The 230,686-nt window shown below is 43.8% G+C and carries 208 protein-coding genes, 8 pseudogenes and 1 riboswitch (1 of these 217 running past the window's edge); of the genes and pseudogenes, 73 read left to right on the top strand and 143 right to left on the bottom strand.

What is annotated here, in order from left to right:
• The 3 genes from pfkB to HUG20_RS02820 all read right to left on the bottom strand — a co-directional run.
• Nucleotides 1-313 carry the start of a 1-phosphofructokinase gene (gene pfkB / locus HUG20_RS02830; protein WP_200087841.1) on the bottom strand. The gene continues 608 nt to the left of window position 1, outside the view, so the window shows 313 of its 921 coding nt (coding positions 1-313); the start codon lies at nt 311-313; its stop codon lies beyond the left edge, outside the window.
• Entirely contained in the window at nt 310-1,065 is a 756-nt protein-coding gene (locus HUG20_RS02825) for a DeoR/GlpR family DNA-binding transcription regulator (RefSeq protein WP_200087839.1), read from the bottom strand. Before HUG20_RS02825 ends, pfkB begins: the two co-directional genes overlap by 4 nt.
• Before the next feature lie 365 nt (nt 1,066-1,430).
• A complete protein-coding gene (locus HUG20_RS02820; RefSeq protein ID WP_200087837.1) occupies nt 1,431-2,462 on the bottom strand; it encodes an AbrB family transcriptional regulator in 1,032 nt (343 codons plus the stop codon).
• A gap of 168 nt (nt 2,463-2,630) precedes the next feature.
• Between HUG20_RS02820 and HUG20_RS02815 the strand changes: the two genes are divergently transcribed.
• From HUG20_RS02815 to HUG20_RS02795, 5 genes are all read left to right on the top strand, one after another.
• Complete coding sequence (locus HUG20_RS02815; protein WP_200087836.1) at nt 2,631-4,199, top strand: sensor histidine kinase; 1,569 nt, start codon at nt 2,631-2,633, stop codon at nt 4,197-4,199.
• 11 nt (nt 4,200-4,210) lie between these two features.
• The gene (locus HUG20_RS02810; protein WP_200087834.1) at nt 4,211-4,903 is read left to right on the top strand and encodes a response regulator; all 693 of its coding nucleotides are present in this window, start codon (nt 4,211-4,213) and stop codon (nt 4,901-4,903) included.
• A gap of 222 nt (nt 4,904-5,125) precedes the next feature.
• Complete coding sequence (locus tag HUG20_RS02805) at nt 5,126-6,100, top strand: tripartite tricarboxylate transporter substrate binding protein (protein ID WP_200087832.1); 975 nt, start codon at nt 5,126-5,128, stop codon at nt 6,098-6,100.
• Nucleotides 6,101-6,116: 16 nt separating this feature from the next.
• Complete coding sequence (locus HUG20_RS02800; protein WP_200087829.1) at nt 6,117-6,566, top strand: tripartite tricarboxylate transporter TctB family protein; 450 nt, start codon at nt 6,117-6,119, stop codon at nt 6,564-6,566.
• Between the two features lie 19 nt (nt 6,567-6,585).
• The gene (locus HUG20_RS02795; protein WP_246476617.1) at nt 6,586-8,097 is read left to right on the top strand and encodes a tripartite tricarboxylate transporter permease; all 1,512 of its coding nucleotides are present in this window, start codon (nt 6,586-6,588) and stop codon (nt 8,095-8,097) included.
• Nucleotides 8,098-8,142: 45 nt separating this feature from the next.
• Here the strand turns inward: HUG20_RS02795 and HUG20_RS02790 are convergent, their stop codons facing one another.
• Nucleotides 8,143-8,799, bottom strand: a complete 657-nt coding sequence (locus HUG20_RS02790) for a Uma2 family endonuclease (RefSeq protein ID WP_200087827.1) — start codon at nt 8,797-8,799, stop codon at nt 8,143-8,145.
• A 137-nt stretch (nt 8,800-8,936) separates the two neighbouring features.
• Here HUG20_RS02790 and HUG20_RS02785 point away from each other — a divergent pair, with 137 nt between their 5' ends.
• The 5 genes from HUG20_RS02785 (at nt 8,937) to HUG20_RS02765 (ending at nt 14,579) form a co-directional block, all read left to right on the top strand.
• Nucleotides 8,937-9,980 carry an NAD(P)H-dependent amine dehydrogenase family protein gene (locus HUG20_RS02785; RefSeq protein WP_200087825.1) on the top strand — a complete coding sequence of 348 codons (1,044 nt, stop codon included), beginning with the start codon at nt 8,937-8,939 and terminating at the stop codon, nt 9,978-9,980.
• Nucleotides 9,981-9,983: 3 nt separating this feature from the next.
• Nucleotides 9,984-10,901: a LysR family transcriptional regulator gene (locus HUG20_RS02780; RefSeq protein WP_200087823.1), complete on the top strand. Its 918-nt coding sequence runs from the start codon at nt 9,984-9,986 to the stop codon at nt 10,899-10,901.
• 69 nt (nt 10,902-10,970) lie between these two features.
• Nucleotides 10,971-11,909 (top strand): TAXI family TRAP transporter solute-binding subunit, encoded by a 939-nt coding sequence (locus HUG20_RS02775; RefSeq protein ID WP_200087821.1) that lies wholly within the window; start codon nt 10,971-10,973, stop codon nt 11,907-11,909.
• Between the two features lie 8 nt (nt 11,910-11,917).
• Complete coding sequence (locus HUG20_RS02770) at nt 11,918-12,403, top strand: DUF1850 domain-containing protein (protein ID WP_200087819.1); 486 nt, start codon at nt 11,918-11,920, stop codon at nt 12,401-12,403.
• A gap of 4 nt (nt 12,404-12,407) precedes the next feature.
• The gene (locus HUG20_RS02765; RefSeq protein ID WP_200087817.1) at nt 12,408-14,579 is read left to right on the top strand and encodes a TRAP transporter permease; all 2,172 of its coding nucleotides are present in this window, start codon (nt 12,408-12,410) and stop codon (nt 14,577-14,579) included.
• A 181-nt stretch (nt 14,580-14,760) separates the two neighbouring features.
• Here the strand turns inward: HUG20_RS02765 and HUG20_RS19885 are convergent, their stop codons facing one another.
• The 13 genes and pseudogenes from HUG20_RS19885 to HUG20_RS02705 all read right to left on the bottom strand — a co-directional run bounded on the left by HUG20_RS19885 (nt 14,761) and on the right by HUG20_RS02705 (nt 31,326).
• A complete protein-coding gene (locus tag HUG20_RS19885; RefSeq protein ID WP_425504105.1) occupies nt 14,761-15,018 on the bottom strand; it encodes an FIMAH domain-containing protein in 258 nt (85 codons plus the stop codon).
• 12 nt (nt 15,019-15,030) lie between these two features.
• Nucleotides 15,031-16,272: pseudogene (locus HUG20_RS02760) on the bottom strand (exo-beta-N-acetylmuramidase NamZ family protein); the annotation flags it as partial.
• Between the two features lie 57 nt (nt 16,273-16,329).
• Nucleotides 16,330-18,336 (bottom strand): glycoside hydrolase family 3 protein, encoded by a 2,007-nt coding sequence (locus tag HUG20_RS02755; protein ID WP_200087813.1) that lies wholly within the window; start codon nt 18,334-18,336, stop codon nt 16,330-16,332.
• A 156-nt stretch (nt 18,337-18,492) separates the two neighbouring features.
• Entirely contained in the window at nt 18,493-20,040 is a 1,548-nt protein-coding gene (locus HUG20_RS02750) for a M14 family metallopeptidase (protein WP_200087811.1), read from the bottom strand.
• 396 nt (nt 20,041-20,436) lie between these two features.
• Nucleotides 20,437-22,794 carry a M28 family peptidase gene (locus tag HUG20_RS02745; RefSeq protein WP_200087810.1) on the bottom strand — a complete coding sequence of 786 codons (2,358 nt, stop codon included), beginning with the start codon at nt 22,792-22,794 and terminating at the stop codon, nt 20,437-20,439.
• A gap of 88 nt (nt 22,795-22,882) precedes the next feature.
• Nucleotides 22,883-23,473, bottom strand: a complete 591-nt coding sequence (locus HUG20_RS02740) for a CalY family protein (protein WP_200087808.1) — start codon at nt 23,471-23,473, stop codon at nt 22,883-22,885.
• Nucleotides 23,474-23,539: 66 nt separating this feature from the next.
• A complete protein-coding gene (locus tag HUG20_RS02735) occupies nt 23,540-25,174 on the bottom strand; it encodes a dipeptidase (protein ID WP_200087807.1) in 1,635 nt (544 codons plus the stop codon).
• Nucleotides 25,175-25,241: 67 nt separating this feature from the next.
• The gene (gene ggt, locus HUG20_RS02730; RefSeq protein ID WP_246476509.1) at nt 25,242-27,254 is read right to left on the bottom strand and encodes a gamma-glutamyltransferase; all 2,013 of its coding nucleotides are present in this window, start codon (nt 27,252-27,254) and stop codon (nt 25,242-25,244) included.
• Between the two features lie 111 nt (nt 27,255-27,365).
• Entirely contained in the window at nt 27,366-27,677 is a 312-nt protein-coding gene (locus HUG20_RS02725) for a hypothetical protein (protein WP_200087805.1), read from the bottom strand.
• On the bottom strand, nt 27,678-28,268 hold the full coding sequence (locus tag HUG20_RS02720) for a TasA family protein (RefSeq protein ID WP_200087802.1): 591 nt from the start codon (nt 28,266-28,268) through the stop codon (nt 27,678-27,680). It abuts the gene before it with no gap.
• A gap of 48 nt (nt 28,269-28,316) precedes the next feature.
• Nucleotides 28,317-28,907: a signal peptidase I SipW gene (gene sipW / locus HUG20_RS02715; protein WP_200087801.1), complete on the bottom strand. Its 591-nt coding sequence runs from the start codon at nt 28,905-28,907 to the stop codon at nt 28,317-28,319.
• A 73-nt stretch (nt 28,908-28,980) separates the two neighbouring features.
• Nucleotides 28,981-29,256 (bottom strand): hypothetical protein, encoded by a 276-nt coding sequence (locus tag HUG20_RS02710; RefSeq protein WP_200087799.1) that lies wholly within the window; start codon nt 29,254-29,256, stop codon nt 28,981-28,983.
• A 105-nt stretch (nt 29,257-29,361) separates the two neighbouring features.
• Nucleotides 29,362-31,326, bottom strand: coding sequence for an N-acyl-D-amino-acid deacylase family protein (locus tag HUG20_RS02705; RefSeq protein ID WP_200087798.1), 1,965 nt, complete (start codon nt 31,324-31,326; stop codon nt 29,362-29,364).
• Nucleotides 31,327-31,778: 452 nt separating this feature from the next.
• On the opposite strand from HUG20_RS02705, the gene HUG20_RS02700 reads away from it, so the two are divergent.
• The gene (locus HUG20_RS02700) at nt 31,779-34,643 is read left to right on the top strand and encodes a gamma-glutamyltransferase (protein WP_200087797.1); all 2,865 of its coding nucleotides are present in this window, start codon (nt 31,779-31,781) and stop codon (nt 34,641-34,643) included.
• Nucleotides 34,644-34,733: 90 nt separating this feature from the next.
• On the opposite strand, the gene HUG20_RS02695 is transcribed toward HUG20_RS02700, so the two are convergent.
• From HUG20_RS02695 to fdhF, 4 genes are all read right to left on the bottom strand, one after another.
• On the bottom strand, nt 34,734-35,126 hold the full coding sequence (locus HUG20_RS02695; RefSeq protein ID WP_200087796.1) for a hypothetical protein: 393 nt from the start codon (nt 35,124-35,126) through the stop codon (nt 34,734-34,736).
• Nucleotides 35,127-35,310: 184 nt separating this feature from the next.
• Nucleotides 35,311-36,111, bottom strand: a complete 801-nt coding sequence (fdhD, locus tag HUG20_RS02690) for a formate dehydrogenase accessory sulfurtransferase FdhD (protein WP_200087795.1) — start codon at nt 36,109-36,111, stop codon at nt 35,311-35,313.
• 5 nt (nt 36,112-36,116) lie between these two features.
• Nucleotides 36,117-36,767, bottom strand: a complete 651-nt coding sequence (locus tag HUG20_RS02685; protein ID WP_200087794.1) for a helical membrane plugin domain-containing protein — start codon at nt 36,765-36,767, stop codon at nt 36,117-36,119.
• Nucleotides 36,760-39,705, bottom strand: coding sequence for a formate dehydrogenase subunit alpha (gene fdhF, locus HUG20_RS02680; RefSeq protein WP_200087793.1), 2,946 nt, complete (start codon nt 39,703-39,705; stop codon nt 36,760-36,762). The genes HUG20_RS02685 and fdhF overlap by 8 nt, the downstream gene beginning before the upstream one ends.
• 185 nt (nt 39,706-39,890) lie before the next feature.
• On the opposite strand from fdhF, the gene HUG20_RS02675 reads away from it, so the two are divergent.
• Complete coding sequence (locus HUG20_RS02675) at nt 39,891-41,153, top strand: L-lactate MFS transporter (RefSeq protein ID WP_200087789.1); 1,263 nt, start codon at nt 39,891-39,893, stop codon at nt 41,151-41,153.
• A gap of 65 nt (nt 41,154-41,218) precedes the next feature.
• Here HUG20_RS02675 and HUG20_RS02670 read toward each other — a convergent pair whose 3' ends face one another.
• The 3 genes from HUG20_RS02670 to pxpB are packed head-to-tail and all read right to left on the bottom strand — an operon-like array spanning nt 41,219 to nt 43,762.
• Nucleotides 41,219-41,977 (bottom strand): LamB/YcsF family protein, encoded by a 759-nt coding sequence (locus HUG20_RS02670; protein ID WP_200087787.1) that lies wholly within the window; start codon nt 41,975-41,977, stop codon nt 41,219-41,221.
• A 43-nt stretch (nt 41,978-42,020) separates the two neighbouring features.
• Nucleotides 42,021-43,031 carry a 5-oxoprolinase subunit C family protein gene (locus tag HUG20_RS02665; protein ID WP_200087785.1) on the bottom strand — a complete coding sequence of 337 codons (1,011 nt, stop codon included), beginning with the start codon at nt 43,029-43,031 and terminating at the stop codon, nt 42,021-42,023.
• A complete protein-coding gene (gene pxpB, locus HUG20_RS02660) occupies nt 43,028-43,762 on the bottom strand; it encodes a 5-oxoprolinase subunit PxpB (RefSeq protein ID WP_200087783.1) in 735 nt (244 codons plus the stop codon). Before pxpB ends, HUG20_RS02665 begins: the two co-directional genes overlap by 4 nt.
• Before the next feature lie 219 nt (nt 43,763-43,981).
• A riboswitch (TPP riboswitch) is annotated at nt 43,982-44,084 on the top strand.
• A gap of 149 nt (nt 44,085-44,233) precedes the next feature.
• Between pxpB and HUG20_RS02655 the strand changes: the two genes are divergently transcribed.
• Nucleotides 44,234-45,505 (top strand): acetylornithine deacetylase, encoded by a 1,272-nt coding sequence (locus tag HUG20_RS02655; RefSeq protein ID WP_200087774.1) that lies wholly within the window; start codon nt 44,234-44,236, stop codon nt 45,503-45,505.
• Complete coding sequence (gene tenA, locus HUG20_RS02650; protein WP_200087771.1) at nt 45,505-46,179, top strand: thiaminase II; 675 nt, start codon at nt 45,505-45,507, stop codon at nt 46,177-46,179. Before HUG20_RS02655 ends, tenA begins: the two co-directional genes overlap by 1 nt.
• Nucleotides 46,180-46,590: 411 nt before the next feature.
• Here tenA and HUG20_RS19055 read toward each other — a convergent pair whose 3' ends face one another.
• The 21 genes and pseudogenes from HUG20_RS19055 to HUG20_RS02555 all read right to left on the bottom strand — a co-directional run bounded on the left by HUG20_RS19055 (nt 46,591) and on the right by HUG20_RS02555 (nt 65,476).
• Nucleotides 46,591-46,881: a hypothetical protein gene (locus HUG20_RS19055; RefSeq protein ID WP_246476508.1), complete on the bottom strand. Its 291-nt coding sequence runs from the start codon at nt 46,879-46,881 to the stop codon at nt 46,591-46,593.
• Between the two features lie 96 nt (nt 46,882-46,977).
• Nucleotides 46,978-47,268, bottom strand: a pseudogene (locus HUG20_RS19330) (reverse transcriptase domain-containing protein); the annotation flags it as partial.
• Between the two features lie 213 nt (nt 47,269-47,481).
• Nucleotides 47,482-47,886, bottom strand: a complete 405-nt coding sequence (locus HUG20_RS19050; protein ID WP_246476507.1) for a reverse transcriptase family protein — start codon at nt 47,884-47,886, stop codon at nt 47,482-47,484.
• Between the two features lie 491 nt (nt 47,887-48,377).
• Nucleotides 48,378-48,590, bottom strand: coding sequence for a hypothetical protein (locus HUG20_RS02640; protein WP_200087763.1), 213 nt, complete (start codon nt 48,588-48,590; stop codon nt 48,378-48,380).
• Nucleotides 48,591-48,855: 265 nt separating this feature from the next.
• Complete coding sequence (locus HUG20_RS02635; protein WP_200087762.1) at nt 48,856-49,125, bottom strand: YciI family protein; 270 nt, start codon at nt 49,123-49,125, stop codon at nt 48,856-48,858.
• A 122-nt stretch (nt 49,126-49,247) separates the two neighbouring features.
• Entirely contained in the window at nt 49,248-50,498 is a 1,251-nt protein-coding gene (larC, locus tag HUG20_RS02630; RefSeq protein ID WP_246476506.1) for a nickel pincer cofactor biosynthesis protein LarC, read from the bottom strand.
• On the bottom strand, nt 50,495-51,178 hold the full coding sequence (larB, locus tag HUG20_RS02625) for a nickel pincer cofactor biosynthesis protein LarB (protein ID WP_200087761.1): 684 nt from the start codon (nt 51,176-51,178) through the stop codon (nt 50,495-50,497). The genes larC and larB overlap by 4 nt, the downstream gene beginning before the upstream one ends.
• Before the next feature lie 10 nt (nt 51,179-51,188).
• A complete protein-coding gene (gene larE, locus HUG20_RS02620; RefSeq protein ID WP_200087757.1) occupies nt 51,189-52,007 on the bottom strand; it encodes an ATP-dependent sacrificial sulfur transferase LarE in 819 nt (272 codons plus the stop codon).
• Nucleotides 52,008-52,020: 13 nt separating this feature from the next.
• A complete protein-coding gene (larA, locus tag HUG20_RS02615; RefSeq protein WP_200087750.1) occupies nt 52,021-53,286 on the bottom strand; it encodes a nickel-dependent lactate racemase in 1,266 nt (421 codons plus the stop codon).
• Nucleotides 53,287-53,302: 16 nt separating this feature from the next.
• Complete coding sequence (locus HUG20_RS02610) at nt 53,303-54,394, bottom strand: 2-keto-3-deoxygluconate permease (RefSeq protein ID WP_200087748.1); 1,092 nt, start codon at nt 54,392-54,394, stop codon at nt 53,303-53,305.
• A gap of 82 nt (nt 54,395-54,476) precedes the next feature.
• Nucleotides 54,477-55,250: an ABC transporter ATP-binding protein gene (locus tag HUG20_RS02605; RefSeq protein WP_200087747.1), complete on the bottom strand. Its 774-nt coding sequence runs from the start codon at nt 55,248-55,250 to the stop codon at nt 54,477-54,479.
• The gene (locus HUG20_RS02600) at nt 55,250-56,029 is read right to left on the bottom strand and encodes an ABC transporter ATP-binding protein (RefSeq protein WP_200087744.1); all 780 of its coding nucleotides are present in this window, start codon (nt 56,027-56,029) and stop codon (nt 55,250-55,252) included. The genes HUG20_RS02605 and HUG20_RS02600 overlap by 1 nt, the downstream gene beginning before the upstream one ends.
• Before the next feature lie 11 nt (nt 56,030-56,040).
• Complete coding sequence (gene nikC, locus HUG20_RS02595) at nt 56,041-56,856, bottom strand: nickel transporter permease (protein WP_200087739.1); 816 nt, start codon at nt 56,854-56,856, stop codon at nt 56,041-56,043.
• A complete protein-coding gene (nikB, locus tag HUG20_RS02590) occupies nt 56,849-57,796 on the bottom strand; it encodes a nickel ABC transporter permease (protein ID WP_200087737.1) in 948 nt (315 codons plus the stop codon). The genes nikC and nikB overlap by 8 nt, the downstream gene beginning before the upstream one ends.
• Before the next feature lie 5 nt (nt 57,797-57,801).
• Complete coding sequence (nikA, locus tag HUG20_RS02585; RefSeq protein WP_200087734.1) at nt 57,802-59,376, bottom strand: nickel ABC transporter substrate-binding protein; 1,575 nt, start codon at nt 59,374-59,376, stop codon at nt 57,802-57,804.
• A gap of 21 nt (nt 59,377-59,397) precedes the next feature.
• Complete coding sequence (gene pdxA, locus HUG20_RS02580; RefSeq protein WP_200087732.1) at nt 59,398-60,396, bottom strand: 4-hydroxythreonine-4-phosphate dehydrogenase PdxA; 999 nt, start codon at nt 60,394-60,396, stop codon at nt 59,398-59,400.
• Nucleotides 60,389-61,663, bottom strand: a complete 1,275-nt coding sequence (locus HUG20_RS02575; protein WP_200087729.1) for a four-carbon acid sugar kinase family protein — start codon at nt 61,661-61,663, stop codon at nt 60,389-60,391. Before HUG20_RS02575 ends, pdxA (HUG20_RS02580) begins: the two co-directional genes overlap by 8 nt.
• A gap of 117 nt (nt 61,664-61,780) precedes the next feature.
• Nucleotides 61,781-63,061: a TRAP transporter large permease gene (locus HUG20_RS02570; protein ID WP_200087726.1), complete on the bottom strand. Its 1,281-nt coding sequence runs from the start codon at nt 63,059-63,061 to the stop codon at nt 61,781-61,783.
• Nucleotides 63,062-63,064: 3 nt separating this feature from the next.
• Entirely contained in the window at nt 63,065-63,550 is a 486-nt protein-coding gene (locus HUG20_RS02565; protein ID WP_200087723.1) for a TRAP transporter small permease, read from the bottom strand.
• A 91-nt stretch (nt 63,551-63,641) separates the two neighbouring features.
• A complete protein-coding gene (locus tag HUG20_RS02560) occupies nt 63,642-64,661 on the bottom strand; it encodes a C4-dicarboxylate TRAP transporter substrate-binding protein (RefSeq protein WP_200087720.1) in 1,020 nt (339 codons plus the stop codon).
• Between the two features lie 41 nt (nt 64,662-64,702).
• Nucleotides 64,703-65,476 carry an SDR family NAD(P)-dependent oxidoreductase gene (locus tag HUG20_RS02555; protein ID WP_200087716.1) on the bottom strand — a complete coding sequence of 258 codons (774 nt, stop codon included), beginning with the start codon at nt 65,474-65,476 and terminating at the stop codon, nt 64,703-64,705.
• 135 nt (nt 65,477-65,611) lie between these two features.
• Between HUG20_RS02555 and HUG20_RS02550 the strand changes: the two genes are divergently transcribed.
• The 9 genes and pseudogenes from HUG20_RS02550 (at nt 65,612) to HUG20_RS02510 (ending at nt 75,085) form a co-directional block, all read left to right on the top strand.
• Nucleotides 65,612-66,451, top strand: coding sequence for an AraC family transcriptional regulator (locus HUG20_RS02550; protein ID WP_200087713.1), 840 nt, complete (start codon nt 65,612-65,614; stop codon nt 66,449-66,451).
• A 192-nt stretch (nt 66,452-66,643) separates the two neighbouring features.
• Nucleotides 66,644-67,294 (top strand): GntR family transcriptional regulator, encoded by a 651-nt coding sequence (locus tag HUG20_RS02545; protein WP_246476505.1) that lies wholly within the window; start codon nt 66,644-66,646, stop codon nt 67,292-67,294.
• 116 nt (nt 67,295-67,410) lie between these two features.
• A complete protein-coding gene (locus HUG20_RS02540; RefSeq protein ID WP_200087710.1) occupies nt 67,411-68,631 on the top strand; it encodes a CaiB/BaiF CoA transferase family protein in 1,221 nt (406 codons plus the stop codon).
• A 21-nt stretch (nt 68,632-68,652) separates the two neighbouring features.
• Nucleotides 68,653-69,450 (top strand): enoyl-CoA hydratase-related protein, encoded by a 798-nt coding sequence (locus HUG20_RS02535; RefSeq protein WP_200087695.1) that lies wholly within the window; start codon nt 68,653-68,655, stop codon nt 69,448-69,450.
• 27 nt (nt 69,451-69,477) lie between these two features.
• Nucleotides 69,478-69,996, top strand: coding sequence for a gamma carbonic anhydrase family protein (locus tag HUG20_RS02530; RefSeq protein WP_200087693.1), 519 nt, complete (start codon nt 69,478-69,480; stop codon nt 69,994-69,996).
• A 275-nt stretch (nt 69,997-70,271) separates the two neighbouring features.
• Nucleotides 70,272-71,567 carry a transposase gene (locus tag HUG20_RS02525; protein ID WP_200085837.1) on the top strand — a complete coding sequence of 432 codons (1,296 nt, stop codon included), beginning with the start codon at nt 70,272-70,274 and terminating at the stop codon, nt 71,565-71,567.
• Nucleotides 71,568-72,025: 458 nt separating this feature from the next.
• Nucleotides 72,026-72,973 (top strand): Bug family tripartite tricarboxylate transporter substrate binding protein, encoded by a 948-nt coding sequence (locus tag HUG20_RS02520; RefSeq protein WP_200087690.1) that lies wholly within the window; start codon nt 72,026-72,028, stop codon nt 72,971-72,973.
• Between the two features lie 33 nt (nt 72,974-73,006).
• Nucleotides 73,007-73,990: pseudogene (locus tag HUG20_RS02515) on the top strand (Ldh family oxidoreductase).
• Between the two features lie 24 nt (nt 73,991-74,014).
• Complete coding sequence (locus HUG20_RS02510; protein WP_200087687.1) at nt 74,015-75,085, top strand: aldehyde dehydrogenase family protein; 1,071 nt, start codon at nt 74,015-74,017, stop codon at nt 75,083-75,085.
• Nucleotides 75,086-75,094: 9 nt separating this feature from the next.
• Here the strand turns inward: HUG20_RS02510 and HUG20_RS02505 are convergent, their stop codons facing one another.
• Nucleotides 75,095-75,772 (bottom strand): transposase, encoded by a 678-nt coding sequence (locus tag HUG20_RS02505; RefSeq protein WP_200084871.1) that lies wholly within the window; start codon nt 75,770-75,772, stop codon nt 75,095-75,097.
• Nucleotides 75,773-75,778: 6 nt separating this feature from the next.
• Nucleotides 75,779-76,336 (bottom strand): helix-turn-helix domain-containing protein, encoded by a 558-nt coding sequence (locus HUG20_RS02500; RefSeq protein ID WP_200084872.1) that lies wholly within the window; start codon nt 76,334-76,336, stop codon nt 75,779-75,781.
• Nucleotides 76,337-76,412: 76 nt separating this feature from the next.
• On the opposite strand from HUG20_RS02500, the gene HUG20_RS02495 reads away from it, so the two are divergent.
• Nucleotides 76,413-76,793 (top strand): aldehyde dehydrogenase family protein, encoded by a 381-nt coding sequence (locus HUG20_RS02495; RefSeq protein ID WP_200087685.1) that lies wholly within the window; start codon nt 76,413-76,415, stop codon nt 76,791-76,793.
• Between the two features lie 28 nt (nt 76,794-76,821).
• Nucleotides 76,822-78,024 carry a hydroxyacid-oxoacid transhydrogenase gene (locus HUG20_RS02490; protein WP_200087682.1) on the top strand — a complete coding sequence of 401 codons (1,203 nt, stop codon included), beginning with the start codon at nt 76,822-76,824 and terminating at the stop codon, nt 78,022-78,024.
• Between the two features lie 135 nt (nt 78,025-78,159).
• On the opposite strand, the gene HUG20_RS02485 is transcribed toward HUG20_RS02490, so the two are convergent.
• From HUG20_RS02485 to HUG20_RS02455, 7 genes are all read right to left on the bottom strand, one after another.
• Complete coding sequence (locus HUG20_RS02485) at nt 78,160-79,662, bottom strand: tripartite tricarboxylate transporter permease (RefSeq protein ID WP_200087680.1); 1,503 nt, start codon at nt 79,660-79,662, stop codon at nt 78,160-78,162.
• A 38-nt stretch (nt 79,663-79,700) separates the two neighbouring features.
• Entirely contained in the window at nt 79,701-80,207 is a 507-nt protein-coding gene (locus HUG20_RS02480) for a tripartite tricarboxylate transporter TctB family protein (RefSeq protein ID WP_200087677.1), read from the bottom strand.
• 31 nt (nt 80,208-80,238) lie between these two features.
• Entirely contained in the window at nt 80,239-81,183 is a 945-nt protein-coding gene (locus tag HUG20_RS02475) for a Bug family tripartite tricarboxylate transporter substrate binding protein (RefSeq protein WP_200087674.1), read from the bottom strand.
• 16 nt (nt 81,184-81,199) lie between these two features.
• Entirely contained in the window at nt 81,200-82,207 is a 1,008-nt protein-coding gene (locus HUG20_RS02470) for a 4-hydroxythreonine-4-phosphate dehydrogenase PdxA (RefSeq protein WP_200087671.1), read from the bottom strand.
• Nucleotides 82,208-82,515: 308 nt separating this feature from the next.
• Nucleotides 82,516-83,523: a 4-hydroxythreonine-4-phosphate dehydrogenase PdxA gene (pdxA, locus tag HUG20_RS02465; protein ID WP_200087668.1), complete on the bottom strand. Its 1,008-nt coding sequence runs from the start codon at nt 83,521-83,523 to the stop codon at nt 82,516-82,518.
• 18 nt (nt 83,524-83,541) lie between these two features.
• Nucleotides 83,542-84,828: a four-carbon acid sugar kinase family protein gene (locus HUG20_RS02460; protein WP_200087666.1), complete on the bottom strand. Its 1,287-nt coding sequence runs from the start codon at nt 84,826-84,828 to the stop codon at nt 83,542-83,544.
• Nucleotides 84,829-84,832: 4 nt separating this feature from the next.
• Complete coding sequence (locus tag HUG20_RS02455; protein ID WP_200087664.1) at nt 84,833-85,603, bottom strand: DeoR/GlpR family DNA-binding transcription regulator; 771 nt, start codon at nt 85,601-85,603, stop codon at nt 84,833-84,835.
• A gap of 948 nt (nt 85,604-86,551) precedes the next feature.
• On the opposite strand from HUG20_RS02455, the gene HUG20_RS02450 reads away from it, so the two are divergent.
• The 3 genes from HUG20_RS02450 to HUG20_RS02440 all read left to right on the top strand — a co-directional run bounded on the left by HUG20_RS02450 (nt 86,552) and on the right by HUG20_RS02440 (nt 88,722).
• On the top strand, nt 86,552-86,689 hold the full coding sequence (locus HUG20_RS02450) for a hypothetical protein (protein WP_200087662.1): 138 nt from the start codon (nt 86,552-86,554) through the stop codon (nt 86,687-86,689).
• 41 nt (nt 86,690-86,730) lie between these two features.
• Complete coding sequence (locus tag HUG20_RS02445; protein WP_200087660.1) at nt 86,731-86,880, top strand: hypothetical protein; 150 nt, start codon at nt 86,731-86,733, stop codon at nt 86,878-86,880.
• 495 nt (nt 86,881-87,375) lie between these two features.
• Nucleotides 87,376-88,722, top strand: coding sequence for a transposase (locus HUG20_RS02440; protein ID WP_246476504.1), 1,347 nt, complete (start codon nt 87,376-87,378; stop codon nt 88,720-88,722).
• 304 nt (nt 88,723-89,026) lie between these two features.
• On the opposite strand, the gene HUG20_RS02435 is transcribed toward HUG20_RS02440, so the two are convergent.
• Entirely contained in the window at nt 89,027-90,256 is a 1,230-nt protein-coding gene (locus HUG20_RS02435) for a M20 family metallopeptidase (RefSeq protein WP_200087658.1), read from the bottom strand.
• Between the two features lie 305 nt (nt 90,257-90,561).
• On the opposite strand from HUG20_RS02435, the gene HUG20_RS02430 reads away from it, so the two are divergent.
• Complete coding sequence (locus HUG20_RS02430) at nt 90,562-91,806, top strand: IS110 family RNA-guided transposase (RefSeq protein ID WP_200087656.1); 1,245 nt, start codon at nt 90,562-90,564, stop codon at nt 91,804-91,806.
• Between the two features lie 162 nt (nt 91,807-91,968).
• On the opposite strand, the gene HUG20_RS02425 is transcribed toward HUG20_RS02430, so the two are convergent.
• The 11 genes from HUG20_RS02425 to HUG20_RS02375 form a co-directional block, all read right to left on the bottom strand.
• Nucleotides 91,969-92,727, bottom strand: a complete 759-nt coding sequence (locus tag HUG20_RS02425) for an SDR family NAD(P)-dependent oxidoreductase (protein ID WP_200087653.1) — start codon at nt 92,725-92,727, stop codon at nt 91,969-91,971.
• Between the two features lie 38 nt (nt 92,728-92,765).
• On the bottom strand, nt 92,766-93,683 hold the full coding sequence (locus HUG20_RS02420; RefSeq protein ID WP_200087651.1) for an NAD-dependent epimerase/dehydratase family protein: 918 nt from the start codon (nt 93,681-93,683) through the stop codon (nt 92,766-92,768).
• Nucleotides 93,684-93,961: 278 nt separating this feature from the next.
• The gene (locus tag HUG20_RS02415) at nt 93,962-95,449 is read right to left on the bottom strand and encodes a cytosine permease (RefSeq protein ID WP_200087649.1); all 1,488 of its coding nucleotides are present in this window, start codon (nt 95,447-95,449) and stop codon (nt 93,962-93,964) included.
• Nucleotides 95,450-95,693: 244 nt separating this feature from the next.
• Nucleotides 95,694-97,088 (bottom strand): dihydropyrimidinase, encoded by a 1,395-nt coding sequence (hydA, locus tag HUG20_RS02410; protein WP_200087647.1) that lies wholly within the window; start codon nt 97,086-97,088, stop codon nt 95,694-95,696.
• Between the two features lie 202 nt (nt 97,089-97,290).
• On the bottom strand, nt 97,291-97,686 hold the full coding sequence (locus HUG20_RS02405) for a RidA family protein (RefSeq protein ID WP_200087645.1): 396 nt from the start codon (nt 97,684-97,686) through the stop codon (nt 97,291-97,293).
• A gap of 39 nt (nt 97,687-97,725) precedes the next feature.
• Complete coding sequence (locus tag HUG20_RS02400; protein WP_200087643.1) at nt 97,726-98,970, bottom strand: M20 family metallo-hydrolase; 1,245 nt, start codon at nt 98,968-98,970, stop codon at nt 97,726-97,728.
• 449 nt (nt 98,971-99,419) lie between these two features.
• Nucleotides 99,420-99,887, bottom strand: a complete 468-nt coding sequence (locus tag HUG20_RS02395) for a RidA family protein (RefSeq protein WP_200087641.1) — start codon at nt 99,885-99,887, stop codon at nt 99,420-99,422.
• A gap of 35 nt (nt 99,888-99,922) precedes the next feature.
• Complete coding sequence (locus HUG20_RS02390; RefSeq protein ID WP_200087638.1) at nt 99,923-101,158, bottom strand: M20 family metallo-hydrolase; 1,236 nt, start codon at nt 101,156-101,158, stop codon at nt 99,923-99,925.
• A gap of 77 nt (nt 101,159-101,235) precedes the next feature.
• Nucleotides 101,236-102,261 (bottom strand): TRAP transporter substrate-binding protein, encoded by a 1,026-nt coding sequence (locus HUG20_RS02385; protein WP_200087636.1) that lies wholly within the window; start codon nt 102,259-102,261, stop codon nt 101,236-101,238.
• 78 nt (nt 102,262-102,339) lie between these two features.
• Nucleotides 102,340-103,608 (bottom strand): TRAP transporter large permease, encoded by a 1,269-nt coding sequence (locus HUG20_RS02380; RefSeq protein WP_200087634.1) that lies wholly within the window; start codon nt 103,606-103,608, stop codon nt 102,340-102,342.
• A 79-nt stretch (nt 103,609-103,687) separates the two neighbouring features.
• The gene (locus HUG20_RS02375) at nt 103,688-104,218 is read right to left on the bottom strand and encodes a TRAP transporter small permease (RefSeq protein ID WP_200087631.1); all 531 of its coding nucleotides are present in this window, start codon (nt 104,216-104,218) and stop codon (nt 103,688-103,690) included.
• A gap of 867 nt (nt 104,219-105,085) precedes the next feature.
• On the opposite strand from HUG20_RS02375, the gene HUG20_RS02370 reads away from it, so the two are divergent.
• The 10 genes from HUG20_RS02370 to HUG20_RS02325 all read left to right on the top strand — a co-directional run bounded on the left by HUG20_RS02370 (nt 105,086) and on the right by HUG20_RS02325 (nt 115,260).
• Entirely contained in the window at nt 105,086-105,736 is a 651-nt protein-coding gene (locus HUG20_RS02370; protein ID WP_200087629.1) for a helix-turn-helix transcriptional regulator, read from the top strand.
• 414 nt (nt 105,737-106,150) lie between these two features.
• Nucleotides 106,151-107,176 carry a TRAP transporter substrate-binding protein DctP gene (dctP, locus tag HUG20_RS02365; RefSeq protein ID WP_200087627.1) on the top strand — a complete coding sequence of 342 codons (1,026 nt, stop codon included), beginning with the start codon at nt 106,151-106,153 and terminating at the stop codon, nt 107,174-107,176.
• 42 nt (nt 107,177-107,218) lie between these two features.
• The gene (locus HUG20_RS02360; protein ID WP_200087625.1) at nt 107,219-107,719 is read left to right on the top strand and encodes a TRAP transporter small permease; all 501 of its coding nucleotides are present in this window, start codon (nt 107,219-107,221) and stop codon (nt 107,717-107,719) included.
• A complete protein-coding gene (locus HUG20_RS02355; protein ID WP_200087623.1) occupies nt 107,716-108,996 on the top strand; it encodes a TRAP transporter large permease in 1,281 nt (426 codons plus the stop codon). Before HUG20_RS02360 ends, HUG20_RS02355 begins: the two co-directional genes overlap by 4 nt.
• Nucleotides 108,997-109,148: 152 nt before the next feature.
• Nucleotides 109,149-109,916 carry an IclR family transcriptional regulator gene (locus HUG20_RS02350; RefSeq protein ID WP_200087621.1) on the top strand — a complete coding sequence of 256 codons (768 nt, stop codon included), beginning with the start codon at nt 109,149-109,151 and terminating at the stop codon, nt 109,914-109,916.
• Nucleotides 109,917-109,961: 45 nt separating this feature from the next.
• Nucleotides 109,962-110,906, top strand: a complete 945-nt coding sequence (locus HUG20_RS02345; protein ID WP_200087618.1) for a U32 family peptidase — start codon at nt 109,962-109,964, stop codon at nt 110,904-110,906.
• 141 nt (nt 110,907-111,047) lie between these two features.
• Entirely contained in the window at nt 111,048-112,133 is a 1,086-nt protein-coding gene (locus HUG20_RS02340) for a TRAP transporter substrate-binding protein (RefSeq protein ID WP_246476503.1), read from the top strand.
• A 135-nt stretch (nt 112,134-112,268) separates the two neighbouring features.
• The gene (locus HUG20_RS02335; RefSeq protein ID WP_200087615.1) at nt 112,269-113,303 is read left to right on the top strand and encodes a tripartite tricarboxylate transporter substrate binding protein; all 1,035 of its coding nucleotides are present in this window, start codon (nt 112,269-112,271) and stop codon (nt 113,301-113,303) included.
• A 108-nt stretch (nt 113,304-113,411) separates the two neighbouring features.
• Entirely contained in the window at nt 113,412-114,056 is a 645-nt protein-coding gene (locus HUG20_RS02330; RefSeq protein ID WP_200087612.1) for an RraA family protein, read from the top strand.
• A 37-nt stretch (nt 114,057-114,093) separates the two neighbouring features.
• A complete protein-coding gene (locus tag HUG20_RS02325) occupies nt 114,094-115,260 on the top strand; it encodes an iron-containing alcohol dehydrogenase family protein (RefSeq protein ID WP_200087609.1) in 1,167 nt (388 codons plus the stop codon).
• A 40-nt stretch (nt 115,261-115,300) separates the two neighbouring features.
• Here HUG20_RS02325 and HUG20_RS02320 read toward each other — a convergent pair whose 3' ends face one another.
• From HUG20_RS02320 to HUG20_RS02295, 6 genes are all read right to left on the bottom strand, one after another.
• The gene (locus tag HUG20_RS02320) at nt 115,301-116,407 is read right to left on the bottom strand and encodes a pyridoxal phosphate-dependent aminotransferase (protein WP_200087606.1); all 1,107 of its coding nucleotides are present in this window, start codon (nt 116,405-116,407) and stop codon (nt 115,301-115,303) included.
• 251 nt (nt 116,408-116,658) lie between these two features.
• Nucleotides 116,659-117,420: an SDR family oxidoreductase gene (locus HUG20_RS02315; protein ID WP_200087603.1), complete on the bottom strand. Its 762-nt coding sequence runs from the start codon at nt 117,418-117,420 to the stop codon at nt 116,659-116,661.
• 240 nt (nt 117,421-117,660) lie between these two features.
• A complete protein-coding gene (locus HUG20_RS19880; protein WP_425504104.1) occupies nt 117,661-117,828 on the bottom strand; it encodes an alcohol dehydrogenase catalytic domain-containing protein in 168 nt (55 codons plus the stop codon).
• A gap of 362 nt (nt 117,829-118,190) precedes the next feature.
• Nucleotides 118,191-119,225, bottom strand: a complete 1,035-nt coding sequence (locus tag HUG20_RS02305; protein ID WP_246476502.1) for a TRAP transporter substrate-binding protein — start codon at nt 119,223-119,225, stop codon at nt 118,191-118,193.
• A 27-nt stretch (nt 119,226-119,252) separates the two neighbouring features.
• Nucleotides 119,253-120,536 carry a TRAP transporter large permease gene (locus HUG20_RS02300; protein WP_200087600.1) on the bottom strand — a complete coding sequence of 428 codons (1,284 nt, stop codon included), beginning with the start codon at nt 120,534-120,536 and terminating at the stop codon, nt 119,253-119,255.
• Nucleotides 120,533-121,048 carry a TRAP transporter small permease gene (locus HUG20_RS02295; protein ID WP_200087598.1) on the bottom strand — a complete coding sequence of 172 codons (516 nt, stop codon included), beginning with the start codon at nt 121,046-121,048 and terminating at the stop codon, nt 120,533-120,535. The genes HUG20_RS02300 and HUG20_RS02295 overlap by 4 nt, the downstream gene beginning before the upstream one ends.
• Before the next feature lie 264 nt (nt 121,049-121,312).
• Between HUG20_RS02295 and HUG20_RS02290 the strand changes: the two are divergent.
• A pseudogene (locus HUG20_RS02290) lies at nt 121,313-122,140 on the top strand (IS1595 family transposase).
• 312 nt (nt 122,141-122,452) lie between these two features.
• Here HUG20_RS02290 and HUG20_RS02280 read toward each other — a convergent pair.
• The 28 genes from HUG20_RS02280 to HUG20_RS02145 form a co-directional block, all read right to left on the bottom strand.
• The gene (locus tag HUG20_RS02280) at nt 122,453-123,742 is read right to left on the bottom strand and encodes a transposase (protein ID WP_200087594.1); all 1,290 of its coding nucleotides are present in this window, start codon (nt 123,740-123,742) and stop codon (nt 122,453-122,455) included.
• Between the two features lie 244 nt (nt 123,743-123,986).
• Nucleotides 123,987-125,141 carry an IS1380 family transposase gene (locus HUG20_RS02275; protein WP_200087592.1) on the bottom strand — a complete coding sequence of 385 codons (1,155 nt, stop codon included), beginning with the start codon at nt 125,139-125,141 and terminating at the stop codon, nt 123,987-123,989.
• Complete coding sequence (locus tag HUG20_RS02270) at nt 125,119-125,325, bottom strand: hypothetical protein (protein WP_200087589.1); 207 nt, start codon at nt 125,323-125,325, stop codon at nt 125,119-125,121. Before HUG20_RS02270 ends, HUG20_RS02275 begins: the two co-directional genes overlap by 23 nt.
• Before the next feature lie 275 nt (nt 125,326-125,600).
• Nucleotides 125,601-126,749 (bottom strand): galactonate dehydratase, encoded by a 1,149-nt coding sequence (gene dgoD / locus HUG20_RS02265; RefSeq protein ID WP_200087587.1) that lies wholly within the window; start codon nt 126,747-126,749, stop codon nt 125,601-125,603.
• A gap of 83 nt (nt 126,750-126,832) precedes the next feature.
• On the bottom strand, nt 126,833-128,284 hold the full coding sequence (locus HUG20_RS02260; protein ID WP_200087584.1) for an aldehyde dehydrogenase family protein: 1,452 nt from the start codon (nt 128,282-128,284) through the stop codon (nt 126,833-126,835).
• Between the two features lie 72 nt (nt 128,285-128,356).
• Nucleotides 128,357-129,259: a fumarylacetoacetate hydrolase family protein gene (locus HUG20_RS02255; protein ID WP_200087581.1), complete on the bottom strand. Its 903-nt coding sequence runs from the start codon at nt 129,257-129,259 to the stop codon at nt 128,357-128,359.
• Between the two features lie 39 nt (nt 129,260-129,298).
• Nucleotides 129,299-130,060 (bottom strand): IclR family transcriptional regulator, encoded by a 762-nt coding sequence (locus HUG20_RS02250; RefSeq protein ID WP_200087572.1) that lies wholly within the window; start codon nt 130,058-130,060, stop codon nt 129,299-129,301.
• 222 nt (nt 130,061-130,282) lie between these two features.
• Entirely contained in the window at nt 130,283-132,496 is a 2,214-nt protein-coding gene (locus HUG20_RS02245; RefSeq protein ID WP_200087570.1) for a dihydroxy-acid dehydratase domain-containing protein, read from the bottom strand.
• Between the two features lie 39 nt (nt 132,497-132,535).
• Complete coding sequence (locus HUG20_RS02240; protein WP_200087568.1) at nt 132,536-133,789, bottom strand: nickel pincer cofactor-dependent isomerase, group 22; 1,254 nt, start codon at nt 133,787-133,789, stop codon at nt 132,536-132,538.
• Between the two features lie 28 nt (nt 133,790-133,817).
• Nucleotides 133,818-134,735, bottom strand: a complete 918-nt coding sequence (locus tag HUG20_RS02235; protein WP_200087559.1) for a dihydrodipicolinate synthase family protein — start codon at nt 134,733-134,735, stop codon at nt 133,818-133,820.
• Nucleotides 134,736-134,755: 20 nt separating this feature from the next.
• Nucleotides 134,756-135,760 (bottom strand): C-terminal binding protein, encoded by a 1,005-nt coding sequence (locus HUG20_RS02230; protein WP_200087557.1) that lies wholly within the window; start codon nt 135,758-135,760, stop codon nt 134,756-134,758.
• A gap of 127 nt (nt 135,761-135,887) precedes the next feature.
• Nucleotides 135,888-137,138 (bottom strand): mandelate racemase/muconate lactonizing enzyme family protein, encoded by a 1,251-nt coding sequence (locus HUG20_RS02225; RefSeq protein ID WP_200087555.1) that lies wholly within the window; start codon nt 137,136-137,138, stop codon nt 135,888-135,890.
• A 113-nt stretch (nt 137,139-137,251) separates the two neighbouring features.
• The gene (locus tag HUG20_RS02220) at nt 137,252-138,346 is read right to left on the bottom strand and encodes a TRAP transporter substrate-binding protein (protein WP_200087553.1); all 1,095 of its coding nucleotides are present in this window, start codon (nt 138,344-138,346) and stop codon (nt 137,252-137,254) included.
• Between the two features lie 85 nt (nt 138,347-138,431).
• On the bottom strand, nt 138,432-139,712 hold the full coding sequence (locus HUG20_RS02215) for a TRAP transporter large permease (protein ID WP_200087550.1): 1,281 nt from the start codon (nt 139,710-139,712) through the stop codon (nt 138,432-138,434).
• An 11-nt stretch (nt 139,713-139,723) separates the two neighbouring features.
• A complete protein-coding gene (locus HUG20_RS02210; RefSeq protein WP_200087541.1) occupies nt 139,724-140,248 on the bottom strand; it encodes a TRAP transporter small permease in 525 nt (174 codons plus the stop codon).
• 210 nt (nt 140,249-140,458) lie between these two features.
• A complete protein-coding gene (locus tag HUG20_RS02205; RefSeq protein WP_200087537.1) occupies nt 140,459-141,967 on the bottom strand; it encodes a tripartite tricarboxylate transporter permease in 1,509 nt (502 codons plus the stop codon).
• A gap of 22 nt (nt 141,968-141,989) precedes the next feature.
• Nucleotides 141,990-142,427: a tripartite tricarboxylate transporter TctB family protein gene (locus HUG20_RS02200; protein ID WP_200087527.1), complete on the bottom strand. Its 438-nt coding sequence runs from the start codon at nt 142,425-142,427 to the stop codon at nt 141,990-141,992.
• 51 nt (nt 142,428-142,478) lie between these two features.
• Complete coding sequence (locus tag HUG20_RS02195; protein WP_200087525.1) at nt 142,479-143,456, bottom strand: tripartite tricarboxylate transporter substrate binding protein; 978 nt, start codon at nt 143,454-143,456, stop codon at nt 142,479-142,481.
• A gap of 233 nt (nt 143,457-143,689) precedes the next feature.
• The gene (locus HUG20_RS02190; protein WP_200087523.1) at nt 143,690-145,027 is read right to left on the bottom strand and encodes a hypothetical protein; all 1,338 of its coding nucleotides are present in this window, start codon (nt 145,025-145,027) and stop codon (nt 143,690-143,692) included.
• A complete protein-coding gene (locus HUG20_RS02185) occupies nt 145,027-145,956 on the bottom strand; it encodes a DMT family transporter (RefSeq protein WP_200087521.1) in 930 nt (309 codons plus the stop codon). The genes HUG20_RS02190 and HUG20_RS02185 overlap by 1 nt, the downstream gene beginning before the upstream one ends.
• A gap of 244 nt (nt 145,957-146,200) precedes the next feature.
• On the bottom strand, nt 146,201-147,175 hold the full coding sequence (locus HUG20_RS02180; RefSeq protein ID WP_200090352.1) for a 2-hydroxyacid dehydrogenase: 975 nt from the start codon (nt 147,173-147,175) through the stop codon (nt 146,201-146,203).
• A 34-nt stretch (nt 147,176-147,209) separates the two neighbouring features.
• Nucleotides 147,210-148,238, bottom strand: coding sequence for a zinc-dependent alcohol dehydrogenase (locus HUG20_RS02175; protein WP_200087519.1), 1,029 nt, complete (start codon nt 148,236-148,238; stop codon nt 147,210-147,212).
• Nucleotides 148,239-148,283: 45 nt separating this feature from the next.
• A complete protein-coding gene (locus HUG20_RS02170) occupies nt 148,284-149,042 on the bottom strand; it encodes an SDR family NAD(P)-dependent oxidoreductase (RefSeq protein WP_200087512.1) in 759 nt (252 codons plus the stop codon).
• A gap of 53 nt (nt 149,043-149,095) precedes the next feature.
• The gene (locus tag HUG20_RS02165) at nt 149,096-150,004 is read right to left on the bottom strand and encodes a fumarylacetoacetate hydrolase family protein (RefSeq protein ID WP_343073196.1); all 909 of its coding nucleotides are present in this window, start codon (nt 150,002-150,004) and stop codon (nt 149,096-149,098) included.
• 36 nt (nt 150,005-150,040) lie between these two features.
• Nucleotides 150,041-150,784 carry an SDR family NAD(P)-dependent oxidoreductase gene (locus HUG20_RS02160; protein WP_200087510.1) on the bottom strand — a complete coding sequence of 248 codons (744 nt, stop codon included), beginning with the start codon at nt 150,782-150,784 and terminating at the stop codon, nt 150,041-150,043.
• Between the two features lie 83 nt (nt 150,785-150,867).
• Nucleotides 150,868-152,025, bottom strand: a complete 1,158-nt coding sequence (locus HUG20_RS02155) for a UxaA family hydrolase (protein WP_200087508.1) — start codon at nt 152,023-152,025, stop codon at nt 150,868-150,870.
• On the bottom strand, nt 152,022-152,345 hold the full coding sequence (locus tag HUG20_RS02150) for a UxaA family hydrolase (protein WP_200087506.1): 324 nt from the start codon (nt 152,343-152,345) through the stop codon (nt 152,022-152,024). Before HUG20_RS02150 ends, HUG20_RS02155 begins: the two co-directional genes overlap by 4 nt.
• A 21-nt stretch (nt 152,346-152,366) precedes the next feature.
• Nucleotides 152,367-153,491 (bottom strand): UxaA family hydrolase, encoded by a 1,125-nt coding sequence (locus HUG20_RS02145; RefSeq protein ID WP_200087504.1) that lies wholly within the window; start codon nt 153,489-153,491, stop codon nt 152,367-152,369.
• Nucleotides 153,492-153,926: 435 nt separating this feature from the next.
• Between HUG20_RS02145 and HUG20_RS02140 the strand changes: the two genes are divergently transcribed.
• The 5 genes and pseudogenes from HUG20_RS02140 to HUG20_RS19875 form a co-directional block, all read left to right on the top strand.
• Nucleotides 153,927-154,700, top strand: coding sequence for an SDR family NAD(P)-dependent oxidoreductase (locus HUG20_RS02140; RefSeq protein WP_246476501.1), 774 nt, complete (start codon nt 153,927-153,929; stop codon nt 154,698-154,700).
• A 58-nt stretch (nt 154,701-154,758) separates the two neighbouring features.
• Nucleotides 154,759-155,238: a 2,4'-dihydroxyacetophenone dioxygenase family protein gene (locus tag HUG20_RS02135; protein ID WP_200087497.1), complete on the top strand. Its 480-nt coding sequence runs from the start codon at nt 154,759-154,761 to the stop codon at nt 155,236-155,238.
• Between the two features lie 98 nt (nt 155,239-155,336).
• A pseudogene (locus HUG20_RS02130) lies at nt 155,337-156,125 on the top strand (SDR family oxidoreductase).
• A gap of 43 nt (nt 156,126-156,168) precedes the next feature.
• Entirely contained in the window at nt 156,169-156,822 is a 654-nt protein-coding gene (locus HUG20_RS02125; protein WP_246476500.1) for a GntR family transcriptional regulator, read from the top strand.
• Between the two features lie 43 nt (nt 156,823-156,865).
• A pseudogene (locus tag HUG20_RS19875) lies at nt 156,866-156,997 on the top strand (thiaminase II); the annotation flags it as partial.
• Between the two features lie 55 nt (nt 156,998-157,052).
• Here the strand turns inward: HUG20_RS19875 and HUG20_RS02120 are convergent.
• From HUG20_RS02120 to HUG20_RS02095, 6 genes are all read right to left on the bottom strand, one after another.
• Nucleotides 157,053-157,589, bottom strand: a complete 537-nt coding sequence (locus HUG20_RS02120; RefSeq protein ID WP_200087493.1) for a DUF6155 family protein — start codon at nt 157,587-157,589, stop codon at nt 157,053-157,055.
• On the bottom strand, nt 157,590-157,850 hold the full coding sequence (locus tag HUG20_RS02115; protein ID WP_200087491.1) for a hypothetical protein: 261 nt from the start codon (nt 157,848-157,850) through the stop codon (nt 157,590-157,592).
• Between the two features lie 70 nt (nt 157,851-157,920).
• A complete protein-coding gene (locus HUG20_RS02110; RefSeq protein ID WP_281392555.1) occupies nt 157,921-158,523 on the bottom strand; it encodes a precorrin-2 dehydrogenase/sirohydrochlorin ferrochelatase family protein in 603 nt (200 codons plus the stop codon).
• Nucleotides 158,524-158,543: 20 nt separating this feature from the next.
• Nucleotides 158,544-159,605 carry a sirohydrochlorin chelatase gene (locus HUG20_RS02105; RefSeq protein ID WP_246476499.1) on the bottom strand — a complete coding sequence of 354 codons (1,062 nt, stop codon included), beginning with the start codon at nt 159,603-159,605 and terminating at the stop codon, nt 158,544-158,546.
• A 90-nt stretch (nt 159,606-159,695) separates the two neighbouring features.
• Nucleotides 159,696-160,529, bottom strand: coding sequence for a uroporphyrinogen-III synthase (locus tag HUG20_RS02100; RefSeq protein WP_246476498.1), 834 nt, complete (start codon nt 160,527-160,529; stop codon nt 159,696-159,698).
• Between the two features lie 82 nt (nt 160,530-160,611).
• Entirely contained in the window at nt 160,612-161,130 is a 519-nt protein-coding gene (locus HUG20_RS02095) for a hypothetical protein (protein ID WP_200087485.1), read from the bottom strand.
• A 312-nt stretch (nt 161,131-161,442) separates the two neighbouring features.
• On the opposite strand from HUG20_RS02095, the gene HUG20_RS02090 reads away from it, so the two are divergent.
• Nucleotides 161,443-161,787, top strand: coding sequence for a hypothetical protein (locus HUG20_RS02090; RefSeq protein WP_200087484.1), 345 nt, complete (start codon nt 161,443-161,445; stop codon nt 161,785-161,787).
• Nucleotides 161,788-162,869: 1,082 nt separating this feature from the next.
• Here HUG20_RS02090 and HUG20_RS02085 read toward each other — a convergent pair.
• Genes HUG20_RS02085 through HUG20_RS02060 form a run of 6 tightly spaced genes read right to left on the bottom strand, consistent with a single transcriptional unit; the run spans nt 162,870 to nt 166,632 of the window.
• On the bottom strand, nt 162,870-163,199 hold the full coding sequence (locus HUG20_RS02085; protein ID WP_200087482.1) for a cupin domain-containing protein: 330 nt from the start codon (nt 163,197-163,199) through the stop codon (nt 162,870-162,872).
• Between the two features lie 11 nt (nt 163,200-163,210).
• Entirely contained in the window at nt 163,211-164,557 is a 1,347-nt protein-coding gene (locus tag HUG20_RS02080) for a sensor histidine kinase (RefSeq protein ID WP_200087480.1), read from the bottom strand.
• Entirely contained in the window at nt 164,541-164,972 is a 432-nt protein-coding gene (locus HUG20_RS02075; RefSeq protein ID WP_200087478.1) for a GAF domain-containing protein, read from the bottom strand. The genes HUG20_RS02080 and HUG20_RS02075 overlap by 17 nt, the downstream gene beginning before the upstream one ends.
• Nucleotides 164,959-165,615 (bottom strand): response regulator transcription factor, encoded by a 657-nt coding sequence (locus tag HUG20_RS02070; RefSeq protein WP_281392493.1) that lies wholly within the window; start codon nt 165,613-165,615, stop codon nt 164,959-164,961. The genes HUG20_RS02075 and HUG20_RS02070 overlap by 14 nt, the downstream gene beginning before the upstream one ends.
• Before the next feature lie 21 nt (nt 165,616-165,636).
• The gene (locus tag HUG20_RS02065; protein ID WP_200087476.1) at nt 165,637-166,266 is read right to left on the bottom strand and encodes a sensor histidine kinase; all 630 of its coding nucleotides are present in this window, start codon (nt 166,264-166,266) and stop codon (nt 165,637-165,639) included.
• A 54-nt stretch (nt 166,267-166,320) separates the two neighbouring features.
• Nucleotides 166,321-166,632: a hypothetical protein gene (locus tag HUG20_RS02060; RefSeq protein ID WP_200087474.1), complete on the bottom strand. Its 312-nt coding sequence runs from the start codon at nt 166,630-166,632 to the stop codon at nt 166,321-166,323.
• Between the two features lie 326 nt (nt 166,633-166,958).
• Here HUG20_RS02060 and HUG20_RS02055 point away from each other — a divergent pair, with 326 nt between their 5' ends.
• On the top strand, nt 166,959-167,186 hold the full coding sequence (locus HUG20_RS02055) for a hypothetical protein (RefSeq protein WP_200087471.1): 228 nt from the start codon (nt 166,959-166,961) through the stop codon (nt 167,184-167,186).
• A 498-nt stretch (nt 167,187-167,684) separates the two neighbouring features.
• On the opposite strand, the gene HUG20_RS02050 is transcribed toward HUG20_RS02055, so the two are convergent.
• The 3 genes from HUG20_RS02050 to modA form a co-directional block, all read right to left on the bottom strand.
• Entirely contained in the window at nt 167,685-168,788 is a 1,104-nt protein-coding gene (locus HUG20_RS02050) for an ABC transporter ATP-binding protein (protein ID WP_200090347.1), read from the bottom strand.
• A gap of 70 nt (nt 168,789-168,858) precedes the next feature.
• Entirely contained in the window at nt 168,859-169,521 is a 663-nt protein-coding gene (modB, locus tag HUG20_RS02045; protein WP_200087468.1) for a molybdate ABC transporter permease subunit, read from the bottom strand.
• A gap of 3 nt (nt 169,522-169,524) precedes the next feature.
• Entirely contained in the window at nt 169,525-170,313 is a 789-nt protein-coding gene (modA, locus tag HUG20_RS02040) for a molybdate ABC transporter substrate-binding protein (RefSeq protein ID WP_200087461.1), read from the bottom strand.
• Between the two features lie 55 nt (nt 170,314-170,368).
• Between modA and HUG20_RS02035 the strand changes: the two genes are divergently transcribed.
• Nucleotides 170,369-170,602, top strand: coding sequence for a hypothetical protein (locus tag HUG20_RS02035; protein WP_200087459.1), 234 nt, complete (start codon nt 170,369-170,371; stop codon nt 170,600-170,602).
• 27 nt (nt 170,603-170,629) lie between these two features.
• On the opposite strand, the gene HUG20_RS02030 is transcribed toward HUG20_RS02035, so the two are convergent.
• The 3 genes from HUG20_RS02030 to HUG20_RS02020 all read right to left on the bottom strand — a co-directional run bounded on the left by HUG20_RS02030 (nt 170,630) and on the right by HUG20_RS02020 (nt 172,483).
• Entirely contained in the window at nt 170,630-171,028 is a 399-nt protein-coding gene (locus HUG20_RS02030; protein WP_211199999.1) for a YbaN family protein, read from the bottom strand.
• Between the two features lie 12 nt (nt 171,029-171,040).
• Complete coding sequence (locus HUG20_RS02025) at nt 171,041-171,733, bottom strand: DUF2269 domain-containing protein (RefSeq protein ID WP_343073195.1); 693 nt, start codon at nt 171,731-171,733, stop codon at nt 171,041-171,043.
• 255 nt (nt 171,734-171,988) lie between these two features.
• The gene (locus tag HUG20_RS02020) at nt 171,989-172,483 is read right to left on the bottom strand and encodes a PTS sugar transporter subunit IIA (RefSeq protein ID WP_200087457.1); all 495 of its coding nucleotides are present in this window, start codon (nt 172,481-172,483) and stop codon (nt 171,989-171,991) included.
• A gap of 231 nt (nt 172,484-172,714) precedes the next feature.
• Between HUG20_RS02020 and treP the strand changes: the two genes are divergently transcribed.
• The 3 genes from treP (at nt 172,715) to treR (ending at nt 176,584) form a co-directional block, all read left to right on the top strand.
• Nucleotides 172,715-174,145, top strand: a complete 1,431-nt coding sequence (treP, locus tag HUG20_RS02015; protein ID WP_200087455.1) for a PTS system trehalose-specific EIIBC component — start codon at nt 172,715-172,717, stop codon at nt 174,143-174,145.
• A gap of 91 nt (nt 174,146-174,236) precedes the next feature.
• Complete coding sequence (gene treC / locus HUG20_RS02010) at nt 174,237-175,883, top strand: alpha,alpha-phosphotrehalase (RefSeq protein WP_200087447.1); 1,647 nt, start codon at nt 174,237-174,239, stop codon at nt 175,881-175,883.
• Nucleotides 175,884-175,891: 8 nt separating this feature from the next.
• Nucleotides 175,892-176,584 (top strand): trehalose operon repressor, encoded by a 693-nt coding sequence (gene treR, locus HUG20_RS02005; protein WP_200087445.1) that lies wholly within the window; start codon nt 175,892-175,894, stop codon nt 176,582-176,584.
• Between the two features lie 57 nt (nt 176,585-176,641).
• On the opposite strand, the gene moaD is transcribed toward treR, so the two are convergent.
• The 6 genes from moaD to moaA are packed head-to-tail and all read right to left on the bottom strand — an operon-like array spanning nt 176,642 to nt 181,140.
• Nucleotides 176,642-176,875: a molybdopterin converting factor subunit 1 gene (gene moaD / locus HUG20_RS02000; RefSeq protein ID WP_200087443.1), complete on the bottom strand. Its 234-nt coding sequence runs from the start codon at nt 176,873-176,875 to the stop codon at nt 176,642-176,644.
• The gene (locus tag HUG20_RS01995; protein ID WP_200087441.1) at nt 176,872-177,324 is read right to left on the bottom strand and encodes a molybdenum cofactor biosynthesis protein MoaE; all 453 of its coding nucleotides are present in this window, start codon (nt 177,322-177,324) and stop codon (nt 176,872-176,874) included. Before HUG20_RS01995 ends, moaD begins: the two co-directional genes overlap by 4 nt.
• Complete coding sequence (gene mobB / locus HUG20_RS01990) at nt 177,305-177,835, bottom strand: molybdopterin-guanine dinucleotide biosynthesis protein B (RefSeq protein ID WP_200087439.1); 531 nt, start codon at nt 177,833-177,835, stop codon at nt 177,305-177,307. Before mobB ends, HUG20_RS01995 begins: the two co-directional genes overlap by 20 nt.
• Entirely contained in the window at nt 177,802-179,088 is a 1,287-nt protein-coding gene (locus HUG20_RS01985) for a molybdopterin molybdotransferase MoeA (RefSeq protein WP_200087437.1), read from the bottom strand. The genes mobB and HUG20_RS01985 overlap by 34 nt, the downstream gene beginning before the upstream one ends.
• Before the next feature lie 20 nt (nt 179,089-179,108).
• Nucleotides 179,109-180,122 carry a ThiF family adenylyltransferase gene (locus HUG20_RS01980; protein WP_200087435.1) on the bottom strand — a complete coding sequence of 338 codons (1,014 nt, stop codon included), beginning with the start codon at nt 180,120-180,122 and terminating at the stop codon, nt 179,109-179,111.
• Nucleotides 180,123-180,126: 4 nt separating this feature from the next.
• Nucleotides 180,127-181,140, bottom strand: a complete 1,014-nt coding sequence (gene moaA, locus HUG20_RS01975; protein WP_200087426.1) for a GTP 3',8-cyclase MoaA — start codon at nt 181,138-181,140, stop codon at nt 180,127-180,129.
• A 92-nt stretch (nt 181,141-181,232) separates the two neighbouring features.
• Between moaA and HUG20_RS01970 the strand changes: the two genes are divergently transcribed.
• Genes HUG20_RS01970 through moaC form a run of 3 tightly spaced genes read left to right on the top strand, consistent with a single transcriptional unit; the run spans nt 181,233 to nt 182,787 of the window.
• Nucleotides 181,233-181,724, top strand: a complete 492-nt coding sequence (locus tag HUG20_RS01970) for a MogA/MoaB family molybdenum cofactor biosynthesis protein (protein WP_200087424.1) — start codon at nt 181,233-181,235, stop codon at nt 181,722-181,724.
• Nucleotides 181,721-182,293, top strand: a complete 573-nt coding sequence (mobA, locus tag HUG20_RS01965; RefSeq protein WP_200087423.1) for a molybdenum cofactor guanylyltransferase — start codon at nt 181,721-181,723, stop codon at nt 182,291-182,293. Before HUG20_RS01970 ends, mobA begins: the two co-directional genes overlap by 4 nt.
• Nucleotides 182,290-182,787 carry a cyclic pyranopterin monophosphate synthase MoaC gene (gene moaC, locus HUG20_RS01960; protein ID WP_200087421.1) on the top strand — a complete coding sequence of 166 codons (498 nt, stop codon included), beginning with the start codon at nt 182,290-182,292 and terminating at the stop codon, nt 182,785-182,787. Before mobA ends, moaC begins: the two co-directional genes overlap by 4 nt.
• A 9-nt stretch (nt 182,788-182,796) precedes the next feature.
• Here the strand turns inward: moaC and HUG20_RS01955 are convergent, their stop codons facing one another.
• From HUG20_RS01955 to HUG20_RS01945, 3 genes are all read right to left on the bottom strand, one after another.
• On the bottom strand, nt 182,797-183,546 hold the full coding sequence (locus HUG20_RS01955; RefSeq protein WP_200087419.1) for a DUF6904 family protein: 750 nt from the start codon (nt 183,544-183,546) through the stop codon (nt 182,797-182,799).
• 28 nt (nt 183,547-183,574) lie between these two features.
• Nucleotides 183,575-183,844, bottom strand: a complete 270-nt coding sequence (locus tag HUG20_RS01950) for a PBPRA1643 family SWIM/SEC-C metal-binding motif protein (RefSeq protein WP_200087417.1) — start codon at nt 183,842-183,844, stop codon at nt 183,575-183,577.
• Between the two features lie 165 nt (nt 183,845-184,009).
• Nucleotides 184,010-185,692: a hypothetical protein gene (locus tag HUG20_RS01945; RefSeq protein WP_200087415.1), complete on the bottom strand. Its 1,683-nt coding sequence runs from the start codon at nt 185,690-185,692 to the stop codon at nt 184,010-184,012.
• An 83-nt stretch (nt 185,693-185,775) separates the two neighbouring features.
• Here HUG20_RS01945 and HUG20_RS19040 point away from each other — a divergent pair.
• The 3 genes and pseudogenes from HUG20_RS19040 to HUG20_RS01925 all read left to right on the top strand — a co-directional run bounded on the left by HUG20_RS19040 (nt 185,776) and on the right by HUG20_RS01925 (nt 190,209).
• Nucleotides 185,776-186,963, top strand: a pseudogene (locus HUG20_RS19040) (Rpn family recombination-promoting nuclease/putative transposase).
• A gap of 168 nt (nt 186,964-187,131) precedes the next feature.
• Complete coding sequence (locus HUG20_RS01930; protein ID WP_246476497.1) at nt 187,132-189,195, top strand: DEAD/DEAH box helicase; 2,064 nt, start codon at nt 187,132-187,134, stop codon at nt 189,193-189,195.
• Nucleotides 189,196-189,207: 12 nt separating this feature from the next.
• Nucleotides 189,208-190,209, top strand: a complete 1,002-nt coding sequence (locus tag HUG20_RS01925; protein ID WP_200087409.1) for a hypothetical protein — start codon at nt 189,208-189,210, stop codon at nt 190,207-190,209.
• Nucleotides 190,210-190,295: 86 nt separating this feature from the next.
• Here HUG20_RS01925 and HUG20_RS01920 read toward each other — a convergent pair whose 3' ends face one another.
• A complete protein-coding gene (locus HUG20_RS01920; protein WP_246476496.1) occupies nt 190,296-191,336 on the bottom strand; it encodes an Rpn family recombination-promoting nuclease/putative transposase in 1,041 nt (346 codons plus the stop codon).
• Between the two features lie 594 nt (nt 191,337-191,930).
• On the opposite strand from HUG20_RS01920, the gene HUG20_RS19325 reads away from it, so the two are divergent.
• The 4 genes from HUG20_RS19325 (at nt 191,931) to HUG20_RS01905 (ending at nt 193,345) form a co-directional block, all read left to right on the top strand.
• Nucleotides 191,931-192,053 carry a hypothetical protein gene (locus HUG20_RS19325; RefSeq protein ID WP_281392492.1) on the top strand — a complete coding sequence of 41 codons (123 nt, stop codon included), beginning with the start codon at nt 191,931-191,933 and terminating at the stop codon, nt 192,051-192,053.
• Between the two features lie 33 nt (nt 192,054-192,086).
• A complete protein-coding gene (locus tag HUG20_RS01915) occupies nt 192,087-192,230 on the top strand; it encodes a hypothetical protein (protein WP_200087405.1) in 144 nt (47 codons plus the stop codon).
• A 19-nt stretch (nt 192,231-192,249) separates the two neighbouring features.
• Nucleotides 192,250-193,014, top strand: a complete 765-nt coding sequence (locus HUG20_RS01910; RefSeq protein ID WP_200087403.1) for a prenyltransferase — start codon at nt 192,250-192,252, stop codon at nt 193,012-193,014.
• 181 nt (nt 193,015-193,195) lie between these two features.
• A complete protein-coding gene (locus tag HUG20_RS01905; protein ID WP_200087400.1) occupies nt 193,196-193,345 on the top strand; it encodes a helix-turn-helix domain-containing protein in 150 nt (49 codons plus the stop codon).
• Between the two features lie 1,034 nt (nt 193,346-194,379).
• Here the strand turns inward: HUG20_RS01905 and HUG20_RS01900 are convergent.
• The 5 genes from HUG20_RS01900 to HUG20_RS01880 form a co-directional block, all read right to left on the bottom strand.
• Nucleotides 194,380-195,273, bottom strand: coding sequence for a universal stress protein (locus HUG20_RS01900; protein ID WP_200087399.1), 894 nt, complete (start codon nt 195,271-195,273; stop codon nt 194,380-194,382).
• A gap of 93 nt (nt 195,274-195,366) precedes the next feature.
• The gene (locus HUG20_RS01895; RefSeq protein ID WP_200087397.1) at nt 195,367-196,980 is read right to left on the bottom strand and encodes an L-lactate permease; all 1,614 of its coding nucleotides are present in this window, start codon (nt 196,978-196,980) and stop codon (nt 195,367-195,369) included.
• A 156-nt stretch (nt 196,981-197,136) separates the two neighbouring features.
• Complete coding sequence (locus tag HUG20_RS01890) at nt 197,137-198,747, bottom strand: L-lactate permease (RefSeq protein WP_200087395.1); 1,611 nt, start codon at nt 198,745-198,747, stop codon at nt 197,137-197,139.
• Between the two features lie 108 nt (nt 198,748-198,855).
• Nucleotides 198,856-200,496 (bottom strand): gamma-glutamyltransferase, encoded by a 1,641-nt coding sequence (gene ggt / locus HUG20_RS01885; RefSeq protein WP_246476495.1) that lies wholly within the window; start codon nt 200,494-200,496, stop codon nt 198,856-198,858.
• Nucleotides 200,497-200,543: 47 nt separating this feature from the next.
• Entirely contained in the window at nt 200,544-201,422 is an 879-nt protein-coding gene (locus tag HUG20_RS01880; RefSeq protein ID WP_200087391.1) for a universal stress protein, read from the bottom strand.
• A 607-nt stretch (nt 201,423-202,029) separates the two neighbouring features.
• Here HUG20_RS01880 and HUG20_RS01875 point away from each other — a divergent pair.
• The 6 genes and pseudogenes from HUG20_RS01875 to HUG20_RS01845 all read left to right on the top strand — a co-directional run bounded on the left by HUG20_RS01875 (nt 202,030) and on the right by HUG20_RS01845 (nt 207,740).
• The gene (locus HUG20_RS01875; RefSeq protein ID WP_200087389.1) at nt 202,030-202,917 is read left to right on the top strand and encodes a universal stress protein; all 888 of its coding nucleotides are present in this window, start codon (nt 202,030-202,032) and stop codon (nt 202,915-202,917) included.
• A 122-nt stretch (nt 202,918-203,039) separates the two neighbouring features.
• A complete protein-coding gene (locus HUG20_RS01870; RefSeq protein ID WP_200087387.1) occupies nt 203,040-204,164 on the top strand; it encodes a zinc-dependent alcohol dehydrogenase family protein in 1,125 nt (374 codons plus the stop codon).
• Between the two features lie 22 nt (nt 204,165-204,186).
• Nucleotides 204,187-204,591, top strand: coding sequence for an acyl-CoA thioesterase (locus HUG20_RS01865; protein WP_200087385.1), 405 nt, complete (start codon nt 204,187-204,189; stop codon nt 204,589-204,591).
• Between the two features lie 85 nt (nt 204,592-204,676).
• Nucleotides 204,677-206,011 carry an MATE family efflux transporter gene (locus HUG20_RS01860; protein WP_200087384.1) on the top strand — a complete coding sequence of 445 codons (1,335 nt, stop codon included), beginning with the start codon at nt 204,677-204,679 and terminating at the stop codon, nt 206,009-206,011.
• Between the two features lie 48 nt (nt 206,012-206,059).
• Nucleotides 206,060-206,239, top strand: coding sequence for a small acid-soluble spore protein H (locus tag HUG20_RS01855; protein WP_200087382.1), 180 nt, complete (start codon nt 206,060-206,062; stop codon nt 206,237-206,239).
• 329 nt (nt 206,240-206,568) lie between these two features.
• A pseudogene (locus HUG20_RS01845) lies at nt 206,569-207,740 on the top strand (IS3 family transposase).
• Between the two features lie 1,009 nt (nt 207,741-208,749).
• On the opposite strand, the gene HUG20_RS01840 reads toward HUG20_RS01845, so the two are convergent.
• The 5 genes from HUG20_RS01840 to nadB all read right to left on the bottom strand — a co-directional run bounded on the left by HUG20_RS01840 (nt 208,750) and on the right by nadB (nt 214,206).
• Complete coding sequence (locus HUG20_RS01840; RefSeq protein ID WP_200087380.1) at nt 208,750-209,325, bottom strand: DUF4352 domain-containing protein; 576 nt, start codon at nt 209,323-209,325, stop codon at nt 208,750-208,752.
• Between the two features lie 100 nt (nt 209,326-209,425).
• Entirely contained in the window at nt 209,426-210,424 is a 999-nt protein-coding gene (locus HUG20_RS01835; RefSeq protein WP_200087378.1) for a helix-turn-helix transcriptional regulator, read from the bottom strand.
• Between the two features lie 330 nt (nt 210,425-210,754).
• Nucleotides 210,755-211,855 carry a quinolinate synthase NadA gene (nadA, locus tag HUG20_RS01830; RefSeq protein WP_200087376.1) on the bottom strand — a complete coding sequence of 367 codons (1,101 nt, stop codon included), beginning with the start codon at nt 211,853-211,855 and terminating at the stop codon, nt 210,755-210,757.
• Complete coding sequence (nadC, locus tag HUG20_RS01825; protein WP_200087374.1) at nt 211,842-212,696, bottom strand: carboxylating nicotinate-nucleotide diphosphorylase; 855 nt, start codon at nt 212,694-212,696, stop codon at nt 211,842-211,844. Before nadC ends, nadA begins: the two co-directional genes overlap by 14 nt.
• Nucleotides 212,650-214,206 carry an L-aspartate oxidase gene (gene nadB, locus HUG20_RS01820; protein ID WP_200087372.1) on the bottom strand — a complete coding sequence of 519 codons (1,557 nt, stop codon included), beginning with the start codon at nt 214,204-214,206 and terminating at the stop codon, nt 212,650-212,652. The genes nadC and nadB overlap by 47 nt, the downstream gene beginning before the upstream one ends.
• A gap of 121 nt (nt 214,207-214,327) precedes the next feature.
• Here nadB and HUG20_RS01815 point away from each other — a divergent pair, with 121 nt between their 5' ends.
• The 5 genes from HUG20_RS01815 (at nt 214,328) to HUG20_RS01795 (ending at nt 220,590) form a co-directional block, all read left to right on the top strand.
• The gene (locus HUG20_RS01815) at nt 214,328-215,434 is read left to right on the top strand and encodes a cysteine desulfurase family protein (protein ID WP_200087370.1); all 1,107 of its coding nucleotides are present in this window, start codon (nt 214,328-214,330) and stop codon (nt 215,432-215,434) included.
• Nucleotides 215,427-215,966: a transcription repressor NadR gene (locus tag HUG20_RS01810; RefSeq protein ID WP_200087368.1), complete on the top strand. Its 540-nt coding sequence runs from the start codon at nt 215,427-215,429 to the stop codon at nt 215,964-215,966. The genes HUG20_RS01815 and HUG20_RS01810 overlap by 8 nt, the downstream gene beginning before the upstream one ends.
• 16 nt (nt 215,967-215,982) lie before the next feature.
• On the top strand, nt 215,983-217,479 hold the full coding sequence (locus HUG20_RS01805; protein WP_200087366.1) for an NAD(P)H-hydrate dehydratase: 1,497 nt from the start codon (nt 215,983-215,985) through the stop codon (nt 217,477-217,479).
• Nucleotides 217,480-218,015: 536 nt separating this feature from the next.
• On the top strand, nt 218,016-218,789 hold the full coding sequence (locus HUG20_RS01800) for a zinc ribbon domain-containing protein (protein ID WP_200087364.1): 774 nt from the start codon (nt 218,016-218,018) through the stop codon (nt 218,787-218,789).
• Between the two features lie 154 nt (nt 218,790-218,943).
• Entirely contained in the window at nt 218,944-220,590 is a 1,647-nt protein-coding gene (locus HUG20_RS01795) for a zinc ribbon domain-containing protein (RefSeq protein WP_246476494.1), read from the top strand.
• 524 nt (nt 220,591-221,114) lie between these two features.
• On the opposite strand, the gene HUG20_RS01790 is transcribed toward HUG20_RS01795, so the two are convergent.
• The 5 genes from HUG20_RS01790 to HUG20_RS01770 form a co-directional block, all read right to left on the bottom strand.
• Nucleotides 221,115-222,287: a M20/M25/M40 family metallo-hydrolase gene (locus HUG20_RS01790; RefSeq protein WP_200087361.1), complete on the bottom strand. Its 1,173-nt coding sequence runs from the start codon at nt 222,285-222,287 to the stop codon at nt 221,115-221,117.
• A gap of 1,061 nt (nt 222,288-223,348) precedes the next feature.
• Entirely contained in the window at nt 223,349-224,428 is a 1,080-nt protein-coding gene (locus HUG20_RS01785; RefSeq protein ID WP_200087360.1) for a YkvI family membrane protein, read from the bottom strand.
• A gap of 395 nt (nt 224,429-224,823) precedes the next feature.
• On the bottom strand, nt 224,824-225,948 hold the full coding sequence (ald, locus tag HUG20_RS01780) for an alanine dehydrogenase (protein ID WP_200090342.1): 1,125 nt from the start codon (nt 225,946-225,948) through the stop codon (nt 224,824-224,826).
• A 37-nt stretch (nt 225,949-225,985) separates the two neighbouring features.
• A complete protein-coding gene (locus HUG20_RS01775) occupies nt 225,986-227,335 on the bottom strand; it encodes an aspartate aminotransferase family protein (RefSeq protein ID WP_200087358.1) in 1,350 nt (449 codons plus the stop codon).
• 23 nt (nt 227,336-227,358) lie between these two features.
• Nucleotides 227,359-228,807, bottom strand: a complete 1,449-nt coding sequence (locus tag HUG20_RS01770) for a CoA-acylating methylmalonate-semialdehyde dehydrogenase (RefSeq protein WP_200087356.1) — start codon at nt 228,805-228,807, stop codon at nt 227,359-227,361.
• 158 nt (nt 228,808-228,965) lie between these two features.
• Here HUG20_RS01770 and HUG20_RS01765 point away from each other — a divergent pair, with 158 nt between their 5' ends.
• Complete coding sequence (locus HUG20_RS01765) at nt 228,966-230,549, top strand: PucR family transcriptional regulator (protein ID WP_200087354.1); 1,584 nt, start codon at nt 228,966-228,968, stop codon at nt 230,547-230,549.
• The last annotated feature ends 137 nt before the right edge of the window (nt 230,550-230,686 follow it).

The following is a 230,686-nucleotide window of genomic DNA, read 5'->3' as shown; positions in this document are numbered from 1 at the left end:
ACTGTCCGTTAATCTCAGTTTCTTCAAATGTTTTCAATTTAATGTTCAATCGTGTGTCTCCATCGATGGGCACAAAATCGGCACGAATGTCCTCTGCTGCAAGGGAGTCTTCAATAAAACGACCGGTAAAACCACCAAGAAAGCCAAACGCTACATTGTCTTGCCCAAGGCGATTGAGCACCCAGGAGACGTTAATCCCTTTCCCTCCTGGATACTTCAGGTCACTTTCCGATCTATGGAGGCGGCCAAGTTCAAAATCGGATATCCGCACGATATAATCCACCGCTGGATTAAGCGTTAATGTATAGATCACATTTTGACAGTCCTTACTTCTGTATAGTCTTGATAACGTTCACGATCGATGCCCGCTGCTACGTCAGAGGTAATAAATGCCGCGTCTGCAAGCTCGGCAACTTTCGCAAATGATACCTCTCCAAGCTTGGAATGATCGGCGAGCACATATGCCTGAGTTCCCAGCTGAAGAACGGTTTCTTTTACAATCGCTTCTTCCGGATCCGGCGTCGTGTACCCATGTTGCTCGTGCACACCGTTCATGCCGAGGAAACAGTGATCGAAACGATATGCCGATAGCGCGCTCACTACTTTCGAGCCGATAAGCGCGGCGGTTTCTTTTTTAACCCGGCCGCCTGTGACATACGTTTCAATGCCATAGTCAATCAAACGCTGGACATGTTGCGTCCCGTTTGTCACGACGATGACGTCCTTTTCAGTCAGAAAAGGGATCATCTCGATCGTTGTCGTCCCGGCATCGAGAAAAATACAATCTTTGTGCTGAACGAGCCCAGCTGCATAACTGGCAATGGTTATTTTCTCCGTCCGATTTTTGGACGTTTTCTCCGCGATCGTCGGTTCTTCTTTCCTCCTTTTCACGAGGGATGCACCCCCGTGGACTCTTTTGAGTTGTTGTTCTTTTTCCAAATCAATTAAATCCCTGCGAATAGTCGATTCCGATGCCTCTGTTTTGTCGGTCAATTGCTGGACCGAGACATTTTCTTTATCCCGTAACAGCTGAAGGATCGCTTCCTGTCGTTCTACGTGTAACATTACACACCTCGTCTTTAGTAAGCGTATACATATTAGAATATATTCATTTTCATTTAAAGTCAATCAAAAACATTCAAATTCGATCATATACCGCGAAATAATTGAAAAAGAATAGGGAAGCTGCTTCATTAACAGCTTCCCTTGCGATTGTGTTCTACTTGCTACAAAGTATCCCATCTACCATGAGCTCTTCATCGTTAACCGCTACCCTGCATTTCCCAAGTCCAGCCGCTGCGAACGGATGCCTAATGGACGTTTGGCTGATAAATCATCGATTTTGGCTGATATCCTTCGATTTCCAGCTGATAAACCGCCGGTTTCGGTTGATATACGTAGGCAGGGATATCACCTCAACTTTCTCGGCATCATGACCTGTCCTTCATCAACCACCGAAACAAGAAAGGCAAAACGATAAAAATGGAGATCACGCGTATAATATGTAAGCTCGCAACAAGCGTCGGTTCGATTTGCAGCGCAACGGCTGTTGAGGCCATTTCGGCCGCACCGGCCGGGACTGTACTTAAAAGGCTCGTCAAATAGGAAAGGGGCGTTAACCAAAAAAACAATACGGCAATCCCAAGGCTGCATAAGAGGTACAGGCCCAGCACCTTCAAACTTGCAAATCCAATTGATTTTAATCGCACAACGGTACTTCTTTCGAAACGTATGCCGACCATGGCTCCGATTAATCCTTGCCCTATTCCGGAAACATATCCAGGCACCTCACCGATATTGACGACAAATTCACTACCCAGAAATCCGAATGCAATAGAGTAGATCAAAATACCGCCCGGAAAAGAAATGAGTCGATTCAAAACATAGGACCCCAAAATAATGATGGCGAAAAAAGAAATCTGTAAAGTTGTTGGGATTAGCAGCGCTTCCGATGGCATGTCCATATTTCCTTGTCCATACACCATCCCTATGCCAAACGGGATAATGAGCACAAACATCGTAATTCGCGCAGTATGAAAGGAAGCAACGATACGTTGATCCGCTCCGTAGTCACTGGAAATCGCAATTACTTCTGATGCCCCTCCCGGAATTGTACAAAAAAAAGCGGTTCGTCGATCCAGATCTGTCCAACGATCAAGAAAGATACCAAGTAAAAGCCCGGTTAGCAGCGTTAACACTAATGTAATAAATAATGGAAAAAGATAATGGGTTAATTGCTGAAATAAGTCTGACTCCATGATAATTCCGATATTTATGCCTACCATCGCCAAGGCCATTTGAAACGGCCATCCGGAAAAATCAAACGCACGTATAAATAACCCATAAAATATTCCTGTCAGCAAACCGCCAAGCAACCAACCGGCCGGAACACCTATCGATGAAAAAAAACCTCCGACCATTAGTGCCACGGCTAGAAACAATAGCTTATAAACCCTCATCATTATACACGGCTTTCTTCATGTCATGTTCCTATACGCTTCCTTCTGTCAATCCTTTGCTTCATACCCACCTCATATTTTAACGCCGATTGGCCATCTTGATAACCATAAGATAAAATATAGAGACACGCAATGACCCATCGCCGTCATCGTAAACAGGAGGATTTTACTATGCGCCTCTTTAAACACGCAACCGTTCGCACGCGTATTGTTTCCATTTTCTTGTTAATAACATTCTTACTTTTGTTCGTATGGATGGCTATTTTTGCAAAGATAGAAATTCAAAATGTAGAGCAAGAGTATGCTCAATTATCAAGGCAGGCAGCAAATAGCCTTGCTTTTATGCCTGCAATGGCAGAAGCAATTACCAATGATGAACAAATGGAGGCTCAAGAGATTATTAATCAGCTTCAACTGCAAGCAGATAACCCGATCATCACCGCTGTTTCGCATGATGGCTATTATGTCTATCACCCAGAAGATGAAAAAATAGGCGAAAACGTGGATGATGGTCAGTTTACCTCGGCTATCGCATTTGGTTCTTTTATCACTGAAGAAGATGATGGTGTTTTCGGCCCATCAATGGTGACAACTGCTCCCATCTATGAATCGGTGGGGGAAGCAGATCAAGTCGTAGGTGCGGTAACGGTTGAATATTTGTATGAAGATATTAACGCCTCGGTTTTTGACAAATTACTGCGCCTGGGCTTTGTAGCAATATTGGGTGTTGTCGGAAGCATTGGAGGCGCGATCATCCTCGGAAAAAATATTCGTCGTGATACACTGGGAATGGAACCGGCGGAAATTGCCGGATTATATCGAGAACGGGAAGGGATGCTCGATTCTGTAAAAGAAGGTGTAGTTGCTGTTAATCAAGAAAAACAAGTAACCTTGTTAAACCCGGCAGCACAAACGATATTGAATGATCTGAACCTTACGGAGGAAAGTGTGTTCATCGATGTGCTTGGATTATCGGAAACGTTGGAAAATGGCGATATTGTTGATGACGATGAACGTATGCATAACGATCAAGTGTTAATTGCAAACCGGCGTCCGCTTTATGACGGAGAACAAATCGTCGGTGCCATTTGCAGTTTTCGGGATAAAACCGACATGAAACAACTTCGGGAAACGATCATTCAAGTACAGGGATACTCTGATGGATTGCGTGCGCAAGCGCACGAATATAAAAATAAGCTTTACGTCATTATGGGATTGCTGCAATTGGGAAATGACAAAGAAGCGCTTGAATTAATTGAGAAAGAAACGACCGTTTCGACAACAACAATGCCTCTTTTTCACTCGATTAAAGACCCCGGAGCCCAAGCAATTCTTCTCGGAAAAATGGCAAAAGCAGCAGAGAAAAAAATTCATTTATGGGTGGATGAAAATAGCACGCTTGAACGAACATCCTACCCGGCATCCGACGTGGCTGTCATGCTCGGAAATTTGCTCGATAATGCCATTGAAGAAGTTGCTTCGGAGATTAAAAAAGAAATCACTGTATTTATTACGGACATAGGAAACGACATTGTAATCGATGTCCAAGATTCGGGACCGGGCATCGACCGGGAATTGCAATCGGAAATATTTCAAAAAGGTTCTTCTTATAAAGGAGAAGGGCGTGGCTTCGGCCTGTCCAATGTGTTGGAAACCGCACGGAAGTACGGGGGTAACGTTGATGTTTCAAGCCCCGTTGAAGGAGGTACAGTTTTTTCGTTATACTTACCTAAACATTAGGAGTGATGGGTATGAACGTCATCATCGCAGAAGACGATTATCGTGTATCCCTGTTACACGAACAATACTTACAGGCCTTTTCCTCCATCCATGTCGTCGGCAAAGCGTTAAACGGCGAAGAATTAAAAGCACTTTTGGCAAAAGAACAACCCCAACTGATTTTACTTGATATTTATTTTCCGGATATACATGGGACAGCGCTACTGTCATTCATTCGGACGAACTATCCTCATGTCGACGTGATCATTATATCTGCGTCGGATGATCGCAATGATTTATTAATCGCTAAGCGTCACGGGGTATATTATTATTTTATAAAACCAGTGTCAGCTTCGGATTTTCAGCAAGTGGTTGCACGTTATCTAAGAGACCATGAATGGTTTAAGGAAAAACACCCCTTTCGATCGAAAGATGTTGCGCATCTATTTGGGCACTCGGGAAGCAAACGTTCCCCCGGTAAGCAAAGCGAACTGCCTACCGGCATTGATTTGATCACATTGGAAACGGTAGAAGAACAACTCTCCCATGCAAAAGAAGGATTGACCATCGATGAGACATGTGAGGCTGTAGGCATCTCCCGTACAACAGCAAGACGATACCTGGAATATCTCGTTTCCGCCTCAAAAGCCGAACCGAAGCTAAATTATGGGGTGATCGGACGCCCGGAACGTGTATATGTTAGAAAGCTTGGCGAAAAACCTTAGCTGCACTTATGTAGGTAAGAAAGTTAATTTATACTTTCTTACCTACTAAAAACGCAAGATTAAACATCCTTTGCGAAGGGTGTTTTTATTTGTGGTTTTAAAGGACAAAAAGGCAAAAATAGATAATAAATGATATATGTATGAAATATTGTTGTCGAATTGGTGAACATGATAGATTGTATCAAGCATTCATGAAAACGATTACTAAAGAGGTGAATATACATGCGCAAGCTCATATTTATCCTTGCTGCTCTATCAATGGCAGGGTGTTCAGAGTCAAGTCAAAGCAATGAAGACGCTTTCCCTGAACGTCCCATTGAAATTGTCGCACCCGCTTCCCCGGGGGGCGGTTGGGATATGCAAGCACGTACCGTGCAGCAATCGATCATCCAGGATGATCAGACAGACGAAAACGTCACGGTTGTTAATCAGCCGGGAGGTGGCGGTGAAGTAGGGTGGCAATATTTATTGCAACAGGACGACCCACATGTTGTTTCCGTAAATTCAAGCTTGCTGCTGACAGGGAATCTACTCGGACAAACGGACCTTCACCACGAAGATTTCACTCAACTTGGAATGCTCTCCACAGAATGGTTGGGAGTTGCCGTTCGTGCAGATGCAGAATTTGATAATATTGATGAGGTGATGGATCAACTCAGAGAAGATCCTGAATCCTTGAGTATATCTGTTAGCCCGTCCCTGGGAAGCGGAAACCATCTTTCCTTTGTACAAACCGCCTTAGAAGCCGGAGTAGATCCGGAAGAGTTAAACTTCCTTGTTTATGATAGCGGCGGCGACGCTATGAACCCCATCCTCGGTGGGCACGTTGATATTTTGGTGAACTCTATCTCGGATATGGTTGAACAGTATGAGGCCGATGAAGTCGATATTTTAGCGGTTAGTTCACCTGAAAGGCTTGAGGAATTTCAGGATGTGCCAACCTTGCAGGAGGAAGGCATCGATGTCGTATTCCCCCATTGGCGTGGCATTATGGGACCCCCGGACATGACGAAAGACGAAGCGGAAGCTTGGGAAGAAATATTAAGTTCTGCGGTTGAAACAGAGCAATTTCAGACGGACTTGGAGAATAACGACTTGGATCAGTTATATATGGATAGGGAAGAGACTGAAGCGTTTCTGGAAGAGGAAGAAGAATTTTTTGAAGAAATCATTGAAAGCGTAGAACTCGCGCCATAGGGAGGTTTCAGAACAAATGAGAGCAGTACGCCTATCATTTCCTATTTTTTTCATCACGATAAGTCTTATTTATCTAATCATGATCTTTCAATTGCCTTCGGCGCTGTTGGGAGATCCCTATGCACCAAGATACTTCCCGACGATTGTCGCTGCAGGAATATTGGTTTTTGCAGTGATCGATTTAATTAACGTACGGACAGAGAATGTGGAGACTAATGAAGATCTGGCTGCACTTATCAAAAAGGATTCACTTAAAATCATCGGCGTCATACTTGCTTTATGTGTCGGTTATGCCCTGATTTTTGAATGGCTAGGTTTTCTGATTGCTACGCTTTTATTTTTGGGAGCATTAATGTTTTATCTAAACGGTTATCGCAGATGGGTATTAAATCTAACAGTAACATTGATCTTCTCGTTTAGTTCTTGGTATATATTCAGCCAGCTATTGGAGATCAGTTTGCCGTAGAGGGGAAGGTTTGAAGACGATGGATATGAGTATCATTCTTGATGGGCTGGTCACTGCACTACAGCCGATTAATTTGTTGCTACTGTTATTAGGAGCGTTGTTGGGAACCATTGTCGGTATTTTGCCGGGATTGGGCCCTGCTACGGGGATTGCTGTGCTCATTCCATTAACGTTTGGAATGGAGCCTGTGAGCGCCTTAATATTAATGGCCGCTATTTATTACGGAGCTTTATTCGGTGGTTCAAGAAGTTCGATTTTAATCAATACACCCGGAGACGGATCTTCGGTCGCAGCTACTTTTGATGGTTATCCGATGACGAAAAACGGACAAGCCGGGCAAGCCATGTCCATTGCTGCAATCGCGTCACTTTTTGGCGGCATTATGGCTATTTTTGGATTTATTTTTCTAGCCATCCCACTTGCTGATTTTGCATTAAACTTCGGCCCCGCGGAATTTGTATTGCTATTTTTATTTGCTTTATCGATTGTTGTAACGTTGTCTGTAGGGAATACGATCAAAGGGTTCCTTTCGATGTTTATCGGTTTGGGGATTGCGACCATTGGGGTTGATTTACAATCGGAAGTTCAGCGATTTACTTTTGGCATCCCGGAATTAATCGAAGGCGTTGATTTCATTGTAGTCATTATTGGTATTTATGCCATCGGTGAAGTGCTTTATAATTTGTTCAATACGAATCAGCCAAAAACTACAAATCACAAAATTGGAAGTAAATGGTTCACAAAAGAACAATGGAAGCGTTCTTTAGCCCCCATTATACGGAGCGGACCCATTGGTTTTATCCTCGGTGCTTTGCCGGGATCCGGAGGGACGATCTCTTCCCTGTTTGCCTACAGCGCGCAAAGATCACTATCAAAAAAACCTGAAGAATACGGAAAAGGAAAAGTAGAAGGGTTAGTTGCACCTGAATCTGCAAACAGCGCTTCTGCTGTCGGTGCATTAATCCCGACATTAACAATGGCGATCCCCGGTTCAGGGGCAACGGCGGTTATGCTTGGTGCCTTAATCATGATCGGGATAACCCCGGGGCCTTTGCTTTTTGAAGATAGCCCGGATCTTGTGTGGACGTTAATTAATAGTATGTTCATAGGAAATATTATTCTTGTCATCCTTAACATTGCGTTAGTCGGTGTGCTAATGAAGGTGTTGCATACGCCTCCAAAAGTATTATATCCTATTATTCTTCTTCTATCCTTTATTGGGGTATACACCCTTGGCTATAGCACGGTTGATTTTTATATCTTGTTGATTGCCGGGGTTATTGGGCTTTTAATGCGGGTCATGGACTATCCGGTCGTACCGCTCATTCTCGCGTTAATTGTCGGAGGAGATTTAGAACAAGAATTTCAGCGCTCACTAGTGATCTATGATAATGCACTTGGAATTCTATTCGCTTCACCCATCACCATTGTACTTGGAATATTAACGCTCCTGTCGATCATCTTTCCGTTGTCGAGCGCATGGTTTAAAAGAAAAAGAAGAAGAAAACAAACACCGTCACAATCAACGTAAGCATTGTAAGCTGTTCGGTAATACCTGAGCAGCTTTTCATGCCCATCACTGCCTATATTCTATTTTTTCTTGAAACAAGGTTTTTAGATCGATATGAACACACGCCAGTTTCGGCGAAATTAGTAAATGGTCCTCGCTGAATGTTCCATGCAAATGATAGTTTCCTTTGTCCAACACGAATTGATCAACGGTCTCATGAGGGGGATCGACAACCCAAAACTCGGGAATGCCAAAGTGTTCGTATACCGCTTTTTTTCGTATTTTATCGTGCTTTCCCGATCTCGGGGACAAAATTTCCACGACAAGATCGGGCGGACCTTCAATTTTTTGACCGTGAACAATATCCATATTTTCATTGGAAATATAAATAACATCCGGTTGTAATACGTTGTCTTCATCCAAATGTACATCCATCGGCGCTACGACTACAATGCCGTTTGATTGACAAGTATCATGCATGACACTCGACATTTTTGTAGCCAAAAGCTGGTGATCAAGTCCTGGAGAAGGTGATAAATCATAACGGATCCCGTTGATCATTTCATACCTTTCTTCGATGAGCGGACTTTCGTAGAGATCGTTGGGCCAAGAGAATGACTCCGGCTGTTCTTTCACCGTATTCGTTTTATCAGAAGGTTTTCGTGGGCACATTTGCACATTTCTCCCTTCATTTATGACACTTGAATTTGTTGCTTTGATCATACCATATATCCTTCCTAGAGGCTGTGTATTCGGAAATTATAACAAATACTTATAGGAAAATAACCAATTATTATTTATAATCAAAACTAATATATGTTACCTTATTAATAACAACGAGAAAGCAGGTGGGGGAATCCATGACAAAAGATAAAATTGCGCTTGTTCCTTATGGGCTAGGCCCAATAGGAAAGGAGATTTTAAAGAAAGGAGTGACAGATGAAGCATTTGATGTGATCGGCGGCGTTGATATTGATCCGGAATTGATCGGAAAACCGCTGTCGTCCACGCTTCACGGAGAAGGGCCAAAGGATACCTTTGTTGTCTCCGACATTTCTGAACTCTCAGAGAAGGCCAAACCTTATCAACAAAAAATTGCCGTTCATGCAACCGGTTCCAATGTTCCTTCTGTGTGGCCACAAATTCGACAATTGCTTGATCATGGCTATCATGTCATAACCACTTGTGAAGAAATGCTCTATCCGTGGGATCGCTACCCGTCTCTCAGCCATGAAATTAATGAATATGCGAAAAATAAAGGCCAATCCGTTATTGGAAGTGGCATCAACCCCGGATTTGTAATGGATTCCCTCCCACTCACCGCCACAGCTGTGACGGATCGCATCCGCTCGGTGAAAGCGATTCGCCAAGCGAATGTCAGAGAACGGCGAGTCCCATTACAGAAAAAAGTTGGGATAGGAAAAAGCGAAGAGGAATTTCGACAACTTGCTCAAGATGGGAAAATCGGCCATGTCGGGTTGGAGGAAACCGTTCGCCTCGTTGCCGCCGGATTAAACGTGTATATCGAACATTTGGAGACAAAACTGGAACCGACATTTGCCGCCCAAGACTATGAACTTTCCTGGCTAACGCTTAAAAGTGGCGAGGTCAGTGGACAACACCAAACCGCTAAAGCAACCACTTCTGAAAACGTAACCATAGAGATGGAGTTAACAATGGCTTTAGGCGTCGAGTCGAAAGATGAAATCTTCGTCGAAGGAACAGACCCGATTCATGTCATTATCCCAAACGGAATTTTCGGCGATACCGCAACCGCTTCCATGATCATCAATACCGGGAAGCGAATTGTTACACAGCAAAAACCGGGGTTATTGACAATGCTAGAGGCCGGGCTTCCTTTTCACAGTATTCATCCAATTTCAAATGATGAAGTTCAGGTATAGACCATGAACCTTTTATCCTTTCGATATTTCATGGAAGTCGCGGACACTCTAAACTTCAGTGAAGCGTCCAAACGATTGCATGTGAGCCAACCCGGTTTAAGCCAGCAAATTTCGTCATTGGAAAATGAAATCGGCTTCAAATTGCTAAGGAGAACGACGCGACAAGTGTCTCTGACAGAAGAAGGCGCCTACCTTTATGAACAGTTATATCCATCTTTTCATAAAATTGAAGGCCTTATTCATGAAGTCGTTAAATCCAAAAGAATTCCGCAAACAACGGCTCGGATATCATCCGTACCATCAGCGGCAAGCATCTGGCTTCCACAATTGTTGAAAAAAATGCAAGCGAAACTTGACACGGTTGAGCTATATATTGAAGAAACGACATCAGCGCAGGCAATCGAAGCAATTAAAAAACAACAAAGCCACCTCGCTTTTATTCGTACACCTGCTGATTTAGACGAGCTTCGAAATATGAATATCACTGCATTGGAGCTAAGCAAACATCCGTTGGTGGCCGTCCTGTCAATGAATCACCCGTTGGCCAACGAACAAAGCCTTGATTTGAAAACGCTTAAAAACGAGGCTTTTATTCACTATCATCCGAAAAATTCACCTACGCTTTACTATTTACTGGAAAGAGCTTGTCTAGAAGCCGAATTTGTGCCAAACACGCTATGTGTAGGCCCTGAATTGCGGACAATTGAAAACTTGATTAGCCACGAAATCGGCGTCACGCTCATGCCTGCTGATATGGCCGCTGTCATGACAGAAGAGCATGTAGCATCCATTCCAATCGCGGGTGAAAACTATATGAGTTCCATCTCACTGATTTGGGAGGAGACACCTTATACGCCTTTTATTACGAAAGACTTAATCGCTATTGCAAAAAAAGAATTTTCTTATTTTATTCATCAATAGGGATTTTTTCATAGTTTTATAATATAATGACACAGGAATTTATTTTAATTTTTCAGGGAGGTTACCATTATGAAAAAGATACTGGCAAAAACACTTGCTGTCGGCTCAACCACGGTACTGCTTACCGCTTGCGGTGATTTTGATGAAGAACTGGAAATTCTCACGGGTGGTGAACAAGGCGCTTATTATCCATTGGGAGGGCAACTCGCCACATTAATTAATGAGAATGTGGAAGATTACGATGCTTCCCATTTTGCCACAAGTGCCTCAGTAGTAAACCTGAACGATCTTGCTGATGACCAGGGGGATCTCGCTTTAACGCAAAATGATACCGCTTACTATGCTGTCAATGGCGAAGTTGATTTTGAAGAACCCCTGGATGGATTCAGCGGAATGACCTCTCTCTATCCGGAAGTCATTCAGATTGTCGCCACGGAATCCTCCGGTGTTGAAACGGTGGAAGATCTGGAAGGCATGAGCGTTGCCGTAGGGGACGCGGGTTCAGGCACGGAAGTCGTTTCCCAACAAATTCTTGAAGCCCACGGCATTACGTATGACGACATCACGGTAGAATACCAGGATTTTGAAGACGCTGCTGACGGCTTACAGGATGAGAACATCGATGCTGCGCTTATGGTTGCAGGAACTCCGACGGGTGCGATTGAAGCATTGGCTGCCCAACAGGATATCACGATGGTTGAAGTTGAAGAAGATGTAGCGGACGAACTGGTTGACGAATACCCGTACTACACGGAGCATGAGATTGAAGAAGGGTTGTATGAGGATGATCACGATGCAGTGAATACGCTCGCTGTGCAAGCCATGCTCGTCGCCCATGACGAGTTGGATGAGGAGGTCGTTTACGAAATCATGGAAGTGATCTATGACAACACGGATAGCTTCGAGACCGCCCATGAGTCTGGCAGCTATGTTGATATCGAAACCGCCCAGGAAGGTATGCCGATCGATTTGCACCCAGGTGCGGAACAATACTTTGAAGATCAATAGGTGAGATCATGAGAAGCATCTTAGCCTTTTTGCAAGGGAGACGGGGAGTCTTCCTTCTCTTCCTTGCTTTCCTGCTTTTATTGATCGTCTTTTGGGAACAAGCGCCGAAATTACAAGTTGTCGCTACAGAGTCCGATGACGTTTTATTCAGCGAAGAGATTGAGCCGGGAGACACGTTTTTTCATGAATATATTCATTCGGTCATGAAAACGCCGATCCGGGAAGTTTTCGAGATCAATAGTGATTTCGAAATCGTTTCGAAAGAAACATGGACCCAGGCCTTCGGAGCGGGCATTCCCTATGAATCCAACGAACCGATCCGTAAAGAGGATGACTTTTACGTTATTCCCGATGACGGAAGAGTCGTGGAAGAATTACGGTTGATCCCATCCAACCTCTATACCCACACCTTTCAATTTAAAAATAAAACCCTCTATTTATCGGACATGGCGGAAAATGACCGCCGCGTCATGATTCACGTGCAAGGAGGATAGCGTGATGGCAGACACTTCAAAACAGCATCCTGAAAATAAGGAAACCATTGAAGCTCCTGAAGAAACACCAGAGCAAGCGCTGGAAGCGGAAGGAAGCGACCGGAGCGTCTTTGGCTGGAAAGCGATACTGATTCTCATTATCTCTATTGCGCTTTCTCTTTATCATTTATACACAGCCGGTTTCGGTTTGATCGTATCCACAAACCAGCATTTATTTATTCACTTGCTTGCAGGACTCATCCTCATTTTCCTTATTTTCCCGAGAAAAAAAGGACTGGCTCAATCGACCATCGTTTGGTACGACATGGTACTCGCAAGTATAGTGCTCGTCGTGGGCTCGTTTGTTATGCTGAACCAAACCAACCAAACGATCTTGCAGGGAAATATGGAGACAACCCATATGATCGCCGGCATTATCATGATTTTGTTGCTCCTCGAAGCGGCTCGGCGAGTGGTGGGGAAGCCTTTATTGATTATTGCCTTTATATTCATTGCCTATTATTTCCTAGGAGATTATTTACCGCCGCCCTTTGGCCATAGCCGTGCAAATTTTGAACAGTTCATTTATGAAATGATGTACACATCGACGGGCATTTTGGGGACACCCTTATCTGTTTCGGCCAATTACGTTTTCATCTTTATTTTGTTCGGGGCGATTTTGGAAGCGACGGGTGCAGGCAAAATGTTTATCGACCTGGCTCTTCGCGCAGTCGGTCACTTTCGGGGCGGACCGGCAAAAGCAGCCGTCGTTGGTTCCGGCTTTATGGGATCCATTTCCGGAAGCTCGGTAGCCAACGCCGTCACGACCGGAACATTCACAATCCCGCTCATGAAAAAAGTAGGATTTCGGCCGCAAACATCAGGCGGCATCGAAGTTGCCTCATCCTCGAGTGGGCAGTTATTACCGCCGGTTATGGGGGCCGCAGCCTTTCTAATGATTGAGTATACGCCCTACAGCTACGCGCAAATTATGATTTCTGCGTTAATCCCCGCGATATTAACGTATATCGCGATCATCTGGATGGTGCACATCGAAGCAGTGAAACACAACATCCAGGGACTGGCGAAGGAATCGCTCGTTTCCGGAAGAAAAAGTTTGTTGCAACAAGGCTACCTGATTGTTCCGATCATCGCGCTAGTGTACTTTGTCATGGTCGGTAACACCGTCTTCAATGCTGCCTTTTATTCGATTGTGATGCTTTTGACGGTTGCTGTTCTCGCTCATCGGCTGAGGGGACGCTTCGGAGCAGGGTTGCTGATTGCGGGTGTACTGGCAACAGTTTCGTATGGTATGCACTATATATTCGGTTGGCACATTGAAATTTCCATCATGATCGCAATCGGTACCTTCATTTGTGTGTTCTTCGTGCTCTTTCAAAATAAATTCAAGATTGCCTCCGCTCCTATTAAATTCGGAGTGCGCGAGTTAATGGTCAGTCTTGAAATGGCTTCACGAAAAGCACTCACCGTCATTGCCGCCTGTGCAACCGCAGGTATTCTCATTGGGATCATTAACTTGACAGGGCTATCCGGTTCCCTACCTACCATTATCATAGGGTTTGCAGGCGATAACTTGATCATTGTGCTTTTCTTTACACTTATCGCTTGTCTCATTGTCGGACTGGGGCTTCCGACAACGGCGACTTATGTTATTTTGGCTTCCATGATCGCACCGGCGCTCATCGAGATGAACGTGCCGATTATGGCCGCACACTTATTCGTTCTTTACTACGGTGTGCTTGCCGATGACACACCTCCGGTGAACTTGCCGGCGTATGCCGTATCCGGGATCGCGAAAGCGGACCCGATCATTACCGGAGTCCAAGGCTTTAAGTATGACGCTGGGGCATTATTACTCCCATTTGTGTTCGTCATGAATACAATCATCTTGTTTTTGCCTGAAAATCAAGGAATGTTTGCCTGGTATGAAATCATTTGGGCATTCATCACCGCCCTCGTTGGCATTCTGGCATTCGTCACCGTTATTCAAAACTATATGTTCGTAAAATATCGCTGGTATGAGTGGGTATTGGCCCTCAGTTCCGCACTTGTATTCATTTATCCTGCTTTTGTTTCAGACCTCATTGGTGTCGCGCTCTTTGCGCTGCTCCTCAGTATTCATTTCCTGCGCAAAAAAGCGATAGAACGAGAAGACAAAACGGAAGTCACGACGTAAAAAAAGCCTGCCGAGGGATTGAGGGATGTTGATAGCCCCGGTGGGCTTTTTTATCAGCTGAAATGGCACATATATCAGCGAAAATCAACTGTTTATCAGCCAAAACGATCGACATATCAGCCAAAAATCTCTATTTATCAGCCAAACACTCAACGACTCCTGCCGAGCATTTTCACACTGATTATCCGGTCCACTGCTCCATGAAGGCATCGGCTTCTTCCGTGAGTGCCTGATAAGCTTCTTCCGTTATCTGTTCATTTTCCTGTTGGTTATCGAGCAGATGATAAAAACTTTCCATATGCTCAACCACCTTCGCCATATCTCCTTGCTGCTCAAACTGCTCAACCGCAGTTAAATGTGTCAGTAATTCACGTGCAGCCTCTTCGCTTGCAAATGCTCCCCGTTCTTCAAATTCTTCAACAGAGGTTTGTAAGGCTATGACACTATCAAAATAGAGAAGATAGTCATTTCTCGTTTGATTAAAATCTTCCAGGTCGTCTTGCCAGCTATCGATGATTTCTTCAACGGATGTGCCGTTTTCTATTTCTTCACGAACCCAGCTGTTCCCCATTAAGTTATCGAAGAAATCGTCGAATTCGAAGTCTTCGGGATAATGATCATGAATTGTTTTTACGATGTGCAGGCCTGTCTCCAGGGGTTCATATGCTTCATCGTCCTGAACGTGTAGCTCAATCCCGCCGGATAATTCTCCCTCATGTTTCGAGAACATAGGAGTAAAATAAGAAGCTCTGAATTGCACGCCCGGAAGGTCCAGTTCGTTCAATTCTTCTGCCAATGCGGTTCCATCAATAAATGGCGCACCGATAAGTTCAAATGGCTTCGCCGTACCCCTCCCTTCCGACACATTCGTTCCTTCAATAAGCGCCGCACCGGGGTAAACGATAGCTGAGTCAAAGGTTGGCATGTTCGGAGATGGGAGGACCCATTCGAGGTCAGTATCATCATACTTCATTTGACGCTCCCATCCTTCCATTTCCACGACATTCAGGTCAGCACCAAGTTCGAACTCTTCATTAAACAACCTTGCTAATTCGCCAACGGTCATGCCATGTTGCAAAGGAATCGGATACAGACCAACAAACGAAGAATAATCCGGGGCTAATACCGGTCCATCAACATCCAACCCGCCGAGCGGATTCGGTCGGTCAAGGACCATCATTTCCACATCATTCTCACCGGCCGCTTCCATCGCGTAAGCCATCGTGTAGATGTACGTATAAAAACGAGCCCCAACATCCTGAATATCGAAAAGAAGAACATCAACGTCCTCCAACATTTCCGGAGTTGGTTTTTCGGTATCCCCATATAAGCTGTAAACAGGGAGTCCGGTCTGCTCATCAATGTATTTATCAACACCGTCTCCCGCTTGCGCATCCCCTCTCACGCCATGTTCCGGACCGAACATGGAGACGAGATCAACATCTTCATGCTCATGCAATACATCAACGATGCTGTTTAACTCCGCATCGACACCCGTCGGGTTTGTAATCAGACCCACGTTTTCACCCTCAAGTTCATCGAGCCTGTCCTCGAGCAAGACGTCAATGCCAAGTTTTAAATCCACCGATTCTTCCGCCTCATCGGTGATCGTTTGCTCCGTACCAGACGCGGTCACGGAAAGGGCAGAAAGAACAAAAACAACCGCTACTGGCAAAATAAAACCTTTTTTCACGTTCCATTCCTCCTTGTCAAAGGGGAACGGAAAACCCGATCCCCTAAAAAATTAAACCTAGTGCCACCCTGCAATCACATCATCCGTACGATCCATGAGCGTGTCATAAGCTTCTTCCGAGATCCATTCATTTTCCAGTTGCTGATCAAGCAAATCCATAAACCCTTCCATATGATCGATCACTTTTTCCGCTTCCTCTTGATTTTCATAATGGCCGACAGCTGTTAAATGGCGCTCTAAGGCATGAACAGCTTCATCGTTTTCCAAATCTCCTCTGTCTTCGAAGCGATCGACCAACTGCTCGATATTAGCCGTATCGATTTCATAATTCAATCCATGGCCAAAATCGTAATGCTCAGGGATTGTGACCGGTAATTCCCCTTCCGGATTGATCTCTCCTGTTAAGACTTTTGCCAAAGATTCAATGGAAATATCCTGATCGCCATAGGTCGTTAAGTAGGCTTCGACATCAGGAAATTCCGCGATGTCATATGGATTGCCCGTGGCAGCAACGACAACCGATGTGCCTGTCTCTTGAAAAGCAGTGACTAATTCTTGCTGCTCCTCTTCCAAATGGGCGGAAGACGTCGGCACAACAACCATATCTTTATTTTCCGCTAAAGAAACGGCTTCCTCGATTTCTGCATCTGTTGGGCTGTCGCTCGTTTCATAGCTTTCAGTCTCAGGTAAAAGATCCGAGAGCACATCCGGTTTTCCGGATTCAGGACCGGTAACCAGCAAGTCTGTATCATAATCTAATGGAAGAACGTCATCGTCATTTTTAACGAGGGTAATGCTATCGTCTGTCATGTCCTCTGCCAATTGAAGATTTTCGTCGCTTCCGATCTGATCAACTGCTTCAGGGTCTTCGTATGGATCACCGAACAAATCCTGTTCCATTTTTTTGTCCAAAATGCGGTAAACAGACGCATCTAGTCGATCTTCACTGATTTCACCATCTTCGACGGCATCAAGCATCGCGTTGTATGCCAAATCAATATCCGGTGGATCCAACAGCATATCGACTCCGGCTTTAAAGGCTTCCACCGGTACTTCTTCTTCCGGTATGACGTCGACACCGTCCATATCAAGACCGTCGGTCACAATTAGCCCGTCATAACCTAACTCGCCACGCAAATAATCCGTTAGGATCGGTTCGGAAAACGTAGCAGGAAGCTCCGAATCATCCAGCGCAGGAACAACAATATGAGCCGGCATAATCGCGTCCACTCCATGCTCAATGGCATCTTTAAATGGAGGCAAATCTTCTGCAAGCAACGTATCCATATCTTTTTCAATAATTGGAAGTCCGTAGTGAGAGTCAACATCCGTATCTCCATGGCCGGGAAAATGCTTCGCCGTCGAAATTACGTCTTCCGATTGGAACCCTTGAATTTGGGAAATCCCTAAATCTGAGACTAAATCGGGATCCTCAGAATAAGAGCGAACACCGATGACAGGGTTGTCCGGGTTAACATTTACATCCAATGTCGGTGCAAAGTTCATATTTATGCCTAACTTTTTCATCTCTTCGCCCAGGATTTCCGCAGACTGTTCCGCGTAGGCTGAAGATCCGGTCGCGCCAATCGCCATGTTACCCGGGAATGTCGTGGCAGGTTCTGTTACACGCGCGACAATGCCACCTTCCTGATCCGTTGATACAAACATGGGTATAGACGACCCTTCATCCATCGCGATATCCTGAATCCCGTTGGAAAGGGCGTTCACCTGCGATGTATCCACAGGCATGCCGATATTATCGGCCCAGTTAAAATAAATCACACCGCCGGGATGGTAATTTTCAATCACTTCCTTAAAGTTCTCTCCACCGCGATCATTTTCTAGATTTTCTTCTTCATAATTCGGGTCAGTCGGCGTTTCTCCATAGACATGAACAATAAAAAGTTGCCCGACTTTTTCCTCCAACGTCATATCGTCCATAATGGATTCGATCTCGTTAGGTTCAACTTCTTCCTGAGCATTTAACTGTACGACGCTCGGTGAATGTAGGCTTATCATCAAAGGCACTAATAATGTTACCGCCAAAATGGATCGCCATCTCATGGAATGACCACCTTTTTAAAAATATGTGCCAGATTTCCGGCATTCGATTCCGTTTTTTGTGAGATAATCTGGCATTTTACTTCTTCGTCACTGCCTACAACACGCGGACTGATATCCACACTTCTATATTCGATATGGTCCATGGCCCAGTCAACGTCAAACTTCATCATAGTTTTCAAGCAGGTCATCAGCAAACGTACTCAAAATCTCAAAAGCTTCATCGGAAATCAATTCATTATCCACCTGGTGATTGAGAAGATCATGAAGGCCGTCCATATGCTCAATCACTTTTTCCGTTTCTTCCTGGTTTTCATAGTGACTTACCGCTTCCAAATGAATATCCAAGTCATGGGAAGCGTCATCCCCCTCGAACTCTCCGTCTTCATCGAATTGCCCTACGAGCGTTTGTAAGCCGGAAGCCGAGACTTGCGGATCTTCACAATCATCCAGTGGCATGGCGCTCACTTCGTTGTAAGTCGCTTGTCCATCCATCAGAAAAGGAATAACGGTCATCATCGACTGACCCATCGTGACAAATATCCCGTGCTCATCCACCTCTTCCGTTTCCAGGGAAAAAGCATCGATATGGCGGTCGATATCCTCAGCCTGAGAGGTATGAAGCATGTAGCCACACGCGTGAGGGTTTAATATATCAGCTTCATCCGGTTCCCGTATATCTGCCCCGTCAAAATAAAATGGCTCATTTTGGGTTTCGCCATCCGTTGCTTTTCGATCTGGCGCTTCATCGACAACAGTTGTAATATCTTCTATCCGCTCATGGTAAAACTCCAAGGTGGATTCAAGCGTTTCCATCTGTACTTCTACTCGGTATTCCGGGTCTTGCTCGCCGGCTGATTCAGTCAACAGACCTAACCCATGCCGCAATCCTGCCATTTGCGATAATACAGTCTCGAGTCCGAGAGTAGTCTCAGTGGCATCGCCATAAAGACCCGTTGAGAAGCCAGCTTCTTCAACATCTGGACGCAAATTATCTTCAACCATTTCCTCATTTAATTCTCGTAATGGATCATCAACGTTTAGATTACGCACCCACTGCATTTCCATATCAGGATCTCCTGCTGCACTAGGCCTTTCATGCGCATCAACCATGATATCTGGGGAGAACTCTTCTAAGACATCCGCAATGACTTGCACTTCAGGCTCTTCCAAGTTGAGATGATCACGATTAATATCTACCTCATTAGCATTACCTCGAATGTCGGCCGCACGACCGTCTGGGTTTGCCGTTGGGATAAACATGATCGTTGCTTCGTTCAACTGCTCCACTAGTTTTGGATCATCCGTAAATGCCAAATCTCTCAACAACTGCAAGGCCATCTCCTGACCGGCAGGCTCATTTCCATGTTGCGAACCAATCACCAACATATTGTTTCCATCTGCAATCTGTTCATCCGATGGCGGTTCCGGATCTCCCACTTGCACTAAATGCAATGGTCGGTTTTCCAATGATGTTCCGATCTCGGAATACGTCATGCGCTCCGATTGTTCCGCTACTTCTTCCAGGAATGTCAATTCATCTTCATGACTCGTCCATTCTTCTCCATCGCTATCTTCGAATCCGGTCGTTGGAAGGTTTTTTTCGGATTCATTTTCTTGAGCTGAAACGCCTGCCATTGGGCTTATGATGAGCAATAAAGAGAAAAACAAAACCGTAGGAGTCATCTTCCAATATCCTACTTTCATCCAAAACTCTCCTAACAGCGATTTTCATATTTTTCTAGAAAAGGAGGGTCAACACTAAAATCAATGGTTGATATTCGTGATTAAATATGGTTATACCACTAGCGAGCGAAGGAAAAACACGTAGACTCCTGTGGGAAAGCGCAGGGCGAAGACCCCGCAGGAAAAAAGCGAACGTCTTTTTTTCCGAGGAGGCTGAGCTCGGTGCCCACGGAAAGCGTAGTGTTTTTTCCGTAGCGGTCACTACCAATCATAATTGCCCCTAGTTTGTCAGCCATAGATTTTGGTGAAGAGCCGAAAAGGACTAAGAAAATTTAAATCTAAAACCGTAGCCCCGCTGGCTACTTCTTTTTTCACACAGCAGAGAGGCTATAATTAAATCCAGGAATGCTCCTCTAACTATGAATCTTGTGCGTTCACAAAATCAGAAACCGCCTCATCAATCAGGTCGCCAACATGCTGAATCTTATCCGGGCTCACACGATCAATCGTGTCTTCCGGCGTGTGATACCAAGGTTCTACACCGGCATCTCCCGGTTCCGTTCCTGGTTCCATCCAGATAAAGAGGGCTGCATCAATGCCTGCTTCATGAAAAGGAACGTGGTCGGATCTACCCATTTCGTGCAGTGTTCGTTGATCGTCTTCATAGTCTAATCGTTCAGCGGCTGCATCTACAGATTCCCATACGGCATTCGACTCCCCGTCAACGGTGGTCACATATAGCTGCGTAGCCGGATCCCAATCTGTTCCGACCATATCCATGTTAAAGTTCGTTTCACTGCGATCAATTTCATCCTCGGACAACTGGTCTACATACTCTGATGCCCCAACCAGCCCAATTTCTTCGGCACCGAATGCTACGAATCTGATTTCCTTATCCGTCGGCGTATCTTGCATCACGTGTGCAAGTTCTATCAGGCTCCCCGTTCCCGAGGCGTTGTCATTCGCTCCCGGAGATTCCGGGACGCTATCATAGTGGGCGGTGAGATAAACGATTTCCGGATCTTCCACGTCTTCCGCTTCTTTCACCGCTACGACGTTTTGTGATTCGTCGCCGTCCTCGATTTCAAATTCATGGATAGACGTTTCATAGCCGAGATTTTCAAACTCATCCTGGATGTAATCGGCAGCCTCCGCTTCTTCGGCAGTGCCGGCGACCCGTGGGCCGATATCCACACTTAAATGCTCAACATGGTCCATGACCCGGTCAGCCTCAAATACTGTTTCATCGTTTGCAATCAGATCATCCGCGAACGTACTCAAAATCTCAAAAGCTTCATCGGAAATCAATTCATTATCCACCTGGTGATTGAGAAGATCATGAAAACCGCCCATATGCTCAATCACTTTTTCCGTCTCTTCCTGGTTTTCGTAGTGACTTACCGTTTCCAAATGAATGTCCAAGTCATGGGACGCGTCTTCCCCTTCGAATTCTCCATCTTCATCGAATTGCCCTACGAGCGTTTGTAAGCCGGAAGCCGTGACTTGCGGATCTTCACAATCATCCAGTGGCATGGCGCTCACTTCGTTGTAAGTCGCTTCTCCATCCATTAGAAAAGGAATAACGGTCATCATCGACTGACCCATCGTGACAAAAACGCCGTGTTCCCCAACATCTTCCGTTTCCAGGGAGAAACCATCGATATGGCGGTCGATATCGTCAGCCTGAGAGGTATGAAGCATGTAGCCGCACGCGTGAGGGTCTAATATTTCGGTTGGCTCCCAATTGTCCGCCCCGTCAAGATAGAACGGCTCAGATTGTTCCTCACCCGCAGCCGCTTTACGTTCTGGAGCTTCATTCACTTCGATGGCAATCTCGTCCATTCGTTCGCGATAGAAATCCAACACTGATTCGACTGTTTCCATCTGGGCATCCACCCGATATTCGGGTTCTTGTTCACCTGCAGTTTCAGTCAACAAACCCACTCCGTGCCGAAGACCTAAAACGTTTCGGGAAATCCGTTCATCTCCACCACCGGATCCGCCTGGCTCACCGTACAAGCCGGTCGAAAATCCTGCATCCTCAACATCAGGAAATAAGTAGTCTTCCACCATCTCCTGGTTTAAATTGCGGAGATCTTCATCCGCGTTAAGATTGCGCGGCCACAACATTTCCATATCAGGATCACCGGTAGCCGAAGGTCTTTCATGGGCATCAACCGTAATATCTGGAGAGAACTCCTCTAAAACATCTCCAATGATTTGCCCTTCAGGTTCTTCAAGGTTGAGATGATCACGGTTAATATCAACTCCGTTCGCATTTTCACGCGTGTTTGCCTCGCGACCATCCGGATTGGCCGATGGAATGAACATAATCGTCGTTTCACTCAACTGTTCCTCTAACTCCGCATCATCAGTAAATGCCAAGTCTCGCAGCGTCTGTAACGCCATCTCCCGGCCGGCCGGTTCATTTCCGTGCTGTGAACCGATCACCAACATATTTTGACTATCGGCGATGGCTTCATCCGCTGGCGGTTCCGGATCTCCCACTTGCACTAAATGCAATGGTCGATCTTCCACGGAAGTCCCGACCTCGGAATACGTCATACGCTCCGATTGTTCCGCTACTTCTTCCAGGAATGTCAATTCATCTTCATGGCTCGTCCACTCCTCACCATCACTGTCTTCAAATCCGGTCGTCGGAGGCTCCTCCGCGCTTTCATTTTCTTGGGCAGCGACTCCTGCCATCGGGCTTCCGGCGAGTAAGAATGCGAAAAATAAAGCAGAGGGGGGCATCTTCCATTTCATGTTTTTCATAATAGCCTCCTTAAAATCGTTTTCATAGATTTCTAGAAAAAAGAACTGACCGTAAACGTATGTTCATGAGTCAGTTCTTCTACGTCCTTTACTGCTCGTCACCTTCGGTTTGCGTAGCTGTAAATGTCCACTCCAGCTCTAAAGAATCGCCCTGGAATTGGTTCAAGTCTTCTTCAACGTCACCTAAAAAGTTAAATTGCACGACGAGGTCATGGGACTCATCAACCGGCAAGCCGTCATCGCCCAACTCCGGATAGAACACGTGCTCACTGATCGCCTCCGGTTCCATGTCCTGAAGCTCACTCAATGTCGTTTCGAAAATCACTTCGTCTAAATTGTCGGCGTTATACAAAAATTCCACCTCGATGAACTCCCCGAAATCTTCCGTATTATTACCTTCTGCATCAATCACTGTGTAGTCGGTTTCCAATGTTACCGCATCGATGTCCAAAGAGCCGTTGTTCTGCAATTCAAAGTCACGAATCATCGAATCCCCGGGTTGCAAGTTGTCCACGTCAATGATTTCTGTCGGTTCCGCGTCCAGATCAAGGGTCCCGGCCGCAAACGTATTGTTCGTTTCGACACTGTCGCTAAAATACGCGAACGTTCCCCCACCGATTAACGTCAAGCCGAGAACGGCTGTCGTCACACCCATGCCAAGCTGTTTTTTTATTCCCATGTTGAAATTCCTCCCTGTAAAATTTTAATTATGTGAACGCCTTATCAAGGCGATGTCACCATTTTCTTACTGCCATTCCTCCATAAGCACATCGGCATCATTCGAAAGAATGCTATACGCCGTCTCGGAAATCAATTCGTTTTCTCGCTGCTGGTCGAGGAGATCCTGAAAGCCTTCCGTGTGTTGGATGACTTTGTCTGTTTCTTCTTGATCTTCGAATTGCCCCATGGTCGTCAAGTGAAGATTCAGCGATCGGACGACGTCATCATTTTCGAATGCACCTTCTTCTTCAAAATGCTCAACAAGCGTTTTCATGTTATCGACACTTGTATCGACGTAAAAGATTTTTGTCTCTCTTTCCGTTTCTCCGTCCTCCGTTGTTCCTTCAAACGTAACGACATGGAAGCGTTCTTTTAACGGCCCATCCAGTTCCACCGATAATGTGCCTGTTTCTTCATCAAACTCATCAGGTTCATAATCGATGCCATCAACGATGATACGGAAGTCGCCCTCATCGGCTTCTCCCCCTTCAATGTCTGCCTGCAAAATTGGAGTGTTATCTGCCAACTCCTCGCCCATCTCCAGCGCGGGGGTTATGGTTACGCCTGTATCGGCATCTTCTTCATTTTGCTCCACTTCTTCCAGAACCCGCAGATGGTTTTGGCCCAGTATTTTCTCGATATCTTCTTCTGAGTAGTCTCTATTCTCAAGTTCATCGGTAATTTTATAGAATTCGGATGCATCTTGAAGATCTTCCGGCATGTCCGCACCATCGAAATCCGACCCTAACGCGACATGATCCACGCCCATGACATCAACGGCGTGATCGATATGGTCGACGATATCATCCACGTAACCCTCCGATTCATCGGTTAAAAATGCAGGGTAAAACACGACCCCTAACACACCGCCGTTGTCAGCCAAAGCTTCCAACTGCTCATCGGTAAGGTTCCGTTGATGGTCGTGCAAAGCATTCACACCCGAATGACTGGCAATGATCGGTTCTTCGGAAACTTCGATCACATCCCAGAACGTTGTCCTGGCCATATGCGAGACATCAATCATCATCCCAATGTCATTCATCTCTTCGACCACTTCTTCACCCAGGTCTGTTAGCCCGCCTTCGGAAGGTGTTTCATCGGGATCATCGTATACTCGGTCAGCGCCTTCACCCAGCGCATTGGAAGTATTCCACGTAAATCCGAGCGCTTTTACCCCTAAATCATCGTATTGGTGCAAAAGCTCAATCGCATTTTCTTCTTCCATGGAATATCCGCCTTCAATCGTTGGCACGGCAGCTATTCTTTCATCCTGCACCGCTTGTTCGATGTCTTCATAGGACGGGCTTATGCTAATCTCGTCCGGGTTGTTGGCTTCCGTCCAATAAAGGCCGTTGATCTTGGCCAGCGTCTCGCTAATGCTACGCGGCGTATTTTCATAATATCCCGGTGTATAAGCCGCCAGATATGGAACATCCAACCCGCCTTCTTGCCCTTTCGGAATGTCGAAGTCAAACGATGTTTCTTCCCCGATGTCCGTTTCCGGCAACCAAGTCGTCTCATCCAACGCATGCATAAACGTGTCGACATGGCTGTCTACCACAGTAGATTGATAGTGAATGCCCTGGTCGTTGGCCAAAGACATTCCGGGAAAGGCAAAGGATACGGAAAAAATGCATAGAATGCTGACTACCATTCTCATAACTAACGCTCCTTTAGCAAAAATTTGTTCTCTATGATCGCCGGCCGCAGAACATAGCTATTCCACATTACGGTTGTTTTTCAACCAAGGTATCGGCTTGGGCAGCGAGAATGTCATAAGCTTCATCGGAAATGAGGTCATTTTCTTGCTGATGGTTCAGCAAATCGTTAAACCCTTCTTCCATGTGCTGGACCACTTTTTCATAGTCTCCTTGATTTTCATAATGATTCACGGACGTTAAATGAAGATGCAAGTCGTCGGCCGCTTCCTCATTCTCAAATTCATCCTCCTCTTCAAAACGTTCCACGAGCGTCATCATGGATGCACTGTCCAGGGTAAACCCGATGGCTGCTCCCTCGCGATTATCATCCGCGACTCCTTCATAGACGCCTTCACCGGGGTCAACGATGATGCTTTGGACGTTACCGATCCCGCCGGGGTTCTCGTCAAATTCATGGCCAAGCGCTTCCAGTTCGTCACGGGCATCTTGAGGAATCCCTTCCTCCCAACTGATATCGGGATAGTCCATCGTATGAATACGGGGCTCCTCGATCGCTTCTTGTAAACTCATATCATGGTCAATAACATTATTGACGACGTTAAATACTGCGTTAATAATTTGTGTTCCTCCCGGTGAACCAGCGCTCATATACGGTTCACCGTCATCAAAGATAATCGTTGGGGTCATGCTGCTCAATGGCCGTTTGTTCGGTTCCACTTCATTGGCCCCGCCGGGAGTTGCGTCAAAATCCGTCAACTCATTGTTCAGCATAATCCCGTAGTCGGGAACCATAATGCCCGAGCCAAAGACTTGCTCAATCGTGGTCGTGAAACTGACCATGTTGCCCCATTGATCAGTGACTGTAAAATGAGTAGTCTCCCCCGAGTCTTCCTCTACCTCCACCTCGCCGGATTCATGGCTCGGTTCCTGATCTTCGTAGGCCCAGGGATCTCCGGGCTCCACGTCTTCATTGACTTCTTCGGGATCGACCAAAGCGCTGCGTTCTTCAATGTATTCAGGATGCAACAGCCCTGTAAAAGGAACGTCCACAAACTCGGGATCGCCCATATACTCACCCCGATCGGCGTAACCGAGACGCATTACTTCCGCCAATAGATGATAACGCTCCGCATCCTGGGTGCCATACTGCCCGATATCAAAATCATCCAGAAGAGCGAGCATCTGCAAAAGCGTCAAACCACCTGAACTCGGCGGGGGCATGCTCGCGATGTCATATCCTTGATACTCTCCCCAAACCGGTTCATCGATGTCCGCCTCATAATTGCGAAAGTCATCCATCGTCATACTGCCGTCGAACTCCTGGACGGTATCGGCAATGGCCTGTCCAATCTCACCATCATAAAAAACTTCCAGTCCTTCGTCTTGAATGAGTTGCATCGTATCAGCCAAGTCTTCCTGGACGAGGTGATCCCCTTCCTGTAAAGGCTCACCTTCAGGCAAAAAAACATCCTCGGCTGCGCTTTGCGATAATTTATCCTGATTACTATCGATCGCGTTCGCTAACTGACCATCGATTTCAAAGCCTTCATCGGCCAGTTCAATCGCCGGTTCCATCAGCGTTTCGAAATCAACGGACCCCCATTTTTCACTGGCCGTCATCAAACCATCCAGAGTGCCGGGGACGCCAACCGAATCACCACTGGTCACTCTTTCATCAAAAGGAATTTCATTGCCGTCTTCATCCAGAAACATATCCGGATCGGCACCGGCGGGAGCTCGTTCCCGGCTGTTCACGATCGTCGTATCGTCTTCTTCGGCATCATAGACCATCATGAAACCGCCGCCACCCATTCCGGACATCATCGGTTCCGCAACATTCAAGGCAAAATGAACAGCAATGGCCGTATCAACTGCATTCGCGTTTCTTGCCAGCATTTCTTCTCCAACTTCAGAAGCCAGAGCATGGGATGTCGACACCATGCCGTCCTCTCCCTCATCAACCAATGGATCCTCGGAAGCAGCGGTTTTATCCGTACCGGGACCCGCGATTGCCGTCGAGGCGACGAGCATAAAAGAAGTTGCTATGGCCATCCCCGGACGCCAACGTTTTTCTTTCATTGCTATACCTCCCAATGTTTGCATCTCTCATTCTGGAAAAAACACCAGGATGAGAGTGAAAGTGACAGATTGTTTTAGCAACCGATCGTTTTTCACTCAATCCCCACCCCATCAAATCCATCTAATATGGGTCATCCCCTCGTCATCGGTTTGTTCTGCAAGCACCTCCATATCCTGGATTGGATCCGTCATATCAAAAAAATCGTTGTTGGCTTCCAAAAATCGTTTGGCTGCATCCGCATTGCTTTCCTGATCTTCAACAGAACGCTGCATTTGCGCGGACACATCCGTATCATCCTGATAAATGATCCTTGAATCTTCACTATTTTCTTCCAGAACTTCGGAATTAGCTAAAGCTCCACTGGAGACAGCCAGTGACGCGATTAAACCCATCGACAAACAGCTCGTCCATTTTTTAGCCATCTACAACTCCTCACCTTCGGTTTGCGTAGCTGTAAACGTCCACTCCATCTCTAAAGAATCGCCCTGGAATTGGTTCAAGTCTTCTTCAACATCGCTTAAGAAGTTGAATTGCACGACGAGATCATGGGACTCATCGATCGGCAGACCGTCATCGCCCAACTCCGGATAGAACACGTGCTCACTGATCGCTTCCGGTTCCATATCCTGGAGTTCACTTAAGGTCGTTTGAAAGATCACCTCGTCCAAATTATCGGCGTTATACAAAAATTCCACCTCAATGAACTCTCCGAAATCTTCCGTATTATCGCCTTCTGCATCAATGACCGTGTAGTCGGTTTCCAATGTTACCGCATCGATGTCCAAAGAGCCGTTGTTCTGCAATTCGAAATCGCGAACCATCGAATCCCCGGGCTTCAAATTGTCCACGTCAATCACTTCCGTCGGTTCCGCGTCCAAATCAAGGGATCCGGCCGCGAACGTATTGTTCGTGTCGACACTGTCGCTAAAATACGCGAAAGTACCTCCTCCGATTAACGTCAAGCCGAGAACGGCTGTCGTTACACCCATGCCAAGCTGTTGTTTGATTCCCATTATGGATTCCTCCCTGTAAAGTTTTGAAACGCCTCATCAAATTCTGGGTTACTCCTGACGAGGCGGCGACACCGATTCTTCAGTGGCCGGTTCTTCATTTTTCTTTGACGATTCGATTTGTCGCAACGCTCGCCAAACGGTGAACGCGGAGTATGCCAAAAGCAAAACGCCAGGCAGAATTAATAACAGCACCGCTCCCTGCTCCGAGGTGGCAAAGACGAACGCGTAACCGAGAAACGGGACGGTCAACCCTGTGTGTTCACCAAGCACATTTTCGGCAAGCACCGGTTCTGCATCCGTCGAGTTATTGTTATCGCCCTTGGTAATATACTGCTGGCCATCGTTTTCAACTTCGTGAACCCTATGGGTGACGAGATTGTCATCGGGATTGGTAAAAGTGATGACATCTCCTTTCTCAAATTGGGTCGTTTCCTCCGTCGGTTGGACCGCGATCATCGATCCGGTTTGAATCTCCGGCTCCATGGACCCTGATAAAACCGTTTTCAATTCATACCCAAAGACATTCGGTTCGCCATCAGCCGCTTGGCTGGAAATAACCGCGAATAAGGTGACAACGAGTAACGTAAACAGCAAAGCTGTTGTAAAGCCGCTGATAAGTTTTCTAGTGACACGCCACATAAGTATTCATCACCCTCATGACATATTTTGTAACCTTGGCTTGATTGGCTATATTAAAAATCTTGGGATGTTATTATTCTTCCTCGTCCTCGTCCTCCTCCATTTCATCCTCATCGTCCGGCTCTTGTTCGCTTTCATCTTCTTCCGAGTCTTCATCGTGATCCTCGTCATCACTCTCGACATCTTCTTCGTCCTCTTCTCCAAATGAATCAGTCGATGAAATCTTGCCTTCCAGCGATTCCTCGTCTTCAAACGTCGCCGATGTCGGCGACGTCCCCAAAACACCGATGAAAAACAATAAATAAGTCACCGTGAATAGTCGGACAGGAACGCTTATCTTTTTGCGCAATTCACCCGCTCCTTTTCACTTCCATATTTCCAGTAGATCTTCTGCCTGGACACATAAAATCTTATAGGCTTCCTCTTCCGGTCTTCCGGCGGCCCGACTTCAGGTTCATTCCGTACTTTGCACATCCATTTGTTGCGGAGATAGCGTTCCCTGATATTCAAATTCGTCTTCGATATGAACTGTAACGGAGGCGCGATCGTCTTCAATCATCGGATCATTTTCTTCTATGATGACTTCAAACGCTCGTTCTTCACCGTTTACAAGCGTTCCTAGACCAGTAACGCTAGCCCAATCTTCTTTCGCCTGCAGTTGGCCCACTTCCTCGGCTTCTATCTCGATATCTTCACCCTCGTGATTAAATTGGAAATAACCTGTCGCTGATGAATCACTTGCTGATTGCTCAACAGCCACCGCTACTTCTGCATCCGGGGAACCGGAACTATCTACATTGCGCAATGTTCCAGAGCCTTCGACGCTGACATCCTGATCGACGCTCATCGGCCGACTCGGCATATTCCCCGTTCGTTGCAATGCTTCTCCGATTTGAGCATCGGTCGTTTCACCGTCTTGCAGGGCAAATTCACCGTTCACGAGCACATGCTCGATCCCGTCCGCATACTGCTGAGGGTCATCGAATTCGGCATTGTCCGTAACCGTATCCGGATCAAAAACCGTAATATCAGCGACCATGCCCTCCGCGATAAAACCCCGATCAGTCATCCCAATCATCGTGGCCGGCAAGCCTGTCATCTTCTGCACGGCTTCCTCAAAAGAAAGCAGGCCTTCTTCCCGAACATCCTCGCCAAGCACCCGTGGCTGTGTACCATAACGACGAGGGTGAATACTGTCCGAGTAAGTGGCGCCTCCATCTGAAGCGACAGCCGTTGTTGAATTTTGGAGAATTCGTTCATAATCATCTTCATTTCCAAAATGATAGATCGTCGTCAAGCTCCCTTGATCCTCCAATATTCGCATTGTCGCTTCCCCTGGGTTCACATCCTCTGCCTCAGCAACGTCGGCCAACGTTTCATTTTCACTAGGAAAATAAACATCTTCCGCTGTTTCCACCCGGCTCGTCATCACATCTGCAATTTCATCTTCAATTTGCTGACGTAATTCGGGGTCGGCAAAACGATCCAGCATCGCGTCAAAACCGCCATCCTGTGCCCATTGCGGGACGAGTGCCGTCAAACCGGTCTGACTGGCCAGATATGGGTAAACATCAGCGGCTGCATATGTTCCGCGCTCATTGGCCTCTTCAATGAGATCAACCGTTTCTTCTGATGCTCCCCAGTTATCCGCCCCCATCACTTTCATGTGCGTGATGACCGGAACGAGTCCTGCCTCTTCTCCAATTTCGATCGTTTCTTCGGTCGCTTCTACGACATCATCCATTTCGTCCCGAATATGGTGCGGGAAATTTGTTCGCCATTGATCAGCAACCTCGACAACATCGATCACTTCTTCGGTATCGGCATAATTGCCAGGCGTGTAAAAGAGCCCCGCCGAAACGCCAAACGCTCCTTCTTCCAATCCTGTTTCAACTAATCCTTGCATCTCTGCAATTTCTTCCTCCGTGGCATCGCGATCGTCTTCACCGACAACTTCTTCCCAGACTGAATTAAATCCAATATACGTGCCGATGTTAATTGCCAACCCTTCAGCTTCCAGTTCGTGCCGTTCCGTCACATCGACCGGTCCACCGCCATCCGGGCTTAAGATTTCTGTCGTCACTCCTTGTGTGAGCGAGCTAGTCGCGGTCTGCAACGCTTCCAGATCGGCATGGCTGTGAACATCAATAAAACCCGGCGCAACGATGTTCCCGTCAACATCGACTTCATGCGCAGCATTGGCTTCACCCAAATCTCCAATCTGTTTAATGTAACCGTCTCGGACCCCTACATCTGCTTCATAACTCGATTGACCTGTCCCGTCCATCACTGTGCCGTTTTTAATAATCGTATCGAATTCATTTTCTTGGGCATCACTTTGGTTATTATTTTCCAATGCCCCTACAGAACCGCCTATAAAAATGACTGCTAACGAAACAATGAAAGAGCGTTTCCACATTTCACGCGATCCTCCTCGAAAATTTTATATTCTCTGCCGCTTGTTAAATCTACCTCCCATTCGTTTTTTTACAAGTTTTTCAAAAGTTTAAGATATTCATACAAAATATTACCATTATGACATTAAAGAAAAAAATAAGTTATACTTATAAATATATAACTATTTATTATTTAATATTAAAAGTAGTTTTTTTGCACTATCTTTTTATTGGGTTAATAGAAAGTTTTTCTATCATTTTTTGAAACTTATTTCTTAATTATCCATTTAGTGTTAATGTGTCTATATTACTTTTTTATTTTTTATATTATTATAAATCTTAATGGAATAGGATTTTCTTTACACATTTCATACACTTTCATAGATTTTCCTATAAAAGGAGGATATGACTATTTTTAAATCTAGCAATTTTTTGTAAAATAGCTGAAAATATATGATGACACTGGAGGGGTTCAATGAAAAAGAAAAAAATTGTCACATTCTCGATTTGCGCAACACTCATCGTCTCTTTGCTCGCACCATCGATCCATGCAGAGGAACCTGCCGATGCCGATTCCCACATGACCGGCCATGGCGGTGCGGTAGCCTCCGAAGATGTGCATGCCTCTGAAGCCGGGATGACAATTCTTGAACAAGAAGGCAATGCCGTTGATGCAGCTATTGCAGTTGCGGCTGCACAAGGGATAACAAGGCCTTACTCCGGCGGCATTGGCGGAGGCGGCATGATGCTCATCCATTTGGCGGAAGAAGACGAACCTATCGCAATTGACAGCCGTTCCATTACGCCGGCTTCGTTTAATGACGAAACGTACATAAATCCAGACACAGGGGAGATTTTCCCATCAGCGATGAGAATCTCAAGTGGATCATCTTTTTCAATTCCCGGGACGGTAAAAAATTGGGAAGTTGCTTTAGAAGAGTATGGAACGATGACGTTTGCAGAAGTGCTGCAACCGGCGATTGACGTAGCCGAAGAAGGGTTCGTCGCAGATGAAAATTTTGTGCGGGAAACGACGGAAAATCAAGAACGTTTTGATCTTTTCACTTCTACAAGAGACATTTACCTCAATGACGACGGATCCGCTCCGGAACCCGGCGACGTGATTCAAAACCCTGATATGGCCCATACTTATCAATTGCTGGCAGAGGAAGGGAGCGAGGTTTTCTATGAAGGAGAAATCGCCGAGGCCATGGTTGACACGATTAACGATCCACCGGTCGTGGACGACCCGGACTTTGAAGCCGTAAGCAGCGAATGGCTTACGGAATACGGGGTGTTGGAAGGCGATGTCACGATGGAAGACTTTACAAACTATGAAACGGTTACCAGCGATCCGATCCACACCGATTACCGTGACTACGACATCTATGGCATGCCTCCTTCTTCCAGTGGCGGCCTCACGGTTGGACAAACGTTTAATATGTTAGAGCATTATGATCTTGAAAATATGTCCGGTACCGAGGCGTGGCATCATTTTATGGAAGCAACGAGGTATGCGTTTGCCGATCGGCGGGCGTATACCGGAGACCCTGCACATTCGGAAATCCCCGTTGATGAATTGCTTTCCGATGAATACACCGAAGAACGGATCACAAATATTGATTCGGACCGTGCATCAATTGGCCAGGTTCCTCCCGGCAATCCACGGTCGGAAGATGACGAAGACTTCTTCTATGATTTTGCAGAGGACGATGGCGCTGAATGGGATGCCCATAAGTTTCACAGAATCGATACCGGGCCTGAAAGCCATCCTTTTGATGCAAGCTTTACGATTGAAGATAACACCGGACAAATTGAATTGGCAGAAAGAATTGACGGCAGAGGAAGCGCGTACGGACGGGCCGCTGCTAACATGAATCCCGTGGAAGATAATGAAGTAAACTTGCGAGTACGCGCGGATGAAGAAGAATATGACCAACGCTTGCGATTATGGCTGAACGGCGACGTTTGGCAGTCAGGCAGCAGCGTACCGAGCAATGGCTACGGACTGGAAATCAACACGGAAACCGGCGAACTTGTTCTTCAGCGTGTCATCGATGGTGACTTAGCAACGCTCGAGCGTATCGATTATCCCGTAGAAACAGATTGGCACGATTTACGTTTCCGGGCAGAAGATAACGAGCTTAAAATAAGTGCCTGGGAAGCGGATGACGAGGAACCCGAAGAATGGTTAGCCGTCCATGAATTAGCGGAAGAAGACCAGTTGGATGAGCCTCTCGGCCGTTTAATGATGAGCGTGATTAATTTTGATTACGAACAAACGCAAACATTTTTCCTTGATCATATTGAAGCTGAACCCGTAACCGAAGATAGTGAAACGCTTGCGGAGCCTAGCCAAACGAGCATAATGGCTAACGATGCAACCCCTCCGCCTGAAACGACTTCCTTAGAAGAGGAAACTCAAGGGGTACAAGCCGATGAAGAAAAACGCATAAAAGACGAAGAAGATATTATCGATGAATCGACGATTCACCTTGCTGCTAGCGATGATGAAGGCAACGTCGTGAGCTATACGTCAACGATTGTATCGATCGGCGGCAATGGCATGGTCGTTCCCGGGTATGGTTTTTTGTTAAATAACGCCGTGTATGGGCGAACGCCAACCGAATCTCCTACGCATCCTAATTACCCACGACCGGACATGCGCTCCCTGAGCAGCATGGCCCCGACCCTTGTCATGGAAGATCAGTCGCCTGTCCTAACAGTGGGGGCTCCGGGAAATGATTCGATTTTAACAACCGTGTCACAAATCATGATGAACAACTTGGATTTTGATAAACCGCTTCCGGAAGCGATTGAACAGCCTCGCTTGTCGCAACGAAACAATTTTAACGCATTGGCTGAGTATGAAGAAAACTATATGGATGCAGAAACAGAGCAACAAATCGAAGAACTAGAAGCGATGGCCCATCTCTTTACGGCCAATACGAACGAGCAGGGGATCGGAGCGGCAGTCGGCATTGAATTTTCAGATGACGGTCAAGTCACTGCAGCCACCGAACCTGAGCGTCGCGGGGGAGGAAGCGCCCTCGTGCAAAGCAAAACAGATGATGAAGTTAGTGCAGCAGTGCTGTTACAATTAGTGGATCGCTTTGCCGAAGAAGGCGAATTTGAAAACGATGAGGCTGTCCGCGCGTTGGACGTACATTTAACGTCCGTCGATCATTTCGAAAATCAAGAAGAGGCGGGAAAAGTCATTGACCATATGGGCGGATTCAAAGATTTGCTTGACCACCAACGAGCACAAGACTGGATATCCGATGACGTCCATGAAACGCTGCAGGAAAAAGCGAATGCATTAGTGGAAGAGTGGGAATAACGTAAACAACCGGGAACGGCACACGTTCCCAGTTTATTTTATCAGCTGAATCCATCGATTTATCCGCCAAACTTTTCCTTTAAGCTAGTGTTAAAAATTAGTATTGAGTTTTTCTTTGATCTTTTCTCTAATATGAAAGATTTCTTTATCATGCACCAGCAATTTTTCGGTGAGGTAGCGATGATCTTCTTGTTGGTGTTTGTCAACATTCACCGCGTAGTCCAATGTTTGTTTAGTCATTTGCGTGTTATAATCCAGGGTTTTATCCATCTTCTCCACTTTATCATCCAGGTTATTTACTTTATTATCCAGATTGTTTACTTTATCATCCAGGTTATTTACTTTATTATCCAGATTGTTTACTTTATCATCCAGGTTAGTTGCTTTATTATCCAATTGCCCTACTTTGGCTTTGATTTCTTTTAATTCTAGTTGTTGGGTATCCAATTTTTCGAGAATGACTTTTAACAATTTGTCACTCATCGCTTTCATCCTCTCCATTTGATCATGTAGTATGACACGTCCACCCCTCCACTTATGGTTAGTTTACCATGAATTGTTCGTTTCTCCTACAGAATAAAGTCTATTCGGTGTTTTCGAATCAACGCAAAACAGCCGGGAACGTTGTTCCGTTCCCGGCTGTTTTATCAGCCAAACCCAAAAGCGTTTACGGCATAACAACCCGCTCCGGTACCGTATACACATTCAGCGATCCGGCGCGAATAAAACCAATGCTTGTAATCTCCAGCTCTTCGGCCAATTCCAGGGCGCGATCGGTCGGAGCTGATTTGGAGAGGACAACTTCGCAGCCGATTTTTGCCACTTTCAGGAGGATTTCCGACGAAAGCCGTCCGCTAAACACAATAATCTTATCTTGCAAGGAAATGCCGTGCTTCAGGCAGTACCCGTAGATTTTATCGAGGGCATTATGCCTGCCGATATCCATGCGCATAAGAACAATGCCATCGAGTGTGCATAAGGCGGCGTTATGTACGCCGCCGGTTTCTTGGAACGTCTGCGCCGCATGTTGCATGTCCTCCATTAGACGAAAACAATCCTCCGGAGCGATGCCCACTTGGCGTGTGCGCATCTTTTTTGTCGTTTTCACATCGGCAGCGAAAACGAATCCTTGTCGGCTCATCCCGCAACAGGAAGTGATGTAGCGCTTGTTTTGCATTTGCCGGTGCAGATGATCGATTTTTTTCGTCAAAGCCACGTGAACATAACCGTTTTTATCATCGACTCTTAATTCTTTTATCTCGTTAAAACGAGCGATGATCCCTTCCGAGGCAAGGTATCCGACCACCATATCTTCGATGTAGTCCGGGCTGCACACCATCGTCACGAACTCTTCCCCATTTATTTTTATCGTCACGGGATATTCGGCTGCGACGATGTCTTCTTTCCATTCAGTACTCCCACTATTGAAACGCAGGATGGACCGAACGTTTTGTGTCTGCTCATTCATGGCGATCACGAACCTTGTTTCTTAAACATAAAAGGCAAAACAAGCAGAGATACACCAGCTGCGGCAACATACCATTTGTTGGACGAAGGAGACGAACGACGGGATACACGGCTTCCGGATACCGGTTTTTCCGACTCGTGTTGAAGTTGGGCGCCTTGATCCTCCAATTTTTCTTTGTGTTCTTGATTAGCGCCGAATCCTTTGAGAAAAGCCATCATCACATTCATGCCTTCAACGACTTCCGGGTCTTTCATGGTACGAAGGAGGGCGGGGTATCCGCCTCCCTCTTTTCCGTAATGTTCGTATTCGGCCACTTGGGAAACGGCCGCATTCACTTTTAAAATAAGCGGTTCTATTTCTTCCATATTTAGGTTTCCGAGTACGCTAAACATGAGCAGCGAGTTTTTCATTGATTGGGTGGCTTCAGAGTTATCAATGGCTGTGGTCAGTCTTTCCAGCACTTCATCCCCTTGTTTAAGGAGGGCGTTCAGCGCATGGAACACTTCCCTTTCCTGAAGCTGTTTCATCAGCTCAAACGTATCGGCGATGACATCTTTGTTTTCCAAAAGGGTGGCTTCAATTTGATCCCAATCTCGCTTGCGCAATTCTTCGTCGGTCGGTTCGATGCGATGGATCACTTTTGTCGCTTTAGCCATTGTGCTGAGACCTCCTTTCTTTCACGAGATCGCCTGGAAATGTGTAATCCTTGCGTTCCCATTTCTTTTCCACCGCTACCCCTATTTGCGGTTGCGGGTTGCCATTGCGATGGTTGATTCTCGGCAATGGGCTTTCTCCTTTCGGTTCCAGAATTTCCATTTTGGCCGAGACTTCTTTATAAGCGGGGGTATCCGTATCTTTATCGGCATGGCTGCTCGTTAAATAGTTAATCGCTCCATCGCCCGAGTCATTCATCGGCAAATACAGTTCTTTGCCTTTTACGCGATCCGTAACGAGACAAGGAACTTTCACATTGCCGTAAGGCGACGTTAAACGCACCACCGTTCCATCTTCCAGCCCGCGTTCTTTCGCAAGTTCCGGAGAGACTTCAAGAAAAACACTCGGTGTTTTCTTCGTTATCCCTTCGGATTTATACGTCAGATTTCCTTCGTGGAAATGTTCGAGCATACGCCCGTTATTGACGTGAAGGTCATATTCTTCACCCATCTCAAGCGGTTTCGTCCACTCCACAGGAAAAAGCTTTGCTTTGCCGTCCGGAAACGGGAACCGATTCTCGAATAGAAGCGGCGTATCTGTGCCATCTGCGGCTACCGGCCATTGCAAGCTGTTATACCCTTCCAGGCGATCATAGCTGACGCCTGCAAACATCGGGGCCAGGGAGGCTGCTTCATCCATAATTTCGCTTGGATGCTCGAAGTTCCAGTTTGCACCCATGCGATTGGCGATTTCCATAATAATTTTCCAATCAGGCTTTGAATCGCCGAGCGGATCGAACACTTGATACAAACGCTGAAAACGGCGTTCCGTATTCGTAAACGTTCCCTCTTTTTCAAAACTTGGAGACGCAGGCAACACTACATCCGCAAACTCGGCCGTTTTTGAAAAAAAGATGTCCTGGACGACGAAGAAATCCAATTTTTCGAGTGCTTCTTGCACATAATTGGCGTTGGAATCGACGATACCCATCTCTTCCCCTTTTAGGTACATCACATTTAAATTTCCGTCGTGGATAGCAGCGACCATTTCATGATTATTCAATCCGGGTTCTGCCGGAAGATCCACATCCCAGCCTTTTTCATAACGTTCACGGACCGCATCATCGTGCACTTTTTCGTAACCCGGGAAACGATCAGGCATGCTGCCAAAGTCACTGGCGCCTTGGACGTTGTTATGTCCGCGCAACGGATACGTTCCCGCACCCGGTTTCATGTAATTGCCGGTCACGAGCATCAAGTTCGATATGGCCGTGCTCGTGTCAGAGCCTCCGCCATGTTGCGTGATGCCCATCGCCCATAAAAAGCTCGTCGTTTCCGCTTCGTGGATCGATGTGGCAATCTCGATCATTTCCTCTTTCGTCAAACCGGTAACTTCCTCGGCATAATCGAGGGTGTACGGTTCAAGGCTTTTGATATAATCTTTTAAGCCGTTGACATGCTCATCTAAAAACGCCTGGTCATGCCAACCTTTATCAATGATGTATTTCGTGACGGCTGAAATCCAGACGAGATCCGATCCCGCTTTCGGTTGGACAAAACGGTCGGCCCGATCGGCCATTTCGTGTTTACGCAGATCCGCGACAATTACTTTTTGTCCATGAAGTTTTTGAGACCGTTTCACCCTTGTCGCAAGTACCGGATGGGCTTCCGCCGTATTCGAACCGGTAATAATGACGAGCTCAGCTTTTTCGATGTCTGTGATACTTCCAGAATCGCCGCCGTAACCAACCGTTCTCCATAGCCCCATCGTGGCCGGGGATTGGCAATAACGGGAGCAATTATCAACGTTGTTTGTTCCGATCACCGCGCGGCTGAGCTTTTGCATGACATATGAATCTTCGTTCGTACATTTGGAAGACGTAATAAACGCAAGTGAGTCGGGACCGTTTTTCTCTTTTTCTTCCTTGAATTTATGGACGATCAAATCGTAAGCTTCTTCCCATTCCGCCTCCCGGAAAGCATCTCCTTCCCGAATCAGCGGTTTCGTCAACCGCTCCTCACTATTGACAAAGTCCCAGCCAAACTTCCCTTTTACACAAGTAGAAATTCCGTTTGCCGGCGCTTCCGACTGCGGCTCAACTTTGAGAACTTTGCGATCTTTCGTCCAGACATCAAAGGAGCAACCTACTCCACAGTACGTACATACGGTTTTTGTTTTTTCAATGCGATTTTCTCGCATCGAGGCTTCCATATCTGAGATGGTCATGAGTTGCTCATAACCCGTTTCTACCTCTTTGGTAATATTGATGAGCGGGCGCATGGAGGAATCTTTAATTCCCGTTAAAAAACCAGCTTCGCCTTCCATGCCCACTTCCATCATGGCGTTGCACGGGCACACCGTCGAACAATGCCCGCAATTAACACAAGAAGATTCTTCGATAGGAGAGTCCTTGTCCCAGATAACGCGCGGGCGCTGCCTGTCCCAATCGATCGTTAGCGTTTCCGTTACTTGCACGTCTTGACAAGCTTCCACACACCGCCCGCACAAAATGCACTGATCGGGATCATAACGATAGAAAGCATTGCGGTCCACTTCATAGGGCTTGAAATCAAAAGGGGTCTCTTGATGGCTCATTCTCATCTCTTTGACCGCATTATGTATCTCGCAGTTGCCGTTGTTGTAATCACAGACTGTACAGTACAGTTCATGATTACCGAGAATGCGGTCCATCGCGATTAGTTGTGCTTCATGTGCCTCTTCGTTCGTAGCGATCGCGTCTCCGTCCTTTACCGTCGCGGAGCACGAACGTACCAATTCTCCGTTCACACTGACGATGCACGTGTCACACGTTTCAATAGCACCAAGGCTTGGGTGGTAACACAGGCTTGGCACTTCAATGTCATGTTCAGTCAATACATCCAGTACGTTCTGCTTTTCCTTTGCATGTATACGCTTGCCATTTACCGTTACATCCGGCATTTTAGAAGACCTCCTTACCGTATTCTTTTTCTAATATATATCATTTTTTAACAACAATGTAAAACAAGCTGCCGAAATAGACTTGTTTAAAATCGTGTATTTTATATATGTTTCAACCGCAACACCTTGTGGGGTACTTACCGAGTATGTTTCAATATTTTCATAAGTGAAAAGGGGTGTATATTTTGCAAGCAAACAAAAATCGTTGGTTAATTGCTGTATCAGCCATTGCTATTCATTTGTCGATCGGTTCCGTCTATGCCTATAGTGTGTACCAAAATCCATTGAACGAATCGCTTGGTTGGGACATCGGGGCGGTAACATTCGCCTTTACGACTGCAATATTTTTTCTCGGGATGTCCGCCGCTTTTCTCGGAAAATTTGTCGAGCGTAACGGTCCCAGCAAATCCGCCATGATCTCTGCCGTTCTGTTTGGCACGGGAACATTAGGTGCGGGTTTCGGGATACAGATGGAGAGTTTACCTCTCTTTATTCTTTTTTACGGCGTGATCGGTGGTGTCGGTCTTGGGATCGGTTACATATCGCCCGTTTCCACCCTCGTTAAGTGGTTTCCGGACAGACGCGGACTCGCAACAGGCATGGCCGTCCTCGGCTTCGGTGCCGGTTCTCTCATTACCAGCCCGGTGGCCGAAAGCTTGATGGGCATGATTAGTATTCCTGCGACATTCTACACGCTAGGAGTTGCCTATTTAATCCTCATGTTTGCCGGTGCCAGCTATATCGCTCCGCCACCGGAAGGTTGGGAACCGGCAAGCATGAAAAAGCAGGAACAAAAAAAGAAGGAAAAGAAAAAAGATACCCAGGGAGATCTGGCGCAACTCAATGCCCGACAATCATTGAAAACATTCCGTTTTTATTTGCTGTGGGGGATGATGTTTATCAACATTTCCGCGGGGATCATGCTGCTCGCTGTCGCCTCAAATATGACGCAGGCGATTACAGGCACAAGCTCAGCCGCCGCGGCGACCATTGTCGGCATCATGGGTTTTTTCAACGGTTTCGGGAGAATTGGCTGGGCAAGCGCTTCGGATTATATCGGCCGCACAAACACGTATATGATCTTTTTCGCATTACAATTGGGAGCATTTATCCTCTTGCCATTCACAACCAATGAAATCTTTTTCGCGATTCTCTTATTTATTATCATGACTTGCTATGGCGGAGGCTTCGCCTGTTTGCCGGCTTACATCGGCGATTTATTTGGCACGAAACAGTTGGGAGCGATTCACGGCTATACACTAACCGCCTGGGCAATGGCAGGTGTTTTCGGGCCAATGGCTGTTTCCACAATCGTTGGAGCTACCGCTGATTATACAGATGCCTTTGTTTTATTTATCTTTTTGTTAGCGATAGCACTTGTGATGGCTATTCTGATGCATTTTAATATCAAACGCATCCGTAATCAGCAACAGGTGACAAGTGGATGACCTGAAAGAGGATTTTATGATGAATGCTGTCGCGACGAATGTCACGACAGCATTCAAGCATGCATCTATCCGATTGGCCGAATATCGATATCGGCATTTTCGATTTTTTTCCGAATGTTCTTCCCGAACGCCAATGCATGGGGACCGTCGCCGTGGATACAGACGGTTTCGGCGAGGATATCCACGTCTTTGCCTTGTTGCGAACGCACTTTACCCTCGTCAGTCATGCGAATGACTTGATCTCCCGCTACGTCGGCGTCCTCAACCAAAGCGTTCGCCTCACGACGTGAGGTAAGTGTTCCATCTTCCTGATACGTACGGTCGGCGAATACCTCACTGCCCGTTTTCAACCCGATTTTTTTTCCCGCTTTAAGGAGCTCGCCACCGGCCAGGCCGAAAAGAACCAGGTCGGGATCAATATCATAAACCGCCCGGGCAATGGCATCTGCTAGTTCCGGGTCCTGCGTCGCCCTATTATAGAGCATGCCATGGGCTTTCACATGTCGCAGTCGTCCGCCTTCCGTTTGTACGACACCCCATAACGCGCCAACTTGATAGGCGACAATGTCGTACGCTTCCTCGGGTAAAAGGTCAATGTGACGACGCCCAAATCCCATGAGATCCGGCAATCCGGGATGCGCACCGATTGCAACATCATTTTCAATCGCCAGTTTCACCGTTTTCCGCATGATCGAAGGATCGCCAGCATGAAATCCACAGGCGATGTTGGCGGAAGAAACGTAAGGGAGAATTTCCTCATCCGTTCCAAGTGTATAAACGCCAAAGCTTTCACCCATATCACAGTTCATGTCGATGGTTTTCATTTTACATCCTCCCCATATGAGCAAATATCCTCACCCGGAATATCTAATAATCTTTCCATTTTAAAGCAATCCCTATTTTTCTTTCACGCATTGCTTGGGCTTGTTTTAAATAAAGCGTTTCAGCTTCTTGAAAGGTAATCGGTTCAAACATTACTTGTTCATTCGGCCGGAACTGGGCAAACCGCCCTAAATCAACCGCTGCCACTTGTGCAAAACGCGGATACCCGCCTGTCGTCTGCCGATCAGCCATTAAAACGATCGGTTGGCCATCACTCGGAACTTGCACCGTCCCAAACGCGACAGGTTCCGATAAGAGGCTAAAAGATTCTTGGCGTTCGATGGGAGCGTCTTCTTCTGTTTGCAACCGATACCCCATACGATCCGATTGTGTCGAAACGGTAAACGCTTGTTGGAAAAATCGTTCCCGACTCTTCGCTGTAAACTGCTTAAAATGGGTACCGGGAAACGCCCGTATTTTTTGTTGTCCGCGGTCGAGCAGACTGCCATTTGCTCCCCAGTTTTCAGCGAAGACGCCGCCATCCGCTTTTTGAGCAATTTGATCAAATCGCTTCATCGCTTCTTTATTTTTCTTCCCTATATGTAATCGGTCACCTTTTTGAAGTGCTCTACCTTCAAAACCTCCGATTCCCGCACGCACATACGTACTCTTACTATTCATCACTACAGGTACATCGATACTACCCGCAACCGCCAGATAAGCGCGATAACCGAGGGCAACCGGTTTAAACGCAAGCGTACTTTCGGCAGGGACAAAAAGAGGTACCCCAAGTGAGTAAGCCGTACCATTGACTGTTGGCACCATTCCGCCCCCTGTTACTGCTATAAGACTATCCCTCTCGACCTTGATCTCCGGACCGTTCATCGTCATTTCAAGCACAGCTTCATTTTCATGATTGCCCACGATGGCATTTGCGCTTTGCAAAGCGATACGATCCATCGCGCCGCTCTCCAAAACCCCGTGCTGCAAAAAGCCAATTCGGCCTCGATCTTGAACGGTCGTAAACAAGCCCGCTTTCAAGATAGATAAACTCACATGTCCCCCTCCTCGTACGCTTCGAACTCCGTGCGCGTAATTGCCTTAAAATAAACCGTGTCCCCGGACTTCAGCAAGCTCGGTTGTTCCCGGTTAGGGTCAAACATTTTAAGGGGTGTTTGCCCGATCAGTTGCCATCCTCCCGGTGTCTCAAGCGGATACACTCCTGTTTGAATGCCGGCGATTCCGACAGCACCGGCGGGGATTTTTGTTCGTGGTTCACTCCTGCGCGGCGTAGCAATCTTTTGCGACATACCGCCAAGAAAAGAAAAGCCGGGAGCAAAACCGATCATGTATACCAGATACTCGCCGCTTGTATGAATTCGGATCACTTCTTCTTCAGAAAGGCCATTCTCCGTCGCCACATGGGACAAATCGAGACCAAAAGCTTCTTCATAACAAACGGGGATCGTTACGACAGCCCTCTCGCCTTCTTCCCCCGTCGTCTCCCCTATCTCACGAACTTTTTCCCGCAACTTTTCCATCACGTATGCACTCGGGGTGTCTCTTTTCCCCATGATACGGAGCACCTTTATCGGGTCGTAAAAGACGGTTAGACCAGTATAGCTCGGAACGCATTCGAGATACCATTCGAATGGAGCTTCTTCCAACAAGTCCATCAATTTTTTTGTGCGTTTATGGATTTCCGGATCAATTTCCGTCCCAAAAACAATATTGATCGCGGTTTCTGATAACACGTATAGTTCCGGTTTTTTTGCCTGCGCAGACATAAAGGTCTCTTCTCACCTTCCCTTGCCAGTATAAATTTGAGTTTCCCTTTTGTTTTATTTTTGATAATAGCCCCTGTGGCCGATCACTACAGTCATATTATACCTTTGGAAAATGATTGTTATCCTTTTCCCTTGTATATACCCAATCAAACGACCGGCAGGAAATATTTGATTATTTTCTTTTTTTATGTTACTTTTAATAAAGTAAATTAAAATATTTAAAACCACTAGGGGTGCTTTTATTAGCTGAGAGAGGCATAGCCTCGACCCTTATTCACCTGATCCAGTTCGCACTGGCGGAGGGAAGTGGGCTGATGACGTATATTGTTTGTTGTTGCCACTTCCCTGAAGTGGTTTTTATTTTGTTTTCAGGTAAAAAAGTATAAACCAACTTTATTACCTGCATAAGTTGGGCGAAGGCTTTCGCCATAAAAGCGACGAAAAACCAAATTTTCTAAGAGGTGAAGAAAGATGGAAACGCTCATTCAACAAGTGGAAGAGCGCAGAGATGAGTTAATTAGCTTGCTTTCGGATTTAATCGCGTTTCGCACACCTGCGCCGCCGGCCAGAAACACAGATGAGATTCAAAGATACATAGCCGACAAACTCCAAACGATCGGTTTTGATGTAGACCACTGGGACGTTTACCTCGGGGATCCGAATGTTGTTGGCTCACGTAAAGGCTCCCATTCAGAAAATTTTCATAGTCTAATATTGAATGGCCACATCGATGTGGCCTCGGTGGAAGAAGACGAAGACTGGGAAACGCCTCCGTTTGAAGCAGTTATCCGCGATCGAACGCTCTTCGGACGTGGAGCAGCGGATATGAAAGGAGGTGTTGCCGCCTGTTTATTTGCGCTTCAACTGTTGCACGAGAATAACGTCGAGCTTCGCGGAGACATGTTGTTGCAATCTGTGATTGGCGAGGAAGTTGGAGAGGCCGGCACGAAGCAGTGTTGCGATCGGGGCTATGATGCGGATTTCGCCATCGTCGCCGACACAAGCGATTGTGAGATTCACGGACAAGGCGGTGTGATCACAGGCTGGGTAACGGTGAAAAGCCCGACGACCCATCATGATGGCACACGCCACCGTATGGTCCACGCCGGTGGTGGATTACGCGCGGCAAGCGCCATCGAAAAAATGAACAAGTTGATTACCGCCCTACAAGAATTAGAGCGTGATTGGGCGATTAACAAATCATATCCCGGTTTCACTCCGGGGACGAACACGATTAACCCCGCTGTCATTGAAGGGGGGCGCCATGCCGCTTTCGTAGCAGACGAATGTCGGCTCTGGATCACTGTTCATTTTTATCCGGATGAAAGTGCAGATTCCGTGGCAAAAGAAATCGAAGAACACCTACTGGCAACGGCAAACGCAGATCTCTGGATGAAAAATTACCCCCCAACGTTTCAATGGGGCGGCGCATCGATGATTGAAGAGCGCGGCGAGGTGTTTCCGTCTTTTACCGTTGATGAAGATCATGCAGCTGTCGATGACTTGATGAAAGCGCATGAGCATACATTTTCAAAACCTGCAAAAATATCCATGTCGCCATCTGTCAATGACGGCGGTTGGCTCGCCGAGGCCGGCATCCCTACGGTTTGCTACGGCCCCGGAAAATTGAAACATGCGCACGCCATTAATGAACAACTCAACATCGATCAATTGCTGGACTACACGAAAACACTGCTCCGCTTCATCGTTAAGTGGTGCAATCAACCAAAGGAGAGATCATAATGACATTCAGCAAACGCATTCGAAAAACAGCGGACCCGATCTGGAAAGCAAGTCATGAACATCCCTTTGTACAGGGAATCGGACACGGCACATTGGACATTGAATCTTTTAAATTTTTCATGTGCCAGGATTACAAATACTTAATTGAGTATTCCCGCGTCATGGCCATGGGCACCGTTCTTGCGCCTGACTTGAAAACGATGTCCGGATTCGCCAAAGCCCTCGACGAAACCTTGAACATGGAAATGGATCTTCATCGTTCCTATGCTGAACGTCTGGGCATTTCCCGTGAAGATCTTGAAGAAACTGTTCCCGGCCCTATCACCCTTGCTTACAGTGGCTACATGATGGCGGAAGCCCAAAAGGGGTCCATCGCGGAGCTGATCGCAGCTATTCTCCCGTGCGCCTGGAGCTATTACGAAATCGGCCTTGAACTCGCGAAAATCCCCGGCGCCACCGAACACGAACGATACGGCGAATGGGTGCGGATGTATGCTTCCGATGAATTCGGCGAAATTGGCGAATGGTTGATCGGGAAACTGGATGAACTCGCGAAAGGAAAAACGAAAGAAGAGCTGGACCGACTGGAGGCCATTTTTCTGAACACGAGCCGGTATGAGTATATGTTCTGGGATATGGCATATAAGCGGGAGGGGTGGCCTGTACGGGAATAACTCTTATTAAGTAATTGATTTTATTTTTTATTCTGTTACTTGGAAATAACGATATGGTAGTTTCAATTGATATTAGACTTTTCCATTAGAACAACAAAAGACGCCCCCCCAACTTACGGAAAATACCAAGTCGTCAAGTTATTAGAGCCCCTTGATCATGAAACGTTTTGTGTTAAGGAAGGCGCTATGATGCTAAAGTGTTCTTCACATTTTGAAAGTGCTTGAGAAATATCCTAATCAAAAGATCATCATGATTTAGACAATTCCAAGAACCATCATACGAAGCTTAACATGCGCTGATCAACTACGACTTATGTTTCTTCTCCGGGTAGAATGGCCACCCATTGGTGGCCTAAACCCCCACAGAACCTGGCGTGCAGATTTCCCGCACCAGGCTCTTCAGAAATGGTTTTACAGCATTGCGTAGAATTTCAGTTTCCGATACGGAATTGAAATTTTCGGACGCAATAATGGAAACAATGTCCGCAACTCATGGAATTTCTCCCACGTGACATATCCTTTTCGACTCCGACTGCTTAACATTTTCCGCCAATACTTGACGGTTGCTTCGTAGACTTTAACAAGGGATTGAAAATTCCCAGCTACGCCATAATACGCATAATGCCCTTGCAGTTTCTTGTTGATGATCTCAGCTTGATCATAGAGTGGTGAATGCCGAATACGTCTTAATGTTTCTTTCATGTTTCCAATACTTCGCTTAAGCCTGCTTTTCTCGGTTTTCCGCCCCACCATGAAATTTCCTTTCTGGTTGGTTGTGCAGAAATGGGTGAAACCTAGGAAGTATATGGTGTCCACCTTCTTACCTTCTGCCTTCGCATGCCTTTGGGCAAACCGCCCAAATTCGACAAGTCCTGTTTTATCAGGCTCCAGCTCTAACGAGAATTTCTGTAATCGGTTTTCCAGCGCTTTATGGAAGCGTTTGGCATCCGAACGATATTGAAAGCATACAACGAAATCATCAATGAATCGAAGAAGATATGCTTCTCCTTTCAACCTTGGTTTGACACTCTTTTCAAACCATAAGTCCAGTACATAGTGAAGGTAAAGGTTACTCAGCAGAATACTAATGGATCCACCTTATGCAAAGCTTTGCATAACCCACCTTGAGGGGAACCTAAGTTCGTTTCATAGAACTGCGCATCTTCCATGATCCCGGCTTTTAGCCAGGACTCGATCAGATCCAAGATTCTCCCATCGGCAATTTTCTCCCGTACCTTATCCATCAGGGTATCGTGCGAAATATTGTCAAAGTATGACTGGATATCAAGATCCACCACGTATTCATACGACGGTATCGAGCGCCTGATGCTGGGAATGCTCTTTCCGGAATCCGTAACTGTGACGATAGAAGTCTCGATCAAAAAGAGGTTCAATCATCTGCCGCACGGCTTGTTGCACGATGCGATCCCGCACTGTTGGGATACCAAGTGGGCGCTTCTTTTTACCGTCATCCTTGGGGATGTAGTGCCGCAAGGCTGGATTGGGTTGGTAACGATTCTCCTGGAGGAATCGTTGGATTTCTCTCAGGTTCTGATCCTCCTGAATCTCAAACCACTTGATGGTTTCCCCGTCAATGCCTGCACTCCCCTTATTGGTTTTCACCGCTTCTTGCAGGTTTTCCATTCGATACACCTTATCAATGATGGAATAGTATCTGCGCGTTGGTTGTTTTATCTCTATCACCACCTTCGCGCTTCTCACCACGTTGGTCTTATGCTCGCTACAGATCACGATTCTTTGCTCGTTCCACCGCCCACAAGTGCGTGTCTAGGAATGCTCCAATCGCTCCTCTTCCAGGCGATGTACTCAAGTCGCCGGTGCCCTTCTTTCCTCACGTTCAGGAACGGTTGGCAGGGACGCCACCCACTCGGTTACACCTCTTTTCATTAAGGCGCTTACGTAACCCACTCGCGATTATTCCCAACGTTGACAAAGTAGAACCCCTTCACCTCCGATGCAGAGCTTTTGGCTTTACACCGGGCAAGACAACTCCTTGCATCTCCTCATCCGAGTTTTCGCCTCCATCCTGTCACCAGGCTTCATTGGCTCGGATTTCCTCACTACTACGGGTTCTTCCGCCACCTGCAGTGCCATCGATTTGGCTTTCCCCGTTCGGGTTATACCTCCTCTACCTTATGGCGTTTGCCATAAGGAGCCTACAGTGCTTCCCCCGGTCATCACACCTTCTTTTCCATCCATCCCGACCCTAAACACGTCGATGAGCCTTGCCGGTCGTTCCCTTCTTCATGTTTCCCGACAAGATACGGTCTTCCGTAGGTTTCCCCGTCATTTAGGCGGGTCACCCACCATCGCCGCCACCTCTGGTTCACATCATGTTCCGGGCTGGATTTTGCCTGCAGACCTTTCAGATTCTCTATCTCTAGAGACACCCTGTCCGACCTTCCTCCTGAGAGAGGGGGCCGTTGCTTCGGCTACGGCACTTCAAAAGGGCAAGTTACCGGGTGGATTTTAACCACCTAGATTGTGTGACTGCGGGGCACACTAAATGATCCACCTGCTAAAGCAGGTGGATTTGGACATGAATGTTCACGACAGAAAGTCGCTTTTCAGGCTGAAGTCTGCTGAAGATCCTATACTTAAGAATACTGATTTTGACTGGAACCCATGGCTACTTCTTTTGTTCATCCTTTATTGTCAAGTTCCTGGAAGAACCATATCCCATTCGTGAATCTCATAGCCCCTGGCTTTGTGAATCACAAATGGATCATTTTGAACATAGCGAACAGCTTGCTCTAAATTCTGTGCCGTATAAATGACCAATCCGCCAGATCCGTCAGTAAAACGTCCATTAGCAAAAATATGTCCGTCATTTCTCATCTTCTCCAGATAATCTAAATGCTGGGAACGATATTCAGCACTTTTTTCTGCATCAATAGTAGGTAACAATACAGCAAAATATTTCATTATAAATCTCTCCTTGAGTAAGATTTTTACACTCTCGGCATTAAACGAGGCTGAGATAACATAAATTTATCCGATTCATCTATTGGGTTTCCTCCTACTTCTAGTAGGAGGTTTTTTCATTTTTACTGATGGTTTATTTGATCGTCAATGCTGATTTCTCGCCAAACCCTTTCATATACATGCGCAAAAGATTTGCCCTCTTTTTGTGCAATCTGCCTAATGTCTTCATACTCAAGCGAGGTTTGATACGTTTTATTTTTATCATACCCTATCTTTACTCTAACGTCACCCAGTGAGGTGGAAAAGGATTCAACTTTACGATGTAAAGGGTGTCGCTTTGCCTCTGTACGTCTTACCCCAAATGTGCTTGTCTCTTCTAACAGGCATTTTTCTGCTTCATCCACATGAAGTGTGTCTGTAAGTGCCGTAATCAACACACCAGGTCGGTTTTTTTTCATATAAACAGGTGTATAATACGCGTCCAGTACACCAATTTCAAACAATTTCTCCATCGTATAGCCTAGCACTTCACCTGTCATATCATCGACTTGGCATTCCAGGATATGGATCCTTTCCTGGTTTTGATGGCTTTGCACACCTTCCATGAGCAGCACACGTAAAACATTGGGGTGATGGGGGAAATCTTTTTTTCCGGCACCATAACCAATGCCAGTGATCGTTCCCTCGGGAATCGGTCCGAAATGATTACTTAGTGCTTTTAATATCCCGGCACCTGTAGGAGTTGTGAGTTCACCGGTAACGTCAAATGATACTAATGGTATTCCTTTTAACAAATCAGCCGTTGCCGGTGCCGGAATTGGATAAAGTCCATGTGCCATATGCAACTTGCCAGATCCGGTGGGCACGGGTGAAGCCGTAATTTGATCAACGTCCAATTGCTCTAACGCCAAGCAAACACCGATAATATCAATAATGGAATCCATGGCGCCGACCTCATGGAAATGGACATCTTTTGGGTCCATCCCATGGATTTTACCTTCAGAATCCGCGATGACTTCAAATATTTTCATACTTCTTTCTTTCACCCGTTCTGGAAGCTCGCTATCTGCAATCATTGCCAGAATGTCAGACGCTTTGCGATGGTGATGATGGTCGTGTGAATGATCATGGTTATGACTATGGTGATGTCCGTGACCATGTTGATGGCTATGTTCCTCATCAAGCGTAAGCAGTAATTGCTTTGACGATATCCCTTTCTTGTCGATATTTTTTGTATCCATCGCAAAAGTATCAATGGGTAATGTTCGCAAATCAACAGCAACTTTCTCCAGATTTACCCCCAAATCCGCAAGCGCAGCCAGTGTCATATCTCCGGCAATACCAGATACTGTGTCGATATATAAGGTTTTCAATTCGGATGCCCTCCATCAACTGCCAATTTCATTATAAGAGTCGCTTGATATGCCCCACCAAACCCGTTGTCAATATTAACCACACTCATGCCCGATGAACAGGAATTAAGCATAGCCAAAAGTGGTGTGAGACCTTCAAGATTCGTTCCATAACCCACAGATGTTGGGACCGCGATGACCGGGCGCTTCACCAATCCCCCGACCACGCTTGCCAACGCGCCCTCCATGCCTGCAATCACAATGACCACGCTTGCCCCTTGAATGAGTTCGCGATGGGCAAGCAAGCGATCGATCCCGGCAACACCCACATCGTATAATGTTTTCACTCGACAGCCCATCCATTTACATGTACGTGCAGCTTCATCAGCCACAGGAAGATCCGACGTGCCCGCACATGCAATCAATACGTACCCCTCGTCTAGCGGTTCATTTTCACCATAAACAAGGGTTTGTGAGCGTGCACAGTAATCACCTCCGGGAACTGAAGCCATCACATCCGTAGCCTTCTCTTTACTAATGCGGGTAACCAGGGTTTTGTTATGATTCGAAACGAGCTTTTCGACAATTTTTTTTAACTGTTCACTTGTTTTGGACAAGCCATATACGATTTCCGGGAAACCTGTACGTTCTTCCCGATCATAATCCACTTTGCTAAAACCAAGATCTTCAAAATTTGTCATACTTCCCCTCTCAGTTCGCTTTTTCTGTGGCTAAGGCAGCATTCATGCTGCCGCTTTTGTAACCTGCTAAATCTAGTGTTACGTAGACAAACCCTAGTTCACGTAGCTGACCGGTAATCTCATCATGATGATTGAGCACCTTTTCCATATCTCCGGGCTCCACTTCAATGCGGGCGATCTGTTCGTGAGCACGTACGCGCACTTGACGAACACCGAAGGATTGTACGCATTGTTCTGCCTGGTCCACCTTTTCTAATTTTCCGATAGTGATCTTTTCTTCGTAAGCAATTCGTGATGCCAAACAGGCATAGGAAGGCTTATTCCATGTACTCAAGCCCATCTCTTGTGATAGCGCCCGTATCTCGTCTTTATATAACTCTACTTCTTGAAGAGGACCGCGTACGCCGTGTTCTCTGGCTGCAACAACACCGGGTCGGTGCTCACCCATATCATCAGCAATCAATCCGAAAACAATATTTTCAAAGCCTTCAGCTTCTAAAATTGGCCGTAAATTCTCAAACAGATTATCACGGCACAAATAGCAACGATTTTGCAAGTTATCCTCAAAGCCTTCAACGGCTAATTCTGATGTTTCTATCACTTGATGATGTGCACCTAAGCTCGCCGCGAATTCCTTTGCCTCCGCGAGTTCCCGTTCAGGAAGCGTTTCGGAGTTTGCCGTCACCGCCAGCACATGGTCTTTGCCTAATGTCTGCAAAGCAACAGCTAATAAAAATGTGCTATCTACACCACCGGAATACGCCACTACGACCGTTTTTAATTCTGCCAACAACTCTTGGAGTGCGTGTAGCTTTTCTGCTTGTTTCATGTTATCTCCCCTTTTATTTCTCTTCTACATACGGGATCGTTAAAGGTCCGAGTGGCAAAATGGCCACTGACATCTGTTCACCATATTTTCTACGAAGTTCAGCTAACGTCTCTTCAATCGATTGGCTTGGCTTGAGCATCGCTGTTTTTACTTGCTCATCACTTAGCCCGGAGTATACATATACATCTGACCAGACCTGTATAACGGCTTGCTTCTGCACTTGCCACTGATCAAACATCTTAAATTCCGGATCCTCGATCATCTCCAACAATTGCTGTGGTGTGTCTGCCATCTTCAGAATGTCGGCATAATTCCCATGACCGGGTAATCCGTCGGAACACTCAGAAGCGACGATGATGCTACCGCCTTCTTTCACAATCTTTTGTGCGGCGCTCATTCCTTTAACCGCTTGGTAAAGGTTTTGGTCAAGCGGGTAACCGGAATTCGAGGTGATCACGACATCAAAACGTTCGTCACATTGCACCATTGCGTGTTCCTTTACATACTCACATCCTTTATCATGGGCTTCATACAATTCTCCTGCGAAAACTTCCGTAATGTCCTTTTCTCGATTGAGGGTTACATTCAACATAAAATCAGGCTTGCACATCTGATTGATTTCACGCGTCATATTTTGCAAAGGGTTATCTTCCATGTTCCCCCATGTAGAACGGAGATCACCAATCATACGGGCATTGTGAAACGTCATGATTGTTTCAATGCCTGCAATCCCCGGCATGATACCTTTTGGTCCTCCGGAAAAGCCGGCGAAAAAATGCGGTTCAATAAACCCTGTGCTAATACGGAAATCGGCTTCCACGTACTCTTTATTTAAATAGACGTCACAACCGTAAGAACTATGGCCCACTTTGACATGTTCATCTTTTTCATGGCAATGGTTATTAACGATGCGGATGTTGTCTACAATCCATTGTCCGAGCATCCCCACAAATTCATCCTTTGTTTGGTCGCGGTGGGTGCCGGTTCCATTAATAATCACGATATTTTTCAGCGGGACATGGTCCAGCGTCTTTATAATCGTAGGGACGAGGATATCGTTGGGCGTTGGTCTTGTAATATCACTGATCACGATCGCCACTGTATCTGTTTCGGTCACCACCTCTCTAAGAGGTGGTGTCCCGATGGGCGTGTTCATGGCTTCAAGAATCGCTTCCTCCTGTCTTTCAAGTGCTGGAATATTCGATGGTTCTATAACGACTGTATCGTCCGGAACCTGAACATCTAAATCTTCTTGGCCATACAATAGTGTTTGTTTCATGTTGTATCACCTTTCACTATTTTTCTACTTCATCATCTTCTAAACGTCCATCAATGCCGCGCTTACGTTGATAACGGTCCACAAGAATGACAGCGATTGGACAAAGGATCGCAGTAACAATAACCGCAAGTGAAATTTGTGCGGTGGCTATTGGAACAAGGGCTTCATACATTTCTACATCTGCTTGAAGCATTGCGCCCGAGCCCCCTGATACAGCTGCAGCGGATGCAATCGCTGCTGGAGTTGCTGTTGCGTTCCCTGCTGTAGAAGCTTCTGCCCAAGGTGCAATATAGCTTCTTTCCCGGAACAACTTGAACGCTAACATTCCTGCAAATCCGGTGACAATTGTTGTCATTAAACCGATGGTAACGCCTGCTCCCAAGACATCCATATTAAAAAATAACGTCAAATTCATGCCTGCACCAAGGGCAAACGCAAAGAATGGCACAGGGAGAATTTCCCCCGCTTTAAGAAAATCACGCATCTTCTCATCTAAATTCCCAAGAATCATTCCAATGGCAATGGGAAGCAACACGGCTATAAAAGAGATAAAAGGGAAACTTTGACCAATAATACCGAGTGAAATCATGGTAAAGAACGGCCCATCATTTAATGATAGCACAGCCACACCACCAATATCAGAGCGACGCCCATATTGACTTGTCAACGCTGCATACATCCCACCATTTCCGTTTGTCATACCAGCAATAATGGCAACCATCGATAAGCCAAGCAACCCGTCCATTGGATCAAAGAAATAGCCAAAGAGAAGACCCACTGCCAGACCTGACAGGTATTTCGATACCAACAAAATAGATCCAATCTTGAGTGCTTTTCGTCCGATCTTTAAATTCATCTGGCTACCGGCGCAAAAGAGGAACAAGGCAATCAGCACCATAGCCCCGTCCTTAAATAAATCTTGGGTGAACCCCCCGATTCTTAAAAACTCATAATTTCCATTTTCCAGCTCAGGTGCGCCCAAAATTCTTAGAAATTCTACAATAAAAGGAATTTGAAGCTGGTCAATCGTATTTAACGTTGCTCCCAACATGAGCGGAACAACCATTAGACCTCCCGGCACTTTCTCAATAGTATCTTTAATCCTCAATGCTATTGGCCTCCTTTTGATAGAACAGTAAGCGTTTACAAGCAATTTTCTAATGTTAATTATACAACAAAGTATAATAGTATTAAATAAAACGCGATAAAATTCCGTGTGGTGCCAACACCGCTTTTTGCAAACGTAACGCATGTGGATGCTTAAAACATTGCCACCCTTCATTTTCCTTCTTTTTAATCTGATCAACCACTTTACCGCCATAGAGGACTGCGATGCGCTCAGCAATATACTTTGCTGCTTGAAAATCGTGCGTAATGAATAAGTAAGAGAGTCCATACCTTTCTTTCAATCCATGAAGTAAGTCAAGGATATGATGTTGATGGATAACATCCAGACTACTAACAACTTCATCCAACACAACAAATGAAGGACGGCAAATCAGGGCACGAGCTATCGCTGCCCGTTGTAGTTGCCCCCCGCTTAATTGCTCAGGGTAACGATCCAAAAATTCCTGATCGAGTTGAACATCTTCTGACATTGCACCGATTCGTTTATCACACTCGCGTTTACTGACCCGTTCCACCCATAAAGGCTCGGCCAGACTTTCAGCTAGCGTCAGGCGTGGGTTAAATGCGGACTGCGGATCTTGAAATACCATCTGAACTTTATTTCTAAAACGTTTGTGCTTGGCAACAAGCAAACGCTCGCCCTGGACGAAAATAGCACCTTCATCTGGACGTTCCAACCCGACCATTATACGCCCTAACGTACTTTTGCCTACACCACTTGCCCCCAGCAGGGCTACACATGTCTCTTGTTCGATTTGCAAAGAAACATCTCGTAATACCTGAGTGGCGTTCTTTTTTCCATAACGCTTTGCTACTTTTTTTACTTCCACAACCATTACGCATTCACTCCATGGAACTTCAAATACGACGTAAGTAAGCTTCTCGTGTAACCATGTTCCGGGTTTTTAAAAAACTTATCGACAGACAACCATTCGACCACTGAACCTGATTTTAATACAAGAACTTCATCAGCGAGTTTAGCCAATACACCTAAATCATGTGTAATGAGCAACATCGCCTCAGTTCCATCACTTCGTAATAAGTCAAATTGATGAAGCACTTCCCGCTGAGTTATAGTATCCATCGCCGTCGTCGGCTCATCTGCAATCATCATTTTAGGCTTTAATGCCATCATTAAGGCCATCATCACTCTTTGCATCATACCACCGCTCAGCTCAAAAGGATAGCGTTGAAACAACCGCTCAGGATCCTCAAAAGCCATCTTGTTCAGCATAAGCATGGCCACTTTGCGACTTTCTTTTTTCGTACAGGTGAAATGCGTTCGAATCGTGTCGATCATTTGCTTCTCTACCGTATATATGGGGTCAAATGCAGAAAAAGGATGCTGAGTTAAAAATCCAATCTCTTTCCCACGTAAACGAGTCATTTCTTTCGTTGATAACGTCATGAGTGCCTTTCCTTGAAAATAAATCTGTCCACTTACGTGAAACGCTGGATCTAACAACCGTATGAGCGCATTACTAAGCAAGGTTTTTCCTGCTCCGCTCTCCCCAATCACCCCTAATGTTTTCCCGGATGAAAGCGAAAAAGATATATTTTTGAGAAGTGGGTGCTGATTTTGGGCCAAGATACTTAATCGATCGACGTCCAGCATGTTCATCACCTTTACTTTTGTAAATTCAAAGTGTCTCTCCAATAGTCGGAAAGGATATTAAATGAAAGAACAATCACGAAAATAATTAAACCGGGAAAGATCATCAACCAAGGCGCACTGTAAAAATAATCACTGCTTGCGTTTAACATCGCTCCCCATTCCGGGAGGGGAGGTTGTATTCCGAGTCCTAGAAATGAAAAACCAGCGATATGTAACAGCACACTTCCAACGTTAAGCGTCGCCATTACGAGCACGTGTGGCAATACGAAAGGAAAAAGATGACGCGTGATGACCCGGAACGAAGAGACTCCATGAAGCTTGGCTACGTGTACATATCGTTCTTCTTTTAAACGCACAACCATATTTCGAATAAGTCGAGCTTCCGGCATCCAGAAAACAAGAACAAGCGCAAGCATTAAATTAATCATCCCCGGACCAAACATACCGACCAGGACGAGAGCAATCATCAGACTCGGAAAGGCAAGCATCCATTCACTGAGACGCATGAATATTTGATCCAACCAGCCGCCTTTATAACCAGCAAATGTTCCGATCACTATAGAGAGTATCGTTGCAATGATGGTCACGGTAAGAGCTCCGAGAAGACTATAGCGCGCCCCATACAATAAACGTGAGAAAACATCACGACCCAAATGATCCGTTCCAAACCAGTATTCAAAGGAAGGAGGCAGCAAACGATGTGAAGTGTCACCGTCAAACGGGTCAACGGGAACAACAAAAGGCGCCAACAATGCAAAAAGAAATACCAGCAAGAGGATAGAACCACTAAAGATTAATGCTTTCTTCTTCCATAAAATCCTAAACATTGGGTGATCCTTCTTTGCTACGTAATCTTGGATCCACCCATAATTGCAACAAATCAACGATCATGTTAACGATCAGAAAAATAAACGCCATGAAAACGATGTAAAATTGGATCACAGGGTAATCACGGTTGGTGATCGCCGTTACCATATATCTGCCCATACCCGGCCAGGAAAACACGCTCTCAACGATAACAGTGCCGGCTAGTAGATACCCTAGTGCCACCCCCGACACCGTAAGGAGAGGCAAAAGGGCATGACGGAGAATATGCCTTCTAAAAATGGATGGTTCCCGAAGTCCACGAGCTCGGCTGTACGTAACATATGAAGCCTTGCTCACTTCCAGCAAGCTTGTTCTTAGTAAACGACTAAATAATGCAATGTAAGGAATGGAAAGAGTGAGCATCGGTAACACCAAACTGGTCCAACCCCCTCTTCCCCCTGATGGTAACCACCCCAACTGATAGGAGAAAAAATAGACAAGAAGAAAACCAAGCCAGAAAGTAGGTATTGCGGAACCTCCCACGGAGAATAGACGACTGAATGTATCGAATAAGCGCTGTTGATAACGAGCAGAAAAAATACCGATCAGCACACTAATCGTTATCGTAAATAAAAAAGCGGCGAGACTCAATTGTAAAGTTGAAGGAAAATAATACAACACTTCTTCAAGAACACGTTCACCCGTCAAAAAGGATGTCCCAAAATCAAGTTGCAGTGCAGAAATGAGCCAATTCCAATACTGCTCATAAAGGGGGAGATCCAAGCCTAATTCCCCTCTAGCGGCTGCGATCGCCTCATCCGTAGGCGGAATTTGTGATAATGTCAAATAAGCTTGTGCTGGATCCCCTGGGATCATATGCATTAGTAAAAATACGAACATCGAGAGAAACAACAAAGATGGAAAAAGCATCAGTATTCGTCGAGTGATTAAAGCAACCATGTTCCCTATCTCCTTATGTGCTCTAGAGAAAATTCATAGGGGATGGGAGAGTACCGAACACCTTCAATATCATTATGGTACATACCGGTTGTTGACGGACTGGAAATCGGTACATAAATGGCTTCGTCATGCAGCGTTCTTATTATATCATCATATTGTTCTTCTCTTTGCTGCTCATCTGTTTCAACTAGGACCTGACTAATCTTTTCATCAAGCTCATCTTTATCAGCCAACCCCCGCTGTGCCTGATAATCCGCATGCGAAGGAACCCGCATGGAAGACAGCATTGCATGTGGATCATACTGAGCTCCCCATGTTTCATGGTAAATAATATCGAAGTCTCCAGTTTTTTGTGCATCAAGATAGGATTGGTTGTCCACGCCGGAAAGAACAATATCAACCCCTAAAGCACGAAGTTCACTTTGCATGTACTCTGCCAAAATGGTTTGAATTTCATCATTCGCATCAAATACAAAGGTGAGTTGCAATGGTTGCCCGTCTTTCTCCCGAATCTCATGATCATCTCTCCGTTCCCAACCTGCTTCTTCCAGCAGTGATTCAGCTTTCAAAGGATCATACTCATATGGATCTAAATCATCCGGTTGATATGGCGCATCATCAGGAAAGAGGCTCGTGGCATGCTCCTCGGTCTCATACAGCATATCTTCAATAAAACTATGGGCATCAAATGCATGAATAAGTGCTTGCCGAACAAGATGATCTTCAGTAACTCCTCGATTCGAATTTAAAGCCATTACACGGTTAGCTTGTGGTGGGGATGTGCCCGTTTCATAATTCTCGTTATTCTGCAAGTGATCAAATGCATCTAAACTGATTAAACCGCTCCCATAAATCATATCAATTTCTCCGTTTTCAAAAGCCATCACACGAGCATCGCCATCAGGAATCACGCGCACAACCAGTTCTTCCATTTCCGGTTTTTCGCCCCAATAGTGGTCGTTGCGATGAAATACAGCTTCTTCATCCTTTCGGTACTCATGTAGAACCCATGGACCCGTCCCGATCGGTTCTTTGAATTGCTGATCCTCGTTAAAACCGGCTTCTCCGAGAAAACGGAAAGGCCGCACAAGCGCCAACTCCTCGAGTAGCGGATAATAAGTATCTTCTAATGTGATTTCAAAAGTAAAAGAATCTATCACTTCCGTACGGTTAATTTGATTGGCCAGCTCTAACCATGCATGGTCTTCAGGTGCCTCTATGACGGCATCGAAATTTTTTTTGGCATTCTCCGCGTTAAATTCGGAACCATCCGAGAACTGCACATCTTCCCTTAAGAAAAAGGTATAGGTTTTTCCATCATCCGATATCTCCCATGACTCAGCTAAATGGGGTTTAATGTCTCCTTCTTCGTCGTGTTGCACAAGTGACTCATAAACAAGATTTTGGGCAAACATCTGATTCTCGCCATAACCATGGGGATCCAGAAGACCTATATCTTGCGGCCAGGAGATCACAAGGCTATCCTCGTTGTTGCTGCCTGCTTCAGAGAGTTGTTGCTGACACCCTGTGGTGACCATAAGTGTAGCAATCACGAAAATATATGATATTGATGTTTTCATAAGTGACTCCTCTGTAGGTGATTACTTAACGTTCGTTCCTGCGAGCTCGGCAGCCTGTAGTAACGCCTCAATAAGACTATCTTCACTGGCGACCCCTTTCCCGGCAATATCGAAAGCTGTACCATGATCAACACTCGTACGGATAATAGGCAGGCCGACCGTGATGTTCACCCCATTATCCAGTCCGAGGACTTTAATGGGCCCGTGACCTTGATCATGATACATGGCGACAACAATATCAAAGTCGCCTCGCGTTGCCCGAAAAAACAACGTATCAGCAGGAAAAGGACCGGTTACTTCTATCCCTCCTGATCTCGCGCGTTCAATTGCAGGTACAATTTTCTCCTCCTCCTCCCCTTCACCGAACAAACCATTCTCACCAGCATGGGGGTTGATCCCGCATACACCGATCTTCGGTTGTGAGATGCCAGCTCTCACAAGCGTTTCATGCGCCATTTTCACAACACTATAAACACGATTGTCATCAATCCTACGAACCGCTTCTAACAATCCGACGTGTGTTGTCACGTGAATCACTTTCAGATTCGTAGCGGATAACATCATGGCAAAATCATCTGTATCCGTCAGATCAGCCAGAATTTCCGTATGCCCAGGATACAGATGCCCTCCTTTATGCAGTGCCTCTTTATTGAGCGGCGCCGTGCAAATACCATTGATTTTCCCTAAATTGGCAAGTTCAACCGCTTTTTCAATAAAACGAAACGCTGCATCTCCTGCCGACGCAGACACTTCCCCTTTAGGCAAGTCATTTGGGAGTATGTTTAAATCCAAACAAGGCATACGTCCTGCCTTATTTGTAAGCGTATCAATCCGATCGACTTTATCAATATGAACGCCTGTTTGAAGGTCCTTTTCCGCTTTTTTCAATATTTTTTCGTCACCAATGACTACAGGAACACAGTGATTGAAAATGTCTTGACGCTTGAATAACTTAACGATGATTTCAGGGCCAATCCCGCCTGCATCCCCCATCGTAATGGCAATAATAGGTTTATCCATGATGAACACCCCCTTGTTTTAAGAACTCATATGCTCGTACGATGGACTGCTCATTTCCATAAGCGCCCGCCTTCGTGACCGCAAGAATATTTGTCCCGAGCATTTGACTAATGGGAATTCCGGTTTCAACCTCTCCCATGAGGTTAAAGCCTTGCACATAAAGTGCTCTGCTTACATTTTTTGCGGTTTCGCCACCTGTTAAAATAAGCCGATCAATGTCATGAAGTGTGATCACATTAGCAGCCAATTCGCCTATGAATTCAGCTATCTTCCCGCTTACTTGACTTGCTGAATAGCCGCAGGCATCCCCAATATCGATGATCTTGGAAACTGGGTAAGCATTCACATCACAATATATCAGGATATCTTTTCTATTGCTGTAACCAGCTGCTATAGATTGTAACAACTCTTCTTTTTCTTCACTATTATATCCACCCTTCAATAACAATTCCGGGTTAATTGGAATGCCCGCCACATCTTTCTCTTCCAGTAAACGTTGAACTTGTTGCACAGTTACATCCGATGCGCTTCCGGCAACAGTCAGCACTTTTTTATTGGTTATCCGTTGAAACCATTTTGATACATGTATCGCGAGTCCGGCCGAGCCAACCCAAAGTATTCGCGAGTATTCACCACTTGTGACATTTTCGACAATTTGTTTCAGATCCTCATTCGTTCTGGCATCGAAGACAAGCCAAGGCACTCCATCTTCATTTGCTGGCCATTCACTTTCTATCGATACTGCCAGCACCTCACGATCTGTTTGTTTTTTTATTAAAGATGGGATGTAAGCCTCCGAAACCGGAGTATGGGGATCCTTCGCGAACAATGTTTGATCAATGGGTACATCGTTCACATAATGAAACCCATCGATCGTCACACGTCCGGCTTCCGGGAAAGCCGGGGCAATCACAACCAGATCAAAACCTCCTGCTACCTGTATCGCTTCAATCTCCGCCCCGATATTGCCGCGTAAGGTAGAATCTATTTTTTTATAAAAAACATCGAAAGAGGCTGAGTTAACATATTCCGTCACCTTATGCACATGGGAATATGCTTCACCGGCTTGCAACGCCCTGGAATCCGTATCAACGACCAACACTTGCCCTGTTGTCGTCTGCAAAATTTCCTCATCCACATGAAAGAGTACCGTCGATTCAAAACCGTCTTTCGTAAATTGAACGCCACTGTCATTCGCACCTGTTAGATCATCGGCGATCATCACGAGTCTCTGATGCTCGGAAGCCAATTTCAGTCGCACCTCCATAGAATTGACCTATTTATATATTAGCAAAAAATATATCGTTAAACTAGAAATACAACAAAGGGGCCCATAAGGCCCCCTTATTATTTATTGCTGAATGTAGTCTATTAATTGTGATCCCTATAATATATTCGGTAACCATAGACTAATGGCAGGGATAAAAGCGAGAAGAAGAGCAGCGATAATAAGGAGAACATAAAAAGGTAACATTTCCTTAATTAATTTTTCAATATATACACCAGTGATGGAACTGGTGGTGAACAAAATGGTGCCCACCGGGGGTGTTAGAGTCCCAATACTCACCGTAAATACGAAAAATATACCAAAATGCACCGGATCAACGCCGAAGGTGTCCAACATGGGCATAAAAAGTGGAGTCAAAATCATGATCAAAACGTTCCCCTCAAGAAACATGCCCGCGAAAAGGAGAAAAATCAAAGCTACAATAAAAAACATGAAAGGATTATTCACATAGCTGCTGACAAATTCCGTTAACTGTTGTGGGACTTGTTCCACAGTCAGGACCCAACCAAAGGCTGACCCTCCTGCAATGATTAGCATGATTGTTGCTGCTGACTGGGCACTTTCAAACAATGCATGAGCAAGCTTAGGGAGCTTCATTTCACGGTAAACAATTAAGCCGAGAAATAACGCATAGAGAACAGCAACAACACCAGCTTCTGAAGGCCCAAAAGCCCCAAGTCGGATGCCTCCAATAATAATAACCGGTAGGAGAATTGCGAGCAATGCAGGCCTTAAAGCAATAAGCGCCTCTTTGGGCTTAGCCATCGGTTGTTTGTTTTCGACTTCAAAGTTTCGACGTTTGGATATAAAATGACTGAGCACCATCATTAAAAATGCTAACACTAGACCCGGTAATACACCGGCCATAAACAAGTCTCCAATCGAGACATTACCTACAAACCCATACAAAATCAATCCAACCCCAGGCGGTAGAATAGGTGTGATGAGGGAGGTTGCGGCGGTTAATGCCGTTGCAAACCCTTTATCATATCCTTCTTCTTCCATCCTAGGTACAAGAATCTTCGAATTCATCGCCGCATCGGCTATATTTGAGCCCGATAATCCACCCATGATAGTACTTAGAAGGACATTAACTTTGGCAAGCTTGCCAATGGTGTGCCTGGTGATGATTTGTGCAAAATTCAAGATCCTTGTTGTAATACCGGTATAGTTCATTAAATTACCGGTGGTGATGAAAAAAAGGATGGCTAGCAACGTAAAAGATACAGACCCTTCTACCATTTGTTGAACAATAATGCCATTAGGAATATTAGACATGAATACGTAATACGCAGAGCTAAAAATGAGAGCTAAGGCAACGGGGATGTTCAATAAAATACTAACCAGTAAGATGAGAATGGTAATTAGTAGATCCATCGACTAATAAGCTCCCTTGTTGTGTTTAATAAAATCTTTATTCCTTGTTACAATAACGTACGTCAAATGAAGAAGCGCTAAAATGCCTCCGAGCGGGATAGATAAATAAATATATATATAACTAATTCCCAGGATGGACGTCTGTGCGGTGGTGTCTAACGCCAATTGAAAGCCCAAGTAAACAAAAACAAAAAGTATGATGCCAAAGATCGTAATAAGTCTAACCCATTGAAAAAAATATGATAATGGATCAGGGAGTTTACGAACGAAGTAGTCGATTCCTATATGGCTGTTCCGCTTCATAGCTGAGCTCAATCCAAAATATGTTACATATACAAAAAAAGCAATACTCAATTCTTCTGTCCATGTTATTGGACTATTTAGTACATATCTGAAGAAAATATTTGAGCTGACAACGATAATAGTGCCCGCAATCGCAATTGTAATGATATAATCATCTATGTTTCGCAATAGCTTTACAAAATTCATGAGAATTTCACCTTCTCGTTTTTTCTCTTAAAAAATAGCAGGACAAGTGCGTTAAACATTCACTTGCCCTCGCTACCAAGCTCGATGCCCTTTAACGCTCTTCAAGAAGTTGTTGAACATGATCATATAAGTCTTCAGACCATTGGTCTGTAATATCGTACAAATTCATAGCTTCTTCTTCAAACGGTTCTTGATCGACTTCATTAATGGTAATTCCTTCTTCTTCAAATGTTTGCAGTATTTCTTCCTCTGCCTCTTCAACTAGTTGCTCCGAATCTTCCATTGCTTCATCCCCTGTTTCTTGCAGGATAGTTATCAGATCTTCAGGAAGCGTTTCCATAAACGTCGTCCCTGCCACCCAAGGCGTAATAAATTTTTGATGCCCGGTCAAAGCAAGGTGATTTGTAACTTCATGTGCGTTCGTTCCTTCTAGCACCGGAAGCGGATTCTCGGCACCATCCACAACGCCTTGTTGAAGTGAAGTGTACAATTCATCCAGCGGAAGGGCTGTTGGTGACGCACCCATAGCCTCAAAAGATTGAATCGCCATATTGTTGTCCGGCGTACGAATAACCATCCCGTTTAAATCATCCGGAGTTAACACCTCATCATTTGTCATTAAATGGCGCTCACCATAAACATTATTGGTTGCCACAATCTCAAGGCCTTGTTCTTTCAGATCATCGTGTAATCCATCAAACCAATCGGTCGTAGTTAAATAGATCAGTTCCTCAAAATCCTCTGTCAGATAAGGTGCTGTTAGAATCCCAAGGTCTTGCACATAATCCATTAAATAATCATAGCCCGTCATGATGATAACATTATTGCCAGCTATTGCTTGCTCAACCACGTCACCTTCATCACCTAATTGTGAACTCGGATAAACGGTTACTTCGAGTCTCCCGTCACTTTCCTCTTCTGCCAACTCAGCCCATTTTTCAGCAACTTCAGTCGTAGGTTCACCCGGTTGGTTACCATGAGCGATACTAATTTCATATACTTCCTCTTCATCCGCGGATGCTCCCTCTTCCGCGTCCCCGTTCCCGCATGCTGCTAATAGGGCCGCCGGCAGAAGAAATAAAACACTTTTTATTCCCCGATTCTTTTTCATGAATCTTTACCCTCCCTGTTTTTAACTATACTATTTAATTCCTAAGCATTTTTCCCGAAAGTAACTCCTCCGTCGATATATAAAGGGGACCCGAACATTAATTCGGAATCATCCGAGGCTAGAAACAACGCAGCCTTCGCTACTTTTTCCGGTGTACCTAATTCCCCGCTCAGTTGTCTTCCCTTAAGCTTTTCAATGGCTTGTTCAGGATCACTATAGGATTCCTTTAGATATCTTTCTACAAAGGGCGTATAGACGGTTCCCGGTAAAAGGGCATTAACACGAATGTTGTCACTCGCATAATCCACTTGCATGGACTTTGTCAGTGAGAGCACCGCACCTTTAGTAGCAGCATAAGCAGCTCGATCTGCCAAGCCAATTTCCGCGATACAAGAAGACATATTGATAATTGAACCTTGCTGTCTTTCTATCATATTTGGAAGAATATGCTTACTTGTAAGATAAACGCCTTTTAAATTGACATCTACAACCCTTTCCCAATCTTCGGTGTCTATTTTATGAAGCGGCCCTACCCTACTGATACCGGCATTATTGAAAAGAATATCAATACTATCGAACTTTTGAAGGATTTGTTCTACCATTTTTTGAACTTCATCTTCAGTTGTAACATCCGCTTTTAAAAATAATGCATTTCCACCTTTTTCTTCAATACGCTGTACAGTTTCGTTTCCCGCTTCATCATTCATGTCATTGACAATGACGCTCGCACCTTCCCTTGCAAAAAGTTCACAAGTACTGCGACCAATCCCAGATCCGCCACCGGTTACTAGTGCTACCTTTTCTTTTAATCTCACTACATCCAACCCCTTTAATAATATAATGTAAACGTTATCATATTATGTTATTATTAGTGTACCATAAATTTAAGGGTATAAATATTGCCTATATTGCACAATATATTGCTAATCTTGCACTAGGAGATGGAAAATATGTTAGCACAGAACGCTTTTTCTCCGTTATCGTTGTTTTACAAAACTAAGAAAAGTAATCAAGAAGAACTTCCGGATCATACTCATGATTGGTATGAATTAATCTATATCCATGAAGGAGACAGTACGTTTTTTATTGATCAAAATTTTTATAAACTTAAATCAGGAGACATCATTCTTGTGCCTCCCAATACTATCCACCGGGCTATTATAGACGACTATAAGTATATGATTACATCAGTATTATATTTTTCAACCGAATCTGTAGAACATCACCATTTCAATCCAAAAGATACTTTTCTAAAATTGTACACACAATCCCTAAAAAAGAAAGAATATCGCTACCGCATGGACTTGAACCCTTTGCTGGAATTTGAATCATACCTGGAAAAAATGAATACTGAAAACCATCTTATTAAGAGTGATCGTTATGAATTTCTGACGTTGCATCTGCACACATTATTGTTAATGTTGAATCGCCACTGCTTTCATGCCCAAACACGACAGTCGGGTCAGGAGCAGGAATGGGTGCGATCGCTTTTAACTTATATAGAGGATAACTTATGCCAACAATTGAATTTGGAAGAAATGGCACAACATGCAAATGTCTCCCCTACCTATTTAAGCAGAATCTTTAAACAAACCATCGGAATCACTTTGGGCGAATATATCACCACAAAGCGAATGAAACGCGCAAAGGACATGCTATGCCAATCTGATGATAAAATTGAAACCATAGCCAAAAAATGCGGTTATAACAGCATGCCCCATTTCTACCGTACATTCAGAAAACATGTGCAGGCTACGCCCCATCAGTATCGGAGAAGAATGGGTCAATGAGTAAACCGGCTATTGAAGAAGTCAAGTGCAATCCATCATTGTTCATCTGGAGCAATGATGGAGTTTTTTTATGCCAATAAAATTATAATAAAAATTCCATCTCACAATGTTGACATTTCTGAAATGATCAAATATGATATATGTATCCTGGATACAGGATACATCATGTTATTTCCTGAGGAGAGGAACGCATTGCAAGATTTGGTTTTTTCTCAACCGTTATATCAGCAACTGTACGAATCATTGAAAAAGTCGATCCTAACTGGAGAGTTCCAATCAGGATCAAAAATTATAGTGACTAAATTGGCTGCGGAGTATAACATTAGTCGAACCCCCATGAGAGAAGCTTTAAGACAATTACAAAATGAAGGTTTACTTGTTCAAGATGGTCCTGGACTACGTGTCATTGAACTTAATATTGATGATTTTAAAGATCTTTACGACTGTAGGGTAGCTTTAGAAAAAGAAGTTATGAAAGCGGTTACTAATGTAGCGGATCAAGAACTAATCAACAGAGTCGAAAAGCTTCTCGATGAAGCAGATCAAGCGTTGGGAAATCGTGAATACTTACAATTACTTCAATTAAATACTGATTTTCATGACACTTTACTAAAGGCATGTCCAAACAAAAGAGCCATTCAATTTGTACAACAAGTTCGATCACTCCTTTTAATATACAGGGCTAAAATTTTATACAACTACGATTCTAATAAAGAAATTATAAACGAGCATCGCCAAATATTGGAAAGTTTAAAAAAGGGGGACGTTCAAGATGTGATTAAACAAGTGGAAAGTCATCTTAACAATGACGTAGAAAGGGGGCGGGAAGTTATCGATTTATGAAAAGGGTAAGGGAATATCTGTGTTGAGCAGAACACAGATATTCCTGATAATAACCTAGACTTATATTTTATCAGATTCGTCAAGATGTATAAACTATAGAAATTAGAGGTGAAAAAATGGGACCTTTAGACGGGTTAGTCGTTCTTGATGCTTCACAAATTATGGCAGGGCCATATTGCACGATGGTGCTCGCTGACCTTGGTGCCGAGGTAATTAAGGTAGAGAAAACACAAGGTGGGGACGATTCAAGACAAATGGGACCCTACGTCAACGGAGAATCCACCAGCTTTTTTCAAATCAATAGAAATAAAAAGAGTATTTCACTAAATCTTAAAAATGATGAAGGTATTGAAGCATTTTACAAAATTGCTAAAAAAGCAGATGTCATTGTGGAAAATTTTAGACCTGGTGTTACTAAATCGTTACAAATTGACTATGAATCAATGAAACAACTCAAAGAAGATATTATTTACTGCTCGATTTCCGGTTATGGGCAAACTGGCCCTTACTCGCACAAAGGCTCATTCGACCTTGTTGCTCAGGGAATGACCGGTTTAATGAGCATGACGGGTGAACCTGACTCCAGGCCCATGAAATCCGGGATTGCAGTTTATGATATTGGGGCAGGCATTACAGCTGCTTACGCGATCATGGCCGCTTATATTCATAAATTAAAGACAGGCGAAGGCCAAAATGTTGATTTATCCCTTGCTGAAATTGGTTTACCTTGGTTCACGTGGGAAGCAGCCTCTTATTTCGCTGAGGGGACAATTCCTAAACCAACAGGAGGACGTCATCGGGTTTCGGCGCCCTATCAAGCCATTCAAACACGGGATGGGTATATGATGTTAGGTGCTGCAAATCAAAAAACATGGGAAAATTTGTGTGTGAACGTGATAGAAAAACCTGAATGGATACAAGATCCCCGATACAAAACGAACTCCTTAAGAAAAGAAAATATTGATGAACTAGAACGGGACTTAGAAACGATTTTCACTCAACAGGATAAGCAATATTGGGTGGATAAATGCGAGGACGCCGGTGTTCCAGCAGGTCCTATAAATAATTTTGAAGAAGCTGTTCAAGACCCCCATTATATCGAACGGGAGATGGTCACTGAAGTTAGCCATCCTGTCATGGGAAACATGAAAATGATGGGCATCCCTACAAAATTCTCAGAAACACCAGGTGCCGTGCGTCGCGCTGCCCCCTTACATGGAGAGCACACACAAGAGATCCTTCAAACTTTCGGGTACGATTTAGAAACCATTAAACACATGGAAAATGAGGGAGCCATTCGCTCGTATAACGAGCAAATTTCTACCCAAAATTTATAATGCCAAGGAGTGAAGTCAACCATGGAAGAAACAAAGACTGAAAAGGATATTTATTACGAAGTTAACGACGAGATTGCCACCATCTATTTTAATCGCTCCCACAAAAGAAATGCGCTAACCTATGACATTTGGAGAGAAATCCCCAAAATTATTGAAGAATGTGAAGATAATCCGAATGTAAAAATGATTATCTTTCAAAGCGTCGATGAAAAAGCTTTCTCAGCGGGCGCAGATATTAGTGAGTTTAAGACGCACCGCTACACAGCAGAAAGTGCCTCTCATTACAATGATGTAACTATGAAAGCTGAAAAAGCCATTATGAATGTTTCAAAGCCTACCATTGCTATGATACAAGGGTTTTGCGTAGGTGGCGGATGTGAAATTGCTGTGGCCTGTGATTTCCGCTTTAGCGATGAAAATGGCAAATTCGGCATTACTCCCGCTCGGTTAGGGCTTGTCTATAACACACCTGGCACAAAAAACCTTGTTGACCTTGTGGGTCCGGCAAAAGCTAAAGACATTTTATACACCGGCCGTTTAATAACGGCAGAAGAAGCTCTCGGAATCGGATTAATTGATCGGGTTATCAGCAGTGAAGATATTCAAGAGGAAACGGGGGCCTACGCCGGTACCATTTGTAATAACGCACAATTTGCCGTGCGAGGTTCTAAACGTATAGTACATGAAGTGCTTGAAGGTGCTACTGAAGATTCGGATGAAACGGCTCAGCTAATCCTCGATTCCTTTGTTTCGGAAGACTATCAAGAAGGCGTAAATGCTTTTCTCGAAAAAAGGAAAGCACATTTCAAATACTCCTGAACTTAACTCAAGAAAGGAAAGTGAGCCATGATCTATAATTTGGGCGCACATAAACCTAACATTCATCCAACGACTTATCTAGCGCCAGGGGCTTATATTATCGGTCAAGTTGAACTTCAGGAAAACACCTCTGTATGGTTCACATCGGTCATAAGAGGAGATAATGAGTCGATCACCGTAGGTGCCGGAACTAATATACAAGAAGGTAGTATTCTACATGTCGATCCTGGATATCCTCTTGTGATTGATAAAGATGTTACGATCGGGCATCGTGCCGTTGTACATGGGTGTACGATTGATGAAGGAGCAATGATAGGAATGGGTGCCGTTATTCTTAACGGTGCCCATATAAAAAAGGGAGCCGTTGTGGCGGCAGGTGCTGTCGTAGGAGAAAATAAAATTATCGAAGAAGAAATGATAGCCGCTGGTGTTCCTGCAAAAGAAAGAAAAGCAGTTTCAAACAATTTAAGAGAAAGTGTCAAAGCGGGAACAGATTTTTATAAAAGAAATGGGAAGCGCTTTCTTGAAGAACAAATTAAGTCCTAGTACAGGACCGCTGAAATAAGTGGTCACATCTGCAAAAGCATCTATTCGTTGAGCTAATTGCGCTGTTTCAAAACCGTTGCCGCACAAGGGGTGCGAGTGACGTAAAAAAATATTTTCTCCCAAAATCAAACGGAATTAAAGGCTTGGCGAAGGTCAAAAGCACGGATCCTGATACATCGACCCCAAATCATAAAAAAACAGGTGAAACCGCTCCACTAGTGGGTTAGAATAGTTATAGACAAAAAACCAACTATTACCCTGGAGGGTCACCTGTTATGGCTATTATACCACAAATGAGCTTGTTTTCATGGGAAGATCTTGCGGATCTTGGAGATTTGGAACGCTTACGTTTGGTGCTCGATTATTTACCGGATGAAGCGTTGATGCGAACGTTGGAGAAAAAACGATATAAAGGGCGAAATGAATACCCTGTTCGCGCGATGTGGAATACGATGCTTGCAGGGGTTGTCTTTGAGCACACATCGATTGAATCATTGCGTCGGGAATTGAGCCGCAATGGACAGCTACGCGAATTGTGTGGCCTCACCGTGATCGTGCCCCCTGCTTATGTATATACGCGCTTTTTAAAAAAGCTGCGGGCGCACGAATCAAAGGTTGAAGCGATTTTTGAAACGATGGTGGAACAATTGAGCGAGCTCCTCCCTGATTTCGGGAAGGCCCTTGCGATCGATGGTAAGGCAGTAGACTCTTTTGCGAAGGGAAAACATAAGGATGAGGATCCTGACGGACGCCGTGATACCGATGCCGATTATGGGAAGAAAGAATATAAGGGGAAACACAAAGACGGGACGATCTGGAACAAAGTGATCAAATGGTTCGGCTATAAAATCCACCTGATCGTCGACGCGGCCTATGAATTGCCTGTGGCTTATTCAGTTACGAAAGCATCGGTGCCCGATATTAACGCCGGTCATGATATGATCAATGAGCTTGAAAAAGAACGCCCTTGGCTTTTGGGACAAGCAGAAACACTCGCCGGTGATCGCGGTTACGATGACACCAAAATGCTTGAGCGGCTGTGGGATGACCATCAAACCAAGCCTGTCATTGATATCCGGGACATGTGGAAAGATGGCGAGGACACGCGCCAACTGATGGACATTGAAAATGTCACGCATGACTATAAAGGCACCGTGTACTGTCACTGCCCGCTGACCGGGAAAGAGCGCGAAATGGCGAATGGGGGCTTTGAGAAAGATCGAGCCACCCTCAAAAAGCGTTGTCCGGCCAAACAATATGGCATCACCTGTGAAGGACAAGCGGAGTGTCCGATTGCCCAAGGAATTCGGATTCCGCTCAAGGAGGACCGCCGGATCTTCACGCCGATCGATCGAGCCAGTTACACATGGGCGAAGGCATACGCGAAACGAACGGCCGTGGAACGTGTGAACAGCCGGCTTGACGTCTCCTTTGGCTTCGAACAGCATACCACACGCGGGCAAAAGAAGATGAAAATGAAAACTGGGTTGGCTCTGTGCACGATGTTGGCGATGGCTTTAGGCCATATCCAAGAAGGCCGCCCGGAAAAAATGCGAAGCTTGGTTTCCTGAAAGCATCCACATGTGGGAAACCGAATTTTAAAACAGTTTTTGTGGATAACAGGGTACGTGTGTCTTTTTTGAGGTATAAAAACGAATGATATTCGAATAGTAGCGATTTTGGTTCGTGGAAGGAAATTTTAAGGCGTTTTCAACAAAAAACCAGGAGTGAACCTGGTCCCGTTTTTACGCCTAAAGCGCAAAAATCGTTACAACGCAAAAAGCTCTCGTTATGTTTCCATCGACATTTGTCATCAGTCTTGCGCCCAAGTGTAGAGTGGAGGTCATATAAAACCGGAGTACGACATGTGAAGCGGTAAATCTGGCTTTGAGATGTCGTATAAAGCCAGAGTACGACCTGTTAATCCCAAAAACCTATTCAATTGAGGGTGGGAGAACGATGTTCGCGTGATCGTACCTCTAATGAGTCCTAGAGCTAAAATTAATTTTAAAATCAAGGAGGGTTTATTTTGAACATAAGAGTATTATTAGCCGCCGTGGGTGTATCAGCATTGTTAGCCGGTTGTGAAGCAACGAGTTCAGGTAGTGAGGAGGATTTTCCAACAAGAGATATCGAGATGTTAGTTGGACATGGTCCTGGAGGGGGAACGGATGTTTATGCTAGGACGGTAGCTGATTTACTAGAAGATGAATTAGGGGCGAATATAAATGTCGTCAATATGGAAGGAGCTGGTGGAGCAACAGCTAAAAACGAAGCGGCTATCCGAGATGGAGACGGGCATTCAATGATCGCTGTATCTGCAGTTGCCGTAACAACCGCGTTAGGAAATTTCAATGAAGGCTTAGATGGCTTGCGACCTGTGGCTAGAATGCAAAGCGATGTCGCTACCATTATGGCTAACCCGGAACAATATGATAATTTTGACGAGCTTGTGGAGGCGGCTGAAGATGGCGGTGTCGAGATTGGGGGGACAGGAGCTGGAGGTAATGATGAAGTCATCGTTGAATTATTGGCTGAAGAAACAGGTTTGGATATCAATTATGTTGCTTTTGAAGGAGCAGGAGATATGCATGCGGCCGCATTAGGCGGACATATAGATGCCATTTTTGAAGAAATTGGCCCGACTATTGATTATGTTGAATCTGAAGAACTACTCCCCCTAATCGTGCTGAATGAGGAAAGGTTAGACGATTTTGAAGATGTTCCTACTACTGTTGAAAACGATATCGATGTTACTAATGGTGTCGAGAGGGGGATAATGGTACCTAGAGATACCCCCACTGAAATAGTGACACAAATAGAAGACGCTTTACAAAACGTATATGAGACTGAGGAGTACCAACAACATGTTGAAGATCAATTCTTGACGTACCGGGAAGGTTGGTTAGGTTCTGACGAATATGACGAGAAATTAGCAGAGGATATAGAAAACTATACTGAAATAGTTGGTCAATAGTTTAGTATGAATTACGCCTTCTGGAGTGGTAATATGGAAGATAAAATAGTCCATCATAATGACTTAAAACAACTGATTTCTAACCAGTTATCTAATGTAGGGGTCCCCAATTACATGCGGAAATAACTGCTGAAGTGCTTGTTCATGCTGACTTACGTGGAGTGAACTCCCACAGATCACTGCGAACAGAACACTATTGTAAGCGTATTAAAGCAGGAGGAATTAAAACAGACCCAAATTTTTCGACTCAAAATAAGAACAACAATACATTCCTTTTTGATGGTGATCACGGCTTAGGTCATGTAGTTGCTCAAAAAGCTATGGAGTTATCCATGGAAAGTGCCCGGGAAAATGGGACAGGTATAGTTGGAGTTATAAATAGCAGCCACTGCGGGGCGCTTTCCTATTTTGTTCAACAGGCGACTGAAAAGGGTTTATTGGCCATAATGATGACGCATACTGATCAATATGTCGTTCCTTATGGCGGAGCACAACCTTTTTTCGGCACTAACCCAATCGCATTGGGTGTGCCGGCGTTACAACACAAACCAATTGTACTGGATATGGCTACAAGTAGCGCTGCGTTTGGTAAAGTGTTAAAAGCAAGAGAATCAGGAGTGGATATACCCGATGATTGGGGTGTAAATGCTGAAGGGGTGCCGGTCACAGATCCAAATGAAGTTCTCGCCATGCTCCCGTTTGGCGGTGGTAGACATTTTCTCAGGTATTTTAACAGGCTCCGGTTTCGGGCCACACATTACACCTATGTATGGAAACTATGAACAAAATAGAGAACTCGGTCATTTTATACTTGTCATAGATCCCGGACTATTTATCCCTCAAAATATGTTCTATCAGCAAGTCGACCAGATGATTGACGAACTTCATTCATCTACACCCGCTAAGGGCTTTTCGAATGTATACGTACCGGGTGAACCAGAACAAATACTATCTGAAAAAAGATTTGAAAAAGGCATCCCAATACCATCGTCTGTTTATGATTTTCTGAACTCCTAGGAGTTTTGATAAGGGGGAAGAACAATGACTACACAAACTTCAAAACACTATGGAAATCTGGTTAACGGTGAATGGATAAAAAATGACGATACCTTTGTCGTTGAAAATAAATATGCCCATGAACCTTTTGCTTATGTCAGTAAAGCAGATAAACAAATAATTAATAAAGCAATAACAAATGCATCCAATACCTTTCGGGAAATAAGGATGACAGCTACTGAACGTTACCATATTCTCACAAGATCTGCTGAATTGTTTAAAGAACAAAAAGAAGAAATCGCTCTTGTAATCTGCCGTGAAGCAGGTAAAACCATCAATGATGCTAGAGCTGAAGTAGATCGCGGAATTCAAACCTTTATTGCATCAGCTGAAGAAGCGAAGAAAATAACCGGTCAAGGGTTGCCCATTCATGGGCAACCTCATAACGAAGAGAAAATGGCCTTTACCATTCGTGCTCCGGTTGGAGTCATATGTGCCATTACGCCATTTAATTTTCCTTTTAATTTAACGGCTCATAAAGTTGCCCCAGCGATCGCTGCCGGTAACACAATTGTTTTAAAACCGGCTGAAAAAACTCCGGTTACTGCTATTAAAATGGCTGAAATATTGCTCGAAGCTGGTTTACCAAGCGGTTTTATTAATGTCGTAAATGGCTATGGTCAAGACACAGGCTCTGTTCTTTTAAAAGATGACAGAATATCAATGTATACATTCACAGGAAGCCCTAATGTAGGCAAGGAAATTAAACATAAATCCGGGATAAGAAAAGTGACACTTGAATTAGGCAATAATTCTCCGAATGTTATTCATCATGATACTATAGATTTAAAGAGAGCGGTACAATTAGTTGTGTCCAAAGGTTTCTCATACTCAGGTCAAGCCTGCATTGCTGTCCAACGCGTATATGTTCATCGTGATATATATGAAGAAGTTATTGACGTGGCTACAAGACTAGCAGAATCTTTAACTGTTGGAAACCCAGAGTTAGAAACGACAAATATAGGTCCGATGATTAGTATTGAAGAAGCCGAAAGGACGGAGAATTGGATAAAAGAAGCCTTAAACGAGGGGGCTAACCTAGTGCAGAATGGCTGAAATAAACGATCACACCTGTAAAGGACGACCTTTGTAGGTCCAACGAAACGGCTTGGCTAGAATTCGATTGTAATAATCGATGTATTGAGCCAAACGATGAGCCAAGTCTTCGACCGAATGAAAGCTTGCTCTCGGATTGATTAAATCACGGGATAGAATGCTAAACCAAAGTTCAATTTGATTGAGCCATGAGCAGTGCTTTGGTGTATAAATAAACCGGATACGATGATGCTTGTCTTTGAGAAATTTCTTTCGGGTCTTTTGAGACTTTAGAATGCCGGAACGTCTTTTTTGACCGAGCGAATCCTGTGGAATACCGCATTGTTCAGCGACAAAACGGACCAAAGATTCGGATTGATGTGTATTGAGTTGATCTGCCACAAAAACATACGAAGCCTCCGGATCTTGATCTATAACGTTTCCAATGTGCTCAACAAAGTCTTCTTCTTTTCGGGTTGGTCGAATCATTGGAGCCACGATTCTTCCCGTTTGAACGTCCCGGGAGGCAATCAGTCCGGTTGTTCCATGTCGGATATATTCTTGTTCTCGTTTTTCCGGAGAACCCGGCTTCATCGGTTTTAATGCACGGGCATGTTCCAAGGCTTGAATGCCAGTTTTTTCATCCGTGCATAGGACATACTCGTCTCGCTTCGTCGCTTCTTGATAGATGTCACAAACGTCTCCCATTTCTTCTCAATGCTGTTCGGGATCATCAATCTTTGGATTCAACCATACGTTGCTTTGATGGGGTTTTAGGTCGGCCGCATTTAAAAAACGCGAGACACTTCTGGTTGAAATACTTTCCACGATACCTTCTTCCTTCGCTTGTCGAGCGAGTTTTCCGTGTGTCCAATGGCTAAACGGTAAATCTTTGTCTTTCGGAGACTGACAAGATAAGGTCCATATTTGGGCGACCTGTTCATCTGTAAAGAAACGTGGCTTTCCCGACCGTTGTTCATCGCTAAGGACGGAATGGATCGCTTCTTTTAACGCCCGCGGCCGTTCGGTTTCAATTTGAGCGATGGCTTCGGCTGAATGAGCCCAACGATTGCGCCACTTTTTGACCTGGTTTCGGTTAAGATGACTCTGCCTTGAGATTTGTTTATTGTTCATACCATCGGTGGCTTGCAAGATGATATGCGCACGTGTTTTCAGATGAAGAGGCGTATGCGTCCCTCTGTCCAGTTTTTCAAGGATTTGACGTTCTTTTTGACTGAGTTCTATGGTTGCCGCTTGTCGAGTAACCATCATGGCACTCACCCCGTATCTATGATTCTACGAACAGGATAACATTGGGGTGAGAGGATAATTCAACCATCGTGCACTAGTGACAGGTGGTAAAAGAGAAGGGGCACTATTTTATCCTACCATTTTAACCAATGTTACTGAGAATATGAAAGTTATGTGCGAAGAGGTATTCGCACCAGTGATTAGTATTGTACCATTTGATGACATCGATGACGTTTTCACAAAAGTAAACGATTCAAAATATGGATTACAGGCAGGTGTATTTACTTCTAACTTACACATTGCAATGAGAGCTGTCCAAGCACTGGAATTTGGTGGCGTAAATATTAATGATGTGTCAACTTTCCGTGCAGACACTCTTCCATATGGCGGTGTAAAAGATAGTGGTATCGGTAAAGAGGGACCGCATAATGCGATTAAAGAAATGACGAATGAAAAGGTCATTACGATGCACATATAATTCACACAAATGAAAGGAAAGTGAACTCGTGAGAAATACTTGGGAATATTTTTCAACAAAGAATATCATTTTCGGGAACGGAGCCATACAAAAAATTGATGGGATTCTAAGACGTTTTAATGCCAAGAACGTTTTTATCATTACAGATCAAGGCATTGTCCAAACAGGAATTCTGGAAAAAGTGTTGCAGTACCTGAAATTGCATCGTTATCAATGTGTTGTATACGATCAAGCTACTCCAGAACCTCCTATTTCCAGTGTCATGGAAGCCTACGATTTTGCACAGGGCGAAAATAATACAGACGTTATTATTGGTCTTGGCGGAGGCAGTAGTATAGATTTAGCCAAAGTCGTTGCTTTACTGATGGAACACGGCGGTCATCCAAGAAATTACTTTGAAGAAGGAAATGTACCGGGACCCATTGCCCCACTAATAGCCATTCCTACTACCGCCGGAACAGGTTCAGAAGTTACTTCAGTGGCTGTTGTGAATGATACCGACAATGATTTAAAGGTGGGGATTTCCGACAATTATTTACGACCAGCTGTCGCTTTACTGGATCCGAAATTAACAATAGGGTTACCTCCTTATGTTACAGCATGTTCAGGCATTGATGCTTTATCGCATGCCATTGAATCATACACGGCTTTAGAATATAAACATATAAAGGCTTCAGAAGATATTCTTTTCCAAGGTTCTTTCCCTATAACAGATGCATTGGCATTAAAAGCGATTGAACTTATTTACGAGAATCTTGTGCTGGCCGTACATCAAGGTAGCAACCTTGAAGCTCGTGCCAGTATGCTTGCTGGGAGTGTGCTAGCCGGTATGGCTTTTTCAAATGCCGGAAATGCTTTGGGTCATGCCCTAGCCTATCCTATAGGAGGTAAGGTTAAATCCCCACATGGGGAGATTACAGGGCTTCTACTACCGTATGTCATGCGCTATAACCTTTCAACCTCAAAAAATAAAATGACAAAAATTGCTCAGGTTTTCGAATTGAATGGTGGAAAGCATGCAGCTAAAGACGTGGAGTTATCTCCAGCAGACGCTGTCCAACAGCTTGTAAAGGATATTGGGCTTCCCACTAAACTTTCAACAATTGGCATTAAGGAAGAAGAGTTACAAGAGATTTCCAATAAAACTCTTCATATTGAACGTTTGATTCGTAACAATCCAAGAAATCCTAGAGAAGAGGATTTAGTGGCGTTACTTAAGCGAGCTTACTAATTAGTAGAACTGCCTTATCTTGCAGCAAAAAATCTGCCATGATGAAGAAGTCATCATGGCGGATTTTTATTCCTCAAAGGGATATAATGGCGAGTCTTGTTTTTTGTTCCATGGCGTCGATTATACTGAAAGTTATTATCCAGATTGTACTTGAGATGAAGATCCTTTTTTCTTAAAGAATTTCTTAATAAGCGGATATACCAGGAACAAAACAGCTAAGATTATCAACGTAGCACTGACCGGGCGCTCGAAAAAGACAAACCAGTTACCTCCGGACATTTGCAGTGAACGACGGAATTCATCTTCTGCAATAGGACCTAATACCACGCCTAAAACAATGGGGGCGACGGGGAAGTTTATTCTTGTAAACAAATATCCTAACGCCCCGAAAAGAAGCATAACCCATACATCAAATATAGAGTTTCGAACGGCAAAGGTTCCGATGATGCAAAACATAAGAATAATTGGTCCTAAAATGTAATAAGGAATATTTATGATCTTCGTAAATAATTTAATAAATGGCTTGGAACAAACGATAATCGCTATATTAACAATCAGTAACCCGATAAAAACAGAGTAGACTAAATCGCTTTGGGACTGTAACAAATTGGGACCTGGCTGAAGACCATGTAGAATAAACGCTCCGATCAAAACGGCGGTTGTCGCACTGCCTGGAATACCCAGGGCGAGTAATGGAACCAACGCGCCCATAGCAGCCGAGTTATTCGCAGATTCCGGCGCCGCAATCCCTTCCGGGGCTCCTTTGCCGAATTTTTTTGGATTTTTTGACCAACGTACAGTCTCACTATAACTGAGCATGGATGCGGTTGTGGCACCAACACCAGGCAAAATCCCAATAAATGTCCCCATCAATGAAGATCTGGTAATCGTCCCGTAGATCTTTCTAAAGATTTCTTTTTCAAATATTGTTATTTTCGTACTTGATGCTTGTTGCTTTTCCTTTGTATTTTCCCGCCCTTTCTTCAATACTTCAGCTACAGCGAATAACCCTATTAAAACGGGGATTAACTCAACTCCTGCCATTAGACTATTCATGTCGAAGGTATACCGATGAGTTCCAGATAGAGGATCGATCCCGATTGTAGCGATAAATAGCCCAAAAGCGACGCCAATAATTCCCTTTGATAGTTGACCTGCACTTAATGAAGCGACGACTGTGAGTCCTAATAATGCCAGTCCAAAAAATTCCGGAGAAGAAAACGTTAAGGCAACACTGGCGAGTACCGGAGTTAGAAATATCAGCACTAATGTCCCGAAAATTCCTCCTATACCCGAACTCACAATAGCAATCCCCAACGCACGACTACTATGTCCGCTTCTAGCCATCGGATAGCCATCGAAAACGGTGGGTACTGCCTCCGGGGTCCCTGGAGTCCGGAATAAGATGGCGCTGATCATTCCTGAAAATACCGTGGCCGCATAGATGGCCGTGAGCAACAGAAAGGCACTCGTGGTATCAAAATCATAAGTGATTGGCAATAAGATCACGACAAGCATCGTTCCGCTGATACCCGGAAGCGCTCCACCCAAAAAACCGATAAATATGGCTGATAATAAAATTAATATATTAAGGGGTTGAAACACCGTTTCAAGCCCCATGAGCAAATTTTCAATCACGATAGACGCCTCCCAATCAAAAGGTGTTACCGGAACATTTAGTACAATAGAAAGCTGAGGTCATTGAGTATTCCAGTTCCTCGCGGTAACGGAATGTTGAGCAAAACACCGAACATGAACACAAAAAGAGCTGTCGTAATGAGTGATACACCACTATTAACGAGCCAATTCTTTGATCCCATCCTCCTAATCACAAAAAGGATAAAAAGAACACTAATTAAGAAAAAACCTAATATTGGAACAAGGATTAAGTAACCAACTAACCCGCTTAGCAAATACCAATGGTTATTTGCATCAATCACTTCTCCGTCTAGCATATTTTCTTCTTCATCTGATTCCGTTTCTTCTTGCTTATCTTGGGAACGTGTCTCCTGTACCAGAAGGACCATGGCTGCTAAAAGCATCATTGAAAGGACAATAATGGGCCAACCCCCGGGTCCTAATCCAACGCTTCCTGGTTCGAAAAATGGGAGTGGTAAACCCACTGCGATAAATGTTATGGCAAAGATTATCCATATGATAGGCGTTAGCTTACTAGCAGCCATTATAATCCCCTCCTATTTCTCACGTATGATTTTAATCAACGACCTCTGAAATTCTTTCGATATCTTCCTCTAATTTTTGTGCATATTCTTCCGATCCTAACCACCCTTCTCGATATGTCAAATATTGATCTTCAGCATGTTGCTGATATTCTTCATCTTCATACACATTTTGTAAAGCACTCTCAATTGCGGAGACGATTTCATCCGGTGTATCCGCAGGTACGACGAAACCTCTTTCAACACCATCTGTGAGATCAATATCATTTTCTACAGTAGTAGGAACATCTTCAAAATCATCCAATCGCTCATCATTAAATGCTAGGAGAGGTGTTAAATCACCGGAAGCTATATACTCAACCGCAGGACCAGGTTCCTCCATCATTGCATCAATATGCCCACCTAAAGCAGCTGCATGCATATCTCCTGCTCCTTCAAAAGAAACATAGTTGATATCTAGGCCTGTTTCCTCAATTAGTAAATGTGTAGTGATTTCGTCCATATCACCTGATCCGACACCGCCGACTTCAACACCCCCATTTTCAGCCGCTTCTACAAAATCCTCATAATCTTCGTATACTTCCGGGTTAGCTAAAATGGTAAAAACATCTGACTGCATTCTTGCTACAGGTCGAAGATCTTCTAGCCCTTGAATGTTTCCTTGAGCTGTCGCTGGAGCAAATGCAGAGCTAGCGACAAGTGTATAACCGTCCCCTTCCCGAGATGCCGCTTCATTTTTCGCTGTCGCTCCACCTGCGCCTTCCATATTGACGATATTTATATTGACGCCTAGTTCCTCTTCTAATAACTCCCCAACTGTTCTTGCAAAGACATCAGTTCCTCCACCTGGCCCATGACCAACAAGTATTTCGATGTCTCTTGTCGGATAATCTTCTGCACTTTCAGAACCACCTACAGCTTCACAACCACTCAGTAGAGCTGAAAGTCCGATCACAGCAAATAAAACTCTTCCTTTCATTAAAGACCCCCCTTAATTATTTTTTTGTGGCTTTCCTTGTAATTAAATTTTGGGCTTTTCTCATTGCATGAATCATCGCACCTGCATCTGCTTTATTTTTTCCGGCTATATCAAAAGCTGTACCGTGAGCCGGTGTCGTCAAAATGACTGGCAATCCCCCACTAATTGTTACTCCTCTATTAAAACCTAATAATTTCATGCCTATCTGTGCTTGATCATGATACATGGCGATCATACAATCATAATCAAGCTTCTTACGTTCATTTAAAATAGTGTCGGAAGGATAAGGGCCGGCGACATTAATTCCTTCCTCTTGTGCCTTTTCAATGGCAGGGGATATAATCTCCGATTCTTCATCCCCCAATAATCCATTGTCACCCGCGTGGGGATTCAAGGCTGCGACCGCCAATTTGGGATTATCAATATCGGCTTGTTTTAAGATGCCATTAGCAAACTCAATGGTTCTTTTCACCCTATCCTTTGAAATATTTTCTCTCACTTCTCGCAACGGAATATGAGAAGTTACCCTGGTCACCCATAGGTCGTCCATTACATTAACTTCGCCAAATCCTTCCTTGCAATTTAACAAATCTGCGAAAAAGTGTAGATCATCGTGAAAATTGAAACCACCTTTATGAAGAGCATTCTTGTTTAATGGACCATATACGACAGCATCCGCGTAGTTATCTAATGCAATATCCATTGCGTATTTCAATGCCTCACCTGATTGTTTGCCTGAAGCTGCCGAAAGTTCACCGATATTATAATCGTTTTTATTCATATTATTTAAATCTATAAGCCAGAGATCTTCTCTCTGCGAGTCAAATTCCTCGATACTTGAAATCTTATTATAGTTCAACGTCTTACCGGCAATGTTCATTCCCTTGTTAAAAACATCTTCATCACCAACGATAATCCAGTTCGCACTATCACGAACTTCTTTATCATTTAACGCCTTAACAACAAGTTCAGGACCAATTCCTGATGAATCTCCTAATGTTAATGCAATGGTTTGTTTATCCATCTGCCACACACCTTTCAATTATATTTGTAATAACCTTATTAAGCGCTTTCATTTCTTGCGTTATTTTTATCTATATAACCAACTTATTGAAACTAGGTGAATTGTAATGTATATATCCCTCCTTTACTCAACAACGAATATAAAGAGTTCTTTATATGGTAGGAATCCAGTAGTTTTGTTTCATTCCCTCCCAAGCATTGGTTTTAAATAATAAACTTGGTTTTTTATATCAACTATATTTAAATAGAAGTGTACCAAGGGAGTAATTAAGGGTCAACTTTTTTATGAATTTTTTTGATTACAGAATTTTACTTCTGATTCGTTATAAAATAGGGGGCGTACTGTGCTGCAAGTTTAATACACTCCACCATACTGACTGCACTGGCTTTCCCGGTACCGGCAATATCAAAAGCTGTCCCATGATCAACTGAAGTTCTAAGAAATGGCAAGCCATTGGTAACTGAAATGGTTTTTTCAAAGTCAGTCATTTTCGCAGCAATATGTCCTTGATCATGATATAAAGAAAGAACGGCATCATATTTACCATTTAAAGCCTGATAAAAGACAGAATCTGCAGGCACGGGACCTTCCACTACAATCTCCGCCTCTTGCGCCCGTTGAATTCCCGGGTTGATTTCATCAATCTCTTCTGTACCGAAAAGCCCGTTTTCTCCGCTATGCGGGTTTAAACCGGCAACCGCTATTTTTCTATTTTCAATGCCTAAATGTTGCAAGGCTTGATCACAGCGAACAAGGTAATCGTAGACACGATCACTGGTCATTTGATTAATCGCCTCTCGTATAGAAACATGACGGGTTAAAAAGAAAATACGCAAATCATGGACTTCAAACATAGTCAAAGGGTCGTCAATTCCTGCCATTGCACCAAGCATTTCCGTATGACCAATGTAAGGCACTTCTGCAGCCTTTAATGACTCTTTATTAATAGGGGGAGTAGCCAGCGCCGCTGTTCTTCCTTCTTTTGTTAAATCAACAGCTTTCTCAATATACTCAAAAGCAGCCTGACCGCACTGAGCCTGCACTTCACCTTTCTGAAGCTGTTCAATGTCAATGTTATCCATATGGATTAAATATAATGTATCCGATTGGTCTTGTATCTCTTCCAGGTGTGCAATGGTCATTATAGAAAGATCAGCACTCGTTTGAGCAATCGCTTGTTCCATCACATTCTTATTTCCAATCACTAATGGATAACAATGCTTTTGTATTTCGTCCTCTGCAACTGATTTCGCTATAATTTCCGGTCCAACTCCGGAAGCATCCCCCATAGGGATGGCAATGACTGGTTTATTCAAAGTTAAAACCTCCAAGAATTAATTTACAATTCGCGTTTCAAGTGCACGTATACAATGGTCAAGGGTATTTTTATTGCCGGCTGACCCTCCCTTTGTCATGATTTTGATGCCATTAAGATCGCCGCCATTTACTTTGCCATAGGCCACTAATGGGTTGATCTCTTCCAGTAATTCAATTCCATTTGCATTAGTGAGAGAGCAAAGTGATGCCGTCACATCACCACCACTTGTCAAACAGCCTTTCACCTCCGGATTTTGTGCAATGACTTCTTTTGTAATCATTGCAAGTCCTTCAGTTATTCGTTGGGCGATGCTGTTGACTGACGTGTTCCATTCTTCCTCTAATTGTCTAAAGTTCAGCCTTTTCTGATTGGGTTTAATGGTCGTTATTAACACAATGTTATTCTGTTCCAAATGATCGGAAGCTTTTTTGATGGTTTTACTCATTTCGTCCATGCATTTTGTTGGATCAATGAACTTTTCTGGATCCACAATTATAGGAGAAACATTGCGTCGTTCAATGAAATATTGAGTTTGCTTTTCTGCCAGTTCGTTTGCACTCCCAATAGAAATGATGATTTTATCTTCCCGGTTCAAGTTTTTCATTTTCCTGTTCATATAGGCCGTCGTTAACGGGCCGGGATCAAAAGGGTTCATCCGGTATTTTGATGCAACCATAACTGTAGCAATTTTTTCTATATGGGCGTTTGTGATCGCATCAACAACAAGAATTCTAAATCCATCAGCGATGCATTGGTGAAAACTATTTTTTAAGTCACTGACACTCTGTTCGACTTCTTTGAGATCAATATGCGCTACGGAAAGACTTGTTTTTGCTCTCACTAGATCAGGAACATAGGATTTAGTCATCGGTGTTAAAGGATCTTTAGATAGATTTGTATGTTGAAGCAATGTGCCATCAACTAACAGATAACCGCCAATCACAGTTCTATTCGAATCTGGAAAAGAAGGAACAATAACCGCAATCGCTTCATTATTAAAAGCACGGATCCACTCCTCCGCTTCCGCTCCAACATTCCCTCTCATGGTACTGTCAATCCGTTTTGCGAAATTCCGAACGCCGATATATCTATATTCATCGATAACGCTTCGCAGTCGTTCCTTGGCAGCCGTCTTATCAAGGTAGCGACTATTCGTATCAATGATGGTTGCCTCGGTATCGTTTGTGTAATGCTGATGCTCAGACCAATGAAACTTTGTCATCGTTCGAAGCCCTAATTCCGCAAGACGCACACCACAGGCGTTAGCCCCTGTTAAATCGTCTGCAATGACTGCAATGTCCATTGAATCAAGATACCTCCGTTGAGATATATTTTATAGGCAGAAATTTTGTAAACATATCACGCTTATGCTCTGGCAAATTGGCATCTGTAAACCCTTGAGTAATCTCTTCAAGACTACAAACACGGGCGAAAGATTTCTTACCGAACTTTGTGGAATCGGCAACAAGAATGGTTCTTTCTGCCGCTTTCATCATTACACGTTTAATGCTTGCCTTTTCAAACGTAGGGGCGGTAACGCCTGCTTCCGGATCAATCGCATGAGCACCAAGAAAGAACAAATCTACATGCACTGAGGAAAGTAACTCTTCTGCACTGGGACCGGTACAAGAACCAATCCCTTTTTGAAGTTCCCCGCCCGTGAGAATAATCTTTAAGGGTCCATCCAAACACTCTACGGCCAGCTTAATATCGTTGGTGAGGACAGTTATATCTTCACGATGTTTAAGTAACCTAATAATTTCCAGTGTAGTAGTTCCAGAATCTAACAATATTCGTGAATTCTCAGGAATGATTTGAAGCACTTCTTTTGCAATAGCTTTCTTCTCCTGCAAATGATGTGAAGCTTTATTGAAATAAGGAGTTTCAGCAACCAAACTTTCCGCAGCTACTGCTCCACCATGGACACGAATTAAATACCCCTGCTTTTCAAGCTCGGTAAGATCCCGGCGGATCGTCATTGTGGACACATTTAGATCAGACGATAATTGTTCGATCTCAACTCTTTGCTGATTTGTGGTTTCATCTATAATTCTCTGTTTTCTTACCTTTGCTTGCATTGTTCACCTCACAGGATGTTTATTATTAACGTTGTTGCATATATTATTGTTTAAATATATCATTATGTCAATACTTTATGTTTGAAAATATCATATTTCGCAAAATTGAAGAGAAAACAACTTAAATGACTGCACAAGCTCCCACCAGAATATTAAGAATGGAAAATGAGTTTAACTTTACCATTAATACACAAAATACATTGAGGTTCCATTTTTTATTATAGTATGAATAGTTAAAAATTTTTATTTGCTGGAGTTAATTTCACTTAATATTCAATGCAATATTAATCAAAACGGTGAGTGAGCTAATCCCATAGTCAAAAACATTCTTACAATAATAGCCATCATCTTACGTATTAGTTTTTGTGTTCTACAATGCCGTAAAGTGTTTACTTTTGAGTGAAGGGAGGTGATATTTCCTATTTAATTGGAGCAGTATATTTATTGGAAGGGAGCTCAAGTAATAGTCAAAAAAATTTGTATTTTCAAGGGTCTTCTTTCACTTGTATTTACGATAACCGCATGTGGCGCAGACGAAGTTTGTTCTTATAATCGGAATATTACGATAATTAGGAAGATGTAGATGGTCCCATCGATGAAACTGGTGACAATAATGACCAAGAAGAAATACTTGAAAATATTTACCTGGAAATTCTGTATAGTTAATTGTACCCATGATGTAGGAGGGTGAGACTGATGCTGTAGCGAGATCATTAGCTGATGCCACAGAAGAACAAGGGGTGCATAATTTAACCATACTGCACTAGTGACAGTAGAACTAGTTATACTACTGCACTTGGGATTAGCGGAATCCTCTCATGAAGAAGATTATCAGGCGATTGCACAAATCAATTATGATCCTCCGGCAGTCACCGTCCCTGTTGATGCACCCTATGATACATTAGAAGAGTTTCTGAATTACGCTAGTGAAAACCCCTGGAGCTGCAAATGGGAAATTCAGGAGCTGGAGCCATTTGGCATTTGGCAGGTTCATCGATCGAGCAGGTTGCAGAAGTTGAGTTCGAACATGTTCCGTTTGACGGTGCTGCGCCTGCCGTCACCCTCTTTATTATGGCGATGAACTAAAATACTGACTGTGATGGACAATGAACGTTCGGATGCCTTTTATGAAAGGGGATGAAGAGCCTGAGTTTGTTGAATTCATGGAAAACAACGGGCTTGGTTTGGTAATAACAGACGGGGATGATTTTTCCCAGCTCATGGACGATGACTTTGAATTTTACGGTGAATTAATTACTGATTTAGAACTTGATTAAAAACCACCCAAGATTTGTGTGAATAGAAAATCAAGAACAGAGAAAAGCGGATATACATCCAATCTATCTCTGTTCTTTGTATTGGACTTGCTTAATAGGACATTTCGATTCATTTGCAACCACATTCAGCCACCGCAAGACAATCGTAATCTTGTAGGGGCTTTCCTACCTTTTTTCTTGTGGTCTTTGTAACAGAAAAACCAATGATTTTGATCAGGCCCTTAAGGGGTAAGTTTATCATCCCTCCCCCTTATATTTATAGGCTCTCGGAATTCACCGAGGCTGGCGTGACAAGGGTTTCCTTGCCTCGCCTGATTGGCTTCCCTCCCTCTATCGGGAGGAATTTTTTCATTTTCGCTCGATTTGAAAATGGAAATTAATGTTCTTAAATTTCTTTGTTTTATAGGTAAAAAAGCACTTGACATTTTCAAATTGGCCTCATAATCGCCAGTGATGGGAACTTTTTCCCTTACTACGATTATTGGGGGTTTTTACTTGAAACCGACGGTTATTCCGCATGCTGATTACCAACATTTTGTCATGGAACAACTTCACGCCCGTTATGGACGCGCGATCTTATTCGTGAATGCCGATTGGCCTTTAATCTTAAAATGCTGGCAGGCTGATCTATCCGGCATTACCACTCAATTAAGGGCGACTTACTCGAACCGAGGGCCTGAACCGCGCGATCCAGCCTCGATGATACGCTCGTATCTCGTTTACTTGTTTACGAATCCAGAAAAAGGGCTGACGGAATGGGTGAATATCATGATGCGAACGCCTATTTATGCCATCCTCAGTGGGTTTTCGCCGGATGATATCCCCGGACTCGGAACGTTCTATGACTTCTTCCGACGGTTGTGGCCGGTGGCGGACAAAAACATCAAACCCAAAAAACAGCCCAAGAAGAAGAAAAAGCAAACATCCAAGAACAAGAAGGGGGAGAAAGCTCCTATGAAACCGGGAAAAGTCCAGCGTTTAGTCACGTGGGTGTTACGATCCATCGACGTCCATGTGGAACTGCCCGGTGATCGGCTCTTCCAGTTCTTCGAGACGAATATTCTGAGTGTTTCCCAAGCGCTTGGCTTGCTCGGCGATGCCGACCATCTTAGTGTCGCCGGGGACGGAACACCCCTTGTCACCCAAGCCTATCGCCGAAGCAAAGCCACATGTGATTGTCGTGCCCGTGGTATAACTGGATGCAACCATCATCGCTTCTTTTCCCAACCCGACTGTGACGCGGGATGGGATAGCTCTCGAGAGCGCTACTTTAACGGCTATCACCTCTACATGTTCACCGCTGCCGATAGCCCTTACGATTTGCCTATCTATCCGCGATTGCAGCCGGCTTCCCGGCATGACGCCGTCAGCCTGGTCGCCAGCTCGGTTGAATTCCAGCAACGTTTCACCTTGGGCACGGCCCGCCGGATGATTCTTGATGCCGCCCATGATGCTCAGGCCATCTACGAGCTCTTAATCCATCAAGAGATCGAGCCTTTTATCGATTTGAACACTCGAACCAAATCGAACATAGAAACAAGCAGTGACATTGAGATATCTCCGGAAGGCATTCCGATCTGTCCGAATGGGAACAAGATGAAACCCAACGGCTATGACAAAGGCCGTCACCGCCGTAAGTGGCGCTGTTCGCCCGATTGCGGATGTTCGGATGCCAAGTACGGCCGAACCTATTACACGCGTACCAAAGATAACCCTCGTTTGTTTCCCAAGACACCAAGGCATGGACGCTCGTTTATAACACACGCACATCCAGTGAGCGCACGAACAAACGTGAAAAGGTGGATTATCATTTGGAATCAGGCCGCCATCGTTCAACCATGATGTGGTATATGCGCATCTATGGCATTATGATCTGCCAACATCTCGACGCTTGGTACGCTAGCCAAAAAGAGGAGTGGAACAAGCTCAAGAAACACATCTGTCCGGCTGCTGTCTAAGTTTTTTAAAAATAGTCTGATCAAACCTTAGTTCAGTGCGCCCTTTTTTGAAAATGGTTTCCATTACCATTTTTCCCAGTTCAGATTTTAGCGCTCCTCCCTTTTTTGGCTCACGAATTCCGAGAGGCTATATTTATGATGTTTTCAATTTAATTGGTCTGATGCTGGCAGTAACCATTTGGCATTTATTAACTCTTCCCACACATTTCTAAAGCAGTAAGCGCATATACTATAGCTGCTGGCTCAATATGTTTAATATCGATAAACTCATTATCTGAATGTGCACATCCTATATCTCCAGGCCCAAACAAGAGGGTTGGAATATTTGAAAGGTCAGATAACAATCCAGAATCACCCCAATATGTTGCTCCGGTTATCTTTTTCTCTTTTTTTAACTCGTCTCTTAAATTTGATTGTACAGACCGTACTAAAACATGATCAGATTTTATCTCCATTGCAGGATGAGGTAATATAGGTTTTACTTCAACATTAATTTTCGGACGTTTTTTCTCTATAAATTTTGCAATCTCTTCTACATCTTTTTGAATGTTATCAGAACTTTGATAAGGAGTCCAGCGTATATCTATATATACACTACATGTGTCAGCTACAGTACCCGCTATTGCAAAATTAGGATCAGATAAATAAGGCATATTCCCCTTAGATCCTCCTTGGATCAAATTCATAGTTACTGTAGGCGCCCCCACATATGGATGGTTCATTTTTTTATATTTTGGTACCAACTCTTCCTCCGCTCGTTTTATGAAATCGGCAGCTGCATTAATCGCATTTGCACCATTTTCAGGTACACTGGAATGAACTGCTTCTCCAGTAAAACTAACCTCAAAATAAGTAATGCCTTTATGCGCAACAACAGGATGAAGGCTAGTAGGCTCACCCACTATAGCTAAATCTGTCTTCGGTCCATTTTCTACAATGAAATTGGTTCCTGCACTTCTTGACGACTCTTCATCTATAACACCAGCAAAAACAAGCTCCCCATTAAGTTCTATACCTAATCGGTTGAGGACAATTAAGGCATAGACCATTGTAGCAACACCAGATTTCATATCTGCAGATCCGCGGCCATATAGTTTACCGTCACGTTCTATTGGTGTAAAAGGGCTCTCCATTGAAAGAGGTGGGACAGTATCAATATGTCCATTTAACATTAAACTACGCCCGTTACTTGATCCCTTTAGTGTTGCTATCACATTGGAACGACCATCGAATACTTCTTGTAAATAAACATCAATTCCCTCTGATTTAAAAAGCTCATATAAATATTGAGCAACATTTTTTTCTTTTTCTTCTAACCCTGTATGACTTGGGATTGATATCAATTTCCTTACTATATCCATCAATTCATCTGAGTCAATTGCTGTCCTGATTTTTTCTCTAAGATTTTCAACACTCATAATTATAGCCATTCCTTTCGCTCAAGGCACAAAACGTCATGAAATGTGTACTTGCGCCGAGCGTTTTTTGTATTACTCTAGATTTATAGGGATACGCAGTTAACTACAAATCACGCGGAGGTGAGTGGGCCATTCCGATAGCGGATTGACCGAATAATTATATGTGTAGATTGCCTTCCCAAGCACAAATAAGTGTGCCATCGAGCACGTAGACTTATCTTTGTATAAACAACTCACTCGTTTATTGCTGGGCAATCAGTCAATGCTGTTTATCCCTATATATTCTAGAAAGGAGTGAAACCTTGATGGGATTAAAAATTGTATATCCCATTTGTTGTGGTATTGACGTCCACAAAACCTTTGTTGTTGCTTGTATTGCTTCTACCGACGAAGGCGTCACGACTTACAAACGCCATCGCTTTTCAACCTATACCAAAGGGTTGAAAGAGCTGTCACAGTGGCTTTGTGAACACAATTGCAAGGATGTCTGCATGGAATCGACCGGAAAGTACTGGATTCCCGTGTTCAATGTCTTGGAACATTCCTGCAACATCACCTTGGCCCATCCGAAATACGTCAAAGCCATCCGTGGTAAAAAAACGGATAAAAAGGATGCGAAATGGATCGCTGATTTATTCAAACATGACCTTGTAGCCGGAAGCTTTATGCCTCCGCTCGCTATTCGGCAGCTTCGTGACTTGATGCGTTATCGTTTTAAACTAACGAACTTTACATCAAGCGAGAAAAATCGAGTTCAAAACAGCCTTACCGTTTCGAACATCCAGCTTGGAAATGTGGTGTCTGATACCTTTGGAAAAAGTTCCATGAATATCATTGGCAAGCTGCTGGAAGATCCAACGGACACCACCTTTGACATTGAGCCTCTGATTCACGGCTCCATGGATCATAAAATTCCAGAGCTGAAACTTGCCGTTGAGGGTTTTATTACACCAGAACAGTCCGGTAAATTGGCCGTTATTAAAAAACATTACGACAACCTTAACGCACGAAAATCTGACCTTGAGGAACTGATCCTTTCCCTTGCCGAGCCCTACACAGAAGAAATTAACTTGATCTTAACTGTTCCGTCCTTTAAAAACATCTTTTCAGCCATTGCCGTGGTTTCTGAAATAGGTGTCGATATGGACGTGTTCCCGACAGCTAAGCATTTATGTTCCTGGGCAGGGTTAACCCCTACAAATAACGAAAGTGCCGGCAAGAAAAAGTCAGTAAGAGTCTCCAGAGCAGGGGTCTACATCAAGCCCCTTTTAGTCCATTGTGCGACCGCTGTCGTCAAAAGCGATAAACATCCCGAAATCCGAAACCGCTATTTGAGAATCAAAAAGCGTCGAGGACACAAGCGTGCCATCATCGCTATCGCACGCATGTTGTTAACAGCCATTTACCATATCCTAAAGAAGAAAGAACCTTACAATCCGGATTTGTATCAAAAAGCCGATGTTCTTCCGGTAAGCCGTGAAATCACGGTTGAACAAGCACTATCATTGGCAAAATCCCAAGGTTTTCGGATCAAGGAAACAGTGACGTAGACTCCAACCACCCTTATTACCATACATTACCAAATCAGTCATCTAGTGATGGCTTATTTGCCATGCGCTTTTATTTAGCAAAAGCATCAGTGGTTTATTTCAGACTTACCCTCCCTATTAACTAACTCGCTGGGAATGACTGCCCTTACTTAATTACAAACTTTATAACATTACATCTCCACAATTAGGGCCTAAAGTTTGTCCTGTGTAAATATTACCATCTGGTTCTGATGCTAAAAAGATAGCGGTAGGGACAACCTCTTCCACTTCCCCTAGTCGAGGTACTACAAGTTCGTTTAACTTTCTAGTTTTCCATTCTTCATTCACCCCAGCCATTAATTGGGTATTTATCGGCCCAGGTGCAATACAATTTGCATTAATGCCGGATTGACCTAATTCTTGTGCTATTGATTTTGTAAAACCAATTACCCCTGCCTTGGCAGCCGCGTAATGACTATGTTCTACACCTCCTTTTTGTCCTATTTGAGAAGCTATATTAATTATCCTTCCATGTTTTTGAGAAATCATCTGAGGAATTACATATCTCGTTGTTAGAAAGACACTCTTTAAATTAACCTCCATCATTCTATCCCACATATCGGTTGGCATATCTTTAATTAGACTTTGAGTTGAAATAGCTGCATTATTTAGTAAAACATCTATTCTTCCAAACTTATTTATTGTGGACTCTACTAACTGCTGTACCGTTTCTTCATTTGATATATCTCCTTCCTTCAAAATTACCTCAGATCCATATTTTTGTAATTCGTCTTTAAAGTCTTCAACTGTACTTTTATTTTCTCCGTAGTAATTCAGAGAAAGATTCGCTCCTTCTTTAGCAAAAGCAATTGGAAAGCCTCTACCCATTCCCAAACCTGGACCTGCTCCTGTTATGACCACCACTTTACCTTTCAGTTTCAAAAGATCTACCTTCTTTCTATTTAATTTGTGCTAAAAATCTATGTTTGATTTTGATATTCTTTCAAAAACTTAGCATAGTCACGTATTCCTTCTTTTAAAGAATAGTTTGGGCTAAAACCAAGTTCCTCTTTTGCTCTAGAGCAATCAAACGCTCCTATTCTATCGTAGCCAAAATCACCTTTCCCTATTTCAATTGAAATATTGGGAAACAAGCCTCTGATGACGGATATCACTTCCATCAATGAGTCATTTACGCCACTTCCAATATTAAAAACATTATGTTTTAGATTAGTCAAAATCAAAGCTTTTTTTATTGCAGTAACTACATCTTTTATATAAATAAATTCCAGTTTTTGATCTGCACCTTTTTCTTCATATATATTTTCTCCGGCTATTGCTTGACTCAATAACATTTTTAATGGATCAGGCATAAGGCGATTAGGACCATAGACAAATGCCAATCTTAATGAGATACTTTCTACTCCGTAATTTGAAGCAAAAACAGCAGCAATTTGTTCCCCTGTTACTTTTGAAACACCATAAATAGTTGTTGGGTTTAATTGGTCAGTCTCTTTTGTAACACATAACTGATTCTTTCCGTAAACAGCACCTGAGCTTATATAAACAACCTTTTTTACATTAAATAAACGTGCACTTTCAAAAACGTTTGTAGTTCCCACTATATTTGTTTGCACTATATTATAGGGCGAGATAGCACCTACTTGAGGATGAGACATGCCTCCGCAATGGATAATTGAATCTATCTTATATTTTTTTATGACCGAAGCCAAACGGGGAAAATCACAAAGATCTCCTTCCTCAAATTTGTAATCTTTGTGAGGGATAGCATTGTTGCTAAATTTATCATATCCAATCACTTTAAAACCCTCATCTGCTAGACCTTTAACTAAGGAAGCTCCAATAAGACCTGAACTCCCTGTAACCAAAACATTCATTTCCGTCCTCCCTTAAAATTACATCTCGTCACTGATGCTGGTGAGGCAAAGGCTTCCTTGCCTCACCTGACTAGCTTCCCCCTCTTTGGGGGAATTTTTTCATTTTCGCTCGATCTTGAGCTAGAAATTTAAGCTTTGAAATTTAATCAACATTTAAAGGTGGTATTAGCCCATTTTATGCAAAGTAAGTGTTTCTATTCCGTTTACCATCTGTCCTACTTGATCTCAGGTAGCCTACTTCCATCTATTAAATGACACAACTTTGCTCGGTTATTCAACTAGTTAGCTATGTCATCTGAGGTTGTTACCTCTGTATTTTTCTCTTTATCTACCTTACGTGTTGTCAATATCATGTAAGAGATACCAGCTCCTGCTATTCCCAAAAACCAGTTAAAACTATATAACCATCCTAGTTGAGGAATGATAAGGCCAATTAAAGCTATAAACGAGCCTATAGCAAATGCTGTTATTCCACGCCAATTAAAACCATTTTTATATTCATATTCCCCATGTTTCATAAACAAGCTGTCTACATCATATTTCCTGCGTCGCACAAAATAAAAGTCTACTAACATGATAGCTAACAACGCTCCCATAAGAGAACCAAGTATACCCATAATATTGTTCATAGTTTCTGCCTGACCATACCATAACCAAGGAACCATAAATACACCAATTACGATAGCGATTACTCCAGCTCTTGAAAAAGAAAGATACTTAGGTGCTAGAGCTGCCAAATCAAATCCTACTGCTACTGCATTTGTGGCAGCATTTAAACCTATTATCGAAAACAAAACTGTTATAGCAGCAATAAAAACAAGAAAATTGTTGTCTAATTGTGCTATGATTTGTATCGGGTCATAAACGGCATCACCGAACGCAATTACAGAACCAGCCGTTACGAGAAGTGTAATCGCGCTAAATAAAATAAACATCCCGGGCACACCAATTAACGAGCCTATCAAATGGTCTTTTTGGCTCCGAGCATATCTCGTTAAATCAGAAATATTTACTATTAAAGTAGCCACTGTACCAATTATTCCCGTTGCCGATAGAAAGAAAAGCGACCAAAATTCTCCACCTGAAATTGTAGACTCAATAGTAATCAATGGCATAAATCCACCCGCAACGTCCATAGCCCAGAAAACTAGACCTATAGCTACAACCATAATTACAGGGCCTGCCCACATTTCAAAGTTCTTTATTCGCTGAATCCCTTTAGTAATAACGAAATAATGTAGAGCAATAGAGATTGCATAGCCAATTAATGTATTCAGACCCATTCCAAGTATTCGAATATCCTCCAAACCACCCCACCCGGGAATAACAGCTCCAAATGCAACATCTATTGCTTCGCTAGCTAAAAACATAAAGATTCCAAACCAAAAAATCCCCATAACGCCTCGTATGAAAATTGGTACCAAAGCAGCTCTGTGTCCAAATGCTGCTCTAATAATAACAGGGAAAGGTATGCCAAATTTTGCACCAGCTATACTATTCGCTACTATAGCGATATATACAATCCCAAACACAAAGCACACAACTCCAAATGCTTGCCAAAAACTCATTCCTTGCTGAATCATTATAGCTACTATAATCCATTGATTTACATTATGTGCTATTCCCATCCAAATACAAGCATAGGTCCACCATGTCCAACTCTTTTTTTCTGTTGGAACGGGTGCTAAATCAGAATTGTATAGGGAAGAGTCCCATCTATCTTGAAAACTACCACTCAAATTAGAGCCCATTTTAACTTTCACCATCCCTATTATTAATGCTCTTTTTTTTAGAACCCAGTTTAATCATAAATGCACGCGATTGATAGACGGCATTGAATTTTCACCTTAAAAATCGTAAATTGCAATATTAAATGCAACACTACCATCATGATCCGTGGCACAGGGTTTCCAGGGTTTACCTGGGGCGGGCTAGCCCGCCCCGGATAAAGCTCGAGCAAATCCGTTCGAAAACGGTTACAAGAAAATCACAGACATTTTTTCCTGATTATTAGTCACTTTCACTATAATTCATACTACTTTCTGAAAACTTTCTTCGATATATAAACTTTCCTCGCCCTGGTTCTCCTAAAAAAGTATTATCTCGAACAATCTCTTCTCCACGAGACAAAACGCGGATGATAGCACCCTTAACTTCCATGCCTTCATAAATGTTATAATCCGTACTTTGGTATTGTGTTTTTTGGGAAATAACTCTCGATTGCTTGGGATCAAAGATAACAATATCTGCGTCGGCTCCAACAGCAATAGTTCCTTTATTCGGATACATTCCAAATATTTTTGCTGGTCCAGTACTTACAACATCCACAAACTTTTGCAATGAAATTCGACCTTCATGAACACCAAAATGATAAGTGATATGAAAAATATCTTCTATACTAGGTAAACCGTTTGGTATTAATGTGAAATCTTCTTTCCCCTTTTTACCATCATCAAATAATAACGAAGAATGATCGGAACCAATTGTAGAAATATTTCCTGTGGCAATGCCTTTCCATAATGAATCTTGATCTTCTTTTTTACGAAGTGGAGGCGAGCAGACATATTTCGCTCCTTCAAAATCTGTTTGTTCTAAATAAGTTTCATCCAAAACTAAATAATGTGGACAGGTTTCTCCATAAACTGTTATACCTCTTTTTTTAGCTTCAATTATTTGCTCCAGTGAATCAGAACAGCTGACATGGACGATATAAACAGGAGTATTTGCTACCTCTCCAATTCGAATTGCTCTGTTCGTTGCCTCTGCTTCCTGAGTTGCGGGTCTTGTATAGGCATGATAAATAGGGTCTGTATTACCTTGTGCTATCGCCTCCATTCTAAGTTCGTCAACCACGTCCCCATTTTCAGCATGAACATTAACGATCATCCCATTTTCTCCAGCTTTTTTCATAAGTCTATACATTTCAAGGTCACTTACCATATTTTCACCTCTATAAGCCATAAATAACTTAATGGAGGTGACTCCTTCTTCGTTAGCCAATGATGGAATTTGATCCAATACACTATCATTACACTGATTAATAATGGAATGGAATCCGTAATCAATATAAGAGGGCTTTGCTTTTGATTTCCATTCTCGTAAATTGTCGAGTATGGACTGATCCTCATTAGGCATTGTGAAGTTAATTATACTTGTTAACCCCCCTATTGCCGCTGCCTTAGTGCCACTTTCAAAATCATCGACTGTTCCAGAGTTTGCTAGATGAGCATGCACGTCAATCCCACCTGGAAATACATATTGCTCATTTACATCAATGACCTTGTCTTCTGAGGATGCTGTAGCATTTTTTACTATGCCAGTAATGGCTCCTTCTTCTATTATGACGTCTGCCTTATAAGTATCAGAAGAAGTTACAATGGTACCGTTTTTAATAATTGTCTTCAAAACAATTACCTCCCTCTTCGAAATATAATAACCTCTCGGCATTTACCTGTACTGATTTGAACCCTAATTGTACACAGATATGCAATATGGGCTCGTGACATCTATATCCCCAGAATTATATATTAATCACTTGCATCTATGACCTAATCTTTCGGTCAATTGTTGTGTTGTGCACGTGATTCCTTTTGCCTAGAGATGGTGCTTATAAGACACTAACGACTGCACATTCAATTTCAGCAATGATATCTATTTCTATTTCAATACCTTTCAACTTGCTGCCTACAGTCGTACGAACCGGAAATGGTTCCTCGGTGAAAAACTCCTTGAAAACGGAGTTGAACTCATCGAAATGATCAAGGTTCACTAAATATACGTTTACCTTCACAACATCTGAAAGTGTAGCCCCACCTACTGCCAACACATGTTTAATGTTTGCAAACACTTGTCTTGTTTGCTCTTCTAATGAGTCAGGAATGGATCCAGTCTCTACATTTAAAGAAGTTTGGCCAGCTACATAAATTCGATTCCCCACCTTAACTCCTTGTGAATATTGTCCCGCCGGTTCGGGAGCTAATGAAGTAGTAATTTTTTCTTTCATAAAGATTATCTCCTCGTTTTCGTTTGGGTAAGTGTTTTATTAAGCTTTGGTGGCATAATAAATGGCGGTTTGGGCAAGTACTTCCGTCCCTAGCTTGATATCCTCTTTATCGGCATATTCACTCGGGTTATGGCTCCCGCCGGTGGATCGTACAAAAATCATTCCCATATTACACAACTCAGCCATATTCTGGGCATCATGACAAGCTCCACTGGGCATTTCTATATATGGAATATCACGTTTCTCGGCCACGTATTTCATAGTATCCATGATTTGCTGGTTACATAAAGCTGAGCTAGATCTTAATTTATCATTAAATTCAATGTGGAGACCTCTACGTGTTTCGATCTCCTTTGAACGTTTTTTTAAATCGTTTACAATGTCATCACGTTTTTTATTGTCCAAATCTCGAATGTCAATTCCTGATAATTTCACTTGTCCGGCAATTATATTATCAGTCCCAGGATAAACATCAGCTGTACATAATGTTCCAACTGTCGGTGAACCGTGGTCTTTAACTAGATCTTCCAAAGCTATGGCAATTTCACTGGCACCCAGAAAAGCATCATGTCTCATATTCATTGGAGTACCTCCACAGTGATTAGCTTCTCCATCAACTGTAATCTGTCCGAAGTAACGACCGTTGATGCCTTGAATAACCCCGACAGGAATACCCTTTTCAACTAAAACAGGACCTTGTTCGATATGCATTTCCAAATAAATATCCATATCTCCTTTTTTTCGAACGGCCTTTGTAAAGATCTCATCCGGATTTAGACCAAATTCTTGCAATGCTTCCCTTCTCGAGATACCATTTTGATCCTTAAGTTCCAAGTCTACCGATCCGACCTTACCGGTCATGGCTCGACTGCCAAAGAGCCCACCATCCTTAAAACGTATACCTTCTTCATCATTAATAGCAATTACTTCGATGGGACGCAAAGGTTGAATCCCTTCTTCAGTCATATGCTGAACGACTTCTACTCCTCCAATGACCCCAACAGTGCCATCAAATTTTCCTGCATTCAAAGTGGTATCGATATGTGAGCCTATAACAACAGGTTTAGTATCTTTATTTTGACCTTCTTTGCGGCCAACAAGATTGCCCGCTGGATCCAAATGTACATCCATGCCAGCCTGTTCCATCCAAGATTTCATTAATTCTTTTGCTTCCTTGTCCTTATCACTAAGTGCAAGCCGTGTTACTCCAGTCCAACCCTCAATTTGGACACTAATTTGTCCAAGTGTTTCAATTCTTTCTTCAAGTCGATCTGAATTTATCATGGTAATCTCTCCCTCTCCGATTTTAATTCCTAGAGTGTTGTAGTATTGTAGTATCATTACTTACCCATCATATGGAAGTTTTCTTTACTACTCCTTGCTTACGCGGTTTGCGCCTTATAGTGCCTCTCTTGAAGATGCTTTGCTCGATCTAAGACACAAGCTCGTTGTCCCATGACAAACAAAACTTTTAAAATTTTGCCGCTTAAGCGAGCAACAATTGTATCGGTCTTAACGTTTGTAACCTCATAAAAAAGGGTGCGACACACGTGTCATTATAATTTATTCATCGTAAAAGAGAAGGGCGGATACAGAACGATGGCGATCCGTGTCGCCATCGTTTCTTTTGTGTAGTTTTTACTAAACGAATGGTCACCCTTGGTTTTTAAGTTCAAGGTCCGATATTGCTAAAAGTATAAGCATCAAAATTGAGAGCTTTGAGATTTACATAATTATGTGTTTAACTCTACTATCATTTCTGCCTCAACTGAGGTTCCTCCAGGCAATGCAGCAACTCCAATTGCAGCTCTTGCATGTGGGGTTTCCCCACCAAAAACGCTATTTAAGAGATTGGATGCTCCATTAATAACTTTAGCTTGTTGATCGAAGTCTTTATCTGATGCAACATATCCAGTCAATTTTACAATTCTTTTCACTTTGTTTAGGTCTCCAATCAGATCCTTTAGAGCCGAAATTAGATTTAACGTACATACCTCTGCTGCCTCTTGCGCTATTTCCACAGTTACTGCAGATCCAACTGTACCAGTAATTTTCATTTCGCCATCTATCATAGTTGTTTGCCCTGATAAATATACTAATTTGTCAACAATTACTCCTTTGGTAGAGAAAGGAAGATCGTTGTTTTCAGCGATTTTAGGTAAATTTATATCCAGATCTTTTAGTTTTTGTTCGGCTTGCATGGTAATCCTCCATTAATATAACTTATTTTTTTTTATTAATATTTTAAATAACTTAATGCTGTTCGTGAAAGAAGTTCAGTTCCTAATTGTATATCGTCAATTGATGCTCTCTCCTGTGGATTATGACTTCCTCCAGTCGATCGCACAAAAATCATACCCATATCACATAGTTCAGCCATGAATTGCGCATCATGACAAGCACCACTTGCCATGTTTAGATAGGAGACATTCATTTCCTCAGCGGCAGCTTCCATCGTATCTATAATATGCTGTTTGCACAAAGCGGAACTCATTCTCAATCGATCATTAAATTCGACACTAAGCCCTTTTGCTTGAGCGATTTCCTTTGCTTTGTTTTGCAGTTGCTCAACAATTAAATCACGTCTTTCGTTATCTAAATCGCGTATATCAATTCCCGACATTTCAACACGATCTGGAACAACATTAGGATACCCCGGCATAACATTCATTTTTGCTACTGTCCCAACAGCTGGCGCACCATATCTATAGGATATTTTTTCCAATTCTATTACAATTTCACTTGCTCCCACTAATGCATCATAGCGTTGAGCCATTGGGGTAGCCCCTACGTGATTGGCTTCTCCTTCCACAGTCATTTCTCCAAAATACCTGCCATTAATGCCACTTATTACACCGATAGGGATACCTTTACTTTCTAATGTTGGGCCTTGTTCAATATGCATCTCCAAATATAAGTCCATTTCTCTTCTAATTCCTTTGGTAAAAATCTCATTCGGAGCCAATCCAAATCTTTCTAAAGCCCCCCTTCTAGTAATACCTTTTTCATCTTTGGCATCCAAATGTTCCGATTTAATCTCTCCGGTCATTGCTCTACTACCGAAAACCCCCCCATCTTCAAATCGTGACCCTTCTTCTTCACAAAAAGCAATCACTTCTACCGGCCGTTGGATTTCAATACTTTCCTCATTAATGTGCTGAACAACTTCAATGCCTCCGATCACGCCAATGGTGCCATCATACTTACCACCATTTAAAACGGAATCAATATGAGAGCCAATAACTAATGGTTTAGCTCCTTTATCCAACCCATCTTTGCGACCGATAAGATTTCCAGCCGGATCTAAATGTACATACATACCAGCTTGTTCCATCCATGATTTTGTTAAGGCTTGTGCTTCTCTATCTTCATCAGTAAGCGCACGACGCGATACGCCGACCCATTCTACGTTTTGTTCACTAATTTTGCTGAGTGCTTCTATTCTCTCTTCAATACGTTTTTGATTAATCATAACGAAATCTCCTTGTTGTCAATTTTTCCCTTATTTTAGATGTTTCATAATATTGCTTAGGAACATTCTTGTTTAATTCATTCCACTTCCTCTTTAGTGTTCTCAATTAATTCAAGCAACTCTTCACCATTAGGAATTTCGCTTGTCATACTATTGTGTATATCAGCTGTCCTCTCCTGCATATCAGAGATATCCGTATCTACAACTGTAACTTCCTCTTCTTCCATCCTTTCCTCAATTGCCTCTTCGTACGTATGAGTGTAGTGTTCTCTTCCAATTTCAACTGCTTCATCAGTGACTTCCTGGACTAACTCTTGCTGCTCTGTGCTTAAACTTTCCCATACATCCAATGACATAACAATAGCAATAGGCATATAGTGCATGCTTGTCATATTGTAATAATCGGCAACTTCATGGTGTCCAAAGTTAAGAAACAATTCCGGAGAATTAACTGCTCCATCAATGACTCCTTGCTGGAGGCCTGAGTAAACTTCACCACCAGGCATCGTAACCGGTTGCGCACCCAGTGCAGAATATGCATCAACAAAGCCCGGGGCTTCAATAACCCTGATGTCAAAATCTTGGAGATCCTCCGCTGATTCAATTGGTGTTGTCGAAAAAACATTACGTTCGATAGAACTAAGCCAACCTAAACCCTTCAATCCATGTTCGGGTAACATTTCAAAAAATTCATCACCTATTTCGTCCAAAACAGCATTAGCTTGTTCGGTGCTATCAAATAGATATGGTAAATTAAATATTGACCACTCAGGTACAAAGTTTGTAGCTGAAGCATGTGCTACGATTGTAATATCTTGACTTCCATCCTGAAGAGCCTGTAGTTCTGCTACCTCTCCACCTAATTGTTCCAGTTCAAATACATCTGCTGTAATCGTTCCATCAGAACTTTCCTCTAACAATTCAGCTATTTTTTCTGCGCCAACGTGCTGCTGGTTGTCCGTAGTAGTTGAATGACCGATTTGAAATTCAAATTCTCCCTCGGATACATCGTCATTACTACTTGTATCTTCGCCACATCCAATAAGCACCAAGGCCATCACAAGAATAAGTACATTCAGCTTTATAATTTTTTTTCTTGGCATTTTTAAATCCTCCTTCTAATTTTTAATTTGAGAAACAAGGCTATTAATATATCCCCCCCTTTCTAATTATTATTGTTCCTAAAATATTGGAATCCATAGCGGTAAATAGGTAATCAATAATAAGTCGATAATTAATATCCCCAAGAAAATTAGAACGGGTCGTATTATTTGATCAATACGTATATTTGCAATTTGACAAGCTACAAATAGATTTATAGCAACAGGTGGAGTGACCATGCCGAGTGCCAGATTGACGATAACAATAATTCCAAAGTGAATGGGATCAATTCCAAATTCAAACGCAACTGGTGCTAAAATAGGAACCATTATAATAATTGCAGCGGCTGTTTCCAAAAACATACCTGTTATCAATAGGACAATATTTACTAAAATCAAAAATATTATAGGATTTTCAGTGATTTGTGTGAGTAAACCTCCAACAGCATGAGGAACTTGATTAATTGTAAGAATATGTCCAAAAATAGCAGAAAAACCAATTAATATAAGGATAATGCTGCTACTGATTGCAGCTCTACTAAAAATTCCTATTAAATCTTTTATTTTAAGTTCACGATAGATTAGAAAACTTACAATTAATCCATAAACTACTGCCACAACTGCTGCTTCCGTTGGTGTGAAGTAGCCTAAATAAATTCCACCAAGAATAATTAGTGGCATTAACAATGCCCATATTGCATCTTTGAAAGTTACCAAAACTTGTTTAAACCAAGTAATAAAATCAGTATTAGAGACAGCATCGAACCCTTTTATCCTAGCAATGATTGATATCGTTAGTATTAAGGAAATTCCTATAAGTATCCCGGGGATTATTCCAGCTATAAATAAACTACTAATGGAAATGTTTGCTACCAGACCGTAAATAATCATAGCGGTGGCAGGCGGGATAACCCCTCCAAGCTCCCCAGCTGAAGCTGCCAGCGCTGTTGCATAACTTCTTGGATACCCCTTTTTCTCCATCGAGGGAATTGTAATTGAGCCTATGGCTGCTGTGGTAGCTGATGATGAACCAGACATTGTAGAGAACAACATGGTACTTAACACAGTTGCGGCCCCTAATCCACCTCTAAACCAACCAATAAGTGCATTTGCAAATGCCATTAATCTTCGTGCTATTCCCCCACTTTGCATTACACTACCTGCCAAGATAAAAAATGGAATAGCCATCAAAACGGTTTGATCCATCCCTCTAAAGACTTGTTGACCCACTGTAGATAACGAGCTCCCCTCCAGTTGAAGAGACCAAATAGAAGAGAGACCTAATGTAGCCGCAATCGGGACACTCAGTATAAACAAAAATATAAAAATAATGAATAATCTTGTAGTCATTATTGCCCTCCCAAAAAGTCTTTCCCTGAGAATACCTAATATTTAATGTCAGTAATTTTTTTGTTAATTGCCAGTTTTCTTAATCCACTGATTCCTCATCTGAAGCAACAAACCGAATATCTTTCTTTGTTAAGTAAGTCTCTAAAAATAAAGTGAATATATTTACGATAGCTATAATTGAACCGATGAACATTGATATATATATAATTGTCATAGAAATCCCCATCACGGGAGATGTTTGTCTTGAACCTTGGTTAAAGGCAAGATCGTAACCGATAAAAATCAAATAAAAGAAAAAAACCACAGTTAACAATAAAGCGCCAACCTTGAGTATTTTTCCTAGCTTAGCAGGCAATGTGTGAACAAATAATTCCATAGAAATCAATTTATCGTTTCGAACTGCTACTGCAATACCTAAAAATACTGACCATATCATGATGTATGTTGCTAATTCCTGTGTCCATGGGACAGATATATGTATATCCAAAGCTGTAAATACAAATCTGACCGCTATATTAAAAAAAAATGAAAGGGTCATTGCAACAAACAGTAATCCCAATATTAACTTGAGTCCTTTATTAAAATAATCTACCCACCTAACAAAAACCATTTTTTCCTCCTTATAATATTAAATTTTTATATTAAGTTTCTCCCTTTAATTGAAATTAATTATAAACATTAATAAAATTTTTGTCAATGTATTTTCCAAAAATTTTAGTACTAGGCAAGCTAATGATCAATAACCCAAGACTCCTCCCTTCATTACATTATTTATCGAACATCTATAACACTATTGATATCGCTTACATTTATTGTCTACTATTCCATTTTGCTTCAAACTAGAAAAATGGAAATGGCTCGATGAATCAGCCTACATCTGTGTATAATCACTATAGGATGACCATTTGTTAGGCCAAATAAACACAGTTTGATATTAGTGAGCTTTCTTTTTGTGTTCAATACTTTTTATGTTACTAAATGAAAATGCAAAATTAATTTTACTTAAGCTAAAAAAATTAGTCAACGTATAACTTGAATTTTTTTGTTTATATCTAGCAATAGTTTTTACTTTCATTTTAGATTTGTTATAATAAAATTACTCACTACGTCAATGCTGGGTTGAGTCATCTCAGTAACCTATACTCTACCTTGTTTGTGCATGGAGAACTTGTCTCGTGTTATATTTTATTTTTCGGAATTTCTAAGTACATCTCAAAGCTATTGAGGTCAATTCTCTACGAAGGGGTATATAAGATCACAATCTCCGTTGATCATTCACTCTTGTTCCAAGGAAGTAACTAATTCTAATTTAACTTGACAAGCATAAAAAATGGGGTTAACTTGATAGGAATATCTTGAACAAGGCGTCCCATATAGTCATCTGGGACCTTAACCTCAATTATCCTTACTTTACCTACTGTTAAACAGCTTTTAGTGAGCTCTATACATACTATAAATATTTAAATGGAGGGGTATTATGGGAAATTTAGATAAGAAAGAGTATCATTTTGTGAAACCATTAGTGAAAGCCATTGCTCAAGCTCTTGGCTCAAATTGCGAAGTAGTATTGCATGATTTGTATGATATTGAGCATTCAATAGTGGCTATTGAAAATGGTCATATAACCGGAAGGGAAGTTGGTGATTCAGTTACCAACCTTGGTCTCGAAGTTTTAAGAAATGGTGCTGAAGAGGGGGATACTCTAAATTATACGAATTCGACAAAAGATGGCAAGGTTCTCAGATGTTCATCTATATATATAAGAGATGAAGATGGTATAGCAATTGGTTCTATTTGTATAAACTACAATATCTCCGATTTTATGTTAGTATCTAAGATTATCAACAATTTTGTTGATACGAATAAAAAAGTCGACGAAACTTTTTCAGGTGATATTAATGAAGTTATAGAAAACTTGTTAGAGAAAGCATCGAATCATGTAGGAAAGACGGTCCCCTTTATGAACAAAGATGATAAATTAGCTGTCTTAGAATATTTGGATCAAAAAGGTATGTTCACAGTTAAACGTTCGATAGAAAGGGTCGCCTTATATCTTGATGTTTCAAAATTTACGATATATAACTATCTGGAAGAAATTAGAGTAAAAAAGGAAAGTACAATACCATAATATCTAAAATTTTGCCATCACCTACCAGATGTTGAATGTTAAAGGCCCTTCGGGGCTTTTTTATTTATCCAAGGTAAAGCCAGCATTGTTAGAAATTAAGTACGTCACATAAAAACGATTAAAGTTAGTAATTAAAATAATTGACCCCTGATAAAATTCTTGATAGTATATTTTCCAAAATAAAAATAAAAACTTAGTTTTTTATAATAAACCTAGTGAGGTGAAGTTACCTTTCCCTTAATTACATTTTGTTGTTTTTGATATAAAAAGATTTGGATGCGCTCGCTTACATATAACAAAAATAAACACTTATATGTAGTTGAGTAGCGATATTGAATACTATTATTTGGCACAAAAATCTTTTTTTAATTAAATTGAAAGCGCTTAAAAATGGAGATATAGGAGGTTTATAAAATGACTAGATATATTCTCTTAATTCTACTTTTCCCTAGTGTAATGATTATAGTTTCTTACACAGTTTTCGCTACTTTTAATGAGGACTCTTTTGATGAAGATGTCCATGAAATCATTATTACGTATCCAAACAATCCAAATGAGCCGCCTGACCTTAAGGCGCAAAAATGGAAAGAACTTGCTGAAGAACGAAGCGAAGGCCGTTTGCAAATAACCCTTTTTCCGAGTGAACAATTAGGAGCACCTAACGAAATTATTGAAATGGCTATGGCAGGGAACAACATGATCACTGGGGCAGGTTTTGACGTCGTAGCTGATTATGCAGCAGATTTAGGAGTTTTTGATGCGCCTTATATGACTGAGGATCTTGATGAAGCCCTCTACTTAACCGAAACAGAATGGTTTGAAGAACAAGAAGAAGAGCTTGCTGAGCGAGGCGTAGCTATAGCTAATCCAAATAGTCCATATGGGGCAAGACATTTGATGACCTCAGAGGAAGTTAAGACTCCGGAAGATTTACAGGGAATGAGGATCAGGGTTCCAGAGACTGCAGTTATGATTAGAGGATTCGCTGCGATGGGAGCTTCTCCAACGGCGACGCCACTGGATGAATTATATCCATCTCTTGAACAAGGTGTTGTGGACGGTGCTGAAAACCCACTTCCAGTACTTGAAGGTGCAAATGTCCATGAAGCGGCAAATTACTTAACGTTAACTGGTCACAATAATCATTTAAACCCTTGGGTCACAGGGACCGAAATGATGGATAATCTACCTGATGATCTTGTTCAGATTTTAAAAGAAACTGGCTATGAAGCAGGAGAATATGTACGGGATATCCTTGAAGAACAAGAAGAAACCTTAATCGAAGAATTTGAAGAAGAAGGAATAATTATTAATGAAATTGATGAAGAGGCGTTTGAAGAAGAAGCTAAGAGCTTTTACGAGAATCCGCCCGGTTGGTCAGATGGCTTATACGAACGTATTGACTCAATTCTTGAGGATTACAGAGAGAGTGCCGGGTAGATTTTGCAAAAATAATATTGCTAAGGATCGTGATCATCTTTTATGAAAGCAATAATAAGGGCAACTGAAAAAATCGAATCGTTTATTTGTCTTATTGCACTGGCCGGTATGATTGTTATTGTCATCGCTAATGTCTTTTTTAGATATATGTTGAACAATGCAATCCCATGGACAGAGGAAGTTTCATTAATGTTGTTTGTTTGGCTAACATTTGTCGGAGTTAGCTATGTCATGAAGAAAAACGACGGTCATGTAAGTATAGACTATTTTGTAAGAAAGGCCTCTACCAAGTGGTTTTATCATCTTCAGACGGCTAGGGTAATAATCATAGCGGTCATCCTATTGACGGTATTTATTATTTGGGGGAGTCAACTCACTTTACAAACTGAATGGTTTGCCACCCCTAATCTTGGCATAAGTTATTTCTGGATATACATAGCCGTTCCCTTAGGTGGTTTGTTCGCATTCTTTTTTCTTCTTCAAGTCCTAATCACACGAGACCAAAGCTATATACAACAAGAGGAGGAAAAGAATTCACTATGACGCTAGCAGTTGCTTTACTCATTATATTACTTCTCATTGCACTAAATGTACCTGTTGCTTTTTCTATGATCGCGGGTACTGCTTATTTCTTTATCTTTACCGATAGTGTAACGAATGACATCGTCGTTCAACAGATGGTAAGTGGTGTGCTTTCCTTTCCGCTTTTAAGCATTGTTTTTTTTGTAACAGCTGGGATTTTAATGAATTATACGGGTATTACAGAGCGGTTACTACACTTCGCCCGGGTATTGACAGGCTATATGGTAGGCGGCTTAGCCAAGGTCAATGTTCTGTTGTCATTATTGATGAGTGGACTTTCGGGATCTAATATTGCAGATGCTGCAATGCAATCAAAAATCATTGTTCCGGAAATGACAAAAAAAAGGTATCCAATTGGTTTTTCTTCCGCTTTGACCGCTTCGAGTGCTTTAATTGCACCTATAATCCCTCCGGGAATTGGATTAATCATCTATGGATATGTTAGTGGGACTTCGATTGGAGATATGTTTGTAGCCGGAATTTTACCAGGGGTTCTACTGGCAATCATGATGTTAATCGTTGTACATATAATCTCCAAAAAACGCCATTTTGAGGCAGAGGAGCAGCCATCTCCCTCATTTAAGGAAGTGCTATCTTCCTCCAAGTATGCTCTTCTTGCATTACTACTTCCAATAATTATTGTTGGTGGTATCCGTATAGGGGTATTCAGCCCGACTGAGGCTGGAGCCATAGCTATTTTGTACGCAATCATTCTAGGTGTAGTATATAGAGAACTATCATTTGCGAACTTGCTTCTAGCAATGAAAGAATCAGTCCAGATTCTGGCGACTATAATGATTATCATAGCTGCTGGAACTGCGTTTGGTTGGATGTTAACACTAGAGCAAATACCCCAGACCTTAATGAATATGATGACAAGTGTCATTGAAAGTCCATATTTATTTCTATTTTTAGTAATGATCTTTTTGATAGTAATTGGGATGTTCTTAGAAGGTAATGTGCTCTTAATTATCTTGACACCAATTTTTATGCCTATGCTTGATGTTTATGGGATTGACCCTGTACATTTTGGGATCTTCTTCATTCTATGTTTAGCGATTGGTACAATAACCCCTCCAATCGGTACCGTTATGTTTGCCGTTATTTCGATTACTAAAGCAAAAATAAATCAATTTATAAAGGAGGTCCTACCTTTTTGGGGTGTACTCATTACTGTAATTTTACTTATTGCTTATATCCCAGCGTTTTCATTATGGTTACCTGAGTTGTTTTCTTAAGAACTCAACTTAACGAGGAAGACTATACACTTTCAGGTAAAAACCATACATCTGAAAATTTTAAAAAAATTATTGCGGACTAACTTCAACCTTGGTATAATTATATATAATAAACCAGTTTATTATAAAAAACTACCAAGGGGAGGTGAAACATGAAACAGAAGTATTGGGTGCCCGCCATAGAGAGGGCAAGTCTCATTCTTGACCTTGTCTCAGTGCACCCTCAGAAATTGAGATTAATCGATTTATCTAAGCGATTAGGCGTTAATAAAAGCTCAATGTACTCATTGCTGAACACGTTAGAACAACTTAATCTTTTAAACAAGGATAAGGAAGATACTTATACGCTCGGATCTGGGATTGCTAAATGGAGCGCCAGCTATTTTCGACAATTTGATATTGTAGAGGCTTTTTATCGGGAAGCGCCCGCTTCATTCAACAACGTTCATGAAGCGATGCAACTCGGTATATTAGAAGGTGGCGATGTACTTTATCTCGGTAAAATGCAATCGGAATCCCGTGTACAGCTAATTACCAACCCCGGTATGAAATTTCCGGCGTACGCCTCTTCCTTAGGAAAAGCGCAACTCCTCCACCATTCTAAAGAGGAACTCTTAATGTTATATCCACAGTTTGATCTTGAGCCAAAAACACCATATACGCTTTCCACCGTGGACAATCTTTACAAAAATTTACAAGAAGCTCAGGGATATGGCTATATCACAGAGGAGGAGGAATCGTCACTCGACTTTTATTGTGTTGGCGCTCCAGTAATGAACCATGATGGTAAAATCATCGCGGGGATAAGCTTTACAATGCTAAAGTCCAGTTGGACTATGAAAAGAGAAGAGGCAACCACAGAAATTGTGCAGTTAGCTCGCAGACTCTCGCAGCAAGCGGGTTATGCAGATAGACCATAGAAATGTAAGCGTTATTAGAATTCTAAAGAAATGGAGTAATGAATGATGGAAAAGACGAAAAAATTATTGCGAGATCATGGATACCCGGATACAGATCGCTATGAATTACCTTCATCCCGTAAACGTTTTCCGGATGGGGCGCAATATCGTGTTGAACTCCCAAGTGTTGAAGGACCCGAAGCATTAAAGACAACCCTTGATGAAATTGAACGTCAAGATGTCCTCATCCACAGAGTCTCTCAAGGTAGCGGCATTATGTTACTGACAGACGAAGAAATTCAACAAATGAATCAGCTCGCTGCTGAAAATCACATGGAGTTAAGCCTGTTTGTTGGGCCTCGTGGTACTTGGGACGTGAGCGCACAACCGTTAACACCCGCGGGTCAAGTGATTGCTTTACGTCATGAAGGATCCGATCAACTTTTATATGCGATGGAAGACCTTCGTCGCGGTGCTGAGTTGGGGTTACGAGGCGCCCTGGTCGCCGATGAAGGGCTGCTACTTATGACCAAGAAGATGAAGGAAGATGGGCTGCTCCCACAAGATTTTGTAGTCAAAGTATCGGTGCAAATGATGGCTGCTAATCCGGTTTCCGTGCGGGTGATGCAAGATATAGGAGCGGACACTTACAATGTACCCACAGCACTTACCCTGCCGAAACTTGCTGCAATTCGGGAAGCCATTGATATTCCGATCGATTTATACGTTGAGGTTCCGGATAATTTCGGTGGTTTTCTCAGATATTATGAAATTCCGGAATTGATTCGGATTTTATCGCCGGTGTACATTAAATTTGGGTTAAGGAATCACCCGGATGTCTATCCGTCAGGTAAACATCTGGAAGCTCAAAATTTGATGCTCGCAAAAGAGCGAGTGCATCGTGCCAAAATTGGAGCCGAAATGATCCAACGGTATGCCCCGGATGCTATCACCTCCAAAAAAGGAGCGGAAGGCTTAGGAATACCGAAAATGTTTACAAATAAGCCGTAAATTAAATGATGATCACTGTGTAAAACTTAGAAAGTTTACCAAAATGAGCCCCCTTTGTATAGTACGAGATGTCACTTTCATCGAGTCTTAAACCAAGGAGGGCTCAAGATGAACTCTTATTTTTTGGAGGAGGGTTCTAAAGTGAATAAAAATTTAAGTCAATTCTCTATTTTTTTAACTATTTCCTTAATGCTGGCTTTTACTGTCGCTTGTGGCGGTGAGGAAATTAATGTAGAAACCGAAGAAGCCAGTGGTGAAGATGATGAAAGCCTAGATGCCGAAGAAGTGGAAGGGGATAATCCCGATGCGCAAACCTTACGTATTAGTGTAGGGATAAATGAACAACACCCTCTATATGATTCTGCTATACATTTTGGAGAATTGCTAACTGAAAGAACGGATGATTTTAATGTTGAAGTTTATCACTCTGCTCAAATTGCCGCTGATCTTGTCGCCACAGAAATGGTACAAAACGGAGACTTAGATATTACGATCACATCTACCTCACCGGTAATGAACATTATTCCTGAATATGGTGTTTTTGACCTGCCGTTCGTAATCCCTGATGAAGAGGTAGCTGACGAAGTATTAGATGGGGAATTCGGTGATCAAATGTTAGACATATTGGAAGATCAGGATTTAGTTGGATTGGCTTGGTGGGAAAATGGATTCAGGAATTTAACCAATGATGTCAGGCCGATAGAAAGTATCGATGATCTTGAAGGTTTAACACTTCGTACAATGGAAACGGATATCCATTTGGATGCCTGGTCTGAAATGGGAGCCAATCCAACACCGATGTCATTTGACGAATTGTATACCGGGTTACAGCAGGGAACGATTGAAGGGCAGGAAAACCCTTACCCGATCATTAATCTTGAAGGCTATCATGAAGTTCAGCAATATCTATCCGGTACAAATCATGTTTATACCCCTTATATTTTCTTATTCAGTAAACAAATATGGGATGAATTGACTCCGGAACAACAAGATGCGATTGCAGAATCTGCTTATGAGGCTCGGGAATACAACCGTGAAATCACACGGGATGTAGCCGAAGACAGCTTGGAGGAACTCCAAAACAACATGGAGTTTTCTGAGATAACAGATGAAGAATTCGAAAGATTTCAGGAAGCCGTTGAGCCTGTTATTGAAAACCATTCAGCGACGATTGGTGAAGATACCGTCAATGATTTCTTATCAGCAGTAGAGGAAGCCTCTGATTAATGTATCGACGCTGCACACTGGCATCACAATTAGTCATTCACATACAAAGGGGGTGAAAATGCTAAAAATCCTTTATAATATCCGCCAGTGAAATGATATTGACCATCTTATTGAATCAAAATGGGAGGTATAATCATGCTCAAAAATTTACCGATAAGTTTGCTCACCGTTTTGTTTGCATTTGCCATAACAGCATGCGGAGCGGACGATAGTGGTACTAGTGATGACGTAGAAACCGATGATAACGACGTTGCTGACGATAGTGAAACACCTGAAACTGATTTCCCTGAGGGTTCCGTAGAGTTAATTGTGCCCCATGATGCCGGCGGTGGGACTGATGCAGTAGCCAGAGCGTTGGCTGATGCGACCGAGGAACATTTGGGAGAATCCATAGGTGTCATTAATGTTGAAGGAGGCGGTGGTGCTGTCGGGATGACTGAGGGAGCAACCGCTGCACCGGATGGTCATACAGTCACGTTGGTTACCGTGGAACTGGTAGCACTGCCACACTTGGGATTAGCGGAAATCTCTCATGAAGATTATCATCCAATTGCCCAGATTAACTTCGACCCTCCAGCACTAACCGTGCCTGCCGATGCTCCTTACGATACATTGGAAGAGTTTCTGGATCATGCGAGAGAGAATCCCGGCGAAATCCAAATGGGCAATGGCGGAAATGGAAACATTTGGCATCTATCCGCTTCAGCTATTGAACAAGTTGCAGATGTAGAATTTGAGCATGTTCCATTTGATGGCGCGAATTCAGCAGTAACCTCTTTGTTAGGGGGGCATATTGATGCGGTACCTGTCAGTCCCGCCGAAGTATTGCCTCAAGTTGAAAGTGGTGAATTAAAAACGCTGGCGATTATGGATGATGAACGTGCAGACGTCATGCCTGATGTCCCTACCTTCGAGGAGGAAGGTGTAACCGGCACACCAAGTATAGGGCCATGGAGAGGACTTACAGTCCCAGAAGATACACCCGATGAAGTTGTTGAAGTCTTATCAAATGCATTTATGGCAGGCGCAGAAGAACCGGAATTTGAAGAATTTATGGAAAATAATGGATTAGACATGGCTGTTACAGATGGAGATGATTTTGAGCACTTAATGGCAGAGGACTATGAATTCTATGGCGAATTAATCTCTGATATAGGTTTTGATGAATAAGCTGCGGAGGGAGTAATCTCCCTCCTCTATCCTCTATGAGCATGAAATTAGCGTTAAAAACAAATGACCTATGAATCACTATGATCACTATTACAAGGAGATGTACAAATGAATTTTAATGAATTGGAAGAGCAATTGTTCACAGGAGTCATCGCTGATACGTTAGACTCGATCGGGTTACGAAGCCAAGTGATGCAACACCATATTAGGCCGATTGATCCTTCTTTTAAATTTGTAGGGCGAGCACTGACAGTCCTAGCTACGGATGTTTATGAAGAGCCTGAAAACCCGTATGAAAAAGAGCTGGAAGCCGTGGATGCCCTTGAGAAAGATGATGTCATGATTGTAACGACAAACGGCTCTACTACTAGCAGCTTTTGGGGAGAACTTCTCAGCACGGTAGCCATAGAAAAAGGCTCCCGAGGTGTAGTGATTGATGGCTTTACAAGAGATAGCAGACCTATCATTGATTTGGGTTTCCCTACTTTCACAAGTGGCTTCCATCCTTCCGATTCCAAAGGCCGTTTAGATGTTATTGATTATAAAATCCCGATCGAATGCGGAGGAGTCAAAGTTCATAACGGTGATTTAGTTTTTGCTGATTTTGATGGCATTGTTGTGATTCCTCAAGCACATGGATCCGAAGTTTTTGAGAAAGCTCTGGAAAAGGTGGAGGCAGAAAATAAAATGAGAGAAGAATTAAAGAAAGGGATGGGGATTATCGAAGCGCATAAAAAATATGACGCACTCTAATAAACTAAAGCTATGAAAAAAAGGGAGTTGAAAGTACTTGTCCTCGATCTATCTACCAGGACGCATTAAATTCGGTGAAGGTTTGAGCAAGAACATTGGCCGTGAGTTTCATGATTTAGGTTGCAAAAACATAATGATTGTTTGCGACGAAGGGATAGTAAGTTCCGGCATATTAAATACGATTACCCAATATTTAGATGAAGAAGCAGTGGCTTTTGCCGTTTTTGACCACGTCATCCCTGATCCAGATGTCCAATGTATATACCAGGCACGCGACTTTTATATTGAGGAACAGTGTGATGGAATATTAGCCATTGGCGGCGGTAGTTCCATTGATACTGCCAAGGGCGCCGGTCTATCGGTGACAAACACCGAACCTGTGATGAATTATGCAGGCGTCGATAACATTCATCATCTCCTGCCACCGTTAGTCGCAATACCCACAACCTGTGGGACCGGGTCTGAAGTGACGAATGTGACAGTGATCACTGATGAACATCATGTCAAATATCCATTCGTTTCAGACCATCTCATGCCTACTGTGGCACTCCTTGACCCTGAACTTTTGTATAGCTTGCCGAGTCATTTAGTCGCGTCAACTGGCATGGATGCTTTAACTCATGCCGTTGAAGCGCTGACCAATAAAAATGATAATTGGTTAGCTGATGCATGTGCCATAAAAGCCATTCGCATGATAGGTGAGCATATTAAGCAAGCAACCATCAGCAAGGATAAGGATTCTCTCAGTGAAATGCTGTATGCAAGCAGTTTGGCTGGCATTGCATTTAGTCTTTCTCGCCTAGGTTTGGTTCATGCCATGTCGCACCCTGTAAGCGGAATCGCAAATGTCCCCCATGGTTTGGCTAACGCGGTTTTACTCCCCTACATTTTGAATTTCAACCTGGTAGGAGAACCGGAGAAACATGCGCTTTTTTCCAGAGAATTCGGCGTTGCTTATCAAGGAAATGCTATTGATACCGCTCAAGCAGGTGTTGAAGCAGTCATTAAGATGAATGAACAATTAGGTATCCCGAAATCCTTTCAGGAATTGGATGTGGATAAAGGCTTAATCCCTCAAATGGTAGAAGACACTTTCAAAAGTGGGAACATACAAATTAATGCACGCGAGGTCAATCAAACAGATGTTGAAAAAATTTATGTTGTCGCTTTCACCGGTGAATTTCATTATTATAGTACTCAGTGAGAAAAAAGGACATTCTCTCCATATTGGAGAATGTCCTTTTTTAGGTATTTGCTTTTTTTTGATAAAACTCACCCAATCTTTTTAGTCCTTCTTTTAACTGTTCCATGTCACCAGCAAAACAGATGCGGATGAGACTTTTTCCTGAAGGTCCAAATGTATCACAGGGGGCCACAGATACTTTTTGCGTCATTAAAAGCTCAATCGCAAATTCCTTGGCTGACATTCCGGTATATGAAATATCGATCGGGATATAAAAAGCACCTTTGGGTGTGATAAAATCCACCTGATATTGTTTTAGAAGTTCACATGCAATATCCCTGTTTTCTTTGTACATGTCGAGCATTTCTTTGACAAAGTCTTTTGGCCCATCGAGAGCTGCTTCACCTGCTTTTTGAGATATAGAAGGGGCACACGTCGTTACCGGCTCCTGTAATTTACACATGACATACCATAATTTTTCCGGCACAATCGCATAAGCGAGCCTCCACCCTGTCATAGCGTAAACCTTTGAAAACCCAAAAATACTTATGATCTGATCTTTCATGGAAGGATCAACAGACAATGGAGAAACGTGCTTACCTTCGTAGATTAATTCATCATAGAGCTCATCAGAAATAATATACAACTCATGTTCTTTCGCGAGTTGCAAGATTTGTTGCCACTTCTCTTCTGTGAATACAGCTCCTGTAGGATTACTCGGTGAGTTAATGATGATTGCTTTTGTAAAAGGTGTTATCCGCTTTTCAATATCCGAAACATCAGGTAAAAAGTCATTCTCCGCATTCGTCTGATAAAAAACAGGTATCGCTCCTTGCATCCTGATTAAAGATTCATAGTTCGGATAAGCCGGATCAGGTAATAGCACCTCTTCTCCAATCTCAGCGATGGATAACAGCGCCAAATTAAGCGCAGAGACTGCTCCTGCCGAAACCAAAATTCTATTAATCGGTACGTTAACATTGTAATCCCGTTTCATTCTTCTGGATATGGCTTCTCTGACAGAGGCCGTTCCAGCATTTGCTGTATAGTGTGTAAAGCCGTTCTCGATTGCTTTTATCGCAGCCTGTTTTATATGATCCGGGGTTTGAACAGCCGGTTCTCCGATTTGCAATGGAATTACGTCTGACATCTCTTCCGCGATATTCATAATTTGACGAATGCTATTCATTTGAATATTTTCTCGGGATTTCGCAATATTTTTCAATTTACGTCACCATCCAAAATGTTAAATGCATGGTTTGCTCCCAAAAAGGTAGGTTTTTTAAAAATACGCTCTTAAACACACATTATATTGTTTTGAATTCACCGTCTTATACACTATATGTTGTGGCATAAATGGCTAGCTGACCTTTTTGGGTGAGAACCAAATGCATAATTTCAAATTAACGGAAGTTGTGTTTATCTACCTAACCAACCGCCGTCAATAGCCAATAAGTGGCCACTTATATAATTCGAGGCCTCTGAAGCAAGAAAAACGACAGTTCCTTGAAAATCATCAGGTTCACCCCAACGTCCAGCAGGAATTCTTTCCAGTATTTGGCGATTACGTTCTTCATTTTGAATTAAGGCAACATTCATGTCTGTCGCAACATATCCAGGGACTATAGCGTTCACTTGGACATTCTCTTTCGACCATTCGTTTGAAAGTGCCTTGGTCAGTTGACTGACGCCACCCTTTGCAGCAGCATATGCCGGAACATTAATCCCGCCTTGAAAGGACAGCAGTGAAGCGACATTGATAATTTTTCCCTTCTGCTGTGGAATCATAAAACGACCAGCTTGCTGAGACAAGGTCCATACCGTCTTCAAATTTATATCAATGACGTCATCCCAATCCGCTTCTGTAAAATCAATAGTCGGCGATCTGCGTTGTATCCCACCATTATTGACCAATATATCAATTTTTCCAAAAGTCGATACAACCGCCGGGATTGCATCTTTTACTTGCGTATCATCTTCCAGATCACACGGAATGATTTCACATGCAACACCGATATTCTCAATCTCTTTTTTCACATTGAGTTGCTCCGGCCTACGCTGTAACAAAGCAATATTAGCGCCTGCCTGGGCTAACGCCACAGCCATTGACCGTCCGATTCCTCTAGTTCCACCCGTTATTGCCGCAACTTTTCCATTGAGATCAAACAGCCTTAATGTCATAAGAGACAACTCCCTCCCTTTCATTAAAATTCAAATAGTGCTTTCAGCGTTTCATCGGGATTTTCCATCAATGAGAATCCTCTGTCAATTTCATGTATAGAAAGTTGGTGCGAAATTATAGAGGAAATGTCAAGCCGACCACTTCTCATCATATCAATAACAACTTTAAAATCACGACTGCTATAGCAATCCACCATCTCTATCAATGCCTATGAGTCTAAGTGATTTACAAACGTGGCTTTACCATGATGTACAGTCCTCACAACAACCGCAATTAAGTGTCGGTTCAATGACAACTCTATCACCAATAGAAAACGTTGATTTTCTATCGAGCTCCTCAACATAGCCACTAAATTCATGTCCGAGGACTAGAGGTCCTCGGGCTCTTGAATGTTTTCCGGAATATATATCATATCGGTACCGCAGATCCCCGCATAAGAGACTCTAATTAACGCTTCACCCTTACTCAATTCTGGTTTACCTATCTCGCTAACACCAACATTTCTTTTCCGAAAAATAAAGACCTGCTTTCATTTCGCCTCTCCTTTAATCATGCAATATTGATACATGAAATAAATTCCAATTTAAGGGAAATTTTCGTTTGCAGTGATCTCAGTAGTCACAAAGATGGAAACAGGCTTGTCTAAAGTGGATTCATGCATTCATTGAAAACCACACTGATCAATGAACAAGCCTATTCCAAAATTGTGCGTTACAATTACCCGCCATACGAGAAATTAATATAAAGCGTTATAATACTGACTATTCTATCACTCAGCTTCTTCCCCAATCCTTTGTACTATGTCTTCTGCCCAATCGAACTCTGCATAAAATTCTTCATACATCGGCTCCGAAGCTTCGCTCATCTGTTCTTGAAATTCTTCACTAGGGGTTGTAAAATTTACTCCTTGGCCCTCTAAATACTCTTTGTCTTCTTCATAACTGTTTTCCATTAATTCAAACTGATCTTCTGCTGATTCAGCTGCCGCCTTCTCAACAATCTGTTGGTGCTTTTCGCTAAGCTCATTCCAGAAGTCCAAATTAATTACATAAAGATTAGGGCTGAACATGTGCTCAGATTCGAGAATCTCAGATTGTACTTCATACCAGGCGGATGCTCGTACAGATGCGATAGGATTTTCCTGCGCATCAATAACCCCCTGTTCCAAAGCAGTATAAATTTCATCAATAGGGAGAGGAGAAATAGTTGCGCCCAACTGCTCACCTAATTCGACATAGTTTGTTATATTAGGAGTTCGCAAACGCAAACCATCCAAATCTTCCATGCTTTCTATCGGCTGATTCGAAGAAATCATTCTAAATCCGTTCGCGCTCCATGCCAAATCTTTCACACCATGAATCTCCTCCAAATCCTCAGTTAATTCATCACCAATTTCTCCATTGAGGACTTTTTGGACATGATCATAATCATCAAAGAGAAAAGGCCATTCAGGGACTGCCAACTTCTCTACAGCATCTTGCATAATCATTCCCGGAACTCCCATCTCTACCGTACCTGCTTGCACACTTTCATAAAATTCTTCCTCAGCCCCCAATTGACTATCCGGGAAAATTTCTACCGTTATTTCCCCATCAGAGTTCTCTTCCACCAAAGGCTTAAATGTTTCGGTTAATGCCGTATGATGCGGGTGATCCTCGGCAAAGTAATGAGCGACCCGAATGGTCTGCCCACCATTTTCTGAGCCGGCGCTCTCTTCTCCACATCCGGCCAATGCCACCATTGATGCAACCATACCATATGAAAACCATTTTTTCGTAAATATATATATCCCTCCTCTAAACAAAATATCATCTCCCCTCGACTAGTTAATTTATGTTCCAGTTATCCATTCCATAGGTGTAGTAACCACCGCTGGAAACAGAATTAAGAGTATGACAATAATTATATAAACGAGTAGAAATGGCCAAATTCCTTTAGTAACATTGATTAAACTAATCTTACTGATACCACTTATCACAAATAATACGGTGCCGACTGGAGGAGTAATCAGTCCAATGGATAAAACAATCACCATTATAATTCCGAAAAATATAGGATCAATTCCTGCGGTTTCAATGACTGGTAATAGTACTGGAGTAAAAATTAATATTGCCGGTGTCATGTCCATAACTAATCCTACTAATAGAAGAAAAAACACTATAATTAACAACAACAATGTTGGATTTTCAGTAATACCTGAAATTATACTGACTAATTCATCAGGTATTTGCGCAACAGTAATAACCCATGAAGTTACCAGCGCACATGCTGCTAAAAACATAACGACTCCAGTTGTTTTGGCAGCATTAACTAAAATACTGGGCATTTGCCTAAGTGTCAGTTCGCCTTTATATACGGTAAAACTTAAAATAAAGGCATATACACTAACGACAACAGCTGCCTCCGTAGGTGTGAATATTCCGCCTCTCAAACCAACAATGATAATGACTGGCAATAGTAGCGCCCAAATCGCTTGATAAAACGCCTTCAGTCTTTCCTTGCCACTTGCTTTTTCAGTAACTGCAAAATTGCCCTTTCTAGAAACAATATACCAGGCAACCATCAATCCAGTTCCCATTAATATACCGGGAACAATCCCCGCCATAAACAACTGGGTAACGGATACTCCACCTATAACTCCAAACAAAATGAGTGGAATACTCGGAGGAATAACAGTAGCAATAATCCCTGATGAGCCTACAAGTCCTGAGGCTTTTTTTATGTCATACCCCTGTGCGGCCATCATTGGAATAATAATTGCGCCCAATGCAGCTGCATCTGCAACTGCAGAACCTGAAAGACCCGCAAACATAACACCGGCTAATATGGCTACATAGCCTAATCCACCTTTAATATGTCCTATCAGCGTAGAAGCAAAATGAACGACACGTCTGGAAATGCCTCCGGCATTCATTATTTCCCCGGCTAAGATAAAAAAGGGTATGGCCATTAACGGGAAGTTATTTGCTCCATAAACAAGATTCTGGGCAATTATTTGTGGATCAAAGATACCTATAACCAAGGTCATTGCAATTGCACTCAGCAATAATGAAAAAGCTACGGGTACTCCCAAGAACAGAAAGAAAAAGAGAACCCCTAAAAATATCCATATCATGTCTCACTCTCTCCTTCCTCAAAAGGTTTCGCCCAAGGAGGATCGTTTTTGTTAAATACCACAAAATCCACCGTTTGAATAATCGTAAGAACCACCATTGTAATCGCCGAGATTAATCCAGCTAAATACATAAATGAAAAAGGGATGCCCGTAGCAGGGCCATAGTTGATCGAAGCAACTCCAAAGATTTGCGCCCCTCCGTATATAATTAGCCCAAGCACTCCAATAACGATTAAATTATTGATTGTATATAAAACTTTTTGTTGACTACGAGGAAGATTGCCAATTACAAGATCAACCCCCAAATGCGCTTTATCCTTATAAGCAACAATTGCCCCAAGAAACACGATCCATACGAATAAGTACCGACTCATTTCTTCTGACCAGGTAATACCTGAGTTAAATCCATAACGAAGAACAACATTAAAAAATACAAGAAACACCATTGCTATGAAAAAAATCGATATGGTCCAATTTAATAAACCATTAAGTGTCCGTCCTACAGCACTCATTTTCACACCCCTTTTTATAATATAAAACTTAGTTTTTGTTCATAACTAAAAAATAACAACCAACTAAGACCGTTGGTTTTGATGGCATTCTAAATCAGCACTCATTTCACTTTTTCATAATATAAAACTTAGTGTTAATATATCTCTAAAAAATAAAATGAGTATCCCTTTTGCTCAGAATCACTACCTTCACGAACGTATGTGTGATATAACATAAATACAAACAATTGTTCGAATGGGTGCGCAAAATGGCCACCTATCAACATGAAGTGGAAGGATGGGTTCTGCTGTGAGGAATGCGGCCATGGCGCTTATTTTGAGACAAAAACACGGAAACACCGCCTTTACGAATGTAAAGCATGCCGTTACCAATCAACCGTCACCGTTGGAACCGTGATGGAGAAAACGCGCACCGATCTTACCAAGTGGTTCATCGCTATCTACATGATTGCTCATGATAAGGGAGGGATCTCCGCGCATAAGCTCTCGGGAGACATTGAAGTGTCTTATAAAACAGCTTGGTTAATGCTTCACAAAATCCGCCAGGCCATGAGAAAATGCGATGCCGAATATACACTCGCCGGTATTATGGAATGGCATGATGCTTTCTTCGGTGCTCCCACAGAAGGTGGCAAGCGCGGTCGCGGCACGGAAAAGACCAAAGTGTTGGTCGGATTGTCTTTGAACAAACAAGGGCATCCACGCTATGTGAAAATGGAAGTAACCCCTGATATCAAAGGGCAAACCTTGGTTGATATTGCAGAGAAATGGATCGTGCAAGGTTCCACGATCAGCAGCGATGCTTACCGTTCCTATTGAGCGTTGGCTGGTGCCGGCTTCAATCATGAGTACCAGGTTTATGATGCCAAAGAAACACCGGATCATTTACATTGGCTGCACACCGTGCTTTCCAATGCCAAAGCATTCGTAGGCGGAACTTTTCACGGCCTTGACGCTAAGCACCTTCAAACCTACTTGGACGAGTTTTGTTATCGTTTCAACAGGCGGAAATTCAAAAGTGAAGGCTTCAGCCGTTTAATGACTTTGTGTGCTTCAACGGAGGCGATCACTCATTCTGAGTTAATGAGATAATCATTTATTTAAATAATCATCACTATTATTTGATAAACAGCTATTAGATAGAGAAAGCTTAGTACCAGTCAATATATTTTATAATATATGAAACCGCTTTAAAAATCAATGCTTAATTTACCTCGGCAGAAATCTCGGCTCCAATTTCCAATTTCAAAAAGCGTAAATGGGAACAAAGAATGTTCGACATCGTTTCACATTTCTACGAAAAAGGGACGTACATTTGCCCATAAAGAGCTATTGGATGGTTACGTTTCGCCATCCTTGGCTATTTGCTGATACATTTCGACAAAAGGCCGGTGGGCAACGCATTCATTCTAACAGTGCATAGAGGGGAACATCCTGTAGGACCGCATCGATCCTTAACTCCTCGACGAGAAAAGATTGCGTGATCCCTTTTTTTCGAAAATCTTTCACCCTTCGAAAGATAAAGAGGTGGAAGAGGTTAATCGCGATCATCATGAACATCAAAATGGCTTCGATGGCGCGTGGGTGGTGCATAAAGCAGTGATGAATATTCCACTTCGTTTTCAGTTCTCGAAACCCGTTATTTTCAACATCCCATCTTTCATGGATCATCTCCCAAACGTGCTTTGCCGGTACATGTTTTCCGAGTGTGGTCACCACCCAAACCTCTTTAGTTGTCTCTACGCGCTTCACGTTCTTGCCGCGATACTTGTTTTCCGTGATCGTCTCGCGGAATCTCAGGAAGCGGACAGGTTGCGGAACGCCTCCCATTTCAAATCCTTCTTCATCCCACGCTTCCACATGGATGTGCTTTTGTTTTTGCTTTTTTCGTTTCGCCTTCGGTTCGGGATCCTTGATCGACCAATGTTCATCGGCTTCGCGATGCTGAAAAAGACCCAAGGCATCTTGGACGAGGTGCAACCGTTTGTTTTTAACACGAATGACCGCGTCCATGCCAATGGCTCGCACGTCATTGATAAATGGTGCGTTCACATATAAGGCATCGCCCACAATGACGTCGGCAAAATGACGATGCGTGTCATAAAGATTGCGGATCAGTCGTTTTCCAACGGTTTGTTCACCTTCATCTTTATCCTCCCCATCTCTGGGATGCATGTGATCGATACCAAGGATGACATGGGGATCTGAACCGACCGTCATGCATGCAACACCTCGATGGAAATCATGCGTTTCGCCATCCTTTTCACGGGTCAAGCATTCATCACAATTTTTGACCTTGCTTTCAAACAGTTCGACCCCATCCAGGCCAACGACCACCCAACCGTTCATCGTTCCTTGTTGGAACACTTTGTTTCGCTTGGCCTTGTGAATGATGCCGTCATGCATCTCCTGCAACGGTTCCAGATCATACTGACTCAACGACTCGCGAACAGCATCAACCCGGGGCAAACGAACCCCTGGCAATAGTTTTTTGAATCGCCCATATTTAAGCCACTGATTTAATTGATTCAAACTCTTCATCCGCCACACAAAACCAAGGAGCATCACGCAACATATCGTCGATTCCATAATTTGTGGATCTTTTCTTCCGTCTTTTGCCCTCTTGATTTTTTCGCCAATTCCGTATACCTTAGACACATAGGTGAGTAGTTGTTGCAATGTTGGTCTACCCACCGCTAACACCTCCTTTGTGTTCCTTAGGAGGTGTTTCTTCATTTTTCGTTGATTTCCTCCTGATTCCGTGATGAAACGATGAAAAGGCGTCGAATTTTAGGGAATCGAATGAGATGTGGCTTTTAACAGTGAAAACGGGACTTTATTCATGGTTTAACGACACTCCTAACACGGAACATGCATCAAAAGCATACGCATAGGACTTATTTCCGTTGAGATCAGCGGGCCAATCGACGGGTCTCTGTCACCATAGAAATTGCTGGTACAGGCGTTGGAAACAATGATGCCAAGGATTGTGTTTACTGATCTTCAGATAAAGCTGTCTGGCATGCTGAACGAATTTGCCGGCGAACATAACCATCTGATCGATGACGGTTTTCAGGCGACGGCGAAAGACTTTCTTTTTCACGGGCATATCATCGCCTTTTAAGGCTTCCTGACCGATATTCCGTAAGAGATTATAGACGAAGCAACCCAATGTTAAAATCATATGGTTGGTCGCAAATTTCCCGGAAGGAAAGCGTTCGAGATCCATATCCGTTTTCAGCTCACTATGAAATTGTTCACACGTGCCATGCTGGTGATACAACTCGATGGTGTCGTCCACAGGGAGATCCATGGAAACCCAATAACTGTCACAGGTGACTTCCGGCACGAGCAGCATTTGACCGTCCCTTGTCATCGTGCGTTCCACCACTTGGTACGCTTGCCATGTAGGGTCTCCCTGACTGTTTCTCATTTGGATCTTCCCAGTGTATACCTTTTTTCCTTCTCGGGGCTCAGTAGCTGTCCCCTGTTGTTCGGCAATGGCCAACCAAGCTTCAGGTGTTTCTTGGCGAAGATTACGCTTGATGATATAGTCCACGCCTAATTGGTCACATACCTTCCGATTCGCGGACGCGTCATTGCCTGCGTCGAGCCGAAGAAGCAGGGGTGTGTCGGTGACTTGTTGGGCTGAGGTCAAGGCCTTATGTAAAAATGCAGGCGTGCCCTTTTGGACATGATCTTTGCCAATCCGGAGTTCAGCATGAATCACATAGCCTTCTTGGCCCATGTAAGCAAAGCCCGGATTATAGCCATCAACGCCATTATACGTGCGACTGACGCCTTCTTTGTTGGTATCACCGTTGTCAAAAGGCGAATGATCTGCATCGATGGGTATTCTTTCTTCACCATTTGAAAGCGACGTGGAGGTTATTCGGGAATCCAGCTGTTGAAGAAAGCGTACATTTTCTTTTCCCAGCACCGAAAGCGTATCGTCGTGGCGGGCGATTTGGTCCATCCGTTGGCGAAGCGTCGCTTCAGAGGGCGTTTGATGCAGCCCTAAAGCCGTTTGAAAAAGGGGATCGTGACGATGGGATTCGATCCATCCAAAATCATTCTTGCCTTGGGCAAGCAAACCGATATAAGAAAGCGATCGTATCCCCGTGCGAAATCTGGGCTGTATCTGTGAGACCTTCCATAGAAAAAGCTGAAAGTTGAGAGCGAAGAAAGCTCCGTTCTAATAAAGCACCGATCAACGGGAGCCCGCTCGTCGGTAGAATATATTCATCCGTTAGTTGGATGTTTAATTTCCCTGTCATGCTTTCACCTTCCGGGTGTCAAAATTGAAGAGCGTTCATGCTTCATCTACCCCCATTTTATCAATAATAGAGATGAATGAAAGGGAATCACCGTCACGGAATCAGGTTCCTTCCTTTGTTCCACATTTTTCCAATCAAAATGCGATTTTTGGTATTCCTTGCTGTTTTCTCCATACCCCAGTCTTACCTGGCTGAATGATACTTATTATAATGTAGAATCGAGATTCCTGGATAAGAGTGACGACTGCATTGCCACTAATTCGCACAATCATACGTTACCATTCCGCAATCGTACCGTCTTCATGCCGCCAAATTGGATTTTTCCAGTTATGCCCTACCTTAGATCTTTCCTGGACGACCGTTTCATTGATTTCAATGCCCAGTCCGGGTTGATCCGAAATCTTAGCAAAGCCATTCTTAAATTGAAACACACTTGCATCCTTTACATAATCTTGAATATCATTTTGCTTGTTATAGTGAATGCCCATACTTTGCTCTTGTATAAAAGCATTATGACAGGTAGCATCTACTTGAAGGCATGCTGCTAGAGCAATTGGTCCAAGTGGGCAGTGGGGTGCGACTGCCACATCAAACGCTTCAGCCATAGAGATAATTTTTTTACTTTCGGTAATCCCGCCGGCATGTGATAAATCAGGCTGAATAACATCTACATAACCATCGATGAGCAATGGTTTAAAATCCCAACGACTGTACATTCTTTCTCCTGTAGCAATGGGTGTAGCCGTATGATTGGCGATATCTCGAAGTACCTCATTATTTTCCGATAGGACAGGTTCCTCTATGAACATAGGCTTATAGTATTCCAACTCTTTCACAAGTAGTTTCGCCATCGGTTTATGCACACGTCCGTGAAAATCAACACCGATACCGATACCCCAACCGACTCGCTCTCTGATTGAAGCCACTCTCTTTACAGCTTTTTCCACTTTATAATAGGAATCGATATACTGCATTTCTTCAGTCCCGTTCATTTTTACGGCCTGAAATCCATTGGAAAAGGCAGCCGCTGCCGCTTGGGCCACATCTTCGGGGCGATCGCCGCCAATCCAGGAGTACACTTTAATCTTGTCTCTGGTCGCTCCGCCTAGCAACTCATGTATAGGGGCTTTATAATATTTTCCTTTAATATCCCACAGTGCTTGGTCTATTCCGGAAATAGCACTCATTAATATCGGCCCGCCACGATAAAACCCTCCGCGATACATGACGTTCCAATGCTCCTCAATATGCAGTGGATTCTTTCCGATCAGTAGTTCCATCAATTCCTTGACTGCAATTTCTACCGTTTTACTTTTTCCTTCTAAAATAGGTTCTCCCCAACCAATAATACCTTCATCCGTTTCCAACTTTAAAAATAACCATCTTGGTGGGACTTCATATAATGTATAATCTATAATTTTCATGAATCTTCCCTTTCCTCTATGTGAAAATTATGCTTGTTGGTTCTCTGATATTTTCAGAACCAACAAGCTTATTTTTTCAATACTTAAAAACTGTGTCTGATCGCGCATGTCTTCGTTTCACTGTAGAATTCCAAAGCCGCCTGTCCTTGCTCCCTAGTATGAGAACTGGACATTTTCATACCTCCGAAAGGTGCCTGATACTCGACGCCTGCGGTTTCGAGATTCACACGTACCATCCCAGCCTCTGAACGCTCCAAGAATTGATGAGAGCGGCTCAAATCATTTGTGAAGATCGAGGCACTTAATCCATAATCGGTGTTATTAGCAATCTCAATAGCCTCATCAAAATCTTCCGCTTCCAAAAGAACCGCAAATGGTCCGAACACTTCCTCCTGAGCCAACGTGTGATTCGCATCCATCCCATCGACAATAAGCGGGCGAATATAGTGCCCTTCATAGTCACTGACGATGGTTTTAGTTTCAGCAACAACATTCGCTTCTTTTTTGGCTAATGAAATGTATTCATTAATTTTTTCGTATTGGTCTTTCGAAGATACCGGACCTAGGAATGCTTGCTCATCAAGGGCTTCTCCAACACGTAGATCCGCTACTGCTGTCTTCAGTTTTTCTTTTAGGGTCGGCATAATTTTCTTATCTGCCACAATTCGGCTACTGGCCGTACATTTTTGACCGGCGGAAGTGAATGATCCGCTAAGGATAGCCGATACGGTTTGATCAAGATCGGCATCGTCAAGTACGACAGCCACATTTTTACCGCCCATTTCAGTCTGATATTTAATGTTGCGAGAGGCGCAAGTCGCTGCTGCATGCATGCCTGTCTCCGTCGATCCTGTAAAGCTGAGGGCATCAATGTTACCTTCTTCAAGGAGTGTATTTCCTACTTTACTCCCGGAACCGATCAACATATTGATCAGACCGGATGGTAACACGTCTTGGAAAACATCCATTAACTTGGATGCTGTGACTGCCGCTTGTTTTGCAGGCTTCCAAACAATAGCGTTTCCACAAATCAAAGCCGGCGCTATTTTCCAAATAGGAATGGCCACAGGGAAATTCCAAGGGGTTATGACCCCAACAACCCCGAGTGGTACCCGTTTTGAATACTGGTGAACTTGAGGATTTGCAGCCGGAATGACATTACCATTAGAACGGCTTCCTTCCGCGGCATAGTACCGTAATAATTGAACGCCCCTGGCCACTTCTCCTTTCATCTCTTTGATCGGTTTCCCCATCTCAGAGCTGGCTAATGTAGCGATTTCGTCTTTGTTTTCTTCTAATTTGGTCGCCATATTTTCTAACGTGGCCCCTTTTTGCAACCCGGAAAGAGCGGCCCACTCGCGTTGCGCTCGTTTTGCTGCTTGAACAGCTTCTTCAACGGCACTACTGGAGACCTCATGATAAACAGCAACTTGCTCGGATAAATTTGAAGGGTTATATATCGTTGTTGCTTCCCCATCTTGTTGGTTCCCGTTAATAACACTGTAAGCCTCATAAACTTGAGATGTAACTGACATTAGTTAATCCTCCTAGTAAAATATAAATGTTTATATTTAAACTCTAACCGATTTTCGGTAGAGTTTAACGCATTATGAAGATGCTACTGCTTTCCCGGTTACTTGTTCAACCGTATTGCGTAATGTTCCAATGCCTGAGATTTCGATTTCAATCCGATCCCCTTGCTGTAATGTGAAATCATTTGGAGGAACAATGTTTGTACCGGTAAGCAAAACAGTTCCACCATAAACCTCATTGTCCCTCACTAAATAGTGAACGAGCTCTTCCAAGCTTCTCTTCAGCTGACCAACCTTTCCGTCTCCATCAAAAACCAGCGATTCATTTCGAAACACCTTGCATCGGATTTCCATATCATACGGGTCATCGACTGTGTCAGCCAGTCTAATGACCGGTCCGATGGAACACGACTTTTTCCACACCTTTGCTTGCGGCAAGTACAACGGATTTTCCCCTTCAATATCCCGGCAACTCATGTCATTTCCTACGGTATACCCGACAATATCTCCGGAGGGGCTAAGAACTAATCCCAACTCAGGTTCAGGCACTTGCCAATTGGAATCCGACCGAATACAAACGGGTCTATTGGGGCCCACCGTACGAGCAGCAGTCGATTTAAGAAAGATTTCAGGTCGCTCAGCATCATAAACTTTATCATAAAAAGTCGAGCTATCCAGTTTACCTTCTGTAGCCTCATAATTTCTGGCCTCACGACTCCTTTGGTAGGTTACTCCCGCTGCCCATACTTCGGGGGCTTCAACCGGTACTGACAACTTTAAGGAATCAAACGCTGCTGAAAGCTTGTCCGCATTGTCAATGGATTGTTGAACAAGGAGGGATGGTGTTTCATTTTGCTTTTCAGCTTCTGCTATTAATTCATTCCAAGTTTGATAGGGAAGACGATAACAGTCATTATCATCCGTTAAAACAGCCAATGATTTTTGATTTTCGTTAGTTTCATAACAAAAGATATTCATTATACAACTCCTGTGAATTTTAGTCATATCCTCTTTATTTTATATATAGCCATAACCCAACTTTTTTGATAATTCCCCGCTTGCTTCTTTTAAAAGTTTCACAAAACGAGTAACTTCCGTCTCAGAAATCCGCATGGCTGACATAGAAATACTGATAGCAGCGATAACCTTTTCGGTATAATCAAAAACAGGAATAGCCACACAATGAATGCCAGGTTCATTTTCTTGCTCGTCTTCAGCATAACCTTGGTCTCTAATCTTCTGGATCTCCTTCATGAAGCTCTCACGGTCAGTAATGGTGTTTTCGGTTCGATTGACAAACTCGTAGGATTTCAGCAAAGTTTCTATCTCAGCATCTGATTGGAAAGAAATGAGTACTTTACCGACTCCGCTGCAATGCAGTGGCACACGCCTTCCGATTCGTGAATAGAAAACAGTAGCAGACGCACTCTCCACTTTATCTATATAGATACCTTCCTTACCATCCTGTATAACCAAATGAACCGTGTGTCCCGACTCTTTTGACAGTTGAAGCAAATACTCCCTTGCCACAGTACGTATATCCCGGCTATATATGACGATGTTTCCCCGTTCAAACAGTTTAAGTGCCAACCGATATTTTTCGTTTTCCGGATTCTGTTCAATATAATCATGTTTTTCCAAGGTTTTCAACAGAGAATGCGTAGTGCTTTTATGAAGCGATAAACGCTCGCTAATATCAGTAATTTTGAGCTCTGTTTCGTGTTCATCAAAGAGATCTAGAATCTTCAATGCTCGATCTACTGATTGAATGATAGGCATGGCTGTTCCTCCTCTTATTCTTACCAATCGACTCCATTCTTTGTAGTTCCTATTATGGCTATAGGTAAGAGGTTCGAGGATATTCATGCTTTTACTAATCATCGTATCAAACACTTTTCGCACTCTCTTTTCCTATAGTTCCTATAAATTTTAACTTAACATATATCACAATTCCTTTCACCAAATAGAATAAACGCTGCCGTATATATTTTTATAAGCGAGTTATTTCTTCACATAGTGCTGTTCATGACTTGTAAGTGCTGATTTTTGAAGCAATGGCTTATAATCATCTGATGCCTCATCCATAATCACGTAAGGAACAACACCTTTTGAAGCATCAGAATGATAAGGCATTCGGTTTGAGGCAGCGATTCTCTTTTGCCGTTTGCTCATGCTTTTACGCCGAGTTTCAGCCAATGCCGCCCGTTGTTTCCGAACTTCACTAAAATCATCACTAATTTTCAAGTCTTTATGGTGGCCGGCATCCATATAATCAATACGTTTTTCCCTTAATGATAGATAAAGAAGGTCACCGGTTTGTAAATAGAGAATGCCTCCGTCATTGTGGGATTCGGGCGTCATATGGCCAATCGCTGCTCCAAGTGTCACGCCTGAATACCGACCGTCACTAATGATTGTGGCTAATCGCTTCATTTTTCGATTCGTGTTAATATGCTGCATTGGGGTGAACATTTCCGGCATGCCAAACGCTTCCGGCCCCTGCCCGGCGATCACCACTGCAATTTTCAATGCATCTACCTCAACCATATGGTCAAAAATCATTGAATAGCTTTGGTCCTTCCATTCAGAGAATGATTCAGGATAATTTTCCCGTAACTGAACAAGAAGGTGATCTCGATTAAAGACGTTTCTTTCTTTTAGATCCTCAATAAGATTGTCATTTAATAGTTGTTTATTGGCTTCATCTTCGTTTTCAAAATATAAAACTTGAGCAACTTTTTTATCAAACATATCGAGGTGAGGGGTTGGCATTCCACTGATTTTTACCACTGCGCTTTCAAAAAAGTTTCCCCGTAAAACATCTACGCCACTGAAAGCTCTTTTTGGTTTCGAGAGAATAACGCGATTTTCCTTTACATTCTCGGCAGAAAGTGCCGTCGTGTTCCCTAAACGCTCAGCCCATGTCCGCCCTTCTACGGTCAAGGCATTTACATCCATCGGTACCCCATTTTGCAACAACTCATAAAACAAACTTTCCATTCCACGGCTTGAACTATCGCAACACTGCATCGCTAGTTGATAAATATCCCGATCTTCTGTAAGACTATAATTAAACAGATCCGGAACGGGCGTTTCGTGATGAAGTTTATCAAGGTCTTCAAGGGTGAAGCGATAGCCCCCGTATAGCATTGCCGCCACAATATGCATCATCAGATTAGTTGATCCACCGGAAGCGCTATGGATCCGAATGCCATTTCTGATATTAGCGGCAACAAGTTTAGAAACACCATACTCTTCTTTATTTAACATGACTGAAAACTGATCAATGGCTTCATTTATCGCTGGTTGAGAGGGAGCGTCTGTTAATAGTTCCAATGAAGGGTGTACTAGTCCAAAGCCGGCAACAATGTGACGAGAACTATTACCGGTTCCATTAAATGCACAAACACCACCTTGACCATCGCACGTGTTCACCGCCAGTTGTTTTTCAAAATACTTGTGTTCTTCTTCACTGATCACTTCATGTCCCACCGCTCTTTCAAAAACACCCTGAAATGAAGTATTAGATGAGCATTGAAGAATATATGACATGGCATCATGTAAATCGTCCGCGACATCAGGAAATCCTTGATTTTTTGCCCGATCCGCGATATCCTCCAGTTCATTCCAAAGCCGATCAGGAATTGTTCCTCCTTGAAGAACATGAGCCGGAGCGAAGGTGGCTGGAAACGGTGCTTCCCCTCGCTCTTGTCGCAATCGGTCCAAGTGAGCCAGCCCGCTAACGACACCAAGTGGTTGTTTATCACACCCTTGAATGACAAAGGCTGCATGATAATTGTGGGCTTCAAGTTGATTTACGATCATTTGCGCCACGGCATTTCGACTTTGCAGGGAATAACTCATCCCTTGATTACTTTGAGCAGTTCCATCACACATCACTGGGGTTGAGAAATAAAATGGGACTCCTCCATTTTGCCAAATTCGAATCGCAGCTCTTGATGATGTTTGAAAGTCCATAATATGTGCAGGATGATCAGAAGAGCCACCTATGATTGCAATCCGTGGAGCATTTTTTTCAAGTCGATCGTAAATCTCTTCCAGCGTCCAATCAGGGGCATCCCCTTCATAGTACTGTCCGAGCGTTTGCTTGGAACGATCTAACAATCCTGCAACTGTAATGGGCTCATTTGCTTTTCCCTGTACGTTATCTCTATAAGGATTATATGCATTCTCAATCAGGGGAAATTTAGTCAAAACGCATCATTCCTTTTCATTTTGATTCTGGCATTCAGTTCATGCCTGTAACGCTATCGGTTTCGGTTTTGAGAGCATTTGTAACTGCGGGTGTTTTTCTACTTCAGGGATAAGTGGTGTAGATACTTGAATTTCTTTAATATCAAGTGTATTTTTAATCCGTACGACTCTGGCTTGATCAAAATTAGGGTTATGACAGGTTTTGATGGCTGCCTTTACGGCCAACGCTTCCGAATCTAAAAACATGGGGAATTTTACGACCTCAAATACGGTGCTCGTAAGCGCGTTTGCGTAACCTTTTTCCAACTTCGTTTGTTCAAAAACAGCACGTGTCGTTACATCAGCATGGCCAATCCCATTTGCATTACCACCCGTTTTATCTGTCAATCTGAGAACGGCTACCTTTATAGCATTCGCCCCTCCTTCTGCATAAGGAGTGCCGAATCGACCTGTTATATTCGGGTCCATTCCATCACCTGAAATATCTTTTCCAATCTCATCAACGATCAGTACGTCTATAGGGTCGATAAAAAGTTTTGGCATCATATCCTTGGCCTCAAGCAACAGATCAGGTTCTTCGTCCGCAAACCGCGCTGCCGGGATCGCAACAATTTTAGCTACCTGGTCGTAAGCATTTTCAATTGTACCAAGTCCAAATAGAACGGGTGCATTTTGACAAACAATCCTTGCCATTTCAGGAACGTGTTCAGCCATATGGCCAAAACCCAAGACATGAGCTGCTTCTGCCCCTTTTTGCTTACCCAACCCAATCGTCACCATTTTAGTTAATCCACTTTCCACCTCTCCCCGAAAAGCGGTGTGGGGCTTGATACGATTGATCACAATAATGTGGTCTGCTTCATAGGCGTTCTGATCCGTGTAAATCGACATTCCGTCACGAGTTTCGCCGACGTTCACAACATCCATGCTGGCAACAATAGGAGCACCGACGCTGTCTTTTGTTATCCCCAGTTCAGCCAACACTTCTTTTTGCCCTTCTCCCGTTGCTCCACCATGACTTCCCATTGCCGGCACAATAAATGGAGATCCTCCCGCATTTTTTACAGCTGATACGGTCTCTCGAGTCAAGACCGGCAGTTCTGCTACTCCCCTGCTTCCAACTGCTATGGCAATCCGATCCCCTTGTTTGATTCTTTGAAGAACATCTCTTTTCTGTATCGCCCGCTGAACTTCCTTCGCCACATCCTGAACGACAGGCACATCAAACGATTGCTCAACCTGAACCATATCCGGTAACGGGATCGGGTCCAGCAATTCATTGACAATACTCATCATTTAACCCTCCTCGTACTTAAGGTTCCTACGAATCAAAATTAGACAAACCGGCTTTTTGCAAAATCTCCCTCAAAGGTTGACAGCGTTCCGTATCCACGAGATTTCCCGGTGAAAATACATACGGTTCGACATTTTTTCCAACCATTCTCATTGCTTCTTTTACAACATTTATCGGAGGTGCATCCCATTTATAGAGTAAAGGAAGATAGGCAAGCTTTCGATGCAAATTCATCATTGATTCAAAGTCTTGTTCCAGAAAAGCTTTATATATGCCGATTTGCAAATGCGGCGCAATATTAACACCCATCGATATTGCACCATCCCCGCCTAACATCAATGTATTCAACAAGTGGTCATCGTAACCGGAAAAAACTTTAAAGTCAGACCTTACCTCTTTAGTCTTGAGAATCATTTCCCGGATGTGTCCCGCTTCATCCACGGTTTCCTTGATACCGAGGATCGACGGAACTTCTAGCGCAAGTTTTGTGACCAGATTTGGATTTAAGTCGTATCCTACTGCCCCCGGAAAATTGTATAGAAGCATAGGCAAATTAGTATCATTTGCCAACTGTTTATAATATAAAATTAAGTTGGCGTCATTCACTTGCCAAAAATAAGGAGGTATAACAACAATACCATCGGCTCCTATATCCTCAGCATGTCGGGACAGTTCCCTAGTTTCCTCATAAGAAGCTGTCCCAGTGCCTATAAGCACCGGCACTCTGCCTTTAACAGCAGCCACAGCTTCAAATGCCGTTTGTTTACGTAAACGCAGAGACATATATCCAAATTCCCCGCCGGTGCCCATAAAGAACAATCCGTTTACGCCAGCTGCAATGAGTTCGTCTATGTGTGCTTGCATACCGGGAACATCCAGACTACCGTCTTGTTTTAGCAAAGTCACGACAGGAGGAATTATTCCTTCCCAGTTAGGATTAGTCATAACTCCACTCCTTTACCATTTTATACATGGTTTTCCGAAAGTTTCATTCGGGGTGATTCTATTAAATGTTGATTAAAGAAATAATCAGGCTTCCTGCCGTTCAACACATGTAAAACATTTTCAGCCGTTTTTCTTTTCAATTCAGCTTGTGACTCCTCAGAGTACCAGGCAATATGAGGAGTAAGGGTGACCTGATTCATATCCAGTAACGGACTTTGAAGAGGTATCGGTTCTTCTTCAACAACATCCAGAGCAACACCGGCAATTTGATATTCTTCTAAAGCAACAGCTAATGCCTTTTCATCAATGACTGGCCCACGAGCTGTATTAATAATGAATGCTTCTGTTTTCATTTGCTCAAATTGTTCTGTGCTAATCATTCCGCGCGTGCTTTCCGTTAAGGGTGCGTGAACCGAGATGAAGTCCGAACTTCGGCAAAGTTCCGAAAGATCTACGAGTTCAACATTATGATCACGAGCGACCTGATCATCAGCGTACGGGTCATAGGCAATAATATTTAAGCCGAACGCCTGGGCTTTTAAAGTGAGTGTTTGCGGAATTTTACCAAAACCTAATAACCCTAATGTTTGACCCCGTAACCGATAAATGGGCCGACCTTCATTAAAATTCCAAACCCGTTTTTTCACTGTATGATCGAGAAATGCAATTTTTCTAGCCGCCGCAAGGATTAACGCGAACGCATGATCTGAAACCTCATCCATACAGTAATCGGTCACATTGCTAACGACAATCCCATGTTTAGATGCTATCTCCACGTCAATCGTATTGACCCCTACACCATATCGGGAGATCACTTTGCATTTTGGCAATGCATCGAGAACTTTTTTGGGGAATGGCGCATATTGAGTTATAATGCCATCTGCATCTTGACAGGCGGAGATAACCTCATCTTCAGTTCGACACTGTTTTTTAATAAATTCTATGTCCCCATGGGAAAATACCTCTTCCTCAGGCTGTAATGAAGAAAATTCATAATCACTGATCACTACCTTCCACTTCGCCATAAAAGTGTTTACCTCCAAAATTTTATATTATAAAACTTCGTTTTATTATATGATGTACTATACACTTTAAAGGAAAGCGCTTTTAATTTCAACAATTAAATGTTTTTTTATGATGCCTTATATAAATTTATTTAAAAAAGGATTCACCATATTTTCGATATTGGTAAGCCACATCTTCATCAAGATCGACTCCGAGGCCAGGTTTGTCAGGGATCGTCAAATGCCCGTTCTGTATGAGGGGTTTAGGGTGATCCTTGGCAAGATCATCCCAAAATGGAACGCTCGCTGCATGCCATTCCAATACCAGAAAGTTTGGAATCGCGGCACATACGTGGGCCACAGCCATCGTCCCGATAGGGCTGCTGATATTGTGCGGTGCCAAAACCACGTTATGCATATCTGCCAAATCAGCAATTCTACGGGCTTCCATTAAACCTCCAACCTTTTGAAAATCAGGGGAAACGATGTTCACGGCTTGCTTATGCAATATCTCAGCAAATTGATGGCGCAAATAATGATTTTCACCAGATGCAATCGGTACCTGTGTTTCATGAGTGACCCAACGTAAAGCATCGATATTTTCAGGAGGCGTTGGATCCTCTAACCATAATAAATCATAAGGTTCACAGGCTCGTGCCAACTTAATAACATCATTAACATTATAATTCCAGTGACAATCGATGGCGATATCGATCCCATCGCCTACCGCATTACGGACAGCTGCTACTAAACTGACCATGAAATCAATTTCTTTTCTCGTTAACGAACGATTATAATCATCCATGGAATAGGGTGTCGGAACATCGACATCGAATTTCAGGGCAGTAAATCCTTTCTCAACCATTTTTTTCGCCTGCTCTGCATAATCTTCCGGATTGATCATTCCCGCTTCTGAACGCTTGCCGCCGTGATACTTCATACTTAATTCCTGTTCTTCCTCTACGCTAGCGTTTTTATCCCAGTGTGGCGTACGCGTTAACAACACGGGAGAGATACTCTCCAAAGAATCACCGGCATGGCAATCAGCATAGATTCGAATCTTTTCCCGATATTTACCACCCAGCAGTTGATAAACGGGCACATTCAGTTTTTTGCCGACGATATCAAACAAAGCGGTTTCAATTCCCGTAATCGCATGCAGTGTCATTCCGGTTAGACCACCGGCAACAGTCGCTGTACGCATACGTCGAAACAAATAATCGATATTTCGCGGATCCTCTCCAATTAGAACTACTTTTAATTCCGACACTACTGAGGTTAAGCCCGGAGCGAAAAAAGCCTCCCCATATCCAACCGTATCATCATCTGTGATTACCTTGATAATCGTCCAATCATAGTTTGCTTCTACCACAGCCGTTTGTACATCCTTTATCCTCATAACTTAAAACCTCCCCTTTTAATGAAAATATCCTTTTAACGCTTAAGAGAAAGAGCTAGAGAACATTCTCTAGCTTCACTTCTCAAAACACTTTCAACCCTCTACCAAAAATATCAATCTGAGGCTTCCTCTACTTCCTCCATAAAATCGTTAACGATATCTTCGCCAATCGCTTCTGAATGATCTTCAATTACAGGTTCAACAGCTTCCTGGAATCTTTCAAATTCTTCATCTGTGATCTCTGAAAATTCCATACGCTCTTGCAGATCTTCCAAACTGCTTTCTTCCACTTCACGTGTCCGTTCCCGATTAAATTCCCTCGCTTCGTATGCGGATTCCGCAATTGCATCCTGTTGCTCTTCATCCAAATCATCCCAAATTGGTTTACTGAATAGAAAGACAAACGGTGTGTAAACATGGTTCGTTCCGGATAGATAATCGTTTACCTCGTCAAAACCTTCAAGATCAATTGTAGGATACGGGTTCTCCTGACCGTCTATTGTACCTTGTTGTAAACCTGTGAACACTTCTCCCATAGACATGGGGGTTGGGTTAGCACCCAATGTTTCCCAAACATCCAAATGAATATCTGTTTCCATCGTACGAAGTGTTAATCCCTCAAGATCATCCATGCTTTCGACCGGCTGTACATCGTTTGTTAAGTTTCTAAAACCATTTTCCCACCACGCCAAACCGACTAAATCTTGATCTTCCAACATATCGAGCATCTGATCTCCAAAAGGCCCATCCAATACTTCATCGGCAACCTCATGATCGGGAATTACAAATGGCAAATCAAATACTCCATATTCGGGCAAAAAGGTAATAAGCGGAGAAGTCGATGGTATTGTGATTTCCAAATCCCCATTTTGTAACATTTCTGTAGCTACAACGTCACCTGCTATTTGCTCGGAATGGTAAACTTCTACATTGAAATCATCCGTTTTTTCTGTTAAAAGCTCTCCAAAGTGCACAGCAGATTCATACAAAGGATGTTGATCGTTTAATCCTAAGCTAACACGAAGGGTTTGTGCATCGGGGTTATCACTTTCAATTTCTTCAGCATCTTCCTCATCTTCACCTTCTGCATCCCCACTATCGACTTCATCCTCGCTTACGTCTATTTCTTCGCCCCCACAAGCAACTGCTAACACCAACAACAATGCCAACGTCAAAAATAACCCAAACGCTCTAAACCTTTTTTTCATAATGTAATTCCCCCTATAAATAGTCGTACAACCAAGCACTGAACGGACAAGACATCTTTTTTATCACCCCCTTAGTCTCCAATAATTAATCCATCAAAGAGACTAGAAATAATGATAACTGTGGAACAAAAGTGATAATTAATAAACTAATAATCAAGGCGATTAAATACGGTAAAATTGCTTTGGCCAAAGTTAATAACGGAATACCCGAAATGCCTGAACCAACAAATAAGTTGACACCCACTGGAGGTGTGATAAATCCAATCGCCAAATTAACAACCATCACTATACCAAAGTGCACTGGGTCCATACCAAGCTCCGTAACGATGGGCATTAGGATAGGTGTCATAATTAAGATCGCAGCAACCGTTTCCATAAACGCTCCCACAATAAGTAATAGCACAGTGATCAATAAGATAATAACGATTGGATTTGTCGATAAGTCTGTGATGAGTACTGCCACCTGAACAGGTATTTGCTCTATCGTTAGCAAGCGTCCAAAAGCTGCAGCTACTCCCACAATAATTAAAATCGTTGCTGTAGTTAGCGCAGCATCACGAAAAACACCAAATAAATTTTTGATTTTCAATTCCCGATGCAGTAGAAGCCCTACAATTAAAGCAACAACCACCGCCACAACGGCAGCTTCTGTTGGCGTGAAGATACCTCCATAAATCCCGCCCAAAATAATAAAAGGGATTACTAAAGCCCACTTGGCATTCCACAGTGCTTTTAAAAAGTCTTGAAAAGTAGTCTTTTCTTCTCGACCCTTATACCCCTTCTTCTTGGAGTAAATATATGCCCATAGCATTAGTATGCCCCCGATAAAAAGCCCCGGGATAATACCTGCTATAAACATATCCCCTATTGACGTCAGTGATGAAGTACCATAGACGATCATGGGAATGCTCGGCGGAATTATGACGCCGATGGTACCTGCCGCAGCTACAGTAGCAGTAGCAAACTTTTTGTCATAGCCCATATCTACCATTGCCGGAATCATAATCGCACCAATCGCTGCGACAGTGGCTGGTCCAGAACCTGAAATCGCCGCAAAGAACATACATGTAACGATGGCAGCCATGGCAAAACCACCCGTAAAGCCCCCGACCATCACATTGGCCAAATTAAACAAACGGTTAGTTATACCGCCTTTACCCATCAGTTCACCAGCAAGTATGAAGAAAGGCACGGCCATTAATGGGAAATTATCCGTTTCTGTTACCAAACTTTGTGCAATGAAATTTAATGACATAGTTTCCGAATATAATAACGTAACCATCGTAGCTAATCCTAACGAAATTCCTATAGGAACGCTTAGTGCTAAAAAAATGAAAAAAGAGACAAATAAGATGATTGCAGTCATGAGTACACCTCCTATTGTTTCATCTGTTCCTCAAATTCTTCTTCGACATCCTCAAAATCACCGGTTTTCAACCGGGTAATCTGCTTCCAAATATGTTGAATAAGTCGAACAGACGCTAAAAACATGCCTACAGGAGCTGCCAAATAAACTGCTCCCATCGGAATTTGTAATCCCGGGGTAATCTGTCCTCGATCAAAAGTCGTAGAGGTAATCTCGAAACCAAAATAGACCATTGTAACAGCAAAAATAAGGAAAAGAAAGTTCGCAATAATGTTAATAATGATTTTTCCTCTTGCTTTAAATAACATGAGAACGGCGTCCACAGAAATATGGCGTTGTCTTTTTATCCCGTAACTAATTCCTATCAAAACTAACCACACAAAAGAAAATCTTGCTAATTCCTCCGCCCAACTTGAAGAACTATTCATCACAAATCTCATAAAGACGTTGTAAGACACAACCACTGTCGCAAGTGCACTTAGAAAAACCACGATGTATTCTTCCAGATGTTTGTCCAACCAGCGTAAAATTCTCAAAGACCAATCCCCCTTCTCTCTTTATATGTTTTATAATATAAAATTATGTTCTTATATAGTTTTTATTATATATGAAACCGCATACATTGTAAATAAAAAACATTTTTTTGCATCGCTGGCACCACAACGATAACCCACACGTGAGTAATGTAAATTCATATAAGTCGTCCTTGCTTAGAACGACCTATATGAACGATTCATGCTTGCTAACTAAGCATTCATATCTTTATTATTATCACCGTTAACTCTTCGTTTAACATACCAAGCCCTAATTAAAGGCGAAAACAATGTAAGCACAGCTAGCGACAATAAAATAGCCGTTATTGGTCGAGTGAAGAACACATCATAACTCCCTCCGGACATCACTAATGATCGTCGTAGATTCGATTCCATCAAGGGGCCCAGGATAAGAGCCAAGATCACCGGTGAAGCCGGATACCCATATCTAATCATAAAGTAACCAATCACCCCGGCTACAAACATGACCCATACATCAAAGAAATTATTTCCGATAGAGTAAGAGCCGACCACGCATAATACTAGAATGAACGTCGCCATAATCGGTTTAGGAATTAATAAAATCTTGACAAAATGACGAATGCCGATCAACCCGTAAATCAGTATAAGAATCGTAGCTACGATCATACCAACAAATATCGTGTATACAACATCTGCATTTTCAACAAACAATAAAGGCCCCGGCTGCAAACCTGCCACCATCAATGAGCCCAACATAACAGCGGTAACCGCGTCACCCGGGATACCCAAAGTTAATAAAGGAATCATGGATCCGCCTGAAGTACCGGTATTTGCTGATTCAGGGGCGGCGACACCTTCCATAGCCCCTTTCCCAAATTCTTCGGGTTTTTTGGAAAATCTTTTTGCTTCGTTATAAGCGACAAACGCCGATATATCTCCACCTGCACCGGGAATCATGCCAATACCAGTGCCGATTGCGGATGATCGGAGCATCGTGATAATCAAGCTTTTAAATTCTTTCCATTTTAGCTTACTTTTCTCAATCGTAAGGTTGATTTGTTCTTTGGAAAAAATGTCTTCCATCATTTTGAATGCTTGAGCCGCTGCAAATAACCCAATCATTACAGGGATAAAATCCACCCCATTAAGCAATTGAACGTTGTCAAAAGTAAACCTGGCAAACCCGTCCATAGGATCTAATCCGATGGTAGCTACCAATAAACCTGCAACTCCGGCAATCAAGCCTTTTAACATCGATTCCCCGGCAACACTTGAGATAATGGACAATCCAAAAAGCGCTAAGGCAAAAGTTTCCGGTGCACTGAAATTCAGTGCAAAGTTAGCCAAAACAGGCGAAAGGAAAATTAAAATCGTAACGCTTACAACAGCCCCTGTTGCAGACGAATATACGGCAACCAATAACCCTTTCTGACCTAGTCCTCTTTTCGTCATCTCATAACCATCTAAAGCAGTAGCCGCTGCAGCAGGAGTTCCCGGTGTCCTAAGTAAAATAGCCGTAATCGATCCGCCGTAAATCGCTCCAAAATATAAACTTACAAGTAATAGGATACCTGCTGCAGGATCCATTCCATAAGTAACAGGGACAAGAAGTGCAACCCCCATCGTTGCTGTCAATCCAGGTAAAGAACCAATCGCAATTCCAAGGGCAGCTCCAACAATTAGGATGAGGAGCATTTGCCATTCAAGAACATTCGCCAGTCCTTGCATAAATAAGTCCATGAATATCTCCCTCGCTCTCTTTTTAGAACAGTATCCCTGTTGGAATAGGAACAGTTAATAAATTTTCAAAGAAAACAAATATGAATAAAGCGACCATTATAGGCACAGTAATTAAGAAAGCGATCTTTCGAATGTTTGTAATCAACAACAGAACCAACACAAATAGGATCGTACTGCTGTAATAACCTAAAAAGTTGATCAATAGCAGATAAACGAATAAAATGCCGATAGTTAGGGCAATCATCTTCACTTTGGTTGTTGGCGCTTCTTCTTTTGTTATAAATGATTTAATAAATAAGATGATTCCCAATATCATAAGCAGTGTAGAAAAAATTCTCGGGATGAATTCCGGCCCGGTTTCAGAATCTGTACCCGTAGCCGGAAAACCAAATGTTTGATATAAAAAAAAGATTGCCACCGCCATGACGATGATACTGCTAATTAAATCCACCCTTTTCACATCTGTTCCCTCCTTAAAAAGAGTGAGGTTGGTTGTCCAACCTCATTGTCATTACTCAAGCCCTAAATCAGAGATTAACTCACCGTAGAAATCATAACTTTCCCCCATCATTTGTCCGAAGGACTCGCCGTCTGTAATCGTCATTCCGAGTCCGTTATCTTCCATAAACTCTTGAAATTCCGGTTCTTCCGCTCCTGCCATAAAGGCTTCTTCTAAGACCGAAGCAACCTCATCAGGAGTATCTTCAGGTACAACAACGCCTCTCCACGGTCCTACACCGTCAGCTCCAGAGAATCCTTCTTCTTCAAAAGTAGGCACTTCAGGGAATACTTCGGCACGTTCTTCATCCATAACCGCTAATGTCTTCAGTTCCTCTCCTTCAACCTGAGGCAAGACTTCAGCAGGGCTTACGGGAACGGCGTCGATATGACCGCCTAATAGGGAGGTGACTGCAGGAGCAGCTCCATCAAAAGGCACATGCTCAAACTCTACACCCGTCTCCTGCTCAATCGCAGAAGCAGCTAAATGCCAAATTGATCCAGAACCAGAATTTCCCATTTGAATTTCTCCGGGATTTTCCTCAGCGTAATCGATAAACTCCTCCAACGTATCATAAGGAGCGTCAGCAGGGACGGTGACTGCTGGGGGATCAAAATTCATTTGCCCGATCGCTTTAAAATCCTCGTGGGAAACATCCGCCAATCCCATATGTGGCAGCGTGACTAATTCTACCGTTACCAATGTGACGGTTTGTCCATCTGGAGCTGCAGTCGCCCCTTCGGTAAAACCTACGGCACCACCGCCTCCGGTCGTATTCACAACCCCTATTGATTCACCCAGGTGTTCCTCGGTTGCATCCGCCAACGCTCTGGCTACAGCGTCCGTGCCACCTCCAGCATCATAAGGGACTATAAGTTCAACCGGACCCTCGGGGAAATCTGCAGCAGCGTCCTCATCACCACCAGCCTCACATCCAGCAAATAAAGCTATTGAAAAAGCTAATGTACTTATCCAAATTTTTTTACCCATATCTATAATTCATCTCCTTCAAACTCTTAGGTCACCACAACTATTGAGCTGTGAAAAAAATAAAATCATCAAAATCATAGTAGTCTTTCTCTTTAAATAAGGCTATCACCTCAAATACTATAAAAACGTTTTTTATGTTCATTATTATAGAACATCGTTCGCATGCGTGCATTATACATGAAACCGCTTTCTCTGTAAACAAAAATATAAACTTTAGTGTAAATCTTAAAGTTCTACAATAGAAAGAGCGCTATTAAAGTCCCTGTTCCACTAAATATAAACGCAAAAGCGATGTTCCACCAGGCAATCCGATATGGATTTTCCTTCAATAAACTACCTGTTAACGTCACGGTAATATTGAACGGCCCGGCCATCACTGTCGATAAACTTGAGGTGATCAGGACGATAGCAAAACTCATAGGGTTAATGATCGATAATAGCGGTTGAATCACTTCTCCCAAGATGCCCATCGTTACGAGCGGGTGGAAACCGACAAACGCCAACCCTAAAAATAACAATTGGATACCGACAAATAAAAAAAGCGGTGTATCGGACAGGTAAAGCAACGGTTCTTGAACCATAGTCATCAGCTCTGTTTCTCTTAATACACCGATGAATAGTCCTAAAGACAAGAAAAGAACGACATAGCTCCCCATGGTCGAGACACGCATTCGCCAATATTGCAAACTATAGATATAAAAAGTACGTATTCGTTTAATGAGAAACGCCCAAACCGTGGAATAAGGAATAATAATAATGGAGACGGTTGTCAAAAAGCTAAAGCCAAACACCTCTCCCATCAAAATAATGCATCCAATAAACAGGACTAAAAAAATGAGCATACCAGCAATTTTGCGATAGACTTTCCACTCAATTTTTTCATTCATTTGTTGATCCTCGGACAACCGATACTTTTTATACCGACGTCCAATAGCCCAACTGAGCAAGAACAGCGCAATGGAAAAAACAAGAAGCCAGGGAAGTAACCGTAAGTAGTCTATCTGTGTAATATCAATCGTGAGCGCAACCATGACTTCCATCGGACTCCATACCAGACACAATGCATAGGCTCTTAGCATAGCCTGGCTGATAAATATACTGCGAATTTTATTCGCCATGGTCTGTAGATTTTTCTGCAATACAGATTGCACCAGAGGAATCATGGCTATATTTAAAAACGATCCCAGTAAATAACTGGCCATCATTCCTCGTCCGTATAGTTGGCCCAAATGGGCAACCTGTGACTTCAAAAGCTTATTCACGCTTTGGTCGTATCTCCCAACAATAATAATGCCGTTGATAAAAGGCAGAACAAAAAATAATGCCAAAATCTCGACAAAGGTATTTAGATAATAGGGCAATTCATACCAGTTTATACCGCTATGGATGAATAAACCCAATCCAGCCACAGCAAAGATTGTCCCCATCAATTGAAACAGCCGTTCAGCCTTGCGGAAGCATACAACCAATAATAGAATTGCAAGTATACCTGTGACATAGTTCAGGCTGTCCAGTTCCAGAAAAGCATTGATTAAATAAATGAAAATGAGCAGACTATATAATAGATGCATTAAAGTGAACCTTTTTCTTTCTGATCTGGCATGGCATGATCATAAGCTACCTTACGTCTGAGGCGCTTGATATCTTTCATATTCACTACCGCGATGCCGGATAATACAAGTAGTATCCCAAGCAAAGTCCCCAATGACAAAGTTTCTCCCAAGAAAGCCCACCCAGAAAGAGCACCTACAACCGGGACTGCCAATAATGAAATCGATGATTTACCCGCTTCCCCCTCAGAAAGAATAAACGACCATAGAATATAGGCCAATGCGGAAGCGAGAACACCAGCAAAAACTAGGCAGAATATTGCCATCCAACTCCATTCCACCGAGCCCCCCGGTTCTAAAATAAAGGAAGCCACTAACAAACCAAGAGCCCCGATTATCATCTGATACGTTGTAAACTGCGTTTTATCATGATTGTGCAATACTTTTTTGATAATAATGTTAGAGGTAGCCCATGCTATTGAAGCAGAGATTGCAAACAATTGGGCAACAATTGTGACTCCACTCCATGTCATTTCCAGAAAATTGACGTCTAGAACTAAAATAAGACCCGTTAACCCAATCAATAAACCAGAAATTTTAGCGAAATTGATACGCTCATTAGGGATAAAGAAATGAGCTAGAATGGTCAGCCAAAATGGCATTGAAAATGCGAGAATAGAACCTACCCCTATGCTTAAATATTCTAAAACTGACTGCGTAACGGCAAATACGTAAGCAGTTTGAAGTAAACCACAAAGCGCGTACCATTTCCAATCTTGTTTTTTAGGAAAGGGTATTTTTCTATAAAAGCAAATAGCGAGCAAAACAGCTGAACCGAGAACAAAACGAAAGGCTGAAAACATAATTGGGGGGAAATATTCTAGTGCTACACTCATCACCGCCCAGTTTGTCCCCCAAATAATACAAAGCAAAACCATTTGCCATATCATAAAATCATCCTTATTGTGGCCTGAATCTACGTAACCACAAACCACCCGATCAACGGGTGGTTTGATTAGCCCTACAGGGGCATATTACTACCAAAGCCTTAAGGTGTTTGTAGTTTCGCAAGCCAGTTATGCTTCTAAATTGTTTATTTTATTCTCTATCATCTTTGCATTTTTTAACCGATTAATAATTCCTTCTAGATTAAGTCTCACGCTATTGCGTGGGAGAGCTGAAACGGAAGTTCTTTTAATCCTTAAACTCTTTGACAATGTTTGGTGGTTCCTCTCCATTGACACCTTTAACTAGATTTTCGGCAGCAAGTTTGGCCATATCAGACCGGGTTTTATTTGTAGCTGAACCGATATGAGGGATAGTGACTGCATTGGGCATCTGTAATAACGGGTGTTCAGGGTCGACCGGTTCTTGTTGAAAAACATCCAAAGCAACTGAACGGATCTCACCAGCTTGTAATGCCTCAACCATGGCTTTTTCATCAACGGTTTGTCCCCGTGAACCATTTACAAACACTCCTGAATCTTTCATTAGCTTGAATTCATCTCTTCCTATAAAATGAACCGTCTCCGAGCTTAAAGGGGTCATTAACACGACAAAGTCTGAATGTCTCAGCAAATCTTCTAAAGAGGCATACGTATAACCATGTTCTTTTTCAACCTCGTATTTACGACTTCGATTGTAATATAAGACATTCATGTCAAACCCGTATTTTCCTCGTTTGGCAATTTTTTCGCCGACTCTTCCCATGCCTATTAAGCCTAGGGTTGCATGGTGGACATCTGTGCCAAAAAACTTTCTGTCCCCCTCCCCATTTTTCCATCGGCCTTGTTTCACATAATGGTCTAATTCGGGGAGTCTGCGTGCAGCACTTAAGATTAAACCAAAAATTAAATCGGAGACTGTATCATCCAATACATGCGGCGTATTCGTACCTATAACATCGTGCTTTTGCATTGCCTCTATATCAAAATTGTTGTAACCAACAGACGCATTGCTGACAATTTTTAGTTTAGGTGCCTGATTAAGTAATGAATCATCGATTTTCTTTCCCGTGATTAGCAGACCTTCTACATCAGAAATTTCCGACCTCAGGTGATCGTCCGGAATGGGGCCTTCGCCATCCCATTTTCGAAATTCAAAATGTTGTCCAATATAGGATTCTACTTCTTCCGGAACAGGTGCAGCAAGGAATACTTTCGGTTTAATTATGACCCCTCCTCAATTGTAGAAATTTTTTATTTTAAAATGTAAAAACCGGTTTTGGAACCTTCTTGGCAATAGCATCTTCGAATGCGTCCACTGCATCATCCGGTTGGTAGTAAGCAACCATTTCCTCTGTTCGGATGGCTCCTTCATCCAATAATTTAATCGCACGTTCAAAATTCACCCAGTCCTGCGAAAAGCTCGTATAAATGGAAATCTCTTTACGCACGGCTGTAGAAAGATTCGCTTCCACCTGATTGGCAAATATCCCTACAAGGGTGATAGATCCCCCTTTGACCACAACTTCCAGACTTGTTTGGAAAACAGGAGAGGCGCCGGAACATTCGACAACGGCATGGACTGTTTCTCTGCCGTACTTTTCGTTCAATGCTTCTGATATCGATTGCTCACTTGTATTAATCGTTTGAAAACCAAATTCCCTTATCAAGGGAAGGCGTACGTCTTCATCTGAATAAATCCCAACAACGATCGGCTCTGCGCCAACAACTTTCACCATTTGAGCCGCTAAGAGTCCAATTGGACCCGGACCGGTAACTAAAACCAAATCACCCGCTTTAATATCACTTCGATCCAATATGGCATGTGTTAAAACGGAGGTGGGCTCCACTAAACATGCCTTTTCAAAGGAGAGGGTATCGGGAATCTTGTGCAGAAATTTGGGATTAACAGCTACCTGCTCTGTAAAAATTCCGTCTCTATGCATCCCCCTGATGTTGAAATTATTGCAAATATGGTGATTTCCTTTAAGACAGGATTCACACTTGCCACAATTCACGATTGGTTCGATGACCACACGATCTCCCAGTTTATAATCTGTAACATTTTTACCGATTTCTACAACTTGACCCGAGCATTCATGCCCCATGGTCACGGGTGGCTGAATAAAATGATGTGTGGGAGCAAAATGGTAGGCATGAATATCAGAGCCGCATATAGAAGCATTTTTTATTTGCACCAGCACTTCGTCTTCCTTAGGTGTAGGCGGTTCAATATTATCTACACTGATACCCCCGTGCTTTCTTTCTATCTTTCTGATTGCTTTCATTGCGTTCTCCTCCTACGTCGAATACCTGATATTTTAATGGAAGGTCTAATCCATTAATTGACCGCCATTGACTTCTATAATTTCACCCGTTAAATAGTCAGCATAATCCGATGCCAAAAATAAAATCGACCCGACGGTTTCATCCGGTGTCCCTGCCCGTCCTAACGGAATTTGCCCCACCATTTTTTCCATCACCTCAGGGGATGTGAATTGCTCATGAAACGGCGTGGTAATAATCCCCGGGGCAATGGCGTTGACCCGAATGCTGTATTCCACCAAATCTTTTGCCATACCGCGGGTCAATGTGCTTACACCGCCTTTAGAGGAGGCATAAGCTAAAGCGCCTAAGCCTCCGCCGTTACGAGCGGCAACAGAAGTCACATTTATCACTTTTCCTATGTCCTGTTTTTTTAATAAAGGAACCGCTGCTTTGGTTACCAAATAGACAGATTTGAGGTTGACATTCATGATTCGATCCCATAATTCCTCTTCGAGGTCTTCCAGACGGGCTCTTTCGACCATCGATCCGGCATTGTTGACCAAAATGTCCAGCCGCCCGAATCGTTCTTGTATTTGATCGACCATTCGATCCACTTGCATTTTATCAGCCACATCTCCCTGTACAATGAGCGATTGTCTTCCCAATCGCTCAATTTCTTTAGAGAGTTCTTTAGTTTCCTCCAAACTGCGATTACAGTGTACAATTACATCTGCACCTTTTTCCGCTAAACGTAATGCAGCTGCTCTGCCAATGCCCGTACTGCTGCCTGTCACCCACGCAATTTGACCTTCAAAAGAATACATTATGCCTCCTCCTTATAAAAACAAACCCTAGATTTCGTCCCGTTCAATTTTATCTACTTAGCTTCTACGAAAGTATTTGTTAACGAACCCAGCTTTTCAATTTCCACAGTAACTTCATCCCCCGGCTTCAAAAACTCTCTCTTATCTTCAGGCATTCCTAAAGCGACACCTTCCGGTGTACCGGTTAAAATAATGTCACCGGGCTTTAACGTCATATGACGGGAAATATAACTTAATATTGATTTGCAAGAGAAAATCATATCTGAAGTGTTAGAGTCTTGACGAACCTCCCCATTCACGGTTGTCTTTAAATCCAATGTTTGGGGGTCTTTGATTTCATCCGATGTGACAACGAAAGGGCCGATAGGGCTAAAGTCATCACATGTTTTCCCGAGCAACCATTGCGGTGTTCTGGTCTGAAGGTCTCGGGCTGATAAATCGTTGGCTGTACTGTAACCAAATACGTAATCAAGCGCTCGATCTTCAGGGACATCTTTCATTTCTTTACCAACAATCACCGCAAGTTCAACCTCATAATCCATTTGATCGGTAACTTTTGGTACTGCTATTTCTGATCGATGACTTGTCAACGTGTTATTAAATTTATTGAAAAGAATAGGCACCTCAGGATAAGGGGAACCGGTCTCGTCAGCGTGTCGTTGATAATTTAACCCGACGCAAATGATCTTTTCAGGATTGGCAATGGGCGTCTCGAAATCTACGTCTTCCTCATTTAATAACAGATGAGATTGATTCGAAAGTGAAAGATTGGAAATGTATTGCTTTAAACTTTCTAATAAGTTAGTGCCATCGCTTAATAATAATTCTTCCAAACGAATTGGAATGCCTTCCTGGGGCTGATTTTCAAGTGCTTTTTTCACGTTGACAATCCCTTCTTCTACCGATACCCCCAAGAAACGCTCACCATTTTGTTGATATGTACACAATTTCATTTTTTTCATCCTCCTCAAGTTTTTTAATAAAAAATCTTAAATAGTTTATAGCGATGCTCCGGAATCAATTGTAGTGATCGTACCGGTCATAGTATCCGTTTCTACCAACGTGTCAACTTGTTTCACACAATCAGCGATTGTCGGTGTTTTATGCAAAGGGGAATCCTTTATAAATTGCTGTACCATCGATTCACTATGTCCTTTTGTCCATCTCGTATCAAGAATTCCCGGAGCGATCGCGTTTACCAATATTTCCGGTCCTAATGCTTTAGCTAAACCTTTAGTTAAATGATTGACCGCAGCTTTAGAGACAGAGTAAGGGAGCGAACTTCCCGTCGGTCTGCTTCCTGCAATGGATGAAGTGATGATCAATCGGCCTATCTTACGGGCTTTAAGGTAAGGGGCAGCGGCCTTTGCAGTCAACCATACGCCTTTAACATTAACATTCATAATCCGGTCCCAGTCGTCCTCGCTCACACCTTCCAAATCATCAAATGGACGAAACACTGTCGTACCTGCATTGGCGATGACAACATCCAGTCTACCAAATTTTTGAATAACTGCTTCGATCATTTCATATACTTGTTCACTTGAAGAAACATCAGCTTGAACAGACATAGCCTCATAGCCATCTTTGATAACCTCATCTACAGTTTCATGCGCTTCCTTCTTAGATTGGGAATAGTTGACAGCAACATCCATTCCTAAACGAGCGAGATGAAGCGTTATCGCTTTTCCGAGACCGGTTCCTCCACCGGTAACCAAGGCCACACGCTTTTCGATCCCCATACCTACCACCCCTAAAAGCATTTAAAGTTTCATAGTCTGCCCAAAACATTAAGGGCAGACCATACACATACTAACCACTCCCATTACATTGTTTCGGCTAATCTCCAAATGGCAAATTCCTGATGGTTGTTTTTCTCAGAAGCTGTCAACTTACCATTAGCCACTTCCATAACCAGATCATAAATTTCCATCCCTATGTCGTTAATATTGTGTGTACCTTCCAATATTTTTCCCGAATCTACGTCAATATGTTCCGGCATATTTTTATATAGTTTGGGATTCGTACCGATTTTAACTACCGGAACAATGGGAGAACCGGTTGGAGAGCCTTTCCCTGTGGAAAATAAAACGATTTGCGCCCCCCCGGCAGCCATACCAGCGACTGATTCAACATCATAACCCGGGGTATCCATAAAAATGAACCCTTTTTTCTCGGGTTTTCCGGAATAAGGAATTACTTCCTGTAAAGGAGCGGTCCCTCCTTTTTTTATGCAGCCCAAAGACTTTTCCTCTAGTGTCGTGAGCCCTCCCGTAATATTCCCCGGGCTTGGATTTGCCGATCGGACGTCTTCGCCAATCGCTAAAGCACGTGATTCATAATCGTCTACAATCTTCAAAAATTGCTCGCTTACTTCCTCACTCACTGAACGTTTTGCCAATATATGCTCGGCACCAATGGCTTCGGGGGTCTCGGCTAATATACTTGTGCCCCCATCATCAACGATCGCATCCGAGAATGCTCCAATCGATGGGTTAGCTGTCACCCCAGACCAAGCATCGGATCCCCCGCATTCAAGCCCGATCGTTAATTCGGTTACATCGGCCATTTCCATCTTTTCAAGATGACTCCGTTTTACCGCTTCCGCTAACCACTGCCTTCCTTCGTTTAAAGCCAACGAAATCGATTTGTTCTTCCGAACGGTAATAGCATGAACATGGTGTCCTTGCTTTTGAAGTTCCTCAGCGATGGTTTCAGCAGGGTCATTCTGACCCATGCCTATGAATAACGTGGCACTAACATTGGGATGCCCGGCCGTCCCTTTTAACGTTCGGTAGATTTGTTGGATATCTTCAGGGTACTGCATTTGTCCCGTTTGATGGGTAACCGGAACCGCCTCAGGAACCAGATTCGCCAACTTTTTTGTCAACCCGGCCAGCTCTCCGGTAGTGTTCATGACAATCACGTGATTTCGAACCCCGATCGTGCCATTTTTTCTTCGATAACCGTTAAATGTTTTCATATTTTGCTCCTTTCTTCGCCAGAACGAGCAGCGTACCGTTCCTGTTCATTTAAACCACGAACATTGTGAGTATGCACATGATGACCGATGGCAATGTCTTCGGTAGCAATGCCTAGCCACTCCCCGTATTTCACGACACTTTGACCTTCGGGAATGAAATCAGTGGCGACTTTATGCCCATAGGAGATATTTTGTTGGACTTGAACATCCGCACTGTCTCCTTGGACGGACAATGCCTCACCTGCCCTTAAATTCCGAAGCGCAATGACCACATTATCTTCCGCATGCATTTTCAATGAATTAAAGGATTGCTCACTCATACCCTTCCTCCCATCTCTTTATCAATATGTTGTTCCTGAATGCGATATCGAAAATTCTCCAAGCTCAAGTTCTTCCAGTTTAGATTCCTGTCCTGAACAAATGTCAATAATCTTCTGTACCACTCGAGTAGCCTGCTGATCAGAGTCATCATTAGTAACGGCCACATCCACGAGCTCATCTTCGAAATCGTCTTCATTTTGCGGAGCAATCGTCATACTCGGCAGCGCTACAGAACCGGTGAAAACCCCACGACTACTCACCATGAGCACCACCGCGCAACCGGCGGAAGCCAATCCAGATAACGCTTCAACAATGTTGCTCGGTACACGCATTAAGTTAAACCCGTGCTCCTCCGGATAGGAACCATAGTTTAATAATCCGTCAATCGATTTTGTCCCGGTTAATCGTGCTTCGAGGTTCGAAAGATCGGTTTCTTCTTCAGACCATTCGTCAAGACCTGTGCTTCTAACTTGAACTTTCTCCCAACGTCCTCGACGCATACCCTCAGATAAAGATTGCAGATCTTGTTTCACTTTTGGATTTGGCGCGCGTTTGGACAAAATTCGTCCTGCCGGTTCTAATGTTTTCGACATTCCCATGATCACGTTCACATCATTATCGATTAACCTGTCAACCACCTTTCCTATCACAGGAGCTGTCTGATGAAGAGAGGATTCATCCGGCTCCACCGTCATAATCCCTACATTTATAGCCGATAGCGGGAAGTTTTTTCTGGTTTCTGAAGCAGCTTCTTCAGCCCATTGTTCAGCTGTCTTTACCCCCTCGTCAATAGTATTTTTTCCACCGGAAAGTTCTTGGATAGCAATTCCCTTAGTAGGTTTTGTTTTTGGTATGCTTTTCAGCATGCCACTAACTTGATTCGTTTCACAACCCAATCCAACGATTAATGAACTGTAAAGGTTTGGATTCTTCGTTACACCAACGAGAATGTTTTTGGTTAATTGAAAATCATCCCCCAATTGAGCACAGCCATTCGCATGCACAAAAGGAACGGCCATAGGAACTCGATCGGCAATCTCCCGCACAACGATACTCGAGCAAATCACGGAGGAGACAATACCAACATGGTTTCTCGTCCCCACCGTTCCATCACTTCTTTGATAGCCTTCAAATGTATAGGTCAAAAATGACTCTCCTTTCATGATCATGTTCTATTTGGCGATTTATATGGAAATGGTCCATTCTAATGACGAACCACCACCCCACCCATATAGCTGTTTAGAATGTTATAAATTAAAGGTAAGCTGAATTAAAGCAATAAATTAATCTCCTTCCTCCACTTTGGTGAATATGTAAAATCAGGCATAAAGTTTTACATTGTAAAATTAAGTTCGGATATATTTTTGATTATACATGAAATCGCATACATCGTAAATAAAAACTTTCCTCTGTAGTTTTAACGACTTAAACCGGTAACATCAAATAACGGGTGGGTCTCAGATAAGTATATGGAAACTCTTTATGATGCTAGTAAAAGATTATAAATTGTATTGACAAACTTATATCGATCATCTAATATATCAGATATCAGATTATCTATCAATGAAAGGGGGGATCATTTGGAACTTTCAATGCCGATCGCTTTGGTGACCGGCGGCGCTTCTGGCTTAGGGCTTTCTGTTGCTACAAGGCTCGCGTCTGAGAATAATCGGGTTGTTATTCTCGACATCAAATCAGAAGAAGGGAACCATGCGGTTCAAAAACTTGCATCACGTGGGCACGCTGTTACTTTTAAGAAAGTGGATGTCACCGATAAAGATCAAATAAACGCGACAGTTGACGAGATTTATCAGCAATTTGGCAGTATTGATTTTTTGGTTAACGCCGCAGGTATTATTAACCGTGTAAATGCCATTGATGTAACGGAGGAGCATCTAGAAGATATTATGACCGTAAATGTAAACGGTACCATTTATGCTTGTCAGGCTGTATTTAAATATATGAGCCGGCAAAAAAAAGGGTCGATTGTAAATTTCAGATCCATGCTTTCACATTATGGGAGTAAAAACTTGTTGCCCTATGCAGCTTCTAAAGGCGCTATAGCCCAAGTAACAAAATCGCTTGCCGTTGATTGGGCTGAACACCATATCAGAGTAAATGCAGTCAGCCCCGGCTATATTGAAACTAACCTTTCACATGGGGCAACGAAGGATCCTGATTTTAAAGAAAGAATATTATCCCGGACCCCTCAAGGGCGGTTTGGCAAACCTGAGGAAGTCGCTGCTGTTGTGTCTTTCTGTCTCTCCGACCATGCCAGTTTCGTTACCGGAGCAGACATCCCTATTGATGGCGGGATATTAGCGGGAGACCCATCCTTGTATCCCCCTGCGTAAGAGCATGCCAATGCGTAACTTTATCCCAGTAAAAAACACTTTAAAGGAGTTTTGTATCATGTCCACAGATTTGAATGCTTTTGCAGAAAAAGTTGGATTGCCCGATATGGCCATTGATCTTGAAGAAATACCTTGGGTCCCTCAAAGTGACCGAGTATGGTTTAAACCAGTGCGCTTTAACCTGCAAAGCGGTCAATGGATTAATTTGTTGTATGTGAAGCCCGGCGGCATTGTCAATCGTCATCGGCATACCGGCGGCCAAGTACTCGCTTACACTCTCCAAGGTCAATGGCGGTATTTGGAAAGAGATTGGATAGCTAAACCCGGAACCTTTGTATATGAACCACCTGGTGACATCCATACATTAACAGTCGATGGAGATGAACCGATGATCACACTTTTTATGTTAGAAGGTAGTATTCAATATATTGATGATAAAGATGAAATGACTTATCAAGACGATGTTTTTAGCAAATATCAGTTATACTTGAACTACTGTAAAGAACATAACATTATAGAACAAAACCTGCTTTATTAATCTATCTGTATGTGCATGTAGTGCCCCCTGCCATATTTACTCTTTTTTTTATTGGTTGGGGGCAGTGCTTTGCATCATAGCAAAAGTGAGGGTGAAAAATGGATTTAAAACTTACCAATAAAGTTGCTATTATACTCGCATCAAGCGACGGATTGGGTAAAGCTTCGGCTTTGGAATTTGCCTCCGAAGGGGCACAAGTGATAATATCCAGTCGTAACGAAAGCAAATTAAAGACGGTCGCCAATGAGATACGGCAAACCACTAACGGAAAGGTTAATTTTTTTCCAGCAGATGTATCTAAAAAAGAAGATATTGAAGCTCTAGTGAGAACGACAGCAGAAAAGTTCGGAAGTATCGATATATTAGTAAATAATGCTGGTGGACCTCCTGCTGGTACATTTAAAGATTTTACGGATGAAGATTGACAACAGTCCTTTGAGCTTCATTTACTCAGCTATATTCGATCAATTCGAGCAGTTTTGCCTAATATGCATAAGCAAAAAGGTGGCCGGATTATTAATATCGCCTCATCTTCTATCAAACAACCCATAGATAATTTAATTTTATCCAACACATTCCGTAATGGTATTGCTGGTTTAGCAAAATCCCTTGCCGGAGAACTTGCCGCAGATAACATTCTGATAAATACGTTAGTGCCGGGAATCATAAAAACAAACAGGGTGGTCGAAGTAGATAAAATCAATGCCCAAAAAGCGGGAACTTCCATAGAAAGTATTCAAGCTGAGAAGCTAAAACAGATACCGATAGGACGCTATGGGGAACCGAATGAATTTGCCAAAACCCTTGTTTATCTCGCATCCTTCGCCAATACATACGTGACAGGCCAAAGTTTATTGGTAGAAGGTGGGATAGTTAAATCTCTATAAAATAAAGCATGAGAACTGAGTAACTACGCTAAGGATGAGAATAATGGAAAATTTTTTAGATAAAAGCAATCTATCCGAACGTATTTATTATTATCTTAGAAACCAAATTGTTCAAAATCAAATGCCTCCCGGTACAAGGATTAATTACGAACAGTTGGCTAGTGATTTAAATGTTAGCCGGATGCCCCTAAGGGAAGCTGTAAATCAATTAAGCCAAGATGGCCTCATTGAGGTCAAACCAAGGTCAGGGACATTTGTGAACACACCAAAACGACAAGATATTGAAGATCTTTATGACTTAAGAAGGGCTTTAGAGGAATTATCAGTAGAGCTTGCAATCCCGGAAATCCCTCTTTCAATCATCGAAAAGTTGGAAGATGAAACATCCTATTCAGAAGAACAATTAAATAAACGTATTGTTGAACCTTTTTTTGATGCTGACCGCAATCTTCACCGTACTCTGATCGATTATTCGAATAATATACGATTACAACAAATATGGAAGAGCATCGAAACCCAGGTACAATGGGTTGGGGTCATTATAACGACAAATTTGGATCGACCTTTTGCCGCAAATGATATGCACAAGGAAATCTTACGTGCCATAAAGAAAAGAGAAACAGACACTGCCAAACAATTAATGAGAGACCATATCAATCAAATCAAAGCTTTTACGATTTCCGATCATGGTCAATAAAAATGTTAGTGTCGATTTTACAGGAGAGAAGGCTTAAACCCCAAAACTCGCGGAAGGAAAAACGAAAGAAGAGCTTGACCGACTGGAGGCCATTTTTCTGAACACGAGCCGGTATGAGTATATGTTCTGTGATATGGCATATAAGCGGGAGGGGTGGCCTGTAGAGATCGTATAGTTATAATATCCCCTTTGTGGCGGGTTAGTCCCGCCACATTCAGCACCTCCCACAGTCATTCCACCCAAGGAAGCGAATAATAAATGTCACTCAACCCGTCATGGAACCCCCATCCGAGGCCATCCGTGTTTATCACGACATTTTGTAACCTGTCTGCAAAATATCGATAGTAATCTTCCTCTTCACTGCACCAGCGTATGACAGAAGCATAAGCACGTTCCATACTATCATAAAAACTCTCGTCTATATCTCCATATTCGTTCGTGAAATCCACTCCCTTTTCTACGTAGAAAAGGGTAAGATCAACAACTTTCCGATTATCCCCCGTTAATTTCTTGAACTTGTTTATAGCATTCTTCGCTTCCCTTAACCGCAATTTCCCGAAGCCCTTATCAGGAAAGAACTCGTCCTTAATCTTTGCCTTTGCTTCTTGATATAAATCATTTACTCCGTCTTCTCCGGCAAACTTCACCGATAAATATTTTTTCGCATCAGGACTGATTTTATAAATTTCCGATATAATACTAATCAGCTCTTTGTTGTCCAAGGTTTTGAGCTGTTTCTTCAGTTCCGTAACTTTTAGCTGTCTCATTTAATTGCAACTCCCTATCAATTCACTGTTTTTACGTCGATTGATATCTATGCCCTGGTTAGACACTTGATCACGAAGATAATCAGTGTCTGCATTCTGCTGTTTTAATTTTGTCAGCAACACTTCATGGCGATGTTGGTTCACTTGCTTTTCGTCCTTAAAATCTTGCCGCATTTCTGAAAAAATCTTGTTGTTATCGGCTACCATTCGAATTAGCTGTTCCGTATAACCTTCCATATTTTTTAAACGTTCTTCCTGCATAGAACACCTTCTTTATATTGTCAATTCTATAATATTGTAATACAGAACTTTAGTTCTTTCATCAACAGTTTTATCTTCTTATTTCCCTCAAACGTTCTTCAAATTTCTCTTCCCTCCATTCATCCTGCAAAAACCCAGACGTCGATATTTCCTTTAGTAGCGCCATCTTCTCCTCGTTCGAAACGTCGGTCTGCAGAACCTTCCTTCGTGCCTTTTGCAAAAAATCAAGCTCGTCACCGGCGTTCTCCGGTAGCACATGCTCAATTTCCTTTTTCACTCTTTTCGTATACGAAGGACTGGCGCCTGCAGTGGACACGCTCACTGTCAGCAACCCATCATTGATCCGGGCCGGTATGTAAAAATCCCCCTCACCGGCATCATCCGCCAAATACATGAATTGCCGCGGGGCCTTATTTTCCATTATCGCTTCATGTAAGCCCGGCTGATTCGTACATAAAAATACCATATCACCTAAAAAAACTTCCGAAACCACCGCCGAGCGACGCTCCCATCTGAAGCCGACTTCTCGCTGCAACCTCAACAGTTCCTCATTAAGCGTTGGCGCAACAACGACAAGCTCCTTTGCTCCTGTTTCCAATAGCGGCTTGACCCTTCGACAGGCTACCTCGCCTCCGCCAACGATGATACAACTCATTTCCCTCATCTCGATCATAAAAGGGAGCGCACTCATGCCTATACATTCCCTTCCCGTTTCAACGTTTCTTCTGTCCGCCTTGCGAGAACACCACTCAAGCCGTCATCTGATCCAAGAAAGTCACAGAGCGTATACTTGGTTCCCGTCTTGCCTTCTCGCTCGCCAAGCATTTCAGCTAATTCTTCCATCAACACGCCGGTAAATAATAAATAAGGCAACACATACACATGGGACGCTTCCAGTTTTTCCACTTTCGCGAGTCCTTGCTCTACCGTTGGCGTTGTGGCGGCCAAAAAACACGTCTCCACATTATTGCAAGCAATTTTTTCATAAATCAAGCGGGCGATTTTCGCAACATCGCTTGGTTGCTTGCCGTCACTTGAACCTCTCCCTACCACCAACACCGTACAGTCTTCACGCTCTTGATGATTTTCTCCCAATGCCGACAATCCGACGTCTGTCAATCGGTCTACAGCCACATCGATCACGTCATCTTCAATGCCAAAAGGTCTTCCGTAAGAAAATGTAACTTCAGGGTATACTTCCTTTGCTCTTTCCAGTTCACGGGGAATGTCCACCTTTGCATGGGAAGCGCTTAACAGCAATACCGGCACGACTGCAATTTTCGTCGCTCCTTGTTCGATGCACAGTTCGATGCCTTCCAAAATGGTCGGTGAAACCAGTTCAATATAGGCGACCTCTTGGATTATTTTTTTATCATAATTCTTTTTCACATGATCAATAAACACTTCAAATTGCTCATTGCCTTCATTTACACGGCTCCCGTGTCCAACGTATAAAATGGCTTGCGACGTTTTCGCGAGCGAAAGCGGAAACTGTTCGGTTATTAAAGTAAGCATTTCAGCGATTGTACCGCTAAAAGGGGGCGCTTCCCATTCCCCGCGATGGGTCCACCTACTCAGTTCGTACGTCTGGGGATTGAATCGGGTCAGTCTCGCGCGATTTTCCCTTCCACCATCTTCCTCGGAATAGATGACGAGATGAGACCCATGCGTCCGAACGTTAAGATGCGTTAACCCTTGCTCATGAAGGGCATCTTTGAGCGTTGTTTTGGATGCGCTCATGATTCGTTGAACCATTTTAAACCGCCTCCTTTTTAGGATTTCATGCGATGAGCTATACGCTCATTTCAAATCGGTTGTTTCCGATTGTCACCACAATATTCTCCATTATACCACCGTCCCATTATCTTCTCCTCCATTCACATACCGTCCGAGCTCAACAATCATCGCGCCCATCCTTTCCGTGGATGGAGTGACCACCCTCCCCACCCCTTCCTCAACGAGCGCTTCCGCCGTTACCTTTCCGACAGCAGCAGCGATGGTTTTATTTTCTAAAAGATTGAGTAGCTGTTTGTGATTCCCGTTATCCTTCGCGCGATGAAACAGTGACTTTACTTGTAAGCCGGTCGTAAAACAAACAGCATCATATTTATTTTCTTCGATAAGTTCCCGAATAAAACGGTCTACCGCCTCTTGCTCCGGGGCTTCATGAATGTAAGGCAGCCACGTGGTAACCGCTGATGCCCCTTTTTCTTCCAAAAAGCGTTCCAGCATGGGTGATGGCAGACCGTATTGCTGAACGATCACGTGTTTATCGGAAAAATGAACTTCTTTCAGTTGTTCTATCAAGCCTGCGGTTGTGCCATCGTCCGAGCGGATAGCAACATCAACATCCATTTTTTTCAAAGCTGCAACGGTTTTATATCCACGGGCCGCGACACGGGCGAATTCCATTTCCCCCAAAAATTCATCTGCAATTCCCGCTTCATCGGCTCTTTCCATAAGTGTTGTGACGCCGATTCCGGTTGTGAAAATAAACCAGTCAACGCGTTCCACCATCGCCTGCCTTATGGCCTGGATCACCATCTCCTTCTCCTGTTTGACGGTTCCCTGCATGGAACGCACGTCGCTTGTGGCCCCTTGCTTATGTAAAAGTGTTTGCATCTCATCGGTTTTGCGTGAAGCTGTTAGAGCTACATGTTTCCCTTCCAAATTCTTCATTCTCCCACTCCCTCTCTTCATCCATGTTAACGCAAAAGGACCATATAACGCCAAAGCGGCGTTATATGGCCATGGGAAGGCGTTATTGGAATTGAGACCCTTGCATTCCTTGCGATCCTTGAGAAGCCTGGGATCCCTGCGAACCTTGCTGTTGCCCTTGCATTCCTTGAGAATTTTGTTGCCCCATTTGATTTTGCTGGTTTTGTTGCTGTTGTTGTTGCTGTTGCTGGGACTGTTGGCTGATTTGGTCAAGTTGTTGTTCCGCCTGCTTCAAAGCCTGATTCACCTGGCTTAAAGCTTGATTGGATTGCACGGTTTGCAACCCCTGGCTAAGAATGTCCACCGCTTGCTGCATGGACTGCTGAAGTTGTTGATCCGCCTGCTGGCTCTGTTGTGTTGTTTGGTCACTGAACTGTTGTAGCTGCTGGACCAATGAATCCAACTGTTGGTTGGAAGGTTGCTGTTGCCCGGATGATTGCTGACCGGACGATTGTTGATTTTGTTGCTGTTGCATTTGCTTCATCTGTTGTTTTAGCTCGCTCACTTCCTCAGCAACCGCATGATCATTAGCTTCAACTTCAGGACGAATAACTTCGCTCATCGGAACGCCTCCAGGTGATTTTATTTAAAAAGATCACATGACATGATCCTTACCTTCATTAATTTTGGCTCGGTGCGGTCAATTTATTCTTTTTTGGCGAGTAAACTGTCTCCTCTATAGGCGAGAAATGGGACCCCTTTTGCTCAATAAAAACAAACAATGTGCTATGATAAATAGGGACTGCTGAATAACGGAAAAAGACTGCACATAAGCATTTTCCGTTGGTATTGTCGAAGCTGGATGCAAGGAAATCCATCCTATAAACAAAAAAACCCTTGCGCTTCTGGCAACGTACGGAGGGACGGTGCTGCAATGGCGAGACTCCAGCGGAAAAACGGACGCGTCAAGCCCCTGCAGCGCCGGTTGTGCGTGAAGAGGCTTGACCGTTCGTCCGCGGAAAGCGAAGCCATGGAAGCGGCATCCCGGCTTCAGCTGATAACTGCAAGTTGTTCAGCATTCCCTAAATATGACTTGTACCAATTGCTATACGATCATTCATTTAATTACGCACGGGAACAGGAATTCAAACGTACTTTTCTGGTAAAAAAGAGTACGAAGTATTCGGACAAACTCGTGAAAGTTCATCTTAAAGACGGGAGAGATGGCAGGCTTTTAAACTGTGGAGAAAATCTAGATAAGCAAGGGGGAAATAAGTGATCGCATTTTGAAAAGACATGGTTCATCGCTGACTGTTAGAAAAATTTACCGACAATCACAAGGGGACGAGCTCTAAAATGTCCGCAAAGGGCTTATACGGATAAGTGTAGAAAGGGGAGCAGCAAACAAGTTTGCGCGTATGTATGGAAGACTCACTCGGGCAAAGCCAATGTTGAATCGACGGAAAGACCCACGGTGTTTTGTATAAAAAATACTTTTTCTATCTAAATGGGGATCCGCCTCCTCTGAGACGACCATGAGTTTAGTATAATGTCTTCAGAATCTGGGGTCTGTGGACTCAAAGAGCTGCTTTGGGGCCTGATGAGTCTTCAGAATCAGGATCTGCGGACTCAAAGAGCTGCTTTGGGGCCTGATGAGTCTTCAGAATCGGGATCTGCGGACTCAAAAGGGTGCTTTGGGGCATGATGAGTCCTCAGAATCGGGATCTGCGGACTCAAAGAGCTGCTTTGGGGCATGATGAGTCCTCAGAATCGGGATCTGCGGACTCAAAAGGGTGCTTTGGGGCATGATGAGTCTTCAGAATCGGGATCTGCGGACTCAAAAGGGTGCTTTGGGGCATGATGAGTCTTCAGAATCGGGATCTGCGGACTCAAAAGGGTACTTTGGGGCATGATGAGTCCTCAGGATCAGGATCTGCAGACTCAAAGAGCTGCTTTGGGGCATGATGAGTCTTCAGAATCGGGATCTGCGGACTCAAAGAGCTGCTTTGGGGCATGATGAGTCCTCAGAATCGGGATCTGCGGACTCAAAGAGCTGCTTTGGGGCATGATGAGTCTTCAGAATCGGGATCTGCGGACTCGGAGCCAGGTGTGTCTTTAGCTCATGTTGGGTTTGGGACCAAGATGAAGAAAAATTGCTAAAGTCAAGTAATCCTTTTCCTCTCGTTGCATTAGCCGGTAAATACGAAAAGAACGCCAATGACCGCTATCAAATCAAACGTCAACTGTTTGATTTGATTATCCATTAGATGAAGTAAAGGTTCAAATGGGATATGACTAATCGCCACTCCAATGTAGCCCTCGGATCCAAACGAAAATCCGAGGGCATGCGTAACGGCGCACTTATCTCTCCATTTCCGGCTCCCGTGCCAGTACAACGTACACACTCATTGCCTCGTCTCCGGTATTTTCAAGGCGAATCGTCTGTGTTTTATCGCAATGAAGCGCGTCGCCTGTCCGGATGGCATGTTCTGTTTCATCAATCTGACAGATACCGTTGCCCTCAAGAATGAGGAGATACGCCTGGGCATGAGGATGCCCGTGAGCAGGAAGTTCTTGTCCCGGCATGAAGGTAAAAAGGATTGCCTTGCTTTTGCCGGCTTCAAACAGCGTTTGCTTTCCCAATCGATGCTCATCGTATATTTTAGCATCATGGATATTTTTTACATTCATCGGCAGTCCCCCTATAACATTTCTGCCGTGCTCATTTGTGTCAACGGCACTTGCAACTCAACCGTTGTGCCCATCCCCGGTGCCGTCGTAAGGCGCAACGCTCCATTTACGGATTTAGCCCTTTCTTCCATGCTCACCAATCCGACACCGGTGCGAGCGTGGCATTTTTCAAAGCCAATGCCATGGTCTTCAACCTTGATCTGAATACATTCGTCATCCTCGGTTACTTTGACAGATGCCTCATCTACCTTTGCATATTTCCGGATATTGGTTATTGATTCCTGGATCATTCGGTAAATCGCCGTTTCAACACGTCCGGGCAAACGCCGGTTCAGCGAATAATCGAAAGAAATATGGATGTTGTAATGTTCCCTGTAACGATTAAAAAACGAACGAAGGGCGGAGACGAGACCAAGGTCATCGAGCACGGACGGACGGAGCTCCCACGAAATCTCCCGCACCTCTTCAATGAGCGCCGAGGCTTCATCGCGCAACTGATCAATAAGCGGATGGTCTGCCGCGGCATGCAGTCGATTGATCGTAATAAGATGGCTATATAAATTTTGTCCGATGCCATCATGCAATCCCATGGAGAGTTTACGCCGTTCTTCTTCTTGGACGTCCATGATTTTCATCATCGTTTGTTGCAACTCTTCCTCCACCCGTTTTCGTTCCGTAATCTCAAAACGTATGGCCAGATATTGGTATGGTTTCCCTTTTTCATTTAAAAAAGGGACGATTGTGGAGTCGACCCAGTAAAAACTGCCGTCTTTTCCCTTGTTTCTTAATTCTCCGGTCCAAACACGGCCCTTTGCGATCGTACGCCAGAGATTACGGATAAAATCTTTTGAATGATAGCCGGAATTCACGACGCGATGGTCTTGGCCAATCAATTCCTCCTGTGAATACTGGGAGACTTCACAAAACTTTTTGTTCACGTATTGAATGATCCCTTTTTGATCAGTAATCGCCAATATCGTTGATTTATCAAGGGCGAACTTCGTATCCAGAAGTTCCTTGAATATTTTCTCCGGATCTGTGTCGAACACGGGATAGTTTTGGCTATGTTGTAAAATTAAAAGCGAATAGCTTTCCTCTTTCAGCATAAATGAATGTTTGCGAAGAAAAAGAGGCACACGCTCACCCGTACTACTTTCTCCAAACTGAAGCGCGGATCGATCTTCCCCGAGACAATGAAGCTTCAATTCCGGTATTAGCATTTGAATGGGTTGACCCTCTAAATCTTCGTCAGAACGGCTGAAAAAACGTAGTGCTTCCGGATTAATCGATTGGATCGTTGATAAGGCATCGATGACGATGGTTGCTTCCGGTTCCGTTTTTTTATCCCGGCTGTCCATGCTTGAAAACCTCCTCTGAAACGGCAAAAGCTGCTTGCTTCACTTTCTTTTTTTCCGCTGCATGGAAGTCATGAACCGTCCGGTAACCGGCGAGCAAGACACCTGCCGGCCTCCCGTCTTTTAATATAGGGACGGAAAAAGCCGACACCAGCTTTTCTGCCAACATAATAGGGTAGTCTGTCACTTTGCCGTGTGCGTTATCGGGAAAATGGTTGATTTCCATTGCACTGCAACTGCTCATCACTTGTCCGTCGATCCCTTTTCCATAACGAAGCTTAATACGAACGTATTTATCGTTCGTATAACCGACGGCGTACGGCCAAGTAATATCGACACTATTTTGATTCTTAAGAGCGATGCCGACGAAGTCACAACCGAGGTCCGTCTTTAAATTAGCAAGTTTATTGGATGGCACTGCCTAGCAATCCTTTCTTTAATGCGTAGGAAACCAACTCAGGCCTTGTTTTCATTTGAAGTTTGTCCATGAGTTTGCTTTTGTGGGCTTCCACGGTTTTCACACTAATATAGAGCTGTCCGGCGATTTCTTTGTTCGCGTACCCTTTTGCAATCAATGTCAAGACTTCCTTTTCCCGGACAGAAAGCTGTTGGTACACATCCGTCCCGTACTCCTTCATGGTATGTAAGTATTCATCCATTAACCGTTTCGTGGCAGACGGAGTTAAATATGCCTCGCCGTTGTTCACGTTTCGAATCGCTTGAATCAATTCTTCGTGGGGAGCACTCTTTAACACGCACCCGTAGGCACCCGCCTGTACCGCCCGAAATAAATATTCTTCATCATCGTGCATCGTCAAAATCAGAATCGCCGTGTCCGGGAATTGTTGTTTTAATTCTTCCGTCGCAGATAGGCCGTCTTTCCCGTGCGGCATGCTAAAGTCCATCAAAATAACATCTGGTTGCGTCTCATGTACTTTTTCAATCGCCTCATTGCCTTCAGAAGCTTCTGCCACGACTTCCATGTCTTCGAGTGAATTCAATAACATTTTTAATCCCATGCGAACGACCGCGTGGTCATCGACTAATAGTACCCGTATCAATTGGACACCCCCCCTGTTCTTTCAGATGGATGATGACAGCGAGATCGTTGTGCCTTTGCCGGGCTGGGATGACAGGATAAAATCACCTTCGGCAAGACGCATGCGTTTCTCCATCACCGCGATCCCCAAAAATTGAACATTCTCTGCATCAAACCCTTTCCCGTCGTCCTTTATCACTATTTTCAACGCCGATTCTTCCCATGTGAACTGAAGTGAAGCCGTTGCGACTTCTGCATATTTTGCAATATTGATCAAAGCTTCCTGACACACGCGAAAAATATTTACGCTTTTTTGTTCAGACAAGATTTTTTCCGGCCCTTCCGAGGAAATCTCGACAACAACGCCAAACGTTGACGTGAACAATTGTGCATAATTTTTCATCGCGGGCAGCAACCCCAATGTCGTTAGCGTAGGAGGATAAAGTTCTTCCGACAAATGGCGTAACTGCAAGATCGTGCTTGACAGTTCGTCCGATACTTGCAAGACATACTGTTTCAAATCCGAGTCTTCAAGTGCCGATTCAATAGCATGAAGTCCGATATGAATGCTGTATAGACGTTGGCAAATACCGTCATGAAGTTCGTCACCGACTCTTTTCAATTCTTCTTCCTGTGATTGTATCATGTAACGGCTCATCTGTGCTGGCTCCATAGCTTCATCTCCCCGTATCGTATTTTCCTTTGTCATTGCAGGAAGTTGTATTTTTCACGCATGCACCTTCTCTTCCATTTTAATCACATACGAAAGCCCGGCTTCCCGGTCATGGGCGCACCATTCCCTGCCCTTTTGTTGTACCGGCAAAACAAGCGGAACGGCTAAAAAAGTTCCATCCTGAAAATAGAACCGCAAATGGGTGTGATCTGGACAGAAGGATATTTGTGCCATCATTTTCTTAACCCAGGGATCATGGACCCCCTCTTTGTTATGCTCATCGCGGATACAAACCCAGACGGTGACCTGCTCGCGTTGCAATGGTTGAAATTCGTTGCTTTCCACTGACTGAACATTTGTCACCACCGGCTACCAGTCTTTGAATAGTGAAGGTTCCAAATTGAAGATGGCACCTTCATAAATCGATGCCTTTCAAAACTCCCGGCATATCCCTACTTCGTTAAAAATTTGCCGAAGCATGATATCCCGATTGTTCGTGATACTTTCATTATAAGAAGGGATCATCTCCGGGGGTATTAGGGAACATCCCGATTCATTGCGAGAGATCCCCTGATATTTAGAAAACTAGGCTTTTCGCCAAGCATTTATGGCGAAAAGTCCTTAGTCACTCTTATGTAGGGACTGCTGAATAACGGAACATAAGCATTTTCCATTGGTGTTGTCAAAGCTAGATGCAAGGAAAACCATCCTATAAGCAAAAAACCCTTGCACTTCTGGCAACGTACGGAGGGACGGTGCTGCAATGGCGAGACTCCAGCGGAAAAAACGGATGTGTCAAGACCCCGCAGCGCCGGTTTTGCGCGAGGAGGCTTGACCGTTCGTCCGCGGAAAGCGAAGCCATGGAAGCGACATCCCGGCTTCAGCTGATAGCTGCACGTTGTTCAGCAATCCCTATGTAGGTAAGAAAGCTGATTTATACTTCTTTACCTACTAAAAAAGCCTGTGAGGTCCTGACGCAACCTCACTGGCTTTTTTCTTTTTCCTCTTTATTTTCGCAGGCAAAACAATACAGTGTGCCTTCTTTATGAACGCCGTTCAAAAAGCCATCCAGACAATAGACATCTTTCCGGCAATGTGAACACGTTCCGATCCATTCTCTCATCCGAACATCCACTCCACCATTTTGTTGACATGAATATCCATTGTGTCCCACAGCACAACATCCACATCGGCTATATTTGAAATCATCGGCAATTCCGTGCAACCTAGACTCAAGCCATTCGTTCCTCCGCGATCATCCGATTAATGATTTTCGAAAACGCATCCTTTGTGTCTTGTTTTACGATGCCCAACTTCCAATTCATCCACGATTTTTTGGCACAATAAACGCCTGTTCTTTTTCATCTGGAACAACAATTTCTTCTCACTCGCCAAAAACAGCTTATCGTCAATCAAGTTTAATTGGCGAGCTTAATCCGTACCCCGGTATCCGGATTGAAAAAATGAGCCTTTCTCATATCAAATCCGAGTTCTAGTTGATCACCCTGACTAATATTTCTCCATGGATTTACGACTGCCCTAATTTCTTGATTGCCAATGTTTGTATAAAGAACAGCCTCAGAACCAGTGATTTCTGCAATATCAATCATTACATTCACTTTTGATTTTTGCATCTTGTCTAAGAATGCTTGTTCCTCATGCAAGTCTTCAGGGCGAATCCCTAAAGTAATCGTTTTGCCGTCATATTGCCTTAAGTCGTGGAATCGTTTTTCCGGAATTTTCAAAGGTACATGCTCATTAAACCAAAAATGCTGATTTCGGATCGTTCCTTCTAAAAAGTTCATTGAAGGCGATCCAATAAAACCTCCCACAAAGGTGTTTTCCGGGTAAAGATAAACTTGCCTGGGTTTACCGATTTGCTGAATATACCCATCCTTCATAACGACGATACGTGAAGCCATCGTCATAGCTTCCGTTTGATCATGAGTGACATAAATGGTCGTTGTTTTTAAACGGTGGTGAAGTTTAATAATTTCAGATCGCATTTGCACCCTCAGTTTTGCATCCAAATTTGATAACGGCTCATCCATTAAAAATGCTTTTGGATTACGTACTATTGCACGGCCCAATGCTACCCTTTGGCGCTGCCCGCCTGAAAGTGCTTTTGGTTTTCGTTGTAAGTAGTCATCCAGACCAAGAATATGACTTGCATTTTTCACACGTGCTTTAATGTCTTCTTTTTTGAATTTACGTAATTTCAATCCAAAAGCGATGTTATCAAAAACATCCATATGTGGATACAGAGCGTAATTTTGAAAAACCATGGCGATGTCGCGGTTTTTAGGGGGAGTATCATTAACATAATCACCATCGATATATAAAGAGCCTTCTGTTATCTCTTCAAGACCCGCAATCATGCGAAGCGTTGTCGATTTTCCACACCCAGACGGACCAACAAAAACGATAAATTCTTCATCCGAGATATCGAGATTAAAATCAGTCACCGCAGCCACATTTTCTGCAAACCGTTTGTATATATGATCGAATTTTAATTCCGCCAATCTAGAGCCTCCCTTGGCTGCTTTCCACTGAGGATGTTTTCCGCAAATCAACACTTTGACATAATCCAAATCAATCAACTTTTTTCATTCTCTGAACAACTGCCAGTAGTGCAAAAGCAAATATAACAATAGAAATGACCCAGTAATACGCCATTTCGGTATTCCCCGATTCAACTGCAATATAAATGCTCGTTGGCATTGTCTGCGTGACCCCAAAGATGCTGCCGGCAAACATTAACGTGGCTCCAAATTCACCAAGAGCGCGGGCAAAACCTAACATGTATCCGGAAATGACTGAACGCCAGGCAAGAGGAAGTGTCACATATATGAAAACTTTACATTCACCCGCACCCATTTGCCGGGCAGCGGCTTCTAATTCTTCATCCACTGCTTCAAATCCATTCACGAGCATTTGAAAAACTAATGGAAATGCCACAATTGATGCCGCAATCACTGCAGCCAAGTATGTAAAAACAATCGGCTGACCGAACAATTGCTCAAACCAGCTGCCAATCCAGCTGTTTCGTCCGAATATCACCAAAAGTCCGAACCCAATGACTGTGGGCGGTAAAACGAGTGGAAGCATCAGAAACGTTTCAACAAAAACTTTGCCTTTAAAGCGTCTTTTTTTCAGAAACCATGCGACAATAAGCGCTAAAAGAAAAGAAAGGATACTTGCGACAACCACAACACGCAGGGAGACAAAAACTGGATTCCAAAAAGCTTCCCCCATGTCTTACTCGACTCCCTCGAAGCCATACGCTTCGAAAATATCCAAGGCTTCCTCTGTTTGGAGAAATTCATAAAAATCCCGGGCTGCCTGCTCTTCATCAGTTTCCGTCAACAGGCCGATAGGATATAGAATGGGCTCGTGGGATTCCTCCGGTGCGTTGTCAACAACTTCAATATCGTCAGATGTTAACGCATCCGTCTGGTAAACCAGTCCGGCATCCGTATTGCCAGTTTCCACGTATGTCAGCACTTGCCGAACATCCGACCCATTAATAATGTTATCTTCGACGCTATCCCACATGTCCAAGTTTTGCAGTGCTTCAAGCGCGTAGCTTCCTGCTGGGACAGCTTCAGGCTCTCCCATAGCAATTCCTTGCAGATCTGCCTCCGGAAGATCACCCCATTCATTTAATGCATCAGCGGCATCCGGCGTAGCAATTAGTGTTAATTGGTTTTGAAGCAGGTCGGTGGATTCTGCCACAGCGCCATCACTATCCAGTTCTTCCATATCTGAAAGAGATGCAGATAAGAATAGATCAGCCGGGGCTCCCTGCATAATCTGTTGACGAAGTTGCCCAGAAGAACCGTAATTAGTGAGAAATTCCACATTTTCTTCTTCTTGGTAAAGTTCTTGAATCTCATTTACGGCATCGGTTAGGCTGGCTGCAGCCATGATCGAAAGTTCGACAGGTTCCCCGTTGGCTTCTTCCCCATTTTCTTCCCCCGAATTTTCATTACTATTACATCCGCCTAAAAGAAGGGATGCAACTGCAATTATGTACACCTTCTTCATATCAGTGCCTCCATGAAATCAATGGAAATATAGATATTCCATTTTTAGATTTCAGATGATCAGGATCAAACTAATTATTTCTTTAAATTATATCATGATTTTATTAATCCATATTTTGCTGCCATTGACCTCCCAGTTCCTCGTTACCTGTCTCATCCTCAGCTTTTCCCAAGCACTCGGAGAATTTGGGGCTGCCTTTATGCTCGCCGGCAACATCCCCGGCGCACGCAAACGATGCCGATCGCCATTTTTTACAGCTTTAGAAGCCGGCGACACGACACTTGCTTGAGCATGGATCATCGTGATTGTGCTGTTATCATTCGGTCTGTTGTTTCCTGTGCGGCACTTCGCTTAACTGCAACGTCTTTTGCTTGAGGATAAAGCCTGTGACACACGCTCCGATGAAAAACAGAAGCCATTGTACGCTTGCCAAAGGAATGACAAAAAAGATGGTTAAAAATAAAGACACCCATAAAACCAATACCGCCGTAACCTTTGCTTTTAATGGAATTCCTTTTCCTGCCCGGTAATTTTCAATATAGGAACCAAAATGTTTATTCGTGATTAACCAATGGTACAATCTGTCCGAACTTTTGGCATAGCACGCCGCGGCCAATAATAGAAATGGCGTCGTCGGCAGTAAAGGAAGCACGATACCCAACACGCCTAAAGCGACTGAAAGAGAGCCACATATCGTTAGAACGGTCTTTATCACGCCATCACCTACTTAAAACGGCTTCAAAATCATGAGTACGATAATGATTAAAAATAGACTATTGAGGATGTGCTCACAGAAAAACAGCGTTCGGGAAAGAGTGTAGTACGATGCCGGGATATCATCGCCTTTATGTTTGTTTAACAACGCTTTGACCGGTTTGGAACGGGGCACCAACACGAACGGGCCAAACGCTAAAGCGACGAGAAACAAAACTAAACTCGTGATATACCAACCTTGCTGAAAAAGCGCAGGTTGCAAAGCCCCCATCCATACCCCGGTAATCAGCAGCAAAACCCCGCCAATCATAACAAACCGGTGCAATCGATGACGCAATCGAAAAGCATGGTTTAACTCCGTCATCGTTCGCGCCCCTCGCGTCAAAAAAGTCATGGCAAACCCCGGACCCAAACCGGCGATTGCGGAAACTATATGGATAAATACGAGCCAATCGTACAACGTCATGATAAGCCTCCCATATTTAGGGATTGCTGAACAACATGCAGCTATCAGCTGAAGCCGGGATGTCGCTTCCATGGCTTCGCTTTCCGCGGACGAACGGTCAAGCCTCCTCGCGCAAAACCGGCGCTGCGGGGTCTTGGACGCGTCCGTTTTTCCGCTGGAGTCTCGCCATTGCAGCACCATCCCTCCGTACGTTTCCAGAAGTGCAAGGGTTTTTTGCTTATAGGATGGATTTCCTTGCATCCAGTTTTGACAACACCAACGGAAAATGCTTATGTGCCAGTCTTTTTCCGTTAGTCAGCAGTCCCTATTTATTCAGGACCATTTTACCATAGCTCGTTATTGCCGGACCAATGTTCAAGATAATCCCTGGCCGACTGCAGGAGACAATATAGGAAGGAACTTCTTGGAGACCGAACGGGTTCACCCTCGCGTTTCGGATCTCATAAAAACGTTTTATAGCTACCGGGATTTATAATCTTTAAAAAAGACCCCTCATCAGGAGTCTCTGCGATACGTAAAAAGTATTGTTTTTCCTGCTTCGACCTCTTCCTCATTCGAGAATTCCATTTGATCCTTCTCTTGTCCGTTCGTAATAATAATAGGGCTAATTGTACCGGCTGCTTTTTCCTTTACTTTTTCCACATCAAACGTAACGAGGGGCGTTCCCGGTTTCACTTTATCATTTTCTTCCACGTGACCTTCAAATCCATCGCCGTCCATGGACACGGTTTCCAATCCAATATGAATCAAAATTTCTACGCCCTGCTCTGTTTCAATTCCAACCGCGTGCTTCGTCGGGAAAATTTGCACGATTTTTCCTTTGACCGGGGCCACAACCTTCCCATCTGAAGGTTCAATGGCAATACCATCGCCCATCATTTTCTCTGAAAACGTCGGATCGGGCACGTCTTCCAGGTTGATAACTTTCCCTGACATTGGCGCGACGATTGTGTCTTCTTCAGATTTACTTTTAAATAATTTTTTGAACATACAACGGAATCCTCGCTTTTCATTCTGATTTTACTCTCCTTATCCCCCACTTGCAGGCAGACTAAACCACGGTGTTTATACCGTTTATTGAAAGGATCAACATGATCCTACTGTTATAATATCGTTTATTGACTCATTTGTATATACAAGCTAAACTGTATACAGGCAAACAATCTTGTATATACAAATTTACGGGCTAATCATGTAAGCGTTACCAACGGGAGGGTGAATATGGGAGCGACCTATCGTAAGACAGCAGAACAAATTTTGGAAAAGATAGGCGGGGAAGAGAACATATCCTCGGCAACACATTGCGTGACACGTCTTCGCATGGTTGTCAACGATACTGAAAAAGTCAACACGGAAGAACTCGAAAATATTGAAGCGGTTAAAGGTTCTTTTTACTCTAATGGACAACTACAAATCATTCTCGGCAATGGAGTTGTAGATAAAGTATATAAAGAATTGATGACGATCACCGGTAGAGAAGAACAATCAAAAGAGGAAACCAAAGAAGATGCCGAGAATAAAGGAAAGCTACTGCAACGGGCGATCAAAGTACTGGCAGATGTTTTTATCCCGATTCTTCCGGCAATCGTAACCGCAGGGTTATTACTTGGAATCGATAATCTTTTAACAGGGGAAGGAATCTTTTTCGATGAAGCCTCCCTCATTGATGTTTACCCACAATGGGCGGATTTCGCAGATATCATTAATGTGATCGCCAGTACGGCATTTGTATTTTTACCGGCATTGATTGGTTGGTCGACCGTGAAACGTTTTGGCGGGAATCCCCTTTTGGGAATTGTAATGGGGCTTATTTTAGTCCATCCTGATTTGATGGACGCCAATGCGTACGGGGAAGCGGTAGCGTTAGGCGAAAGCATTCCGACATGGAACATTTTTGGTCTGGAAATTCAGGCGATCGGTTATCAAGGACAAGTGTTGCCAATTTTTGTGGCGGGGATTATACTGGCAAAATTGGAAGTGTTTTTACGTAAACGAATTCCCGATTCCATTCAACTGCTGTTAGTCGCACCTATTGCCCTGCTTGTCACAGGTTTCTTGGCTTTTATTGTGATCGGGCCAATCACATTTGCCATCGGAAACTCGATTATTGACGGATTTATTTGGCTGTTTGATACGTTGCCCGTCTTTGCGGGGCTATTGTACGGAGCCGTTTATGCGCCGCTCGTGATCACCGGCATGCACCATACGTTTCTTGCGGTCGATATACAACTGACAACTGCAGCGGACGGAACATTTTTATGGCCGATTTTGGCATTGTCCAATATTGCGCAAGGTTCTGCTGCATTTGCCATGTATTTTGTTTTCAAAAACAACAATCTGAAAGGCTTATCCGGAACCTCAGGCCTATCCGCCTGGCTGGGTATTACCGAACCGGCTTTGTTCGGAGTGAATTTACGTTTTCGCTTCCCGTTCATCTTTGCCATTATTGGTTCATCCATTGCCGGGATGTTCGTTACTATTAATCAAGTTCTTGCCACTTCCGTTGGTATCGGCGGGGTACCCGGCATCTTTTCGATCCAGATTGGCAGCTGGGGAGCATTCGGCATCGGGATGGTAATCGTCATCCTCGTTCCGTTTCTTTTAACGCTACTCTTCGCCCGCTTTACAAAACCGAAAAGTTTACACGAATGACCGTAAGAAACTGTAGCCCTACAGTTTCTTTTCTCCATAACTTGTATATACATGTTATGATACTGTACCATAAAAGAAAGGGGTGACGACCATGGAAGAATGGTGGAGAAGATCAACCGTTTATCAAATTTATCCAAAAAGCTTTAATGATACAACCGGGAACGGCATGGGAGATCTACCGGGGATCATCGAAAAACTCGATTACTTAAAAGAATTGGGGGTGGATGTGATATGGCTGACTCCCATTTATGTCTCCCCGCAAAATGACCACGGGTATGATATATCCGATTATTATGCCATAAACTCCGACTATGGAACGATGGAAGATTTTGAACAGCTGTTGTCCGAAACCCATCGTCGCGGGATGCGGTTAATCATGGACCTCGTCGTTAACCATACATCCACTTCACACGATTGGTTTAAAAATGCGAAAACCTCCAGGGACGCCCGTTATCGGGATTTTTATATCTGGAAAGAAGATCCGAATAATTGGCAATCAAGATTCGGCGGAAACGCCTGGGAATATAATGATGCAACAGAAGATTACTATTTACATTTGTTTGATGTTACACAGGGTGACCTTAACTGGGAAAATGAAGAACTTCGAAAACACATTTATGATATGATGACATTTTGGTTTGAAAAAGGAATCGATGGGTTCAGGCTTGATGTCATTAATCTCATTTCCAAGGATCAACGGTTTCTTAATGATCCATCCGGAGATGGACGAAAATTTTACACAGATGGCCCGCGAGTACATGAATATTTGCATGAAATGAACCGGGAAGTTTTGTCCAATTATGACAGTATGACTGTCGGGGAAATGTCGTCGACATCCATTGATCATTGTATTAAATATTCCAATCCCGCTCGCCGTGAACTTAGCATGACGTTTCAATTTCATCATTTAAAGGTCGATTATCCGAACGGGGAAAAATGGGCACTCGCCGATTTTAATTTCCACTCACTGAAAAACATTCTTTCCGAATGGCAAGTGCGCATGCATGAAGGCGGAGGTTGGAATGCGCTCTTCTGGTGTAATCATGACCAGCCGCGCATTGTGAGTCGTTTTGGCCATGAACGCGAGTATCACAATAAATCCGCCAAAATGCTGGCAACTACGATCCATATGATGCAAGGGACCCCATACATCTACCAAGGCGAAGAATTCGGCATGACAAACCCAAAGTTTGATGATATTTCCCGGTACCGAGATGTAGAATCCCACAATATGTACGAAAAACTCCTCCAAAATGGTTTAAGTGAAGAAGAGGTATTGGCGATTTTAAAAGAAAAATCCCGTGACAACGCTCGTACGCCCGTCCAATGGAATGACAGTCCCCATGCCGGGTTTACGAGTGGAACGCCATGGATCGATGTAAATACGGATTACAAAGAAATAAACGCAGAAAAGGCCCTTTCGAATCCAAACTCTATTTTTCATCACTATAAAAAATTAACTCGCTTACGTAAAGAATATGGCATCATCACTTATGGAAACTATGAACTCCTTTCTCCGGATGACGATCAAATATTCGCGTACAAACGAACTTGGAAAAAGGAAACGCTTCTCGTCATTAATAATTTTTATGGAACGGAAACAACGTTTTCCTGTCCCGGGGGATTACTTGAAAAAAATGCAACCTTACTCTTAAGCAACGATGGGGATAACCGAGAATTGAGGGCAACGATGGCGCTTGCGCCTTATGAATCGCTTGTTTTTTATTTCACGGAGTAGGTGGGAAAATGAAGAGGAAATTCCAAGACATTTATAAACAATTAAGTGAACGTATTGAAGCAGGCACTTATCAAGCGGGTACAACACTGCCTTCCGAGCATCAGTTGGCTATCACGTACAATGCCTCTCGAGAAACCATCCGTAAAGCGCTGAAAATGTTATCCGAACACGGCTATATTCAAAAAGTACAAGGGAAGGGCTCGATTGTTCTGGATATGTCGAGAATCAACTTCCCTTTTTCCGGGGTAACGACCTTTCAAGAACTTAGCCAAAAGCTGGGTTCACGCACGAAAACCGAGGTCATTCATTTGAAACAGGAATTTGGTCAACTCGGGGAAGAAGGGATAGTTTGGCATGTCCATCGTGTCCGGCACATTGACGGAGAACGTATTATCCTGGATAAAGATATCTTTTCAGCACAGGATGTTCCACACTTAACGAAGGAAATAAGCGAAAAAAGCATATACGATTATATCGAAAACGAACTGGGGCTTACGATTAGCTTTGCCCATAAGGAAATCGTGATTGAAGAACCTTCGGAAGAGGATCAAAACTATCTGGACCTTGCAGAAAATCATGTCATCGTCGTTATTAGAAGCTATACGTATTTGGAAGATGCAACACTTTTTCAATACACGGAATCTAGGCACCGATCCGATAAATTTCGATTCGTGGATTTCGCGAGGAGAGTGAAAAAATAGGACAGGCAGGGGCTTGCTTCAAAAGCCCCTATGCATGTTGAAGGTCAGGCTTTACACTTATCCCCCACTTACGGGCGGAATAAACGCAACGGTGTCTCCTTCGTTGATCACTTCATCATCATTTGCGAATTCTTCGTTCACAGCGGTCATCGTGCGGGCGAGTGAGGACACCGGATAGCGATCTTCCATCCAACGTTTCAGTTCTCTGATCGATTCTCCGGCAACATCCGCTTCGAGACGATCCGTTCCTGCTTCCTCCTGAACACGAGCGAAAAGAAGCACTTGTATCATCGATTTTCCTCCTCATAAGACGTCGTTTCCCGTTGATCGCCGACCCATTGGGTCCCGTCTTCCCAAAATTCTTTTTTCCATATCGGAACCATATCTTTGATTCTCTCCATTATATATTCATTCGCTTCATAGGCAGGTTTTCGGTGGGGGGACGAGACAGCTACGACGATCGCGATATCGGAAATGCCGAGCGTACCGAGTCGATGCGTAATGGCAACCTTTGTCCCGGGCCATTTCCTTTGCACCTCTTCACCGATTTGCGCCAGCGTTTTGACGGCCATCGGTTCATAGGCTTGGTATTCCAACTGCAGCGTTTTCTTGTCTGCGGTCATTTCCCGCACGGTTCCAATGAACGTTGCAATCGCCCCGCAATTGCGATCGACGACTTTATCAATTACCTGTTGTATGTCTATTGGTTCCCACGTCAGATTAAACAAATTTGATTGCATCGCTATCCTCCACCTCACTTACGATCCAATGCAGATAATCGTGCGATGGCTCATCGAGAGAAAAAGAAGGCAGTTGTGTTTGCGGCTTTTCTCCCCGGTACAGCACACAACAAACATTGGTGAGTTGAGATAAAATTTTCCAGTCATCACGGCCACGTAACAAGACGACTTTGGGGCAACCTGCATGCTTCCAACCTTCGACTAAGATCACGTCCGGCCCAAATTGCGCCTGCACACGCAACAATTGCTCCAATGACCATTCGTTTTGCACCGCGGACAGTCTCAAAACGCCATCTCCTTCAACGGCGGAAGTAATGGTGCCCGCTTGGGAAAAACGTTCGCTATCGGTTGAAGAATCCGGGGAAGCCGGTTCTCCACCATGGCCGTGATGTTTCAACGCGGAAACGTGCTGCCCCCGAACAGACAAAGCTTCTACCAATTCTCCCATTAGTGTCGTTTTCCCGCTATTTTTATAACCTACGACTTGTAAGACGCGACAATGTTGTCCCATGGCCACTCGCTTCCTTTATGATCCTCGAGCAAGAAAATATCGACGCCCATTCCAGCCTCATATCCGCGGCTTCCCCCAGGAAGAGCGATCAGCACATCGGCACCGGCGATGGAGGTCACGGACCCCGATTTATCGAGACCACCGGGTTTCGCTACAAAACGTCCCTCATCTTCTTCCAATGTTGCCCGCACAAAGCGGGTGAACGGATTCGGTTTTGGATAATCCTTGCCAAGCGTTGCCTTCGTTCTTTTTAAATGCGGTTTATCGAAAAAAAGAGAACGGCAAAGAATCGGGCGAACAAATAGTTCAAAGCCGACAAAACAGGCACTTGGATTTCCGGAAAGGCCAAAGAACAGCTGTCCGTTTATCTCGGCCACCGTTGTCACGCTTCCCGGACGCATCGCCACTTTATTAAACAAAGGGTTTCCGCCGAGACGTTCGATAATGTCGGGAACATAGTCATAATCCCCGACAGAAGCGCCGCCGGTTGTAATTAGCACATCCACCTCTTGAAGCGCATTCGATACAGCTTCAACACAGGCATTCAGATCATCGGGCAATTTCCCGAGGAGCACCGGTTCTCCGCCTACACGCTCAACTTGAGCCGCCATCATATAGGCATTGCTATTGCGAATTTTTCCCGGTTCCAACGGTTCATGAACGTCCAGCAGTTCACTCCCCGTCGCTATAATCCCTACGCGCGGGCGGATCGCCACCGGCACTTCCACGTATCCAAACGTGGCAAGCAAAGCGACAACACCCGGGTCTACCAATGTTCCCTTGGGAACGAGCTTGGCTCCTTTTTCGGTATCTTCGCCTTGAAAAGAAATGTTGTCGCCGGAGGAAAACGCGCGCTTGATGGAGATGTCCTCTTCGCTATCTTCATCGACGAGCTCCAGCATCACGACCGCATCACATCCGTTAGGGATCTGTGCGCCTGTCATAATACGTACGGCTTCCCCAGCGTTCACTTCCCGAGGAAACACCGTCCCTGCGCCGATTTCACCGATCACGCGAAAATGAACAGGACGGTTTCGGTTCGCTCCCGCACTGTCCTCTGCACGGATGGCGAAACCGTCATAAGGCGAGCGATCAAACGACGGCACATCATGATCGGCTACGAGGTCTTCAGCCAATACTCGCCCGTAGCTGTTCGCGAGGGGGATCGTTTCTTTCTTCGCTTCATTGCCGCCGACATTCATGACTGCTCGTACCGCTTCATCCACCGGTATCGGTTTTCGCTTTTCTACCATCGCCGCACAACCCCCTTCCTTCACAAAACATATGTTTCATACAATTCCCGCGCATGATCAATATTTTTTGTCCCATGTACAAGGACACGCCCATCTTGAAAAACAGCGAGGCGATGCTCGCCCATCACACAGGACAACAAATACGGGTTTCGCTTCGTTTTTCCATATGCTTGCAACTTCGTTTCCAAGTTTGTCAAATCAAAGGTTCGCTTTTGTTCCGGACGGATTTGTACCGTGTCCCGCCCGCAAAGCACCGCAGTTTTGGCATCTTCAGCTGACGATAAGTATGGGTAAACGGGGGATTCGCCACATGTCGGGCACGTGGCGTCCTTCACACGGCTCACACCTATCCGTTGCTGCTCACCGCGCCACACATCGTAAAAAACAAGGCGCTCCTCCACCGAAGCACGGTTCCCCGTCAGCCACTTCATCGCTTCCACCAGCTGTAAAAGCGCTGTTTGTTGGACAACGGGTGCGATAACGCCGTCACTTTCACAAGTCATAACCGAAGACGGAATCGACGCCAACAAACAATTCAGGCATGGCCCGTCCCAAGGCCTTACCATATACGCCATCCCGTAACTGCCGGCAAACGCGCCGAACAACCACGGGATCTCATACTTGGCCGCCAAATCATTCATAATGAAGCGGATATCAAAATTATCCGTGCCGTCAATCATGAGGTCTACCGTCTCCAGCAACGGTTCAAGATTGGACGCGCTCGCGTCCATAATATGCGCCTGCACGTCCGTATCCCCATTGATGGCTAGTAAATGGGCTTTCGCCGCTACCGCTTTCGGCAACTGATCCACGGCATCGGCTTCCGTGTACAATTGCTGACGATGCAAGTTGCTGAACTCCACATAGTCACGGTCAATCACTGTAAGCGTGCCAATGCCCGCCCTCGTCAGCATTTCGGCATTGGCGCTTCCCAACGCGCCCGCACCGACAATCAGCACATGGGCTTTCGCCAATCGGCGTTGTCCCTCGACCCCCATCGGCTTGAACAATGTTTGTCTGGAATAACGATCCATATGCTTATCCACCTATATAAGACATTTCGATTTTCTTGCGATTCCGTGCCGATTCTTCCGTCCGCAATTCAGAATAACGGTCCTCTCGCTTTTCCCACACCGCGCGTATCCACTCCCGTATCTGCCCATCGGTCGCGCCGTCTCTTATAATCGTACGCAGATCCGAACCCTTTTCGGAAAATAAACAAGTGAACAACTTGCCATCAGCTGATAGACGCGCTCGGGTACACGAACCGCAGAACGTTTCCGTCACCGAAGAAATGAACCCAATTTCCACATCGGAATCCCGGTATTTATAACGGGAGGCCACTTCACCGAAATAGTTGCGTTCCAGGGCTTCCAGAGGGGCAATTTGCGACACGCGTTCATGGAGTTCTTTTTTCGAGACGACTTGGGAAAAATCCCAACCGTTCGTCTGGCCCACATCCATGAATTCGATAAAACGCAGCGTCAACCCTTTTTCTTTACAATAACGCGCCATCGGGATCACTTCCTCGTCATTGACCCCTTTGCGGACGACCATATTTACTTTCACGCCAAGACCGGCTTCGATAGCAGCATCTATCCCACGCAAAACGGCATTCGGACTCGTTTTACGTCCGCTCATCTCCTGGAACACTTCGGTATCAAGCGCATCCAAGCTCACGTTCACGCGCTCAAGCCCCGCTTCATACAACGGTTTCGCCTGTTTCGGCAACATGACCGCGTTCGTCGTGAGAGCGATATCTTCAATGCCTTCAATTGTGCGGAGCGAGGCGATCAGCTCCGGAACATCTTTACGAAGCAACGGCTCTCCACCCGTGAGCCTTATTTTTTTCACCCCAAGCGCGGCAAATTGCTCCGCCGCCCGGGTAATCTCGTCAAACGAAAGAAGCGCTTCTTCCGGTAAAAACACGTGATCATCGCCAAAGATTTCCTTCGGCATACAATACGTACAACGAAAGTTACAACGATCCATAATCGAAATCCGTAAATCCTGAAGGGGACGCGACAATTGGTCATGAACGCCTGTAGTCATCGGAGGCCTCCTTCCTTGGTGTTGACATGCGAAGGTGTTAGAATAATGATATTATATTAATTCTAACACAGCCGTCGGGAGGTTGGAAAAGAATGCATCACGAACACGACGTTTCTTCGGTTCATGTTGGAATACTAACAATGTCGGACACGCGCACGAAGGATGAAGACAAGAGCGGTGCGTTGATTCGCTCTCTTCTGGATAAAGATGGGCACAAAGTGAGTGAGTATCAAGTGATTCAGGATGACAAACCGACCATTCAATCCGTGCTCCATAGATGGACGACTCAGACTTCGCTTAACGCCATCATCACGAACGGTGGGACTGGGATTAGCGCCAAAGATGTTACTTACAAGATCGTTTACGGGATGATTGATAAAGAAATCGATGGGTTTGGGGAACTGTTTCGAATGAAAAGCTATGAGGAAATTGGAGCGAAAGCGATGCTTAGCCGCGCGCTTGCGGGCACTATTGGCCAAACTGCTCTATTTGCGCTTCCCGGATCATCGAATGCCGTTCGTCTCGCCATGACTGACTTAATTTTACCGGTGCTCCCTCATATCGTTGGAGAGCTGCGCAAATGAACGTTGCCGGTCTCGTACTCGCCGGCGGGCGATCCTCCAGGTATGGCAAGCAAAAACTTTTTGAGTCATTTCATGGCAAGCCTCTTTATCAACAAAGCCTTGCCGCGATGCAAAACGCCGGAATCCCATCGGTCTACATCATAACCAATCGGGAGCTGGCACCCGTTTTTGAAAATCATCCGGTTATCATCGAGGAACACCCCCACGGAGGTCCGTTGCGTGCATTACATAAAGCAATGGAAAAATTATCAGAAGAGCGCTTCGAATGGATACAAACCTTACCCGGGGATGTTCCTTTTGTCGATGGGGACACAGTCAGAAACATTCTTCAAGCAGCAAAACAACACCCCAATTCTGATATCATCCTGCCAACGACCGACGCGCGCTTTCAACCGTTACACGCCGCTTACCACATGCGTTGTTTACCAGAGTTAAGGGAACTGGTGAAAAAAGAAAGCAGCATGAAAGCTTTATATGATAACGTTAAAACCCATCAATTAATGTTCCCGGCCAACCACCCGGCGTTCATCAACATTAACCGACCCGAAGACTGGAGGCATGAACCGTGAGCGAGTTTTCCCATTATAATGAAGAAGGTCGCACGAAAATGGTCGACATCTCCCAAAAACAAGAGTCGACCCGTACCGCCACGGCCGAAAGCCGTATTTTGTTGACCGAAGAATTATACCGGGCAATTGAACGCGAAGACCTTAAAAAAGGAGACCCATTACAAGCCGCGCAAATCGCCGGGATTATGGGTGCAAAAAAAACCCCCGACTGGATTCCCATGTGCCACCCGATCCCGCTTCAAGGGACTGATTTATCCTTTTCATATGAAGTAGCAGATGGCGAGTATGAATTGATCATCCACGCGACCGTGACGGTAAAAAGCAACACCGGCGTCGAAATGGAAGCGTTAACCGCCGTTACTGCTGCCGCGCTCACCTTTTATGATATGTGTAAAGCGGTCGATAAATCAATGGTCATTAAAGAAACTTTGCTTGTTGAAAAAACCGGCGGGAAGAGTGGAGACTTCGTTCATCCTAGGCGTGGAGATTCGTAATTGGCTCAACTACCAGTCAACGTCTTCCGGATAATCTAATACCAGACTGATATTCTCAACAGCACATTCATATTCCCTAGCAGCCCGTTCTACTTCATCTTTGACTTCCAGATATTCCTGACCGTATTCCGCCAGTCTTTTCGCCATGATTGTGATATTTTTCTTTCGTTTTTCCACGTCCATGTCCAGAAATCTGATATTAAGCAAATCCAAATATTGAGTTGCATACCCGCCAAACCAGGTATGATCCTTGGACATTAAGTTTATCGTGCGCCGAAACGCGGCATCAGAAACGTTCTCTTTTAAACATTTAATAACGGCTGCTTGAAATCCTTTTACTTGTGCAATCGCGGCATCCCACATCAATTTTTTATCCATAAGGAAATTAATGTTTGTCTTCGTCAGTTTCTGAGCGTAGAGACTGATAAAATCATTCAGTGCCATCGTGACAAACAGGACTTCCGGCCACAGTACATTTGCGCACAAATATACATTTTTATCAGAAGTGATCGTTGAAAAAGACTTCATCTTCCCCTCATCCATCCCATTTTCAACAAAAGCAATATCGCGGCCTCCCAAAAGGGCGTGGCGGATGTCATAGCACACAGCGAGCACCCGAAGGCGTACTTGCTCATAACGAATAAACTCGTCTTCATCACCGACGACTATATGCAGAGCATCATACAATGCTTCAAAATCAAAGAAATCACCATAAATGGAAACGCCTGCATAATTCTGTGTTGATTTGATATAGATCATAGCTTTGCCTCACAATTCTATAATTAGATTAACCGCAACATTTTTTATACTTCTTACCGCTCCCACACGAACTAGGGTCATTTCTCCCGACTTTTTCTTCTTTAACAATCGTTTTTGTATTTTCACTTTTTTCACCCATTAGTCTGTTCAGATCGGATAAGTCCTCCGGCTTGTCCGATTCAATCCCAATGACCACTTTCCAACCATTCCTGTCGCAAAAATCGTGCAGTTCCATTGCCCGTTCTTCTTTAGCAACGCGGAGGATTGCCGGTTTTTTGCTCGTCCCCAACTTGGCCATGACATGTCACTCCCCTTTTTTATTTTTACCACGAGGCACATAATGCGTCGCATAACGCTCTTCAATGGCTGGTGCTGTAGCCTTTTTCCCATACAAGCTGTCCGCCGTATTGATTCACACGTTTTCTTAATTTCTGTCTGTTCACGGTATTTCTCCCCCTCTGCCCTACAATCCCGATACTTGCAAGGCACTTGTAAGCTCCTTCTTAAAAGAGGAATGCCTTGGATACTTACTTCGATACGTTGCTATAAAATCATTTCCATCTTGCAGAGTACCTCTATTTGCTAGTGTCTCAGCCATTGCAACTAATAATTTGGCAGCTTTATGATAGCTTCCCCGTTTTTGATTGCCGACGATCGCATCAATTCTATTGCCTGTTTCTTTTTTACACCAGTCCAGATAAAAATGCTCTTGTTCTTCTGTGAAATCAATGGTTTCTTTTACACGGTCGATGAGTTTCATGTACTTTTCCATGTCTGATTCCTTCTCGCCATAAGGTCGAAGGCCAATGGTATCTCTCCATTGTTCATTGATTATATTGGAGCGCTCGTCCCTTTTGGATAAAACATCCATTAAAAAAATGAGCATCACTGGTTTAGGATTTGATCCGAAGGTCCAGCCGAGAGAGTCCCATCCTTCACACATTTGAAAAACCTTTTCAAACTTGCCGGCGAGCAGTTGCACGTGAATAAACACCGATTCCCGAAACGTTGAGCTACGTCTTTCTATATTGTAAAAAGTAAAATCACGATGTTCCTTATTTTCAAGTTCAATCATTCTTTTTTCTGCCTCATCGGTTATCTCTTCAAAGCAGCCTTCTTTGTGAGCCGTGAGATACAGATTAAGCAAATAATCCATGGATGGATTGGAGTAAAAACTTTCTCGAAAACCTTTCAGTCTCAGCTTATCATCATCACGTTCATTGCCGATTTTTGCTAATTTCTGTGCCACTTCTGCCCGAACGATATAATCACTCGGAATTTTGGACAATCCCTCTGTAGCAGCTTGTAAAACAGATGCTTGATCTCCTTCTTTCTCCAAAGCCTCTATCCAATCCACATACGCTTTTGGAAATTGTTTAGCATGTCCTTTTGCAAATTCAGAGATTGCCGAAATGCCACCTTTTAGGAAAACAGCTTCCCTGAGCAACTCGCTTACGTATGATGGCGGATTTTCCATTAGAAGTTCCGTCCATTCTGAGAGAAATGATTGAAAGTCCGGCAATGGTGCATCTAACGAATCTCTGACGTCTTTTATCTTAGTTCCGGATTCCAAATAAGTGTCATCGACCATGGCATCATACATCCTATGTACCCGTTCTTCCGCTTCGGCATTCATATAAACCGAGCGGAAGTAAAGCGCACGATGCTCACTCACGTCTACATCCAGCATATTCTCGGGATGAAAATCGCCGGGCAGGGACCCTTCCTCTCCCATTTCCAACACCTCGAACAATTTTTTGTATGCCTCTTCGGCGACCTCATAATTACTCTGCCTCAGAAATTCTCTTGCTTCCAGAAAAAAATCGTCCATTTCCTCGGCCCAGCTTTCATCGCCAAACTCTCTTTCATCCATGATTTCAGGGTCCCAGCCAAACCCATCCACATATTCCCCTGTGTCCACTCTTTCGGCAAATGTTTCAATATCTTCTATCAGAGCGTCATCTGCGTAACTGACCGATGTTTTCCCTTCTTTTTCGACGGTCAACTTGGTCAAAAAAGCTTCCCGATTAGACGGGCGCTCGTCACTTGCCCATTGCAAGATGAGGGTTTGAAGATCCTCTTTCGAAAAATCGTCCAACCGCAATCTGGTTTCGTCTATAAATTCTTTATAACTTATGTTAACCATGCGCATTCTTTCCTTCCGCATAAAGTCTATTAAAACTAAACTATCAAAAAATCCGTTTTATTACTACTGGCAGTAGCTGTTTTATGGACAGCCCATTTTTAAAAAAAGATAAACTTAAGATGCTACATATTTGGTATAATGAAAAGAAACGACAGGAGAATAAACATGCGTCCAAAACTGCTGAAACGTGTGCCCCTTCATCGATTGATGGATCTAAAAGTTTTAAACAATTGTTCGGAAGTGAGAAAAATAAGGAGATCACCGTTATTTTCTTAAATGCTGTCCTTCAGCGCAACGAACACCATCGCATTAAAGAAATCTCGTTCGCGAATGTGGAAAAAACTGCGAATTACGAAGAAGATAAAGTGAAACTTGCATCAGAGGTGGTTTTCCTCTGATGGTTAGTTGAACGAATCGGGGTGTTAACGGGCGCTTACCACCGGGGCAAAGCGTCACGCCTTGATATCGTTGCCGTCACAGATGCCAATGAGTAGGTTAACATTGAAATTCAGTTTACAAACCAATACGATATGGTGAAAAGATCGTTATACTATTGGTCGGGATTGTACCAAAAGCAACTGACAAGACGCATGTCATATACTCAGTTACAACCGGTGATCGCGATCAACATCATGAATTTTGATTTATTCAAGGAAACGGATCGCTTCCATACTTCCTATCGCCTGTATGAAGACCATGATAATACACTGTTAACGGACGTTATGGAATTTCACTTTCTCGAAATGCCAAAGCTGATTCGTGCTTGGAAGGAAGACAAATTAGATCCGTGGAATGACATGTTGGCTCGCTGGCTGTTGCTCTTAGGGATTGTCGATCATCGCAAAAACAAGGTCTATGAAGATATTTATAAAGAATTGGAGGAGATCGCCATGGAAGATGAAAACCTTCGGAATGCGTTTCAAAACTGGGAAACGTTAAGTGCTTCGCAGGAAGAATGGCTTGCCTATGAAGGCCGGCTTAAACGAGTGTTGGATGATGAGTCTGCCCGCATTGACTCGGAAATCAGGGAGAAAGAAGCACGAAAAGAGGGGTGGGTGGAAGGTCGACAGGAAGGCCAACTAGAAGGTCGAAAAGAAGAAGTTACCGAATCTACAATCATGCTTCTAAGATTAAAATTCCCTGACCATTCCATGGATGCTGTTTCTGAAAAAATGAACGCCATTGATAACCTTGAATCGCTAAAAAAACTTCAACAACAGCTGGCTCAAGCTCAAACGTGGGCTGAAGTGGAAGACTTGCTGATATTGTGATGAAGGAGCCAAATGAAAAGGTGATACTTCGGTCTTTCGAGGTGAAACACTTTCCGAACCCCCCAATCGCTCTTTTTTTCTTATAATGTGGTTAAACAACAAATTCCCAACGCGGAAATATTTTGATAGAATAGAAAGTAGTTTTCTTTTCTATATTTCACAAGGGAAGTGATCGCGATCCAACCCTATCTATTTCAGCTGAATAAAGAATTATTGGAACTTAACGCGCTCGAAATGGATGAGAGATTGCTCACTTTTTTCCGAGCCATCAGTCCGGACACGGACGCTAAAAAACAAACCTATTTATTTATAAATGACAATGACGCCGAGCGTGAATTTACCATTCATTGGGATGATCAAACGATTCAAGGAAGAGGGATCAAGGGTTTTTTTAACCATTATGATAGCCATTACTTATTGATTGAGCAGATGGATCAAGAAAAAATCAAGATTACGATGCCCCCTGCCCCATCCTGGGAACCGATCAATCAATACGACCTCCCGCTTGAAACGAAAGAACGCACACATGAAGTTTTGGATGCTTTAAGCAACTTCGAACAAAGCGATGATAAATGGTTTGATCTCTACAAGATTGCGCAGCAATTTAAATCTGATTCCAATAATGACCAAGACAGTCTCATCAGCTTGCCTCATTTGCGTGATTTGGAAATTTTTGAGTATCAAACGAACACGGTAAAATCCGTCATGAATCGTTTCAAAGGGCGCGCGCTCCTATGTGATGAAGTCGGTTTGGGCAAAACCATCGAAGCCGGAATCGCCATGCAAGAATACATCATGAGAGGCTTAGCCAATAAAATTCTTATTTTGTGCCCACCATCCCTCGTACAGCAATGGGAAGATGAAATGAAACGCAAGTTCAATCAAGACTTTATCCGTGCAGATTCCCCTGCTTTTAAAAAACAAGGAGATAAAGCTTGGGCCGAATTCCCGAAAGTGATTGCATCGCTGGCGACCGCAAAGCGAAAAAACCATCGCAGCGCAATCACTAATGTCCAATACGACTTAGTGATCGTCGATGAAGCCCATCATCTCAAAAACCGCAATACCCTTGCCTGGCAATTTATCAATGAAATTTACAAAAAATATATTTTCCTGCTAACGGCAACACCAGTGCAAAACAACCTCGAAGAGCTGTACAATCTCATCACACTATTAAAACCGGGGCAGCTTAAAACGTATCGTTATTTCAAGAAACAATTTGTCGAGGACAACCAAGGCATGGAAGCTAAAAACGTGGACCAACTGAAACGACTGCTCTCGGATGTGATGATTCGAAATAAACGAAACAATGTGGATGTGCAATTCACGAAGCGAAAAGCCCAGACGACCACCGTGTCTTTGTCAGCTGACGAGCAAAAGGTTTATGACGAACTAAGCACCTTTATCCGCCGCAAATATAATGACGAGAAACCGAGCATGAGCCGCTTTCAACTCAAGACATTACAAGAACAAATGGGAAGTTCCTTTTACACGCTCGTCCAATCTTTATCGAACCAAGTGTCGAACGAAAAGTTAAATGACATCGATCGTCAGAACCTAAAAGCTATATATGAACAAGCACGAGTCATCACCGAAAAGGACGCCACCGAGAACGCCAAGGTGCGTGAGCTGATTTCGCTTCTTTCGCAAACGAAAGAGAAGGTACTCGTTTTCACCAAATACAAAAAGACCCAACAGCTTTTGGCATCCGTCTTGAAAGATCACGATTTTGCTGTCGCTGAATTTCACGGCGGATTAAAGCGAAAAGAAAAAGAAGAACAAGTGAACTTTTTCAGGGATCGTGCCCAAGTCTTAGTGAGCACAGAAGTTGGCGGCGAAGGGCGAAACCTGCAATTTTGCAATACGATGATCAATTATGATCTGCCTTGGAATCCAATGGCCATCGAACAACGCATCGGCCGGATCCATCGTATCGGGCAACAACGGGATGTCTATGTTTATAATCTGGTCGCCGAAAACACGCTCGAACACTACATCCTCCATATTTTGGACCGTAAGGTTAATATGTTTGAGTTGGTCGTCGGAGAAGTCGATATGATCCTTGGAGACATAGAAGCAAAAGAAGATTTCTCCGACATTGTCATGAATACGTGGGTCGATGCCGAGGACCAAGACACAATGGAACGAGAAATGGATGCCATCGGCGAGCAAATGTTGCAGAACAAAGAACAGCTCAACAAAATCAAAAAGTTGGACAAGCACTTATTTTAGGGAGGGAGTAACTTGGAGCTGCAAAAATATGTTTCGGAAGTGGTTGAAACGTTGGGCGGCGTCGTGATCCCCGAGGAATATGCCCTCTGCCAGGTGCTCATTCCCGAAGAATATAAAAATTATTTTCAAGGTCGAACCGATTTGACGCTTGCATTCGATTTTGAAGTCAGCCAGGAAAAACCTGAAGCGGAGTTTGTCACCTTTGGGAGCTACTTTTTGGATCAATTGTTAGAGCTGGCAAGCGAAAAAGCAAAAAGCACCGTTCGTTTTGTAGAGATTGAACGTCTCGAACTCGCGAACCCGCTCAAGAAAATCCAACAAAGCATGCCGGATGAGGCGGGGAAAATGACGATTACTGAAGAACGGCAGATCATGGGCGCCTGGGAGATGTTTCAGTTTAAGGTTTTTTATATTTCCGATCAAAAAGAAGCGTCTCCGAAAGAAATATGGGTGAATTTATTGACCGATCAAGTTGATCATACGATTCAAGAACAACAAAACCGCATCATTTATCAGCAGGCACCCCTGTACAATCTACCTTTTCCGAAAACATTCGATCTTCAACACGGATTTGAAGTCGCCATGGCCAACGTTCAGCAGCAAGCGGAAAATGAAAAGAACACCCGCCTGGAGGATCAAGAATTCCAACAAGATATTGATCGCATCAAAGAATACTATACAGAGTTAATGGAAGAAAACAAAAAGAGAGCTTCGCGAAAAGGCCTAACAGAAGAGAAAAAGAAAGACATTGAAGCGAAAACGAACGCCATTGCCCTTGAGCGCGACAAACAACTGCTTGATATTAAAAATAAATATGACGTCCAAATTGAACCTGCCCTTGAACACGCGATCCTTTATTGCATCCCGATTATTGAATACCGAGTGGATATCCAGTTCCGCGGAGAACAGCAAGAAAAGATCTTCTATTACAATCCGATCACGAAACAGTTTACGACGCAACGTTCATCGCCCACCTCGTCAAAAAACGTGCTAAACGATACAACGTACCGATAAATGATCGGTACGTTTTTTTGTGTACTGAGACGCAATGCTAGACCCCAGATTTCGCGGAGATCCCCTCCCATTTGCATGCATCAACGCTATTCCAACAATTCCTTCACTTCCGTCCACGTTTCAGCTTGAACTAAGTCTTTTTGCAGCTTTTTCATCGATTCGAGGCTTTCGACGGTTTTCATTTTATTCGATATGACATCCATGGAGTGGCCAGGAAATTTGGCTTTTAAAAACATGATGGTAGACTCGGCGATTTCTTCTTGTCGCCCTTCGTGTCGTCCTTCTTTATGTCCTTCTTGTCGGCCCTCTTTTTCTCCTTCTTTTCGTGCTTCTTTCTCTCGAATTTCCGAATCTATGCGCGCAGATTCATCATCCAACACCCGTTTGAGTCGGCCTTCATAGGCGAGCCATTCTTCCTGCGATGCACTTAACGTTTCCCAATCTTGAAACGCATTCCGAAGGGTTTCATCTTCCATGGCGATCTCCTCCAATTTTTTATAAATATCTTCATAGACCTTATTTTTGCGATGATCGACAATCCCTAATAACAACAGCCAACGTGCCAACATATCATTCCACGGATCTAATTTGTCTTCCTTCCAAGCACGAATCAACTTTGGCATTTCGAGAAAGTGAAATTCCATAACGTCCGTAAGCAGGGTGTGATCATGGTCTTCATACAGGCGATAGGACGTGTGGAAACGATCCATTTCTTTGAATAAATCAAAATTCATGATATTAATCGCGATCACCGGTTGTAACTGAGTATATGACATTCGTCTGGTTAGTTGCTTTTGGTACAACCCCGACCAATAGTACAGCGATCTTTTAACCATATCGTATTTGTTCGAAAATTGAATTTCAATATTGATCCACTCATTGGCATCCGTTACGGCAACGATATCAAGACGTGACTCTTTGTCTTCCTCATAATCGGCGGCGTTTTCCACATTTGCGAACGCGATTTCTTTAATGCGGTGATGTTCGTTTCGTTGAAGAACAGCATTTAAGAAAACGACGGTTATCTCTTTATTTTTCTCACTTCCGAACAGCTGTTTAAACGCATAGTCAACTTTTAGGTCCATTAATCGATCAAGGGACACCCGCTTCAGCAGTTTTGGACGCATGTTTATTCTCCTGTCGTTTCTTTTCATTATACCACGTTCAGTATTATTTTCTAACTCACTTTGAAGTCTTTATTCTTGCCGCTAAAAACCTTTCCACACAGGCACGTTGATTATCCAAATTTCACCAAGAATCCGTGTTTTATTACATTTGTGAACTAATTTGGAGGTCGGGAGCCATTCTGAGTCCCCAAAACCCGAGCCTGAAGACCCATCTGGCTTCAGTGCAACGCTTTGAGTCCGCAGATCGTGTTCCAAAGGACTTATCTGATACTGAGCATCATACCAGGAGGTATTTTAAGGTAAATCAACGCGCCTGCTTTCCACACTGTAAAACTTGATCTCCATCAAGGAAAAACCAATCCTTTTTCCTCATAATGAAAGTGAAGGGGGCTTCATTCATGAGCTGGTCAATCTTTCAAACGGTGCTATGGGTGCATATTTTCCTCGCAATCATTTGGGTAGGAGGATTGCTCTTCATCGGATGGGACGTATTTCCCGCGGTAAAAAGATTTGCTATTCAGGAGCAGCGACGAACACTCGCCGCTATATTAAACATAGCCATCATTTTTTACTTTGGCAGGGGTTGGCGTTATTTTGACAGGCACAGTGCTCGGAACCGTTCTCGGACCGATAACAAGTTGGGACACGCTCTGGCACACTACCTATGGAAATCTTTGGCTCGCCGCGCTTATCACCGGTATTTTAACGCTGCTATGAGGTACTTTTGTCGGCTACCGTCGAGGATTAAACATGTTATCCAATAACCGTTTATGGACGGCTGCTGAAAGGGGGCACGTCCGCCCGTTAAACCGTGCGCTTATCATCTTGGCTCTAGTGGAAAGCGTCGAAGGACTCGGGTTTGCGATTCTTTTGACCCTGATGGTAATGCTGTAAAAAAGGAAGTGTTGATAAAGTGGCACAATTATTCGGTTACAAGGAAATGTCCGATGCCTATATCTATCACGCAACCTGGTTTCGGATGATTCGCCCGCCGACATTAACAGGCTCGATCATGTCTGTTACCGCCGGCACATTACTAGCGGCCCAGTATGTAGAGATTAATATTCTTCTTTTTATTGTTCTAATCGTCACAAGCTTGCTGATCCAGGCAGCCGTTAACATGCTAAATGATTATTTTGATTATATGAAAGGCCAAGAAGAAGGGAAATGGGAGGCATTAAAGAATACCGCCACTCTTAGAGGACCGCACTACGCACAAGTGCCTTATGTTTCTATCGCACTCACGATGCTCGTTTCCGCACTAACGCTTTGGCTCGCGTCAAAGAGCAGTTTTTGGATTATCCCCATCGGAGTTGTCGGTCTCATGATCGGTTATTGCTATTCTGCCGGGAAACGATCCCTATCCAGTTTAGGCCTCATGATCTTGACGAATAATATTCGTGATATCCAAAAAGACAGCACCACGCGTCGAACGGTGCCAATCCGTATCGGCAAGAGAAATGCCATACGTCTACTCATCGCTATCTTGGCTGCTGCCTACACGAGTAGCTTGCTCATCTTCCAATCCCTTTTGGTCATCGCTTCCCTTCTCGTTGCCATTGCACTCGTCCGCCATTTTTATGTTTCGGATGGGTTTAGCCCAATCAACCTCGCTGCTTTCCATCATGCCGCCCACAGTCTAATTTTGATTCTAACGATGGTTTTTCAATTTCAATAGAATTCAGAAAAAACCGGAAAGGATGCATAAAAGATGAAAAAAGCCGTTTTTGACATTCACCCCATTTCTTGTGTGGGTTGCGCAAAAAAATCGAAGATCGATTCCATCAGCATCAAGGTCTACTGGCAATCAACGTCTATGGGCAATTAGGGAAAATATTAATGAGGTACTTGAACTGCCAATGACCAGAGCTGACCTCGCCTCCTATTTGGGCACCACCCCTGAAACGATTAGCCGCAGACTTTCTGTTCTTGAAGATCAAGGGGTCATTCAACAGCTCACGAATAAACAAATAAAAATCCTTGATATGAATGGTTTATTGCTCATCTAGCAAAAGGTAACGTCATACGTACATTAGAATTAATTAGTGCACCACGTCGTAAATAAACGGCGACCATCTATAATTATGGTGTCAAAATAAGTATTCGTGCCCTAACGCGGGATAGCGGAAGTCGTTAGGGCACGAATCGTTGCTTGTTGCATGCTTAGGGAAACAGGAAATTTTGTCGGGATAGATAGTCAGGCGCGCGCACCAAATTGGCCACGTTTCCTGAAGCCCCCCCTACGATCCCGGACGGTCGGATTTCCCGAGTCCGGTTCTGACCTTGGATCAATCATAAATGAGCCTTCCTTCGTCACCCCAGGCTTAAGTGACGACACCCACGTTCCCCCATTGATAACAAGTTTACTCATCCATGAGCTTTCCTATTGGGTTGTTAAAGTCTCTGTGTCCTTTGCCCTCAAAGCATCCAAGTGCCCAGAGGCCCTTCGCTCAACTCACGGCGTTACCATAAGCTGAAGGATGTACAAACCCTTAGAAGGGCATTACCCCTTCCTCCTCGCTACTACGACCTCATGCGTCAATCCTAAATCCTCCGTTCACTTTCGTTGTTACCTTATATGACCGGTCTTTGCTGGTTGTTGTCGTCCCAGCTGGAAGTAGGACCTTCCCGTCGTTATCTCTGAAAATCTTTCCCTAGATGCCAGAACCCATATCCCGGCTTCTCCTGTGGTGCCTTTGACCGTTTCTTCCCACAGGACTTCGGCCTTCCCCAGTGGCTGAACAGGTCGGCGAATCGCATTATCCCTTCAACAGCTTCTGAAGGGGTGCATTTTCAGGACTGCAGTATTCGTTAAAGCCTTCTGGCCTCTAGGTTTGCTCGCCGCACAGGCTGTTTTGACCTTGCATTCTCTGTGTCATACAGGCCGCCGCGACTTTTACTTCCGAGCAGAACGTGATTTGTTACCTCCTCACGCATCGGATATGCTAATTGTCTGAATCGGTCAATTGACAATAGGAGACTCTCACTCCATTAGATTCTCAGCCTTGACGGCTGCTCCCAACCACCCTGCACTAGACTCAAGTCATCCATTTCTTACCGTAAGAATATCGGAAGGCGCGTGGTGAACGGAGGCATGGGCCACACTGCCGGTAAAGAGCCGTTTCATTGCACCTCGTCCGGTTGCCGCGGTAACGAGCAAGTCGATGTCGTTTTCAACTGTAAGGGTACGCGGAATTTCCGTCCGAGGGTTCCCGTAATAGAGAATTGTTTCAACATCTTTTACCCCTTCATCCTCCGCCTTTCGCTTGTATTTTCCTAACATTTCCTGCTGTTCAGTATCTTTATCCGGTGCTTCCCCATCCGATTCATGCTTTTGCATCTCTAATGCCCCATAAGTATAAGGGCCCCCCTGTACTTCAACCACATGCGCGATTTTAAGGGTTGCTTCTGCTATCTTTGCCACATCGATCGCCTTAGCCAATGCTTGTTCCGATTGCTCGGAACCGTCCACGGCCACGAGGATGTTCCGATATAAAGTTGCATCCGCCTCACCTTTAACGGTAAGCACATCGCTTGCCGACCGGCGTACACTAGCTTCCGTTACGCTTCCAACCAATATCCTTTCGGTTGTATTCAACCCGCTCCCCCCGGCAACTAATAAATCTGCGTCATATTCATCGACGAGTGTTTTCGGGATTTCAACCCGGGGATTCCCTGACTTCACAATTGTTTGGATATCCTTTATCCCAAGTGCTTCCGCTTGCTTTTTACTATTTTCAACCAATTCATCTGCGCTCTTTTTGATCTCATCCCACAGGTTATCCCCATATAGACTTAGTTTTGGAAAACTGCGCGTGTCAATGACGTGGCCGATGACGAGACCGGCACCATATCGTTCAGCAGTGCGGCTTGCTTTTTCTAATGCTTGATCCGATTGCTCGGACCCGTCAACGACGACAAGAATTTGCTTATACATGTGTTTGCCTCCTTTTTTTCTAATAACCAAGAACAATTCTCATAGTAGTGTATCACAGAGATGACCAGATTTGAGACTAACTCTGAAGCCTTTTTATCCAAATATAAAGTGGAGCAACACCACTGCTGTGGAAACAGTTACTCCCACAACGAACACAAAGACAATCGTAATTCTATAAACCTCGGCCTCCCTCCCCTGTGCACCTGCCGTACTCGTGCCAAGAATGACATTGGCGGGTGCAATAATATTTCCGATGGCCCCACCGGCGGACTGGGTTGCGATCACAAGAGGGAAGGAAAGACGCTCCATCGAATCTGCCACTGCACCATGCAGAGGAGCAAAAAGCACATTTGATGAGGTGTTGGATGAAGTCATAAAGGAACCAACAATTCCGATTACACTTGCTATAGCAGTATAAACAGCCGGTGACGAAACTTCTGCAATGCCAAATGCAATCACATTCGTCTGGCCGGAGTTTTCCATAATCATCGCCATCGTCATAAATCCTGTTATCGCAAAAGTTGCACCTAAAGCATTATTTTTTGCACCGGTAACTATATTTTTCTTCGCTTCCTTTTCCATTAAACCCAAATATTTATACCAAATGTATGCGAAAGCAGATGACAGGAGCAAAAAGAATGCCGGATGAGTTAAAGGCGCCATGGGGTTATAGGCCTCCTGTGCCTCCACCTGAAATCCATAGCCCGTTTCGACTGCAGGAAAAGAAAATCCAAATGAAAATTGATTCAAAAAATCTTGCATCGGCGTTATTCCTAACATGATAACCGTTGATACGGATAATACATAATAAGGCATAAATGCCTGATGGAGTGAAATGGCCGGTTTGTCTTTTTCCTCTTCATCCATTTTTTTAAGAATCGTTGTTTCCTTCTCCAAACCAGTCTTTCGACTATATCTTTCCGTTCTTTTTTCCAGCAAGAAAAGAGCGCCTATAGCCAAAGTGGCAGGGATAAATGCACTCAATTCAGGATTAAAAGTTACAATGGCAAGCTGGCCGCCGCCGTGTATCAAGGAAATGACAACAACAGCAATCCAGCCCTCTTTGATTCCTCTGCCCTTTGCAAATATCCAACAGATCGCAAACCCGGCAATAATATTTGGGATCCATAGCAATATGCCTGTATAAAGAAGCGTTAATACTTGATTCTCAATGTGCACGACATTTGTGGTTGCAATCCATGCAACACCAAGCGTGCCAAACGTATTTGCCCAAGCATGTCCGATTAACGGGATGACAATAGCGGCAATCGGTTTAACACCTATTCCTATTAAAAGAGGAGCAACAACGACAACCGGCACCCCAAAACCCGCCACGCCTTGTAGGAAAGAGGCAAATACCCAACCAAATCCAAGCACTAAAAACAAATAGTTTTCACTATAACTTTGTATCTCATGTCTGATCACTCGAAATGATCCCGATCGCTCTGTCGTATGGTAGAGCAATAGCGCCGTCCATATAACAAGCAAAATATAAAAAGCTTCCCAAATGCCCTTTCCAAATCCAACTGCCACATTTTCAAGAGGGGCTTGGAATATAAAAAACGAAACTAATGTTGCAACGCCCATGGCGATCCATCCCGAGATACCGCCGGACCATTTAAAAACGGCAAGCATCAATAGGAGCAGTATCATTGGGGCAATTGCGAGCGACCAATGCAAGAGATCTACTGGTAAATGATTTTCCATAGGAAGAATCCTCTCTCTTAACTATAGCGCTGGGCATTCACCGAAGCTTGCTTGCCTCTCCCTCGGCTAAAGCATCGGGATTTTGAAGTTCGGCCCCCCTCTCTCAAGAGGAGGTTTTTCTTGCTGAAGTTCCATCGCACGCTGAAACACCTATTATTAACCAAACAACAAGTGGAACAGTATCGATACTGCAGAAACAATCACACCAACAATTAATAAAAAGGCAAACGCGGATCTATAAACCTCGGACTCTCTCCCCTGTGCTCCTGTCGTACTCGTGCCGAGAATAACATTGGCAGGCGCAATGACATTTCCGATTGCCCCACCGGTGGATTGAGCCGCGATTACAAGTGGCAAAGAAAGACGTTCCATCGAGTCAACCACTGCACCGTGCAGCGGAGAAAAAAGCACATTCGATGAAGTATTCGACGAAGTCATAAATGCCCCCACGATTCCGATGACATTTGCCATCCCAACATAAACAGCCGGCGTTGAAACTTCTGCAATCCCAAATGCGATCACATTCGTCTGACCGGAATTTTCCATAATCATGGCCATGGCCAAAAATCCTGTTAACGAAAAGGTTGCGCCTAAAGCCTCATTCTTCACTCCTGTAGATATATTTTTAATCGACCCCTTTTTCATTAACCCTAAATATTTATACCAAATGTAGGCGAAAACAGATGATAGGAGCAAAAAGAATGCCGGATGGGTGAAAGGAGCCATAGGGTTGTAAGCTTCTTCTGCCTCCACCCCAAAACCGTAGCCCGTTTCGACTGCAGGGAAGGAAAATCCGAATGAAAATTGATTTAAAAAGTCTTGGACCGGCGTTATTCCTATACCGATAATCGATATGACCGATAACACATAATAAGGCATAAATGCCTTATGAAGAGAAATGTCCGGTTTGCCTTCTTCGTCGTCATCCATTTCTTTAAGAATCGTCGTCTCCTTCTCCAGACCTGTTTTCTGACTGTAGCGTTTCATTCTTCCCAGTAGGAATAGGGCACCTAAAGCCAAGGTGGCAGGAATAAACGCACTTAATTCGGGGGTAACTGTTACAAGGGCAAGTTGGCCACCGCCTTGTATCAAGGAAATGACAACAACAGCAATCCAGCCCTCTTTGATCCCTTTGCCCTTTGCAAATATCCAACAGATCATAAAACCGCCAATGGCAATGGGGATCCATAACAATACGCCCGTATAGAAAAGCGTCAATACTTGATTTTCAATATGTACGACATTTGTCGTCGCGATCCACCCAAGGGCAAGGGTCCCAAACATTTTTCCCCAGGCATGCCCGATTAAAGGGATAACGATCGCGGGAATCGGCTTTACACCTATACCGACCAAAAGAGGGGCAACAATCGCAATCGGGGCTCCAAAGCCTGCCACACCTTGCAGGAAAGAGGAAAAAACCCAGCCAAATCCAAGCACTAGAAACAGATAATTTTCACTATAGTTTTGTATCTCATGCCTGATCACTTTGAATGATCCTGATTGCTCGGTCGTACGATAAAGCAATAACGCTGTCCATACGACGAGCAAAATATAAAAAGCCTCCCATAGGCCTTTTCCAAATCCAACCGCCACATTATCGAAAGGGGCCTGGAATATAAAAATAGATAGAGATGCCGCAATCCCCATCGCGATCCAGCCCGAGGTACCGCCGGACCACCTAAAAACGACAAGCATCAATAGGAGCAATATCATTGGGGCAATTGCAAGCGACCAGTGCAAGAGATCTACCGGTAAATTACTTTCCAATCGGGAGTCCTCCCTCATTATGATGAAATAGGATTTTTGACGGCAAGACAAGGAACTCCTTGCCTTGCCTTATTTTGCTTTCCCCCATTGGTTTAAAAGGGGAACTCCTTACCAGCTCAAGGCTATGCCATCTCCGCGCGGATCTGCACCGGCGGCGTATACTCCGCGATCATGATCAACGACAATTCCTTGCGCATGTCCCATCAGTTGGGAGTAGGCTTCTACTTTTTCTACCGTGTGGCCTCGATCGATCAGTTCATCCATTGTCTTGGCGGATATTCTTTCTTCCAGTTTCAGTGTCGTACTGTCCGCACCCCATGTTTTCCCGTACAACCAACGAGGGGCTTCAATGGCCTGTTGCATGTTATAACCGAAATCAACGACTCGAGTAAATAGGGCACACTGGGTTTGCGGCTGTCCCTCACCGCCCATTGATCCGAACAACATAAAAAGCTTGCCATCCTTTAAGGCCATTGCAGGAATAATCGTGTGAAATGTACGTTTATTCGGTTCTAAAGTGTTTATATGATCCTCTTTAAGACTGAAGTACGATCCGCGATTTTGTAATAGAATACCGCTCCCTTCCGGTATAAACCCGGAACCAAACTCATGGTAGATGCTTTGAATCAGAGAAACGCCATTGCCCTCTCCATCAGCAACACTAAGGTATACGGTATCCCGGCTCCCTTGTATTTCCGGAAGTTCTTCCAAATCATCGAGGCTATAAACTTCTTCCCATGACAAATGGGTGCGTACTTTTTTAGAAAGGCTTTTTGAGAGTAATAAGTCGTAAGGAATGGTGATCGATCTCGAATCTGTCACCCATTCATCCCTATATCGAAACTTTAATTTGGCGGTCTCTGCCAATAGATGATAATAATCGGTTGTCCCATCGCCAATCGAAGTCATATCATAGCTCTCAAGCATATTAAACATCATAAGCACGGCAATGCCTTGTGTATTTGGCTTCACTTGATAAACGTCGTATCCCCTATAATTCGTAGAAATCGGATCTTCCCAGTCGACTTGATGATCCTCAAAATCTTTTTTGACTAATAAACCGCCATGCTTTTCCAAAGAAGCGATGATTTTATCCGCAATCACTCCTTCATAAAAAGCCTTTCTGCCATCTCTAGCGATTTGCTTGAAAGACCATGCCAAGTCAGGCTGAACAAAAATCTCACCTGCTTGTATAGGGGATCCATTAACAAAGAACGTTTTCTTCGTCTCTGGGTAAGCACTTAAAATATCCGCTTTTTCCGCAATAAATTTGCTCGTTTTCTCCGTGAGTGGAAACCCATTTTCTGCATAATAAATCGCATCTTCAAATAATGCAGCCCATTCCACCTTTCCGTAGCATTGATGAAGGGCCCACCATGCATCGACGGTACCGGGAACGGTGTTTGCTGATAAAGGTCCGCGTTCCGGAATTTTGTCAAGATCCTTCTGTATGTAAACAGACCTTGTTACTTGGCTGCCCGAGGAACCGCTACCGTTTAAGGCTTGAACTTTATTTTCGGACTGGTCCCAGACGAGCGAAAACAAATCGCCACCCAATCCTGACATATGCGGGAGAACGACACAGAGGACAGAATTAACGGCAATCGCCGCATCGACTGCATGCCCATCTTTTTCAAGGATTTTTTTTCCTGCCTGTGTCGCTAAATAATGCGGAGAAGTCACTGCTCCCCTTGCCCCTTCAGCCACTGGTCTTCCCGTAGCCGCAAATTGATCTGTGTACTGTACCAATGGTTTTCCCCCTTTTTGGATATCTTGCTCTTCACATCGCGCAGCCATTATGTTCTCACCGTGAGAATATCAGCAGGTGTGTGATGAATGGAAGCATGGGCCACACTGCCGGTGAAAAACCGTTTCAATGCACCACGCCCGGTCGCCGCAGTGACGAGCAAGTCGATGTCATTTTGAACGGTTAGCGTGTTTGGCACTTCCAACCGTGGGTTTCCGTAATGGAGAATGGTCTCGACATCCTCGACTCCTTGCTCCTCTGCCTTTTGTTTGTATTTTTCCAGCATTTCCTTTTGTTCAGTATCTTTATCGGATTCTTCGATTCGTTGCATCACTAGAAAATCATAGGTATAAGGCCCTCCTTGGACTTCGACTACATGCGCGATTTTAAGCGTCGCTCCGTGTGTTTTTGCGACATTAATCGCTTTTTCCAACGCTTGCTCCGATTGCTCGGAACCGTCCACGGCCACAAGAATGTTTCGATACGAGTTTTCCTCCGACTCATCTTTAACGGTAAGAACATCGCTGGATGACCGACGTACACACGCTTCCGTTACGCTCCCAACCAATATCCGTTCCACCGTGTTCAACCCGCTTCCTCCAACAACTAATAAATCTACGCCATATTCATCGACGAATCTTTCCGGGATTTCAACCCGGGGGTTCCCGGAGGAAACAACCGTTTGGACATTTTTTACCCCAAACGTTTCGGCTTGCTTTTTACTATTTTCCAGTAATTCATCTGCGCTCTTTTGGATTTCATTCCACAGGGAATCCCCATATGGGCTTGCTCTTGAAAAACTGCGCGTGTCAAGCACATGACCAATGACAAGGCCGGCACCATGTCGTTCAGCAGTGCGGCTTGCTTTTTTTAATGCTTGATTCGATTGCTCGGACCCATCAACGACGGCCAGTATTTGTTTGTACATGGTTATAGCCATTCCTTTCGCTGCGCTCAGGGCACAAAACGTTTTTAAAATAAGTTGCGCCGAGCGCTTTTTGTTTTGTACTAAAAATATAGGGATACACACAGTTCAGGGATAACCGAATGGTTGAAATTTTGACAGGACTAATCATTGTATACCCCATTTATTGTGGCATAAACGTCCACAAAGGCGTCACGACGAGAAGGCTAAACACAATTGCAACCGGAAAGTATTAGTTCTATATGCATTCTTTGTTTAAAATTCGTGATACTTTTATTATAGGAAAGGGAACGTCTCCGGGGGTATTAGGGAATGTCCCGATTCATTGCAGGAGATTCCCTGATAATTTGTTGGATATTGTCACGACGATAACACTTTATTATCATACATAGATATTTTTTACTTATAAATCTATGAAAAGTGACACCTGACAGTTTTTTTCGGTAATGATTCAGGTTATGAGAAAAAGGGTATAGAATATTAAATAAAAAATTATGGGGAATGTGCAGAAAATGATATAATAATGAAAAAACATGTGAGGAGGATAGAACGGTCGTTCTTTTTATGTCCAAAAACAATGATGCAAGTCTAGCACAAGGAGGCCAAACTTATGTACAAGCACATTCTCGTTTCCATTGACGGCTCTAAACCGTCCAATCATGCATTGACAAAAGCGATTGACTTGGCGAAACACTACAATTCCGCTCTTTTGATCAGCCATGTGATTGATGCAAGAAGTTTCCCCACTATGGCAGGTCCTCATCACGGTGAGCTACAGTCCCAATACAATAAGACGGCCGAGGAGCTGTTGGAAAAATCAAAAAAGGAAGCAGAAGATGCCGGTTTGGAACAAGTTCAAACCATTTTATGGAACGGGAATCCCCGTTTTGAGATTCCGGATAAAATGACGAAAGAATATAACATCGATTTATTGATTGTTGGGGAGAGCGGAAGGAACGCAGCGGAACGAATGATCATCGGAAGTGTAACGGAAGCATGTATACGCCGCTCCCCCTGTGATGTCCTCACCGTTAAAAACAAAACAAGCACCACGCTCTACCGGAGAATTCTCGTAGCGGTTGACGGCTCCAAACAAGCAGAAAAAGCGTTGGCAAAAGCTATAGAGTTGGCTAGCATTCATCAGGCTAAGCTAACCATCGCCCATATATCGGAATGGGGGACCTTCGCAAAGGATATCGCTTTCTATCAACACTCTTACGTGGCAGAAGTCCAAAAAGAATCGGAAGATATGTTGAAAAAATACAAAGAGCAAGCAGAAAACCAAGGATTGAAAGATGTACAAACAATCTTGCGTTCCGGGAATCCGCGTCTTGAAATCCCCCGCGTCCTCACGGTTGAAAATAGCTGCGACCTTCTGATCACAGCAGAAACGGGTCAACACGCAGTTTCTCGTTTTTTTACCGGTAGCGTGGCCGAATCATCGGTACGCCGCTCCTCTTGCGATGTGATTACCGTCAAAAAAGAGCAAATGGCGTGAATATAATAGGGAGGTTGAGCCGGACGCCTCCTACGCTTGTCCGAGGTTAACCATTCGCTTCGGACATTTTTTGTTTGCTGCACCACAGTCAGAAAATGAATAACAGAGAGGAGACGTTTTATATGAAAATGAAATCAGCGGTACTGCGCGAATCAGGAGCCCCATCTCCCTATGAACAAAGCCGCCCCCTAACCATCGAAACATTGGAATTAGATCCCCCGCAACAGGGAGAAGTCTTAATACAAATCAAAGCAGCAAGTCTCTGCCATTCTGATTTATCGGTTATTAATGGTTCCAGACCACGACCCTTGCCAATGGCATTGGGCCATGAAGCATCCGGGGTTGTCGTCGAAACAGGGAAAGGCGTCAATGATTTTGAACCCGGTGACCATGTTGTATGTGTATTCATCCCAAGCTGCGGACAGTGCCTCCCATGCAAAGAAGGACGCCCCGCCTTATGTGAGAATGGAGCAAAATCAAATAATGAGGGGACGTTGCTAACTGGAGGAAAAAGGATACATGCCGAAGATGAATTGATTCATCACCATTTAGGGATATCGGCGTTTTCCGAATATGCGGTTGTCGCTGAACAGTCGTTGGTAAAAGTGGATAAAGACATTCCGTTTGAACAAGCGGCCCTATTCGGCTGTGCAGTAATCACAGGGGTTGGTGCGGTTGTGAATACTGCAGGCATAAACATGGGTGAAACAGTGGCCATTGTAGGACTTGGCGGGGTTGGGTTAAGCGCGCTTATCGGTGCAAGGGCTTCCGGAGCCGGAAAGGTTGTTGCCCTGGATATTAATGATAAAAAATTGGCTTTGGCACAGGAACTGGGAGCCACTGAAACGTTCAATTCTGCTAAGGAAGGGGTCGTCGAACAAATACGAGAAGCAACCGACGGCGGTCTCGACTATGTCTTCGAAACAGCAGGAGCCGTACCGGCTATGGAGGTTGCTTACAAAATTACAAAACGCGGGGGAACGACCGTAACGACAGGACTCCCGCATCCGGAGCATCACTTTTCCTTTCCCTATGTCAGTTTAACAGCGGAAGAAAAAACCTTGAAAGGCTCTTATGTCGGGAGTTGTATTCCGGACAGAGACGTCCCGAGATTTATCGACTTATTTAAACAGGAGCGTCTTCAGGTCGATCAATTAGTGACCGAAAGCCACTCGGTGGAGGAAATTAATAAAGGATTTGATAAACTTGCTACCGGGGAGTCCTCCCGGATCATCATTACATTTTAGTAGACATTATGGAGGAGAGAATATGTACAGAAAAATAATAGAACCGAGGGTTTCTGAAACAGACGGTGTCAGACACATTAATAACACCGTCTTACCCGTCTGGTTGGAAGCAGCACGAAATCCTATTTTTAAATTATTTACACCGGATGATTCATTTGAAAATTGGCGAATGATTATCCTCCATACCTCGATTGATTATAGGAGCCAGATTTATTTTGGAACGGATGTTGACGTGTACACATGGGTGAAACGAATCGGAACATCAAGCCTTGAGCTATATGAAGAGATTCACCAAGGCAGCATCCTCTGTGCAAAGGGCACAGCAATTTATGTGAATTATAACCATATGGAAAAGAAATCAGAGCCTATTCCCACGCGAATTAGGGAGCAACTGGAAGAACATTTGTATCACAGCGAAGAGGAGTAATCATTTTTCAATAAATTATACGTATGCATCATCCAGCAAATGCTAAACTATGTTAGATACCATTCGTGAACTGGAGCCTTTATCAATGACAACTGCAACTTCCAATCCTTTAGACATACAACCCGTTCGGAAAGTACTATTTCGTTACCTCTTCCCGTCTATGATCGGCATGATGTTAATGGCGGTGAATTACGTCGTCGATGCGGTCATGGTCGGCAACAAGTTGGGGGCGCTGTCGCTCGCAGGCATTAATCTTGCAAGTCCGGTATATACCCTTTTTGTCGGAATATCGATTTGGATCGGCGTAGGAGGGGCAACCCTTTATTCGCAACGGATGGGCGCCGGCGAACATAAACGGGCACGCCAGATTTTCTCCCACTCAGTCATGTTAATCATTGCATTAACAGCCATTGTCTGTGTAACCGCGTTGACCTTTCATGAAGCACTCGTTTTTGCCCTTGGCGCCAATGCGGAAACCGCTCCCTATGCATCCGCATACTTGAACGTCTTTTTAGTGTTTGGCCTTATTTTAACTTTGGAGAACGCTTGCAGCATTTTCGTCCGTAATGATGGCAGCCCAACACTCGCCATGGCCGCCTTGATTACAACAGCTGTTTCCAACTTTGTCATGAATTTCATTATACTTTATATCCTAGGTTGGGGGCTGCGGGAAATCGCCTTCGGGACCATGATAGCAGCAGGATTAGGGTTGCTCGTTCTTAGCATTCATTTCTTTCAAAAGAAAAACAACCTCAAGTTCGTGAAGATTCGCTTCGAAAAAGCATTGTTCATGATCACCATTGCACTTGGATTCCCGAGTTTTCTCGTAGAATTAGGTATATCCATTTTCACAATCGCACACAATGTCGCATTTTCATGGCTGCTCGGAACCGATGGAGTTGCTGCATTTTCCGTCATTAACTACGTGCACACGATGATGCTGCTCCTGTTTCTCGGGTTAGGGCAAGGCGTACAACCGGTCATTAGTTATTTTCACGGGGCAAACGCGACAGATAAAAAAAGAGAAGCGTTACGTTTAAGCCTTATAACGGGGACAGCGGTCGGAATTGTTTTCATGATTCTCGGGCAGACGGGCGCGAATGTGATCATCCAAGTGTTCGGAAATCTACCGGAACAAGTCGCGGAACTCGCGACAACCGGGATTCGACTCTTTTTTCTTTCGTATCTTTTCTTAGGGTTAAACTTTGTTGCGATGACGTATTTTCAATCGATTGGGCATGTAAAAAAAGCAGTACTCATCACCGCCGGACGCGGCATTGTGTTTATGCTTCTTTTTCTTTTCACACTCCCTGTCATATTCAACAACGCAAACGCTGCCTGGTTCGCCGTTCCGCTAGCGGAAGTTACAGTTGCCGCGCTGCTCGTCATCTATTATTTCAGAACAAAAAATGCAGCATAAGATGACGAAGGACGACACATGCTACACGGGAAAAGGAGGCAGGAATTCTTGGATGAACAACGAGCGCAAGAAATTGCACACTCGCCGGATATGAAACATGTGACACATGGAGGAACCCCCATCTATATTCAGCACGTGGATGAAGAAAACGGGACCGCGCGTATTTTTCCGGTTGATCAACCGGAAAAAGAACAAAGTGTATCGGTGAATAGCTTGATGGAACATTAGAGAAGGACGAGTGCTTCTCTAATGCAGAGCAAAGTAGAAACATGGATTTTCGTACCTTTAAACAGGATGATTTATCAAACAGGGGGACGATGTGGATTGTCTAGCGTCCTTTAAAATAGAATAATCCTTTATTTGAGGGACGTTGGAAGGGCCTAGCGTCCTTTAAAATAGAATAATCCTTTATTTGGGGGACGCTGGAAGGGTCTAGCGTCCTTTAAAATAGAATAATCTTTAATTTGAGGGACGCTGGAAGGCCTAGTTGGAGGTAGAATAAAAGTTGGACACACAAAATTGGTGCGTTGTTACAATGGATCTAAAGGAGTGTGCCGATAGTGCAACATCATGATATAGAATTTAAGCGGTATGCGGTGAAACTCATCGTTCAGGAGGGGAAAAAGCGAGCGGATGTCGCGAGAGAGCATGGGATCTCCGATAGCACGCTGGAAAATTGGGTGAGAAATTATCGGGAGGACAAGGGAGACGCCCTTTTCGGAAACGGTTATCTCACGCCAGCGGAAGAGCAGCATCAAAGGGATATGAAACGAATTGAGGAATTGGAAGAAGAAGTGGCGATTCTAAAAAAGGCGGCGGCCTTCTTCGCCAAAAACCAGGCGTAATCTATGCCTTCATCGAGGAACACCGACACGAGTTTCGTGTGGCGAAGATGTGCAAGGTTTTAGGTGTTTCCAGAGGCGGCTATTATGAATGGCGTAACCGTGCGCAATGCTCGCAAAAACAGCGGAAGGCATCCATCGTCGAAGCCATAAAAGAAATCTTCGTTCAATCCCGAAAAACGTATGGGAGTCCGCGGATAACGATGGAACTGTATAAACAAGGCTTAACGGTCACACAGAAAACGGTCTCGACTTATATGCGAGAATATGGGCTTCGTCCAAAGAGCGCCAGTAAGAAAGGGAAAAAGACAACGGATTCCAATCATCATCAACCGATTTATCCCAACCTGCTTAAACGAGATTTTCATACGGAGCAGCCCGGCGAGACTTGGGTGGCGGATATCACCTATATCTGGACCCGGGAAGGCTGGCTTTATCTAGCATCAGTGATGGACTTATTTTCTCGAAAGGTCATTGGCTGGAATATCAGTCACCGTCTCACGAAAGAACTGGCTACGACTGCCCTACATCGGGCTATGCGCCTTCAACCGCCGCAAGAGGGACTCATCCATCATTCGGACCGGGGGAGCCAATATGCGTCCCATGACTACCAGGCCATTCTCCGGGAACACGGCATGCGCACAAGTATGAGCCGGAAAGGCGATTGTTATGACAATGCGTGCATCGAGTCTTTTCATGCAACCATCGAAAAAGATCTGCTTGCGCATGAAACCTACGATACACGGGAGGAGGCTAAGATGAGCGTTTGGGAGTATATTGCCTGCTTTTACAACGAAGAACGCACGCATTCCACCATTGGCTATGTGTCGCCTAACCAATTCGAACGGCAGTATAGACAAGCTCAAGGAGGCGATACGACGGCGTAACGAAAAACGCGGAAAACAAGCATGATCGTTATTGCTGGGAGCCGTGAACTTTACCTTTGACAGCTGTGCCCGATTCCGCGATCCGACGGTTGGGGATCGGGGCCCCCGGCCGCAGGATCGTGTGAATCGATCGGTTCGTGGTATCCTAAGCATGCGGCTGATGCTAACATGAGTTTTTTCTTCCAGCCGCCATCAGATGCACACCACGAACCGAAACAGCTGTCAAAGGCGGCGGATTTGGAGAAGAGTCGCTTGAAACTTGAAGACTGAAAAGGCACCAATTTTTGTGCTCGTATTATTGACATAACTCCATAGTGTCCTTTAAAATAGAATAATCCTTTATTCGAAGGACGCTGGAAGGGCCTAGCGTCCTTTAAAATAGAATAATCCTTTATTTGAGGGACGCTGGAAGGGGTAAAAAGACAAATCATCGAAGGCGCGTTATTAATTGTCGGGATAGAAGTCAGGCGCGCGCACCAAATTGGCCACGTTTCCTGAAGCCCCCTACGGTCCCGGACAGTCGGATTTCCCGAGTCCGGCTCTGACCTTGGATCAATCATAGATGAGCCTTCTTTCGTCACCGTAGGCTTAAGTGGCGACACCCACGTTCACCCATTGATGGCAAGTTTACTCACCTATTAGCTTTCTATTGGGTTGCGACCTTGCATTCTCTGTGTCATACAGGCCGCCGCGACTTTTACTTCCGAGCAGAACGTGATTTGTTACCTCCTCACGCATCGGATATGCTAATTGTCTGAATCGGTCAATTAACAATAGGAGACTCTCACTCCATTAGATTCTCAGCCTTGACGGCTGCTCCCAACCACTCTGCACTAGCGGAAGGAAAGTAACTTCCAATGGTACAACAAGCCCGATTTTGCCCCTTAAATTAAGTTGGGATCTAGAGCTCTTCCCAATAGATTTCAAGTATATCAAACACCGGTACTGATACTATACGCACGAAAATAGGGCCGCTGCTTTTTTGAGCAACGACCCCGTATTTCTTTTATTAAATATCCGTAATCGTCCAAATGGCTTGCCCGCTTGTGAACGGATTTTCAAAGATGAACTCATATTCGTCTGATTCATTTACATCAAATGGAACTTCCCCGCGGTTGTCACGATCAGGACCAATTTCGCCATCGAGAGAACCATCCGCTTCCGTAAATATCGTTACGTCATGAGTATAACCTTCGTCATCCTGAAGACTCATTTGTAGCATTGTTGAGATGTCTGCGGATTCATCAGTCGTGTTTTCAATCGTGAGATCAAGAATGACATAATGATCATTATCCGGTGATTCAAATTCGCCACCTTCACTTGTGTAAGCATCATTTAATGTAATATCAAGCCCATCAAAGTTCATGGTGTCACCGATCGATATTTCTTCTTCTACCGTTTCGGTTTCTTCATCTTCAGCCCCCTCATTCTCATCAGCATCCTCAGCTTGATCTACATCATCATCCTCTTCCGCTGACACTTCCGTGTCTCCGTCATCTTCGACCTCTTCAATTTCACTCGCCCCACATGCCGCAACCGCCACCAACGTCATACTGAGTCCAAGTGTTACCATCCATTTTTTCATTCTTCATTTCCCCCTATCATTGATGTTGTTGATCTGCTTTCTATTATAGGGGTGAAGGTGACAACTACTGTCAGGGGTGAGGAAAAATTTTATTTTTTTCTCAAGACGGTTTGTATCGCTCGCTTTGCTGTTTAAAAAAGGCGTGTAGTTCTTCACGTATGTATTGAGGCTCCAACAATTCAGCATCGAGACCGAAACCCCGCACCCAGCGGAGAAACTCTTTTGTACTTTGCAACGTCGTCGTGAGCAGCAACGAACCATCTCCTTCAGTTTTCAATTCAGTATCTGCGTAAAAGTTGAATTCCTTTACGTAGCGAGCGATGTCTTCATGAAAACGTACGACGAACGTCGTCTCCTCCTCATCGTCGGCGAAAATCGACCAACGGGCGGATAAGTAGTCATCGATGTTGAAATCTTCCTCCATCGTAAACGTTTCATCCCCAACACGTGCACCATGGATCCGATTAAGCCGAAAAATACGATAATCTTCCCGAGTCGCGCAATAACCAACGACGTAAAGATGACCGCTGCGCGGAATAATGAAGTAAGGATGAATATTGCGGTGGGAAACTTGATCACGATAGATGGCGTAGTATTCGATTTCGAGCACCTTATTTTCCGTGATCGAGTGAAAAAGCGATGGCATCACACGGTTTGTATCTTTTTCCCCGGCTTGGTCATGGAACCGAATGCGATTGCCGAGTTCCTGCCTTAATGCTGTTACATCCCCAGAATCACGGTCTTTTGTGATTTCCTTCATTTTTTCGATTCCGGAACGATACGCACGGTGGTATGGATGATCCCGCACAGTCATGTCCTGAGACATTTGGGGATAGACGGTTAGTGCGAGCCATTCTTCTTTTGACAAATAACGAATAGGTGAATTAGGGTTCTGGAGCAATCGATAGCCATATCTCCCTTCCGTGATGTATTGATACCCCAAAGCGTCAATCTCTTTCATATCACGATAAATGGTTCGCACCGTCGTATGGCAGTATTCGGCAAGTTCCCTTGCCGTCACCGTCGCGTTGTCCCTTAGTAAAGTAAGAATGGAGAACAGCCGCTCTGTCTTTGCAACGTCCCTGGTCGTTTCCTCCATTTGTCCTCTCTCCTTTCCGACTTCAAATGATGAAAAACACAATGGATTACACGCGATTATACAATTCATTACGAAGAAAACGCCGAGCTATTTGAAAAATTTCCGCGTCACCCTATCGGTTGTACGTTCGGCTACACGCCTCCTGTGCGTCTGATCCTTCCTATTTGAACCACATCCTCTCCGAAATGTGTTCCAGGAGCCTCTCTCCGCTTTCTTTTAAAGAGACTGTATCATAATTACGCGGGCACGCCCAGGGAAATAGTGCTAATTTCCGCCTTTACGAAATAAAATTCCCTCGACATTTCCCGGGAAATATCGAGGGAATTTCACTCAAACCGCGAAGGCGTGTAGCATACGATTCAGAGCGGTGCGCGCTTGTGTTGCGGTCGCTTCATCGACACTTATTTCATTGACGACTCTACCTTCTACGAGTTCTTCCAAGCACCACGTGAAATGAGCAAGGTCGATGCGGTTCATCGTGAGGCATGGGCACATGTTCGGATTTAGGGACATGATGGTTTTATCCTTATGTGTGCTCGCAAGCCGTTGCACGAGGTTCATTTCCGTTCCGATTGCCCAGGTGGTGCCGGACGGTGCAGAGGCAATCGTATCAATAATTTTCTTCGTTGATCCATCCAGATCCGCGGCTTGGACGACTTCCCAGCTGCATTCCGGATGCACAATCACTTGCAAGTCGTCATATTCCCCGCGCAATTTTTCCATATAATCGACCGTGAACTTCTCGTGAACCGAACAGTGACCCTTCCAAAGAATCACTTTAATATCATTATGAGGTTCGCCCTCAAATGTTTCCCGAATCGGGTCCCAGACAATCATCTGCTCGAGTGGAATACCAAGATCATAGGCCGTGTTACGGCCAAGATGCTGGTCCGGCAAAAATAATAACCGTTCTTTACGTGTGAGTGCTTCTTCGATCATCGCCGACGCGTTTGAAGACGTAACCGTCGCTCCACCGTGACGCCCGCAGAAGGCTTTGATCGCCGCCGTACTGTTTACATAGGTGAGCGGCAGAATTGTATCACCGAATTGCTCGGTTAGTGCTTGCCACGCACGCTCGGTTTGATGAATATCTGCCATGTCAGCCATGGAACAACCGGCGCGCATATCGGGCAAGATCACTTTTTGCTCATCTGTCGTTAAAATATCCGCCGTCTCAGCCATAAAATGCACGCCGCAAAACACGATGTAATCGGCGGTAGTTGAGGCTGAGCGTTGCGCCAATTGCAATGAATCACCGCTTGCATCGGCGAAAGCAATGATTTCATCACGCTGATAATGATGACCGGGGATAAATAGACGATCTTCGAGTGTTTCCCGTGCTTCCCGGGCACGTGTTTGCAACGTTTGTTCATCCATTTCTTGATATTTTTCAGGCATTGTTTCTTTTTTTATAGCATCAAGTAAAGACACGATATGCTTCCTCCTTCATATGGTTTATACTGATATCCAAAGCTTGAACGGAATGCGTGATATAACCGAGCGAGATGAAGTCTACGCCGCAGCCGCGATAACCGGGGAGCGTTTCAGGGATAATGCCCCCAGATGCTTCGGTTGTGATCGTTTTCGGGATGCGGCTCTGCCAATGACGCACGACGTCAGGAGGTGCATTGTCAAACATGATCACATCCGCTTGCGCAGCCACAGCGTCCACGACCTCCTGTTCATCGCGGGTTTCCACTTCAATTTTCACAAGCGGACCGACGGTTGCTTTTGCTCTTTGAACCGCTGTGTGGATAGAACCTCCACAGGCATCAATATGATTGTCTTTAATCATGACCGCATCATAAAGACCGTACCGATGGTTGACGCCTCCTCCGCAACGAACGGCATATTTTTCGAACATTCGCAACCCCGGTGTTGTTTTACGGGTATCACAGATCCGGATCCCGGGATCACTTAGGTCAGCCTTCGCCTGTGCTGTCGCTGTAGCAACCCCGCTCATACGCTGAATGAGGTTAAGAAGAACACGCTCGCCACTGAGAATAGACACCGCCGGTCCTTTGATTCGCGCGAGAAGTTCCCCTTCATTAATCTTAGTTCCATCTGATTTATAGACAGTAACATCCACTTTTTCATCCAATAATGGATACCCAATCGACAACAATGCAATGCCTGCGAGGGTTCCGGATTGTTTGGCTATCACATCAACAGTTGTCGTTTCGCCCTCAAGCCACCCTGTTGAAACATCACGTTCCCCAATGTCTTCAATAAAAAATGATTGGAGCTGTTCTTTTGCTTTTAAAAGGTTCATTTTGTGGCACCTCCTCCTTCTGCCTATGTTTGAGCGATACGCCCTGCCATGAAGCATCTTTGCCCGGATGATCTTCCCGATAGTGGCTGCCGCGTGATTCCGTGCGCCTTAAGGCAGCGTTTGTAATCATCCCGGCAACGAGGGACATGTTGTGGCGCTCTTGAATTTCCGGATCGTCACTTTTAAAGCTTGATTGAAAAGATAATCTGAAAAAATCACCGGCCTCTCGTAACGTTTGCTCGTCGCGAGTGACCCCGCATGCCTCATCCATCATCTGCCTGATTTCGGTCTTCGTTGGGGGCGAAGGCGACTTTTTTAGCGGTTGTTCGACCGGATTCCCAAAAACCTTCCCCGGTCGCTCCAACAACTTACGACCAACCCTGCGACCAAAAACGACCGCTTCCAATAGCGAATTGCTCGCCAGCCGATTCGCCCCGTGCACTCCTGTCGATGCCACTTCACCGACGGCGTACAATCCGGAAACGTTCGTCTCCCCATCAGGCGTTGCAACGACTCCACCCATCATAAAATGTGCGCCGGGCGCAACGGGCACGCGAGACGAGTAGCCGTACGTTTCACACAATGAAGCGACGCCGGGAAAACGTTCTGCCAGATTTGAAACCGGCGTGACGTCGAGAAACACGTCTTCGCCGTGGCGTCTCGCAGTGTGAATCGCGCGGGCAACGACATCGCGTCCCGCTAAATCTCCTTTCGGATGGTTCGCCATCAATCGATGATTGTCCACTGTCACCAATTGGGCACCGGCACCCCGTATTGCTTCCGTAATCAGACCGGCAGTTCCTGTTTCTGTCGCAAGAAGCGTCGGATGAAACTGGATAAACTCCATATCCCGCAAGATCGCCCCGGCACGATAAGCGAGCGCGTAGCCATCCCCGGTGGCAAAGGGGTGATTCGTCGTTTGTGTAAACAACTGACCCGCGCCTCCGGTCGCGAGCACGAGGTGGGCGGCATATCGGAAATGAATGTCGCTTTGTCGGTCTACCGTTTTCACGCCAACGCAATTGCCTTTTTCTTTTAATATCGATAACACCGTTTCTTCGTTGAAAAATTGCACATGTTTACGTACCCGCTTATGTAACGTACGGATGAGCGACGCCCCGGTTCGATCCCCACCGGCATGCACGATACGAGGATATTTATGTGCACCTTCTTTGCCGAGTTGTAAACGAGAACGGTCATCCCGATCAAACGGCACCCCCAACTCGACGAGCATTTGAACGGCATCCCGTCCCGCTTTCGTTAACGTAGCGGTGGTGCCCGGATCGTTGTGCGCATCCCCCGCTTCCAATGTGTCTTTCCAGTGGTTTCCCCAACAATCCTCCGTTGTGATCGCCGCGGCCACACCTCCTTGCGCCCGATAAGAGTTGCTATCAATTGTTTGCCCTTTTGAAAAAATACCGACATCTAAGTGCCGGCCGATCGTTTCGGCAACGACCAATCCCGCCAAGCCGCTCCCAATAATGAGGACATCAAACGCTTCTTTGCTCACATTCATCTCGCTCCCTTGCTCAATTATTCACATTATGTGTCTTTACACTTATCTTTACATAAAATAAAGGCTGTGACAAGATGTAAAATAGTTCACTTTTCAAAAGAAAGGATTAACATACATGATATACTTGGATTATGCGGCGACAACGCCAATGGGTCCGGAAGCGCTGCATGTGTACCACGAAGTTGCCGGCAATTATTACGGAAACGCCAACAGTCTTCATACCCGTGGAACGGACGCAGCCAATGTGTTGCAGGCAGCACTTGCCACACTGGGACAAACGATCGATGACGCAAGCGTCACGATCACCCGCAGCGGATCGGAGGCCAACCAACACGTCATCCATCGCTTCTTAAGCGCGAAACATTTTCAAGGCCACATCCTTACATGCCGCACAGAACACCCATCGATTCGAGATTATTTGCGCACCCTCGACGAGCAATATCCGAAGCTGCATGTGGAAAATGTCCCTGTCGATGAACGCGGAAACATTCACCCGATAGACGTCGAAACGCGAATCAAGCCGGACACCATTCTCGCGACATTTGCCCACGTTCAACATGAGATCGGTACGATTCGCGATATTCGCGCCATCGGAACGGTGCTCGCCCGTGCCGATGTTCCTTTCCACAGCGACTGCGTGCAGTCTTACGGGAAAATTCATATTCCGATGCAAGATGCGCGTTTATCGGCGATCAGCACAGCCGCTCATAAAATTCATGGCCCGAAAGGGCTTGGGGCTGTCTTTTTTTCCACAACGGTTGAACCAACTCATGGCCTTCCTTCGGGCACCGCTGATGGACCTGCCATCGCGGCGTTTGCCGAAGCTGCGGATGTACAAATGAAAAGAAGGCGGGAAGCGAACACGCATTTACGTGCGTTACGTGCTAAAATGGCAGAACAATTGCCGGTTGAATACCAGGTGGTTGGGGAAAGCGCACAGGAAAAACAATCGCCATACATTCTCGGGCTTTGTTTGCCGGAAATGGAAGGGCAGGAGGCGATGCTCGCGTGTGATCGGCAAGGAATCGCGATCGCGACGGGAAGCGCCTGTCGCAGTGGCGATCACGGGCCTCCGGAAACGTTGCTTGCCCTCGGCCACAGCTTTGACACGGCACGCACATTCGTCCGCCTTTCATTCAGCCATGAGACAAGCTTTGCCGAAATCGATGAGGCGGCGATGCAATTGACGAACATTCGATCAAGGAGAACGAAAAATGCCTAATGATAAAAAAATAAGCGGCGATGAACGCCGCAAGCAAATTGCCAATGTATTAAGAGAGGAAACCGAGCCGCAAAAAGGAGGGGCTTTGGCAGAAAAGCACGGGGTGAGCCGACAAGTCATCGTCCAGGACATCTCGCTGTTAAAAGCGGCGAATTACCCGATTATCGCCACTCCGCAAGGCTACATTTATAATCGGCCCCGGACCGATACGGAAAAAGCGACAGGCGTTATTGCTTGCCGACATACGAAAGCGGAGTTGGCGGAGGAATTGAATATTCTCGTCGACCACGGCATTCTTGTCAAAAACGTAATTGTGGAACACGCCGCTTACGGGGAGCTTTCCGGCCAATTAATGATTAAAAGCCGCAAAGATGTGGAACGGTTTCAACAGTTGATGAATGAACAAGAAGCGTCGTTGCTTGCCGATCTCACCGACGGGTTGCACCTTCATACGGTGGAAGCCGACGACGGGCAAACAATCGAAGAGGCGAAACAAGCGTTAAAATCGAAAGGATTTCTCGTCGAACAGTAAAAGGAGGCTTGATTTCTTGCGAGTCGTAACCGGAGAAGAAATGGGAAACGTGGACCGCTACGCGATCGAGGCGCTCGGCATGCCAGGAGCAATGTTGATGGAGAACGCCGGACGGGCGGTGGCCGAGCGATTGCTTGCCCATTATGGGGCCGATGAACGTTTTCTCGTATTGATCGGAACCGGCAACAATGGAGGCGACGGCTTCGTTATCGCCCGCACACTCAAGGATATGGGCCGATCCGTCGACATTTGCTTGATTCCTCCTGAGGAAAAGTTGAAAGGCGATGCAAAATGGCACAAAGAATTGTACGAGCGTGCCGGGTACACATGGGCAGCGTTTGATCCGGTTTTTTTTCAAAAAGCGGATGTTGTCGTTGACGCATTGCTCGGGACCGGGATTTCCGGCGCCATCAGGGAGCCGTACCGCGAGATCATTCAGGCAGTCAACGAAGCTGAGGCGGACGTCGTCGCCGTCGATTTACCGAGCGGGATTCCCGGCGATGACAGTCCGGTGCCCGAGGACGCCCTTGTGGCCGACCGTACCATTACCTTGCAGCAACCGAAGTTGAGTTACTACACGTATCCCGGACGGGCGTTTTACGGCGAGACGGAGATCGTGCCCATCGGTATCCCTCCGCGTGCCCTTGATAAAACTGTTTCAACGCAGCGGGCGGTCTGGATGCCGGCGGACGTCAACGCCCATTGGCAGCCACGATCAGCCGATTCCCATAAAGGTACCCACGGAAAAGTCGGCATCATCGCCGGGAGCGAAACGATGCCGGGAGCAGCCGCCTTAACCGCGGGCGCAGCGGTGAATGCCGGCGCCGGCTTAACAACCGTCAACGCCCCCCGGGCCGTGATGCCCACGGTCGCCGCTCATGTTACGGAAGCGACTTATTTTGCCCGCGATGATAAAATCGAACCCTTTTATGAAAATAAAGATGGTATCGCGATCGGACCCGGCATTGGCTTCGGCGTCCAGGGGCGGGAAACACTGGCGACCCTTATCGATCATTTTAAGGGTCCGCTCATCATCGACGCCGATGGCTTGCACATGTTGACCGAGATGCTTGAAAATGTGCGAGAGCGTGAACACCCGCTCATTATTACCCCTCACCCGGGAGAGATGGCGGCGTTGATTGATGCGACACCGGGAGAGGTGAATCGTCGTCGCTTTGAGGTCGCGGAAACGTTCGCGCGTGAGTACGGCGTGTATGTCGTTTTGAAAGGGCCTTGCACACTAGTCGCGACACCGGGCGGCGAAACATGGATCAACGATACCGGCAATGCCGGCCTGGCAAAAGGCGGCTCCGGCGATGTGCTCACGGGCATGATGCTTGCGTTTGTTGCCCGCTATGGAGAGGTGCAACCGGCGGTCTCCACCGCTGTTCATTTGCACGGATATTGCGCGGATGATTTGCTTCAGCGCGGTGTTCCGGCGGAAACGATGACCGCTTCGCAGATTGTACAGGCGCTGCCGGATGCGCTGATGGCGGTGGATCGTTGGCATTGATCTCATGGCGACCGTACGCGCCTCGATTCCGTGATTTCGGGCGCCATGACCCGTTCATGACAACCAGGTTCGATGTGATTCCTTGGTTTCGGGTGCCATAAACCGTTCATGACGACTGAACAATTGCCGTCACTTCAGTTTCGGTCACCATAACATCGCCCATCAATTTGAAAAACAGTCCCGGAAGGGTCCGGTGTGGCGGAAATAATAGCTGAACATATAGATAAACGATTTCATGGAAAAAAACTGATTTTTTTATCGAACACTGAATTCTCTATTGGATAATATAGTCTAACGATTGAAATCAAGGCTTTTGTGCGATAAAGTGGTCATTAGGAGAATCCTTTCGGCGTAATTACACGCTAACAGATAAGGATTTTTTTCATTTATTGGGTGAATTTCCAAATGAGTTGAAAGTCTTTGCGCACAAATGCCAGTCATTAACCCAAAGATTTCTGTGAATTATTCAGGATATCGAATTAGCACATTCGGACTGTGTCCTGGGAGGAAATGAATTTTTGAGAGGAGCGAATGCAATGAAATGTCATGCTTGTCATTATGAGTTGAGTGTAGATGATAATTTTTGCGAACATTGTGGACAGAAGGTACAGCGTCATGATGAAATTATTGAGGCGGCCCGTGCAGAAAGTGCCGGCACAATAGAAGAGCGAGAACCAGAACAAGAGCAAGGGAACGCGGATTTTGATCAAGTAAAGGAAAATTTATACAATTACTGGACCTTTTTCCTAACTGCACTAAAATCCCCTTTTAATGCTGCGAGTGCTATTACCGGAACGAAAAATCAGATGATCTACGGCATTATCACCATTGCGCTAGTTGCAATCATCCTACCGTTAATTTTTACATCAATTGTGTCAACATTGTCTCCATGGAGTCCTGATGTGCCTGTGGTTTCTCCGATCATTTACCTATTGATTTTTCTCGCTTTAACGATTGGCGGAATGTTTGTCGTTGTCAAAATGGGGAAATCATCGGTGTCCTTTCAACGGTTGGTTGCATCATTTGGTTCGATGATGGTCATTCCGCTTGCTATTTTAATCCTTTCCTTACTATTAACATTGGTGAATGTTCTTTCATTGGGCATTATTTTTCTGTTCGCGGCAATGACGGCTTTTAATCTTGCCATTGTGTATACGGTGCATTTATTTCTGAAAGATTCTACAGGCGGACTGGATACATTTTATGGAGCATTGATTGTTCTGACGCTGTTAGCGGTCATTTTGTATGTGTTCGGGGAGAGCCTTACGACTTCATTTCTCAATGATTTGGAATCTATGAATATGTTTTGAAATTTACAAGAGGAGAATTTAAATGAAATTTTGTAAACATTGTGGTCATCAACTTAAGCCTAACGCGAATGTATGCTCACAGTGCGGTATGAACGTCCAAAAACCCACTAGGCAAAAAACAAAAGGTTCGTTAAGCAAAAAAAAGAAATGGACGATGCTTGTTTCAGCAGGCGTTCTTTTAGCCGCTTTTATCACGTACCAAATAACAGCATCTATTTTTGATCAACATAGAGCTGTTGATCAATTTGAGGAAGCATTAACCGAGGGAGATACGGAACAACTTGCCGCGATGGTTACAAGCAGTGACCCCGGAATGGAAATGGAATCGGATGACTTTCAGGGGTTGGTGCAGTATATGGAGGGGAATGCCTCTTTTGTCAACGAGGAGATCTCCTCGTTACGTCAACAAGCCGAGTATATGGATCATGAAGATGAAGAATTTGCAGCTAATTCTGCGGATAACTCTCTTTTTCAACTGAATTCGGACAGTAACAACTGGAACATTTTTGATGCTTATTCATTTGAAGTTCCTCCTTTTTATATAAATATAACGACAAATGAAGCAGATACAGCCATCTATTTGGATGAAGAAGAAATTGCTGTTGCAGACCAAGACGATTTTTCACAGGAAATCGGACCTATTGCCCCTGGTCAATATACGGTAAAAGCGGAGCTAGACCATGATTATGTCACACTGGAAGAGGAAGAGGAATTGAATTTGATCGAAGCCCCCCAAGATCAAATACAAGTCGACCTGAATTTGGATGGCGAGTACATACATATTGATTCGAATGAACCGGAAGCCGATGTGTATGTGAATGGCGATGCGCTTGACATGACGGTAGAAGAGTTGGACTCGGAGCTTGGTCCCGTCGTTACAGATGGTTCCATGACGATTCATGCTGAACATGACTATCCTTGGGGTAGTGCGAGCAGTGAAGAAGAGGAAATCACCGGTACCAATGTGTCTTTAGAAATTCCAACTGTTTCAGAAGAACTGAAGGATCAACTCATGGACATGGTAAATGAAAATGTCGACACATGGGCGGATGCTTATCAAAACTTGGATGAGGATCAGTATGTACAAGTGACCGACCAATACATTGACAGTATGAATGAGGAATTCGATAGAATGGACGATGCTGATAATTCATGGGACGGAGAACTTCAAGACATCGTTTACGATCTTGATTCATTTTCGATGAATGACAACGAAGATCAATATACAACAACATTTGATGCCAATGTTCACTATGAAAGCGATGGCTCGGATGAAGAGACCGACCTACAGTTTACGGCTGTGTATGACACGGATAGTGAAGAGTGGTTACTGGACGATCATTCCGCAAGTGCTTCGCTTTCTTTTGGGACGCCATCGAATTCAGAAGCGTTTACGGTTGATGGATCAGAAGATAGTGAAGAAGAATCATCGGAAACGGTCGACGAAAGTGAATTGGAAGAATTTCTCTACGACGTTAATGAAGCGTCTGTAGAATCGATTAATGAGCAAGATTTCTCCCTTGTAGAAGGTTTGATGACATCTGATGGTCCGCGCGCTCAAGAACATGAAGACTATATTGATTACTTGGCAGAAGAAAATATTACCCAAACCCATGTCGAAACATCGCTTGAATCAGTAGATGCCGTTTCGGAAGAGGAATGGGAAGTGACGTCAATCGAAGTTTTCGATATACACAGCGATGACGGAACCGAAACAACGGAATTCAGAACCGTTACAACAGTAATGCTCGAAGATGATGAATTTAAAGTACATGAATTGCAATCGACCGATGAACTATGATTACGTACGTAGCCAAGACATTTCGTGGCAGTACAAAACTTGGTTTGGCCGGTCGGTTTTTGGCACCACAATCGTCGGATGACGACTAATTTCGGGCTTTGCTCTATTATTTTGGCGTCACAACTACGGTGATCAATTATTTCAACCGTCTTGCACTATAGTAATTTTGGCACCTATCTAGGATCTTAACTCCAAAGATCTTTGCAACATGGAAAGAAACTAGGAAATGTTACGGAAGAAATCATTCGAAATGACATCGAAAATCAGACTAGCGAGAAGAGGGACGATATATTTAGGATTGATGATTGAGTTCCAGTCAAAAACCATATGCTTGAGCTTAAGGTCTTTCAGCAGACTTCAGTCTGAAAAGCGCCTTTCAGTCGCGGACATTTTATGTCCAAATCCACCTGCTCTAGCATGTGGGTCGTTTAAATAATGACATTATTAAGCTCTCCAACGAAATGAAAGAATTTCATAATTTTTTATGATTAAGCTTTTCTGCCACACGAACTATGCACAATATACTACTCATTTCTTAAAACCTCGAGCACCATACGTGCTACGAAAGCACCTCTAACAGCAATATCGTCTGTATTAATATATTCCTTGTCCGGCTGATGAGCGAAATCTCCAGTCATTCCCATACCATCAAGTGTTGGGCAACCTACGGCAGCAGTAAAATTACCGTCAGTGCCTGCTCTCCCAATATGTCCCTTCATCTCCATATCAAACATTTTTCCAACCTTTTTGGAACTTTCATAAAGGGCATTGTGTTTAGGGTCTTTTTCATCAAAAAGTGGTTTTTCTATACCGCCCTTAGTTGTTATTTTAACCGCTGGGTTAAATGCTTTCAGATTTTGAAACATTGAATCATACTGTTTTGCCTGTTCGGCTGAAGAAAACCTAGCATCAATAGTAAGTTCTCCACCACCTGGCACAGTAGGCCAGCCAGCCTTGCCACTGTTTAAACAAGTACAAGCAATTGTCATGCCCTTTTCTAGATCAGTCAGGCTTTCAAGGTAAATAGCCTGCTGTGCCAGTTCTTTCAAACCGCTATCAGCTTTTTCAGGTTCTTGACCGGAGTGTGCTGGCTTTCCTGCTGCAACAAATGTGTAATTCCCCCGGCATAGCCGTCCAATTGTCAAACCGTTGGAGTAACCACCAAAAGTGGGTTCCATAACAAAGGAAGCTTTGCTCTTTTTTGCTAACTCCTTATAATGCATATGTGATGTAGGGCTACCCGCTTCCTCATCGGAGGATAAGAAGAATACAATTTTTTTGTTTTCAGGTAACAGGTCAAGATCCTTTAGTGCTTTTGTAACCATATAAACCTGCACATCTCCACCCTTCATGTCAAATACACCTGGTCCCCATATTTTCGAACCTTCTTGATTCCAAATATTTCTAAATAATCCTTTTTCATACACAGTGTCATAGTGACCTACAAAAAGTACTTGTTCATCACCCTCTCCTAATTCCATTAGAAGATGATCCCCATAACGACTGTCATTACTTGGTACAACATTGCACTTAAAACCTATCTCTGAAAAGATTCTTTCAAAATAATGCCTACATCTTTTTAAATCTTCCTTGTTACCCTCAGTCGGTGATTCTAAATTCACGGCTTCTTTTAATATGTCTAAAAATTCATCTGTATATTTTTCCATATATTCTACAAGCTTCTTTTCCTCAGACATTAAAAGCTCCTCCTCATTGGTAATATAGGCTTTTGGCATTCACTGATACCAGTGTAACAAGGTTTTTATTTCCTCAGTTGGTTACTTCCCTTCCTCTTTCGGAAGGATTTTTCATTGCCGCTCGATGGAACAATTCCTAACTTGTATGGACACGCGATCTGAGGATTGATTATTGGTACAAATGCTGAGATCGTCGCGGGTTACAACAAAACGGTGATGTTGGCGCCTCCACTTTTACTGACGAAGCTGCGAAGATGATTGTGCGAACGTTGAAGAAAGGTTTTCAAGAATGATTAGAGCTATAATAAAACCCTTATTGTAAACACGAAGATAATATTGGATATCGAAATTCTAAAGAAATTAGAACAATGAACATAGAACTGGGATTACACCGGCATAGGTGTCCCAACTTCGAGATACTGGTCATAAAGTTGTGATTGAACCAGGAGAAGGGCTGAGGACGGGTTTTACAGAGGAATAATCTGCATGGCAACATTTCAACATTAAAGGCTAATCGGCTTCAAGACCGGATTTTCTTCTAACGGTTGAATACCTTCCCTGATCCGTGCACCAATTTTTTTGAACGGTGCATGGACAAGTACATTTTGAATAAAGTGACTCTTGCAGTAATTATTGCTTAATCACTGGCGCTTTCATTTATTATCACTTCCTCGATGTTTAATTTCCTATTGCCTTGCTATCTCGGCATCATGATTTATTTTCGGTTTAGAATGTTTTCTACACTTCAGGCGCGTTGATTATCCGTATTTTTCCAACAAAAGGGTTTAGACGAAAAGGGTATTAAACATACCGTGTTATGTTACATTCATTTGCGGATTAATTTGGCATTCGCCAGCCATTACAGCTCCCCAAAACCCAGACCTGAGGACTCCTTTGGCTTCTGAGCACCGTTTTGAGTCCGCAGATCATGCTCCTGAGGACTCCTTTGGCTTCTGAGCACCGTTTTGAGTCCGCAGATCATGTTCGAAAGGACTTATCTGATAGTAAACAGTTTTCTTTTTCATGTCAGAAGGTATTTTAAGGTAAATCAACGCGCCTGTCTACACTTCTTTCTTTGACCCTGCTGTATTTATTTTCTGTCTTCTGGTTTTAAATACATTCACAACCAAAGCTCCTATTAGAACAAAACCTAGGTATCCCATCAGAGGATAAACGGTGTTCACTAAATCAGAAAAGCCTACAAAGCCTAATGAGAAAGCGGCTATACCCACAAAAACGACAGCTATATTAAACTGACGTGTATCCGCTTGAAAAAATCGAGCAGTAAATGCATATAAGTAAGGCACTGTTGAACTAAAAATCATACCCAATAGAGCTAAAGCCATTAAGATGCCAACTATCGGGCTAATATCTGTAGCAAGTATTAACATTGGCATTTCGGCATTTTCTAGCATATCAATGTTCAAATAGACGGCTAGATGGACGATTAATGCTATAAGACCAAGGATTATCCCCCCTATGATAGCTCCTCGCCTAGTTGCTTTTTTATCTTTTTCTGCTCCCCCTATAACCACCATCATTGCAAAACCTACACCAAGGTTAAACGATACATGAAGAATTGCACTTAACAACCAATGAGGAGAAGCGGAAAGCTGATTCATCGCGACACTATCTAATTCTGAAATTTCAAGACTACTGATCGATATAGAATAAATCGCTAAGATGATAAATAATACGAATGCATATGGAGTAATCCAGCTAAGTATTGTCACTATTGTTCTTATGTTTAAAATTAATGTCAATATAACAAAAATAGTCAAAATCATATATCCGAATACTGGAGTTATTTCAAATTGTTGTGAAAAAAGTGCGCCACTACCTGCTACCATTGTTACACCAAGGCCAAAATAGAAAAACGCTAACAAAATATCAACTACAAAACCAAGGTATTTTCCACAAATTTGATAGATAACATTTTTATGAGAAGAACTTTGAAACCTTTGTCCCAATACTACTACGTAATAACAAATTAAAGGATAAAGTCCAATAGTAATAATAGCTCCTAAAGTCCCTATCCATCCAGAACTTGAAAAAAATTGAAGAACTTCCTGACCTGAGGCATAACCGGCTCCAATAATTGTACCTACTATAGCACCAGCAACACGGAGGCTATTTTTCATATAAATGACTCCAATCTAACTTTAGGTTTCCTCAACATTAAAAAGCTCATATATTTTTCATCCCCGCGTCAATACATTGAACACTTCTCGATCCATACGCATGTCTAATCACACATAAAATATGCGGAATACTGATACATTATGACATTGCATTCCTTTCGATAAGCCCCCTTGTTCCGTAAGAGCCACTAAGGTGTTTCATAATAACATTAGCGTGATAAATGTATAGTGCTCAAGCTTTCGCTTTCTATTGATGGTGGTGTTGCCCCACTATATAATAGCGGTTTCATTTTCTTCAAAAGTCATTAGACTGGCCTAGCCTTGCTAAAATCAAAACAGGGAGCACCCCATACTCAAACCAAAAAGTACCCCCCATACTTCATCATTCGTTAAAACTACACTTTCTCAATGATTTGTCCGAATATGTCTTCATACGCAATGCCGTGAGCCTTTGCCACTGCTTGATGAGTAACATATCCATCGAACGTGTTAATCCCTTTTTGAATCACAGAGTGGTTCGAACTAGCTTTCTTAAAACCATGGTTTGCGATCTGCAAAGCATAAGGGATCGTAGTAGTCGTAAGACCAATCGTAGCTGTTCTCGGTACAGTACTTGGTATATTGGCCACTGCATAATGCACGACGTCATGCTTATAATAAATCGGATCGTCATGGGTGGTTATTTGATCGATTGTCTCCACAATTCCCCCTTGATCAACAGCAACATCAAGGATGACTGCATTCTCTTTCATTGTTTGAACCATCTCGTCAGTTATAAGTGTAGGTGGTTTTGCGCCGGGGATTAAAACCGCTCCAATCACAAGGTCAGCTTCTTTTACAGTTTCTGCAATATTTACCGGGTTAGACATCAATGTTTGAACGTCATTTCCAAATAAGTCATCGATTTCACGGAGCCTCGAGGCATCGAGATCAATTATTATTACATCAGCCCCCAGGCCTACAGCAATTTTAGCAGCATTCGTCCCTACGACACCTCCGCCGATAATGCATACTTTGCCACGTTGGACACCAGGAAGCCCACTAAGAAGAACTCCTCGTCCCCCTTTCATTTTTTCCAAGAATTGAGCACCAATTTGTGAAGCCATACGCCCTGCAACTTCACTCATAGGAGTTAACAAGGGGAGGCTTCCATCCTCCCATTGAATGGTTTCATACGCTATACCCGTTACTTTTGCGTCGATTAAAGCTTGTGTTAATCTTTCATCTGCTGCCAGATGCAAGTAAGCAAACAAAATTAATCCTTCGTAAAAGTAGCCGTACTCTTCCGGCAATGGCTCTTTTACTTTCATGACCATTTCATTATTCCACGCATCCTTGGCTGCAGTAGCTATTACGCCCCCTGACTTCTCGTACTCCCGATCTGTAAACCCGGCTCCTATCCCTGCTTCTGATTCGACGATAACTTCATGCCCGGCATCTCTTAACTGGAATACCTCTGCCGGGGTGACTGCAACACGATTTTCGTTGTTTTTAATTTCTTTTGGAATCCCGATTTTCAACATGATCACCTCAATAAACTACAAGTACTGATTATATTCATTCATGAAAAACCTCTTTCAACGTCCGCACAATCATTTCCGCATCTTCATCGGTTATGCTGAGAGGTGGGGCCAGGGTTAACGTATTGCTATGCCCCGCAACGGTATCCGCATTTTTGCCGACAATCAGACCCCTAGATTTACACTCAGCGATCATATTACCAATTGCTTCATTTGAAATCGGCTCTTTTGTTTCTTTATTTGCCACGAGCTCGATCCCGAAAAGCAAGCCCATTTGTCGAATGTTACCGACGTTTGGATGATCTTCCAATGGCTGAATGTCTTCCATGATTTTTTTTCCTAACGCTTTAGAGCGAGCAACTAAGTTCTCCTCTTCCATAATTTCCATATTTTTGATTGCTAATTTACAAGCGGCGGGATTGCCCCCAAACGTATTCACTTGTCGAAAATGATCGCTTTCCTCTTCCCCTTTAAAAGGCTCATAGAGTTCTTGTTTTACGGCTGTCGCCGCCAACGGTAAGTACCCGCTGGTAATTCCTTTGGCCATCGTTACGATATCAGGCTCAATCCCGTAATTTTGGTAACCAAAGTTTTCACCAGTGCGTCCAAAACCGCAAATCACTTCATCATTAATCAAAAGGAGCCCATATTTTTTGCAGATCTTTTCAACTTCCTTAACATAAGAAGGATGAGGGATCAATACACCGCCGCCGGTGATGATCGGTTCCATGATGACGGCAGCCACGGTTTCCGGCCGCTCCCATTTGATCGTATCTTCCATCATGCGAGCGCATTCCAAGCTCCACGCTTCAAATGACTGGCCGGATGGAAGATGGTATTCATCAGGGGCATGGACATGAATGAACCCCGGAGCAAGCGGTTCATACCGAAACTTGCGCTGTGCTTGACCCGTAGCGGCAAGCGCTCCCAATGTATTGCCATGATAGGCACGATACCGGGAAATGAATTTATAACGCTGCGGTTCCCCATTTTGGTGATGGTACTGCCTTGCAATTTTAAAAGCGGTTTCATTTGCTTCCGATCCGCTGTTTGAAAAGAAAATCCGATAGTCGTCTCTAAGCCATTGATTAAGCTTTTCAGCCAGTTGGATACCGGGAATGTGACTGTTCGAAAGCGGGTGGAAGGGCATTTGTTGAAGCTGCTCACTCGCTGCTTCAACCATTTCTTCGCGCCCGTAACCAGCGTTTACACACCATAATCCCGACATCCCGTCCAAATAGCTGTTGCCTTCAATATCGGTAATCCATGCACCTTTTGCGCTATCGATCACCATTGGGTTTTGATCCTTTTGATAAGGTTTTAAATGATGCCACATATATTGTTCGTCTTTTTCGTACAGGGTTTCCTGTGATGTTTTCTGACTCATATCGATCATCCTTTCTAAAGAACTTAACTAAACCAACGACTGGTGAGCATTTTCTTGCGGGTGTAAAATTCTACGCCGTCCCGTCCGTTTGTATGCAAGTCCCCGTAAAAGGAGTTTTTCCAGCCTGAAAACGGAAAGAAACCCATAGGTGCCGGCACATTTACATTGACCCCGAGCATCCCGACTTCAATATCATCCCTGTATTGCTGGACGGCCGACCCGCTTTCCGTGTAAAGAACGGAGCCGTTGCCGAAATCCGATTCATTGGTCAAGGCGATCGCCTCATCAAGATCTTTCACTCGAATAATACTAAGAACAGGCGCAAAAATTTCTTCTTTCCAAATCGTCATATCTGTATTTACATGATCAAAGATCGTAGCCCCTAAATAAAAACCATCCGTGTTTTTTTCCACATCCTTACGTCCATCACGGGTCAACGTCGCTTTTTGTTCCTCGCCCAGTTCAATATAGTTATGAACCTTTTGTAAATGGCTATCACGTATCACCGGTCCCAAGTCCACGTTTTCATCAAGCCCATCACCGATGGTTAGTTGATCACACGCGTCTTTCAGTTTGGAAACGAATGCATCCGCGATATCTTCCTGAACAACACAGACCGATGTTGCCATGCACCGTTGCCCGGCACTTCCAAATGCCCCATTAATTACGCCTTGCACTGTTTTATCGAGATTCGCATCGTTAAGGACGATCGCGTGGTTTTTGGCGCCGCCGAGTGCCTGCACACGTTTGCCGTGCTGTGACGCCGTTTGGTAAACATGTTTGGCGACAGGTTCAGAGCCGACAAAAGAAATGGCATCGACATCCTTATGCTCCAATAATCCGTTCACCACATCTTTGGCACCGTTTACAATATTGAAGACGCCCTTTGGTACACCGGATTCTTCTAAAAGTTCAGCTAATCGTTGTGCTAAAAGAGGTGTTCGTTCCGATGGTTTCAACACAAATGTGTTCCCGCAAGCAATAGCTAATGGAAACATCCAACAAGGCACCATCATCGGAAAGTTGAAAGGTGTAATACCACCGACAACACCAACGGGATACCGATACATGCCTGAATCAATGCCGCTGGCGATATCCGGCAACATTTCGCCCTTCATTAAATCAGGCGCACCGGAAGCAAATTCTACGTTCTCGATACCGCGCAGGACTTCCCCGTGTGCATCTTTATACGTTTTTCCGTTTTCTTTGGTAAGCAACTCGGCAAGTTCTTCATGGTGCTCAACAAGCAATTCATGAAAAGTGTACATGACTCTTGCTCGTTTTGGCACCGGTGTTTTTCGCCAAGATTGATAAGCATCTCGAGCAGCTTGGACGGCATCATTGACATCTGCAAACGTTGAATGAGGGGTATGCGCAATGACCGCTCCATCTGCAGGATTATAGACATCTTCTCCATCACTTCCGGATGCTTTCCATTCACCATTGATATAATTTTTTAATATCTCAGTCATTCGTCCAGTCTCCTTGGTAATAATTTTCGAATATGAAGATTTCTATATGATATAATCAATGTACCAAACTTTCTGCATTGGAAAAGGTAACAGTATGTTTAAATTTTAGATTATTTAGTTTACACTATGAACATACAAAAGGGGGGGCGATTGTTCTCGTGCGTACGGTCGAAGAAATTTTACAGAGGCCAATGTTCGAAAGTGCCCATGTAGTCAATCAAAAAGCAGACCTAAAACGGGATGTACGTTGGGTCCATGTATTGGAAATTACGGAATTTGAGACCTTGCTCCGGGGAAATGAAATGATTTTAAGTACCGGGGTAGCACTTGATGGCCGAGGTGTTGATTATGTTAAAAAATTGATCGCCAATGATGTTGCCTGCCTATGCATTGAATTGGGAGAACACTTTTCTGCTGTCCCTAAAGATATGATTGAACTTGCAGACACACATCAATTCCCCATCATTGTTTTTACATCGATCGTCCGATTTGTCGATATCACACACGATGTTCATGCAGAACTTATTAATTCCCAACACCACCAATTATCTGAACTTGACCGATTATCCAACGAATTTCACCAATTGACGCTGCATGCTCACGGCAATATGAAAATACTAAAAAAACTTCAATCGGTTACTGACAGAGAACTTATATTTTTACCAACGGATGATACTTCTTATTTTCTCCCGGCTTTAGATAAACAAGAACAGACCCGGGTAAGGTCTGAAGTGCACAAAACAAGTACGGCGGCTGAAAATAATGGTAGTTGGTTTGACGAAAAAAGACAAAAATCTTTCCGCCTCAAACCTATCGAAGCGATGGGTCAAAAGTGGGGATTTGTTTTAATGCGTAGTTGTGTGCCCTTAACATCATTTGAAACGCATGCGCTAGATCGAGCAACCGCTTCACTAGCCCAAAATCTCCTTCGCATCTTTTATACGGAAGAAAAGAAACTTCTTGCTGAACACTCTTGGATTCATGACTTAATCGAGCAAAAAATCAAAACGGAGAATGAAGCTCTTTCTAAATTATACAAATCCATAAACAGTGATTTAACTTATCGTATTTGTGTTGTCAAAATGAGCGAACCCTCGGACCAGTCGACAGATACACGAGCTTTGCAATATCAAGCGATGCGTCATATTCGTTCTCTTTTCCAAAAACATGGGTTGGAATCATTTATCACTATTTCCCAGAACAATACATTTCTTGTGCTTTCTGTAGATAAGCAATTCGATGATCAAGAAAAGAAACGAATAGCGAAAACCGTTGCACAACTGGAAAAGACTTCTCAAAACTTTCATTTACATTTATTTACCAGCCAAACGTATCATAAGCTTCTCGAAGCTCATCTAGCTTTCCAAGAAGCTGAAAATGTTATGAAATTGGACAATATGCAAACCAACGCCACGTTTCACTTCTATGAAGACATTGGCGCATACCAATTATTACTTAAATTAGATGATGTTACTATTAATGGTTTTATACACACTTATCTGTCTCCCCTTCTTCGTTACGATCGCGACAAAAATAGCACCCTCCTTCATACACTACACGTGTATTTAAAACTCAATTGTTCCAAGCAACAATCGGCGCAAGAGTTACAAATTGCACGACAAACCCTCTATCAACGTTTAGATAAAATAGAGCAACTTCTGGGGTGGGAATTGACCACAAATCCCCATGTGCGTGTGGCTACGGAAGTGGCTATTGCAGCCTATCATTTAACTAGACATTGATTTGGGTCAACGTTAAAATCTATGGTTGACAAATAGCTGCTTTTGAGCCCGAGCAGTCTTCAAAAGCGGGTTTGGAGGACTCAATATACAGTTTTTGTGCCCGATCAGTCCTCAGTAGCGGGATTAAAGGACTCAAT

The sequence above is a fragment of the Salicibibacter cibi genome (assembly GCF_016495865.1).
In the GTDB taxonomy this organism is placed as follows: domain Bacteria; phylum Bacillota; class Bacilli; order Bacillales; family Marinococcaceae; genus Salicibibacter; species Salicibibacter cibi.
The sequence above is the reverse complement of the archived record's forward strand: the minus strand, read 5'-3'. Positions and strand labels throughout refer to the sequence as shown.

What these genes read in the sequence shown, in the direction of transcription:
- HUG20_RS02825 (WP_200087839.1), bottom strand. Translation starts at nt 1,065, where the DNA reads ATGTTACACGTAGAACGACAGGAAGCGATCCTTCAGCTGTTACGGGAT.
- HUG20_RS02820 (WP_200087837.1), bottom strand. Translation starts at nt 2,462, where the DNA reads ATGATGAGGGTTTATAAGCTATTGTTTCTAGCCGTGGCACTAATGGTC.
- HUG20_RS02815 (WP_200087836.1), top strand. Translation starts at nt 2,631, where the DNA reads ATGCGCCTCTTTAAACACGCAACCGTTCGCACGCGTATTGTTTCCATT.
- HUG20_RS02810 (WP_200087834.1), top strand. Translation starts at nt 4,211, where the DNA reads ATGAACGTCATCATCGCAGAAGACGATTATCGTGTATCCCTGTTACAC.
- HUG20_RS02805 (WP_200087832.1), top strand. Translation starts at nt 5,126, where the DNA reads ATGCGCAAGCTCATATTTATCCTTGCTGCTCTATCAATGGCAGGGTGT.
- HUG20_RS02800 (WP_200087829.1), top strand. Translation starts at nt 6,117, where the DNA reads ATGAGAGCAGTACGCCTATCATTTCCTATTTTTTTCATCACGATAAGT.
- HUG20_RS02795 (WP_246476617.1), top strand. Translation starts at nt 6,586, where the DNA reads ATGGATATGAGTATCATTCTTGATGGGCTGGTCACTGCACTACAGCCG.
- HUG20_RS02790 (WP_200087827.1), bottom strand. Translation starts at nt 8,799, where the DNA reads ATGATCAAAGCAACAAATTCAAGTGTCATAAATGAAGGGAGAAATGTG.
- HUG20_RS02785 (WP_200087825.1), top strand. Translation starts at nt 8,937, where the DNA reads ATGACAAAAGATAAAATTGCGCTTGTTCCTTATGGGCTAGGCCCAATA.
- HUG20_RS02780 (WP_200087823.1), top strand. Translation starts at nt 9,984, where the DNA reads ATGAACCTTTTATCCTTTCGATATTTCATGGAAGTCGCGGACACTCTA.
- HUG20_RS02775 (WP_200087821.1), top strand. Translation starts at nt 10,971, where the DNA reads ATGAAAAAGATACTGGCAAAAACACTTGCTGTCGGCTCAACCACGGTA.
- HUG20_RS02770 (WP_200087819.1), top strand. Translation starts at nt 11,918, where the DNA reads ATGAGAAGCATCTTAGCCTTTTTGCAAGGGAGACGGGGAGTCTTCCTT.
- HUG20_RS02765 (WP_200087817.1), top strand. Translation starts at nt 12,408, where the DNA reads ATGGCAGACACTTCAAAACAGCATCCTGAAAATAAGGAAACCATTGAA.
- HUG20_RS02755 (WP_200087813.1), bottom strand. Translation starts at nt 18,336, where the DNA reads ATGAGATGGCGATCCATTTTGGCGGTAACATTATTAGTGCCTTTGATG.
- HUG20_RS02750 (WP_200087811.1), bottom strand. Translation starts at nt 20,040, where the DNA reads ATGAAAGTAGGATATTGGAAGATGACTCCTACGGTTTTGTTTTTCTCT.
- HUG20_RS02745 (WP_200087810.1), bottom strand. Translation starts at nt 22,794, where the DNA reads ATGAAAAACATGAAATGGAAGATGCCCCCCTCTGCTTTATTTTTCGCA.
- HUG20_RS02740 (WP_200087808.1), bottom strand. Translation starts at nt 23,473, where the DNA reads ATGGGAATAAAAAAACAGCTTGGCATGGGTGTGACGACAGCCGTTCTC.
- HUG20_RS02735 (WP_200087807.1), bottom strand. Translation starts at nt 25,174, where the DNA reads ATGAGAATGGTAGTCAGCATTCTATGCATTTTTTCCGTATCCTTTGCC.
- ggt (WP_246476509.1), bottom strand. Translation starts at nt 27,254, where the DNA reads ATGAAAGAAAAACGTTGGCGTCCGGGGATGGCCATAGCAACTTCTTTT.
- HUG20_RS02725 (WP_200087805.1), bottom strand. Translation starts at nt 27,677, where the DNA reads ATGGCTAAAAAATGGACGAGCTGTTTGTCGATGGGTTTAATCGCGTCA.
- HUG20_RS02720 (WP_200087802.1), bottom strand. Translation starts at nt 28,268, where the DNA reads ATGGGAATCAAACAACAGCTTGGCATGGGTGTAACGACAGCCGTTCTC.
- sipW (WP_200087801.1), bottom strand. Translation starts at nt 28,907, where the DNA reads ATGTGGCGTGTCACTAGAAAACTTATCAGCGGCTTTACAACAGCTTTG.
- HUG20_RS02705 (WP_200087798.1), bottom strand. Translation starts at nt 31,326, where the DNA reads ATGTGGAAACGCTCTTTCATTGTTTCGTTAGCAGTCATTTTTATAGGC.
- HUG20_RS02700 (WP_200087797.1), top strand. Translation starts at nt 31,779, where the DNA reads ATGAAAAAGAAAAAAATTGTCACATTCTCGATTTGCGCAACACTCATC.
- HUG20_RS02695 (WP_200087796.1), bottom strand. Translation starts at nt 35,126, where the DNA reads ATGAGTGACAAATTGTTAAAAGTCATTCTCGAAAAATTGGATACCCAA.
- fdhD (WP_200087795.1), bottom strand. Translation starts at nt 36,111, where the DNA reads ATGAATGAGCAGACACAAAACGTTCGGTCCATCCTGCGTTTCAATAGT.
- HUG20_RS02685 (WP_200087794.1), bottom strand. Translation starts at nt 36,767, where the DNA reads ATGGCTAAAGCGACAAAAGTGATCCATCGCATCGAACCGACCGACGAA.
- fdhF (WP_200087793.1), bottom strand. Translation starts at nt 39,705, where the DNA reads ATGCCGGATGTAACGGTAAATGGCAAGCGTATACATGCAAAGGAAAAG.
- HUG20_RS02670 (WP_200087787.1), bottom strand. Translation starts at nt 41,977, where the DNA reads ATGAAAACCATCGACATGAACTGTGATATGGGTGAAAGCTTTGGCGTT.
- pxpB (WP_200087783.1), bottom strand. Translation starts at nt 43,762, where the DNA reads ATGTCTGCGCAGGCAAAAAAACCGGAACTATACGTGTTATCAGAAACC.
- HUG20_RS02655 (WP_200087774.1), top strand. Translation starts at nt 44,234, where the DNA reads ATGGAAACGCTCATTCAACAAGTGGAAGAGCGCAGAGATGAGTTAATT.
- tenA (WP_200087771.1), top strand. Translation starts at nt 45,505, where the DNA reads ATGACATTCAGCAAACGCATTCGAAAAACAGCGGACCCGATCTGGAAA.
- HUG20_RS19055 (WP_246476508.1), bottom strand. Translation starts at nt 46,881, where the DNA reads ATGAAAGAAACATTAAGACGTATTCGGCATTCACCACTCTATGATCAA.
- HUG20_RS02635 (WP_200087762.1), bottom strand. Translation starts at nt 49,125, where the DNA reads ATGAAATATTTTGCTGTATTGTTACCTACTATTGATGCAGAAAAAAGT.
- larB (WP_200087761.1), bottom strand. Translation starts at nt 51,178, where the DNA reads ATGACAAATTTTGAAGATCTTGGTTTTAGCAAAGTGGATTATGATCGG.
- larE (WP_200087757.1), bottom strand. Translation starts at nt 52,007, where the DNA reads ATGAAACAAGCAGAAAAGCTACACGCACTCCAAGAGTTGTTGGCAGAA.
- larA (WP_200087750.1), bottom strand. Translation starts at nt 53,286, where the DNA reads ATGAAACAAACACTATTGTATGGCCAAGAAGATTTAGATGTTCAGGTT.
- HUG20_RS02605 (WP_200087747.1), bottom strand. Translation starts at nt 55,250, where the DNA reads ATGGTTGTGGAAGTAAAAAAAGTAGCAAAGCGTTATGGAAAAAAGAAC.
- HUG20_RS02600 (WP_200087744.1), bottom strand. Translation starts at nt 56,029, where the DNA reads ATGCTGGACGTCGATCGATTAAGTATCTTGGCCCAAAATCAGCACCCA.
- nikC (WP_200087739.1), bottom strand. Translation starts at nt 56,856, where the DNA reads ATGTTTAGGATTTTATGGAAGAAGAAAGCATTAATCTTTAGTGGTTCT.
- nikB (WP_200087737.1), bottom strand. Translation starts at nt 57,796, where the DNA reads ATGGTTGCTTTAATCACTCGACGAATACTGATGCTTTTTCCATCTTTG.
- nikA (WP_200087734.1), bottom strand. Translation starts at nt 59,376, where the DNA reads ATGAAAACATCAATATCATATATTTTCGTGATTGCTACACTTATGGTC.
- pdxA (WP_200087732.1), bottom strand. Translation starts at nt 60,396, where the DNA reads ATGGATAAACCTATTATTGCCATTACGATGGGGGATGCAGGCGGGATT.
- HUG20_RS02575 (WP_200087729.1), bottom strand. Translation starts at nt 61,663, where the DNA reads ATGGAGGTGCGACTGAAATTGGCTTCCGAGCATCAGAGACTCGTGATG.
- HUG20_RS02570 (WP_200087726.1), bottom strand. Translation starts at nt 63,061, where the DNA reads ATGGATCTACTAATTACCATTCTCATCTTACTGGTTAGTATTTTATTG.
- HUG20_RS02565 (WP_200087723.1), bottom strand. Translation starts at nt 63,550, where the DNA reads ATGAATTTTGTAAAGCTATTGCGAAACATAGATGATTATATCATTACA.
- HUG20_RS02560 (WP_200087720.1), bottom strand. Translation starts at nt 64,661, where the DNA reads ATGAAAAAGAATCGGGGAATAAAAAGTGTTTTATTTCTTCTGCCGGCG.
- HUG20_RS02550 (WP_200087713.1), top strand. Translation starts at nt 65,612, where the DNA reads ATGTTAGCACAGAACGCTTTTTCTCCGTTATCGTTGTTTTACAAAACT.
- HUG20_RS02540 (WP_200087710.1), top strand. Translation starts at nt 67,411, where the DNA reads ATGGGACCTTTAGACGGGTTAGTCGTTCTTGATGCTTCACAAATTATG.
- HUG20_RS02535 (WP_200087695.1), top strand. Translation starts at nt 68,653, where the DNA reads ATGGAAGAAACAAAGACTGAAAAGGATATTTATTACGAAGTTAACGAC.
- HUG20_RS02530 (WP_200087693.1), top strand. Translation starts at nt 69,478, where the DNA reads ATGATCTATAATTTGGGCGCACATAAACCTAACATTCATCCAACGACT.
- HUG20_RS02525 (WP_200085837.1), top strand. Translation starts at nt 70,272, where the DNA reads ATGGCTATTATACCACAAATGAGCTTGTTTTCATGGGAAGATCTTGCG.
- HUG20_RS02510 (WP_200087687.1), top strand. Translation starts at nt 74,015, where the DNA reads ATGACTACACAAACTTCAAAACACTATGGAAATCTGGTTAACGGTGAA.
- HUG20_RS02505 (WP_200084871.1), bottom strand. Translation starts at nt 75,772, where the DNA reads ATGGGAGACGTTTGTGACATCTATCAAGAAGCGACGAAGCGAGACGAG.
- HUG20_RS02500 (WP_200084872.1), bottom strand. Translation starts at nt 76,336, where the DNA reads ATGATGGTTACTCGACAAGCGGCAACCATAGAACTCAGTCAAAAAGAA.
- HUG20_RS02480 (WP_200087677.1), bottom strand. Translation starts at nt 80,207, where the DNA reads ATGGCTGCTAGTAAGCTAACGCCTATCATATGGATAATCTTTGCCATA.
- HUG20_RS02475 (WP_200087674.1), bottom strand. Translation starts at nt 81,183, where the DNA reads ATGAAAGGAAGAGTTTTATTTGCTGTGATCGGACTTTCAGCTCTACTG.
- HUG20_RS02470 (WP_200087671.1), bottom strand. Translation starts at nt 82,207, where the DNA reads ATGGATAAACAAACCATTGCATTAACATTAGGAGATTCATCAGGAATT.
- HUG20_RS02460 (WP_200087666.1), bottom strand. Translation starts at nt 84,828, where the DNA reads ATGGACATTGCAGTCATTGCAGACGATTTAACAGGGGCTAACGCCTGT.
- HUG20_RS02455 (WP_200087664.1), bottom strand. Translation starts at nt 85,603, where the DNA reads ATGCAAGCAAAGGTAAGAAAACAGAGAATTATAGATGAAACCACAAAT.
- HUG20_RS02450 (WP_200087662.1), top strand. Translation starts at nt 86,552, where the DNA reads ATGGGAAATTCAGGAGCTGGAGCCATTTGGCATTTGGCAGGTTCATCG.
- HUG20_RS02445 (WP_200087660.1), top strand. Translation starts at nt 86,731, where the DNA reads ATGAAAGGGGATGAAGAGCCTGAGTTTGTTGAATTCATGGAAAACAAC.
- HUG20_RS02435 (WP_200087658.1), bottom strand. Translation starts at nt 90,256, where the DNA reads ATGAGTGTTGAAAATCTTAGAGAAAAAATCAGGACAGCAATTGACTCA.
- HUG20_RS02430 (WP_200087656.1), top strand. Translation starts at nt 90,562, where the DNA reads ATGGGATTAAAAATTGTATATCCCATTTGTTGTGGTATTGACGTCCAC.
- HUG20_RS02420 (WP_200087651.1), bottom strand. Translation starts at nt 93,683, where the DNA reads ATGAATGTTTTGGTTACAGGGAGTTCAGGTCTTATTGGAGCTTCCTTA.
- HUG20_RS02415 (WP_200087649.1), bottom strand. Translation starts at nt 95,449, where the DNA reads ATGGTGAAAGTTAAAATGGGCTCTAATTTGAGTGGTAGTTTTCAAGAT.
- HUG20_RS02405 (WP_200087645.1), bottom strand. Translation starts at nt 97,686, where the DNA reads ATGAAAGAAAAAATTACTACTTCATTAGCTCCCGAACCGGCGGGACAA.
- HUG20_RS02400 (WP_200087643.1), bottom strand. Translation starts at nt 98,970, where the DNA reads ATGATAAATTCAGATCGACTTGAAGAAAGAATTGAAACACTTGGACAA.
- HUG20_RS02395 (WP_200087641.1), bottom strand. Translation starts at nt 99,887, where the DNA reads ATGCAAGCCGAACAAAAACTAAAAGATCTGGATATAAATTTACCTAAA.
- HUG20_RS02390 (WP_200087638.1), bottom strand. Translation starts at nt 101,158, where the DNA reads ATGATTAATCAAAAACGTATTGAAGAGAGAATAGAAGCACTCAGCAAA.
- HUG20_RS02385 (WP_200087636.1), bottom strand. Translation starts at nt 102,261, where the DNA reads ATGCCAAGAAAAAAAATTATAAAGCTGAATGTACTTATTCTTGTGATG.
- HUG20_RS02380 (WP_200087634.1), bottom strand. Translation starts at nt 103,608, where the DNA reads ATGACTACAAGATTATTCATTATTTTTATATTTTTGTTTATACTGAGT.
- HUG20_RS02375 (WP_200087631.1), bottom strand. Translation starts at nt 104,218, where the DNA reads ATGGTTTTTGTTAGGTGGGTAGATTATTTTAATAAAGGACTCAAGTTA.
- HUG20_RS02370 (WP_200087629.1), top strand. Translation starts at nt 105,086, where the DNA reads ATGGGAAATTTAGATAAGAAAGAGTATCATTTTGTGAAACCATTAGTG.
- dctP (WP_200087627.1), top strand. Translation starts at nt 106,151, where the DNA reads ATGACTAGATATATTCTCTTAATTCTACTTTTCCCTAGTGTAATGATT.
- HUG20_RS02360 (WP_200087625.1), top strand. Translation starts at nt 107,219, where the DNA reads ATGAAAGCAATAATAAGGGCAACTGAAAAAATCGAATCGTTTATTTGT.
- HUG20_RS02355 (WP_200087623.1), top strand. Translation starts at nt 107,716, where the DNA reads ATGACGCTAGCAGTTGCTTTACTCATTATATTACTTCTCATTGCACTA.
- HUG20_RS02350 (WP_200087621.1), top strand. Translation starts at nt 109,149, where the DNA reads ATGAAACAGAAGTATTGGGTGCCCGCCATAGAGAGGGCAAGTCTCATT.
- HUG20_RS02345 (WP_200087618.1), top strand. Translation starts at nt 109,962, where the DNA reads ATGGAAAAGACGAAAAAATTATTGCGAGATCATGGATACCCGGATACA.
- HUG20_RS02335 (WP_200087615.1), top strand. Translation starts at nt 112,269, where the DNA reads ATGCTCAAAAATTTACCGATAAGTTTGCTCACCGTTTTGTTTGCATTT.
- HUG20_RS02330 (WP_200087612.1), top strand. Translation starts at nt 113,412, where the DNA reads ATGAATTTTAATGAATTGGAAGAGCAATTGTTCACAGGAGTCATCGCT.
- HUG20_RS02320 (WP_200087606.1), bottom strand. Translation starts at nt 116,407, where the DNA reads ATGAATATCGCGGAAGAGATGTCAGACGTAATTCCATTGCAAATCGGA.
- HUG20_RS02315 (WP_200087603.1), bottom strand. Translation starts at nt 117,420, where the DNA reads ATGACATTAAGGCTGTTTGATCTCAATGGAAAAGTTGCGGCAATAACG.
- HUG20_RS02300 (WP_200087600.1), bottom strand. Translation starts at nt 120,536, where the DNA reads ATGATATGGATATTTTTAGGGGTTCTCTTTTTCTTTCTGTTCTTGGGA.
- HUG20_RS02295 (WP_200087598.1), bottom strand. Translation starts at nt 121,048, where the DNA reads ATGAGTGCTGTAGGACGGACACTTAATGGTTTATTAAATTGGACCATA.
- HUG20_RS02270 (WP_200087589.1), bottom strand. Translation starts at nt 125,325, where the DNA reads ATGACAGGGAAATTAAACATCCAACTAACGGATGAATATATTCTACCG.
- dgoD (WP_200087587.1), bottom strand. Translation starts at nt 126,749, where the DNA reads ATGAAAATTATAGATTATACATTATATGAAGTCCCACCAAGATGGTTA.
- HUG20_RS02260 (WP_200087584.1), bottom strand. Translation starts at nt 128,284, where the DNA reads ATGTCAGTTACATCTCAAGTTTATGAGGCTTACAGTGTTATTAACGGG.
- HUG20_RS02255 (WP_200087581.1), bottom strand. Translation starts at nt 129,259, where the DNA reads ATGAATATCTTTTGTTATGAAACTAACGAAAATCAAAAATCATTGGCT.
- HUG20_RS02250 (WP_200087572.1), bottom strand. Translation starts at nt 130,060, where the DNA reads ATGCCTATCATTCAATCAGTAGATCGAGCATTGAAGATTCTAGATCTC.
- HUG20_RS02240 (WP_200087568.1), bottom strand. Translation starts at nt 133,789, where the DNA reads ATGAGTATTGTCAATGAATTGCTGGACCCGATCCCGTTACCGGATATG.
- HUG20_RS02235 (WP_200087559.1), bottom strand. Translation starts at nt 134,735, where the DNA reads ATGACTAATCCTAACTGGGAAGGAATAATTCCTCCTGTCGTGACTTTG.
- HUG20_RS02230 (WP_200087557.1), bottom strand. Translation starts at nt 135,760, where the DNA reads ATGGCGAAGTGGAAGGTAGTGATCAGTGATTATGAATTTTCTTCATTA.
- HUG20_RS02225 (WP_200087555.1), bottom strand. Translation starts at nt 137,138, where the DNA reads ATGAGGATAAAGGATGTACAAACGGCTGTGGTAGAAGCAAACTATGAT.
- HUG20_RS02220 (WP_200087553.1), bottom strand. Translation starts at nt 138,346, where the DNA reads ATGAAAAAAAGGTTTAGAGCGTTTGGGTTATTTTTGACGTTGGCATTG.
- HUG20_RS02215 (WP_200087550.1), bottom strand. Translation starts at nt 139,712, where the DNA reads ATGACTGCAATCATCTTATTTGTCTCTTTTTTCATTTTTTTAGCACTA.
- HUG20_RS02205 (WP_200087537.1), bottom strand. Translation starts at nt 141,967, where the DNA reads ATGGACTTATTTATGCAAGGACTGGCGAATGTTCTTGAATGGCAAATG.
- HUG20_RS02195 (WP_200087525.1), bottom strand. Translation starts at nt 143,456, where the DNA reads ATGGGTAAAAAAATTTGGATAAGTACATTAGCTTTTTCAATAGCTTTA.
- HUG20_RS02190 (WP_200087523.1), bottom strand. Translation starts at nt 145,027, where the DNA reads ATGCATCTATTATATAGTCTGCTCATTTTCATTTATTTAATCAATGCT.
- HUG20_RS02185 (WP_200087521.1), bottom strand. Translation starts at nt 145,956, where the DNA reads ATGATATGGCAAATGGTTTTGCTTTGTATTATTTGGGGGACAAACTGG.
- HUG20_RS02175 (WP_200087519.1), bottom strand. Translation starts at nt 148,238, where the DNA reads ATGAAAGCAATCAGAAAGATAGAAAGAAAGCACGGGGGTATCAGTGTA.
- HUG20_RS02170 (WP_200087512.1), bottom strand. Translation starts at nt 149,042, where the DNA reads ATGTATTCTTTTGAAGGTCAAATTGCGTGGGTGACAGGCAGCAGTACG.
- HUG20_RS02165 (WP_343073196.1), bottom strand. Translation starts at nt 150,004, where the DNA reads ATGAAAAAAATGAAATTGTGTACATATCAACAAAATGGTGAGCGTTTC.
- HUG20_RS02160 (WP_200087510.1), bottom strand. Translation starts at nt 150,784, where the DNA reads ATGGGGATCGAAAAGCGTGTGGCCTTGGTTACCGGTGGAGGAACCGGT.
- HUG20_RS02155 (WP_200087508.1), bottom strand. Translation starts at nt 152,025, where the DNA reads ATGAAAACATTTAACGGTTATCGAAGAAAAAATGGCACGATCGGGGTT.
- HUG20_RS02150 (WP_200087506.1), bottom strand. Translation starts at nt 152,345, where the DNA reads ATGAGTGAGCAATCCTTTAATTCATTGAAAATGCATGCGGAAGATAAT.
- HUG20_RS02135 (WP_200087497.1), top strand. Translation starts at nt 154,759, where the DNA reads ATGTCCACAGATTTGAATGCTTTTGCAGAAAAAGTTGGATTGCCCGAT.
- HUG20_RS02125 (WP_246476500.1), top strand. Translation starts at nt 156,169, where the DNA reads ATGGAAAATTTTTTAGATAAAAGCAATCTATCCGAACGTATTTATTAT.
- HUG20_RS02120 (WP_200087493.1), bottom strand. Translation starts at nt 157,589, where the DNA reads ATGAGACAGCTAAAAGTTACGGAACTGAAGAAACAGCTCAAAACCTTG.
- HUG20_RS02115 (WP_200087491.1), bottom strand. Translation starts at nt 157,850, where the DNA reads ATGCAGGAAGAACGTTTAAAAAATATGGAAGGTTATACGGAACAGCTA.
- HUG20_RS02110 (WP_281392555.1), bottom strand. Translation starts at nt 158,523, where the DNA reads ATGATCGAGATGAGGGAAATGAGTTGTATCATCGTTGGCGGAGGCGAG.
- HUG20_RS02105 (WP_246476499.1), bottom strand. Translation starts at nt 159,605, where the DNA reads ATGGTTCAACGAATCATGAGCGCATCCAAAACAACGCTCAAAGATGCC.
- HUG20_RS02100 (WP_246476498.1), bottom strand. Translation starts at nt 160,529, where the DNA reads ATGAAGAATTTGGAAGGGAAACATGTAGCTCTAACAGCTTCACGCAAA.
- HUG20_RS02095 (WP_200087485.1), bottom strand. Translation starts at nt 161,130, where the DNA reads ATGAGCGAAGTTATTCGTCCTGAAGTTGAAGCTAATGATCATGCGGTT.
- HUG20_RS02090 (WP_200087484.1), top strand. Translation starts at nt 161,443, where the DNA reads ATGGCGAGACTCCAGCGGAAAAACGGACGCGTCAAGCCCCTGCAGCGC.
- HUG20_RS02085 (WP_200087482.1), bottom strand. Translation starts at nt 163,199, where the DNA reads ATGAATGTAAAAAATATCCATGATGCTAAAATATACGATGAGCATCGA.
- HUG20_RS02080 (WP_200087480.1), bottom strand. Translation starts at nt 164,557, where the DNA reads ATGGACAGCCGGGATAAAAAAACGGAACCGGAAGCAACCATCGTCATC.
- HUG20_RS02065 (WP_200087476.1), bottom strand. Translation starts at nt 166,266, where the DNA reads ATGGAGCCAGCACAGATGAGCCGTTACATGATACAATCACAGGAAGAA.
- HUG20_RS02055 (WP_200087471.1), top strand. Translation starts at nt 166,959, where the DNA reads ATGCAAGGAAAACCATCCTATAAGCAAAAAACCCTTGCACTTCTGGCA.
- modB (WP_200087468.1), bottom strand. Translation starts at nt 169,521, where the DNA reads ATGGGGGAAGCTTTTTGGAATCCAGTTTTTGTCTCCCTGCGTGTTGTG.
- modA (WP_200087461.1), bottom strand. Translation starts at nt 170,313, where the DNA reads ATGAAGAAGGTGTACATAATTGCAGTTGCATCCCTTCTTTTAGGCGGA.
- HUG20_RS02035 (WP_200087459.1), top strand. Translation starts at nt 170,369, where the DNA reads ATGATCAGGATCAAACTAATTATTTCTTTAAATTATATCATGATTTTA.
- HUG20_RS02025 (WP_343073195.1), bottom strand. Translation starts at nt 171,733, where the DNA reads ATGCAAGGAAATCCATCCTATAAGCAAAAAACCCTTGCACTTCTGGAA.
- HUG20_RS02020 (WP_200087457.1), bottom strand. Translation starts at nt 172,483, where the DNA reads ATGTTCAAAAAATTATTTAAAAGTAAATCTGAAGAAGACACAATCGTC.
- treP (WP_200087455.1), top strand. Translation starts at nt 172,715, where the DNA reads ATGGGAGCGACCTATCGTAAGACAGCAGAACAAATTTTGGAAAAGATA.
- treC (WP_200087447.1), top strand. Translation starts at nt 174,237, where the DNA reads ATGGAAGAATGGTGGAGAAGATCAACCGTTTATCAAATTTATCCAAAA.
- treR (WP_200087445.1), top strand. Translation starts at nt 175,892, where the DNA reads ATGAAGAGGAAATTCCAAGACATTTATAAACAATTAAGTGAACGTATT.
- moaD (WP_200087443.1), bottom strand. Translation starts at nt 176,875, where the DNA reads ATGATACAAGTGCTTCTTTTCGCTCGTGTTCAGGAGGAAGCAGGAACG.
- HUG20_RS01995 (WP_200087441.1), bottom strand. Translation starts at nt 177,324, where the DNA reads ATGCAATCAAATTTGTTTAATCTGACGTGGGAACCAATAGACATACAA.
- mobB (WP_200087439.1), bottom strand. Translation starts at nt 177,835, where the DNA reads ATGGGACAACATTGTCGCGTCTTACAAGTCGTAGGTTATAAAAATAGC.
- HUG20_RS01985 (WP_200087437.1), bottom strand. Translation starts at nt 179,088, where the DNA reads ATGGTAGAAAAGCGAAAACCGATACCGGTGGATGAAGCGGTACGAGCA.
- HUG20_RS01980 (WP_200087435.1), bottom strand. Translation starts at nt 180,122, where the DNA reads ATGGATCGTTATTCCAGACAAACATTGTTCAAGCCGATGGGGGTCGAG.
- moaA (WP_200087426.1), bottom strand. Translation starts at nt 181,140, where the DNA reads ATGACTACAGGCGTTCATGACCAATTGTCGCGTCCCCTTCAGGATTTA.
- HUG20_RS01970 (WP_200087424.1), top strand. Translation starts at nt 181,233, where the DNA reads ATGCATCACGAACACGACGTTTCTTCGGTTCATGTTGGAATACTAACA.
- mobA (WP_200087423.1), top strand. Translation starts at nt 181,721, where the DNA reads ATGAACGTTGCCGGTCTCGTACTCGCCGGCGGGCGATCCTCCAGGTAT.
- HUG20_RS01955 (WP_200087419.1), bottom strand. Translation starts at nt 183,546, where the DNA reads ATGATCTATATCAAATCAACACAGAATTATGCAGGCGTTTCCATTTAT.
- HUG20_RS01950 (WP_200087417.1), bottom strand. Translation starts at nt 183,844, where the DNA reads ATGGCCAAGTTGGGGACGAGCAAAAAACCGGCAATCCTCCGCGTTGCT.
- HUG20_RS01945 (WP_200087415.1), bottom strand. Translation starts at nt 185,692, where the DNA reads ATGGTTAACATAAGTTATAAAGAATTTATAGACGAAACCAGATTGCGG.
- HUG20_RS01920 (WP_246476496.1), bottom strand. Translation starts at nt 191,336, where the DNA reads ATGCGTCCAAAACTGCTGAAGCGGGTGTCCCTTGATCGATTAATGGAC.
- HUG20_RS01915 (WP_200087405.1), top strand. Translation starts at nt 192,087, where the DNA reads ATGTTATCCAATAACCGTTTATGGACGGCTGCTGAAAGGGGGCACGTC.
- HUG20_RS01905 (WP_200087400.1), top strand. Translation starts at nt 193,196, where the DNA reads ATGACCAGAGCTGACCTCGCCTCCTATTTGGGCACCACCCCTGAAACG.
- HUG20_RS01900 (WP_200087399.1), bottom strand. Translation starts at nt 195,273, where the DNA reads ATGTATAAGCAAATTCTTGTCGTCGTTGACGGGTCCGAGCAATCGGAT.
- HUG20_RS01895 (WP_200087397.1), bottom strand. Translation starts at nt 196,980, where the DNA reads ATGGAAAATCATTTACCAGTAGATCTCTTGCATTGGTCGCTCGCAATT.
- HUG20_RS01880 (WP_200087391.1), bottom strand. Translation starts at nt 201,422, where the DNA reads ATGTACAAACAAATACTGGCCGTCGTTGATGGGTCCGAGCAATCGAAT.
- HUG20_RS01875 (WP_200087389.1), top strand. Translation starts at nt 202,030, where the DNA reads ATGTACAAGCACATTCTCGTTTCCATTGACGGCTCTAAACCGTCCAAT.
- HUG20_RS01870 (WP_200087387.1), top strand. Translation starts at nt 203,040, where the DNA reads ATGAAAATGAAATCAGCGGTACTGCGCGAATCAGGAGCCCCATCTCCC.
- HUG20_RS01865 (WP_200087385.1), top strand. Translation starts at nt 204,187, where the DNA reads ATGTACAGAAAAATAATAGAACCGAGGGTTTCTGAAACAGACGGTGTC.
- HUG20_RS01860 (WP_200087384.1), top strand. Translation starts at nt 204,677, where the DNA reads ATGACAACTGCAACTTCCAATCCTTTAGACATACAACCCGTTCGGAAA.
- HUG20_RS01840 (WP_200087380.1), bottom strand. Translation starts at nt 209,325, where the DNA reads ATGAAAAAATGGATGGTAACACTTGGACTCAGTATGACGTTGGTGGCG.
- HUG20_RS01835 (WP_200087378.1), bottom strand. Translation starts at nt 210,424, where the DNA reads ATGGAGGAAACGACCAGGGACGTTGCAAAGACAGAGCGGCTGTTCTCC.
- nadC (WP_200087374.1), bottom strand. Translation starts at nt 212,696, where the DNA reads ATGAACCTTTTAAAAGCAAAAGAACAGCTCCAATCATTTTTTATTGAA.
- HUG20_RS01815 (WP_200087370.1), top strand. Translation starts at nt 214,328, where the DNA reads ATGATATACTTGGATTATGCGGCGACAACGCCAATGGGTCCGGAAGCG.
- HUG20_RS01810 (WP_200087368.1), top strand. Translation starts at nt 215,427, where the DNA reads ATGCCTAATGATAAAAAAATAAGCGGCGATGAACGCCGCAAGCAAATT.
- HUG20_RS01800 (WP_200087364.1), top strand. Translation starts at nt 218,016, where the DNA reads ATGAAATGTCATGCTTGTCATTATGAGTTGAGTGTAGATGATAATTTT.
- HUG20_RS01795 (WP_246476494.1), top strand. Translation starts at nt 218,944, where the DNA reads ATGCTTGTTTCAGCAGGCGTTCTTTTAGCCGCTTTTATCACGTACCAA.
- HUG20_RS01790 (WP_200087361.1), bottom strand. Translation starts at nt 222,287, where the DNA reads ATGTCTGAGGAAAAGAAGCTTGTAGAATATATGGAAAAATATACAGAT.
- HUG20_RS01785 (WP_200087360.1), bottom strand. Translation starts at nt 224,428, where the DNA reads ATGAAAAATAGCCTCCGTGTTGCTGGTGCTATAGTAGGTACAATTATT.
- HUG20_RS01775 (WP_200087358.1), bottom strand. Translation starts at nt 227,335, where the DNA reads ATGAGTCAGAAAACATCACAGGAAACCCTGTACGAAAAAGACGAACAA.
- HUG20_RS01770 (WP_200087356.1), bottom strand. Translation starts at nt 228,807, where the DNA reads ATGACTGAGATATTAAAAAATTATATCAATGGTGAATGGAAAGCATCC.